The 226,633-nt window shown below is 69.2% G+C and carries 214 protein-coding genes, 2 tRNA genes and 1 riboswitch (2 of these 217 running past the window's edge); of the genes, 127 read left to right on the top strand and 89 right to left on the bottom strand.

The annotated features are described in order from the left end of the window. Window positions 1–330, bottom strand: partial view of a bifunctional molybdenum cofactor biosynthesis protein MoaC/MoaB gene (moaCB, locus tag FOH10_RS22315; RefSeq protein WP_143982189.1) — the 5' end (the start) only. 852 nt of this gene lie to the left of the window's left edge; 330 of the gene's 1,182 nt are visible here — the first part of the coding sequence; it begins with the start codon at window positions 328–330; its stop codon lies off the left edge, out of view. A gap of 127 nt (window positions 331–457) precedes the next feature. Then, entirely contained in the window at window positions 458–1,663 is a 1,206-nt protein-coding gene (locus FOH10_RS22310) for a molybdopterin molybdotransferase MoeA (RefSeq protein ID WP_244961328.1), read from the bottom strand. Between the two features lie 87 nt (window positions 1,664–1,750). On the opposite strand from FOH10_RS22310, the gene moaA reads away from it, so the two are divergent. Both moaA and FOH10_RS22300 read left to right on the top strand, forming a co-directional pair. Continuing rightward, a complete protein-coding gene (moaA, locus tag FOH10_RS22305; protein WP_143982188.1) occupies window positions 1,751–2,812 on the top strand; it encodes a GTP 3',8-cyclase MoaA in 1,062 nt (353 codons plus the stop codon). After that, the gene (locus FOH10_RS22300) at window positions 2,805–3,047 is read left to right on the top strand and encodes a MoaD/ThiS family protein (protein WP_029927306.1); all 243 of its coding nucleotides are present in this window, start codon (window positions 2,805–2,807) and stop codon (window positions 3,045–3,047) included. The genes moaA and FOH10_RS22300 overlap by 8 nt, the downstream gene beginning before the upstream one ends. 10 nt (window positions 3,048–3,057) lie before the next feature. Here FOH10_RS22300 and nadE read toward each other — a convergent pair whose 3' ends face one another. Together nadE and FOH10_RS22290 are read right to left on the bottom strand one after the other, a co-directional pair. Continuing rightward, entirely contained in the window at window positions 3,058–3,897 is an 840-nt protein-coding gene (nadE, locus tag FOH10_RS22295) for an ammonia-dependent NAD(+) synthetase (RefSeq protein ID WP_143982187.1), read from the bottom strand. A 10-nt stretch (window positions 3,898–3,907) separates the two neighbouring features. Beyond that, window positions 3,908–4,591, bottom strand: a complete 684-nt coding sequence (locus FOH10_RS22290) for a TetR/AcrR family transcriptional regulator (RefSeq protein ID WP_143982186.1) — start codon at window positions 4,589–4,591, stop codon at window positions 3,908–3,910. Between the two features lie 101 nt (window positions 4,592–4,692). Between FOH10_RS22290 and FOH10_RS22285 the strand changes: the two genes are divergently transcribed. The 5 genes from FOH10_RS22285 to FOH10_RS22265 all read left to right on the top strand — a co-directional run bounded on the left by FOH10_RS22285 (window position 4,693) and on the right by FOH10_RS22265 (window position 9,484). Continuing rightward, window positions 4,693–5,262, top strand: coding sequence for an NAD(P)H-dependent oxidoreductase (locus FOH10_RS22285; protein ID WP_143982185.1), 570 nt, complete (start codon window positions 4,693–4,695; stop codon window positions 5,260–5,262). 510 nt (window positions 5,263–5,772) lie between these two features. Then, window positions 5,773–6,006 carry a redoxin NrdH gene (locus FOH10_RS22280; protein WP_029927314.1) on the top strand — a complete coding sequence of 78 codons (234 nt, stop codon included), beginning with the start codon at window positions 5,773–5,775 and terminating at the stop codon, window positions 6,004–6,006. Between the two features lie 76 nt (window positions 6,007–6,082). Further along, window positions 6,083–6,544 (top strand): class Ib ribonucleoside-diphosphate reductase assembly flavoprotein NrdI, encoded by a 462-nt coding sequence (nrdI, locus tag FOH10_RS22275; RefSeq protein ID WP_029927316.1) that lies wholly within the window; start codon window positions 6,083–6,085, stop codon window positions 6,542–6,544. A 62-nt stretch (window positions 6,545–6,606) separates the two neighbouring features. Next, window positions 6,607–8,688, top strand: a complete 2,082-nt coding sequence (gene nrdE, locus FOH10_RS22270) for a class 1b ribonucleoside-diphosphate reductase subunit alpha (RefSeq protein ID WP_228814853.1) — start codon at window positions 6,607–6,609, stop codon at window positions 8,686–8,688. A gap of 97 nt (window positions 8,689–8,785) precedes the next feature. Further along, a complete protein-coding gene (locus FOH10_RS22265; protein ID WP_143982184.1) occupies window positions 8,786–9,484 on the top strand; it encodes a DJ-1/PfpI family protein in 699 nt (232 codons plus the stop codon). A 100-nt stretch (window positions 9,485–9,584) separates the two neighbouring features. On the opposite strand, the gene FOH10_RS22260 is transcribed toward FOH10_RS22265, so the two are convergent. Beyond that, window positions 9,585–10,100: a nuclear transport factor 2 family protein gene (locus tag FOH10_RS22260; RefSeq protein WP_186000553.1), complete on the bottom strand. Its 516-nt coding sequence runs from the start codon at window positions 10,098–10,100 to the stop codon at window positions 9,585–9,587. 213 nt (window positions 10,101–10,313) lie between these two features. Between FOH10_RS22260 and FOH10_RS22255 the strand changes: the two genes are divergently transcribed. Beyond that, window positions 10,314–10,757 carry a MarR family winged helix-turn-helix transcriptional regulator gene (locus tag FOH10_RS22255; protein ID WP_143982182.1) on the top strand — a complete coding sequence of 148 codons (444 nt, stop codon included), beginning with the start codon at window positions 10,314–10,316 and terminating at the stop codon, window positions 10,755–10,757. Between the two features lie 76 nt (window positions 10,758–10,833). On the opposite strand, the gene FOH10_RS22250 is transcribed toward FOH10_RS22255, so the two are convergent. Then, a complete protein-coding gene (locus tag FOH10_RS22250; protein WP_221937855.1) occupies window positions 10,834–11,613 on the bottom strand; it encodes a histidine phosphatase family protein in 780 nt (259 codons plus the stop codon). Between the two features lie 236 nt (window positions 11,614–11,849). Between FOH10_RS22250 and mgtE the strand changes: the two genes are divergently transcribed. Next, window positions 11,850–13,637, top strand: a complete 1,788-nt coding sequence (gene mgtE / locus FOH10_RS22245; RefSeq protein WP_244961327.1) for a magnesium transporter — start codon at window positions 11,850–11,852, stop codon at window positions 13,635–13,637. Window positions 13,638–13,917: 280 nt separating this feature from the next. After that, complete coding sequence (gene nrdF, locus FOH10_RS22240) at window positions 13,918–14,883, top strand: class 1b ribonucleoside-diphosphate reductase subunit beta (RefSeq protein ID WP_244961326.1); 966 nt, start codon at window positions 13,918–13,920, stop codon at window positions 14,881–14,883. A gap of 72 nt (window positions 14,884–14,955) precedes the next feature. Here the strand turns inward: nrdF and FOH10_RS22235 are convergent, their stop codons facing one another. Next, window positions 14,956–16,065, bottom strand: a complete 1,110-nt coding sequence (locus tag FOH10_RS22235) for an ABC transporter substrate-binding protein (protein WP_143982181.1) — start codon at window positions 16,063–16,065, stop codon at window positions 14,956–14,958. A 270-nt stretch (window positions 16,066–16,335) separates the two neighbouring features. Here FOH10_RS22235 and ctaD point away from each other — a divergent pair, with 270 nt between their 5' ends. The 14 genes from ctaD (at window position 16,336) to FOH10_RS22165 (ending at window position 30,555) form a co-directional block, all read left to right on the top strand. Further along, window positions 16,336–18,066, top strand: coding sequence for an aa3-type cytochrome oxidase subunit I (gene ctaD / locus FOH10_RS22230; protein WP_029927330.1), 1,731 nt, complete (start codon window positions 16,336–16,338; stop codon window positions 18,064–18,066). Window positions 18,067–18,280: 214 nt separating this feature from the next. Continuing rightward, window positions 18,281–19,582, top strand: coding sequence for a phosphoserine phosphatase SerB (gene serB, locus FOH10_RS22225; RefSeq protein ID WP_039816290.1), 1,302 nt, complete (start codon window positions 18,281–18,283; stop codon window positions 19,580–19,582). Between the two features lie 52 nt (window positions 19,583–19,634). Next, entirely contained in the window at window positions 19,635–20,126 is a 492-nt protein-coding gene (locus tag FOH10_RS22220) for a protease inhibitor I42 family protein (protein ID WP_143982180.1), read from the top strand. A 108-nt stretch (window positions 20,127–20,234) separates the two neighbouring features. Next, window positions 20,235–20,999 carry a peptidyl-tRNA hydrolase gene (locus FOH10_RS22215; protein WP_244961325.1) on the top strand — a complete coding sequence of 255 codons (765 nt, stop codon included), beginning with the start codon at window positions 20,235–20,237 and terminating at the stop codon, window positions 20,997–20,999. 171 nt (window positions 21,000–21,170) lie between these two features. Then, window positions 21,171–21,377, top strand: coding sequence for a hypothetical protein (locus FOH10_RS22210; RefSeq protein WP_143982178.1), 207 nt, complete (start codon window positions 21,171–21,173; stop codon window positions 21,375–21,377). A gap of 54 nt (window positions 21,378–21,431) precedes the next feature. Next, entirely contained in the window at window positions 21,432–22,265 is an 834-nt protein-coding gene (locus tag FOH10_RS22205) for an ABC transporter ATP-binding protein (protein WP_029927341.1), read from the top strand. Window positions 22,266–22,541: 276 nt separating this feature from the next. Next, window positions 22,542–22,985, top strand: a complete 444-nt coding sequence (locus tag FOH10_RS22200) for a MoaF-related domain-containing protein (RefSeq protein WP_143982177.1) — start codon at window positions 22,542–22,544, stop codon at window positions 22,983–22,985. Between the two features lie 181 nt (window positions 22,986–23,166). Beyond that, window positions 23,167–23,940 (top strand): NUDIX hydrolase, encoded by a 774-nt coding sequence (locus tag FOH10_RS22195; RefSeq protein ID WP_244962111.1) that lies wholly within the window; start codon window positions 23,167–23,169, stop codon window positions 23,938–23,940. 96 nt (window positions 23,941–24,036) lie between these two features. Further along, a complete protein-coding gene (locus tag FOH10_RS22190) occupies window positions 24,037–25,002 on the top strand; it encodes a DUF5996 family protein (protein WP_228814790.1) in 966 nt (321 codons plus the stop codon). Between the two features lie 133 nt (window positions 25,003–25,135). Next, window positions 25,136–25,903, top strand: a complete 768-nt coding sequence (locus tag FOH10_RS22185; RefSeq protein ID WP_143982175.1) for an enoyl-CoA hydratase-related protein — start codon at window positions 25,136–25,138, stop codon at window positions 25,901–25,903. 47 nt (window positions 25,904–25,950) lie between these two features. Beyond that, entirely contained in the window at window positions 25,951–26,925 is a 975-nt protein-coding gene (locus FOH10_RS22180) for a class I SAM-dependent methyltransferase (RefSeq protein WP_143982174.1), read from the top strand. Between the two features lie 3 nt (window positions 26,926–26,928). Further along, entirely contained in the window at window positions 26,929–28,155 is a 1,227-nt protein-coding gene (locus FOH10_RS22175) for a class I SAM-dependent methyltransferase (protein WP_143982173.1), read from the top strand. 28 nt (window positions 28,156–28,183) lie between these two features. Next, on the top strand, window positions 28,184–28,738 hold the full coding sequence (locus tag FOH10_RS22170) for a TetR/AcrR family transcriptional regulator (protein WP_143982172.1): 555 nt from the start codon (window positions 28,184–28,186) through the stop codon (window positions 28,736–28,738). Window positions 28,739–28,812: 74 nt separating this feature from the next. Further along, entirely contained in the window at window positions 28,813–30,555 is a 1,743-nt protein-coding gene (locus tag FOH10_RS22165) for an alpha/beta fold hydrolase (RefSeq protein WP_143982171.1), read from the top strand. Here FOH10_RS22165 and FOH10_RS22160 read toward each other — a convergent pair. Then, window positions 30,539–31,828, bottom strand: a complete 1,290-nt coding sequence (locus tag FOH10_RS22160; protein WP_143982170.1) for an outer membrane protein assembly factor BamB family protein — start codon at window positions 31,826–31,828, stop codon at window positions 30,539–30,541. The two genes, FOH10_RS22165 and FOH10_RS22160, sit on opposite strands and share 17 nt — an antisense overlap. Window positions 31,829–32,063: 235 nt before the next feature. Between FOH10_RS22160 and FOH10_RS22155 the strand changes: the two genes are divergently transcribed. The 4 genes from FOH10_RS22155 (at window position 32,064) to FOH10_RS34925 (ending at window position 35,971) form a co-directional block, all read left to right on the top strand. Continuing rightward, window positions 32,064–32,810 carry an acyltransferase gene (locus tag FOH10_RS22155; protein WP_039816267.1) on the top strand — a complete coding sequence of 249 codons (747 nt, stop codon included), beginning with the start codon at window positions 32,064–32,066 and terminating at the stop codon, window positions 32,808–32,810. 30 nt (window positions 32,811–32,840) lie between these two features. After that, window positions 32,841–33,380, top strand: a complete 540-nt coding sequence (locus FOH10_RS22150; RefSeq protein ID WP_143982169.1) for a DUF1697 domain-containing protein — start codon at window positions 32,841–32,843, stop codon at window positions 33,378–33,380. Window positions 33,381–33,502: 122 nt separating this feature from the next. Further along, window positions 33,503–35,677 (top strand): NACHT domain-containing protein, encoded by a 2,175-nt coding sequence (locus tag FOH10_RS22145; RefSeq protein ID WP_143982168.1) that lies wholly within the window; start codon window positions 33,503–33,505, stop codon window positions 35,675–35,677. Window positions 35,678–35,803: 126 nt separating this feature from the next. Further along, window positions 35,804–35,971, top strand: coding sequence for a hypothetical protein (locus FOH10_RS34925; RefSeq protein ID WP_186000552.1), 168 nt, complete (start codon window positions 35,804–35,806; stop codon window positions 35,969–35,971). Window positions 35,972–36,007: 36 nt separating this feature from the next. On the opposite strand, the gene FOH10_RS22140 is transcribed toward FOH10_RS34925, so the two are convergent. From FOH10_RS22140 to FOH10_RS22130, 3 genes are read right to left on the bottom strand one after another with little or no spacing between them, the layout of a single operon-like run. After that, a complete protein-coding gene (locus FOH10_RS22140; protein ID WP_039816264.1) occupies window positions 36,008–37,270 on the bottom strand; it encodes a glycosyltransferase family 4 protein in 1,263 nt (420 codons plus the stop codon). Next, complete coding sequence (locus FOH10_RS22135; protein ID WP_143982167.1) at window positions 37,270–38,799, bottom strand: 1,4-alpha-glucan branching protein domain-containing protein; 1,530 nt, start codon at window positions 38,797–38,799, stop codon at window positions 37,270–37,272. Before FOH10_RS22135 ends, FOH10_RS22140 begins: the two co-directional genes overlap by 1 nt. Then, complete coding sequence (locus FOH10_RS22130; protein WP_244961324.1) at window positions 38,796–39,578, bottom strand: class I SAM-dependent methyltransferase; 783 nt, start codon at window positions 39,576–39,578, stop codon at window positions 38,796–38,798. Before FOH10_RS22130 ends, FOH10_RS22135 begins: the two co-directional genes overlap by 4 nt. Window positions 39,579–39,762: 184 nt before the next feature. Here FOH10_RS22130 and FOH10_RS22125 point away from each other — a divergent pair, with 184 nt between their 5' ends. Then, the gene (locus FOH10_RS22125; protein WP_143982166.1) at window positions 39,763–40,548 is read left to right on the top strand and encodes an electron transfer flavoprotein subunit beta/FixA family protein; all 786 of its coding nucleotides are present in this window, start codon (window positions 39,763–39,765) and stop codon (window positions 40,546–40,548) included. A 40-nt stretch (window positions 40,549–40,588) separates the two neighbouring features. Then, on the top strand, window positions 40,589–41,548 hold the full coding sequence (locus FOH10_RS22120; RefSeq protein ID WP_039816256.1) for an electron transfer flavoprotein subunit alpha/FixB family protein: 960 nt from the start codon (window positions 40,589–40,591) through the stop codon (window positions 41,546–41,548). Between the two features lie 169 nt (window positions 41,549–41,717). Here FOH10_RS22120 and FOH10_RS22115 read toward each other — a convergent pair whose 3' ends face one another. Further along, the gene (locus tag FOH10_RS22115; protein WP_143982165.1) at window positions 41,718–42,599 is read right to left on the bottom strand and encodes a dioxygenase family protein; all 882 of its coding nucleotides are present in this window, start codon (window positions 42,597–42,599) and stop codon (window positions 41,718–41,720) included. A 97-nt stretch (window positions 42,600–42,696) separates the two neighbouring features. Then, window positions 42,697–43,104 carry a DUF1707 domain-containing protein gene (locus FOH10_RS22110; RefSeq protein ID WP_244961323.1) on the bottom strand — a complete coding sequence of 136 codons (408 nt, stop codon included), beginning with the start codon at window positions 43,102–43,104 and terminating at the stop codon, window positions 42,697–42,699. A gap of 56 nt (window positions 43,105–43,160) precedes the next feature. Between FOH10_RS22110 and FOH10_RS22105 the strand changes: the two genes are divergently transcribed. Continuing rightward, entirely contained in the window at window positions 43,161–44,099 is a 939-nt protein-coding gene (locus FOH10_RS22105) for an aminoglycoside phosphotransferase family protein (protein ID WP_143982163.1), read from the top strand. A 41-nt stretch (window positions 44,100–44,140) separates the two neighbouring features. On the opposite strand, the gene FOH10_RS22100 is transcribed toward FOH10_RS22105, so the two are convergent. After that, on the bottom strand, window positions 44,141–44,998 hold the full coding sequence (locus FOH10_RS22100; protein ID WP_029927377.1) for a LysR family transcriptional regulator: 858 nt from the start codon (window positions 44,996–44,998) through the stop codon (window positions 44,141–44,143). A gap of 113 nt (window positions 44,999–45,111) precedes the next feature. Between FOH10_RS22100 and FOH10_RS22095 the strand changes: the two genes are divergently transcribed. From FOH10_RS22095 to FOH10_RS22085, 3 genes are all read left to right on the top strand, one after another. Continuing rightward, window positions 45,112–46,404, top strand: a complete 1,293-nt coding sequence (locus FOH10_RS22095) for an NAD(P)/FAD-dependent oxidoreductase (RefSeq protein WP_039816247.1) — start codon at window positions 45,112–45,114, stop codon at window positions 46,402–46,404. Between the two features lie 196 nt (window positions 46,405–46,600). Next, the gene (locus tag FOH10_RS22090) at window positions 46,601–47,449 is read left to right on the top strand and encodes a GNAT family N-acetyltransferase (RefSeq protein WP_143982162.1); all 849 of its coding nucleotides are present in this window, start codon (window positions 46,601–46,603) and stop codon (window positions 47,447–47,449) included. A gap of 9 nt (window positions 47,450–47,458) precedes the next feature. Next, window positions 47,459–48,538 carry a lysophospholipid acyltransferase family protein gene (locus FOH10_RS22085; RefSeq protein ID WP_425326166.1) on the top strand — a complete coding sequence of 360 codons (1,080 nt, stop codon included), beginning with the start codon at window positions 47,459–47,461 and terminating at the stop codon, window positions 48,536–48,538. 98 nt (window positions 48,539–48,636) lie between these two features. Here FOH10_RS22085 and FOH10_RS22080 read toward each other — a convergent pair whose 3' ends face one another. Continuing rightward, the gene (locus tag FOH10_RS22080) at window positions 48,637–49,047 is read right to left on the bottom strand and encodes a PRC-barrel domain-containing protein (protein ID WP_143982161.1); all 411 of its coding nucleotides are present in this window, start codon (window positions 49,045–49,047) and stop codon (window positions 48,637–48,639) included. A 115-nt stretch (window positions 49,048–49,162) separates the two neighbouring features. After that, window positions 49,163–52,114, bottom strand: coding sequence for an FAD-binding and (Fe-S)-binding domain-containing protein (locus FOH10_RS22075; RefSeq protein WP_425326097.1), 2,952 nt, complete (start codon window positions 52,112–52,114; stop codon window positions 49,163–49,165). Between the two features lie 150 nt (window positions 52,115–52,264). Here FOH10_RS22075 and FOH10_RS22070 point away from each other — a divergent pair, with 150 nt between their 5' ends. Continuing rightward, complete coding sequence (locus FOH10_RS22070) at window positions 52,265–54,046, top strand: thiamine pyrophosphate-requiring protein (RefSeq protein WP_143982160.1); 1,782 nt, start codon at window positions 52,265–52,267, stop codon at window positions 54,044–54,046. A 59-nt stretch (window positions 54,047–54,105) separates the two neighbouring features. Here the strand turns inward: FOH10_RS22070 and FOH10_RS22065 are convergent, their stop codons facing one another. From FOH10_RS22065 to FOH10_RS22050, 3 genes are all read right to left on the bottom strand, one after another. Beyond that, window positions 54,106–55,929 carry a glycoside hydrolase family 15 protein gene (locus FOH10_RS22065; protein ID WP_244961321.1) on the bottom strand — a complete coding sequence of 608 codons (1,824 nt, stop codon included), beginning with the start codon at window positions 55,927–55,929 and terminating at the stop codon, window positions 54,106–54,108. A 406-nt stretch (window positions 55,930–56,335) separates the two neighbouring features. Next, window positions 56,336–57,355 carry an SDR family oxidoreductase gene (locus tag FOH10_RS22055; RefSeq protein ID WP_143982159.1) on the bottom strand — a complete coding sequence of 340 codons (1,020 nt, stop codon included), beginning with the start codon at window positions 57,353–57,355 and terminating at the stop codon, window positions 56,336–56,338. Between the two features lie 145 nt (window positions 57,356–57,500). After that, window positions 57,501–58,601: an enolase C-terminal domain-like protein gene (locus tag FOH10_RS22050; protein WP_143982158.1), complete on the bottom strand. Its 1,101-nt coding sequence runs from the start codon at window positions 58,599–58,601 to the stop codon at window positions 57,501–57,503. 153 nt (window positions 58,602–58,754) lie between these two features. Between FOH10_RS22050 and FOH10_RS22045 the strand changes: the two genes are divergently transcribed. The 3 genes from FOH10_RS22045 to FOH10_RS22035 all read left to right on the top strand — a co-directional run bounded on the left by FOH10_RS22045 (window position 58,755) and on the right by FOH10_RS22035 (window position 62,232). Beyond that, entirely contained in the window at window positions 58,755–59,993 is a 1,239-nt protein-coding gene (locus tag FOH10_RS22045; protein ID WP_143982157.1) for a cysteine desulfurase family protein, read from the top strand. A gap of 2 nt (window positions 59,994–59,995) precedes the next feature. Further along, complete coding sequence (gene mnmA, locus FOH10_RS22040; RefSeq protein WP_143982156.1) at window positions 59,996–61,120, top strand: tRNA 2-thiouridine(34) synthase MnmA; 1,125 nt, start codon at window positions 59,996–59,998, stop codon at window positions 61,118–61,120. A gap of 62 nt (window positions 61,121–61,182) precedes the next feature. Further along, window positions 61,183–62,232, top strand: coding sequence for a methionine synthase (locus tag FOH10_RS22035; RefSeq protein ID WP_143982155.1), 1,050 nt, complete (start codon window positions 61,183–61,185; stop codon window positions 62,230–62,232). A 47-nt stretch (window positions 62,233–62,279) separates the two neighbouring features. On the opposite strand, the gene FOH10_RS22030 is transcribed toward FOH10_RS22035, so the two are convergent. Both FOH10_RS22030 and FOH10_RS22025 read right to left on the bottom strand, forming a co-directional pair. Continuing rightward, entirely contained in the window at window positions 62,280–62,624 is a 345-nt protein-coding gene (locus tag FOH10_RS22030) for a hypothetical protein (RefSeq protein ID WP_143982154.1), read from the bottom strand. A 52-nt stretch (window positions 62,625–62,676) separates the two neighbouring features. Beyond that, on the bottom strand, window positions 62,677–63,930 hold the full coding sequence (locus tag FOH10_RS22025) for an AAA family ATPase (protein WP_244962110.1): 1,254 nt from the start codon (window positions 63,928–63,930) through the stop codon (window positions 62,677–62,679). A gap of 110 nt (window positions 63,931–64,040) precedes the next feature. On the opposite strand from FOH10_RS22025, the gene FOH10_RS22020 reads away from it, so the two are divergent. Continuing rightward, window positions 64,041–64,859 carry an ArsR/SmtB family transcription factor gene (locus tag FOH10_RS22020; protein ID WP_143982152.1) on the top strand — a complete coding sequence of 273 codons (819 nt, stop codon included), beginning with the start codon at window positions 64,041–64,043 and terminating at the stop codon, window positions 64,857–64,859. 12 nt (window positions 64,860–64,871) lie between these two features. On the opposite strand, the gene FOH10_RS22015 is transcribed toward FOH10_RS22020, so the two are convergent. Further along, a complete protein-coding gene (locus FOH10_RS22015) occupies window positions 64,872–65,291 on the bottom strand; it encodes a PPOX class F420-dependent oxidoreductase (protein WP_143982151.1) in 420 nt (139 codons plus the stop codon). A gap of 161 nt (window positions 65,292–65,452) precedes the next feature. On the opposite strand from FOH10_RS22015, the gene ligA reads away from it, so the two are divergent. Continuing rightward, window positions 65,453–67,534, top strand: a complete 2,082-nt coding sequence (gene ligA, locus FOH10_RS22010) for an NAD-dependent DNA ligase LigA (protein ID WP_143982150.1) — start codon at window positions 65,453–65,455, stop codon at window positions 67,532–67,534. Between the two features lie 93 nt (window positions 67,535–67,627). After that, complete coding sequence (locus FOH10_RS22005; RefSeq protein ID WP_029930690.1) at window positions 67,628–68,128, top strand: GNAT family N-acetyltransferase; 501 nt, start codon at window positions 67,628–67,630, stop codon at window positions 68,126–68,128. Window positions 68,129–68,207: 79 nt separating this feature from the next. Here the strand turns inward: FOH10_RS22005 and FOH10_RS22000 are convergent, their stop codons facing one another. Continuing rightward, on the bottom strand, window positions 68,208–68,858 hold the full coding sequence (locus FOH10_RS22000) for an ACT domain-containing protein (RefSeq protein WP_143982149.1): 651 nt from the start codon (window positions 68,856–68,858) through the stop codon (window positions 68,208–68,210). Between the two features lie 244 nt (window positions 68,859–69,102). Here FOH10_RS22000 and gatC point away from each other — a divergent pair, with 244 nt between their 5' ends. Both gatC and gatA read left to right on the top strand, forming a co-directional pair. Beyond that, window positions 69,103–69,402 carry an Asp-tRNA(Asn)/Glu-tRNA(Gln) amidotransferase subunit GatC gene (gene gatC, locus FOH10_RS21995; protein WP_029930688.1) on the top strand — a complete coding sequence of 100 codons (300 nt, stop codon included), beginning with the start codon at window positions 69,103–69,105 and terminating at the stop codon, window positions 69,400–69,402. Next, window positions 69,399–70,868 (top strand): Asp-tRNA(Asn)/Glu-tRNA(Gln) amidotransferase subunit GatA, encoded by a 1,470-nt coding sequence (gatA, locus tag FOH10_RS21990; RefSeq protein ID WP_143982148.1) that lies wholly within the window; start codon window positions 69,399–69,401, stop codon window positions 70,866–70,868. Before gatC ends, gatA begins: the two co-directional genes overlap by 4 nt. Before the next feature lie 92 nt (window positions 70,869–70,960). Here the strand turns inward: gatA and FOH10_RS21985 are convergent, their stop codons facing one another. Both FOH10_RS21985 and FOH10_RS21980 read right to left on the bottom strand, forming a co-directional pair. Then, a complete protein-coding gene (locus FOH10_RS21985) occupies window positions 70,961–72,304 on the bottom strand; it encodes an alpha/beta-hydrolase family protein (RefSeq protein WP_244961320.1) in 1,344 nt (447 codons plus the stop codon). Window positions 72,305–72,507: 203 nt separating this feature from the next. Then, entirely contained in the window at window positions 72,508–73,446 is a 939-nt protein-coding gene (locus tag FOH10_RS21980) for a hypothetical protein (protein WP_143982147.1), read from the bottom strand. A gap of 168 nt (window positions 73,447–73,614) precedes the next feature. Between FOH10_RS21980 and FOH10_RS21975 the strand changes: the two genes are divergently transcribed. The 3 genes from FOH10_RS21975 to FOH10_RS36145 all read left to right on the top strand — a co-directional run bounded on the left by FOH10_RS21975 (window position 73,615) and on the right by FOH10_RS36145 (window position 78,547). Next, window positions 73,615–74,796: a sensor histidine kinase gene (locus tag FOH10_RS21975; protein WP_143982146.1), complete on the top strand. Its 1,182-nt coding sequence runs from the start codon at window positions 73,615–73,617 to the stop codon at window positions 74,794–74,796. Window positions 74,797–74,916: 120 nt separating this feature from the next. Continuing rightward, a complete protein-coding gene (locus FOH10_RS21970) occupies window positions 74,917–75,576 on the top strand; it encodes a response regulator (RefSeq protein WP_039816221.1) in 660 nt (219 codons plus the stop codon). Between the two features lie 94 nt (window positions 75,577–75,670). After that, on the top strand, window positions 75,671–78,547 hold the full coding sequence (locus tag FOH10_RS36145; RefSeq protein ID WP_342355904.1) for a serine/threonine-protein kinase: 2,877 nt from the start codon (window positions 75,671–75,673) through the stop codon (window positions 78,545–78,547). Between the two features lie 24 nt (window positions 78,548–78,571). On the opposite strand, the gene FOH10_RS21960 is transcribed toward FOH10_RS36145, so the two are convergent. Beyond that, window positions 78,572–78,778 carry a hypothetical protein gene (locus FOH10_RS21960; RefSeq protein ID WP_148310451.1) on the bottom strand — a complete coding sequence of 69 codons (207 nt, stop codon included), beginning with the start codon at window positions 78,776–78,778 and terminating at the stop codon, window positions 78,572–78,574. A 274-nt stretch (window positions 78,779–79,052) separates the two neighbouring features. Between FOH10_RS21960 and FOH10_RS21955 the strand changes: the two genes are divergently transcribed. Further along, a complete protein-coding gene (locus tag FOH10_RS21955; RefSeq protein WP_029930681.1) occupies window positions 79,053–79,934 on the top strand; it encodes a helix-turn-helix domain-containing protein in 882 nt (293 codons plus the stop codon). Beyond that, the gene (locus tag FOH10_RS21950; protein ID WP_143982145.1) at window positions 79,931–80,131 is read left to right on the top strand and encodes a DUF397 domain-containing protein; all 201 of its coding nucleotides are present in this window, start codon (window positions 79,931–79,933) and stop codon (window positions 80,129–80,131) included. The genes FOH10_RS21955 and FOH10_RS21950 overlap by 4 nt, the downstream gene beginning before the upstream one ends. Window positions 80,132–80,208: 77 nt before the next feature. Here the strand turns inward: FOH10_RS21950 and FOH10_RS21945 are convergent, their stop codons facing one another. The 6 genes from FOH10_RS21945 to FOH10_RS21920 form a co-directional block, all read right to left on the bottom strand. After that, window positions 80,209–81,240, bottom strand: coding sequence for an ATP-dependent 6-phosphofructokinase (locus FOH10_RS21945; RefSeq protein ID WP_029930679.1), 1,032 nt, complete (start codon window positions 81,238–81,240; stop codon window positions 80,209–80,211). 103 nt (window positions 81,241–81,343) lie between these two features. Next, window positions 81,344–82,171 carry a serine hydrolase gene (locus tag FOH10_RS21940; protein ID WP_143982144.1) on the bottom strand — a complete coding sequence of 276 codons (828 nt, stop codon included), beginning with the start codon at window positions 82,169–82,171 and terminating at the stop codon, window positions 81,344–81,346. 281 nt (window positions 82,172–82,452) lie between these two features. After that, window positions 82,453–83,373 (bottom strand): serine hydrolase, encoded by a 921-nt coding sequence (locus FOH10_RS21935; RefSeq protein WP_244961319.1) that lies wholly within the window; start codon window positions 83,371–83,373, stop codon window positions 82,453–82,455. Window positions 83,374–83,413: 40 nt separating this feature from the next. Then, entirely contained in the window at window positions 83,414–85,180 is a 1,767-nt protein-coding gene (locus tag FOH10_RS21930; RefSeq protein ID WP_244961318.1) for a serine/threonine-protein kinase, read from the bottom strand. 57 nt (window positions 85,181–85,237) lie between these two features. Then, window positions 85,238–85,924: a response regulator gene (locus FOH10_RS21925; RefSeq protein ID WP_039816207.1), complete on the bottom strand. Its 687-nt coding sequence runs from the start codon at window positions 85,922–85,924 to the stop codon at window positions 85,238–85,240. After that, window positions 85,921–87,300 (bottom strand): sensor histidine kinase, encoded by a 1,380-nt coding sequence (locus tag FOH10_RS21920; RefSeq protein WP_143982141.1) that lies wholly within the window; start codon window positions 87,298–87,300, stop codon window positions 85,921–85,923. The genes FOH10_RS21925 and FOH10_RS21920 overlap by 4 nt, the downstream gene beginning before the upstream one ends. Before the next feature lie 157 nt (window positions 87,301–87,457). On the opposite strand from FOH10_RS21920, the gene FOH10_RS21915 reads away from it, so the two are divergent. From FOH10_RS21915 to gatB, 4 genes are read left to right on the top strand one after another with little or no spacing between them, the layout of a single operon-like run. Further along, entirely contained in the window at window positions 87,458–87,787 is a 330-nt protein-coding gene (locus tag FOH10_RS21915; RefSeq protein ID WP_143982140.1) for a hypothetical protein, read from the top strand. Window positions 87,788–87,822: 35 nt separating this feature from the next. Further along, entirely contained in the window at window positions 87,823–88,593 is a 771-nt protein-coding gene (locus tag FOH10_RS21910; RefSeq protein WP_143982139.1) for an ABC transporter ATP-binding protein, read from the top strand. Then, window positions 88,590–91,085 carry an ABC transporter permease gene (locus tag FOH10_RS21905; RefSeq protein ID WP_143982138.1) on the top strand — a complete coding sequence of 832 codons (2,496 nt, stop codon included), beginning with the start codon at window positions 88,590–88,592 and terminating at the stop codon, window positions 91,083–91,085. The genes FOH10_RS21910 and FOH10_RS21905 overlap by 4 nt, the downstream gene beginning before the upstream one ends. 57 nt (window positions 91,086–91,142) lie before the next feature. Further along, entirely contained in the window at window positions 91,143–92,657 is a 1,515-nt protein-coding gene (gene gatB / locus FOH10_RS21900) for an Asp-tRNA(Asn)/Glu-tRNA(Gln) amidotransferase subunit GatB (RefSeq protein WP_143982137.1), read from the top strand. A 19-nt stretch (window positions 92,658–92,676) separates the two neighbouring features. Here the strand turns inward: gatB and FOH10_RS21895 are convergent, their stop codons facing one another. Then, window positions 92,677–93,831: a PQQ-dependent sugar dehydrogenase gene (locus FOH10_RS21895; RefSeq protein WP_143982136.1), complete on the bottom strand. Its 1,155-nt coding sequence runs from the start codon at window positions 93,829–93,831 to the stop codon at window positions 92,677–92,679. 125 nt (window positions 93,832–93,956) lie between these two features. Here FOH10_RS21895 and FOH10_RS21890 point away from each other — a divergent pair, with 125 nt between their 5' ends. Then, window positions 93,957–94,874, top strand: coding sequence for a DoxX family protein (locus FOH10_RS21890; protein ID WP_143982135.1), 918 nt, complete (start codon window positions 93,957–93,959; stop codon window positions 94,872–94,874). Window positions 94,875–94,943: 69 nt separating this feature from the next. Here the strand turns inward: FOH10_RS21890 and FOH10_RS21885 are convergent, their stop codons facing one another. From FOH10_RS21885 to FOH10_RS21875, 3 genes are all read right to left on the bottom strand, one after another. Then, a complete protein-coding gene (locus tag FOH10_RS21885; RefSeq protein WP_039816198.1) occupies window positions 94,944–95,243 on the bottom strand; it encodes a hypothetical protein in 300 nt (99 codons plus the stop codon). Between the two features lie 16 nt (window positions 95,244–95,259). Further along, window positions 95,260–97,101 carry a dihydroxy-acid dehydratase gene (ilvD, locus tag FOH10_RS21880; RefSeq protein ID WP_143982134.1) on the bottom strand — a complete coding sequence of 614 codons (1,842 nt, stop codon included), beginning with the start codon at window positions 97,099–97,101 and terminating at the stop codon, window positions 95,260–95,262. A 71-nt stretch (window positions 97,102–97,172) separates the two neighbouring features. Then, entirely contained in the window at window positions 97,173–98,003 is an 831-nt protein-coding gene (locus tag FOH10_RS21875; protein ID WP_143982133.1) for a PH domain-containing protein, read from the bottom strand. A gap of 291 nt (window positions 98,004–98,294) precedes the next feature. Here FOH10_RS21875 and FOH10_RS21870 point away from each other — a divergent pair, with 291 nt between their 5' ends. From FOH10_RS21870 to ilvC, 3 genes are all read left to right on the top strand, one after another. Next, window positions 98,295–100,247: an acetolactate synthase large subunit gene (locus FOH10_RS21870; protein ID WP_143982132.1), complete on the top strand. Its 1,953-nt coding sequence runs from the start codon at window positions 98,295–98,297 to the stop codon at window positions 100,245–100,247. After that, window positions 100,244–100,750 carry an acetolactate synthase small subunit gene (gene ilvN, locus FOH10_RS21865; RefSeq protein WP_029930140.1) on the top strand — a complete coding sequence of 169 codons (507 nt, stop codon included), beginning with the start codon at window positions 100,244–100,246 and terminating at the stop codon, window positions 100,748–100,750. The genes FOH10_RS21870 and ilvN overlap by 4 nt, the downstream gene beginning before the upstream one ends. A 148-nt stretch (window positions 100,751–100,898) precedes the next feature. Next, window positions 100,899–101,900 (top strand): ketol-acid reductoisomerase, encoded by a 1,002-nt coding sequence (gene ilvC, locus FOH10_RS21860; RefSeq protein WP_029930139.1) that lies wholly within the window; start codon window positions 100,899–100,901, stop codon window positions 101,898–101,900. A gap of 63 nt (window positions 101,901–101,963) precedes the next feature. Here the strand turns inward: ilvC and FOH10_RS21855 are convergent, their stop codons facing one another. Beyond that, window positions 101,964–102,335 carry a hypothetical protein gene (locus tag FOH10_RS21855; RefSeq protein WP_186000551.1) on the bottom strand — a complete coding sequence of 124 codons (372 nt, stop codon included), beginning with the start codon at window positions 102,333–102,335 and terminating at the stop codon, window positions 101,964–101,966. A gap of 110 nt (window positions 102,336–102,445) precedes the next feature. Continuing rightward, the gene (locus tag FOH10_RS21850) at window positions 102,446–103,216 is read right to left on the bottom strand and encodes an SDR family NAD(P)-dependent oxidoreductase (RefSeq protein WP_143982131.1); all 771 of its coding nucleotides are present in this window, start codon (window positions 103,214–103,216) and stop codon (window positions 102,446–102,448) included. A 122-nt stretch (window positions 103,217–103,338) separates the two neighbouring features. Between FOH10_RS21850 and FOH10_RS21845 the strand changes: the two genes are divergently transcribed. Then, on the top strand, window positions 103,339–103,947 hold the full coding sequence (locus FOH10_RS21845; RefSeq protein WP_221937854.1) for a TetR/AcrR family transcriptional regulator: 609 nt from the start codon (window positions 103,339–103,341) through the stop codon (window positions 103,945–103,947). A gap of 3 nt (window positions 103,948–103,950) precedes the next feature. On the opposite strand, the gene FOH10_RS21840 is transcribed toward FOH10_RS21845, so the two are convergent. Continuing rightward, window positions 103,951–104,760, bottom strand: coding sequence for an SAM-dependent methyltransferase (locus FOH10_RS21840; protein WP_143982129.1), 810 nt, complete (start codon window positions 104,758–104,760; stop codon window positions 103,951–103,953). A gap of 95 nt (window positions 104,761–104,855) precedes the next feature. Between FOH10_RS21840 and FOH10_RS21835 the strand changes: the two genes are divergently transcribed. After that, the gene (locus FOH10_RS21835) at window positions 104,856–106,034 is read left to right on the top strand and encodes a cytochrome P450 (RefSeq protein ID WP_143982128.1); all 1,179 of its coding nucleotides are present in this window, start codon (window positions 104,856–104,858) and stop codon (window positions 106,032–106,034) included. A 127-nt stretch (window positions 106,035–106,161) separates the two neighbouring features. Next, complete coding sequence (locus FOH10_RS21830; RefSeq protein ID WP_143982127.1) at window positions 106,162–107,097, top strand: esterase/lipase family protein; 936 nt, start codon at window positions 106,162–106,164, stop codon at window positions 107,095–107,097. A gap of 11 nt (window positions 107,098–107,108) precedes the next feature. On the opposite strand, the gene FOH10_RS21825 is transcribed toward FOH10_RS21830, so the two are convergent. Then, window positions 107,109–108,197: a Shedu immune nuclease family protein gene (locus tag FOH10_RS21825; protein WP_221937853.1), complete on the bottom strand. Its 1,089-nt coding sequence runs from the start codon at window positions 108,195–108,197 to the stop codon at window positions 107,109–107,111. Window positions 108,198–108,303: 106 nt separating this feature from the next. Continuing rightward, window positions 108,304–108,900 (bottom strand): hypothetical protein, encoded by a 597-nt coding sequence (locus FOH10_RS21820; protein ID WP_143982125.1) that lies wholly within the window; start codon window positions 108,898–108,900, stop codon window positions 108,304–108,306. A 177-nt stretch (window positions 108,901–109,077) separates the two neighbouring features. On the opposite strand from FOH10_RS21820, the gene FOH10_RS21815 reads away from it, so the two are divergent. Together FOH10_RS21815 and FOH10_RS21810 are read left to right on the top strand one after the other, a co-directional pair. After that, entirely contained in the window at window positions 109,078–109,968 is an 891-nt protein-coding gene (locus FOH10_RS21815; RefSeq protein ID WP_143982124.1) for a helix-turn-helix domain-containing protein, read from the top strand. Continuing rightward, window positions 109,965–110,174, top strand: coding sequence for a DUF397 domain-containing protein (locus tag FOH10_RS21810; RefSeq protein ID WP_143982123.1), 210 nt, complete (start codon window positions 109,965–109,967; stop codon window positions 110,172–110,174). Before FOH10_RS21815 ends, FOH10_RS21810 begins: the two co-directional genes overlap by 4 nt. 99 nt (window positions 110,175–110,273) lie before the next feature. On the opposite strand, the gene FOH10_RS21805 is transcribed toward FOH10_RS21810, so the two are convergent. From FOH10_RS21805 to FOH10_RS21795, 3 genes are all read right to left on the bottom strand, one after another. Beyond that, window positions 110,274–111,848 carry an HNH endonuclease signature motif containing protein gene (locus FOH10_RS21805; RefSeq protein ID WP_143982122.1) on the bottom strand — a complete coding sequence of 525 codons (1,575 nt, stop codon included), beginning with the start codon at window positions 111,846–111,848 and terminating at the stop codon, window positions 110,274–110,276. A gap of 131 nt (window positions 111,849–111,979) precedes the next feature. Next, window positions 111,980–112,645 (bottom strand): class II aldolase/adducin family protein, encoded by a 666-nt coding sequence (locus tag FOH10_RS21800; RefSeq protein WP_143982121.1) that lies wholly within the window; start codon window positions 112,643–112,645, stop codon window positions 111,980–111,982. Between the two features lie 174 nt (window positions 112,646–112,819). After that, window positions 112,820–113,881 (bottom strand): MBL fold metallo-hydrolase, encoded by a 1,062-nt coding sequence (locus FOH10_RS21795; RefSeq protein WP_244961317.1) that lies wholly within the window; start codon window positions 113,879–113,881, stop codon window positions 112,820–112,822. A 196-nt stretch (window positions 113,882–114,077) separates the two neighbouring features. On the opposite strand from FOH10_RS21795, the gene FOH10_RS21790 reads away from it, so the two are divergent. Beyond that, entirely contained in the window at window positions 114,078–114,290 is a 213-nt protein-coding gene (locus tag FOH10_RS21790) for a cold-shock protein (protein ID WP_029930128.1), read from the top strand. Here the strand turns inward: FOH10_RS21790 and FOH10_RS21785 are convergent. Beyond that, on the bottom strand, window positions 114,268–115,071 hold the full coding sequence (locus FOH10_RS21785) for a nucleotidyltransferase domain-containing protein (protein WP_143982119.1): 804 nt from the start codon (window positions 115,069–115,071) through the stop codon (window positions 114,268–114,270). The two genes, FOH10_RS21790 and FOH10_RS21785, sit on opposite strands and share 23 nt — an antisense overlap. A gap of 441 nt (window positions 115,072–115,512) precedes the next feature. Continuing rightward, window positions 115,513–116,595, bottom strand: coding sequence for an alkaline phosphatase family protein (locus FOH10_RS21780; RefSeq protein WP_143982118.1), 1,083 nt, complete (start codon window positions 116,593–116,595; stop codon window positions 115,513–115,515). Between the two features lie 195 nt (window positions 116,596–116,790). On the opposite strand from FOH10_RS21780, the gene serA reads away from it, so the two are divergent. Together serA and FOH10_RS21770 are read left to right on the top strand one after the other, a co-directional pair. Continuing rightward, a complete protein-coding gene (gene serA / locus FOH10_RS21775) occupies window positions 116,791–118,389 on the top strand; it encodes a phosphoglycerate dehydrogenase (RefSeq protein WP_143982117.1) in 1,599 nt (532 codons plus the stop codon). A gap of 247 nt (window positions 118,390–118,636) precedes the next feature. After that, window positions 118,637–119,644: a 3-isopropylmalate dehydrogenase gene (locus tag FOH10_RS21770; protein ID WP_143982116.1), complete on the top strand. Its 1,008-nt coding sequence runs from the start codon at window positions 118,637–118,639 to the stop codon at window positions 119,642–119,644. Window positions 119,645–119,798: 154 nt separating this feature from the next. Here the strand turns inward: FOH10_RS21770 and FOH10_RS21765 are convergent, their stop codons facing one another. Further along, window positions 119,799–120,992, bottom strand: a complete 1,194-nt coding sequence (locus FOH10_RS21765; RefSeq protein WP_143982115.1) for an MFS transporter — start codon at window positions 120,990–120,992, stop codon at window positions 119,799–119,801. Between the two features lie 315 nt (window positions 120,993–121,307). Here FOH10_RS21765 and FOH10_RS21760 point away from each other — a divergent pair, with 315 nt between their 5' ends. From FOH10_RS21760 to FOH10_RS21745, 4 genes are all read left to right on the top strand, one after another. Continuing rightward, window positions 121,308–122,081 (top strand): fumarylacetoacetate hydrolase family protein, encoded by a 774-nt coding sequence (locus FOH10_RS21760; RefSeq protein WP_029930121.1) that lies wholly within the window; start codon window positions 121,308–121,310, stop codon window positions 122,079–122,081. Between the two features lie 15 nt (window positions 122,082–122,096). Then, window positions 122,097–123,596: a glutamate--tRNA ligase gene (gene gltX, locus FOH10_RS21755; RefSeq protein ID WP_143982114.1), complete on the top strand. Its 1,500-nt coding sequence runs from the start codon at window positions 122,097–122,099 to the stop codon at window positions 123,594–123,596. A gap of 120 nt (window positions 123,597–123,716) precedes the next feature. Then, a tRNA-Gln gene (locus FOH10_RS21750) sits at window positions 123,717–123,788 on the top strand. A gap of 41 nt (window positions 123,789–123,829) precedes the next feature. Beyond that, a tRNA-Glu gene (locus tag FOH10_RS21745) sits at window positions 123,830–123,902 on the top strand. A gap of 80 nt (window positions 123,903–123,982) precedes the next feature. Here the strand turns inward: FOH10_RS21745 and FOH10_RS21740 are convergent. Next, window positions 123,983–124,483: a pyridoxamine 5'-phosphate oxidase family protein gene (locus FOH10_RS21740; protein ID WP_039816176.1), complete on the bottom strand. Its 501-nt coding sequence runs from the start codon at window positions 124,481–124,483 to the stop codon at window positions 123,983–123,985. Between the two features lie 153 nt (window positions 124,484–124,636). After that, complete coding sequence (locus tag FOH10_RS21735) at window positions 124,637–125,338, bottom strand: IclR family transcriptional regulator (protein WP_029930118.1); 702 nt, start codon at window positions 125,336–125,338, stop codon at window positions 124,637–124,639. Between the two features lie 120 nt (window positions 125,339–125,458). On the opposite strand from FOH10_RS21735, the gene leuC reads away from it, so the two are divergent. The 3 genes from leuC (at window position 125,459) to FOH10_RS21720 (ending at window position 128,376) form a co-directional block, all read left to right on the top strand. Beyond that, complete coding sequence (gene leuC / locus FOH10_RS21730; RefSeq protein ID WP_143982113.1) at window positions 125,459–126,883, top strand: 3-isopropylmalate dehydratase large subunit; 1,425 nt, start codon at window positions 125,459–125,461, stop codon at window positions 126,881–126,883. Between the two features lie 46 nt (window positions 126,884–126,929). Next, window positions 126,930–127,538 (top strand): 3-isopropylmalate dehydratase small subunit, encoded by a 609-nt coding sequence (gene leuD, locus FOH10_RS21725; RefSeq protein ID WP_029930116.1) that lies wholly within the window; start codon window positions 126,930–126,932, stop codon window positions 127,536–127,538. 157 nt (window positions 127,539–127,695) lie between these two features. Beyond that, complete coding sequence (locus tag FOH10_RS21720; RefSeq protein ID WP_143982112.1) at window positions 127,696–128,376, top strand: HU family DNA-binding protein; 681 nt, start codon at window positions 127,696–127,698, stop codon at window positions 128,374–128,376. Window positions 128,377–128,781: 405 nt separating this feature from the next. Here the strand turns inward: FOH10_RS21720 and FOH10_RS21715 are convergent, their stop codons facing one another. The 3 genes from FOH10_RS21715 to cofC are packed head-to-tail and all read right to left on the bottom strand — an operon-like array spanning window position 128,782 to window position 132,720. Next, complete coding sequence (locus tag FOH10_RS21715; protein WP_143984247.1) at window positions 128,782–129,741, bottom strand: NUDIX hydrolase; 960 nt, start codon at window positions 129,739–129,741, stop codon at window positions 128,782–128,784. A 17-nt stretch (window positions 129,742–129,758) separates the two neighbouring features. Beyond that, window positions 129,759–131,945 (bottom strand): RNA degradosome polyphosphate kinase, encoded by a 2,187-nt coding sequence (locus tag FOH10_RS21710; RefSeq protein ID WP_039816174.1) that lies wholly within the window; start codon window positions 131,943–131,945, stop codon window positions 129,759–129,761. 52 nt (window positions 131,946–131,997) lie between these two features. After that, complete coding sequence (cofC, locus tag FOH10_RS21705; protein ID WP_143982111.1) at window positions 131,998–132,720, bottom strand: 2-phospho-L-lactate guanylyltransferase; 723 nt, start codon at window positions 132,718–132,720, stop codon at window positions 131,998–132,000. A 172-nt stretch (window positions 132,721–132,892) separates the two neighbouring features. Between cofC and FOH10_RS21700 the strand changes: the two genes are divergently transcribed. The 3 genes from FOH10_RS21700 to FOH10_RS21690 all read left to right on the top strand — a co-directional run bounded on the left by FOH10_RS21700 (window position 132,893) and on the right by FOH10_RS21690 (window position 135,419). Continuing rightward, window positions 132,893–133,888, top strand: coding sequence for an NAD(P)H-dependent glycerol-3-phosphate dehydrogenase (locus FOH10_RS21700; RefSeq protein WP_039816172.1), 996 nt, complete (start codon window positions 132,893–132,895; stop codon window positions 133,886–133,888). An 81-nt stretch (window positions 133,889–133,969) separates the two neighbouring features. Beyond that, the gene (locus FOH10_RS21695) at window positions 133,970–135,070 is read left to right on the top strand and encodes a D-alanine--D-alanine ligase family protein (RefSeq protein ID WP_143982110.1); all 1,101 of its coding nucleotides are present in this window, start codon (window positions 133,970–133,972) and stop codon (window positions 135,068–135,070) included. 61 nt (window positions 135,071–135,131) lie between these two features. Then, complete coding sequence (locus FOH10_RS21690; RefSeq protein ID WP_081592640.1) at window positions 135,132–135,419, top strand: DUF6191 domain-containing protein; 288 nt, start codon at window positions 135,132–135,134, stop codon at window positions 135,417–135,419. A 6-nt stretch (window positions 135,420–135,425) separates the two neighbouring features. On the opposite strand, the gene FOH10_RS21685 is transcribed toward FOH10_RS21690, so the two are convergent. Continuing rightward, on the bottom strand, window positions 135,426–136,289 hold the full coding sequence (locus tag FOH10_RS21685; protein WP_143982109.1) for a DUF3515 domain-containing protein: 864 nt from the start codon (window positions 136,287–136,289) through the stop codon (window positions 135,426–135,428). A 204-nt stretch (window positions 136,290–136,493) separates the two neighbouring features. Here FOH10_RS21685 and FOH10_RS21680 point away from each other — a divergent pair, with 204 nt between their 5' ends. From FOH10_RS21680 to FOH10_RS21670, 3 genes are read left to right on the top strand one after another with little or no spacing between them, the layout of a single operon-like run. Next, window positions 136,494–137,438 carry a thiamine-phosphate kinase gene (locus tag FOH10_RS21680; RefSeq protein WP_143982108.1) on the top strand — a complete coding sequence of 315 codons (945 nt, stop codon included), beginning with the start codon at window positions 136,494–136,496 and terminating at the stop codon, window positions 137,436–137,438. Window positions 137,439–137,477: 39 nt separating this feature from the next. Beyond that, window positions 137,478–138,155, top strand: a complete 678-nt coding sequence (locus tag FOH10_RS21675; RefSeq protein WP_029930106.1) for a uracil-DNA glycosylase — start codon at window positions 137,478–137,480, stop codon at window positions 138,153–138,155. A 40-nt stretch (window positions 138,156–138,195) separates the two neighbouring features. Next, window positions 138,196–138,456, top strand: coding sequence for a hypothetical protein (locus tag FOH10_RS21670; protein WP_029930105.1), 261 nt, complete (start codon window positions 138,196–138,198; stop codon window positions 138,454–138,456). Window positions 138,457–138,492: 36 nt separating this feature from the next. On the opposite strand, the gene FOH10_RS21665 is transcribed toward FOH10_RS21670, so the two are convergent. The 3 genes from FOH10_RS21665 to FOH10_RS21655 form a co-directional block, all read right to left on the bottom strand. Further along, entirely contained in the window at window positions 138,493–139,002 is a 510-nt protein-coding gene (locus FOH10_RS21665; RefSeq protein ID WP_143982107.1) for a GNAT family N-acetyltransferase, read from the bottom strand. A gap of 115 nt (window positions 139,003–139,117) precedes the next feature. Next, window positions 139,118–139,309 (bottom strand): 50S ribosomal protein L28, encoded by a 192-nt coding sequence (gene rpmB, locus FOH10_RS21660; RefSeq protein ID WP_011210730.1) that lies wholly within the window; start codon window positions 139,307–139,309, stop codon window positions 139,118–139,120. A gap of 205 nt (window positions 139,310–139,514) precedes the next feature. Beyond that, window positions 139,515–139,958 carry a hypothetical protein gene (locus FOH10_RS21655; protein ID WP_143982106.1) on the bottom strand — a complete coding sequence of 148 codons (444 nt, stop codon included), beginning with the start codon at window positions 139,956–139,958 and terminating at the stop codon, window positions 139,515–139,517. A gap of 181 nt (window positions 139,959–140,139) precedes the next feature. On the opposite strand from FOH10_RS21655, the gene FOH10_RS21650 reads away from it, so the two are divergent. The 5 genes from FOH10_RS21650 to FOH10_RS21630 all read left to right on the top strand — a co-directional run bounded on the left by FOH10_RS21650 (window position 140,140) and on the right by FOH10_RS21630 (window position 146,554). Beyond that, the gene (locus tag FOH10_RS21650) at window positions 140,140–141,819 is read left to right on the top strand and encodes a DAK2 domain-containing protein (RefSeq protein WP_244961316.1); all 1,680 of its coding nucleotides are present in this window, start codon (window positions 140,140–140,142) and stop codon (window positions 141,817–141,819) included. Next, a complete protein-coding gene (gene recG / locus FOH10_RS21645) occupies window positions 141,820–144,084 on the top strand; it encodes an ATP-dependent DNA helicase RecG (protein WP_143982105.1) in 2,265 nt (754 codons plus the stop codon). Window positions 144,085–144,113: 29 nt separating this feature from the next. Beyond that, entirely contained in the window at window positions 144,114–145,028 is a 915-nt protein-coding gene (locus FOH10_RS21640) for an EamA family transporter (protein WP_143982104.1), read from the top strand. A 103-nt stretch (window positions 145,029–145,131) separates the two neighbouring features. Beyond that, window positions 145,132–145,872 (top strand): FadR/GntR family transcriptional regulator, encoded by a 741-nt coding sequence (locus tag FOH10_RS21635; RefSeq protein WP_143982103.1) that lies wholly within the window; start codon window positions 145,132–145,134, stop codon window positions 145,870–145,872. Beyond that, a complete protein-coding gene (locus FOH10_RS21630) occupies window positions 145,853–146,554 on the top strand; it encodes a sterol desaturase family protein (protein ID WP_143982102.1) in 702 nt (233 codons plus the stop codon). Before FOH10_RS21635 ends, FOH10_RS21630 begins: the two co-directional genes overlap by 20 nt. An 11-nt stretch (window positions 146,555–146,565) precedes the next feature. Here FOH10_RS21630 and FOH10_RS21625 read toward each other — a convergent pair whose 3' ends face one another. Both FOH10_RS21625 and FOH10_RS21620 read right to left on the bottom strand, forming a co-directional pair. Further along, window positions 146,566–147,147 carry a response regulator gene (locus FOH10_RS21625; RefSeq protein WP_244962108.1) on the bottom strand — a complete coding sequence of 194 codons (582 nt, stop codon included), beginning with the start codon at window positions 147,145–147,147 and terminating at the stop codon, window positions 146,566–146,568. A 53-nt stretch (window positions 147,148–147,200) separates the two neighbouring features. Next, window positions 147,201–148,364, bottom strand: a complete 1,164-nt coding sequence (locus tag FOH10_RS21620) for a sensor histidine kinase (RefSeq protein WP_244961315.1) — start codon at window positions 148,362–148,364, stop codon at window positions 147,201–147,203. Between the two features lie 129 nt (window positions 148,365–148,493). On the opposite strand from FOH10_RS21620, the gene FOH10_RS21615 reads away from it, so the two are divergent. After that, complete coding sequence (locus tag FOH10_RS21615; RefSeq protein ID WP_143982100.1) at window positions 148,494–149,450, top strand: SDR family NAD(P)-dependent oxidoreductase; 957 nt, start codon at window positions 148,494–148,496, stop codon at window positions 149,448–149,450. A 123-nt stretch (window positions 149,451–149,573) separates the two neighbouring features. After that, window positions 149,574–149,873 (top strand): DUF1540 domain-containing protein, encoded by a 300-nt coding sequence (locus FOH10_RS21610; protein WP_029930094.1) that lies wholly within the window; start codon window positions 149,574–149,576, stop codon window positions 149,871–149,873. A 117-nt stretch (window positions 149,874–149,990) separates the two neighbouring features. Here the strand turns inward: FOH10_RS21610 and FOH10_RS21605 are convergent, their stop codons facing one another. The 3 genes from FOH10_RS21605 to FOH10_RS21595 all read right to left on the bottom strand — a co-directional run bounded on the left by FOH10_RS21605 (window position 149,991) and on the right by FOH10_RS21595 (window position 152,769). Beyond that, entirely contained in the window at window positions 149,991–150,707 is a 717-nt protein-coding gene (locus FOH10_RS21605; protein ID WP_143982099.1) for a hypothetical protein, read from the bottom strand. A gap of 206 nt (window positions 150,708–150,913) precedes the next feature. Further along, window positions 150,914–152,335 carry a short-chain fatty acyl-CoA regulator family protein gene (locus FOH10_RS21600; protein WP_039816161.1) on the bottom strand — a complete coding sequence of 474 codons (1,422 nt, stop codon included), beginning with the start codon at window positions 152,333–152,335 and terminating at the stop codon, window positions 150,914–150,916. A 260-nt stretch (window positions 152,336–152,595) separates the two neighbouring features. Beyond that, complete coding sequence (locus FOH10_RS21595) at window positions 152,596–152,769, bottom strand: DUF1737 domain-containing protein (RefSeq protein ID WP_081872466.1); 174 nt, start codon at window positions 152,767–152,769, stop codon at window positions 152,596–152,598. Between the two features lie 107 nt (window positions 152,770–152,876). Here FOH10_RS21595 and yczE point away from each other — a divergent pair, with 107 nt between their 5' ends. Beyond that, entirely contained in the window at window positions 152,877–153,536 is a 660-nt protein-coding gene (gene yczE, locus FOH10_RS21590; protein ID WP_039816160.1) for a membrane protein YczE, read from the top strand. Here yczE and FOH10_RS21585 read toward each other — a convergent pair. Continuing rightward, on the bottom strand, window positions 153,533–154,471 hold the full coding sequence (locus FOH10_RS21585; RefSeq protein ID WP_143982098.1) for a hypothetical protein: 939 nt from the start codon (window positions 154,469–154,471) through the stop codon (window positions 153,533–153,535). The two genes, yczE and FOH10_RS21585, sit on opposite strands and share 4 nt — an antisense overlap. A gap of 206 nt (window positions 154,472–154,677) precedes the next feature. On the opposite strand from FOH10_RS21585, the gene FOH10_RS21580 reads away from it, so the two are divergent. After that, complete coding sequence (locus FOH10_RS21580; RefSeq protein WP_039816158.1) at window positions 154,678–155,493, top strand: alpha/beta fold hydrolase; 816 nt, start codon at window positions 154,678–154,680, stop codon at window positions 155,491–155,493. A 73-nt stretch (window positions 155,494–155,566) separates the two neighbouring features. Here the strand turns inward: FOH10_RS21580 and metE are convergent, their stop codons facing one another. Continuing rightward, a complete protein-coding gene (gene metE / locus FOH10_RS21575) occupies window positions 155,567–157,831 on the bottom strand; it encodes a 5-methyltetrahydropteroyltriglutamate--homocysteine S-methyltransferase (RefSeq protein WP_186000550.1) in 2,265 nt (754 codons plus the stop codon). Between the two features lie 137 nt (window positions 157,832–157,968). Further along, a riboswitch (cobalamin riboswitch) is annotated at window positions 157,969–158,177 on the bottom strand. 197 nt (window positions 158,178–158,374) lie between these two features. On the opposite strand from metE, the gene FOH10_RS21570 reads away from it, so the two are divergent. Genes FOH10_RS21570 through coaD form a run of 3 tightly spaced genes read left to right on the top strand, consistent with a single transcriptional unit; the run spans window position 158,375 to window position 162,851 of the window. Next, window positions 158,375–161,779 (top strand): pyruvate carboxylase, encoded by a 3,405-nt coding sequence (locus FOH10_RS21570; protein WP_143982097.1) that lies wholly within the window; start codon window positions 158,375–158,377, stop codon window positions 161,777–161,779. Further along, window positions 161,776–162,342: a 16S rRNA (guanine(966)-N(2))-methyltransferase RsmD gene (rsmD, locus tag FOH10_RS21565; RefSeq protein ID WP_143982096.1), complete on the top strand. Its 567-nt coding sequence runs from the start codon at window positions 161,776–161,778 to the stop codon at window positions 162,340–162,342. Before FOH10_RS21570 ends, rsmD begins: the two co-directional genes overlap by 4 nt. A gap of 23 nt (window positions 162,343–162,365) precedes the next feature. Continuing rightward, window positions 162,366–162,851 carry a pantetheine-phosphate adenylyltransferase gene (coaD, locus tag FOH10_RS21560; RefSeq protein WP_029930085.1) on the top strand — a complete coding sequence of 162 codons (486 nt, stop codon included), beginning with the start codon at window positions 162,366–162,368 and terminating at the stop codon, window positions 162,849–162,851. A 76-nt stretch (window positions 162,852–162,927) separates the two neighbouring features. Here coaD and FOH10_RS21555 read toward each other — a convergent pair whose 3' ends face one another. After that, the gene (locus FOH10_RS21555) at window positions 162,928–163,920 is read right to left on the bottom strand and encodes a hypothetical protein (RefSeq protein ID WP_143982095.1); all 993 of its coding nucleotides are present in this window, start codon (window positions 163,918–163,920) and stop codon (window positions 162,928–162,930) included. A gap of 472 nt (window positions 163,921–164,392) precedes the next feature. After that, window positions 164,393–164,908 carry a GtrA family protein gene (locus tag FOH10_RS21550; RefSeq protein WP_143982094.1) on the bottom strand — a complete coding sequence of 172 codons (516 nt, stop codon included), beginning with the start codon at window positions 164,906–164,908 and terminating at the stop codon, window positions 164,393–164,395. Window positions 164,909–165,158: 250 nt separating this feature from the next. Between FOH10_RS21550 and FOH10_RS21545 the strand changes: the two genes are divergently transcribed. From FOH10_RS21545 to FOH10_RS21520, 6 genes are all read left to right on the top strand, one after another. After that, window positions 165,159–165,905, top strand: coding sequence for a DivIVA domain-containing protein (locus tag FOH10_RS21545; protein ID WP_029930082.1), 747 nt, complete (start codon window positions 165,159–165,161; stop codon window positions 165,903–165,905). A gap of 150 nt (window positions 165,906–166,055) precedes the next feature. Continuing rightward, window positions 166,056–166,685: a YceD family protein gene (locus FOH10_RS21540; RefSeq protein WP_029930081.1), complete on the top strand. Its 630-nt coding sequence runs from the start codon at window positions 166,056–166,058 to the stop codon at window positions 166,683–166,685. A gap of 2 nt (window positions 166,686–166,687) precedes the next feature. Beyond that, the gene (gene rpmF, locus FOH10_RS21535; RefSeq protein ID WP_029930080.1) at window positions 166,688–166,870 is read left to right on the top strand and encodes a 50S ribosomal protein L32; all 183 of its coding nucleotides are present in this window, start codon (window positions 166,688–166,690) and stop codon (window positions 166,868–166,870) included. 25 nt (window positions 166,871–166,895) lie between these two features. Further along, window positions 166,896–167,651 carry a ribonuclease III gene (gene rnc, locus FOH10_RS21530; RefSeq protein ID WP_029930079.1) on the top strand — a complete coding sequence of 252 codons (756 nt, stop codon included), beginning with the start codon at window positions 166,896–166,898 and terminating at the stop codon, window positions 167,649–167,651. Further along, a complete protein-coding gene (mutM, locus tag FOH10_RS21525) occupies window positions 167,651–168,508 on the top strand; it encodes a bifunctional DNA-formamidopyrimidine glycosylase/DNA-(apurinic or apyrimidinic site) lyase (protein ID WP_143982093.1) in 858 nt (285 codons plus the stop codon). Before rnc ends, mutM begins: the two co-directional genes overlap by 1 nt. A 99-nt stretch (window positions 168,509–168,607) precedes the next feature. Then, a complete protein-coding gene (locus FOH10_RS21520; protein ID WP_029930077.1) occupies window positions 168,608–169,189 on the top strand; it encodes a dihydrofolate reductase family protein in 582 nt (193 codons plus the stop codon). A 34-nt stretch (window positions 169,190–169,223) separates the two neighbouring features. Here the strand turns inward: FOH10_RS21520 and FOH10_RS21515 are convergent, their stop codons facing one another. From FOH10_RS21515 to FOH10_RS21480, 8 genes are all read right to left on the bottom strand, one after another. Then, window positions 169,224–169,667 (bottom strand): DUF350 domain-containing protein, encoded by a 444-nt coding sequence (locus tag FOH10_RS21515; RefSeq protein ID WP_143982092.1) that lies wholly within the window; start codon window positions 169,665–169,667, stop codon window positions 169,224–169,226. 64 nt (window positions 169,668–169,731) lie between these two features. Beyond that, entirely contained in the window at window positions 169,732–170,895 is a 1,164-nt protein-coding gene (locus tag FOH10_RS21510) for a glutathionylspermidine synthase family protein (protein WP_143982091.1), read from the bottom strand. Further along, window positions 170,895–171,545, bottom strand: coding sequence for a hypothetical protein (locus FOH10_RS21505; protein ID WP_244961314.1), 651 nt, complete (start codon window positions 171,543–171,545; stop codon window positions 170,895–170,897). The genes FOH10_RS21510 and FOH10_RS21505 overlap by 1 nt, the downstream gene beginning before the upstream one ends. 27 nt (window positions 171,546–171,572) lie before the next feature. Then, a complete protein-coding gene (locus FOH10_RS21500) occupies window positions 171,573–171,854 on the bottom strand; it encodes an acylphosphatase (protein WP_143982090.1) in 282 nt (93 codons plus the stop codon). Further along, window positions 171,851–172,315, bottom strand: coding sequence for an OsmC family protein (locus tag FOH10_RS21495; protein WP_039816362.1), 465 nt, complete (start codon window positions 172,313–172,315; stop codon window positions 171,851–171,853). Before FOH10_RS21495 ends, FOH10_RS21500 begins: the two co-directional genes overlap by 4 nt. Before the next feature lie 98 nt (window positions 172,316–172,413). Further along, window positions 172,414–173,061, bottom strand: coding sequence for an HD domain-containing protein (locus FOH10_RS21490; protein ID WP_143982089.1), 648 nt, complete (start codon window positions 173,059–173,061; stop codon window positions 172,414–172,416). 9 nt (window positions 173,062–173,070) lie between these two features. Next, window positions 173,071–173,520 (bottom strand): hypothetical protein, encoded by a 450-nt coding sequence (locus FOH10_RS21485; RefSeq protein WP_143982088.1) that lies wholly within the window; start codon window positions 173,518–173,520, stop codon window positions 173,071–173,073. A 98-nt stretch (window positions 173,521–173,618) separates the two neighbouring features. After that, window positions 173,619–174,065, bottom strand: coding sequence for a MarR family winged helix-turn-helix transcriptional regulator (locus FOH10_RS21480; RefSeq protein ID WP_143982087.1), 447 nt, complete (start codon window positions 174,063–174,065; stop codon window positions 173,619–173,621). Between the two features lie 163 nt (window positions 174,066–174,228). Between FOH10_RS21480 and FOH10_RS21475 the strand changes: the two genes are divergently transcribed. Continuing rightward, window positions 174,229–175,500, top strand: a complete 1,272-nt coding sequence (locus tag FOH10_RS21475) for a Dyp-type peroxidase (RefSeq protein ID WP_244961313.1) — start codon at window positions 174,229–174,231, stop codon at window positions 175,498–175,500. Here FOH10_RS21475 and FOH10_RS21470 read toward each other — a convergent pair. Genes FOH10_RS21470 through FOH10_RS34920 form a run of 4 tightly spaced genes read right to left on the bottom strand, consistent with a single transcriptional unit; the run spans window position 175,497 to window position 179,578 of the window. Beyond that, the gene (locus FOH10_RS21470) at window positions 175,497–176,159 is read right to left on the bottom strand and encodes an HAD family hydrolase (RefSeq protein ID WP_186000549.1); all 663 of its coding nucleotides are present in this window, start codon (window positions 176,157–176,159) and stop codon (window positions 175,497–175,499) included. The genes FOH10_RS21475 and FOH10_RS21470 overlap by 4 nt on opposite strands. A 25-nt stretch (window positions 176,160–176,184) precedes the next feature. Further along, complete coding sequence (locus FOH10_RS21465; RefSeq protein ID WP_029930066.1) at window positions 176,185–176,886, bottom strand: response regulator; 702 nt, start codon at window positions 176,884–176,886, stop codon at window positions 176,185–176,187. Further along, window positions 176,883–179,432 (bottom strand): sensor histidine kinase, encoded by a 2,550-nt coding sequence (locus FOH10_RS21460; RefSeq protein WP_143982084.1) that lies wholly within the window; start codon window positions 179,430–179,432, stop codon window positions 176,883–176,885. The genes FOH10_RS21465 and FOH10_RS21460 overlap by 4 nt, the downstream gene beginning before the upstream one ends. Continuing rightward, window positions 179,429–179,578, bottom strand: coding sequence for a hypothetical protein (locus FOH10_RS34920; protein ID WP_186000548.1), 150 nt, complete (start codon window positions 179,576–179,578; stop codon window positions 179,429–179,431). The genes FOH10_RS21460 and FOH10_RS34920 overlap by 4 nt, the downstream gene beginning before the upstream one ends. A 343-nt stretch (window positions 179,579–179,921) precedes the next feature. Here FOH10_RS34920 and kdpF point away from each other — a divergent pair, with 343 nt between their 5' ends. From kdpF to FOH10_RS21435, 4 genes are read left to right on the top strand one after another with little or no spacing between them, the layout of a single operon-like run. Further along, the gene (kdpF, locus tag FOH10_RS35805; RefSeq protein ID WP_244961312.1) at window positions 179,922–180,014 is read left to right on the top strand and encodes a K(+)-transporting ATPase subunit F; all 93 of its coding nucleotides are present in this window, start codon (window positions 179,922–179,924) and stop codon (window positions 180,012–180,014) included. Then, window positions 180,015–181,685, top strand: a complete 1,671-nt coding sequence (gene kdpA / locus FOH10_RS21445) for a potassium-transporting ATPase subunit KdpA (protein ID WP_143982083.1) — start codon at window positions 180,015–180,017, stop codon at window positions 181,683–181,685. A gap of 1 nt (window position 181,686) precedes the next feature. Next, the gene (gene kdpB / locus FOH10_RS21440; RefSeq protein ID WP_143982082.1) at window positions 181,687–183,828 is read left to right on the top strand and encodes a potassium-transporting ATPase subunit KdpB; all 2,142 of its coding nucleotides are present in this window, start codon (window positions 181,687–181,689) and stop codon (window positions 183,826–183,828) included. 1 nt (window position 183,829) lies between these two features. Beyond that, a complete protein-coding gene (locus FOH10_RS21435) occupies window positions 183,830–184,699 on the top strand; it encodes a potassium-transporting ATPase subunit C (RefSeq protein WP_143982081.1) in 870 nt (289 codons plus the stop codon). A gap of 124 nt (window positions 184,700–184,823) precedes the next feature. On the opposite strand, the gene FOH10_RS21430 is transcribed toward FOH10_RS21435, so the two are convergent. Further along, entirely contained in the window at window positions 184,824–185,273 is a 450-nt protein-coding gene (locus FOH10_RS21430; protein ID WP_143982080.1) for a PaaI family thioesterase, read from the bottom strand. 105 nt (window positions 185,274–185,378) lie between these two features. On the opposite strand from FOH10_RS21430, the gene FOH10_RS21425 reads away from it, so the two are divergent. Beyond that, on the top strand, window positions 185,379–185,933 hold the full coding sequence (locus tag FOH10_RS21425) for a TetR/AcrR family transcriptional regulator (protein ID WP_039816123.1): 555 nt from the start codon (window positions 185,379–185,381) through the stop codon (window positions 185,931–185,933). 1 nt (window position 185,934) lies between these two features. Here FOH10_RS21425 and FOH10_RS21420 read toward each other — a convergent pair whose 3' ends face one another. The 3 genes from FOH10_RS21420 to FOH10_RS21410 all read right to left on the bottom strand — a co-directional run bounded on the left by FOH10_RS21420 (window position 185,935) and on the right by FOH10_RS21410 (window position 189,865). After that, window positions 185,935–188,019, bottom strand: coding sequence for an acyltransferase family protein (locus tag FOH10_RS21420; protein WP_143982079.1), 2,085 nt, complete (start codon window positions 188,017–188,019; stop codon window positions 185,935–185,937). Between the two features lie 90 nt (window positions 188,020–188,109). Then, on the bottom strand, window positions 188,110–189,393 hold the full coding sequence (locus tag FOH10_RS21415) for an ArsB/NhaD family transporter (protein ID WP_143982078.1): 1,284 nt from the start codon (window positions 189,391–189,393) through the stop codon (window positions 188,110–188,112). Window positions 189,394–189,421: 28 nt separating this feature from the next. Further along, window positions 189,422–189,865 carry a CBS domain-containing protein gene (locus tag FOH10_RS21410; RefSeq protein WP_143982077.1) on the bottom strand — a complete coding sequence of 148 codons (444 nt, stop codon included), beginning with the start codon at window positions 189,863–189,865 and terminating at the stop codon, window positions 189,422–189,424. 167 nt (window positions 189,866–190,032) lie between these two features. Between FOH10_RS21410 and FOH10_RS21405 the strand changes: the two genes are divergently transcribed. Continuing rightward, the gene (locus FOH10_RS21405) at window positions 190,033–190,509 is read left to right on the top strand and encodes a hypothetical protein (protein WP_143982076.1); all 477 of its coding nucleotides are present in this window, start codon (window positions 190,033–190,035) and stop codon (window positions 190,507–190,509) included. 68 nt (window positions 190,510–190,577) lie between these two features. After that, window positions 190,578–191,948 carry a dihydrolipoyl dehydrogenase family protein gene (locus FOH10_RS21400; RefSeq protein WP_143982075.1) on the top strand — a complete coding sequence of 457 codons (1,371 nt, stop codon included), beginning with the start codon at window positions 190,578–190,580 and terminating at the stop codon, window positions 191,946–191,948. 106 nt (window positions 191,949–192,054) lie between these two features. On the opposite strand, the gene FOH10_RS21395 is transcribed toward FOH10_RS21400, so the two are convergent. The 3 genes from FOH10_RS21395 to FOH10_RS21385 form a co-directional block, all read right to left on the bottom strand. Continuing rightward, the gene (locus FOH10_RS21395; protein ID WP_186000547.1) at window positions 192,055–192,495 is read right to left on the bottom strand and encodes a carboxymuconolactone decarboxylase family protein; all 441 of its coding nucleotides are present in this window, start codon (window positions 192,493–192,495) and stop codon (window positions 192,055–192,057) included. A gap of 136 nt (window positions 192,496–192,631) precedes the next feature. Further along, window positions 192,632–193,756 (bottom strand): acyl-CoA dehydrogenase family protein, encoded by a 1,125-nt coding sequence (locus tag FOH10_RS21390; RefSeq protein ID WP_143982074.1) that lies wholly within the window; start codon window positions 193,754–193,756, stop codon window positions 192,632–192,634. Between the two features lie 2 nt (window positions 193,757–193,758). After that, window positions 193,759–194,991 carry an acyl-CoA dehydrogenase family protein gene (locus FOH10_RS21385; RefSeq protein ID WP_143982073.1) on the bottom strand — a complete coding sequence of 411 codons (1,233 nt, stop codon included), beginning with the start codon at window positions 194,989–194,991 and terminating at the stop codon, window positions 193,759–193,761. A gap of 146 nt (window positions 194,992–195,137) precedes the next feature. Between FOH10_RS21385 and FOH10_RS21380 the strand changes: the two genes are divergently transcribed. After that, window positions 195,138–195,590, top strand: a complete 453-nt coding sequence (locus tag FOH10_RS21380; protein WP_244961311.1) for a DUF1707 SHOCT-like domain-containing protein — start codon at window positions 195,138–195,140, stop codon at window positions 195,588–195,590. 19 nt (window positions 195,591–195,609) lie between these two features. Here FOH10_RS21380 and FOH10_RS21375 read toward each other — a convergent pair whose 3' ends face one another. Further along, window positions 195,610–196,401 carry an isocitrate lyase/PEP mutase family protein gene (locus tag FOH10_RS21375; RefSeq protein ID WP_143982072.1) on the bottom strand — a complete coding sequence of 264 codons (792 nt, stop codon included), beginning with the start codon at window positions 196,399–196,401 and terminating at the stop codon, window positions 195,610–195,612. After that, window positions 196,398–197,108 carry a hypothetical protein gene (locus tag FOH10_RS34910; protein WP_186000546.1) on the bottom strand — a complete coding sequence of 237 codons (711 nt, stop codon included), beginning with the start codon at window positions 197,106–197,108 and terminating at the stop codon, window positions 196,398–196,400. Before FOH10_RS34910 ends, FOH10_RS21375 begins: the two co-directional genes overlap by 4 nt. A 64-nt stretch (window positions 197,109–197,172) precedes the next feature. Between FOH10_RS34910 and FOH10_RS21365 the strand changes: the two genes are divergently transcribed. Both FOH10_RS21365 and smc read left to right on the top strand, forming a co-directional pair. Beyond that, entirely contained in the window at window positions 197,173–197,880 is a 708-nt protein-coding gene (locus FOH10_RS21365; protein ID WP_143982070.1) for an ArsR/SmtB family transcription factor, read from the top strand. Window positions 197,881–197,955: 75 nt separating this feature from the next. Then, window positions 197,956–201,564 (top strand): chromosome segregation protein SMC, encoded by a 3,609-nt coding sequence (gene smc, locus FOH10_RS21360; protein ID WP_143982069.1) that lies wholly within the window; start codon window positions 197,956–197,958, stop codon window positions 201,562–201,564. Window positions 201,565–201,576: 12 nt separating this feature from the next. Here smc and FOH10_RS21355 read toward each other — a convergent pair whose 3' ends face one another. Then, the gene (locus FOH10_RS21355; RefSeq protein WP_143982068.1) at window positions 201,577–202,467 is read right to left on the bottom strand and encodes an NmrA family NAD(P)-binding protein; all 891 of its coding nucleotides are present in this window, start codon (window positions 202,465–202,467) and stop codon (window positions 201,577–201,579) included. A 116-nt stretch (window positions 202,468–202,583) separates the two neighbouring features. On the opposite strand from FOH10_RS21355, the gene FOH10_RS21350 reads away from it, so the two are divergent. The 4 genes from FOH10_RS21350 to FOH10_RS21335 all read left to right on the top strand — a co-directional run bounded on the left by FOH10_RS21350 (window position 202,584) and on the right by FOH10_RS21335 (window position 206,294). Next, window positions 202,584–203,360 carry a TetR/AcrR family transcriptional regulator gene (locus FOH10_RS21350; protein ID WP_143982067.1) on the top strand — a complete coding sequence of 259 codons (777 nt, stop codon included), beginning with the start codon at window positions 202,584–202,586 and terminating at the stop codon, window positions 203,358–203,360. Window positions 203,361–203,570: 210 nt separating this feature from the next. After that, window positions 203,571–204,230: an HAD family acid phosphatase gene (locus tag FOH10_RS21345; RefSeq protein WP_143982066.1), complete on the top strand. Its 660-nt coding sequence runs from the start codon at window positions 203,571–203,573 to the stop codon at window positions 204,228–204,230. A 164-nt stretch (window positions 204,231–204,394) separates the two neighbouring features. Continuing rightward, window positions 204,395–205,768, top strand: a complete 1,374-nt coding sequence (locus FOH10_RS21340) for a hypothetical protein (protein ID WP_143982065.1) — start codon at window positions 204,395–204,397, stop codon at window positions 205,766–205,768. 112 nt (window positions 205,769–205,880) lie between these two features. Beyond that, entirely contained in the window at window positions 205,881–206,294 is a 414-nt protein-coding gene (locus FOH10_RS21335; RefSeq protein ID WP_051037560.1) for a hypothetical protein, read from the top strand. Window positions 206,295–206,462: 168 nt separating this feature from the next. Here FOH10_RS21335 and FOH10_RS21330 read toward each other — a convergent pair whose 3' ends face one another. Further along, window positions 206,463–206,948: a pyridoxamine 5'-phosphate oxidase family protein gene (locus FOH10_RS21330; RefSeq protein ID WP_143982064.1), complete on the bottom strand. Its 486-nt coding sequence runs from the start codon at window positions 206,946–206,948 to the stop codon at window positions 206,463–206,465. 157 nt (window positions 206,949–207,105) lie between these two features. Here FOH10_RS21330 and FOH10_RS21325 point away from each other — a divergent pair, with 157 nt between their 5' ends. Continuing rightward, window positions 207,106–208,215, top strand: coding sequence for an FAD-dependent monooxygenase (locus FOH10_RS21325; RefSeq protein WP_143982063.1), 1,110 nt, complete (start codon window positions 207,106–207,108; stop codon window positions 208,213–208,215). A gap of 72 nt (window positions 208,216–208,287) precedes the next feature. Here FOH10_RS21325 and FOH10_RS21320 read toward each other — a convergent pair whose 3' ends face one another. Continuing rightward, complete coding sequence (locus FOH10_RS21320; protein WP_029930042.1) at window positions 208,288–208,677, bottom strand: DUF2237 family protein; 390 nt, start codon at window positions 208,675–208,677, stop codon at window positions 208,288–208,290. A gap of 259 nt (window positions 208,678–208,936) precedes the next feature. Between FOH10_RS21320 and ftsY the strand changes: the two genes are divergently transcribed. From ftsY to FOH10_RS21240, 16 genes are all read left to right on the top strand, one after another. Continuing rightward, window positions 208,937–210,532, top strand: coding sequence for a signal recognition particle-docking protein FtsY (ftsY, locus tag FOH10_RS21315; RefSeq protein ID WP_143982062.1), 1,596 nt, complete (start codon window positions 208,937–208,939; stop codon window positions 210,530–210,532). 281 nt (window positions 210,533–210,813) lie between these two features. Continuing rightward, window positions 210,814–212,073, top strand: a complete 1,260-nt coding sequence (locus tag FOH10_RS21310; RefSeq protein WP_051037559.1) for an ammonium transporter — start codon at window positions 210,814–210,816, stop codon at window positions 212,071–212,073. A gap of 3 nt (window positions 212,074–212,076) precedes the next feature. After that, entirely contained in the window at window positions 212,077–212,415 is a 339-nt protein-coding gene (locus tag FOH10_RS21305) for a P-II family nitrogen regulator (protein WP_029930039.1), read from the top strand. A gap of 107 nt (window positions 212,416–212,522) precedes the next feature. Continuing rightward, on the top strand, window positions 212,523–215,021 hold the full coding sequence (locus FOH10_RS21300) for a [protein-PII] uridylyltransferase (RefSeq protein WP_143982061.1): 2,499 nt from the start codon (window positions 212,523–212,525) through the stop codon (window positions 215,019–215,021). Window positions 215,022–215,218: 197 nt separating this feature from the next. Beyond that, window positions 215,219–215,488 carry a hypothetical protein gene (locus FOH10_RS21295; protein WP_425326096.1) on the top strand — a complete coding sequence of 90 codons (270 nt, stop codon included), beginning with the start codon at window positions 215,219–215,221 and terminating at the stop codon, window positions 215,486–215,488. A 66-nt stretch (window positions 215,489–215,554) separates the two neighbouring features. Then, entirely contained in the window at window positions 215,555–217,126 is a 1,572-nt protein-coding gene (gene ffh / locus FOH10_RS21290; RefSeq protein ID WP_143982060.1) for a signal recognition particle protein, read from the top strand. 22 nt (window positions 217,127–217,148) lie between these two features. Continuing rightward, window positions 217,149–218,243 carry an amidohydrolase family protein gene (locus FOH10_RS21285; protein WP_143982059.1) on the top strand — a complete coding sequence of 365 codons (1,095 nt, stop codon included), beginning with the start codon at window positions 217,149–217,151 and terminating at the stop codon, window positions 218,241–218,243. Window positions 218,244–218,735: 492 nt separating this feature from the next. After that, window positions 218,736–219,173 (top strand): 30S ribosomal protein S16, encoded by a 438-nt coding sequence (gene rpsP, locus FOH10_RS21280; RefSeq protein WP_029930033.1) that lies wholly within the window; start codon window positions 218,736–218,738, stop codon window positions 219,171–219,173. Further along, window positions 219,173–219,415 (top strand): RNA-binding protein, encoded by a 243-nt coding sequence (locus FOH10_RS21275; RefSeq protein WP_029930032.1) that lies wholly within the window; start codon window positions 219,173–219,175, stop codon window positions 219,413–219,415. The genes rpsP and FOH10_RS21275 overlap by 1 nt, the downstream gene beginning before the upstream one ends. Continuing rightward, window positions 219,416–219,952, top strand: a complete 537-nt coding sequence (gene rimM / locus FOH10_RS21270) for a ribosome maturation factor RimM (RefSeq protein WP_143982058.1) — start codon at window positions 219,416–219,418, stop codon at window positions 219,950–219,952. Window positions 219,953–219,957: 5 nt separating this feature from the next. Beyond that, complete coding sequence (gene trmD / locus FOH10_RS21265) at window positions 219,958–220,641, top strand: tRNA (guanosine(37)-N1)-methyltransferase TrmD (protein ID WP_039816346.1); 684 nt, start codon at window positions 219,958–219,960, stop codon at window positions 220,639–220,641. A 120-nt stretch (window positions 220,642–220,761) separates the two neighbouring features. Continuing rightward, window positions 220,762–223,158 (top strand): Tex family protein, encoded by a 2,397-nt coding sequence (locus tag FOH10_RS21260; protein WP_143982057.1) that lies wholly within the window; start codon window positions 220,762–220,764, stop codon window positions 223,156–223,158. A gap of 448 nt (window positions 223,159–223,606) precedes the next feature. Beyond that, window positions 223,607–224,467 carry a hypothetical protein gene (locus FOH10_RS21255; RefSeq protein WP_143984238.1) on the top strand — a complete coding sequence of 287 codons (861 nt, stop codon included), beginning with the start codon at window positions 223,607–223,609 and terminating at the stop codon, window positions 224,465–224,467. A 210-nt stretch (window positions 224,468–224,677) separates the two neighbouring features. Further along, window positions 224,678–225,019 (top strand): 50S ribosomal protein L19, encoded by a 342-nt coding sequence (gene rplS, locus FOH10_RS21250; RefSeq protein ID WP_029930025.1) that lies wholly within the window; start codon window positions 224,678–224,680, stop codon window positions 225,017–225,019. 96 nt (window positions 225,020–225,115) lie between these two features. After that, a complete protein-coding gene (lepB, locus tag FOH10_RS21245) occupies window positions 225,116–225,904 on the top strand; it encodes a signal peptidase I (RefSeq protein WP_039816093.1) in 789 nt (262 codons plus the stop codon). 183 nt (window positions 225,905–226,087) lie between these two features. Continuing rightward, window positions 226,088–226,633, top strand: the 5' portion of a protein-coding gene (locus tag FOH10_RS21240) for a ribonuclease HII (protein WP_039816341.1). Its footprint extends 105 nt past the window's final position; only the first 546 of its 651 coding nucleotides appear in the window; the start codon lies at window positions 226,088–226,090; its stop codon lies off the right edge, out of view.

The raw sequence follows: 226,633 nt of genomic DNA, 5'->3' as shown, positions 1-226,633 counted from the left end.
CTCGACCCCGGTGGGGCCCTTGGTTTTCGCGGACGCCTCGATGGTGATGGCGGCGTCGGTGAAGTCGAAGCGCACATCCACCGAGGACAGGGCCAGCTGGTGGCACAGCGGAATGAGTTCCGACGTCTTCTTGGCCCCGTTGATTCCGGCGATGCGGGCGGTGGACAGCACATCGGCCTTGGGCATGTCGTCGGCCCGCACCAGCCGCACCACCTCGGGCGTGGTCCGCAGCTCACCGGCCGCCACCGCCACCCGCGTGGTGTCGGCCTTGGCGCTCACATCCACCATGCGAGCGCGTCCCTCCCGATCCACATGGGACAACTCACTCATGCCCACCAGCGTTCCACAGTCGCCCCGGTGGGGCTGCACGGGGAGGCGGGGTTCGTGCGTTCCTCCGAAATGCCGCGAGCCGCGATTCGCCCATCCTGGTGGATGAGCCGAGCCGGTGGGCGGCGGGTCAGAGTCGCCGCACCCGCACCGGTGACCCGGCGGGCAGGTCGGTCACCTCGGCCGGAATGTCGATCAGCACGTCGGCGGCGGCCATCGAGGCGATGAGGTGGGAGCCGGGACCGGCGACCAGGGCGACGCCGTCGTCGGCGCGGCGACCGCGCAGGAACTGGCGACGACCGGCGGGGGAGCGGACCGGTTCCAGCAGGGCCAGCTCGTCGACCTCGACCGGCTCCAGCCCGGCCAGCTCACGCAGGATCGGGCGGGCGAAGACCTCGAACGACACGGCGGTCGACACCGGATTGCCGGGGAAGCTCAGCACCGGCACCCCGTCCACCACCGTGACGCCCTGTGGTCCGCCGGGTTGTACTGCGACGGAACCGAATTCGCCGCCCAGGGTCGCGAGCACATCCTTCACCACCTCGAAATCGCCCTGGGACACGCCACCGGAGGTGAACACCACATCGGCGGCGGCCGCGGCGGCGGTCACCAATGCGCGGAACTCGGCCGGGTCGTCGGAGCTGTGGCCGACCGACACCACCTCGACGTCGTTGTCCGCCAACGCCGTTGCCAGCGTGAGCCCGTTGGAGTCGTAGATCTGACCGGGCCGCAGCACGCTGCCCGCGGGCATGAGTTCGTCACCGGTGGTCAGCACGGCCGCGCGCACCCGCCGCGCGACCGGGACCTCGGCCAGTCCGACCGCCGCCAGCGCCGCCACGTGCCGGGGCGCGAGCCGGGTGCCCGCCGCGACCAGCAGCGCCCCGGCCCGCACGTCGGTCCCGGGTTCGCGCACGAAATCGCCTGCGGCGCGCCCCTTCTCGATGGTCACGGTGGAGCCGTCGGTGCGGGTGTCCTCGACCGGCACCACACAGTCCGCGCCCGGCGGCAGCGGTGCGCCGGTCATGATCTTCACGGCCGTCCCGGCGGACAGTTCCGCGTCACCGGCCATCCCCGCCGCCACCACACCGGCGAGCGGCAGCGTCACAGGTACCGTCGCCACCGATTCGGACCGCACCGCGTATCCGTCCATGGACGAGTTCCGGAAGACCGGCAGATCCAGGGGGGAGTGCAGATCCTCGGCCAGCCGCCGTCCGAGCGCGCGCGCCATCGGAATCCGCTCGGTCTCCCGGTCTGCCAGTGGACGCAGCAGACTGTCGATGCGTTGCCGGTGGTCGTCGACGGACCGGGCCCGCATCCGAACTGGCCGAGAAGTCATGCGGGTCAGCCTATACGCGCGCCGCGGCGGGCCCGCTCGGCACGACAGGCCGAGCGGGGGACTGGACATACCCGTAATAATGGTCGGGTGACCGTGGTCGTGATGGGAATTCCCGCCGTACGAGCCGGGCGACCCTCTCTCGACGGTCGCCCCGATACCCCGTTCCTGGTGGACCGCTACGGTCGCACCGCCCGCGACCTGCGCGTCTCCATTACCGAGAAGTGCTCGCTGCGGTGTACCTACTGCATGCCGGAGGAGGGCCTGCCGCCCATTCCGGCCGAGGAACTGCTCACCACCGACGAGATCGTGCGCCTGGTCACGCTGGCCGTGCACGAACTCGGCGTGCACGAGGTGCGCTTCACCGGCGGTGAACCGCTCATGCGCCGCGACCTGGAGCGGATCATCGCCGGCTGCCGCGCCGCGCTACCGGATACGCCGCTGGCCATGACCAGCAATGGCGTCGGTCTGGAGCACCGCGCCCGCAAGCTGGCCGAAGCGGGGCTGAACCGCGTCAATGTCTCCCTCGACACCGTCGACCGCGACGGTTTCGCCCGGCTCACCCGCCGCGACCGCCTCGAGTCGGTGCTCTCCGGTATCCGCGCCGCCCAGCGCGAGGGGCTGGCCCCGGTCAAGGTGAACGCCGTGCTCATGCGCGAAACCCTTTCCGGCGCAGCGGATCTGCTGCAATGGTGTATCGACGAGGGCTGCGAGCTGCGCTTCATCGAGGAGATGCCGCTCGACGCCGACCACGAGTGGGCGCGGGCCAATATGATCACCGCCGCCGAACTGCTGGAGGTGCTGGGCGAGCGCTTCACCCTCACCGAGATCGGCCGTCCCGACGACCCGTCCGCCCCCGCCGAGAACTGGTTGGTCGACGGCGGCCCCGGCACCGTCGGCATCATCGCCTCGGTGACCCGCAAATTCTGCGGCGACTGCGACCGCACCCGCCTCACCGCCGACGGCCGCATCCGCTCCTGCCTGTTCAGCGATCAGGAATACGATGTGCGCGCGCCCCTGCGCTCCGGCGCCTCCGACGCGGAGATCGCCACCCTGTGGCGCGGCGCCATGTGGAACAAGTGGGCGGGTCACGGTATCGACGCCGCCGACTTCCAGCCCCCCGAGCGAACGATGGGAGCCATCGGTGGTTGAGGTCCGCTATTTCGCCGCGATCGCCGACGCGGTGGGCAAGGACAAGGAGACCCTGGACCTCCCCGCCGGAGCCACGGTCGCCGACCTGCGCCACACCCTCGCCACCACCTACGGCCCCGACCTGGACCCCATGCTCCGCGTCTGCGCCTACCTCGTCGGCGACGAACTCACCAGGGACGCGGCGACTCCCCTCACCGCACGGGTGGACGTCCTGCCCCCCTTCGCGGGCGGCTGAACCGTCGCGGCTATCGCCACCAGGTGTCGAGCGGGGTCACCGGGACGGTGCGCTTGTGGCGGGTGTTGCGGAAGATCGTTTCGAGGCGGTCGGCGACCTCGGGGGTGACGTCCTTGCCCTCGAGGTAGTCGTCGATCTGGGCGTAGGTCAGGCCCAGGGCCTCCTCATCGGGGAGGGCGGGGCGGTCGTCCTCGAGGTCTGCGGTGGGGACCTTCTGCCAGACGCTGGGCGGGGCGCCGAGTTCCTGGAGCAGGGCCGCGCCCTGGCGTTTGGTGAGGCCGGTGAGCGGGGTGATGTCCACGCCGCCGTCGCCGTATTTGGTGAAGAAGCCGGTGACGGCCTCGGCGGCGTGGTCGGTGCCGACCACCAGGAGGTTCAGCTGACCGGCGATGGCGTACTGGATGACCATGCGCTCGCGGGCCTTGATATTGCCGCGCACGAAATCCCGCAGCCGGGTCTCGGTGCCGAGCAGCCCCGCCACGCCGAGCGCGACCTCCTCGCCCGCGGCATCGGCGCTCGGCTTGACGTTCACCGCCACCGAGCGGTCCGGCCGGATGAACCGCAGCGCGATCTGCGCATCCTCCTCGTCGGCCTGCACCCCGTAGGGCAGCCGCACCGCCACGAAGGTGGCCTCGGCGCCCTCGGCGCGCAGTTCCTCGGCGGCGAGCTGGCACAGCCGCCCGGTCAGCGTGGAGTCCTGGCCGCCGCTGATGCCGAGCACGAATCCCTGGGCGGGCGTGGCGCGCAGGTAGTCCTTGAGGAAGTCGATGCGCCGCCGCACTTCGAGTTTCGGTTCGATGGTCGATGCCACGCCCAGTTCGGCGATGATCTCGTCACGCAGGTTCCCCATTGCGCACACTCTACTGCGCGGCCGCAGCGGTGACCCGGCGCACGAGGGTCTCCCAGTAGTCGCCGATCTGCGCCAGGGTGTACCCGAGCACCCGGGTCTGGTGCAGTACCAGGCCCGCGTCCAGTGCGGCCAGCAGCGTATCCGCGAGCAGCCAGCCGCCGTCGGTCACGTCGGCCTGCCGAAGCAGCAGCGCCACATGGGATCTGGTCACGTTGTAGGGCGCGCTGGCGTAGCGGTCGGCGTCGAGGGTCGCCTCCCGGCGCACATCGCCCTCCACCTCGATACCGGCCAGCCGTGCCCGCCCGAAGGCGATGAGCCGCTCCACCGGCGGTGCGCCCGGCCCCAGCGGCGGCGGGCCGAACATGTACGCCGCCTGGAGCTTCTTCTCCGACTGGTCCAGCAGCGCGTGCATGAGCCCGGACCGGTTGCCGAAGCGCCGGAACACCGTGCCCTTGCCGACGCCCGCCCGCCTGGCGACGGCGTCCATGGTGACGGCTTCCGCGCCCTGTTCGCGCACCAGCGCCTCGGCGGCGTCGAGCAGCAGTTGGCGGTTGCGGGCGGCATCGCTGCGTTCGGCGTGCTCGGTGGTGGGCAGCGGGATGCCGCCCGGCAGCGACGGCGGCGTCCTGGGCTCGATCGAGAGCGAGTCGGACGGCAGCGGTTCGGGCCGCTCCGCCGGGGGTGTGTCACGCATCACGGTGCCCTTCTGGAGACCCGGGAATGTATACGGACCGTGGTCCGGTTAGTGTTCGATGAACGTACCACCCACCGATCACAATCTCAGGAGTGCCCGCCATGTCCCAGACCCGTCTGCTCGCTCTCGTCGGAAGCCTGCGTGCCGCCTCCATCAACCGCCGCCTCGCCGAGGCCGCCGCCAAGACGGCGCCCGAGGGCGTGGAGATCGCTCTCTACGACGGTCTCGCGGATATCCCTTTCTACAACGAAGATCTGGATGTCGAGGGCAAAGTGCCCGCCGCCGCGCAGGCGCTGCGTGACGCGGTCGCCGCCGCCGACGGTCTGCTGCTGGTCACGCCCGAATACAACGGCACCCTCCCGGCCGTGCTGAAGAACGCCATCGACTGGGCCTCGCGCCCCTACGGCGCCGGCGCCATCAAGGGCAAGCCCGCCGCGGTGGTGTCCGCGTCCATCAGCCCGAACGCGGCCAAGTGGGCGCACGGGGACACCGTCAAGGCGCTGGGTGTGGCGGGTGCGACCGTGGTGGAGAATGCCCACCTGCACTTCGGCACCATCGGCAACCGGTTCGTCGACGTCCACCCGGCCGATGACGCCGAGGCGCTGACCCAGCTGGCCGCGACCGTCGTCTCCCTGGCGGAGTCGGCCAACGGCAACCTGGTCACCGCCTGACCGGCGACACTCCGAATCCCCACGAGGCCACGGCTTTCGACGCCGTGGCCTCGTCGTGTGCGGCGGGAAGTGCGCCCCGGCGACACGCCGGGGCGCGTCTCGATTCGGTGTCGGCCGCATGACGGGACGGTGCTGCGACACCCGCGTACCCGTGGTGTGCGTGTGACCCGCGTGATGGGTGTTATGCGTGATGACGCAGGGTTTGCTGAGAATGTGCTACTTGCCGAAATTGTGATCTCTGCCTCAGTCGTGTCGAGTTGCGAATTGAGTGGCCAGGTACTTACGACACCGGAATTTCACCTTTGTGAGTCGCAACATGTCGTGTTGTATGAATCTGTCGGCCACTAGGTGTAGTGTCTACAGCGCTGGAAAGCCACCCGAGATGAACAGTGGGTCGGATCGGGTGACCAGGGGCTTCGGTTCCGCTTCCAGGGGTTTGCGCAGCTAGTACGTGGATCTTGTTTCAGCCGTGCACTGCATACGGATCAAAGGCGAGGAGAAGGGGACACAATGACCATCACCGTGTACACGAAGCCTGCTTGTGTTCAGTGCAATGCCACCTACAAGGCGCTCGACAAGATCGGCGTCGACTACGACGTCGTCGACATCTCCGAGAACCCCGAAGCCCGCGACTACGTCATGGCCCTGGGCTACCTGCAGGCCCCCGTCGTCGTCGCCGGTGACGACCACTGGTCCGGCTTCCGCCCGGACCGCATCAAGGCGCTCGCCACCGTCGCGGCCTGAGCGGCCCCCCAGCGGCGTGCGGGGAAGCTCGCCGCTGGTCGCAGGTTCGCCCGATCGAACTGGGAAGGTGGCCGACATGTCCACCCAGACAGCCAATCTGGTCTACTTCTCGAGTGCGTCGGAGAACACGCACCGCTTCGTGGAGAAGCTGGGTCTCCCGGCGCTCCGCATACCACTGCATACCGCCGACTCGCTTCGCGTCGATGAACCCTACGTGCTGATCGTCCCCACCTACGGGGGTGGTCGGCACGTCCTGGGTGGGAACCGATCCGAGAAGGAATTCGTGCCCCGGCAGGTGGCCAAATTCCTCAACGATCCCCACAACCGCGCCCTGCTGCGCGGCGTGATCGCGGCCGGCAATACGAACTTCGGCGATACGTACTGCTTTGCGGGAGAGGTGATCTCGCGCAAGGCGGGAGTGCCGTACCTGTATCGCTTCGAACTCATGGGAACTGCCGAGGACGTCGAGCGCGTCCGAGAGGGATTGGGATTGTTTTGGCAACGACAACAGCACCGGTCGGAAAGACTGCCCGCGTAGAGCGTCCGGTCAGCGGGGACTCCAGCACCACCGAGGGCCTGGACTACCACGCCCTCAACGCCATGCTGAACCTGTACGGGCCGAACGGCGAGATCCAGTTCGACAAGGATCGCGAGGCCGCGCACCAGTACTTCCTGCAACACGTCAACCAGAACACCGTCTTCTTCCACAACCTCGACGAGAAGCTCGACTACCTCATCGAGGAGAACTACTACGAGACAGAGGTTCTGGAGAAGTACAGCCGCGCCTTCATCAAGCAGCTGTTCCAGCAGGCGTACGCCAAGAAGTTCCGGTTCCCCACCTTCCTCGGCGCGTTCAAGTACTACACCTCGTACACGCTCAAGACCTTCGACGGCAAGCGCTACCTGGAGCGCTTCGAGGATCGCGTGTGCATGGTGGCGCTGACCCTCGCCGACGGTGACGAGATCCTGGCCTCGGAACTGGTCGAGGAGATCATGGCGGGCCGCTTCCAGCCCGCCACCCCGACCTTCCTCAACTCGGGCAAGAAGCAGCGCGGCGAGCCGGTGTCCTGCTTCCTGCTGCGCATCGAGGACAATATGGAGTCCATCGGGCGCTCCATCAACTCCGCCCTGCAGCTGTCCAAGCGCGGCGGCGGAGTCGCGTTGCTGCTCAGCAATATTCGTGAGGCCGGCGCCCCGATCAAGAAGATCGAGAACCAGTCCTCGGGCGTCATCCCGATCATGAAGCTGCTGGAGGACTCGTTCTCCTACGCCAACCAGCTCGGTGCGCGGCAGGGTGCGGGCGCGGTGTACCTGCACGCCCACCACCCCGACATCTACCGCTTCCTCGACACCAAGCGCGAGAACGCGGACGAGAAGATCCGCATCAAGACGCTGTCGCTGGGCGTGGTGATCCCGGACATCACCTTCGAGCTGGCCAAGAAGAACGAGGACATGTACCTGTTCTCGCCGTATGACGTGGAGCGCATCTACGGCGTGCCGTTCGCCGACATCAATGTCACCGAGAAGTACTACGAGATGGTCGACGACAAGCGCATCCGCAAGTCGAAGATCAAGGCGCGCGAGTTCTTCCAGACCATCGCCGAGCTGCAGTTCGAGTCCGGCTACCCGTACATCATGTACGAGGACACGGTGAACCGGTCGAACCCGATCAAGGGCAAGATCACCCACTCCAACCTGTGCTCGGAGATCCTCCAGGTCTCCACCCCCTCGGAGTTCAACGACGATCTCTCGTATTCCAAGGTGGGCAAGGACATCTCCTGCAACCTGGGCTCGCTGAACATCGCCAAGACCATGGACTCGCCGGACTTCGGCAAGACCGTGGAGACCGCCATCCGCGCGCTCACCGCGGTCTCGGATCAGACGCACATCTACTCGGTGCCGTCGATCGAGCAGGGCAACAACGAATCCCACGCCATCGGCCTCGGACAGATGAACCTGCACGGCTACCTGGCGCGTGAGCGCGTCTTCTACGGTTCCGAAGAGGGCGTGGACTTCACGAACATCTACTTCTACACCATCGCCTACCACGCGGTGCGGGCGTCGAATCTCATTGCCAAGGAACGGGGTACGTACTTCGGCGGCTTCCCGGAGTCCAAGTACGCCTCGGGCGAGTACTTCGACAAGTACACCGAGCAGGCGTGGGAGCCCAAGACCGAGCGGGTGCGCCAGATCTTCGCCGACGCGGGCGTGCACATCCCCACCCAGGACGACTGGCGCGAGTTGAAGGCGTCGGTCATGCAGTACGGCATCTACAACCAGAACCTCCAGGCCGTGCCGCCGACCGGTTCCATCTCCTACATCAACCACTCGACCAGCTCGATCCACCCGATCGCCTCCAAGATCGAGATTCGCAAGGAGGGCAAGATCGGCCGCGTCTACTACCCGGCCCCCTACCTGACCAACGACAATCTCGACTACTTCGAGGACGCCTACGACATCGGCTACGAGAAGGTCATCGACACCTACGCCGCCGCCACCCAGCACGTGGACCAGGGCCTGTCGCTGACGCTGTTCTTCAAGGACAGCGCCACCACCCGCGACGTCAACAAGGCTCAGATCTACGCCTGGCGCAAGGGCATCAAAACCCTCTACTACATCCGCATCCGGCAGATGGCCCTGGAGGGCACCGAGGTCGAGGGCTGCGTGAGCTGCATGCTCTGAACCGAGCAACGGTCGAGGGCGCTTCCGGTAGGTGAACCGGGAGCGCCCTCGGCGTTTCTAACCGGGGATCGGCGTCGATGCTGACACCATCTCTGCCGTGACCGATGGGACGCGGCGAATTGGGATTCTGCTGTTCAACGGGGTCGAGGAGCTGGATTTCGCGGGGCCCTGGGAGGTCCTCGCCTTCTGGACCAAGATGTGTCCGGAGGACGGCTGGGAGGTGTTCACCTTCTCGCGGCACGGGGAGAGCGTGGAATGCGCCAAGGGGCTGAAGGTGATTCCGGACTACGCCCTGGAGGACGCGCCGCCCATGGACGCCGTGGTGTTCCCCGGCGGCAAGGGCACCCGGTGGATGCTGCGCGACGACGCCGTACTGGCCTGCGTGCGGCGGTTCCGGGAGAAGATTCCGCTCATCACCAGCGTGTGCACCGGATCGCTGGTGCTGGCCGCCGCCGGACTGCTGCACGGGCGACCGGCGACCACGCACTGGCTGTCGCTCGACGTGCTGGCGCAGCTGGACCCGACCATCGACGTGCGGCGCGATGAGCGGTTCGTCGACGACGGCGACATCATCACCGCCGCCGGTGTGTCCGCGGGGATCGACATGGCCCTCTACCTGGTGCAGCGGCTCGCGGGCAAGGACCGCGCCCAGTGGGTGCGCCGCGGCATCCAGTACGACCCCGTACCGCCGACCGGCACCGACTGGCCCGACGGCGCGGAATGGGAGATCGGGTCGGTCGATCCGACCGCCGAATCCCGCGCCGACACCGGCCAACTCGCCCGTCTGGTCCGCTGAAACGTCAGCGGGTGCGGTAGTTCCGTGATCCGGCGGGGCCGGAGCCGCGATCTCGCCGGACGGACCGCCGCCAACCCTGCTCCGGTCTCGCGGGCGGATGTCAGGCGGCGTTCTCGCGTTCGATGCGCCAGACCTGGCGGACCGTGAGGGCGTCGAAACGCCAGCCGTCCTCGGTGCGGACCGCGCCGAAACGGTAGACGCCGCCGATGCGGCGGACCGGTTCCGGATCGTCGGCCCGGCCGAAATAGCCGACCAGATTGGCACGCACCTCGGCGCGGTCGCCGTTCACATCCACCAGCACACCGCTGACGATGTGCTGAAGATTCGGGAAATCGGTGTGATTGCGCGTGGCCTGCGCAATCACCTTGTCGCGGCCAACGGCGGTGCCGCCCGGAGTGGTGGCCGTGGCCTCGGGTGTGAACAGCTGGGGGAGGGCCTGGAAGTCGTGCTCGTCCAGGGCCACGCCGAGGCGGGTGACCAGCCGGCTGATCTCGGCCTCGTCGTCACGGACCGAATCCATCGGGGCCGCGCCGCCGCCCGCCGTGCACGCGGTAGCGGCCGCCGCGAGCAGCGCGAATGTTCCGGTCAGCGCGACGCGCCGAATCGCCCCGGACAACCGGCGCGCCGGTCGAGGGCCGGCGTGGGGCACTGCCACGGTCGCGTGGCGATGAACGGTGTCATGGGTCGATGTCGCATCGGAGTGGGAGGGATGGTTCGTGTGCATGGCGAATCCTCGTGTCGGGCAATCCTGTCAGGGATTAATGTTGGTGATGCCAACGAATATATGTTGGCTCGACCAACAATGCAAGCCCTGGTTTAGGCTGAGATCGTGGATCCCCGCACCGCGCCGCGCCGACTGCGCTCGCTGCCGACCTGGCTGCTCGCACAGAGCGCAGCTCAGGGGCACCGGATCGTCGGCGAACGACTGAGCTCCGCCGATATCGCACACCGCTACCACTTCTCGCTGCTGGCGGCGCTCGACGAATCCGGGCCGACCAGTCAGGCCGATCTGGGTCGTCGCATCGGGCTCGACCGCAGTGACGTCACCGCCGCCATCACCGATCTGGAGCGCGGCGGCTACATCGAACGCGCCCCCGACCCCCGCGACCGCCGCCGAAACCTGGTGCACCTCACCGACTCCGGCCGCCGCCACCTCGACACACTCGACACCCTCATTCGCACCGCCCAAGCCGAACTCCTGACCCCCCTCACCGGCGAAGAGCAACGCCACCTCATCCGCCTGCTCCGCGCCATCGTCGACCACCACGCCTGACCGCGACGGGGAACTGGTGGCGGCGGGTACTCGCGCGATGCCGCTACGAACTCCCCCCTGATCGATCGTCCAGCGGCTAGGGGTCGGTGAGGTGGTCGGTGTCGTTGTAGGTGGTGAGGTGGAGGTGGGTGGCGGTGCGCTGCCAGCGGGTGATGGAGGCGTTCGCCAGTTGGGTGCTTTCGATCTCGAGGATGCGGGGCTCGTCCAAGCTCTCCAGGAGGTAGCGGGTCATGACGATCACCAGGTCGTGGGTGAAGACCAGGACATGGCCGGAGAGTTCGGGTAGCAGGGTGCGCAGCCGCAGCGCCACATCCGGCCAGGACTCCCCGCCGGGTGGGCGATAGTAGAAGCGCCCCAACCGTTCCCGCTCCCGGAACTGCTCGGGATGGCGGCGGCGCACCCCGTGTGCGGTCAGCCCCTGGAGGACACCCTTCTCGTGGTCGCGCAACCGCTCGTCGAGGCGCGGCTGCGGCCAGTCCGTATCCGCCAGCGCGATCTCCGCGGTCTGCCGCGCCCGCAGATACGGTGAACTCAACACCGTTTCGGGTCGCGGCCACGCCCGCAACCGCGCCCCCACGGCCGCGGCCTGCGCCCGCCCCACCGCCGACAGCGCGAAGTCCGCATCCCTTGTCCCGGAACCGAATTCCTCGTCCCCCGCCGCCTGCGCCACCCGCGCCGCCGCATTCCCGACGCTCTCGCCGTGCCGCACCATGGTGAGTGATTCCAACCGCACCCCTCCACCCCAGCACATCACCGTGCCCGCCGCGCGCACCGCGGGTGGCCGCTGTGGTGGCGTGTCGCTGCCCACATGTGGCCGGTGGATTCGGCGGGTTTGGCCGTTGGCTGTATCCTGCACGAGGATGATTTTTTGCGCTCGCAATATGGCGAGTGGTCTCTGACGGTGCACGGCGACGATGGAGGAGGTGGGTTGCATGCGCAGCGAACCCCCCAGTCGAAGGCCGCGCGGCGCCGTCCCCTCGTTCCGCGGATAGGGCAGTAGGACTGTCGCGGCCGGGGCGGTGCCTCGCGGTGTGAAACCAGGTGTTTGCCCTCGTTCACCCCTTTACTCGCCTGCCCGGCCGAGGTTCCGTCATGACGCAGACAGATCTGCACGTCGCTCCGTCGACGTTGCCCGCATTCACCCCGCTGACGACGCGCGAGGCGGTATCGCCCCGGTGCGATACGCCCCTGCCCCGTCACGAAACCGCCCTGTCGCCCCACGATCCGGCGCTGCTGTCCGACCGCGAAGGTGCGCTGTCGGAACTCGGCGGCGCACTGTCAGATTGCGCGAGCGCGGTGTCCGACCGCAGCGGCGTGAATCCCGGGCGCGACGGTGCGCCGCCCGAGCGTGCGGCACTGTCCGCTCAGGGCGGCGACCTGTCCGACCGCGAAGGTGCGGGGTCCGGGCAGGTGCGGCCGCGGGCCGAGTCGGGTGGCGCGCCGCCCGAGCGCGAGGGCTTTGCTCGCGGTCGCGAGCCCGTGACCGAATACGTTGCCGCGCAGGAGGTTCCGGTGCAGCAGTCCGCTTCCACGCACGATGAGGACCGTGCGCCCTACGTTCCGCTGCGCGACATCGTCGACCCGCATCGCGTCGGCCCCACGCTGGAGTGGCTGGACGATCACGCGCCGCACGTGATCGCCGACGAACTCGCCCGCATGGACGCCGTCACCGCCGGGATGGTGTTCCGGCTGCTGGACAAGGACCGTGCCCTCGATGTCTTCGAGGAGCTGGAACCCGTCGACCAGCAGCAGATTCTGAGCGGGCTGCGGGACGAGCGCTTCCGGGAACTGGTCGAGGAGATGGATCCCGACGACCGCGCCCGCATGCTGCGCGAGGCCCCCGCCAAGGTCGCCAAGAAGGTCCTCGCCGGACTCAGCCCGCGCGAACGGCGCATGACCGCGCAGCTGCTCGGCTACCCCGAGGGTTCCGTCGGCTACTACATGACGCCGGAAGTCGTCGCGCTGCCGCGTAATCTGCCGGTCGCGCAGGCCCTGCAGTGGGTGCGCACCAAGGGCGGCAACGCCGAGACCGTCTACACCCTCCCGGTGGTGGACGGTGGCCGCCGCATCATCGGCGTGGTGGAGCTGCGCGATCTGGTGCTCTCCTCCCCGGACGCCATGATCGCCGATCTGGTGGCGGCCGAACCGGTGTTCGTGCGCGCCACCGACTCCGCGGAGAAGGCCGCCCGCCTCATGCAGGGGGCCAACCTCATCAACCTGCCGGTGGTGGACAGCGAGGATCGCCTCGTCGGCCTGCTCACCATCGACGACGCCATCGAGGTCATCGAGGCCGCCGACTCCGAGGATGTGGCCCGCCAGGCCGGTGCCGCGCCCTGGGAAGGCCACTACATGGCGGCGGGTGTCTTCCAGCTGGCGCGCTACCGCGCCATGTGGCTGACGCTGCTGCTGGTCGCGGCCACCTTGACGGTGTCGGTCACCGACCTGTTCGAGGGCACCCTGGAACAGGCCGCGCATCTGGCCCTGTTCATTCCGCTGATCATCGGTGCGGGCGGCAATGCCGGCGCCCAGGCCGCCACCTCCTGCGTGCGCGCCGTGGCCGTGGGTGAGGTGCGGGGTTCGGACCTGTTCCGGGTGGTGTGGCGCGAATGCCGGGTGGGCCTGCTGCTGGGCACCATGCTCGCGCTGATCGGCGTGGTGATCGGCGGACTGTTCGTCGGCATGGAAATCGCCGCGGTGGTGGGGATTACGCTCGTGCTCATCTGCGCGTGGGCGGCCACCATCGGCGGCACCATGCCACTGCTGGCCAAGAAGCTGCGCATCGACCCGGCGGTCATCTCGGCCCCGATGGTCACCACCCTGGTCGACGCGACCGGGCTCATCATCTACTTCACCACCGCGAAATTGGTGCTGGGGATCTGAACCTCAGCGCATGAACGGCAAACCTTCGGGCGGTCCCCCGCCGACGGCCGCCCGAAGGTGCTGTGACAGAGTGCACGGCGGCGCGTCCGCGCCGCGCGGGGTGTCTCCGCCCACCTTTTCGAGGGTAACCCGGCTATCACCCCAGGACGCCGAACGACACAACACCTTGTGTTGTAAAACTTTGTCCGCCACAAGTAGTAGTGTCCAGGGCAAGAGAATTCGGTGAGCTGGGAAGGGTGAGTGAACGGGCGTGACCGCTGAGACGCATACGACGATGCGTGTGACCAAGGTGATCGATCGAGTGTCGGCGATCAACTGGAACCGCGTGCCCGACGAGAAGGACGCGGAGGTCTGGGACCGGCTGACGGGCAACTTCTGGCTGCCCGAGAAGGTACCCGTCTCCAATGACATTCCGTCGTGGAACACGCTGACCCCCCACGAGAAGCAGTTGACCATGCGGGTCTTCACCGGCCTCACCCTGCTCGACACCATCCAGGGCACGGTCGGCGCGGTGAGCCTCATTCCGGACGCGCTCACCCCGCACGAGGAGGCGGTGCTCACCAATATCGCCTTCATGGAGTCGGTGCACGCCAAGAGCTACAGCTCCATCTTCTCCACGCTGTGCTCCACCCGCGAGATCGACGACGCCTTCCGCTGGTCGGAGGAGAACCCGAACTTGCAGCGCAAGGCGCAGATCGTCATGGACTACTACCAGGGCGACGATCCGCTCAAGCGCAAGGTGGCCTCCACCCTGCTGGAGAGCTTCCTGTTCTACTCCGGTTTCTACCTGCCCATGTACTGGTCCTCGCGGGCCAAGCTCACCAACACCGCGGACCTGATCCGCCTCATCATCCGCGACGAGGCCGTGCACGGGTACTACATCGGCTACAAGTACCAGAAGGGTCTGGAGCAGGTCTCCCAGGCCGAGCAGGACGAGCTCAAGTCCTACACCTTCGAGCTGCTGTTCGAGCTGTACGAGAACGAGGTCGAGTACACCCAGGATCTCTACGACGAGGTCGGCCTGACCGAGGACGTCAAGAAGTTCCTGCGCTACAACGCCAACAAGGCGCTGATGAACCTCGGCTACGAGGGTCTGTTCCCCAAGGACGAGTGCGATGTGAACCCGGCGATCCTCTCGGCGCTGTCGCCCAATGCCGACGAGAACCACGACTTCTTCTCGGGCTCGGGTTCGAGCTACGTGATCGGCAAGGCCGTCAACACCGAAGACGAGGACTGGGAGTTCTAGGAGCGTTGAAAGGTGCGGGCCGGTAACCGTATTCGGTTACCGGCCCGCACACTTCCGAGGTATACGCGAGGATCAGTCGGTCACGTAGCCGTTGAGGGTGTTGCGGATGTCCTCCAGCAGGGCCCGTGCCGCGGTGACGCCGCTGCCGTGCCAGATCACGTCCTCGACGGCGAAATTGCGCTTGTCGGCGACCGCGCCGAGTTTCCTCCAGTCGTCGCCGCGCATGAGCGATTCGCCGAAATCGCGGCCCTCGGGCCCGTCGAACATGACGTAGACGAGGTCGCCCTCCACCTGGTCCCGATTCTCCTGGGACGACACATCCGCCAGTTCGAAGCTCGCGCCGCGCTGCGCGGTCGGCCGCTGCACTCCGGCATCGCCCAGCACCTGCCCGGCGAAGCTGTCCCCGCCCAGCACCTGGAGGTCGTCGGCGCGGAAGCGCACCACCGACGCCTGGGTCAGGTTGGCGGCCACCGCGTTTCCGGTGTCGCGGGCCGCGGTGCGGTAGTCGGCGAGCACCTGATCGGCGGCCCGCTCCCGGCCCAGCGCCGTGGCGATAGCGGAGAACTGCCGCTGCCAGCCGCCGTCGCCGGAGACCAGCACGGTGGGCGCGATACCGCGCAGCGCGTCGTAGCTCGCGCCGTCGGTCGCGCCGCCGATGATCACGTCCGGGTCCAGGGCGGCGATCTGCGCGGGGTCGGGCGTGCCGACCATGCCGACCGCCGGAATCTCGGAGATGCCGGTGCCCAGATAGGCGGGCTGCGGGGTGGGACCGGCGACGGTGGCCGCGCCGACCACACGCTCCCACAGGCCGAGCGCGCAGATCGCGTCCAGCGCCGGGGTCGAGATCACCACGATGCGTTGCGGATCGGCGGGCACCTCCACGGTCCCGGTGGTGGTGTCGACGGCGCGGGTCGCGCCCGCGGCCGGATCGGCGGTGGTGGGCAGCGCGCACGCGGTGCGGGTGTCACGTTCCAGGCCGACCACACCCGCGCCCGCGATATTCGTGGTGGTGCGCACGATGGCGCTGGCGGCGTCGTCGGCCGGTTCGGCACAGCCTGCCAGCAGACCGGTCGGCAGCACCGCGGCGGCGGCCAATGCCACCCCCCAGGTGCGCAAACGCCGCGCGGAACCGGGGGAGGGGGCGTACGGGGTTCGGGTGGAAGCGGACTCGCGCACCGACATGCGGAGGAGCGTACAGGCGCGAGTCCGGACACCCAATCGCGACGCTCGGATTTCGGCCGGATCGGCGGCCCGGGAACTTCGGGACCAAGGTCCCCGGCAGTCCGTTACCAAGGCCAATTACGACAGAGAGTAGGACCGGCCGCGACCGCTGCGGCAGCACGGTTTACGATTCACAACAGCGCAAGCCACCCGTCGTTCGCGTGTGCGTGAAAACGCCGACGCCGGAAGCAACCGCGACGAACGACCAGAAGGCACCTGTCAGGAGGTTCAGTGACTGCCGTAGAGCCACGCCCAGTCCGTGAAGTGGAAGCGGCTCGGCCATACCCGCCCCGTGTGGGTCCCAAGGGTTCGTTCATCTACAAGATGGTCACCACGACAGACCCGAAGGTCCTCGGCGTCATGTACCTGGTGACGGCGATGTCCTTCTTCCTCATCGGCGGCCTGATGGCGCTGCTGATGCGCGCCGAGCTGGCCCGGCCGGGCCTGCAGTTCCTGTCGCCGGAACAGTTCAACCAGCTGTTCACCATGCACGGCACCATCATGCTGCTGTTCTACGCGACCGCGATCGTGTTCGGCTTCGCCAACATCATCCTGCCGCTGCAGATCGGCGCACCCGACGTCGCCTTCCCGCGCCTGAACGCCTTCAGCTACTGGCTGTACCTGTTCGGCGGCACCATGGCGACCGCGGGCTTCATCACCCCCGGTGGCGCGGCCGACTTCGGCTGGACCGCCTACACCCCGCTCTCGGACATCGTGCACTCGCCCGGCGTCGGCGCGGACCTGTGGATCCTGGGTCTGGCCGTCTCCGGCCTGGGCACCATCCTCGGCGGCGTCAACATGATCACCACGGTGGTCTGCCTGCGCTGCCCGGGTATGACCCTGTTCCGCATGCCGATCTTCACCTGGAACATCCTGGTGACCTCGGTGCTGGTGCTGCTGGCCTTCCCGCTGCTGACCGCCGCGCTCATGGCGCTGGCCTACGACCGGCACCTGGGCGGCCACATCTACGACCCGGCCTCCGGCGGCACGCTGCTGTACCAGCATCTGTTCTGGTTCTTCGGGCACCCCGAGGTGTACATCATCGCGCTGCCGTTCTTCGGCATCGTGTCGGAGATCTTCCCGGTCTTCAGCCGCAAGCCGATCTTCGGCTACACCACGCTGGTGTACGCGACGCTGGGTATCGCCGCGCTGTCCATCGCCGTGTGGGCGCACCACATGTACGCCACCGGCGCGGTGCTGCTGCCGTTCTTCTCGTTCATGACCTTCCTGATCGCGGTGCCGACCGGTGTGAAGTTCTTCAACTGGATCGGCACCATGTGGCGGGGTCAGCTGACCTTCGAATCACCCATGCTGTTCTCGGTCGGCTTCCTGGTCACCTTCCTCTTCGGTGGTCTGTCGGGCGTCCTGCTGGCCTCGCCGCCGCTGGACTTCCACGTGTCCGACACCTATTTCGTGGTGGCGCACTTCCACTACGTGCTCTTCGGCACCATCGTGTTCGCCACCTACGCGGGCATCTACTTCTGGTTCCCGAAGATGACCGGTCGCATGCTGGACGAGCGCCTGGCCAAGTGGCACTTCTGGGCCACCTTCGTGGGCTTCCACACCACGTTCCTGGTGCAGCACTGGCTGGGTAACGAGGGTATGCCGCGTCGCTACGCGGACTACCTGCCCACCGACGGGTTCACCACGCTGAACACCATCTCCACCATCGGCGCCTTCATTCTGGGCGCGTCGATGCTGCCGTTCATCTGGAACGTCTTCAAGTCCTACCGCTACGGCGAGGTGGTGACCGTGGACGATCCGTGGGGCTACGGCAATTCGCTGGAGTGGGCGACCGCATGCCCGCCGCCGCGGCACAACTTCTACGAGCTGCCGCGCATCCGCTCCGAGCGTCCGGCGTTCGAGCTGCACTACCCGCACATGATCGACCGCATGCGCGCCGAGGCGCACGTGGGTTGGGGTGGAAAGGCGCACACCGTCAAGGAGACGGCGAAGGTCTGACCTGAGCCGATCGAGCAGCGCGGCGGCCGTCCTCGGACGGCCGCCGCGTTCGCGTTTCCGCTGTCACATCGCGGCGCGCGGGATCGAACGACCGACGGCGGGTGATGCCCGCCACCGGGGCGGTGGTCGGCGCGGGCGACCGGCGGCACACCTGGAAGAATGAGCGGGCCGTCGTGTGCCGACGGTCAGGTCATACGCGAGAACGGAGTTTCGATTGAGCACGTCTGACACGACGGTTCTGGTCACGGTCACCGGACCCGACAAGCCGGGCGTGACGTCGGTGCTGCTCGCGGCACTGGCGAACAACTCCGTGAGCCTGCTCGACGTGGAGCAGGTCGTGATTCGCGGTCGCCTGACCCTGGGCGTGCTGGTGACCTGTCCCAGCGATCCGGAGGCCCTGCAGGATCAGCTCGAGGACGCCATGGCCACCGTCGGTATGCATGTCGACGTGGAGATCGGCGCGAACAGCGTCTCGGGCGCGAAACTGTCCACCCACGCGGTGGTCGTGCTCGGCAGCCCGGTCACCGCGCGCGCCTTCGGGGCCATCTCGCGGGAACTGGCCGGGCAGGGCGTCAATATCGACTCCATTCGCGGTATCGCCGACTATCCGGTGACCGGGCTGGAACTCATGGTCACGGTGCCCTCCGCGCCCGCCGTCGCGGTGCCGATCGGCGACGCGGGCCGCCCCGAGGTGGTCGAGACGGCGTCCGACGCGGTCGATACCGGCATGGCGGAGACGCGACTGCGCACCGGTCTGGCCGAGGTGGCCGTGAAGGCTGGCGTGGACGTGGCGGTCGAGCGTGCGGGCCTGGCGCGCCGCTCCAAGCGGCTCGTCGTCTTCGATGTGGACTCCACCCTCATCCAGGGCGAGGTCATCGAGATGCTGGCCGCGCACGCGGGGGTGGAGGACGAGGTCCGCCAGGTCACCGAGGCCGCCATGCGCGGCGAGATCGACTTCGCCGAATCGCTGCGCCAGCGGGTGGCGACGCTGGCCGGGCTGGACGCCTCGGTGATCGACGAGGTCGCCGACCGCATCGAACTCACCCCCGGGGCGCGCACCACCATTCGCACGCTGCGCCGCCTCGGCTTCCGCTGCGGTGTGGTCTCCGGCGGGTTCCGCCAGGTCATCGAACCGCTCGCGCACGAGCTGGAACTCGATTTCGTGCAGGCCAATACGCTCGAGATCGTCGACGGCAAGCTCACCGGCAAGGTGGTGGGCGATATCGTCGACCGTGCCGCCAAGGCGGTGGCGCTGCGGCGGTTCGCCGCCGAGGCCGGTGTGGCCATGGAGCAGACCGTCGCGGTGGGTGACGGCGCCAATGACATCGACATGCTCAATGCCGCCGGGCTGGGCATCGCCTTCCAGGCCAAGCCCGCGCTGCGCGAGGTGGCGGACGCGGCACTGTCGCATCCGTACCTGGACGCGATCCTGTTCATTCTCGGCGTCACCCGCGACGAGGTGGAGGCGGCCGACGCCCGCGACGGGATGCTGCGCCGGGTACCGCTCAACAGCTGACTCGCCCGCGTCGATGGCCGGTATGCCAGGAATTCGCCAGTAGGCTCGCCTCATGCGTAGCCTCCTGCCGGTCGTGGCGCTCGGCCTGGTGCTCGTCGGCTGTTCCACCGACTCCGGCGACTCCGACACGGCATCGACCACGGCGCGGCCCACCACCGCGTCGAGCACCACCGCCTCCACCACGAATCCGTCGACCACCGCGCCCGACCCCGCGCCGAGCCCGGTCACGGTCGACCGGTCCGCGAACGGCACCGAACTGGAGGTGCGGCCCGGCCAGCGCCTGCTGGTACGGCTGCCGTCCAATCCGTCCACCGGATATTCCTGGGGGACGGTGCGATTCGACCAGGGCATCCTGATCCAGGACGGCGATCCGGACTACCAGGCGGATCCGGGCCCGGACATGCCGGGCAAGGGCGGCACCGAGACGTGGGCGTTCCGCGCCGAGCGGCCGGGGACGACCACTCTCGAACTGGTGTATGCCCGGCCGTGGGAAGAGCCTTCCGACGCCGATGAGCGCTTCACCCTCACCGTTCGCGTCGCGTAGTTCCGTCCCGGCACGTCGACAATGCACTCGCCGGAAACGCACTCGCCCGAAACGCACTCGCCAGCGGGCGAGTTGGCGGCGCCCGGCATTCTCGAGCAGAGTGGATCGGTGACCGAAGATGTGTGCGATATCGAATCAGCATCCGGATTGGCGGAATTCGCGGTACGGCACGCGGAATTGGCGCGCGGATACGGCGGCGCCGGCGATCCCGACGATCCGGCGTTGGTCCAGGCCATGCAACTGGTACTGCATATTCCGAAGGCCGATCCGCCCCGCCGTGACGCGGTGCTGGCCGCTGCCGCCGCCGCGACGGTCGCCCTGTGTCTCGACGAACGGGTGGGTCCGGGCGGGCCGTGGGCGGACCGGTACCTGGCGTGGCAGCGGTCGCGGATCCGCAAGGTCGCCCGCCGGGCCCGTGGCGCACACTGGCTGGCCGCCCAGGAGGTGGACGGGGTGACCGTGGATCTCGACGGCGCGCAGGCGCGGGCCCTGGTGCCCGGACCGGTCGGGTCGGTCGACGCGCGGATCAAACGCCTGCAGATCGGCGGCACCGAACTACCCCTCGATGAACCAGGCGATCTCGACGAGAGGTATCCGGTGCTATGGGTGAACGCCGAATTGGGTATGTCCGTGGGTAAGGCTGCCGCACAGGTGGGACACGCGAGCATGCTGCTCGCCGGGGCCCTGCCCGTGCAGCAGGTGTATGCCTGGTCCGAGAGCGGCTTCCGCTGTGCCGTGGCGGATGCCGACCCCGGTCGCTGGGCACGGCTGCGACAACGCGTGGCCGAGGGCGGTGCGATCGCCGTCCGGGATGCCGGATTCACCGAGGTGGCTCCGGGGTCGATGACGGTGATCGCGGTGCCGGGACGGTGACGGAACATCGCCGCGCCGCGGGACGTTCGAATTGTTGCGTGATTGCCGCGCCGATGTCCCAGCGATGAACCGAACGGTCTCCACACTGGCCTATGTGTGCTGCGGGTATCGACTTCGCCGTACCGCTGGGCAAGGATCGGGGCACGAGTTTCCGCGGGAGGAAACACGGAGATGACTACTCTGCTGGTGATTCTTATCGTGTGGGTGCTGCTGTCCATTCCGGCGGCGCTGATTCTGGCACGCATGTTCCGCAGGCCGCGCGTCGAGCGGCGGCCGTCGGAATTCGACAGCCTAGAAATGCGGGAGCGTGCGCGACGCTGGGAATTCGACCGTCCGGCCGACGAATTCGGCCGCGATCGGCGGCCCAGCGGACTGTGACACACGCCCGTGATCGCACACCACGTTGACGCGTGTCCTGGGGCGTGAGACAAGATGGAGCCCGTGCCGCAACCGGATCCCGATCTGCTCATCGACTTCAACGACGTCACCGTCCGACGTTCCGGTCACACCCTCGTCGGGCCGGTCACCTGGCAGGTGGAACTCGACGAACGCTGGGTGGTGCTCGGCCCCAACGGCGCCGGGAAGACCTCATTGCTCCGTATGGCCGCCGCCGAGATGTATCCCACCTCGGGGACGGCGAACCTGCTGGGGGAGGTGCTCGGCCGGGTCGACATCAGCGAGCTGCGCCCCCGGATCGGACTCTCCTCGGCGGCCGTGGCCAGCCGAGTCCCGCTCGACGAGAAGGTCTCCGACCTGGTGGTCTCGGCCGGATACGCGGTCATGGGCCGCTGGCGGGAACGCTACGACGACATGGATACCGACCGTGCCGTCGACGTGCTGGAAAGTCTGGGCGCCGAACACCTTTCCGACCGCGCCTACGGCACCCTCTCCGAGGGTGAACGCAAGCGGGTGCTCATCGCCCGCGCGCTCATGGCCGATCCGGAACTGCTCCTGCTCGACGAACCCGCCGCCGGGCTGGACCTGGGCGGCCGGGAGGAGTTGGTGGAACGCCTGGGCGATCTGGCCGCCGACCCCGACGCGCCCGCCACCGTGCTGGTCACCCACCACGTCGAGGAGATCCCGCCGGGCTTCACCCACGGCATGCTGCTCAACGAGGGCGCGGTGGTCGCGCAGGGGCTGCTCGAGGATGTGCTCACCGCCGACAATCTCAGCGAGGCGTTCCGCCAGTCCATCACCCTCGACCGCATCGACGGCCGCTATTTCGCGCGCCGCAGCCAGCGCTTCGGTCGGCACCGCACCCGCTGACTCGGTGCGGGTGGCGCCTCACACCTGCGTTTCGCTTGCTCCGATTCGGTTACGCGGCTGGTGAATCGGTGTCATGCTCACCGCGTTCGGGGCATTCGTCCGATTCGGTGACGAACGTCCGTTGCGTCGCGGACCTTGCGGCGGGCAAACTGTCCGCAACATGTCTGGGGCGCACCGAGCAGGACGGACAGCGTGCGCTGCGCGCTCGCCGTCCTGGGGCGAACGCTCAGCGCGGTGCGGCGGCCGGAGGTCGGGTCGCGGACGGAGGGAGCAGCGGTGCGTCGAACTCTCGTCTCGGTGGTGCTCGCCGCCGTCCTGCTGAGCAGCGTCGCGTGCGTGGCGAATCCGCCGCCACCCCAGCGTGCCCCGGACACCGACACGCCCGCGGGCGTCGCCACGGCCACGCTGCCGATCACACTCGCCGGTAAGACGGTACGGGTGAGCTACGAATCCGGTACCGCGCTGACACTCGCCTTCGCCGCCGACGGCGCATCGGTGGTCCGCACCGGCGCGGATCGCCCCATCTCGACCGCCCCGGCCACCGTGGTGGCCCTCGAACCCGGGGTCTTCCTGGTCACCTGGGCCGAAGCCGACGGCATCGCGAGCCAGGTCCAGGACTTCCGCACCGGCACGGTCCACGGCACCTGGGCGCACCGCCCCGACCCCGCCGCGCCGTACGCGATCGAATCGCGCACCGGCACCGTACGGCTGGCCGACTGAGCCCGCGGCCGCCGCCGTATCGGTCTGTCCGAATACGGGCTGCGCCCCGGGCCGCCCGGCCTCCGGACCGGCACCACCCTGTCGCGCCGACCTAGCAAACGTTAGGGTGCGGAGTGTGAGCGAGACAGTTGCGCGTGGCGAGCAGCCGACCGCGGTGCCGGTTCGGGACGCCTCCACGGTCATGCTGGTGCGGGACGGTGTGCACGGGCCCGAGGTGTTCCTGCAGCGCCGGGTGAACGCCATGGCGTTCGCGGCCGGGATGACCGTCTTCCCGGGCGGCGGGGTGGACGCCACCGACGCCGCCGTGGCACTGGACTGGGCCGGACCCGAACCCGCCTGGTGGGCGGCGCGTTTCGGTGGCACCGACGCGGCGCGGGCGCAGGCGCTGGTCTGCGCCGCGGTGCGCGAGACCTTCGAGGAGTGCGGGGTGCTGCTGGCCGGGCCGACCGCCGACACCGTGGTCGCCGACACCGGCGTCTACGCCGAGGCGCGGGGTCGGCTGGAGCGTCGTGAACTGTCCTTCGCCGAATTCCTCACCCGCGAGCGGCTGGTGCTGCGCGCCGATCTGCTGCGCCCGTGGGCGAACTGGATCACCCCCGAGGTGGAGTCGCGCCGCTACGACACCCACTTCTTCGTGGCGGTGCTGCCGGAGGGACAGCAGGCCGACGACGCCACCTCCGAGGCGGAGGTCGTCACCTGGTCGACCCCCGCCGAGGCCATCGAGCGCTGGCGGTCGGGGCTGGACGTGCTGCTCCCGCCCACCTGGTCGCAGCTGGTCGCCCTCGGCGAATTCGGCTCCACCGCCGACATTCTGGCGGCCACCCCCGCGATCGAACCGATAATGCCGGTCTACGACCCGGAGTCGGGCGGCCCCACCCTGGCCTTCCCGAACGCCGCCCGCTATTTCTCGGACCTGCCGGAGGGCGCACGCCTGCGCGGATCTCAGCGACCGTGAGCACGAGCGCGCCGGGAGACCCACGGCAGCCGGGGTTACCCTGAGTTTGCTGTTTTCGTGCATATCCGGCGAACGCCCGACGAAAGGTGCGTACCGATGGCGATGACCGACCCGCTGCCCGCGATCCCGCTGGAATCCTGGCGGCCCACCAAGGAGACGCTGCACCGCTACCTCCAGATCGTCGGCAAGGTGGCGCTGGAGCGCGGGATCCGCCGAAACCACTGGTGGCATATGACATTCCGGCCCACCGCGCGCGGCTGGACCACGGTCCCGCTCGGCTCGGCCCGCACCGGACCGGTCTTCACCTGCGCCTTCGACTTCTTCGACCACGAACTGCGGATCGAGACCGATCACGGCCGGCGCGGCGCGGTACCGCTGGCGGGCCAGTCGGTGGCGAGCTTCTACACCGATGTGATGGCGGCCCTGCGCGCCTCCGACATCGACTGCACGCTGCCGAATCCGACCCCCTTCGACCTGCCCGACCACGGCCGCCCCTTCGACGAGGACACCGAGCACGCCGACTACGACCCGGAGCGGGCGCGGCACGCCTTCCTGGTGTACAGCCAGGTCGGTCGCATTCTGGAGGAGTTCAGCGCCGCCTTCTCCGGGAAGATCAGTCCGGTGCAGGTCTTCTGGCACACCTTCGACATCGCGGTGCAGCGCTTCGCGCCCCGGCACATCGAGATGCCCGCGAGCGTGGATCCGGTGACCCGCGAGGCGTATTCGCGCGAGGTGATCAGCGCCGGATTCTGGTTCGGCGACGACAAGGTCCCCGAACCCACCTTCTACTCCTACGTCGCTCCCGAGCCCGACGGGCTGACCGACGCCGAACCGCGCCCCGCCAAGGCCCGCTGGGTGCCCTCGGGCTCGGCCCACGCCGCCTACTACGCCTACGACGAGGCCCGCGCCACCGCCGACCCGGTCGGCGCGGCCCTGGAGTTCTACCAGTTCGTCTACGACCGCGGCTCCGAACTGGCGGGCTGGGACGCCCCAGCCCTGACCTGCTGGGGCGGCATCACCGACCCGGTGCTGCGCGAACAGGGCCCGCGCTGGGCGAACTGACCCCGGCCGTGATCGGCAGGCACGGCCGTGCACCCCGCCGGACCGGACGCGCCCACCACTCGAACCGGAGTGTCCGGTCGCGCCCCGCATCCGGCATGGGGCGCCGCTTCGCACGGCAGTACGCTTGCCCGCTGTGGCCGAATTCGTAACCGTGGACCGGGGTGTGGCGGAGGGGATCGCCGTCATCCGGATCGCACGTCCGCCGATGAATCTGATCGATCTCCAGGTCGCGCTGGAGGTGGCGAGCGCCGCGGACCGGCTCGCGGTGGACGAGAGCGTGCGGGCGGTGGTGCTCTACGGCGATGAGCGGGTGTTCTCGGCGGGCGACGAACTGGCCGAGCTGGCTGGGCTGACCGCCGCGCGGGCCGCGGCCATGGCCGCGGACTTCCAGCGGGCGCTGGGCGCGCTGGCGCGGCTGCCACAGCCGACCGTCGCGGCCATCAGCGGGTACGCGCTGGGGGCCGGACTGGAATTGGCGCTGGGCGCGGACCGGCGCATCATCGGCGACAATGTGAAGCTCGGCCTGCCGCAGATCAAGGCGGGGCTCATCCCGCTGGCGGGTATCCGGCGGCTGAGCCTGCTCATCGGTCCGGCGGCGGCGAAGGATCTGGTCTACACCGGCCGTTTCGTCGATCCGGAGGAGGCGGCGTCGCTCGGCCTCGTCGACGAGGTCGTCGCCCCCGACGATGTGTTCGAGGCCGCGCTGCGCTGGGCGCGGCGGTTCACCTCGGGTCCGGCCAAGGCCCTCGCGGCCGCCAAGCGGGTCTTCGAGGCGGGTACGCACGGGCACGATCGCGCCCGCGCGGAATGGGCGGAGCTGTTCGACACCGAAGATCAGCAGATAGGAACACGTTCCTATCTGGCGGCCGGTCCGGACGCGGCCCGCTTCGTGGGCCGATGACCGGGCCGATCAGCGAGCTCGCCTGGTGATTCATTAGGCTGCCCTGCATGACTGCTCGTCCTGACGATCCAGCGCCGAACCCGCACGCCACCGAGGCCGAGGTCCAGGCCGCGCTGACCGACAACAAGCTCGCCCAGGTGCTGTATCACGACTGGGAAGCCGAGACGTACGACGACAAGTGGTCCATCTCCTACGACGAGCGCTGCATCGAGTACGCGCGCGGCCGTTTCGACGCCGTGGTCCCGGACGCTCCGCTGCCGTACGACCGGGCGCTCGAGCTCGGCTGCGGTACCGGTTTCTTCCTGCTGAACCTGATGCAGTCCGGGATCGCGAAGTCCGGTTCGGTCACCGACCTGTCGCCCGGCATGGTGAAGGTCGCGACGCGCAACGGCCGCAATCTCGGCCTGGACGTGGACGGCCGGGTCGCCGACGCCGAGACCATCCCGTACGAGGACGACACCTTCGATCTGGTGGTGGGCCACGCGGTGCTGCACCACATTCCGGATGTGGAGCTGGCGCTCAAGGAGTGCCTGCGGGTGCTGAAGCCGGGTGGACGCTTCGTCTTCGCCGGTGAGCCGACCACCATCGGCAACCTCTACGCCCGCAAGCTGGGCCAGGTCACCTGGAAGCTCACCACCGAGGTCACCAAGCTGCCGTTCCTGCGGGACTGGCGGCGTCCGCAGGAGGAACTGGACGAGTCCTCCCGTGCGGCCGCCCTGGAGGCCGTGGTCGATCTGCACACCTTCGATCCGACCGATCTGGAGAACATCGCCCAGCGTGCGGGCGCGGTGGACGTGCAGGCCAAGACCGAGGAGTTCGCCGCCGCCCTGTGGGGTTGGCCGGTGCGCACCTTCGAGGCCGCCGTACCCGCCGAGAAGCTGACCTGGCGCTACCGCATGGCGCAGTACCGGGCGTGGCTGGGGCTGTCCAAGCTGGACGAGAAGGTGCTGCGCCACGTGGTGCCGCGGCAGTTCTTCTACAACGTCATGATCACCGGCGTGAAGCCCGGCGGCTCCAAGTAGCCGGTGGGCTACGCCTTCACCCGCGACGATGTCGCCCAGCTCGGCAGTGCGGCCGGTGCGGCCGCGCTCGCCGAGGCCGACCGGCTCCCGCTGACCGCCGCGACCCTGCTGCGCGATCTGGAGCGGCTGCGGCGCGACTTCGGCGACCGCGCGGCGGCGCTCGTCGAAACGGTGCGCCTGCGCCGCCGTGCCGCCGCCAAACTGGACGGCGCCGAGCGCTGGCTGTTCACCGACGACGCCCTCCAGCAGGCGACCCCGACGGCGGTGGCCCGGCACCGGGCGCGACGCCTGGCCGGACGTACCGTCCACGACGTCACCTGCTCCATCGGCGCGGAGCTGGTCGAGCTGTCCCGCGTCTGCCCGGCGGTCATCGGCAGCGACCTGGACGCGGTGCGCCTCGATATGGCGGCGCAGAACCTGAATGCTGTTCGCCTGGATCCGGTTTCGCACGGTCTCTCCCAGAGCTGCGACACCGTTCCGCGAAACGTGTTGCTGGCCAAGGCCGATGCGCTGGTGCCGTGCAGCGCCGCCGAGGTGGTGATCGCCGATCCGGCGCGGCGGGCCGACGGGCGGCGCACCCATGATCCGGCGAAGCTGCAACCGCCGCTGCCCGATCTGCTGGCGGCGTACGCGGGGCGGGATCTGGTCGTGAAGTGCGCTCCCGGACTGGATTTCGATCGGCTCGACTGGTCCGGTGAGGTCGAGGTGGTGTCGCTCGACGGCGCGGTGCGTGAGGCGTGCCTGTGGTCGGCGGGTCTGGCGGCGGCCGGGGTGACCCGGCGCGCCACCGTGCTGTCCGCGAACGGCACCGCGTGGAGCATCACCGACGCGGCGCCCGACGACATTCCCGAGCGCGAGCCGGGGGAGTGGATCGTCGATCCCGACGGTGCCGTGGTGCGCGCGGGCCTGGTCCGCCATTACGCCGCGAAACACGGCCTCTGGCAACTCGATCCGCGCATCGCCTATCTCACCGGTGACAGCGTCCCCGAGGGCGTGCGCGGTTTCCGCGTCCTGCACCGAATGGACTTCAAGGAGAAGCCGCTGCGCGCCGAACTGCACCGCCGGGACTGCGGCCCGCTCGAAATCCTCACGCGCGGTGTGGATATCGACCCCGATGCGTTGCGCGGCCGGTTGAAGCCGCGCGGCACCCGCCCGCACACCCTGGTCATCACCCGGATCGGCCGCACGCCGACCGTCTTCCTGTGCGAGACCCCGGCCCCGGTTGCCTGAATATGTAGATCGGTCTATTGTTGTCGGCATGGGAAAGAAGGGTGCCGAGACCAAGGCGCGGCTGCTGGCGGCCACCGGCTCGCTCATGGAGTCGCGCGGCTACTTCGGCACCGGCCTCAATCAGATTCTCGAGGCCAGCGGTGCGCCCCGCGGATCGCTCTACTTCCATTTCCCCGGCGGCAAGGATCAGATCGTCGCCGAATCCCTGGAGCGGGCGGGCGCGGAGATCGCGGGCATCATCGAGACCGCCGAGGGTGTCGACGCGCGCGCGTACCTGGAGCGGCTCGTGGACCTGCTCGGCGACCGGCTGGAGTCGTCCGGCTGGACCAAGGGCTGTCCGGTCGCCGGTGTCGCCCTGGACGCCGCATCCTCCAATGACGCGGTCCGCCAGGCATGTTCGGCGGTCTATCAGCGCTGGGAGGAGGGGTTGCGCCGCCGGTTGGCCGAATACGGGCACCCCGAACCCGAACGCCTGGCCACTGCCGCGCTGGCCCTGCTGGAGGGCGGGCTGATCCTCGCGCGGGCGCATCGTGACCGGCAATCGCTGCGCCGCATCGCCGCCACCATCGACACCCTCGTCTGAATCGAGGCCGCCGATCCGGGTGGCCTTCTTTCGGCTCATAAAATATGCAAACCGGTCTACTGAAAGTAGGTACCATGTCCGACACCATCGTCTTCGGCGCTGCCGGATTCATCGGCCGTTTCCTCGTGCTCGAACTGCTTCGCGAGGGCCGCGAAGTCGTCGCGGCGGTGCGCCCCGGCGGCCGGGACCGCCTCACCTCCTGGCTCGCCGCCCAGAGCGTCGACACCACGGGCCTGACCGTCGCCGACGCCGATATCACCCGACCCGGTCTCGGGCTGGATCAGGAGTTCGAGGATATTCGCGATGTCTACAACACCGCCGCGCTCATGAAATTCGGCCTCGACGCGGACGAGGCGCGCCGGGTGAATGTCACGGCCGCGCTGGAGGTGGCGCGCTGGGCGAGCCGCCGACCGGGGCTGCGCCGCCTGGTCCACATCACCGGGTACCGCGCCGCAGTCGACGGCGGGCCGGAGAACGACTATCGCCGCGGCGCGTACGAGGCGTCGAAAATGGAAGCGGACGCGGCCCTGCGGGAACTCGCCGACGAACTCGGCATCGCGCTGACCATCGCCAACCCGGCCTCGGTGCTCGGCCCGGGACAGTACTTCGGTCTCTCGGTGATCGCCGACAACCTGTGGAACGGGCGGTTGCCCGCGCTACCCGGTCGTCGCGACAGCTTCGTCCCGGTCGTCGAGGTCGACTATGTGGCGAAATTCCTGGCGAGACTGCCCGAGCTGCCCGAGACCGCCGGGCGGGCATACACCATTCTCGACTCCGCCACCCCGGACCTGCCCGATCTGGTGCGGCTGCTCGCCGACCACATCCATGTTCCCGCACCGAAATTCAGCATTCCGGTGTCGGTGCTGCGGGCCCTGCCCGGTGCGGTCACCGGGGTCGACCCGGAATCGCTGGCCTTCATCGCGGGCGACCGCTACGACACCGCCGCCGCCGACGCGGTGGCCCGTTCGATCGGCCTCGAGCACCGCCCCGTGGGTGACGTACTGCGCGACTGGGCCGACGGAGTCGTCGCCACCCGGCACGGTGCGGTACCCGAACGAACCGGCGGCTTCCGGGACGGGCTCTGGTACACCGGTACCGCCAATTATCCCGAATACGTACTGTTGCACGGCCTTCCGCTCGACAGTGACTCCTGGGCCGAGGTCGCCACGGCCCTGGACGCACCCGTACTCGCCGCCGATCTGCCGGGGTTGGGCCGTTCCGCCCCCGACGTCTCGGACCGCTGGCTGGACGAACTCATGGCCCCGGTGCGCACCCGCCCGGTCCTGGTCGGCCATTCCCTCGGCACCGGCGCCGCCATCGACTTCGCGCTGCGTCACCCCGACCGCATCTCCCGCCTGGTGCTCATCGCCCCGGCCTTCCTCCAGGCCCGCGCCCCGTGGTTGCTGCGCTCCCCGCTCGCCGCCGCCGTGCTGAAGCGGCTGCCCACCCCGAAACTCGCTGAACTGCTGGGTGTTCCGGACGGCCCCGCGGTGGCCAGCGCCGCCGCGAACCTGCGCCGTCCGGGCGTCGCCCGTCGCACCGTCGCCGCACTCACCGCCGCCAGCACCTCGCGGTGGCGCACCGAGCGGGCCGAACAGCTCGCCCGCGTACGGGTTCCGGTCGATATCATCGTCGGCTCGGGCGATCCACTCACCGTCGCCACCGAACGCCGGGTCACCACGATCGACGGGGCGGGTCACTATCCGCAGGTGTCGCATCCGACGCTCGTCGCCGACCTGCTGGCGGGCCGGAGCGCCGCGCTCGCCTCACAGCGGGAACCGGCGACGGATCGGGCGAGCGCTACGCCTCCGGCTTGAACACGAACAGTTCGCCGATCTTGGAGGCCACCACGACCTCGCCCTCCGCGCCCACCGAGATGCTCTCCGTGGTTCCCTGTGCCCCGGGCAGCTCGTCGGAGTCGACGGTCCCGCCGGTCTCGGTGTCGAAGGTGATCAGGGTCAGTGCCCCGCCGAGGGTGGACACCGCGTAGCCGGTACCGCCCGCGGTCTGCACCGGCCGCCCGCGCAGCGCCAGATCCTTGCGCTCCCAGGCGATCTCGGAGCTGTCGCCGTTGTCGCGCACCGCCATCAGATGACCGTCGTCGCCCGACGGCACCAGTAGGCCGTCCGCGACGGAGATCGACCCGCGCAGCGGGAAGCCCACGTCCCGTGACCATGCGGTGCGGCCGTCGGCGGTGTCGACGGCGATGAGCCGGCCGGAGTTGTCGCCCACGTAGACGGTGGAGCCGTCGGCGGACAGCGCCGGGCTGGTGGCGCTGCCGCCGGTGAGCATGGCCGCCCGCCAGTCCTCGCGCACCGCCTTGTCGCCGTAGGTCAGTGCCACGAGTTCGGCGGTGCCCTCGCCGGGGCGCCACACGGTCGCGTAGAAGCGTCCGGTCTCCCGGTCCACGGCCGACACGTTCGCCACCGGGCACTGGGGGCCGCCCGTGGCGCAGTCCTCGAGGCCCTGCCCGTCCGGCGGGCGGTTCAGGCCCGGATTCTCCAGCGGGTCGGGCTCGCCCAGCAGCTGATAGGTGGAGACCACGCGCTCGCCGGTCTGGCGGCTGAGCACGTCGACCTGGCCGCTCTGGGTCACCGACAGCACATTGCTGTCGCCGGTGAACTGCACCGATACCGGCACCCCGGCGACCGGCGTGCGCCAGCGCGGCTGGCCCAGCGCGTTGAACGAGTTCATGCCGCCGTCGTCGCCGACATAGATGTTGGTGCCGCCGTCCACCGCGCTCGCGGCCGCGATCGCGCTGGGGCCCAGGGGATTGCAGAAGCGTTTGCGTCCGGTGCCCATCTGGAAGGAGAACAGCGTGCAGGGGGAGTCGGTGCGGGTGGTGACGAACAGCTGTCCGTCCGGCCCCACGGTGACGGGTGCGGCGATCGGTCCGCCGACGGGGCGTGTCCAGTCCAGCCCCAGCGCACGCGATCCGGTGACGGGGGTGGTGCCGCTGTTGCGGGCGTCGTGGAAGGCGACCGGCCAGCCCTTGCCCGGCCCCGCGGTGATGTCGTCGACATCGGTACCGCAGGCGGTGAGGGCGAACAGTCCGGTGACGCCGAGCGCCACCGCCGCGCGCCAGGGCACGACGCGCTGTCGGGTCCGGTCGGGGCGTAGGTGTCGCTCACTGCGTCCGGTGTGCCGCCTGCCGCTTCGCACCTGCTGGTGTCCCTTCTGCCAGTACCGAAACTCCGGGTTCTTCGTCGGGGCTGATGCAGCCGGAGCACAGCCTACTTTCGCGCCCGTCGGCGGGGACCGATACCCTCGTCTAAACGACCCAGCTGCCGATTACAGGCGGCGCCAGGAAACACAGGAGCAGTTCGTGACGAGCATGTGGGGCGCACCGTTGCGCTCGCGGTGGCGGGGGTCGCGGCGCCGGGATCCGGAGCAGGCGCGTTTTCTGACCTTGGCATCGCTCAAGTGGGTGCTCGCCAATCGCGCGTACACGCCCTGGTATCTGGTGCGGTACTACCGCCTGTTCAAGTTCAAGCTGGCCAATCCGCACATCGTGTTGCGCGGAATGGTGTTTCTCGGCCGCAATGTGGAAATCCACGCGACGCCGGAGCTGGGCCGCATGGAGATCGGCCGCTGGGTGCATATCGGGGACGGCAACGCGCTGCGCTGCCACGAGGGTTCGCTGCGCATCGGCGACAAGGTGGTGTTCGGCAAGGACAATGTCGTCAACACCTACCTGGATATCGAGATCGGCGAATCCACCCTGGTCGCGGACTGGTGCTACATCTGCGACTTCGACCACCGCATGGACGATATCGGCATGCCCATCAAGGATCAGGGCATCGTGAAGAGCCCGGTCCGCATCGGCCCCGACACCTGGATCGCCGCCAAGGTCACCGTGCTGCGCGAGACCCGGGTGGGCCGCGGCTGTGTGCTGGGCGCGCACGCCGTGGTCAAGGGCGATATCCCGGACTACAGCATTGCCGTGGGCGCGCCCGCCAGGGCGGTCAAGAACCGCAAGGAGGCGTGGGACGCCGCCGCCGATGCCCGCGCCGCGCAACTGGCCGCGCTGGCCGATATCGAGCGCAAGAAGAACGGCGTCGCCGCCTCCTGAGTGTCGGTGCGCCCCGGTAGGTTCGGCGGCATGAATCGCTATGCCGCCTTCCTGCGCGGGATCATGCCGAGCAACCCGAATATGCGCAATGAGAAGTTGCGCGGGGTGTTCGAGGGTCTCGGATTCGACAGTGTCGCCTCGGTGCTCTCCAGCGGCAATATCGTCTTTCGCAGTGCGGAGACCGATGTGGCCGCCCTGGAATCCCGCATCCAGGAGGCGTTGCGCGATGAGCTCGGCATCGGTGGCGGCACGCTGCTGCGCGAGTACGGGGAGTTGCGGACGCTGGTCGACGCCGATCCCTTCGAGGGATTGACGCACTGCCGCGAGACCTATCTGACGGTCACCTTTCTGCGCGGTGGCGCCCCACCGCCGCCCGCGCCCGGTGAACTCGACGCGACCGTCCGGGTCGTCGGCTACGATGCGGCGGCGCGGGCGGTGCTGTGGGTGGTGGACAACAGCGTGCCGAACGGCGCCGGGTTCATGGCGTGGCTGGAGCGGCAGTACGGCAAGGATGTCACCACGCGCACATTTCTCACGGTGCAGCGCGTGCTGAAGAAAATGGATTCCTGACCAATTCGAAAAGGGTTGATTTACAACGCAACCCTGCTGCTGTGCCGGGGGAACATATGGCATGCTGTCGCGCAGCAGTGCGGCGTGCGTAGGGGTGATCGTCCGAGCAAGGGGGTAGATCCTTGTTGGTTCGCTGGGCCGAGGACCTGGCCCGAGCGGTGCGAGAGCGGGAACAGGAGAATCTGACCCTGCTCTGGATGTCGCGCGCCGAATTCGACCGAAGTGTCGAATATGACCGAATTCGCTTCGAAAGTTGGGCTCCCGAAGCCGAATACGAGGATCCGGCCATACGCACCGTGCGGCGCATCGGCGAATACTATCCGCGGCGCACCGGTGGCCGCCTGGTGATTCTGGGTGAGCCGGGCGCGGGCAAGGCCGTCACCCTGCTCGGTCTGCTGCTCGCCCTGCACGCCGAACGCGACGGCCTTCCGGTCGCGGACCGCGGCCCGATCCCGGTGCGGGTGGACGCCTCCACCTGGAACCCGTTGACGCGCAGCCTGACCGGCTGGCTCGCCGAGCGCATCGCCCGCGACTACGGACTGCGCACGATGGTGGTGCGGCGACTGGTGGAGGGCGGTGCGATCCTGCCGCTGCTGGAACGCGCCGACGCCATGGATGTGCCGGGGCGCGAACCGATTCGGCTGCGCCGCGCGATCGAACAGCTCGACGGCGACGAATGGGCGGACCGCCCGGTGGTGCTCGGCTGCGACGCCGACGTCTATCAGCGGCTGCGCGCGGACCGTGCGGCGCTGAGTGCGGCGACGGTGATCGAACTCCAGCCCATCGGCACCCAGACGGTGCTGGAGCGGCTCAACGAGATGCGGGTCGATCCCAGCTACGACAGCGATACCTGGAAGCCGGTGGTGTGGCGGCTGGTGGAGAGCCCGGACGGCCCGCTGGCCCGATCCCTGCGCACCCCACTGCGTTTCACCCTCGCCGTCAGCTACCTGCGGCGCACCGATGCCGACGACATCGTGCGGCTGGCCTGTGCGGGCAGCGAGGCCGAGGTGTCGTCGCTGCTGCATTCCGCGGTGCTCGGCGCGGCGGTCGACACCACCGCGCGCGCGGACGGTGACAATGCCTATTCCGAAGCGCACGTGCATCGTTGGCTGCACAGCCTCGCGCGCTACCTGGGCACGCGACCGCGCTCCGGTCGGCTCGACACCGTATTCGGCCGCGACGACATCTGGGAGCTGGTCGGCAGGCGGTCGCGCCTGCTGCACGCCACGCTCGCCGCGGTCCTCGGCTTCGTTCTGCTCGGCTACGCCTACGGCATCCTGACCACGCGCTACGCCTGCCTGCCCACCTCCTCCGGTGCGGGTCTGTTCGGCCTGTTCGGATGGTCGTGCGCGGCACCGGCTTTCGAACTCGATCCGCTGCTGATCCCGCTGGCCCTGCTGTGCGGGGTGGTGAGTGCGGCGCCGACCTGGACCCGGCAGTCGTGGTCGCCGGTGGCGAGCGTGCCCGCCCGGGTGGGTGCGACGGCCCTGTTCGCCGGGCTGGTGGTGGCGCTGGCGGTCGATATCGCCTGGTGGAACTACCGGCCCATGGAGTCGGCCCGCACCCTCGCCATCGGTCTGGCCGTCTCCGCCATCGCCGCGGCGGCGGTGGCGGCGCGCGGCTGGTCGGGCAGCACCTCCCGTCTGGTCGAGCGTGCGACGCGGTTCGCCGCAACGGGTTTCGTGGTCGGACTGGCGGTCGCCGTGGCCCAGGCCGCCGCCATCGCCGCCGACGCGCCCACGCACTGGCTGCACGACCGGGTGATCCTGCTGGTCGGCAACGGCATGGCCGGGGTGGCGGGCGTCTGGCCGATAGCCGCGCTGCTGGCCGCCCTCCTGGCCTTCCTCGGCCCGGTCCTGGAGAGCCGCTTCCTCGCTCCCGCCGCCGACTACCGCTGGCTGTTCCGGTGGGGCCGGACCGGCTGGGTGCTGCTGCTGACCGCCGCGGCCCTGCTGGTGACCGGCTATCTCGCCTGGGTGATCGCGACCCAGCGCTCCGGCCTGCACCTGGTCCTGTTCACCGTGGTGGTCGCGGCCCTGGTGGTGGGCGGCGGCAGCACCGTGGTCCGCCGCGTCCGCTACCTCTGCGCCTGCCTGGTCCTACTCGGCAGCGACCAGTTCAGCGCCCGCCCCACCGAATTCCTGAACTGGGCCCACCGCGCCGGCCTGCTCCGCGCCGGCGGCGGCCACTACCAGTTCACCGACGAATCCTTCCGCCGCTGGCTGCTCGCGAACCCGCTGCCGCACACCGAACTCGATCCAGGGGCGGCGGCCGGGTTGGAGCTTGCCAGGACATAGCGGGCCGGGGGCGGTCGCGGTGACGAGGCCACCGATTCGGCCGGTGACGTGACGCGGTGTCGGACCGCGCCGACCGGGTAGTCGAGTGAACGACGGCCCGGAATCGAGCGGAAACGGAGGTGCGGGATGCGAGTACCGGACCGGCGGCCGACGGCGGTCGAATGGATCGCGTTCGCGGTGGCGCTGATCGTCGGGATCGGCGTAGCCGCCTATTTCGGCAATCTCATCGCGGCTATCGGCGTGGGGCTCGCCTTGCTCATCGCCGGGATCGGGCTCACCTATTCGCGACGGTGAACCGTGGGTGCGCGCGATCGGCGCGCACCGCCGGAGTCAGTACGGCTGGTTCGGGTCGCGTTCGGGGAGGGGGCGTTCCACGATCGCCGGGCGCGACAGTGGGGTGCGGACGCGGCGTTTGGCGGCCTGGTAGACCAGGGCGGTTTCGGCGGCGACCACATCCCAGGCGAAGTCGGCGGTGAGGCGTTCGCGGGCGGCCCAGGCGCGGTCCTGGGCGGCGGGCTGGTCGTCGAGGACCGAGACCACCGCGTCGACCAGGCCGTTGACGTCGGCAGGTGCGAAGGACGCGCCGGTGACGCCGTCGGTGACCAGTTCGCCGAGGCCGCCCGCGGTGGAGGTCACCAGCGGGGTGCCGGCGGCGGCCGCCTCCAGCGCCACGATGCCGAAGGGCTCGTAGCGGCTGGGCAGCACGATGGCGTCGGCGCTGTGCAGCCAGCCCAGCAGATCGGTGTGGTCCAGGCGTCCGGCGAAGTTGACGGCGCGGGCCACCCGGTGCGCCCGGGCGCGCTCGCGCAGCCAGTCGAACTGGGTGCCGACCCCGGCGATGGTCAACGTCGTTCCGGGATGCGCCTTCCGGATGCGGGGCAGGGCGGCGATGGCGTCCTGCACGCCCTTCTCGTACTCCAGGCGGCCGACGTACAGCAGGCGCGGCGGACCCGAGCGGGGTGCGCGTTCCCGGAAAGTCCACGCGCCCACGTCGATACCGTTGCGGATGACGGTGAGCGGGGTGCGCTCCGGGTTGTAGAGGCGCTCCACCTCCTCCCGCATGGAGGCCGAACAGGTGATGAGCGCGTCGGATTCGTGCGCCAGCCACCATTCCACCGAATGCACCTGCCGGTTGACCCGGCCCGACACCCAGCCGCTGTGCCGCCCGGCCTCGGTGGCGTGAATGGTGGAAACCAGTGGCACATCGTAGAACTCGGCCAGCGCGATGGCCGGATGCGCGACCAGCCAGTCGTGGGCGTGCACCACATCCGGCGCCCAGCCCTCGCCGATCCCGGGTTTGGTGAGCGCCACCCCGGCCCGCACCATGGCGTGCCCCATGGCCAGCGTCCAGGCCAGCATGTCCTCGCCGAAGTCGAAGCACGGCGGATCCTCGGCCACCGCCACCACCAGGACGCCGTCCTCCACGAAGGAGTGGGTGGGGTGGGTACTCGCGTCGGTGCCCATGGGCCGACGGGCCAGCACCACCACCTCGTGTCCGGCGGCGGCGAGTTCGGTGGCCAGGTGGTGGACGTGGCGGCCCAGCCCGCCGACTACGACGGGTGGGTACTCCCACGACACCATCAAGATCTTCATCAATGTCCTTCTAGGGCGGCAGGGCCGAGTCGGCGCGCGTCCAGCGCCGGGAAGAGTCCGTCGGCCGCGCTCCATCCTGCCGCCAACTGCCCGGCTTTGGCGAGTTGCCCGGCCGAAACGGCGGCCGCGATCTCGCGGACGGCGTGGGCGTGCTGATGGGCGCGATCGCGGGCGTATCCGGCGGCCGAATCCTTCGACACCATGAACGCCCAGTCGCTGGAGACGGTGAGCACGGCCTCACGCAGCAGTTGATCGGCCACCGGATCGCGCAGGCCGTCCTGATCGGTGCGCATCTTGTCCAGGGTGTCCAGGGCCAGCCGCACGATCTCGGCGTTGAGGTCGACCAGATCGCGCACCTGATCCCCGGCCCACACCCGCCAGTCCTTGCCCGAACCCCATGACGAGTCGGCTAGTTCGACGCGTTCGCCCACGTAACCACGGTCGCGGGCGTCGGTGAGGGTGCCGACGGTGACCCCGGCCTCGGGCAGCGCGCGCAGGACTTTCTCCAGCCACTGCGGCCCCTCGTGCCACCAGTGGCCGAACAGTTCGGTGTCGAAGGCGGCCACCACGAGGGCGGGGCGGCCGATGCGCTCGGACTCCGCGATCAGGCGTTCGCGCACCGTGTCCACGAAGTCCGCCACATCGCGGTCGACGGCCGCGGCGGCGAGTTCCGGATCGTAGGGAGCCTTGTCCGGCCCGGCCACGGTCTTGCCCGTGACCCGCGCGGGCTTGAGCCCGGTGGCGTGATCGTAGTGATGGAAATCACGGTAGTAGGGCTGACCCGGGTAGCCGGATTTCGGCGACCACACGCGGTACGACACGTGCAGATCGCGGCCGAACACCACCACGTCGGAGTCCCACACCGGTCGCCCGAGGGTGGTGTCGCCGCGCAGCGCCGGTCCGTCGCACAGGAAATGCGAGATCCCCGCCGCCGCGTAGTCCCGCTCCATGCCGGGGGTGAATCCGCATTCGGGAGCCCAGATGCCCGCGGGCGTATGCCCCCAGCGCTGCCGCGCGTCGGCAAGTCCCTCGCCGAGCTGATAGGCGCGCAGCCGCTGGTCCAGCAGCGGCTGGAAGGGATGGGCCAGCGGCCCGCCCAATAGTTCGATGGCGTCGGCGTCGATGAGTTCGCGCCACACCGGCGACGCCCCGTGCCGCCAGCGCGTCTCGAAATCCGCGAGCGCCGCCGTGGCGAGCCGGTGTTCGTGCGCGCCGAGTGCGGTATTCCCACTCATGGCGGCTTCGTCGGCGCGCAGCCGCCAGTTGCCCAGCCAGTGGTGCATGCCGGACAGGCAGTGCGGGTCGTCCAGCTGCGCCGCCAGCACGGGTGTGATGCCCAAGCTCAGCAGATGCGAACGGCCTTCCGCGGCAAGGTTGCGCAACACCTGCGCCACCGGCAGATAGGAGGCGGCCCAGGACTGGTACAGCCACTCCTCGCCGACCGGCCAGCGCCCGTGATGGGCCAGCCAGGGCAGATGCGAATGCAGGACCAGCGTGAACTGGCCCGGAACCCTGGACTTCGCGCTCACGGCTTCACCGCGACGGCGACCAGGTCGAGGCTGGCGTCGATATCGGATTCGGAGTCGGCGAGCAGATCGAAGTCGTCGATGGACACCGCCGCCACATCGGCCGCCAGGTCCGCGGGCCACGGCTGTCCGGCGAGCGCCCGCTCGATCTGCGCGTCGATGATGGACCCGCCCCACTTCTCGTCCAGCGCGGCCAGGGTCGCGCCGTGGAACACACCGCTCATGACATCGACCCGGAAACCGGCCTCGACAAGCAGTTCGGTGAGTTCGGCGGCATGGAGTTCCCGGGTGTGGAAAGGATTGAGCGGCGTATCGCGTCCGGGGGAGAAGGTGATGCGGTTGGGGGTGCTGATCAGCAGTTCGCCGCCGGGGCGCAGTACCCGCAGGCATTCGCGGACGAATTGCGCCTGATCCCAGAGGTGTTCGATGACCTGGAAGTTCACCACCACATCGACCGAGGCGTCCTCGAGCGGCAGTGCGGCCAGATTGCCCTGGATCATCTCCACCCGTGGGTATTTGGCCCGCACGTGCGCGACCGCGGAGTCGTCGTAGTCCAGCCCGATGACACGCGCGGCCACATCGGCGATCATGTTGGCCCCGTAGCCTTCTCCGCTTCCGGCCTCGAGCACGGTCTTTCCGGCGCAGCGCGGTAGCAGTCGGGCGTAAGCGATTTCGTGGCGACGGAACCAGTAGTTCTCCTCGGCGATGCCGGGCACCGTCCGCTCGCCGGTCAGCGGCAGGGGATCGGCGTGGTCTTCGGGGGATACAACGGCATCGCTCACCCGTCCGACGTTAGCGGTTGCCTGTATCACACTCGGCGTCGGAGGGGGGTCATGCAAAACATCACAGCCTAAGTTACCCACGAGTAACTTAACGTAGGGTAATGTCCTGGCCGAGCTACACATGTGGGCAGTCGTGCGACCGCCACACTCCAGTGCCACCAGAACAGGAGGTCGACGAAGACCAATGCCGAACATCGTCGTACTGATCAAGCAGGTTCCCGACACCTGGTCCGAGCGCAAGCTGACCGACGGTGACTACACCCTCGACCGCGAGGCCGCCGACGCCATCCTCGACGAGATCAACGAGCGTGCCGTCGAAGAGGCGCTGCTGATCAAGGAGGCGCAGGGCGGCGAGGTCACCGTCCTGGCCGCGGGTCCCGCGCGTGCCACCGAGGCCATCCGCAAGGCGCTGTCCATGGGCGCCGACAAGGCCATCCACATCCAGGATGACGCCATCCACGGCTCCGACGCCGTGCAGACCGCCTACATCCTCGCCGCCGCGCTGGGCCAGATCGAGGGTGTCGAGCTGGTCATCGCCGGTAACGAGTCCACCGATGGTCGCGCCGGCGCCGTCCCGGCCATCGTCGCCGAGTACCTGGGCCTGCCGCAGCTGACCCACCTGCGCAAGCTGACCGTCGACGGCGACAAGGTCACCGGCGAGCGCGAGACCGACGAGGGCGTGTTCAAGCTGGAGGCCGGCCTCCCGGCCATCGTCTCGGTCAACGAGAAGATCAACGAGCCGCGCTTCCCGTCCTTCAAGGGCATCATGGCCGCCAAGAAGAAGGAAGTGCAGACCTTCACCCTGGCCGACCTGGGCGTGGACCCGGAGACCGTGGGCGTTGCGAACGCCGGCACCCAGGTGACCGGTGTGACCCCGAAGCCGCCGCGCACGGCGGGCGAGAAGATCGTCGACGAGGGCGAGGGCGGCAACCAGATCGCCACCTACCTGGTCGGCCAGAAGGTCATCTGACAGCCCCCCGAGCACTACGAACTTCAGGAGAGAAAGACAAATGGCAGAAGTACTCGTGCTCGTGGAGCACGCCGAAGGTGCCCCCAAGAAGGTCACCACCGAACTCCTCACCGCTGCCCGTTCGCTGGGCACCCCGGCCGCCGTCGTGGTCGCCGCCCCCGGCACCGCCGACAAGCTGGGTGACGCCCTGGCCGCCGCCGGCGCCGAGAAGATCTACGTCGCCGAGTCCGACGACGCCGAGGGCTTCCTGGTGACCCCGAAGGTCGACGTGCTGGCCGGACTGTCCGAGTCCGCCTCCCCGGCCGCGATCCTGGTCGCCGCCACCGCCGAGGGCAAGGAGGTGTCGGGCCGCCTCGCCGCCCGCATCGGCTCCGGCCTGCTGGTCGACGTCATCGCCGTGAACGGTGACGGCTCGGCCGTGCACTCCATCTTCGGTGGCGCGTTCACCGTCGACGCCAAGGCCACCGGCGACGTGCCGGTGATCTCGGTGCGCCCGGGTGCCATCGAGGCCGCCCCGCAGAACGGTGCCGGTGAGAAGGTCGCCGTCGAGGTGCCCGCGCAGGAAGAGGGCGTCGTCAAGGTCACCGCTCGCGAGCCGATCGTCGGCGGCGACCGTCCGGAGCTCACCGAGGCCGCCATCGTGGTCTCCGGTGGCCGCGGCGTCGGCTCGGCCGACAACTTCGGCAAGGTCGTCGAGCCGCTCGCCGACGCCCTCGGTGCCGCTGTCGGCGCGTCCCGCGCGGCCGTCGACTCCGGCTACTACCCGGGCCAGTTCCAGGTGGGCCAGACCGGCAAGACGGTCTCCCCGCAGCTGTACATCGCCCTCGGCATCTCCGGCGCCATCCAGCACCGCGCCGGCATGCAGACCTCGAAGACCATCGTGGCCGTCAACAAGGACGAAGAGGCCCCGATCTTCGAGATCAGCGACTACGGCATCGTCGGCGACCTGTTCAACGTCGCCCCGCAGCTGACCGAGGCCGTGAAGGCCCACAAGGGCTGAGCGGTCCGCGTCTCCGCGACTTCAGCGGGCCGGTCGGCGGCGTGAATCGTCGCGTCGCCGACCGGCCGAAGTCACGGCCCGGGTCAGCCGGTACCCGACGAGTTACCCTCTACTCGCCACATCAGTTGTCGCGTAAGCGGTCTGATGTGGCGAGTCGTGTTTTCGGGGGTCAGGGAGGCGGGGCGGTCCCCTGTCCGTGGAAGGCGTCGGGATCGAGGACGGGCGCCGCCTTGGCCTCGCCCACCCCGATGGTGAGCGTAACGGCCATCCCGTCCGCGGGTGTGCCGGTGACCGTGGCCAGTTCGGCATCCCAGCCGTCGCCGAAGACGTAGTCCGAGGACAGGGAGACTCGCGCGAGATTGGCCGTGCTGTCGCGGTAGCCCGAGTCGTAGGTGTAGACCTGCTCGCATGCTTCCTGTGGCAGGGCGATCTGTGACGTGAGGCGGGCGTTCGACCCGGCGACGGCCGTCGTGAGGGAGTCGTACACCTCGAAGTGGAAATGCGGCCATCGGCCCTCGTAGCAGGCGGGGAAGATCGACGTGAAGCGGACCGTGCCGGCGGCGTCGGCCACTTGGACGCCACGCAGATAGTTCTGCTGCTCGACACCGCTGCTGTAGAGCGAGTAGCGGCCCTCACGGTCGCATTGCCACAGGTAGACCGCCATGTCCGCGCCGGGAGCGCCCCGCAGCAGATCCACCAGTGTGAGCTCGATGGTAGCGGGAACACCTTCGGCCACACCGGAATACGCGCCGAAGCTGGTGGTCAGATCCTGGCGCACCACACCGGATTCGATGAGCACGTTCGGGCCGTTGGTTCCGTCGCCCGGGTAGGGTCCGGCGGTTTCCGTCGGTGCGACGGGCGGTGCGCTCGTCGTGCCGGTGGTCGTCGTGCTTGCCGCCGCACCGTTCGGGGCCGCATCGCTCGCGCATCCGGTGAGCACGGCGGCTCCCGCGGCCGCCCCGGCGGCGCCGAAGAATCGCAGCGCTCGCCGCCTGCCCATCACCCGTAGGTCGTGCGCCAGCCCGAGGTCGTGTTCGTCACGGTCACCCATACCCGCTCCTGTCGTCGGAATCAGTCGGTCGGGTCAGACGCTAACCAGCGTGCCTCCGACCCACCTGGACGGTTGCTGGGAGGTAACTGTGAGTTGCTTACGCGCGGCGGCGGCGCTGGTCGCGGGCGCTGATGATGCCGATGGTGGTGGGGATGAGCAGGGCCAGGCCCCAGGGCGCCATCACCCAGAAGGGCCAGAAGTAGCCCAGGCCGGTCGCCAGCCAGATCACCACGCACAGCAGGTTCACGAAGACCCAGGGCGTCCACATGATCTTGATCCAGGTGGGGATGCCGGTATCGGCCTGGCGGGTGCCGCATTCGGGTCGCTGTGCGGGCAGGTCCGAGGTCAGCGGGACCAGGTCGCCGTGCGTCTTGGCGGCGTAGACCTGTTGCAGGCGTTCGTCGAACTCGTGGAGGCTGAGGCGGCCCTCGTCCATGGCGAGCCGCAGCCGGTTGACGATCTTCTCGCGGTCCGCGTCGGACGCCCGCAGATTCTCGGAGCTCACGAAGCCAGCGTAGGTCGAATGGCCGGTCCGCGCCGATGCAATGAGAGGCTGACGGGGTGACTGTGCCCGACGATGTCGCCGAGAACATCCGTGAGATCTTCGAAGAACGCGGAGAACGCTGGTTGGCGGATCTGCCCACGGTGATCGAAGAACGCTGTGCCGCATGGGAACTGGAGGTGATCGGCGATGCCTTCGGCGGCGGCACCCACTCGTGGGTCGCGCCGGTGCGCCGTGCCGATGCCAGTGTGGCGGTGCTCAAGATTCCGGTGGTCGATCCGGAGAACATCGGCGAAGCCGCCGGGCTGCACTGCTACGGGGGTGACGGCGCGGTGCGGCTCTACGAGTTCGATCCGAATTCCGGTGCCATGCTGTTGGAATGGGCTCGCCCCGGCGCGCCGCTGCTGGAACAGCCGGGATTCCCGAGTCTGGAGGGCGAACCGGAGCACGTCGACAAGATCGACCTGGCCTGCGCGCTGTACCGGCGACTGCGTCGCGCGCCCACCGGCATTCCCGATCACTTCCCGCCCCTCCCCGAGGCCACCGGCATGGTGAAGGAATGGGTCGAGCTGTTCACCGACCCCGAACCCGAGGTGGCGCAGGTGATTCCGGCACCGCTGCGGCGCTCGGCCCTGGACTGGTGCGAACACCTGGCGGTCCCGCACGGCCCGCTGCTGGTGGTCAACCGCGACACCCACCTCGGCAATATCGTGGCGGCCGAACGCGAACCCTGGCTGCTCATCGACCCCAAGGCATACCTCGGCGAGGCCGCCTTCGACGCGGGCTTCCTGATCATGATCCAGGTGCAGAGCGACCCCACCCCCGCCCACGCCCGCGAGGTCGTCGCGCGCACGGCGGCGGGCCTGGACATCGACCCGGAACGCGCCCGCGGCTGGGCATTCATGCGCGCCATGGAGGAGATCGTCTGGGCGGTCGAGGACGAGGAACCCGACGATCTGCGCCTGCACCTGGCCGTGGCGCGGGCACTCCACCACTGACGCGGCTCGGGCACTCGACCGCTGACCCGACCCGGGCGCGATCAGGCGCTGTGCAGGGCCGCCAGCAGGGTGGTCAGGATGGGGGAGCGGCGCACATCGCTGCGGGTGACCGCCGAGACCGGCACCCGCAGCGGCCGTCCCGCCAGTCGCAGCGTGGCGATGCCCTCGGTCTGGCTGTCCGCGTACAGCACGGTCCAGGCGTCGGGACGGTTGATGAGTTCCATGGTGGCCGTGTGGTCCGGTGGGATGGGCGGTCCGTAGGCCGGTCCGGTGGGCAGGTCGGCGAAGGCGGCGCGCACCACATTGTGCAGCAGCACCTGCTCGGATTCCGGTGGCAGCAGCAGCGGATACGAGCCGAGTTCGGCGAAGGTGACGTCCTGACGTCCGGCCAGCGGGTGGGCGGTGGAGGTGGCGATGACCAGGTCCTCCACCCACAGCTTCTCCACGGTCAGGCCCGGCTGGTCCACACTGCCGCGAATGAGCGCGAGATCGCAGTCCCCGTCCGCCACCGCCTGGATGCGCTGCCGGAACGGTTTGATGACGAACTCGATCTCGGCCCCCGGATGCGCGGCGCGTGCTCCCGCGATCGCCGACAGTGATCTTGTTGCGAAAGACATGTTCGCCGCCAAGCGAATGCGCGGCCCGGAAGCTCGTACAGCTGCGCGAATGGCCGATTCCAGGCTCAACATTTGTTTTGCAAGAGGAAGTAGCCGGGTGGTCGCGTCGGTGGGCACCACCGAGCGGGTCGAGCGTTCGAAGAGGGTCACGCCGAGGTCACGCTCGAGTCGAGCGATCTGGTGGCTGATGGCCGACTGGGAGATGAAGCAGCGCGTCGCCGCGCGGCTGAAACTCAGCTCCTCGCAGACGGCGACGAAGTACGCCAGCTGTCGCAGCTCCACTCGATGATCTCCATTCATGATCAACCTAGATAAGAGTCATCTACATTATGCGCCCTGACCCCTGGAACAATCACGTTCCGAATCACGGTTAGTCATGACAGAAGGGAGCTGTCATGCAGTACTTGGATTCGGGGATCGAAGCCACTGATGTCGTCATCGTCGGATCGGGCTTCGGTGGCTTGGCCGCCGCCAAGCAGTTGAACAAGTCGGGGATCGATTACGTTCTCATCTCGGCCACTCCGGAGCATCTGTTCCAGCCGCTGCTCTACCAGGTAGCGACGGGTGTGCTGGCCTCCGATGAGATCGCGCCACCCATCAAGAACATCATTCGTCACCACAAGCACGGTGAGGCCAGGCTGGGCACGGTCGTCGGAATCGACGCCGAGGACGCCGTCCTCACCTACGAGACGCCCGAGGGCCTGCGGCGCATCCGCTACAACAAGCTCATCGCGGCGACCGGTGCCAGCCAGTCCTACTTCGGCCGTGACGATTTCGCCGACAAGACCTTCTCGCTCAAGACCATCGACGATGCCAAGCGCCTCCGCGCCCAGATCGAGCACGTCTTCGCGATGGCCGAGAACGCCGATCCGGCCACCCGTGAACGCCTGCTGAGCTTCGTGGTGGTGGGCGCGGGCGCGACCGGCGTCGAGGTCGCGGGCCAGCTGAAGGAGCTGTCGAAGCGGCACTACCGCCAGGAGGTGTCGGTCACCCTGGTCGAGGGCGCCGGTGCGGTGCTGCCGCCCTTCGGCGGCAATCTGTCGGAGTACGCGAAGCGCTCGCTCGCCGACAGCGGCGTCGAGGTGCTGCTGGACACCTTCGTGACCGATATCGAACTCGGCAAGGTGACCGTCAAGAGCAAGGACGGCGTGGAGCGTGGCATCGCCGCCGAGACCGTGGTGTGGTCGGCCGGTGTGCAGGCGGGCGGCTTCGCGCGCCTGCTGGCCGAGGCCACCGGCTGCGAAACCGACCGTGCCGGACGACTATTGGTCAATCCCGACCTCACCGTGGGCGGACACGCCGACATCTACGCCATCGGCGATATGACCTCGCTCAACGGCTACCCGGGCCAGTCGCCGGTGGCCATGCAGGAGGGCCGCCACGTCGCCGACATCATCCGCCGCAAGAAGCAGGTCGCCACCCCGTTCGTGTACTGGGACAAGGGCAGCATGGCGGTGATCAGCCGGTTCAGCGCGGTCACCAAGGTCAACGATAAGATCAAGTTCACCGGCACCGTCGCCTGGGTCGCCTGGCTGGCGGTGCACCTGTTCTACCTGGTCGGCTTCCGCAACCGCTTCGCCGCGGTCTTCTCGTGGCTGGTGGCCTTCATCGGCACCGGGCGGCCCGGCTTCGACGAGGTGGAAAAGCCCGCCGCGCCGGAGATCTCGGAATACCGACGCGCGGCCTGAACCAGGCACACCGCACCGCCCGGCGCTGCCGCCGGGCGGTCGTCGTGCTCCGGAAACCAGCGTTTGTCCTGGTAGGGAACGGTCAGCGACCGGCCGATGAACTCCGCGTGCGGTCCAGATCACGTTCACTCGACTGGCATCGGCTCGCCATCCACAGGTTGCTCCGACGCAGTGTGCGCCTGGCTTGATCGTCGTTATGACCACCAAGGCAGCGTCGAATCCCGCCCTGCTCTCCGCCGCGCCATGTTCCACGCCGGAACCGATCCGCTCCCCGGGTCGTGCCCGGTACTCCCTGGTCGTCGAATCCGATGCGGCCCACCGCGAGGTGGCCCAGCGGCTGCGCTACCGGGTCTTCGCCGACGAGCCCGGTTTCACCATCGCCGACGACGGTACCGGTCGCGACCACGACCGTTTCGACGAGCACTGCGATCACCTGCTGGTCCGGGACAACCACACCGACGAGTTCGTGGGCTGCTACCGAATGCTGCCGCCGCACAAGGTGTCCGCCGCCGGCGGCTACTACACCGCCACCGAATTCGACCTCACCGGACTGGATCCGGAAGGGCAGCGGATCGTCGAGATGGGCCGCGCGTGCGTGGTGCCCGAACATCGCAACGGTTCGGTGCTCAGTCTCATGTGGGCGGGCATCCTGCACTACATCGAGATCACCGGCTACGACTGGGTGATGGGCTGCGTCTCGGTGCCCATGCGGCTGACGCCCGAGGACGAGCCCGGGGTGAACGTGCGCGGGGTGCGGGACATGCTGCTCGCCCGCCACGCGGTGACGCCGGAGCGCTTCGTGCACCCGTACCGCCCGGTGGAGGTGGACGGCCGCACCCTCGACGAGCTGGAACCGCCCGCCCGCGCGAAGGTGCCTCCGCTGCTGAACGGCTATCTGCGCCTGGGCGCGCAGATCTGCGGCGAACCCGCCCACGACCCCGATTTCGGTGTCGCCGACTTCGTGGCGCTGCTCGGCTTCGCCACCGTGAACACCCGCTACCTGGACCGGTTGCGCAGCGCCGCGGCCACGTTCGATGCCCGGTGATCCGCCATGATGCCCGCCTTCCTGTCCCCGGGTTCGGCACCGCTGTCGTGCCCGCCCGCCGCGCCCGTGCACGCCTGGATGCCGTCGAGCCCCTGCGGTCCCGACTGCGTCGAGGCCACCGCTGAATCCGGAACCCTGCGGGTCGCCGGACGCATTCTGTCCTTCGCGGCGGTGCTGTCCACCTTCCCCGCCGCTTATCTGGCCACCCCGCGCCGCCGGCGGCCCGCCGTGCAGCGCCGCTATGCGCGAACCCTGCTGTCATGCTGCGGCATTCGCGTCCGCGTCGTGGACCGTCGCGGCGACGGCCCGGTGCGTGTCGAGTACGACGCCGTCACCGGGGAGCCGCGCACCGATACCGCGACCCGGATCGAGGACGGCCACGTCGGTCGCGGACTGCTGGTGGTCGCCGACCACGTGGGCTGGACCGATATCGTGGTGCTGAGCGCCGTGCAGCCCATGGGTTTCGTGGCCCGCGCGGATCTGGTGAACTGGCCGCTGCTCGGCGATGTGGCTCGCCTGGTGCGCGTCATCCCCATCGAGCGGGAGAATCTACGCACCCTGCCCGCCGTGGTGAAGACCATGGTGGAGCGTCTGAAATCCGGTGAGCGCGTGGGAGTTTTCCCCGAGGGCACCACCTGGTGCGGGCGCGGGCGCGGTCGCATGCGCCCCGCGCTGTTCCAGGCCGCCATGGACGCCGAGGTGCCCGTGCAGCCGATCCGCGTGCGCTATCTGGACCGCGCGGGTGAACTCTCCACGGTCCCGGGTTTCGTCGGCACCGACACCCTGATGGATTCCATTCGCCGGGTGCTGCGCTCGCGGGGTGTCGTGGCCGAGGTGGTGTTGCAGCCGCTCGAACTGCCCGGCACCGACCGCCGCGACCTCGCGCTGCGCTGCGAACGAGCCCTGCACGACGACCACCCCAACCAGGCCATCGCCGCCGGTCTCATCCACGAACTCCAGGCGGAACTGGCGCAGGCGCAGTCGCCCGCCGCGCAACCCACCGCCGTGAAGCCCACCGTCGCGCACGACGCGCCGGTGCGGCGACCCGAAGCGGTTGCACCAGCCGCGATGAGCGTGGCGTACAGCTGAATTCGGCTGAAGAACCGCCCGGCACCGTCGGGCCGCGCATCCCATCGACGCGATCGTGGCCGCGACGACCGCCGCGTGAGCGGTGGGCGCGGCGCGGGTCACGGGGTGGGGTAGCGCCCCATCCCCGCCGCCCAGAACGGTGTGTACCCGTACTGTCCGTACAGCGCCTCGTAGAACGTGGGTGCGTCGACGAGCGGCGGATCGTAGGGCTGGCTGTCGGTGACCTGCTGTCTGGTGCGGTCGATGTGCACCGATTTCCCTTCGATCCCGACGATCGCCTCCACCGGCACCAGCCGTTTGGTCTGCCCGAATCCGAGTACCCCGCCGGACGCGATCCGAATGAACCGCACCCGGCGCTCGTTCTCGTCGATGATGAGCCCGTCGACCTCCCCGATCTCGTTCTCCTCCGGATCGACGACGGTGCGGTTCCTGATGTCGTAGGACGGGTTTCGCAGGGTCAGATCGGTGTCGTCCAGATCGATGAGCGTGGGTAGCCGCTGCTCGGCCATGACTGTGCTCCTTTCCCGCTGCGCGCGTGTCCTGTTTCGGACATGCCCGCCGAATCGCCCGGCAAACGCTCCCCACCAGCTTGTTCTGGCCACACAGCGGCGGTCCGGATCGGCGTCACGGCCCGGTGCGTCCCGCGGTGTGCTGCCGGTCGAGGCCGCGGGCCAGCAGTTGCGCCGAGTGCACGGGTGCGGTGTCGGGGGCCAGTTCGCGGATCTGGGTGCGGCAGCTGAAACCGTCGGCGGTGACGAGGGTGCCGGGAGGCCGGGCGCGGACGGCGGGCATGAGTTTGTCCTCGGCACAGGCCACGGAGACGTCGTAGTGGCCGCGTTCGAAGCCGAAATTGCCCGCCAGACCGCAGCATCCGGCATCGAGCACATCGGCGTCGAGACCGCAGCGGCCGAGCAGTTCACGATCGGGGTCGAAGCCGAGGATGGCGTGGTGGTGGCAGTGGGGTTGCACGACCGTATGGGAATCCAGTTGGGGCGGTTGCCAATCGGGGGCGCGTTCGGCGAGCAGTTCGGCGAGGGTGCGGGTCTGCGCGGCCAGCCGACGGGCGTCCTCGTCGCCGTGCAGCAGTTCGGGCAGGTCGGAGCGGAAGACGGCGGCGCAACTGGGTTCCAGCACCACCACCGGGGTGCTCGCGCGCAGCTCGGGTCGCAGGGCCCGCAGCGTGCGACGCAGCACGCGTTTCGCGGTGGCGAGTTGGCCGGTGGAGATCCAGGTCAGGCCGCAGCAGACGGCCCGGGTGGGAATCCGGACGGTGAATCCGGCCGCGTTCAGGACGCGGACGGCGGCGCGGGCCACCTCGGGCTCGAAGTTGTTGGTGAAGGTGTCGGGCCACAGCAGCACGCTGCCGCGCTCGGCGCTCGAATGCTGCTCCAGCCCAGGGAAGGTCGTGGTGAAGCGGGTGTCCGCGAAGCGCGGCATACCGCGCTGCGGAGCCAGGCCGCCCGCGCGTTTGACCAACTGCCCCAGCGTCCGGTGCTGGACCACGGCATTGGCGAATCCGCTCATCCCCGTGGCCAGCCGCGCCCACAGCGGTATCCAGCCCATCGAATAGTGCGCCATGGGCCGAATCCGGTTGTGGTGGTAGTGCGAGAGGAATTCGGCCTTGTAGGTCGCCATATCCACGTCGACCGGGCAGTCACTGCGACATCCCTTGCAGGCCAGGCACAGATCGAGCGCGTCGTGCACCTCCTCGGAGCGCCAGCCGTCGGTGATCACGTCGCCGTTGAGCATTTCGAACAGCAGCCGCGCCCGACCGCGCGTGGAATGCTCCTCCTCGCGGGTCACCCGGTAGCTGGGGCACATCACCCCGCTCTGGTCGCCGCGACACTTGCCGACCCCCACGCAGCGGCCCGCGGCCACGCTGAACCGGTGGTCGTCGTGTGGAAAGGCGAAGTGGGTATCGGGTTCCCAGGGGCGGTAGTCCACGCCCTGGCGCAGGTCCTGGTCGAGGCGGCGGGGGTGCACGACCTTGCCGGGATTCATCCGATCGCGGGGGTCGAAGACGTCCTCGAGTTCGCCGAACGCGTGGATCAGCCGGTCCCCGAACATGATCGGCAGCAGTTCGCCCCTCGACTGGCCGTCACCGTGCTCGCCGGACAGTGATCCGCCGTAGTCGGTGACCAGATGTGCCGCACGTTCCACGAATCGGCGATAGCGCGCGATCCCGTCGGCGGTGCGCAGCCCGAAGGGGATGCGGGTGTGCACGCAACCGTGTCCGAAATGGCCGTACAGCGAGGAGGATTGGTAGCCGAACTCCCGCAACAGGTCCTCGAAGTCGCGCAGGTAGTCGCCGAGCCGGTCGGGCGGCACCGCGGCGTCCTCCCAGCCCTCGTGGGTTTCCGGTCCGTCCGGCGGATAGGCGGTGGCGCCGAGACCGGCCTCGCGCGCGGCCCACACCTCGGCCTGGTGGTGTGGATCGTCGAGCAGCACGGCGGTGGCGCCGGTGCGGTCGCACACGTCCGCCATCATGGCCTGCGCCGCGCGGTCCGCCGCGTCCTGATCGTCGCCCTGGAACTGCGCCATGAGCCAGCCGTGTCCGTCGGGCAGCTGCCGTATGGCCTGGTCGGCCAGGTGGCGGGTGCTCTCCAGATTCACCAGCCGATCGTCGATCGCCTCCAGCGCCGACGGCTCGTGGGCCAGGACGTGCGGCACCGCGTCGGCGGCGGTGACGATATCGGGATAGCCCAGTACCGCGAGTGCGACCGCTCCGGGCCGGGGCACCAGCTCGATCTCGGCCCGCAACACCGTCACCAGGGTGCTCTCACTGCCCACCAGCAGCCGCGCCAGGTGGAAGCCCCGCTCCGGCAGCAACGCGTCCAGGTTGTAGCCGGACACCCGGCGCGGAATATCGGGATAGCGGGCCCGGATGTCCTCGGCGTAGCGGTCGCCGATGTCGCGCAGCCGCCGCACGATCTCACCCAGCTTCCCGCCGTGTTCGACCAGCTCCGCGTACCGCGCGTCGCTGGTCGCGCCCACCCAGGCGCGGGTTCCGTCGTAGGTGAGGATTTCCAGCCGCCGCACCGAGTCGGCCATCTTCCCGTACTCCTGGGCGGTGGATCCGCAGGAGTTGTTGCCGATCATGCCGCCGATGGTGCAGCTGACATGCGTCGACGGGCGTGGACCCACCATCAGGTCGTACTCGGCCAGCCGGTCGTTGAGCACGTCCAGCGCGATACCCGGTTCGACCACGGCGGTGCGCGCCTCGGGGTCCACCGTGAGCACCCGGTCGCAGAATTTGCTCCAGTCCAGCACGACACCGGTATTGCAGCACTGACCGGCCAGGCTGGTGCCGCCGCCGCGCGACAGCACCGGCGCGTCGTGGGCCCGGCACACCGCCACCGCGGCCACGGCGTCCTCGGGCGTACGCGGCAGCACCACCCCCAGCGGCACCCGCCGGTAGTTCGAGGCGTCGGTGGAATACGTTGCCCGGGAGCCGGAATCGAAGCGCACCTCGCCCTGTACGGCCGCCCGCAGATCGCGTTCCAGCGCCCGCAGGTCGATCGCGGGCGCATCCGAGCGATCCCGCGCGCCGTCGCTGCCGCCGTCCATCCCTGTCATCTGGACTCCTCCTCCCGTAGCTGCTCCACGCGGGCCGGTTACCCGCTGTGCGGCGTCGCACACGGAGCCGGATCGGCCGCCCGCGATTGATCGGCTGCACAGCGGGTAGCACGCCGACAGCGGCGGGATACACGACGACGAGGAGGAGCCATGTCCATGGAGGTTTCGGATTACGTACTACAGCGGTTGCGGGAATGGGGCGTCGAGACCGTGTTCGGCTACCCGGGCGACGGCATCAACGGGCTGGTCGCAGCCTTCGGCCGGGCCGACAACCAGCCGCGCTTCGTGCAGGCCCGGCACGAGGAGATGTCCGCCTTCGAGGCCACCGGGTACGCCAAATTCAGCGGCCGGGTGGGTGTGTGCGTGGCGACCTCCGGACCGGGTGCGATCCATCTGCTCAACGGCCTCTACGACGCCAAACTCGACCATGTGCCGGTGGTCGCCATCGTCGGGCAGACCGCGCGCAGCGCCATGGGCGGCAGCTACCAGCAGGAGGTGGACCTGCAGTCGCTGTTCAAGGACGTGGCCTCGGAGTATCTGGTCGAGGTGAATGTGTCCAGCCAGCTGCCCAACGCCCTGGATCGCGCCTTCCGCACCGCGCTCACCCGCCGCGCGCCGACGGCGGTGATCATCCCCGCCGATCTGCAGGAGGAGACCTATGAGCCGCCGCAGCACGAGTTCAAGCAGGTGCCGTCGAGCCCGCCGGGCCGGATGGCGACGGTCGTCACCCCGGCGCGTGCGGAGATCGAGCGTGCCGCCGAGGTGCTCAACGCGGGGGAGAAGGTGGCCCTGCTGATCGGTCAGGGTGCGCGGGACGCGGCGACGGAGGTGCTCGAGGTCGCCGACATCACCGGGGCCGGGGTGGCCAAGGCGCTGCTGGGCAAGGACGTGCTGCCCGATGATCTGCCTTTCGTCACCGGTCCGATCGGACTGCTGGGCAGCAGGCCGAGCTACGAGTTGATGCGCGACTGCGACACGCTGCTCATCGTCGGCTCGAACTTCCCGTACACCCAGTTCATGCCCGAGTTCGGGCAGGCCCGCGGGGTGCAGATCGATGTGGACGGCACCTTGATCGGCATGCGCTATCCGACCGAGGTGAATCTGGTCGGTGATGCGAAAGCCACACTGCGGGAGCTGATTCCGCTGCTGCGCCGCCAACAGGACCGGTCCTGGCGGGATACCGTGGAGAACAATGTCGCCGACTGGTGGCGCACCGTGGAACACCAGTCCATGCTCGAGGCCAAACCGGTGAACCCCATGCGGGTGGTGTGGGAACTGTCGCAACGCATTCCGGACAATGCCATCGTCACCGCCGACTCCGGTTCGTCGACCAACTGGTACGCGCGTTGCCTGCGCTTCCGCGGCCAGATGCGCGGATCGCTGTCGGGCACCCTGGCCACCATGGGGCCGGGGGTGCCGTACGCCATCGGCGCGAAGTTCGCCCATCCGGACCGCCCCGTCGTCGCGCTCGTCGGTGACGGTGCCATGCAGATGAACGGGTTGGCCGAACTGCTCACCATCGCCCGCTACCGGCAGGAGTGGTCCGATCCCCGCCTGGTCGTGTGCGTCTTCCACAACAATGACCTCAACCAGGTCACCTGGGAGTTGCGCGCCATGGGCGGTGCGCCGAAATTCGAGGAGTCCCAGACCATTCCGGAGGTCTCCTACGCCGATCTGGCCCGCTGCATGGGCCTCGGCGCGGTGGCGGTGGACGACCCCGACGAACTCGCCGGAGCCTGGGAGAGCGCCCTGGCCGCCGACCGGCCCACCGTGATCGACGTGCGCTGCGATCCGGAGGTGCCGCCCATTCCGCCGCACGCGACCTTCGAGCAGATGAAGGATACGGCGGCGGCCATCCTGCGCGGCGATCCGGGGGCGTGGCATCTCATGTGGCAGGGGGCGAAAACCAAGGCGCAGGAGATGCGACCCTGAGCCGGTGCCGAGCCTGAGCCGGTGCCGATCCGACCGGGCGACCGGAGCGGCCGCCCGGCTCAGGTGTGCGCGCGGTCGCCGAGATGCTGTTCGTGGTGCGCGGCGGAGGTTTCCACCGAGGAGCCGGTGAGCTCGCGGGCGGTATTGACCAGGCCCACCATGCTGAACGCCTGCGGGGTGTTGCCCAGGTGGCGGCCGGTGGCCGGATCGTATTCCTCACTGAGCAGGCCGACGTCATTGCGCAGGTCGAGTAGGCGGCCGAACAGTTCGCGCGCCTGCTCGGCGCGGCCGATGCCGTGCAGGGCGTCGGCCAGCCAGAAACTACAGGCCAGGAAGACCCCCTCACCGCCGGGCAGACCGTCCACTCCGCCGTCCGCGTAAGGGTCGTAACGCCGGACGAATCCGTTCTCGCACAGCTCTTTCCGCACCGCGTCCACGGTGCCGTGCACGCGCGCATCATGCCAGGGCAGGAAGCCGACGCGGGGGAGCAGCAGCAGCGCCGCGTCCACCCCTCGGGAGCCGTAGAACTGGGTGAAGGTGTTGCGTTCGGGGTCGTACCCGTGCGCGCACACCTCCCGGTGGATGCGGTCGCGCACCGCCCGCCAGCGGTCGGCCGGACCGTCGAGGCCGTGTGCGGTGACGGTGTGCACGGCGCGGTCCAGACCGGCCCATGCCATCACCTTGGAATGTACGAAATGCCTACGCGGACCACGCATTTCCCACAGGCTGTTGTCCGGATCGGTCCAATGGCCCTCCAGGTAGTCCAGCAGCGCCCGCTGCACGTCCCAGGCCACGTCGGTGGCCGGGAGTCCGGCGTCGCGGGCCAGGTGCAGGCCGTCGAGGACCTCGCCCCACACGTCCAGCTGCTTCTGGTGCACCGCGGCATTGCCGATCCGCACCGGCGCCGAACCCTCGTATCCGGACAGCCAGGGCAGCCGCTGCTCCGGCAGCCGCCGACTGCCGTCCAAACCGTACATGATCTGTAGTTCCCCCGGATCGCCCGCGACCGCCCGCACCAGCCATTCCCGCCACGCCCGCGCCTCGTCCACGAATCCGGTGCCCAGCAGTGCCTGGAGGGTGAAGGTGGCGTCGCGCAGCCAGCAGTAGCGGTAGTCCCAATTCCGTGGTCCGCCCAGCTGTTCGGGTAGCGAGGTGGTGGGCGCGGCCAGAATGCCGCCGGTGGGAGCGTAGGTGAGCGCCGACAGTGTGACCAGGGCGCGGCGCACCTCCGCCGCCCACGGGCCCCGGTAGGTGCAGCGGCCGATCCAGTCGGCCCAGTGGGATTCGGTGGCGGCGATGGCGTCGTCGGGACGGACCGGTTCGGGCCGGTCGAGATGCGAAGCCTGATAGGTCAGCACGAATGGCACCCGCTGTCCGGCGGCGACCTCGAATTCGGCCGTGGTGGTCATATTGCGGCCGCGCAGCGGTACCTCGGTGTACAACCACACCGCATCGGGTCCGGCGATCGCCGACAGCCCGCCGTCCGCATGTCGCACCCAGGGCACCACACTGCCGTGGTCGAAGCGCAGCCGCAGATCCATGCGCATGGGCACCCGGCCGGAAACCCCCTCGACGACCCGCACCACATCGATGGCCGATCCGCGCGGCGGCATACAGTCCACCACCCGCACCACCCCGTCCGGGGTGTGCCATTCGCTGTCCAGCACCAACGAATCATCGCGATACGAGCGCCGGGTGGCGCTGCCGCCCGCGGCGGGGGCCAACTGCCAGCGGCCCGCATCCGGAGTGTCCAACAGCGCCGCGAAACAGGCCGGAGAGTCGAATCGCGGCACGCACAGCCAGTCGATACTGCCGTCCTTGGCCACCAGCGCGGCCGTCTGCAAATCGCCGAGCAGCGCGTAGTCCTCGATGGGTGCGGGCAATCCCGCCTCCTTCCGGTCGTCACTCGCGGGGGGATTGCCGTCGAGATACCCGGGCGGCGGCCGTCCATTCCCGCAGCCGGTGCACCGCATGTTTTCGGCCGCGGCCGCCGGGTAGGCGGTCATCGTCAGCCAGTCCGGAAATCGTTGGGAAGTAACCATGTACCGAGGAGCTCAGCCACCTGGAGATGGTCGGGTCCACCATCACCATGCTGCTGGACGGTCTCAACGACGATCGCAGCAGTGGCTCGGCAGCGGGCAGTCCCGCAATCGCGGCGACGAGATCAATCCCCGGGTGAGCCCGCGGTACAGGGCACGAAACCGTTCACCCACGAACAGCATTCGGGTACCTGATAGGGGGCGGCGGTGCCCGTTGTGCGGCCGAGGGCGACCCGGCCGCGCCGCGGGCTCACCGACGGGCCAGACCCCAGGCGAGCGCGCCGATACCGGCCGTGGCGGTCAGTGCCGCTGCCGCGAGGGAGCGGTGGTGCCGGGAGAACCACACCTGCGGGCTGTCGTCGTGGGAGCAGCGGTCGAATCGGCCGTGCGCGCCGTAATCCTCGCCGTTCTCGTCGTCCAGCGGCTCCCACAGATTCGCGCGCCGGTCCGGGTTCTCGGGCTCGGAGGTCTGCTGGGAGGCATAGCCGGTCCGGCCCAGATAGCGGTCCAGCAGGCCGGGAATGATCTTGTTGCCCAGCAGGGTGCCCACGGTGCTCGCGCCGACCCAGTACTCGCGTCGGCCCGGATGGTCGGCGGCGTGGACGATGGCGTCGGCCGCCACTTCCGGCTGGTAGATGGGCGGCACCGGCTGCGCCTTGCGCGGCATGCGGGTCAGGCCCCAATCGAACTGCGGGGTATTGAGCGCCGGGAGCTGCACCATGGTCACGTGTACCGGGCTGCCCTGATGCAGCAGTTCGCAGCGCAGTGATTCGTTGAAGCCCTGAATGGCGTGCTTGGCCCCGCAGTAGGCCGATTGCAGCGGAATCCCCCGATAGGCCAGCGCCGAGCCGACCTGCACGATCGTCCCCCGGCCGCGCTGCTGCATGCGCGCCAGCGCGGAGCGGGTGCCGTAGACGTAGCCCAGATAGGTGACCTCGGTGACCCGGCGGAACTCCGCGGGCGAGATCTGCTCGAAGGGCGCGAACAGGGCGGCGAAGGCATTGTTGACCCAGATGTCGATCGGCCCGAGTTCGGACTCCACTCGCTCCGCCGCCGCCTCGACGGCATCGGGATCGGCCACGTCGACCGGCACGGTCAGCGGGGTGCCGCCCCGGGCGCGCACCTCCGCGGCCGCGGCGTCGAGCCCGCGCTCGCCCCGCGCCAGCAACGCCACCCGGTCACCGCGCGCGCCGAAGGCCCGCGCGCAGGCCCGGCCCACTCCAGCGCTGGCGCCCGTGATCACCACGACGCGAGAGCCCTTGTCGTTCATGGGGTCTCCTCCTTCAGGTTGCAACGTGTCGGCCGCCGGAGCGCCGCCCGGCTCAGGCTCCGCATACCCACGGCGGGGTCGGGCACCGGGCCGCAGCCTCACGGCCGAGATGCCCGACGGTCGCGACGTCAAACGCCCGGACGAGTCACCGCAGCCGGTAGTCGGCCGCCGTCGCGGCGATCCGCATGCCGTGGCCGGGCTCGTCCAGCGGTACCGCCAGTTCGCCGTCCGACACCTCGGGCACGCCGTCCACCAGCAGCGGTTCCAGGCGGACGTGGTCGATGAACCACTCGATATGACGCAGGTCGGTCACGGCACCGGCGATCGGGGCGTGCAGCGACGGCGCGCAGTGCGCCGACACGTCCAATCCGTGCGCGCCCGCCACGGCCGCACCGCGCAAAAAGCCGGTGTAGCCACCGCAGCGGGTGACATCGAGTTGCAGGCAGTCCACCACGTCGACCAGCGCGGCCGCGTCGTAGCCGTCGTAGACGTACTCACCGGCGGCCACATCGCACCGCACCGCGTCCCGCACCGCCGCGAGACCGGTGCGGTCGTCGCTGGTCACCGGCTCCTCGAACCACACCACGCCGAGCCGGTCCAGTTCCTGGCCCACGCGCCGCGCCTGGCCCCGGGTGTAGCCGCCGTTGGCGTCGACCATGATGCGCACGTCGGGGCCGGTCAGCTTGCGTACCTGCTGCACCCGTTCCAGATCGCGCTCGATACAGTCGCCGCGCCCCTCACCGATCTTGATCTTGACGGCCCGGCAGCCCGCCGCCAGCCACCCGCCGACCTGTTCGCTCAGCTGATCCTCGTGCAGATTGACGAATCCGCCCGACCCGTACACCGGCACCCGTTCCCGCGTCGCACCGAGCAGCGTGGCCAGCGGTACCGCCAGCAGCCGGGCCTTCAGGTCCCACAGCGCGATATCGACCGCGCTGATCGCCATCGCGGCGATCCCCTTCGACCCGACATTGCGGCAGGCCCGATGCATGGTCTCCCAGCATCCGGCGATGTCGAACGGCGATTTGTTGCCGAGGTGCGGGGCCAGATGCACCGACACGACCTCCGCGGTAGCGGGCGACCCATAGGTCCAACCCAGCCCGAACTCACCACCCGCGCCGACCCGCACCACCACCGCGGTGGTCCAATCCCATTCCAGCGTCCCATCGGCCTCGATCTGCTCGGTCGGGAACCGGTACACCGCCACCGCGATGTCCTCGTCGATCCGCACAGTCCTGGTATCCATTGACTCGTCCCCGTTCGGTCGGACTTGATGTCGCGATGGGCGCGACGGCGGGCCCTCATCTGGCCGAGATACCCACCCTGCGGTCCGCTTATCACCGCCGGGCGGCGACGCCGGGAATATCGGCACGCGGTCGACGGCTATCCTTGTTTGGTCATGAAGTCGGCTTTCCCGGGTCCGGTCGGTGCCCAGACGGTCTACCTCGATCACGCGGCCACGACACCCATGTTCCCGGTCGCCGTCGAGGCGATGACGGCTGTCCTGGGAACGGCGGGGAACGCGTCGTCGCTGCACGGGTCGGGGCGGGCCGCGCGGCGGCTGCTGGAGGAGGCGCGGGAGTCGATCGCGGCGAATCTGGGGGCGCGGCCGTCGGAGGTGATCTTCACCTCCGGGGGGACCGAGAGCGACAATCTCGCCGTCAAAGGGATCTACCGGGCGCGCCGTGACGCCGAGCCACGGCGTCGGCGGATTCTGGTGAGCGCCGTCGAACACCATGCCGTGCTGGACGCCGTCGAATGGCTGGAGCAGCACGAGGGCGCGGACGTCACGTGGCTGGAGGTGGACTCCGACGGGGTCGTCTCGCCGCGCACACTGCGCACCGCCCTGGAATCGTATGCCGACGAGGTGGCGCTGGTCAGCGTCATGTGGGCCAACAACGAGGTCGGCACCGTCCAGCCGATCGTCGAACTGTCCGCGGTGGCACAGGAATTCGACGTTCCCATGCACAGCGACGCGGTGCAGGCCGCGGCGCAGCTGCCGGTGGACTTCGCGGCCAGCGGGCTGTCGGCGGCCAGTTTCGCCGGGCACAAGGTCGGGGGGCCGCACGGCGTCGGCGTGCTGCTGCTGGGCCGCACCGTGCCGTGCGTGCCGATCGTGCACGGCGGCGGCCACGAACGCGATCTGCGCTCGGGGACCTCGGATGTGCCCGCGGCCGTGGGCCTGGCCGCCGCACTGCGCGAGACCGTGCGCGGGATGGCCTCTCGCACCGTCGAATTGACGCGGCTGAGCGATCGTCTCATCGCCGGTGTGCGGGAGCTGGTCCCCGATGCGGTGCTCAACGGCGCGACGGGGGAGCGGCGGCTGCCCGGCAATGTACATTTCACCTTCCCCGGCTGCGAGGGTGATTCACTGTTGATGCTGTTGGACGCGGCCGGAATCGAATGCTCGACCGGGTCGGCCTGCAACGCGGGCGTGGCCGGACCGAGCCACGTGCTGCTCGCCATGGGCGTGGAACCGGCGCTGGCGCGCGGATCGCTGCGCTTCTCGCTGGGCCACGACTCGACCGATACCGATGTGGATGCCGTGTTGGCGGCGCTGCCGCAGGTGGTGGAGCGGGCCAAGGCCGCCGGACTGGCGAGCGTCGGTTCCGCCCCGCATGCGAAGGGAGGCTACTAGTCATGCGTGTACTGGCCGCCATGAGCGGTGGCGTGGACTCGGCGGTGGCCGCCGCCCGCGCCGTCGACGCCGGACACGAGGTCGTGGGCGTGCACCTGGCGCTGTCGACCGCACCGGGGACGCTGCGCACCGGATCGCGCGGCTGCTGCTCCAAGGAGGACGCCGGGGATGCGCGCCGCGCCGCCGACGTGCTCGGCATCCCGTTCTACGTCTGGGATTTCGCCGACCGGTTCAAGGAGGACGTGATCGACGACTTCGTCGCGTCCTACGCCGCCGGGGAAACCCCCAATCCGTGCCTGCGCTGCAATGAGAAGATCAAGTTCTCGGCGCTGGCCGACCGGGCGGTGGCGCTCGGCTTCGACGCCGTGGTCACCGGGCACTACGCGCGCCTGGCGGACGGGGTGCTGCGCCGCGCCGTGGACGCCGACAAGGATCAGTCCTATGTGCTCGCGGTACTGACCGCCGAGCAGCTCGCGCGCGCCATGTTCCCGGTGGGCGACACCCCGAAGCCGCTGATCCGCGAGGAGGCCGCGGCACGCGGACTCGCCGTCGCGAACAAGCCCGACAGCCACGACATCTGCTTCATCCCCTCCGGTGACACCCGCGCCTTCCTGGGCGCGAAGATCGGCGTCCGGCCCGGTGCCGTCCTCGATGCCGACGGCACCAAGCTCGCCGATCACGAAGGCGTGCACGGTTTCACCATCGGCCAGCGCAAGGGCCTGGGCCTGCCCGGCCCGGCCGCCGACGGCAAGCCGCGCTACGTCACCGATATCGACCCGGAGACCGGGACCGTGCGCGTCGGTTCCGCCGCCGACCTCGAGGTGTGGACGGTGCTCGCCGAGCGCGCCGTCTGGACCTCCGGTGCGGTCCCCGACGGCCCGATCGAGTGCGTGGCCCAGGTGCGCGCCCACGGCGGCACCGCCCCCGCGGTCGCCGAACCCGCCGACGGCGGCCTGGTGGTCCGGCTGCGGCAGCCGCTCACCGGCGTCGCCCGCGGTCAGGCCGTGGTGCTGTACCGTCCGGACGCCGAGCACGGTGACCAGGTGCTCGGCAGCGGCACCATCAGCGGCACCGAGCGCGAACGGCATTCGTACGCGACCGAACTGGTGTCGGACGCCACGGCGTGAGCGGCGCGCGGGAATCGGGTGTCGAGACGAGTTCCGCGGCCGCGAAGGGCAGGATGGATTCCATGAGTGACGTGGGGGCGGACGACCGTGCCGGGTTGCGCGGCGGTGTCGCGACTGGTGTGGGTTCGTGGCCCGGGACCGATATCCGAGAGGCCACGGCGACCGTCGTCGGCGAACTCGGTGATCTCCCGCATCTGGTCGAGTTGCCCGCGCGCGGCGTGGGCGCGGATATGATCGGCCGCGCCTCGGCGCTGCTGGTGGATATGGCCTTCGACAGCACGCCCCGGGGCTACCGGCTGGCCGCACGGCCGGGCGCGGTGGCCCGCCGGGCCCGTGATCTGCTGCGCACCGATCTCGACGCCCTCGAAGAGGCTTGGGAGACAGCCGGTTTGGCGGGTGCCGGGCGCACGGTCAAGGTGCAGGCGACCGGCCCCCTGACCCTCGCCGCCCAGGTCGAACTCCCCGTCGGACATCGCGTGCTCACCGATTCCGGTGCCCTGCGCGATCTTTCGGAGTCCCTCGCGGAGGGGCTCGCGGGCCATGTCGCGGAGGTGGGCAAACGCCTGGGCGCGAACGTCGTCGTCCAACTCGACGAACCGTCGCTGACGGCGGTGCTGGAGGGTTCCCTGCGCGGTGCCAGCGTCATGAACACCGTGCGTGCCCTGCCCGCCCCGGAGGCCCAGCACATCCTCGACACCGTGATCGCAGCCCAGCCCGCCCCGGTCCTGATCCACAGCTGCGACGCCCGCCCGCCGCTGGGGTTCCTGCGCCGAACCACCGCTGCCGCAGTCGGTTTCGACCTGTCCACCATCGGCACCCGGGATCTCGACGATATCGGCGAACTCCTCGACTCCGGTCGCCACCTGGCCCTCGGCCTGATCCCCACCACCGCTCCCGCCACCCCGACCACCTGGCGCGAGATCGCCGAGCCCGCCGTCCGACTGCTGGATCGCCTCGGCCTACCACGCCGCCTGCTCGCCACCCACATCCTGGTCAGCCCTGCCTGCGGCCTGTCCGGAGCACCGCTGAGCTGGGCCCGCCGGGCGCTGGAACTGTCCGCCGAATGCGCCCGCGCCTTCTCCGACGAACCGGAAGCCCTGAGTTTCGACTGACGTCACCGTCACCCCGGGGTCCCGGCCCTGCGCCGGGCCACCCGCGCTCAGGACCCGAAGTACGGCCGCGATCCCGGATGCTGGATCTGCCAGTTGTCCGGTTTCCCCGGCGGATATGCCACCGGAATCTGATCGCCCACCGACGGCCACTGCTGCACATCCCACGCGAACCGCCCGTACGTCTCGTGCGCCACCACCGACGGCCCGGAGATATTGCCGCTGATCGTCACGTACTGATCCCCGGGCATATCCGGTCGCGGACTCACCCCGGTCACATACAGCGTCCCGCTCTCGGCCCCCGTCATCGGCTTCCCCTGCCGACCGCGCCGGTAGAGCATCACCACCGCCACCAGACTTCCGACGATCATCACGAGGAAGGCGAATTCCAGCATGACCTCATGGTAGGCGGCTGCGGGGTGGGTGACCGCAGGCCGCCCGCGACCGTCAGTGCGACGCGAGTTCGCTGGTGCCCTGTGGGGTGCGGCGCAACTGCCAGACCGTGGTGCGTTTGGCTTGGGACCGGCCGTTGCCGCGGTCGATGAGGGTGCGGTTGGGGGTGGTGAAGACCAGTTGGGCGCCGTGGGTGTTGGTTTCGGGGTTCTGGAAGAGCTGGATGAGGCGGTCGGTGGCGTCGGGGGTGAGGTGGGCGTCGATATCGTCGACGGCCAGCACGCCGCCGGAGTCGAGGGTGTCGAGGATCGGGGGGAGCAGGCGGAGCAGGGCCAGGGTGGCGGTGGATTCCTCGGTGATGCCGAACGGGGTGTCGATGCCGTCGTGCACCAGACCGAGGCCGACGCCGCGGCGGGCCACCATGCGGGCGTAGAGGGCGTCGCGGGCGGCGTAGAGGGCGGTGAGTTCGCGGTGCAACACCGTGACGGTCAGTCCGTGGTCGCGCAGCAGCACCTCGGCACGGGCGGGGGAGGTGGTGGCGGCGTCGATCTCCTTCGCGGTGGTGGCGATGTCGCTGTCCAGCTCGCGCAGGTAGTCGGCGTACATGGGGTCGTTCTCGGGGATGAGCAGATCGGCGATGCCGAGATCCGCGGAGCGCAGCAGGGTGAGCAGGCGGGCGGCGTGGTCGGTGGAGCGGGAGATGTGGCTGCCCAGCCGGTGCGCGATGGCCTGCGGATCCTGGTGCCCGCGTTGCACTTCCAGCAGTGATTGGAACCAGCGGTAGGCGGGGACCAGGGCTTCGGCGTACATCTGCCCGGACAGGCTGAGCAGCAGGGCATTCGGGCGCACCAGCGGCACCAGCGCGCCGATGCCGCAGCGGGCGGCCTCGAACATGGGGCCGACGCGGATATCGGTGCCGGCGCGTTCGAAGACGATGCGTTTGCGGTTGTGCGGGTGCGTGTGCAGCCATTCGGCCGTCACATCGGCGTTGTCGAGCCGGAAGCCGTAGGTGTACGGACATCCCTCGGCCACGAAGTTGACCACGAATTCCGAAGGGCGGTTCGGGAATCCGAGGTGCGGGCGGCGGGCGGGCCCGGCGAAGGGATCCCAGCCGGTGACCGAGTTCAGCACCGCGTCGCGCATATGCCACAGCGCGTCGACGAGCGAGGTCTTGCCGGTGGCGGCCCCGCCGTGCACCGCGGTCACCGGTACGGCGACCGGTCCGCTGCCGCGGGTGAGCCGCAATTCCTGCGGTTCGGCGAGGGATCCGTGATTCGACACCTGGAAGCTGCGCAACACGCTCGCCATCCTGCCGGTCGCCGCCGGAATGCGCGAGCGGGGGCGCACCCTTGACAGGCAACCAATAGGTTGCCTATGTTCTAATGTGCAACCAGGGAGTTGCCTATTGAGGAGATGGTGTGGACGAGGTGTTCAAGGCGCTGGCCGACGCGAGTCGCCGCCGCCTGCTCGACAGCCTGAACGACCGCAGCGGCCAAACGCTGCGGGAGTTGTGCGCCGTACTGGAGATGTCCCGGCAGGCGGTCAGCAAGCATCTGGCCGTGCTGGAGGCCGCCAATCTGGTGACCACCCGCCGCCACGGCCGGGAGAAGCTGCACTACCTGAACGCCGAGCCCGTCAATGCCATCGCCGACCGCTGGATCAACCGCTACGACCGCGGGCGGGTGCACGCACTCGCCGACCTCAAGACCGCATTGGAGAGCACGACCATGGGCAGCAACGAATTCGTCTACGCCACCTACATCAAGACCACCCCCGAGCAGCTGTGGCAGGCGCTCACCGAACCGGCCTTCACCAAGCGCTACTGGGGCGCGAGCTTCGACACCGACTGGCAGCCCGGCTCGGAAATGACCTGGCACGAGCGTGATTGGACCAGCAAGGCCCCCGAACAGGTGGTGCTGGAGGCGCAGCCGTACACCCGGCTGTCCTACACCTGGCACTCCGTCGGCCCCGAATTCGGTGAGCAGTTCGGGCTCGACCAGGCCACCGTGGAGAAGTGGGCGAGCGAATCCCGCTCCAAGGTGACCTTCGAGCTGGAACCGGTCGGCACATTGGTGAAACTCACCGTCGTGCACGACGGGTTCGATGCGGGCAGTGGCCTGCTCGAGGCCGTCAGCGGCGGCTGGCCGAGCATCATCACCAATCTGAAGGCCCTGCTGGAAACCGGCGAGACCCTGCCCGAACTCGACCCGGAGGCGTGGACGCCCGAATCGGTGTGAGTCGACGGTGATTCAGCCGAGCATGCCGTACGCCCGCGTCGTCGTGATCCGCACGACGACGCGGCGGTCGGCCACCATGGCCCGCCGATAGTCGTCCCAATCCGGATGCTCCCCACTGAGCGCGCGATAGTAGGCCACCAGTTCCGTCACCGTCGCGTCGTCCACGTCGGCCGCCACCGGCGACAGTTCCGCCTTCCCCTCCAACACCGCGTACGACCAGAAGTCCTCGCTGGTCACATGCAGCGCCGCCCACGGCTCCCGCCGCAGATTGTGATACTTGGCCCGATCGGCCGTGATCGAGATCCGAATGATCCCGTCCTCCGCCACCCAGTGCGTGACATTGGACAGCTGCGGCCGCGTGTCCTTGCGAATGGTCGCCAACACCGACCGGCGGTGCTCCCGAGCGAATGTGACGGCGGTCTCGATATCCATACGCTCTGCAACCGCCGTGGAGGTGGCGCTGTTCCCGCCGCACGGTGTCCGAAATCCGCTGGGGCGAGACGATACCGATCGGTCGCGACTTGGTGGTGATACCCGCGCGACGTGCGGGAATGTCGCGCCTGAGTGTCGGTGGGCTCCGATAGGGTGCCTGTGTGAGCGAATCGGGAATCGAGATCACCCCGGCGAGCGGGGACGAGCGCGTGGAGTGGCAGCGACTGGCGGAGGAGGTTCGCGACCATCAGTTCCGCTATTACGTGCGGGACGCGCCGATCATCTCGGATGGGGAGTTCGACAAGCTGTTCCAGCGACTCGAGGCGCTGGAGGAGGCGCATCCGGATCTGCGGACGCCGGACTCGCCGACGCAGCTGGTGGGCGGGGGATTCACCACCGAATTCGCGCCGGTGGACCATCTGGAGCGAATGTACTCGCTGGACAATGTGTTCAACGACGAGGAGATGCGGCAGTGGATCGGCCGGGTGGAGGCCGAGACCGGACCCGATATCCAGTACGTGTGCGAGGTCAAGATCGACGGCGTCGCACTCAATCTGGTGTACGAGGACGGGCGGCTGGTCCGCGGCGCGACCCGGGGTGACGGACGCACCGGGGAGGACGTCACGCTCAACGCGCGCACCATCGACGACATCCCGCACGTGCTCACGCCCAGCGACGAATTCCCGGTGCCGAAACTGCTCGAGGTGCGCGGCGAGGCGTATATGACGCTTGAGGACTTCGCTCAGCTCAATGCCGCCATCGTGGCGGAAGGCAAACCGCCGTACGCGAATCCGCGCAATACCGCGGCCGGATCGCTGCGGCAGAAGGATCCGGCGGTGACCGCGCGGCGGCGACTGCGCATGATCTGCCACGGCTTCGGCCGCCTGGACGGCTGGGCGCCGGAATCGCAGCACGAGGCGTATCGGGCGCTGTCCGCCTGGGGCCTGCCGGTCTCCGCGCACACCGTGCTGGTGCGGGGTGCCGACGCGGTGCTCGAGCGCGTCGCGTACTGGGGTGAGCACCGCCACGATATCGAGCACGAGATCGACGGCCAGGTCGTCAAGGTCGACGAATTCGCGCTGCAACGTCGCCTCGGCGCGACCTCGCGGGCCCCGCGCTGGGCCATCGCGTACAAGTACCCGCCCGAGGAGGCCACCACCAAACTGCTGGACATCCAGGTGAATGTGGGCCGCACCGGCCGCGTCACCCCGTTCGCGGTCATGGAGCCGGTGACGGTCGCGGGCTCCACCGTCGCCATGGCCACCCTGCACAATGCCGCCGAGGTGCAGCGCAAGGGTGTGCTCATCGGCGACACCGTCACGATCCGCAAGGCCGGTGACGTGATCCCCGAGGTGCTCGGTCCGGTGGTGGATATGCGGGACGGCAGCGAACGCGAATTCGTCATGCCCACCCGGTGTCCGGAGTGCGGCACCGAACTCGCCCCCGAGAAGGAGGGCGACGCCGATATCCGCTGCCCCAACCAGCAGTATTGTCCGGCGCAGTTGCGGGAGCGGGTCTTCCACGTGGCCGGACGCGGCGCGTTCGATATCGAGGCGCTCGGCTACGAGGCCGCCATCGACCTGCTCGAATCCGGCGCCATCGCCGACGAGGGTGACCTGTTCGACCTCGACGAGGACAAGCTGCTCACCACCAAACTGTTCACCAACAAGAGCGGCACGCTCTCGGCGAACGGCAGGAAGCTGCTCGACAATCTGGAGGCCGCCAAGGACCGCCCGCTGTGGCGGGTGCTGGTGGGCCTGTCCATCCGGCATGTCGGACCGACCGCCGCGCGGGCGCTCGCCTCGGAATTCTGGAGCATCGATCGCATCGACGCCGCCACCGTCGAGGAACTCGCCGCCACCGACGGTGTCGGACCGACCATCGCCGCCGCGGTGGCGGAGTGGTTCACCGTCGACTGGCATCGGGCCATCGTCGACAAATGGCGGGCCGCGGGCGTGCGCATGGAGGATGAGCGCGACGAGTCCATCGAGCGCACTCTCGAGGGGCTGTCGATCGTGGTGACCGGTTCGCTGCAAGGGTTCACCCGCGACGGCGCCAAGGAGGCGATCATCGTGCGCGGCGGCAAGGCGGCCAGTTCGGTGTCGAAGAAGACCGCCTTCGTCGTCATCGGCGACGCGCCCGGCTCGAAGGCGGCCAAGGCCGAGGAGCTGGGGGTGCCCATCCTCGACGAGGAGGGGTTTCTCCGGCTCCTGGAGCGTGGCCCCGACGGCGTCGAAGGGTGAGCAAGATCAGGGGGAACTGGTGGCGGTGGCCACTCGCGCGATGCCGCCACCAATTCCCCGTGATCGAATGACCAAGTCGGATGGAGGCGCGGTATGGGTGTGGAGATTCGGGAGGCGCGGGCGGGGGAGTTCGCGGCTGTGGGGGCGTTGACGGTGGAGGTGTATGTGGGGGAGGGGCATGTGAATCCGCGCAGCGATTACGTGTCCGAGCTCGCGGATACCGCGACGCGGGCCGCCGCGGCGGAGGTGCTGGTGGCGGTGCGCGGAGACGAGTTGCTCGGGTCGGTGACGGTGGCCCGGCCGGGAACGCCGTTCGCCGATATCGCCCGACCGGGCGAACTGGAGTTCCGCATGCTCGCCGTGGCCAAACGGGCGCGCGGACTCGGCGTGGGCTCGGCGCTGATCGACCGGGTCGTCGAGATCGCGCGAGCGGAGGGGTGCGCGGGCATCGTCCTCACCACCATGCCGACCATGGCCGATGCCCGTCGCATCTACGACCGTGTCGGTTTCGTTCATGTGCCGGAACGGGATTGGCGGACCATGGCGGGGACGCCGCTCACCGTCATGCGGCGGGATCTGCTCGGGGAGGCGTAGCGGGCAGCTACCGCGGCGGGTGCGAGCCCTCGGCGCGGGACAGCCTCTCGGGAGGCTTATCGGGGCGAGAACTGCTCGGCTAGCCGAGCACCGTGGCGATTATTCCGGCCAGGTAGCCCAGCCGCGCCACCTCGCTGGGGCGGAAGTCCGGTCCGCCCGGCCGTCCGAGCAGCAGCACCTTCCCCGTGTCACCGAGGGGTGCGGCGGCGAGTTTGGTGTCCATGTCGCGCCAGATCTGCGGCACCCAGTCGGCCTCGCCGTCGAGCACGCACGGCTTCTCCAGGGGCATCCAGGGCGCCGACGCCGCCTGGGTGGAGGGTGCGCTCTGGCTGCCGACCACGCGGTAGGCACCCTGCGGACCCATGTCGATCACGGTGCTCCAGCCCACCCGCAGCACCCGCGGCACCCCGTCCACCAGCACCTGGAGCCGGTCGTCGCGGGCACTGGCCACCTGGTCGATGAGCTCGAGTTCCCGATGCGTGTCCAGCATCCCGGAGTACGGGCGCAGCGAGTCCACGAGCACGTCGGCCAGGGATTCGGCCGCGGTGATCAGGGTGTCGGGGAGTGCGCCGGGCGGCACCTCCACCACGATGTCGTCGATCGCGTAGCCGTCGCCGCGTTCGACGACATCCAGCGAGAGGATGTCGGCGCCGACGGAGCCCAGCGCGAGGGCGAGTGAGCCGAGACTTCCCGGGCGATCCGGAAGTTGCACGCGGAGCAGAAATGACACGTGCGTCCCTTCCTTTCCTGTGCGACCGACAACTCGGAACGAATACCCGAGTCTGGCAATACTTACACCCTCGTGAGACCGTTATCGAGTCGACGGGATTCCGGTGACGTGGACCACTGTTCATTGTGGCGGCTATCGAGTGTGCCCGCCATGGTCCCGACCGGTGACGGACGCCCCCGCACGAGTCGATAGGCTGTCGGACAGCCGAATCACCACGCTAAACCATGCCGAAAGGGGTCCCGCGGTGCCCGCCATCTCCCGCGACGAGGTCGCACACCTCGCCCGGTTGTCCCGGCTCGCCCTGACCGAGGAAGAACTGGACCTGTACGCCGGTCAGCTGGATTCGATCCTGAACCACGTCAAGGCCATCTCCGAAGTCGCCGCCGCCGATGTTCCGGCCACCGCGTCGCCGAATCCGGCGACCAATGTGACCCGCCCGGACGAGGTCCAGCCATGCCTGACCCCGGAGCAGGCGCTGTCCGGCGCACCCGCGGTCGAAGAACAGCGGTTCATGGTCCCGCAGATCCTGGGAGAGGGCGAATGACAGACCTGACCAAGCTGACCGCGGCCGAGCTGGCGGAGAAGATCCACGGCCGCGAGGTGTCCTCGGTGGAGGTCACCGAGGCGCACATTCAGCGCATCGCCGAGGTCGACGGCGAGATCAACGCCTTCCTGCACGTCTCCGGCGAGCAGGCGCTCACCGCCGCCGCCGAGGTGGACCGGGCCGTGGCCGCCGGGACCGTGGCCTCGCCGCTGGCCGGTGTTCCGTTGGCGCTCAAGGACGTTTTCACCACCACCGATCAGCCGACCACCTGCGGGTCCAAGATCCTGGAGGGCTGGGTCGCGCCCTACGACGCCACCCTGACCACCAAGCTGCGCGCGGCCGGTATCCCGATTCTCGGCAAGACCAATATGGACGAGTTCGCCATGGGCTCCTCCACCGAGAACTCCGCGTACGGGCCGACCCGCAACCCGTGGGACAAGGATCGGATTCCGGGCGGTTCCGGTGGCGGTTCGGCGGCGGCGCTGGCCTCCTACCAGGCGCCGCTGGCCATCGGCACCGACACCGGCGGTTCCATCCGGCAGCCCGCGGCCGTGACCGCGACCGTCGGCACCAAGCCCACCTACGGCACGGTGTCGCGCTACGGCCTGGTGGCCTGCGCGTCGTCGCTGGACCAGGGCGGGCCGTGCGGTCGCACCGTACTGGACACCGCGCTGCTGCACGAGGTGATCGCCGGCTACGACCCGCGCGACTCCACCTCGCGCGATGTGCCGGTGCCGCCCGTGGTCGCCGCCGCCCGCGAGGGCGCGCGGGGTGATCTGAAGGGCGTCAAGGTCGGTGTGGTCAAGGAACTGCACTCCGACAGCTACCAGCCCGGCGTGATCTCCTCCTTCGACGCCGCCGTCGCCCAGCTGAAGGATCTCGGTGCGGAAGTGATCGAGGTGTCGTGCCCGCACTTCGAGTACGCGCTCGCCTCCTACTACCTGATCCTGCCGTCGGAGGTGTCGTCCAACCTGGCGCGCTTCGACGCCATGCGCTACGGCCTGCGCGTCGGCGACGACGGCACGCATTCGGCCGAGCAGGTCATGTCGCTCACCCGCGAGGCCGGATTCGGCCCGGAGGTCAAGCGCCGCATCATGATCGGCACCTACGCGCTGTCGGCCGGGTACTACGACGCGTTCTACGGTCAGGCGCTGAAGGTGCGCACCCTCATCGCGCAGGACTTCGACAGGGCGTACGAGAGCGTCGACGTGCTGGTCTCGCCGACCAGCCCGTTCACCCCGTGGAAGCTGGGCGAGAAGGTCAACGACCCGCTCGCCATGTACCTGTCCGACCTGTGCACGCTGCCCACCAACCTGGCCGGACACTGCGCCATGTCGGTGCCGTCCGGGCTGAGCCAGGACGACGGCATGCCGGTGGGCCTGCAGATCATGGCCCCGGCCCTGGCCGACGACCGGCTGTACCGCGTCGGTGCCGCCTACGAGGCCGCCCGGGGACCGATCGCCTGAGTGTTCGGCCGCAATCCCGGTGAACGCTGAACTGATCCGGCCCACGCGAAACCCGGGGCCGGATCAGCTCCCGGCGACCGGATCGGCTGGGTTCAGCAGGTGCCGAGGCGGGTGCCCTGGTCGGGGCCGTAGCGGTGACCGTGACCGGTGGGGGCGTCGAGGGCGGCGAGGAGGTCGGCGGTGGTCTGCAGGAAGCTCACCACCGGGAGCCACGGCGGGACGGGGGCGTCGGGGCGGGTGTCGGTGAGGTTCGCCGGGCGCCACAGCAGGGCGGGGGACCAGTGCACCACGGGGTCGGAGGCATTGGCGAGAACCGTTGCGCCGCCGCGGTTGACGGCTCCGGCCGGGGGTCCGGCCCAGAGGACGGCGCAGGTGCGGCGGTCCTGGTCGGCGTCGTCGGGGAAGATGGCGCTGCCGCCGAGCGCGCCGAGGCTCTGGCCGTAGACGTAGAGCTTCGGCGGGTGAGGGAGGGCGGACAGGCGCTGTTCGATGGCCGTGAACAAAGCGCGGGCGGACCGTTCCGCGGCGGCGCGGCCGAAGACGAAGGTGGCCCAGCTCGGCGCCGCCGAGTATTGCAGGCCGACCAGCGCCACATCGCCGTCGAAGCGGTCGTCGAGACCGGCGGCGGCCTCGGCGTCGATCCAGCCCGAACCGGTGGGAACGGTGACCACCAGATGTGAGCGCCGCAGGCCGCCGGAGCGCTCCAACTCCCGGATGGCCAGTGCCACGCGGGAATTCAGATCCGGGGCGGAGTCGAGGCCCACGTACACCCGCACCGCTCGCGCCGGTGTACCCGCCACGAAGCGGCGGCCCTGCGCGCCCAGGGACGGCCAGCTGACCGTGGATACCGGGCTGCCCGACCGCGCGGCGGAGATCGGCTGCCGCACCGCCGGATCCACCGCGGCATTCGCGGCGGCGTAGGCGGCCTGCCGCCACTGCACCACCGCCGGAACCGCGGCCCCCTGCGTCGCCACCGCCAGCAGAACGCCGAGCACCGCACTGCGCAACCGTCCCGTACGCCTTACCAGCCAACGGATTCCATGCGCGAACCCGACAGCCGAGCCCACGACGAGAGTGGTTCCGAGCAGCCACCACAGCCAGTACTCCGCGCCGACCTGCGCGACCCCCATGGCGTCCCGCAACCGCGTCTGCCAATGCTCGGCATACCCGACGGCCCCGCCCGTCGCGACGGCCGCCACCAGCAGCGCCGGCTGCCGCCACCGCGCCGTCACGGCATCGACATGCACGCCGCAGCGCCGCAACGCGAACCGCACCAGCCCGGCCAGCGCGAGACCGATCACGGCCAGCAGCCCGCTCAGAATCGCCTGCGCCGACGGTGTCCGGGGCAGCAGCCCCGGAGCCAACGAGGCGAGCACACCCAGCGCGATTCCCACCGTGGTGCCGAGCCGCGGCGTCGCCGCGGGACTGATGGACACGAAACGAACCCGCGGCCCCCGCCACTGCCGCCCGAGCCCGAAGCGGCCCCGAGCAAACCGGCGCCCACCGCGATCCGGCGCGCCTTCCCCAGATTGGCGGCTGTGCCGCTGCCGCTGATCGTCGGCCGGATCGAAATCCGTGGACCGGCCCATCGGCGGTTCTCGGCGCTGCGCGGCACCGGCCCCGAATTCGTGCGTTGTGCTCATGCCGAGGTCCCCCGTGCGGCCGTTTCGGCGGTGTGGCGGCGGAACCCGCTCGTATCCGGTCGATCGGCGCGGCGGCGCAGGCCGCGGCCGGTGGCGAATCCGCTCAGCGCCAGCGCAGCGGCGGCGAGCGGGTAGGCGGCCGCCACGGATGGCGAGCTGGGAGCCGTTGCGTCGGTGAGAGTTTCGTGGACTGGCGGTCCGTAGTCCTGGCGGCGCGAGTTGAGGTCCACGGCGGTGGTGGCGACGCTGGCCATGATGCGGCAGCGGGCGCGGGCGATCGGCTCCTCGCGCGCGGTGCAGGCCGCGTGCATGCGCTGTTCCAGGGTGGCGTCGAGCGCCTGCCGAGCCCACGCGGTGAGCGGCTCGCCCCGCGCATCGGCGTAGCGCAGCAGGTCGTATCCGAGATCATGGGCCTTGCAAGCGGTCTCGAACTCGGCGGGCAGCGGAACAGGGGAGGAGCAGTCGCCCCCGGGATTGACCAGCGACCCCTGCTCGACCGTCGGGTGATAGCCCATGACGGCGGCGAAGTCGGGCGGGATCGCGGCACCGGATCCGGCCGTGGAGGTGAGTGCGATGACCGCCGATCGCGCACCGGCGTTCTCGTCGCGCGCCACGGATGGGACCGGCGCGCCGTTCACGGCGACCGCGCCGTCGAGTGTCGCGGGATTGCCCGAGGCGGGTGCGGTCGCGGTCGCGACGGGGGCGGTCGCCACCGTGGCGGCCAGCAGCACCGCCGCCGCGGCCGCCAGCCGCGCCCCGCGGGTCGGTGCGGGTGTGGTGGTGGGCGACGCGGCGTGAGCCAGCTCGGTGGGTGCTGGCGCGGTGTGGGTCGGCGGCGCGCTCACCTGCGGGCGGGTGTGGGTGTGGTCGACCGGAGGGTGGGGATGCGGGTGGGGACGGCGGGGACGACCCTGGTGGTCCGGGCTCACGATCATGGTTTCCGACGCTATGGAGGACGCGGGCTCCGGGACGTCACGCTGCGGGACGGTTTCCCGGCTGCGCGGTACGGGGGAGGGGTGTCGGGAAGTGATACTCCGGTAGGGGGTCCAAGATCGCTCGGGGGTATGAGGTGCGGCGGCAGGGCGGGTCCTACTGTCGTGGCTATGGTTGCGACATTGCCGTCACGGCGGCTGCAGCACGCGCGGCTCTGGTTCGACCTGGGCACCGTCGCGGTGGCGCTCATCTTCTACGCCGTCGCGTGGCCGACACTGTTCATCACCCACCAGGTGGCCGCGGCGGCCGCCCCGTTCATCGCCGGGTTCGCCGCCTTCCCGCTGCTGCTCGCCCGGCTGAATCCAGCGCTGGGCTGGGCGATTTCGGCCGGGGCCGCGCTGGTCATCGCCTTGGCGATTCCGAATCGATCCGGCGAGGACATCCCGTTCCAGGTGGTGCACCTGCTGTGCCTGTTCGCGCTGCTGTTCGCGGTGGCGGTGCGCTCCGGCATGCAGATCGTGCTGGTCGCGTGGTTGGCGACGGCGCTGCTCATGGGCACGACCATGGCCGCGCAGGGCGACGAGTTCGCCACCTCCGGGTTCGGCTGGCCCATCGCCGTGACCGGGATCGTGCTGCTCGGCCTCATGGTGCGCTGGCTGACCCAGTCGCGGCAGGCGCTGCTCGCGCAGTCCGAGGAGACCGAACTGGAGCGGGCCCGCCGCGCCATTCTGGAGGAGAAGGCGCGCATCGCCCGCGACCTGCACGATGTGGTCGCCCATCACATGTCGATGGTGGTGGTGCAGGCACAGACCGCCCCCTACCGCATCGACGGCCTGTCCGCGGCCGCCCGCGCGGAGTTCGAGGCCATCGGCGTGGGCGCCCGCGCGGCGCTCAACGAGATCCGCGGCCTGCTCGGCGTGCTCCGCAGCGACGGACAGTTGCCCGAACACGCCCCGCAACCCACCGCCATGGAGGTACCCGACCTCCTGGACGGCGCCCGCCGCGCGGGCATGGCCCTCACCACGGAGATCGACGGCCCGCTGACGGCCATCCCCGACGCTACCGGCCTCGCCCTCTACCGCATCGTCCAGGAATCGCTGGCCAACGCCTCCCGCCACGCCCCCGGCGCGCCGGTGCGGGTGCGCATCGTCGCCGGCACCACCGCGGTCACCCTCACCGTCACCAACGACGCCACCCAGATCCCCACGGCACCTCGTTCCCCCCACGACACCCCCGGCAGCGGCATCACCGGCATGCAGTCCCGCGCCCAGGCCGCGGGCGGCCACCTCACCGCCACCCCCCACCCCGACGGCACCTTCGAAGTCCACGCCCACCTCCCCATAGACACGTAGTCATCGGATCACGGGGAACTGGTGGCGGCATCGTGCGAGTGGCCGCCGCCACCAGTTCCCCCTCGCGGGCATACCTCGGGGGCGATCGTGCGAGACTCGTGGGGTGCGTGAGGTGGGACTGTGGCGATAACCGTGTTGATCGCCGACGATCAGGCGATGGTGCGGCAGGGGTTCGGCGCGCTGCTGGCGGCGCAGCCGGACATCAGCGTGGTCGGGGACGCGCCCGATGGGAAAACCGCTGTGGCGGAAGCGAAGCGGCTGCGGCCGGATGTGGTGCTCATGGATGTGCGCATGCCGGAGATGAACGGTCTCGACGCGGCGCGGGTGATTCTGTCCGCGGGGCTCGAGCCGCCGGTACGGGTGCTCATGCTCACCACCTTCGATATCGACGACTACGTGTACGAGGCGCTCGGGATCGGGGCCAGCGGATTCCTGCTGAAGGACGCGCCCGCCGAGGAGCTGGTGCGCGCCGTGCGCGTGGTCGCCGGTGGTGACGCGCTGCTCGCGCCGACGGTGACACGGCGGCTGATCGCCGACGTGACCCGCCGCCGCGCCCGCCGGGCGCCCACTCCGGCGCTGGGCGATCTCACTCCGCGCGAACGCGAGGTGCTGGAGTTGATCGCGCGGGGTATGTCCAATGCCGAGATCGCCGAAACCCTGTTCGTCGCCGAGCAGACCGTGAAAACCCACGTGTCCAAGGTGTTCGCGAAACTGAACCTGCGTGACCGGGCTCAGGCCGTGGTACTGGCCTATGAATCCGGGCTGGTGACACCGGGCTGAACCATGTGCGAGACCGTGGAACCGAGCGGCCGGAAGGGCATAGTGCGCGGTAGGCTCTCCGCACCCGTATGTCACCGGAAGGGGGGCCGTCGCCTTGCTGAAGACGGGTGACGTATTCGCCGGATTCACCATCGAACGGCTGCTCGGTCAGGGCGGTATGGGATCGGTGTATCTCGCGCGGCATCCCCGGCTCGGGAAGTTGACGGCGCTGAAGCTGCTCAACCGGGAGCTGTTCGCGGACCGCGAGGTACGGGCGCGGTTCGAGCGCGAGGCCGATCTGGTGGCGCAGCTCGATCACCCGAATATCGTCGCCGTGTACGACCGGGGTTCCGAGGACGCCCAGCTGTGGATCTCCATGCAGTACGTGGACGGTGTGGACGCGGCCAGCGTGCAGACCGCCACGCTGCCGCCGGAGCGGGCGGTGCAGATCATCGAAGGGGTCGCGGACGCACTGGATTACGCGCACAGCAAGGGTGTGCTGCACCGAGATGTGAAGCCCGCCAACATCATGCTGGCGCGGGCGGTCGGCGGGCACGGGGAGCGGGTGTTCCTCACCGACTTCGGAATCGCGCGGCTGCGTGAGGATTCCACACATCTGACCCAGGCGGGCATGTTCACCGCCACCCTCGCCTACGCCTCGCCGGAACAGATGACCGGCGGTCGGCTCGACCACGCCACCGATCAGTACTCGCTGGGCTGCGCCCTCTACTGGCTGCTCACCGGAATCGGCCCCTTCGACTCCCCGAACCCCGGTGAGATCATCAGCGGCCACCTGCATTTCATGCCCTACCCGGCCAGCATGCGCCGCCCCGGACTCTCCCCGGCCGTCGACGCCGTCATCGCCAAGGCCATGGCCAAGCGTCCCGCCGACCGCTTCCACACCTGCGCCGAATTCGCCGCCGCCGCCCGCCGTGCCCTCAAGGAACCTGCCCCGTACCCCTACCAACCCAACCCCCAAGCACCCCAACAACCCTTCCCACCCGCATACGCCCCGCAGCAGCAGGGCTACCCCCAGCCCCCCGCCCACCCCCCGTACCCGCCCCAGGGCTACCAACCCCCCGCTGCCCCGCCCCCGCACAACCCCACCCCCGGCTACCAGCCACCCCAGCCCGGCTACCCATCCCCCCAACCCCAGAACCACACCCCCACACCACCTCCCCCACCGGCCTACCCGCCCCCCGGAACACCGCCCTCCCCAGACCAACCCCCCCAGGCCGGCCCAGCCTCCCCCGGCCAGCCGCCGCACGGTGCCCCCGCACCTACCGGTCAGCCGCCGCAGGAATCGCTCCCACCCACCGGCCAGCCGCCGCAAGCTGGTCCGGCGCCGTCGGGTACGCCGTCACCCCCGGCTCCCGCGCGGCCAGCTGAGTCGCCGCCGCCGTACGCGGATCGGTCGCCGCACGGTGCCCCCGCGCCCGTGATGCGGCCTCCGCAGGAGGGCGTCGCACCGCCTGGCCAGCCGCCGCCGGGGGATCCAGCGCATTCGGGTCAGCCACACCCGAACCTCACGCCCACGGGTCAGCCGCCGCAAGCTGGTCCGGCGCCGTCGGGTACGCCGTCACCCCCGGCTCCCGCGCGGCCAGCTGAGTCGCCGCCGCCGTACCCGGATCCGTCGGCGCGCGGCGACTCCGCACCCGTGGTACCACCGCCACAGGAGGGTGCCGCGCTGCCAGGCCAGCGGTCACCCGCGGATCAAGCGCCGTCGGGCTCGCCTCCGGAGGGAGGTTCCGCGTCTGCGGCCCAGATGCCGGAGGGAGATTCCGCGTCTGCGGGGCGGTCGTCCTGGGTTGATTCGCCACACTCAGGTGAGCCGCCGCACGGAGGCTCGGCGTCCGAAAGCCAGTCGCTGCGAGCCGGTTCAGCGCATTCCGGCGAGCCCGCGCAGTCACCGGGGAGTTCCGCTCCCTCGGGACGGCCGCCGCGGGCTGAGCCGGTGCCCTCGGATCGTTCGCAGCCGGGAGGTTCCGCGTCCAGGAGTCTTCCGCTGCAAGCCTTCTCGGGCGCTGAAGGGCGGCCGGGTGGGGATTCGTCGCACCCGAGTGATGCGTCGCTGGACTCGACGCGTAGCGACCGGTTGTCGCGCGAGGATGTCGCGGCGCGTGGAGGCCGATCACCTCACCTGGATGCGGCCGTCGGCGCGGAGGTGCGACCCGGTGACGCTGAGACGGTCGGTGGGTCCGGCTCATCCGCTGTGATGCGTTCGGTGACGGAGCCTGTCTCGTATGCCGTTGGTGTGCAGCGGGATTCGGGCGGGGCGTGGGTTCGGGAAAGTGGTGGACGAAGGAGCCTCGGGGAGGTTGACCGCGGCGTGCGGCCGCGCGGGGTTGCTCCGAGTCGCGATTCGGACGGCTCCGGGACCGAGGCGCCGAGTGGTTCGACCTCCGCCGTCGACCCGGTCGGTTCGCCCGTGGGTGGCGGAACGGATATGCCTGCCGTGGGCGACGAATCTGGCGTACCCCCTTCGGTAACAGCGTCGGGCGCATCCGCTGCCGGCGCCGATTCGGGATCGGACTCGGGGCAGCGGCAGGTGACTCGGTCGGGTCGGGACGTGGGGCGTGCGGCGTCGGGAGCGGCTGTCGCGGCGGGTGGTGCCGAGCCGTCCGGTGCCGAGCCGTCCGGTGCTGCGGACGCGGCTGCCGGGCAGGTGTATTCGAGTACCGGGCAGGTCGGGGTGACACCGGCTCCTGAAGACGTGCGCCTGGTGCACACCGACTGCCAAGCGGTGGATTCCCAGACCGTCGAACCGGCAGGTAGCCCTGCCGCGGTGGGGCCCGATGCGCTGCCACCGGCCGCCGGAGCGCCGCCGTTCGTGCCCTATCCCTATCCGCCCCAGCAGGTGCCGCCGGTGCGACCGCCGCGGCGGTCGCCGTTCGGGGAGGTGCAGCCTGCCGCGGTGGTGGCGTTGGCCGTTGCGGCGGGGGTGCTGCTGGTGTTGGTGGTGGTGTTGGTCCTCAGCGCGATCGATCCGTAGCGGAGCGGTCAGTGGGTGGCGCGGTCAGGGGGCGGCGCGGTCGTCCAGGACCATTTGTCCGGCGTCCACCAGAATTTGGCGGGCTCGGCGGCGGACTCGGCAGTCGTCGACCGTGCAGCACATGTGCAATTGCATGGCTTGGTGGGATTGTTCGGGCGTGAGTTCGCCCGGGTCTGTCGTGCAGTCGAGGATGTACATCATCAGGTCCGCCGGAATCAGCGCGAGGGGCACATTAGGGCCAGCGTAGCGAGAATCGCCGGTCATGCGACTCGTTTCGAGTCGACGGTGATCGAGAGGTGCGCCCGGCTCGGGGACGAGTGTGTCCAGAGTTGTCAGGGCTCCGGCTCTCACCGGGCGCGCCTACAAGCACAGCAGGCGCGAGGCGGAAATGTCAGGCAAAGGCGGCAGATACGCGGAACTTTTCCGAAACCGCCAGGTCAGCATTCATTACGCATGGCAGCATCGTTCACAGTGACCGAAAATCAGCTTCGCGGGGGAGGATTCGATGTCAGAGCACAGTTCCACACTGCCGCGCCGCCAGCTGGGCCGATACCTGCGTGAGGGTCGGATGGAGTCCAATCTGACCATTGCCGAGGCGGCTTCGCTCATGGAGTGGAGTGAATCGAAGTTGCAGCGTCTGGAAACCGGCAATGCCGAGAAGATCCGCGTGCTCGACATCCGGGAACTGTGCCGTATCTACGATTTCGACGACGAATTCACCGCGGCGCTGGTGGGACTGGCGCAGCAGTCGAACGTGAAATCGTGGTGGCACGAATACGACAGCCTGGTGCCCGAGGGCTTCGACATGTATGTGGGCCTGGAATCCTCGGCGCGCACCCTCATTTCCTATCAACCCGATCTGGTGCCCGGATTGCTCCAAACGCCGGATTATGCGCGCGTTCTCATCGCCGATTACTGGCCGGATGCTCCGCGTGAGCAGATCGACCGCCGCCTCCAGCTGCGCGTGCGCCGTCAACACCTGCTGACCCGCAAACGCAGCCCCGCGGTCTTCGACGTGGTGCTGCACGAAACCGCGTTACGCAGGGTCGTCGGCACGCCGCGCATCATGTCGGCACAGTTGCGCCGCGTGGCCGATATGAGCACGCTGCCGACGATTACTGTTCGTGTACTACCCTTCTCCGCAGGCGTCCCGTCGGGGCATACCGTCGGGCCGTTCGTGATTCTGGAATTCGGCCGGGACCCGCGGCACAGGCCGGTCGACCCGACCGTGGTGTATCTGGAGAACTATCTCGGCGACCTCTACCTGGAGAAGCAGGCGGCGGTCGACCGGTACCGCGAGGCGTACCACGCGCTCCAGCACGCGGCGTTGGACGAAGCGAGCAGTAGAGACCTCTTGCGGAAGGCAGCGAAGGAGTACGTGACGTGAACGTCGAACGGTCCGGCGCGCGGTGGTTCAAGAGCACGCACAGCACCGGCGCGAAGGAATGCGTGGAGATCGCGTTCCTGGCGGGCGTGGTCGGCGTGCGCGACAGCAAGCATCCGGCCGGACCGGCATTGATGTTCACGCCCGCCGCGTGGGAGGGGTTCACCGCCGCGGTGACGGCGGGCCGATTCGACCGCTGATCGACCAGTGATCGACCACTGACGCGCGACGCTCGCGGCCCCCACACCCGACGGAACGGGGGCCGCGAGCGTTCGGTTCAGCCGAAGAAGGCAGCCGCCTCGTTGTAGCGGTCCGGCGGCACCAGTTTGAGCTGCTTGGTGGCCTCCGACAGCGGCACCAGCTCGATCTCGGTACCGTGCAGGGCGACCATCTGCCCGAAGCGGCCCGCGTGCACGGCCTCGGCGGCATGGACGCCGAAGCGGGTGGCGAGGACGCGGTCGTAGGCGGTGGGCTGACCGCCGCGCTGCACGTGGCCCAGCACGGTGGTGCGGACCTCCTTGCCGATGCGGCGCTCGATCTCGGCGCCGAGCTGCTGGGCGACGCCGGTGAAACGGACATGGCCGAATTCGTCGATACCGCCGTCGCGCAGGGTCATGGATTCGGGCGCGGGATGCGCGCCCTCGGCGACCACGCAGATGAAATGCTTGTCACCGCGCTGGAATCGACGCTTGATCATATTGCAGACCTCGTCGACATCGAACGGCACTTCGGGGATGAGGGTCAGATGCGCACCACCCGCGATGCCGGCGTTCAGCGCGATCCAGCCGGCGTGGCGGCCCATGACCTCCACCAGCATGACGCGCTGATGCGATTCCGCCGTGGTGTGCAGCCGGTCGATGGCCTCGGTGGCGACCGCCAACGCGGTGTCGTGGCCGAAGGTGACGTCGGTGCAGTCGATATCGTTGTCGATGGTCTTGGGCACGCCCACCACCGGCACGCCCTCGTCGGACAGCCAGCTGGCCGCGGTCAGGGTGCCTTCGCCGCCGATGGGGATGAGCGCTTCGATGCCGTTGTCGTCGAGAGTCTGCTTGACCCGGCCGAGTCCGGCGCGCAGCACATCGGGATTAGTGCGCGCGGTGCCGAGCATGGTGCCGCCCTTGGCGAGCAACCGGTCGGTGCGGTCGTCATTGAAGATCTGGATCTTGCGATCCTCGAGTAGGCCGCGCCACCCGTCCTGGAAGCCGACAATCGCGTCGCCCCAGCGACCGTTCGCGGTACGAACGACAGCTCGGATGACCGCGTTCAAGCCTGGGCAGTCCCCGCCTCCGGTCAAAACTCCGATACGCATGCCGCCCATCTTGCCCCGTCCGCGCGACCCTGTGGGCCGCACCCCCGTGAACCGCTCGTTACGGATTGCCGTACCGCTCGGCACCGCACCATGTGATGCGCCGCTACGGCGGGCAGCCGCCTCCGGCGAGTTCCTCGAGATGCAGTTCGATCAGCCCCGCGAGCTTGGTGAGCAGGGCGGCGCCGTCGTCGAAGGAACCCGAATCGGGCGCGGCCGCAAGCGCGATGGCGATGTCCCCGCCGGTCACCGGGAGCAGCCCGAACTGACGCACCAGATAGTCGCCGCCGGTGTCGGGACCCCAGCCGCCCTTGAACCGCGCGCCCTCCAGGGTGCCCAGCCCCCAGCGCTGGCCGGAGCTGACCTTCCCCATGAGCGCGGTGACCGTATCGGCCTGCGGCAGGCAGGGCAGCCGGGAGGCGAAGCGCAACTGATCCGACAGCGACCATTCGGCCTGCCCGAAGGCCGAGTACTCCGAGCGTGGCGGCCGGGCGGGCACGGTGGTGGTCGCATCACCACCCTCGCGCAGCACGGCCTCCACCGCCTGCGCGGCCGTATCCGCTGATCCGAGCGACTGCCAGAGCATCTCGGCGGAGGAGTTGTCGGAGGCCGTGATCGCCGCGCTGGCCGCGCCGCTGTACCCCGGATTGTTGCGCAGCGCGGCCAGGGTCAGCGGCACCTTGATGGTCGACCAGGCCACACCGGTGCTCCAGTCGCCGAGGGTGACCTGCCGGTCACCGCCCACGGCCATGACCGCCAGTCCCACCGTGCCCTGCAACGTGGCCTGCAATTCGTTGAAATCCCAGGCCAGCGAACCGGGAAGGGCGGCAACGAGTCCGGTGGTGGGCTTGACGGCCGTCGGTGTGGCACCGGTGGTTTCGGGCACCAGCGTGGGCTGGCTGCTACAGGCGGACAGCGCCAGCACGGCGGCCACCCCGGCCGCCCGCGCGAACCGGCTCCACCGCCGGTCGTGACGCGTCGATCGTCGTGGGGACCCGCCGCTCGCGGCGCCGCCCCGAAGTTCCGACCGTGGGACGTCCACCCCGTCTACCTCCATATCCCGGGTGTGGTGGGCGACGTCGATACTCGACCACCGGCTCCCGTCGATCGCAAGGATTCTGGTGTGTCTACGGGCGGTGGTCAAATGCGGTCGGACGCACGCTTTTCGGGTGTGCGGCGGCTATGGCGTCTCTGCGACATCCGGTGCGTACCGGGTCAGTGCACGCAGCGGCCCCCGCGCAGTTCCTCGAGATGGTCGGCGACCAGCAGGGCCATGCGGTCCATCATGTCGGTGGCGTCATCGAAGCCGCCCGATGCGGGTTCGGCCGCCATGGCCACGGCCACCGGGCCCGACAGTGTCGGGATCAGGCCGAACTGCCGCACCGTGTAGTCGCCGGTGTCGTCGTCGGGCCCCCAGCCGCCCTTGAACTCCGCGCCGATGAGTCGGCCCAGACCCCAGCTCTGGTCGGGTGTGATCTCGCCCATGAGCGAGATCACCGTATCGGCGTCGTCCAGACAGGGCAGCCGGGAGGCGAAGCGCACCTGATCGGTCAGTGTCCAGCTGGTCGCGCCGAAGGCCATGAGTTCGTAGGAGCCCACGGTCGCCAGTCGGGTGTGCCGGTCGGCGATATCGGTGACGGTGTCGCCGGCCTCGCGCAGCACCGACTCGACCGCGGTGGCGGCCTCCTCCGCGCTGCCCAGCGAGTTCCAGAGCTGTTGTGCCGCATCGTTGTCGGAGAAGGTGATGGCCGCCTCGGCGGTGTCGAGCAGCCCTTCCGGATCGCGGCGCAGGGCCGCCAGGGCGATCGGGACCTTGATGGTCGACCACGCGATACCCGTGCTCCAGTCGCCGAGCACCGTCACCTCGCCACCGCCGACCGGCATGATCGCCATCCCCATGCGGCCGTCCAGGCGAGCCCGCAGATCGGCGAAATCCGCTGCCAGGGAGATGGTTCGGGGCAGGCCGAACAGATCCGGCAGGTCTGGTGCGCCCAGTGAGCGATTCCCCTCCGCAGCCGGTAGACCCATCGCGCGGTCGCCGCCGTCGGGCGCGATCTCCGCCGAATCGGCGGCGGGCACACCGGAAGTGCCGACCTGAACGGCACACGCCGACACCGTGAGCAGGGTGGCGAGCACCACCGTGTTCCTCAGGGCCTTACGACAGATCCGAAACGGATCAGTAGACATACACCACCGCGTTCTCTCCACCGGTGCAGGTCACCAATTTCCCTGCGGCCGTGCAACTCATCGGGTACGAGCGGCCGGTCACCGGACTCACCGCGACCACCGTAGCCGTCGTACCCGGGGTGTCGCCCGCCGCGTCGGCGTAGGCCCGGCGCACCTCCTCGGCGAACGGGCAACTGGTGACCGAGGTTCCGGTCGCCGAGGAGGTGTAGCCGCCCAGCGACCCGAAGACCGAGGGGCACGGCGTAGCGCCCGCGGGCAGCTGCACCGTGGTCGGCGTGGTCGTGGTGGTGGGCGCGGTCGTCGTACGGCCGGGGGTGGGCGGGGCCGTGCGCGGCCGGGTCGGATTGTCCTGTGCCGCCGGTACGTTCGGTGATTCGGTACCGCCGTCGTCGATGGCCTGCCAGCCCAGCACGCCCGCCACCGCGGTCAGTGCGACGGCCAGCACGCCCACCGCCACCGGCACCACGATCGACCGGCGCTGCCGCGGCCGGGGCTCGGTCGGGGGCGGTTCGACGACCGGATGCTCCGAGGTGGGATAGGCCGACGGGTCCGGCGCGGGCGCGTACGGAAAGTCGGCGTTGCCGGAGGCATAGGAATGCTCACCCCACCGCGGTTCCGCCGGTCGCGCCTGCTCGGGCAGGGGCGTGAAGTAGAAGTCGCTGGGCCGCACCACGGTCGGGTCGGCGGGCACGATCACCGGCAGATCGCCGGTGGCGGGCTGCTCCTCGCTCGCCGGAGGGAAGGTTCCGGTCGTGTAGGCCGGTCCGGAACCGGCGGAGCCGGGGGGAGTCCGCCGCACCACGGTGGGATCGGACGCGCCCACCCGTGGCTGGACCGCGGTCGGCGGGACGGCGGGCGGCACCGTGGGCGGCGGGACGGTCCGGGCGGGCGGTACGGCCGGGGGTGGCGGCACCGCGACCGGTCCGCCGATCAGCGCGTTGCGCGCGGCCGCGGCGAATTCGCCCGCGGTGTAGAACCGGTCGGCAGGATTCTTGGCCATGGCGCGGGCGATCACCGCGTCCAGCCCCGGCGGAATGCCGGGCCGCAGGTGCGATGCCGCGGGCGGCGACTGCGACAGATGCGCCCGGACCAGTTCGCTCATATTCTGCACCGGGAATGGTCGGGTGCCGGTGAGCGCCTCGTGCAGGACGCAGCCCAGCGAGTAGATGTCGGCGCGGCCGGTGACCGGACCGACATCGAAGCGTTCCGGGGCCATGTAGGCATAGGAGCCGACGGCCGAGGTCGCCGTGGTGACGGTGCTGTCACCCTCCGTACGGGCAATGCCGAAATCGGCCAGATAGGCGAAATCCGCCTCGGTGACCAGGATATTGGCGGGCTTGACATCCCGGTGCACCAGACCCGAATAGTGCGCGGCGTCCAAGGCCGCCGCGACCTGCTCGAGAATACCGACCACCCGGGCGGGCGGCAGGGTGTCGAACTGGTTCAGCAGGGAGCGCAGATCCTGGCCGCGCACCAGCCGCATATCGATGTACAGCACACCGTCGATCTCGCCCCAGTCGTGGATCGGAATGATGTGCGGCTCGGCCAATCTCGCCGCCGCCTGCGATTCCCGGCGGAATCGTTCCTGGTAGGAGGGATCCTCGGCGAGTTCGGACGGCAGCAGCTTGAGCGCGACCACCCGGTCCTTCCCGGTGTCGTAGGCCTCGTAGACCTCACCCATCCCTCCCCTGCCCAGCAGCGAGCGCAACTCGTACGGCCCGAACCTGCTCCCGGCCCGCGATGGCGGTGCATCCACCCCGTCCAACCTCCAACTCTGGGACGGGGCGCGGCAGCGGCGGCCGCGACCCATCCGTCAGAGATTGGATTCTCCTGGGGCGACCACACCCTGGTCAAACGCGAAGACGATGGCCGCGGCCCGGTCCCGCAGCCCGAGCTTGCCGAAGATGTGCCCCACATGGCTCTTCACGGTCACCTCCGAGATGCCCAGGGCATGCGCGATCTCGGCGTTGAGGCGGCCGCGGCCGATGAGCTCGAGCACCTCGAGTTCGCGCGCGGTGAGATCGCCGAGCCGGGTGGCGGCCGGGGACGGGGTGGGACGGGCCGACCGGTAGGCGGTGAGCACGCGCGGGGTCACGGTGGGGTCGAGCCAGGCGCCGCCCGCCGCCACGGTGCGCACCGCGCGAATCAGATCCTCGGCGGGGGAGTCCTTGAGGATGAATCCGGCCGCGCCCGCGCGCAGCGCACCGGACAGCAGCTGATCGTCGTCGAAGGTGGTGAGCACCAATACCGGTGGGGCGTCGGCCGATTGCCGCAGGGTGCGGGTGGCCTCGATGCCGTCGATGCGCTTCATGCGCAGATCCATCAGCACCACCTGCGGTCGATGCGCGGCCACCGCGGCGGGCACCTCGTCCCCGTCGGCGCATTCGCTCACCACGAAACCGTCACGGCGGCGCAGGATTCGGCGCAGACCACCGCGCACCAGCTCCTGATCGTCGACGACGAGTACGGCGGTCGGCTCGTCCTCCGGCTGCGTGCTCACACACCCTCCTGGCTCTCCCGCGCCGAGTCGGCGCGGCCCTCCTGCAATTTGCGGGTCATGTTGTGGAACATGGACTTGAGCGAATCCTCGGCGGTACTCGCGGCATTGATGACGACGCAGCCGTCGACCGGCCTGCCGGACAGGGGAATGCGCGCCCGCACCTGCCAGCCGCCCGCCTCGGGTCCGGCCGACAGCATCCCGCCGAGGAGTTCGGCGCGCTGCCGCATACCCCGGACGCCCATGCCGTTGCCCGGCCTCGCGGCCACCCCGGCGGGCAGCGTGTTGTGCACGGTGACGGTGATGCCCCGGGCGTCCACCACGATGCGCACGCGCGCTCGCGCGCCCGGCGCGTGTTTGGCGATATTGGCCAGCGACTCCTGGCCGATCCGGTACAGCGCCAGCCCCAGGCCCGCGCTCACGGTCGCCGGATCACCCTCGAGTTCGTAGTCCACCGCCATTCCGGCGCGGACGAAGTCGCCCACCAGCTCGGCGATATCGTCCAGGCCCGGTTCTGGGGTGGTGCGGGAGGGCCGCTGGTCGAGCAGCCCGACCGTGCGGCGGATATCGGCCATGGCCTGGCGGCCCAGCCGTTCGGCGTCGGCGAGGGCGTCCACGGCCTCGTCCACGTCGCGGTCGGTTTGCAGCGCGTGGCGGGCGGCGGTGACGTGCAGCAGCGTGATGGACAGCGAATGCGCGATCACATCGTGCACCTCCCGGGCGATGCGGCCGCGTTCCTCGTCGGCGGCCCGCGCGGTGCGCACCTCCTGGGTTTCGCGCTCCTGGCGGGTGAAGCGGCTCTGGTACTGCAGCATCCGTCCGGTCATCCAGCCGCACACCACACCCGCGCTGTACTGGAGCGCACCATCGAGATGGCCGATCCGGGCGAAGAATGCGAGCTGCCCCAGCATGACGAGAGTGAGCGGCACACTCACCAGTGCCGGGGTGATGGCGGCGACCTCGCCCGCGGCCAGGATCAGGATCAGCGGCGAGATATCGTTCTCCACCGGCTGCACCAGGAACAATGCCGTGGCGACCATGGCCAGACCACCGATCATCACCGGTTTCGGCACCATCCCGAAGAACGCGTACAGCGGGCCGGTCACGTAGGTGAGGCCCATGGCCACCAGCGGCAGCGGGCTCGGGAAGTACCCGTGCCGCTGAATCATGGCGATGGTGGCCGCCACCAGCAGCACCACATCCAGCAGCATGATCGTGGCCGCCGGATAGTCGTAGGGCAGCTCCTCCACATTGCGCTGGAACTCGCGCACCGGATCGCGCAGGAACCGGCGAGCCCGCACGCGGCTGTCGCGCGCAGTCTCCCGCAGGTCACGCCAGGCGGCCCCGGCGAACCGTGACGTGGCGTCGGTCACGTTCATCCTGTAAGGCTAATTGCCCGGATCGGTCGTGTGCATCCTTCGTCGAGTGGGCCCGATCTCCTACCCCGGTAGGAGATCGATTCGGGTCCACGGCACGAAGACAGGCACAGAACCTGGTACGTAGCGTGTGGGATATCGAGAACGAAAGGTTGGGGCCATGACTTGGGCAGACCACCATGCTCGCACGGATATCCTGCACACCGTACTCGACCGAGCGGCGCGAAATCCGGCTGATCCCAAGCTCTTTCACGGACTGCCGGATATGGAACGCCTCTTCGGCGGACCCACCGGGGTGCTGCTGGCACTGCGGTACCGCTGGGAGAACCACCTGCACGCGAAACTCGACAACGCGCTGGCGGAGGGAAAATCGGCGGTCGACGTCCACCTGGAACTGGCCTCCGAACAGCCCGCGCTGCGCGCCGTCCTGGACACCTACGACACCGATCATCTGATCGACCGGCCGCGAGACCGCGCACTCGCGAGCTGAGGGCGATCGACGTTATTTCCGACGAGGGGAAGCACATGCTGGAACTGACCGACGTCACCAAGGAGTACCGGGTGGGTGAACAGACGGTACGCGCGCTGGACGGCATCAGCCTGCGTATCGAACCGGGGGAGTTCACCGCCATCATCGGCCCGTCGGGCTCCGGCAAGAGCACCCTGCTGCACATGCTGGGCGCCCTCGATTCCCCCGATTCCGGATCGATCCGCTTCCAGGACGCGGAGATCGGTGGGCTCGACGACGATCGGCAGTCCGAATTCCGCAGGCACCGTGTCGGTTTCGTCTTCCAGTTCTTCAACCTGCTGCCCACGCTGTCGGCCTGGGAGAACGTCGCCATTCCGAAGCTGTTGGACGGCACCGGACTGCGCAAGGCCAAGCCGCGCGCCCTGGAACTGCTGGAGCTGGTGGGACTGGCCGACCGCGCCGAACACCGGCCCGCGGAACTGTCCGGCGGGCAGATGCAGCGCGTGGCGGTGGCGCGGGCGCTCATCATGGACCCGCCGCTGATTCTGGCCGACGAGCCCACCGGCAACCTGGATTCCAAGACCGGGGCGTCCATCCTGGAACTGCTCGGCGACATCACCCGGCAGGGCAACTCCGTGGTCATGGTCACCCACGACATGGGCGCGGTGCGCTACTGCGACCGGCTGATCACCCTGCGGGACGGGAAGATCGGCTCCAACGAACTGGTCGAGCACACCGAGAACGGCGAGGCGCGCACGGTACCGGTGGAACTCACCGCATCGCTGAGCGAGGACGGCTCCGAGCCCGCCCAGGCGGTGCGTCCGTGATACGTGCGGGGTGGGATCGTCTGCGGCTGTTCAATATCGGTGAGCTGCTCGCGCACCGCGGCCGCACCCTCATGTCCATGATCGTGATGGGCGTGTCGGCGGGGCTGCTGGTGTCGGTGTTCAGCATCTCCGGCTCCATCACCGGATCGGTGGACCGGCTCGCGCGCAGCCTCTCCGGCGACGCCGTGCTGGAGATCAGCGGTATCACCGACGCCGGATTCGAACAGTCGCTGCTGCAAGAGGTTCGGGGTGTCGCGGGAGTCGGGACCGCGGTCCCCATGCTGCGCGCCCCCATCGGGGCCGATGCGGACCGCGCCCTGCTCATCGGCGCGGATGCCAGCGCCGCCGCCCTGGGCAGCGATCTGGACGGGCCGCTGCGCGAGCAGGCGGCCAAGCTGCCGACCGTCCGCCACGGCGTGCTGGTCGGGACCGGAATGGGATACGCGGAGGGGGAGAGCTTCGATATCGGCGGTACCACCGTCACCGTCGCCGGGGTGCTCGACGATCCGGCCGCGCGCAAACTCAACGACGGGCACCTGGTGATCACGCTGCTGCCGGTGGCGCAGCAGATCACCGACCGGGCCGGGCGGCTGGACTCCATCCAGATCATCGCCGCCCCCGATACCGATGTGGCACAGCTGCGTTCGGCCCTCACCGATGTGGTGGACGGGCGCGCCGTGGTGGCCGATCCCGGCATGCGCGCGGCCCAGGCGGGCGGTGCGGTGCAGGTGGTGACCCTCGCGACGCTGGCCTCCTCGGCCGCCGCGCTCATCGTGTCGTCGTTCCTCATCTACAACGCCATGAGTATGGCGGTGGCGCAACGCCGCCCGATGCTGTCGCTGCTGCGCGCCATCGGCGGCCGCCGTGCGCCCATGGTGCGCGATCTGGTGGCCGAATCCGCGCTGCTGGGGCTGATCGGCGGTCTCGTCGGCGCGGCGGTCGGCGTGTTCATGGGGCGCATCGCCATTCACCGGCTGCCCGCGGCCATGCTGAACTCCGTCGAGGCGCGAACCGAGTTCATCCTGCCCGGATACGCGGTGCCGGTGGCCGTGGCGGCCTGCGTGGTGGCCAGTGTCACCGCCGCCGCGCTGGCCGCGCGCCAGGTGTACAAGGTGGCTCCGATCGAGGCCCTGGCCCCGGTCGGAACGTCCAGCGCCGACCGCACGAGTCCGGTCCTGCGCTGGGGTGCGGTGGTGCTCGGTACGGCCCTGACCGCCGCCGCCATCGTCATCGCCGACGCCGATCTGGGACGCATCTCCATGGCGGCAGTCTCGATGGCCATCGCCGGTGCGGTCATGTTCTGCTTCGCCGCCACCGGACCCATCGTGCGCGGCACCGCCGCCGTCGCACGGCTTTTCGGTGCGCCGGGCGCGTTGGGGGCCACCACCGTGGAACGGGCGCCGCGCCGGGTGTGGGCGACCGCCATGACCGTCATGATCGGCGTCACCGCGGTGGTGGCCATCGGCAATGCCACCCGCAATATGGCCGATTCGGCGTCCGAGAGCTTCGCAGGGCTCGGCACCACCGATGTGTTCATCAGCCCCACCGCCATGGAGCAGTTCCCGACCGGGCCGATCCTGCCCGCGGACCTGAAGGAGAAGATCGCCGCCATTCCCGGGGTGGCGGGTGCTGGATCGGCGCAGATGGCCTTCGCCACCCTCGGCGGCGGCCGAGTGATGTTGCAGGCCTTCGAGGAAGGACAGGGTCGCCAGGCCGCGACGGCCGCGCTGAGCGCGGACACCCTGCGGCGCATGGCCGCCGGTGAGGGCATCGTCGTATCCCGGGACGTGGCACGGACATTGGCGGTGCAGCGCGGGTCCACCCTCGAACTGCCGACGCCCAGCGGGATACACCGGGTCGAGGTGCTGGAGGTGGTGCCGTACTTCTCCGCCATCGCCGGCGTGGTCATGCTGGATCTGGACATCCTGCGCCAGTGGTATCAGCGACCCGGGGAAACCATCATCGGCGTGGACTTCCTCCCGGACGCCGATCCGGACCAGGTCTTCGCCGCCATCCGCGCGGCGGTGCCCCCGGAGATCCACGTCGACACCGGTCCCGAGGCGGTGGCCGCCATCTCCGCCAGCGTCAGCCAGGGCACCTCGCTGAGCACCTCCATCCTCTGGATCGTGGTGGCCGTCTCCACCATCGCCCTGCTCAACACCCTCATGCTCTCGGTGCTGGAGCGCCGCCGCGAACTCGGGGTGCTGCGCGCCATGGGCACCAGCCGCCGCTTCCTGCTCCGCACCGTCCTCACCGAGGCGGCGGGCATCGGGGTGGTGGGCGCGGCCATCGGGCTGGCGGTGGGTGCGGCCGTGCACTACCTCGCCACCATCACCATGTCCAGCAGCCTTTCCCTGGACGTGGAGTATCAGCCCAGCCCGCTGCTGCTCGTCTACGCGGTGGTCGCGCTGCTGCTGGCGCTGCTGGGCTCCATCCCGCCCGCGGTGCGGGCCGCCCGGCTGCCCATCGTGGAGGCCATCGCGGCCGACTGAATCCACCCGCCCACGGTGCGTGAATACCGCCGACCGGCCTTACATAGACTGATCGTCATGAGCGCACCCACGGTGGACTTGATGGACTACGCCGATGTCATCGACCGGTACGAGCCGGTGCTGGGCATGGAGGTGCACGTCGAGCTGGGCACCGTGACCAAGATGTTCTGCGGTTGCCCGACCGAATTCGGTGCGGAGCCGAATACCCAGGTGTGCCCGGTGTGCCTCGGACTGCCCGGTTCGCTGCCCGTCGTCAATCAGAAGGCGGTGGAATCGGCGATCCGGATCGGGTTGGCGCTGAACTGCTCCATCACGCCGTGGGGGCGGTTCGCGCGCAAGAACTACTTCTACCCCGACCAGCCGAAGAACTACCAGATCAGCCAGTACGACGAACCCATCGCCACCGACGGCTACCTCGACGTGGTGCTCGACGACGGCTCCACCTTCCGGGTGGACATCGAGCGGGCGCACATGGAGGAGGACACCGGCAAGTCGGTGCACGTCGGCGGCGCCACCGGCCGCATCCACGGCGCTTCGCACTCGCTGCTGGACTACAACCGCGCGGGCGTGCCGCTCATCGAGATCGTCACCAAGCCCATCACCGGGGCGGGGGAGCGGGCGCCCGAGGTGGCGCGCGCCTACGTCACCGCGCTGCGGGATCTGCTGAAGGCCCTGGACGTCTCCGACGTGAAGATGGAGCAGGGCTCGCTGCGCTGTGACGCCAATGTGTCGCTCATGCCCAAGGGCGCGCAGGAGTTCGGCACCCGCACCGAGACCAAGAACGTGAACTCGCTGCGCAGCGTCGAGGTGGCGGTGCGCTACGAGATGCGGCGGCAGGCGGCCGTGCTCGCCGGCGGCGGCACCATCATCCAGGAGACCCGGCACTTCCACGAGACCGACGGCTCCACCTCGTCGGGCCGGGTGAAGGAGACCGCCGAGGACTACCGCTACTTCCCGGAGCCGGACCTGGAGCCCATCGCGCCCGACGCCGCCTGGGTGGAGGAACTGCGCGGAACCATCCCCGAGTACCCGTGGCTGCGGCGCGCCCGCATCCAGGCCGACTGGGGACTGTCCGACGAGGTGTTCCGCGACCTGATCAACGCGGGCGCGCTGGATCTCATCATCGCCACCGTCGACGCCGGCTCCTCGGTGGACGCCGCCCGCTCCTGGTGGGTCGCCTACCTCACCGAGAAGGCCAAGGACCGCGGCGTCGCCCTCGAGGATCTGCCCATCACCCCGAAGCAGGTCGCCGAGGTGGCCGGGCTGGTCGAGGCCAAGACCATCAACAACAAGGTCGCCAAGCAGGTCGTCGACTTCGTCCTCGACGGCGAGGGCGAACCCGCCCAGATCGTCGAATCCAAGGGGCTGGGCATGGTCAGCGACGACTCCGCCCTCCAGGCCGAGGTGGACAAGGCCCTCGCCGCCAACCCCGATATCGCCGACAAGATCCGCTCCGGCAAGGTCCAGGCGGCGGGCAAGGTGGTCGGCGACGTCATGAAGGCCACCCGCGGCCAGGCCGACGCCGCCCGCGTCCGCGAGCTGGTCCTCGCGGCCTGCGGCGTCGCCGGGTAGCCCCCGGGACAGACGAAGATCAGTCCGGTCCGCTGCCCGGTCCACCGGCCGGGGGCGGCACCCGGACCACGCGGTCGTCGTATTCGCCGGGGCTACCGCCCTCACCCTTGTTGACGGTGCCGACCCAGACCGCGCCGTCGGGGCCCAGCGCCGCGCCGTTGAGGCGGCCGTAGCGGTCCTGCATGGTCAGCGTGGGCGCCTCGGTGATGGCGTGGGTGGCCGGGTCGGCCTTGGCGAAGGCCACCGCCTTGGCGTCGGTCATGGCGATGGCGACGCCGTCGGCGGCGGCCGCGCAGCCCGCCACGCCCGGACGGTCGGGCCACGACCACGCCTTGGTCACGTCACCCTCGGGGGTGACGTGCTGGAGGCGGTCCTCGACGGCGGTGCGGTCGGTGACCCAGATGCTCTGCGGGCCGACGCACACATCACCCGCGATGCCGATACCGGAGACGACCACCTCGGGGACGCTGCTGTTCGGGGACGGATTCGGCACCCGCAGCAGTTTGCCCGCGAGCGAATTCGGATCGTCGGCGGCGGCGGGGTTGCCCGCGTTGCCGGTGAGCACCATCAGGTCCCCGCCCGCGAAATCGATGGCGCCCCGATTGCCGGTCGCGCCCTTGGGGATACCGGTGAGGATCGGCTTCACCGAACCGTCCTCGGACACCCGGATCACCCGATTGTCACTGGGGCCGGTGACGTACAGGTAGTACAGCCCGTCCTCGTAGTAGGACGGTGAGAGCGCGATATCCATGAGCCCGCCGTCCGCGGTGCCGGTGTCGATCTCCTGGTCGATCCGCTGCTCCTTCGCCGGAGGCGGCGGCACCTCGCTGGGGCCCACCGGCGGCAGCAGGGTCAGCACCTCCAGATCCGTGCGGTCCAACACGATCGAGGTGCCGTCACCCAGGACGACGATCCCGCCCGTGACCCCGAGGCAGGAGATCACCACATTCGGGTCGGGATCGACACACGGCCCGGCGGGGCGCTGCGCCGAGGTGGGCGCCTGCTTGTCGGTCGGGCCGAGATCGGCGTCCTGCCAGGACGGTTCGGGAGTGAACGGGCTCGACGCGGATTCGTCGAAGCGGGCGCACCCGGCCAGCAGCGTCACGCCGACCACGAGACCGACCGCGAGCCTCCCCGCGCGGCCCCTGACTCGCCCTCCGGCAACCAAACTCATGCTGCAGACGTTACGGAAATACCGCCGCGCACGCTCGTACGGGGGTGGTCTGTATGTGAAACATCCGCAGGACACGCCCGCGATCCACCGCGCGTCGGGGGCTCGGGGCGCATACCCTGACCCGCGTGACCGACAAGCCGAACGATCCGTCCACCGCGGCGGGGCAACCCGAACCCGAACCCGCGCAGCGGCCGGGGACGCCGGTGCGCAGCCCCTTCGACAGTCCGACCGAGCAGATCGATACGGCCGGGCCGAATCTCACCAAGGAGATTCCCCGCACCGACGAGGACCTGGGTCTCGACCCCGACGTGCCGACGCGCGCGCAGGTGGAGAGCGGCGACACCACCCCGATCGCCGCCGACGCCCCAGCCCCCGGAGTCGCAGCTCCCGGAGTCGCAGCTCCCGAAGTCCCCGCCCCCGGGGCGGACGCACCCTCCTACGCGTTCGCGAGCATCCCTCCGGCCCCGACCTCGCCGGAGAACGGTCGGCTGCGTCGCCGCGACGATCGCCGCGGCACCCTGGACCTCGGTCTGCTGCTGTTGCGCCTGGTGGTCGGCGGCACCTTCATCTACCACGGCCTGCAGAAGCTGACCGGCTGGTTCCACGGCCCCGGCCTGGAAGGCACCCGCGACATGCTCGAACAGGGCGGCTGGGACCAGGCCGACATCGGCGCGGCCTTCCTCATCGTCGGCGAACTCGGCGGCGGCATCCTGCTGGTCCTCGGGCTCGGCACCCCGCTGGCCGCGGGCGCGGTGCTCGCGGTGATCCTGGACGCCTGGCTGTGGAAGCAGGGCATGATCCCCGGCTTCCAGTACAAGGCCGCCGCCAGCGCGGTGGAACTGGAAACCGTGCTCGCGGGCGCGGCCGCCGTCATCATCCTCACCGGCCCCGGCCGACTGTCCCTGGACCGCAACCGCGGCTGGGCCACCCGCCCGTTCCTCGGCTCGGTCGCGGCACTGGTCGCCGCGATCGCCGCCGCCATCGGCACCTGGCTGTGGCTGCACGGCGGCAACCCGCTCACCGGCGTCGGCCCGTTCGACTGACGCGGCGAGCCATCGGCGAATACGGCACGGCCCCGGAACCTTCCGGTTCCGGGGCCGTGCCGTATCAGGTCACCACTCGGCGTGGGTGAACCGCTGCCACTCCTCGAAATTCTCCGAGTGCAGGCGTAGCACCTGCTGGGATTTGGCGTCCACCTGTTCCTCCAGGGCCGCACGCTGGGCACGGATGTCCTCGGCGTCGCCGGGGGCGGCGGAGTATTCGGCTCCGAACAGCTCCCTGGTCTCGGCGGCGAGTGCCTCGGCCTCGGCGAGCAGTTCCTTCGCCTGCGCGTTGCGCTCGTCGCAGCGATCGAGCATCGCGGTGTATTCGGCCAGCATGGCGTCGACCTTGCCGGTGTATTCGATTGTCACACTTCCCCCTTGCTGACTACGGCACCCGCCGGACTGCACCCTTGTCCGCCGACGTCGCCAGAGCGGCGTAGGCGCGCAGGGCGGTGGTGACCGGACGATCGCGGTCGGCGGGCTGCCACGGCCGTTCGGACGCCTCCATTTTCGCGCGCCGCCGGGCCAGTTCGTCCTCGGAAACGAGTAATTCGAGCGCACGGGTGTGCACGTCGATACGTATCCGGTCACCGTTCTCGATCAGGCCGATGGCTCCGCCGCTGGCCGCCTCGGGCGAAATATGTCCGATGGACAGACCCGAGGTGCCGCCGGAGAACCGGCCGTCGGTGATGAGCGCGCAGGACTTGCCCAGCCCCGCGCCCTTCAGGAATGCGGTGGGGTGCAGCATCTCCTGCATGCCCGGGCCGCCCGCCGGACCCTCGTAGCGCACCACGACCACGTCACCGGCCTTGATCCGCTTGTTCAGAATGACCGATACGGCTTCCTCCTGGGATTCGACCACCACGGCCGGCCCCTCGAAGGTGAACAGGTCCTCGTCGATGCCCGCGGTCTTGAGGATCGCGCCGTCCGGGGCGATATTGCCGCGCAGCACGCACAGCCCGCCCTCCACGGTGTAGGCGTGCGCGATATCGCGGATGCAGCCCTGTTCCTGATCGGTGTCCAGTGACGACCAGCGGTTCTCGGTGGAGAACGGCTCGGTGGTGCGCACCCCGCCCGGTGCGGCGTGGAACAGCTCCACGGCCTCCTCGGATGCCTTGCCGGAGCGGATGTCCCAGGTGTCGAGCCATTCGTCGAACGAGGCGGTGTGCACGGTGGTCACGTCGGTCTCGAGCAGGCCGCCGCGGCGCAGTTCGCCCAGGATGGCCGGAATGCCGCCGGCGCGGTGCACATCCTCCATGTGGTAGTCGGAGTTCGGCGACACCTTGGACAGGCACGGCACCCGCCGCGAGATCTCGTCGATGGTCCGCAGATCGAAGTCGATCTCACCCTCCTGCGCGGCGGCGAGGGTGTGCAGCACGGTGTTGGTGGAGCCGCCCATGGCCACATCCAGGGCCATGGCGTTGCGGAACGCCTTCTCGTTGGCCACGTTTCGCGGCAGCACCGAGGCGTCGTCGTCGCGGTACCAGCGGTTGGCGATATCGACGATGACGCGTCCGGCCCGCTCGAACAGCGCCCGGCGGGCCGCGTGGGTGGCCAGGGTGGAGCCGTTGCCGGGCAGCGCCAGACCCAGTGCCTCGGTGAGGCAGTTCATGGAGTTGGCGGTGAACATGCCGGAGCAGGAGCCGCAGGTCGGGCAGGCGCTGCGCTCGACCTCGGACAGGCCCTCGTCGCTGACGGCGCTGGAGGCGCTGGCCGCGATGGCGGTGATGAGGTCGGTGGGGGCCTGCGCCACGCCGCCGACCACGACGGCCTTACCGGCCTCCATGGGTCCGCCGGAGACGAATACGGCCGGGATGTTGAGCCGCATGGCCGCGTTCAGCATGCCCGGAGTGATCTTGTCGCAGTTGGAGATGCACACCAGCGCGTCGGCGGTGTGGGCATTGGCCATGTACTCCACCGAATCGGCGATGATCTCGCGCGAGGGCAGTGAGTACAGCATGCCGCCGTGGCCCATGGCGATGCCGTCGTCCACGGCGATGGTGTGGAACTCGCGGGGCACGCCGCCCGCCGCGCGGACCGCCTCGGCCACGATCTCACCGACGTCCTTGAGGTGCACGTGGCCCGGTACGAACTGGGTGTAGGAGTTCGCGATGGCGACGATCGGCTTGCCGAAGTCGGAGTCGGTGAGACCGGTGGCGCGCCAGAGGGCGCGCGCGCCCGCGGCATTGCGTCCGGCGGTGGTGGTGCGTGAGCGAAGCGGTGGCATTGATGGGTCCTCGGGTCTCGTCGCGGGGGCTGTGGCGACTGCGCCGAATCTGCTTCGGCGGCCAGCCCACGTTACTCCGGCGTTACCGCCCCGCCGCGCCCACCGGTCGTCTCGGCGTCCGCGGCGTCCGTGGTCTCGTCCCCGTCCTCCGGTTCCACGAACGGGTCCGGAATGCGGCCGCCGGACGCCTCCACCAGATCGCGCAGCCGGTCGTAGCCGACCGCGGGCAGCTTCACCTCGGAGTCATCGGCGAGGTGCAGCCGCAGGTAGCCGCGCTGGGGGATGCTCAGACCCCGGACCTGATCCCAGTCGATGTGACGCTGGCCGCGCACGGTGCGCAGGTCGAGTCCGTCCGGGGAGATCTTGGTTCGAGTGCGCTCCACCCACACCGCCAGCGCCAGCGGAATCGCGAACAGGATCCACAGCACCTGGGGCCAGCCCGCGAACGGGAACAGCGCGCCCAGCGCCACCACGAACACCGCGAGATGGGCCAGGCGCGGTATCGCGATCACCCGCACGCCGGGATCCGCCAACTCGCCGCGGGTGGCGCGCACGAAGGTGCGGATGCGCCCGAAGTCCACTCCGGGCAGCGGGATCTCACTCCCGTCGGCGAGGGTGGCGTACACGCGATTGAATCCCGGAATGCGGACGCCGGAGATTTGCTGCCACGGCACCCGGCGGGTCCGGAAGAGCCCGCGCACCTCCAACCCGTTCCCGCTGACCACGGTTTGCAGCCGCGTCAACCAGAGCGGGAAGGTGACCACGAGGGGCACGATGGCGACGGCCGGGATCCACAGCCAGTCGGTGCGGAACCGGATGCTCGGGTAGCCACCCGTGTCCGATCCCGCGGCGGGCGTATGGGACGATCGACCTGGTGGCACGGACTGATGCGGTGATGACACACCCCCATCCTCGCATTGTGGTGATTGAACCCGAACAACCGCTCTGTCTCACATAATGGGACACCATTGGTCAGAAGTTTGACTGAACGGACCACGCGCACTTACCGTCGTGCGCGTGAAACGAATCGAGTTGCTCGTAATCGGCCGGCGCGTCCAGCGCTGAGCCGACGATGTAGCTCCCATACGTCAGCTCGCAGCTGCGACGCGCCACCCTCGAACAGCCATAGGCTGTCGGGGGCTTTTTTGTGTTCAGGCAAGTGTGGTTACGACAAGCAGTAAGGAACCAAGACGGTGAGCGCACCTACCGCCCGGCCCGGGCCCTCGGCCCGCAGGCCCGCGCCCTCGGCTAATCAGCCGACCGCGGCTACGGCCGCAACATCGAATCGCCGCCAGGTCCCGCCCGAGCGGGTCACCGGCGCGCAGTCGGTCGTCCGATCGCTCGAGGAGCTCGGCGCGGACACGGTATTCGGTATTCCGGGCGGTGCGATCCTTCCCGTCTACGACCCGCTGTTCGACAGCACCAAGGTCCGCCACGTCCTGGTCCGGCACGAGCAGGGCGCGGGTCACGCCGCCACCGGCTACGCGCAGGCCACCGGCAAGGTCGGTGTGTGTATGGCCACATCCGGTCCGGGCGCGACCAATCTGGTCACCCCGATCGCCGACGCCCAGATGGACTCGGTGCCGCTGGTCGCCATCACCGGCCAGGTCGGCCGCGGCCTGATCGGCACCGACGCCTTCCAGGAAGCCGATATCTCCGGCATCACCATGCCGGTCACCAAGCACAACTTCCTGGTCACCGATCCCATCGACATCCCGCGCATCATCGCCGAGGCGTTCCACCTGGCCTCCAGCGGCCGCCCCGGCGCGGTGCTGGTGGACATCCCCAAGGACGTGCTGCAGGCGCAGACCACCTTCAGCTGGCCGCCGGAGATGCGGCTGCCCGGCTACCGTCCGGTCACCAAGCCGCACGGCAAGCAGGTGCGCGAGGCCGCCCGCATGATCATGGAGGCCAAGGCCCCCGTGCTCTACGTCGGCGGCGGCGTGATCAAGGCCGAGGCGTCGGCCGAGCTGCTGGAACTGGCCGAGCTGACCGGCATCCCGGTGGTCACCACCCTGATGGCGCGCGGCGCGTTCCCCGACTCGCACCAGCTCAACATGGGCATGCCGGGTATGCACGGCACCGTCGGCGCGGTGGCGGCGCTGCAGCGCTCCGACCTGCTCGTCACCCTGGGCGCGCGCTTCGACGACCGCGTCACCGGCCAGCTGGACTCCTTCGCGCCCGGCGCCAAGGTCATCCACGCCGACATCGACCCGGCCGAGATCGGCAAGAACCGCCACGCGGACGTGCCGATCGTGGGCGACTGCCGCGAGGTCATCACCGAACTCATCGACACCCTGAAGGCCGATCCCGCCGCGAGCGCGAACCCGCTGCTGGACCTGTCGGACTGGTGGACCTACCTGGACGGCGTGCGCAAGCAGTACCCGCTGGGCTGGACCCCGCCCAGCGACGGCTCGCTGTCGCCGGAGTACGTCATCGAGAAGCTGGGCGCACTCGCCGGACCGGACGCCATCTACTGCGCGGGCGTCGGCCAGCACCAGATGTGGGCCGCCCAGTTCATCAAGTACGAGAAGCCGCGCACCTGGCTGAACTCCGGCGGCCTGGGCACCATGGGCTACGCCGTGCCCGCCGCCATGGGCGCGAAGATGGGCGCACCCGACCGCGAGGTGTGGGCCATCGACGGTGACGGCTGCTTCCAGATGACCAATCAGGAACTGGCCACCTGCGCCGTGGAGGGCGTGCCGATCAAGGTCGCGCTCATCAACAACGGCAACCTGGGCATGGTCCGGCAGTGGCAGACCCTGTTCTACGAACAGCGCTACTCCAACACCGACCTGGGCACCCACACCCTGCGCATCCCCGACTTCGTGAAGCTGGCGGAAGCGTTGGGCTGCTACGGCATTCGCGTGGAGCGGGAAGAGGACGTGGAGGCCGCCATCCGCGAGGCGCAGTCCATCAACGACCGCCCCGTGGTGATCGACTTCATCGTCGGCAAGGACGCCCAGGTGTGGCCGATGGTGGCCGCCGGCACGTCCAATGACGAGATCATGGCCGCCCGCGGCATCCGCCCGCTGTTCGACGACGACGAATCCGCCGCCGAGCCCGCGGTCATCCACGAGGCCATGTCGCACGAGAAGGCCACGCTCGCGGCGCATGAGCGGGCGAAGAAGGAGACCGAGCGATGACCACCACCACCCACACCCTCTCCGTGCTGGTGGAGGACAAGCCGGGCGTGCTCGCGCGCGTGGCGAGTCTGTTCTCGCGCCGCGGCTTCAATATCCAGTCGCTCGCGGTCGGCGGGACCGAGATCCCCGAGATCTCGCGCATGACAATCGTTGTGACGGTGGAGGATCTGCCGCTCGAGCAGGTCACCAAGCAGCTCAACAAGCTGGTCAACGTCATCAAGATCGTTGAGCAGGATCAGGAGAGTTCGGTCGCCCGCGAACTCATCCTGGTCAAGGTGCGCGCCGACGCCAGCGTGCGCACCCAGGTGATCGAGGCCGTGAACCTGTTCCGCGCCAAGGTGATCGACGTGTCACCGGACGCGCTGACCATCGAGGCCACCGGCACGCGCTCCAAGCTGGACGCGCTGCTGCGCATGATGGAGCCGTACGGCATCCGCGAGATCGTGCAGTCGGGCGTGGTCGCCGTCGGACGTGGACCCAAGTCCATCACGGCGACTCGCTAGAGTGGTCGCCGATCGACGGTCGGCGTTCCGCTTGTCCCCGCCACCGCGGGGCCGATCCTTTGAAATCCACACCGCGCGCCCCCACGCGCACAACGTTTCCCCGCGCAAGCGGGGGTGATCCTGAAGGGAACCAACAGTGGCAGTCGAGATGTTCTACGACGATGACGCGGACCTGTCGATCATCCAGGGCAAGAAGGTCGCGGTCATCGGCTACGGCAGCCAGGGCCACGCCCACTCGCTGAGCCTGCGCGACTCCGGCGTCGACGTCCGCGTCGGCCTCGCCGAGGGCTCGAAGTCGCGTCCGAAGGCCGAGGAGGCCGGTCTGACCGTCGGCACTCCCGCCGAGGTCGCCGCCTGGGCCGACGTCATCATGGTGCTGGCCCCCGACACCGCGCAGGCGTCGATCTTCACCAACGACATCGAGCCCAACCTGAAGGACGGCGACGCGCTGTTCTTCGGCCACGGCCTCAACATCCACTTCGGCCTGATCAAGGCTCCGGCCAACGTCACCGTCGCCATGGTCGCCCCCAAGGGCCCGGGCCACCTGGTGCGCCGCCAGTTCGTCGACGGCAAGGGCGTTCCGGCCCTGATCGCGGTCGACCAGGACCCGACCGGCCAGGGCCAGGCCCTCGCCCTGTCCTACGCCAAGGGCATCGGCGGCACCCGCGCGGGCGTCATCAAGACCACCTTCAAGGAAGAGACCGAGACCGACCTGTTCGGTGAGCAGGCCGTGCTCTGCGGTGGTACCGAGGAACTGGTCAAGACCGGTTTCGAGGTCATGGTCGAGGCCGGCTACGCGCCGGAGATGGCCTACTTCGAGGTGCTGCACGAGCTGAAGCTGATCGTCGACCTCATGTACGAGGGCGGCATCGCGCGCATGAACTACTCGGTCTCCGACACCGCCGAGTTCGGTGGCTACCTGTCGGGTCCGCGGGTCATCGACGCGGGCACCAAGGAGCGCATGAAGGAGATCCTGAAGGACATCCAGGACGGCACCTTCGTCAAGCGCCTGGTCGCCAATGTCGAGGGCGGCAACAAGGAGCTCGAGGGTCTGCGCAAGCAGAACGCCGAGCACCCGATCGAGGTCACCGGCGCCAAGCTGCGCGGCCTGATGAGCTGGGTCGACCGCCCGATCACCGAGACCGCGTAAGGTCTTCGCGACACGGAGAAGGCCCGGCACCCGCTCGCGGGTGCCGGGCCTTCTCGTACCTTCCTAGCTGCTTCCGAACACGCCACGAGGGAGTGCGTGCCGGAAGGGGTTGCGGAAGGGGTCGTGACCGCGGTTCCAGTCGTTGTGATCGCAGTCGCGGTCCCAGCGGTCGTGATCGTGCCAACGGTCGTGATCGTGCCAGCGGCCGTGGTCGTGCGGGTTGTCCCACGGATTACGGTTCTCCCACGGGTACCGGGGATCCCAGGGGTTACGGTCCTGCCAGTGCGGGCGGGAGACCTCGGTGACCTCGGGCTCGAGCGTGACCTCGGCCGCGGCCGGAACAGCAAGCGCGGTAAGGGGAATCGCGGTGATCGCACCGGCCACGGCCAGGCGGGCCAGCTTTCGTCGGGCGGAATCGGATGACGTCGACCTCATGGTCAGACACTGTGCCGCACTTCGGCCCGAAACGGTATGGGGCTACCCCCATTTCGGAGAAGATCAGGGGCGGACTACGTCTCAGGTATGACCCGCCCCCGAGGCCCGGTTCAGTAGTGGGTGCCGCCGTCGATGCGGATCTCGGTGCCGGTGATGAACGCGCCGTCGTCGGAGGCCAGCATGGCGACCACGCCCGCGACGGTGTCGGGGGAGGCGAAGCCCTGGCCGATGCCGGGGATGAGCTTCATGAACAGGCTCAGGTCGGCGTCCTCGGGCAGGCCCGGTCCGCGGCCGTCGGTCATATCGCTGGAGATGGAGCCCGGTGCGACGGCCACCACGCGCAACCCCTGCTTGCTGTACTCGGCCGCCAGCGCGTGGGTCATGGACATGATGCCGCCCTTGGACGCCGCGTACGCCGACATGTAGGGGTGCGCGAAGAACGTCGAGGTGGACGCGAAGTTCACGATCACCTTGTGATCGGAGGCCAGCAGCGTCGGCAGCGCCTCGCGGATCATGAGGAAGGTGCCGGTGAGGTTGGTGGTGATGATCCGGTTCCAGTCCGCGAGGGGCATCTCGTGGGTGTGCGCCGAGCGCAGGATGCCCGCGGCATTGACGAGAACGTCCAGCCCGCCCAGGGTGTCGACGGCCTTGGCGACGCCCGCACGCACCGATTCCTCATCGCCGATATCGACGGTGACGGTGGCGAGCCGGTCCGCGTGCCCGTGGTCGGCGGCCTGCTTGGCGGTCTCGGCGAGTCCGGCCTCGCTGATATCGGCGGCCACGACCTGCCCGCCCTCGCGCAGAATGCGGTGCACGGTGGCCCGGCCGATGCCCGAACCCGCGCCGGTGATCAGGACACGGCGGTCGGTGAAACGCTCCATTGCGGCAACTCCTCTATGATTCTTCGACCCCACCCGCTTGACACGGTACGCCGTACTGGCACAACGTGCCACTATGGCATCCGGTGATTAGGATGGACCTATTCGACCTGGAAGGACGCCCCGTGGCAGCACCCGACCGCCTGACCCTGGCCGAGCGCCGTAAGCAGGAAACCCGCCTGGAGATCGCCCGCACCGCGGCGCGGCTGTTCGCCGAACGCGGCACCGCGGAGGTCACCGCCGAGGAGATCGCCGCCGCCGCCGGGGTCGCCCTGCGGACCTTCTACCGCTACGCGCGCACCAAGGAGGACGCCGTCGAACCCATGCTGGCCACCGGCGCGCAACGCTGGCTGGCCATCATCGCCTCCGGCCCGCGGCGACTACCCAAGCTCAACGAGTTACAGGCGGCGGCCGTGCGGTCGATGACCCTCGAGGACGACGCGGATCTCGAACTCACCCGCGGCCTGCTGCGCGCCATGGACAACGACGCGGCACTGCGCGGCATCTGGCATCGCATCAATATGGAGAGCGAACGCGACCTGACCCGGGTGCTGACCGAATTGGCCGGACCGGACGCGGACCCGCTCCGGGTGCGCCTGCTCGCCGCCGCGGCGGCCGGGGCCATCCGCATCGCCCTCGAGGAATGGGCGCTCGACACCTCGCCGCAGGGGCGCGGCTCGAATCCGGCCTCGCTCGCCGTGCGGTGTATGCGGGCGCTGGCGGGCGGTATCTGACCGTCAGCCGATATGGGCGACGCCGCCCAGCATGGACACGGCTTCGGCGCGCGGATGCGGCCGCCACTCCTCCGGACGCCAGTTGGTCACCGAGGTGATGCCGGGGGCCACCAATTCCAGACCCGTGAAGAAGCGCGAGATCTCCTCGCGCGAGCGTAGGTAGAACGGCACCCGGCTGCGCTTGTTGGCTTCGAGGGTCGCGGGCCGATCCTCCGGAGCCAGGTAGTCGCCGGTGGCGTGGGAGATCACCAGGTAACTGCCGGGGGCGAGCGCCTCGCGCAGCTCCCGCACCAGGTCGTGGGGCTTTTCCTCATCGCCGATGAAATGCAGGATGGCGACCAGGATGAGCGCCACCGGCTGGCTCAGATCGATGGTGTCGAGCAGATCCGGGTGGGTGAGAATGCGCTGCGGCTCCCGGACGTCGGCCTCCAGGTAGGCGGTCTTGCCCTCGGGGGAGCTGTTGAGCAGTTCGTTGGCGTGCACCAGCACGATCGGGTCGTTGTCCACGTATACGATGCGCGATTCGGGCACCACGGTCTGCGCGATCTCGTGCACATTGCCCGCGGTGGGCAGGCCGGTGCCGATGTCCAGGAACTGTCGGATGCCGCGTTCGGCGAGGTGGCCGACGGCGCGGCGCAGGAATTTCCGGTTCTCCAGCGCCGAGATCTGTACCGTCGGGAATGCCTCGGCCACCATCTCGGCGGACTCCCGATCGGCGGGATAATTGGCCGATCCGCCCAGCCAGTAGTCGTACCGGCGGGCCGGATGCGGCTTCGTCACGTCGATCCGGTCCGCTGCCGAGTCCGAGTTCATTACGCCCCCAATGCATCTCGACTAGTGTTCAGTTTCGTCGGCTCAATACGAACCGCTGGCGATCCTAGCGACGCTACGCCCCGGAAGGTCTACTCGTGCAGTTGCAGTACAGCCCCTACGATTTCGCGGTCCACAGTGATCCTTACCCGTACTATGCCGCCTTGCGCGAGCAGGCCCCCGTCTACCGCAATGAGGTGGACGATTTCTGGGCGCTGTCCCGGCACGCCGACGTGCTCGCCGCCCTGCGCGACTCCGACCGTTTCTCCAGCGTGAACGGTATCCGCATGGAGCCGGCCTTCTGGGGACCGCAGGCCGAACGGTTCTTCTCCTTCGTGGCCATGGACCCACCCAAGCACACCCGGCTGCGCGGGCTGGTCACCAGCGCCTTCACCCAGCGCCGCGTGCAGGGGCTGGAGCCCCGGCTGCGGGAGATCACCCGCTCCCTGCTGACACCGCTGGTGGAGGGTGGATCCTTCGACCTCATGGCCGACTTCGCCGGGCCGTACCCGACCGAGGTGATCTCCGAACTCGTCGGCGTGCCGCAGTCCGACCGCGATATGGTGCGCAAACTCGGTATGGAGATCATGTACACCGAGGAGGAGTCCACCGATCTGCGCCCCGAGGCCATGCAGGCCATCGGCGCGCTCGTCGCCTACTACACCGACCTCACCATCGAACGGGCCCGCCACCGCACCGACGACCTGCTCTCCGGCCTGCTGGACGCCGCCGACGGTGACGACCGGCTCACCCCGGAGGAGATCGTCGGCGTGCTGATCCTGTTGATCGGCGCGGGCATCGAGACCACCATGCTGACCCTCGGCAATATCTGGCACGCCGGCTGGCTGCACCCCGACCAGCGCCGCACCGCCCTGGCCGGCGGCATCGACGCCTGGATCGCCGAATCCATGCGCTGGGATCCGGCCACCCAGGTTCACCTACGCACCACCACGGCCCCCGTGGACCTACACGGCGTGACCATCCCCGCCGACGCCCGCATCCTGCTCCTCACCGGCTCCGCCAACCGCGACCCGGCGGTCTTCCCCGCCGCCGACCGCTTCGACCTGGGCCGCGACACCAGCGCCTCCCTGGTCTTCGGCAGCGGCCGCCACCACTGCCTGGGCTCCAATCTCGCGGTCCTCGAACTGCGCACCGCCCTCCAGGAATTCGCCGCCGCGATCGCCGATTACGACATCGACGCCGAGAAGACGCGCCGCATCCACTCGTCCAACAACCGCGGCTTCGCATGTCTGCCCACGGTCGTCACGCCCCGCTGACCGACACCTCGAGCACCTCCGCGTTTCGTACGCCGTCCGCTCTCGCGTCGCCGTTAAGGTAACGACCGGTCGCTCAGCGACTTTTCGGCAACCGCACCGTTGGCGTCGATTCGCGGAGGTCTTCCCGTTGCGTCGGATCTGGCTCAGTATCCTGCTGTCCCTCACCGCATTGCTGGCCATCCCGGGGACCGCGGCGGCGCACGCCGAGCAACTCCCCGTGCACTACTCCATCCCCGTTCTGCTCGCCGACATGACCGGCGCGAAAGCCCCCTTCGACCCACCCGGCGCGAACGACTGGACCTGCACGCCCAGCGCCGAGCACCCCGAACCGATCGTGCTCGTCCACGGCGTCCTCGGTAACGGCGCGGGCTGGCCCGCCATGTCCCCGCTCCTGCACAACCACGGCTTCTGCGTCTTCTCCGTCACCTACGGCAGGTACCCCGACCAGCCCGCCGCCCTCGCCGGAGTGGGCGGCCTGGCCCCGATCCCCGATTCCAGCAGGGAACTCCGCGATTTCGTCACCCGCGTCCGGGCCACCACCGGAGCCGACAGGGTCAATCTCCTCGCCTGGTCCGAAGGCACCCTGGTAGCCGCCCACTACCTGCTGTTCGAGGGCGGCTCCCAGGCGGTCGACCAGATCTTCAACCTCGCCCCCATCTACGCGGGCACCCACGCCGCCGACCCGATGGTCAACACCGCCTACGGCCTGAACGCCCAAGATCCGGTCTTCGCCGCCCTCCGCCCCACCTGCCAAGGCTGCGTGGACATGCTCCCCATCTCGGATTTCATCCTCGACCTCCAAGCCGCCGGGGTCTACGCCTCGGAGGTTCACTACACCAACCTCCTCACCCGAGCCGACACCGAGGTCATCCCATACACCAGCGGATATCGCGAGGCACCGAACGCCACGAACATCCTGCTCCAGGACGTGTGCCCGGTGAACCTGGCGGGCCACAACGCCATCTCCGTCGACCCGACCGTGGCGGCGTTGATGCTGAACACCTTCGCACCCGGCACGGTGAACGAGATTCCCTGTGCGCCAAGCCCGTACCCAGCCATGTGAGTACCGCAGGTTCACGACCGCGCAGGATGCGATTGCACATCGGCCGACTCGACCAGCCATTCCGCACGGGCGAGGAGTTCGTCGAAGGTCAGAATCTCCGGCTGGACGAGTTCCCGTCGAAACAGTTCGAACGAGCGAATCTTGTCCCGGTGGTACCCGCCGCCTTCGCCGCGCAGACTCTCCAGGCTGCCGATGATCAGATACGACCGTGGACGTAGGAGATAGGTGAACTCGCCGGGAATGTCGCTGCCGTCGGGAGCGGTTTCCTGAAGCCGCTCGCCGATATGGGTCACGGCGCGATGAACGGTGCCCTGTGCTTGGACGACGCCGCCCGACAATTCGAAGGACGGTGCCCAGCAGCCGGCGCGGTAAGGCTCCTGCACCAACTCGAGCAGCTCCTTCCGGTGCGTCTTGATCTCGGCGAAGACCATCGAAGGGATACGGCTGACGGTACGCAACAGCGCGTCGGTGCGTTTACCGACCGTCGCCACCGAGTGCCCGACCACAACCTGCTCCAACTTGGCGCTGTCCCAGGATGTCAGGAGTTGCCCGGACAAGGAGACACCGAAAATCCACGGGTTCCTTTCGAAAAGGTCCTGCCAGACCGCTTCACCACCCTGTTTCGGAAACTTGGTTCTCTCGGCGTCGAAGTAGTCGTCGTCTTCCAACAGCCGTCGGAACCGCATGACCTGCTCCCGGCGATGCGCCATGGCGATGACATCGTTCGCTGCTCGGTCGTCACTGATGAACTGCCGGAAGATCGCGGGATTCCGTTTGTAGACGGCCGCGAGGAGGGCTGTGTCGACCGTGGCCGTTCCGTCCTGGAAAGCCAGATCAACGTCGATCCTCGTCCCCAGCACGTCATCCCCGAATGAGTCGTGCAATAGCTTGACGAGCTGGGCCGCCGTCTCGGTGTCCAGTTGGAGCGACTGACTGCTCTTGGGATGCGATTCCCGATCCTTGGACCCGAGCGTCGTCAGATGCAAGATCGTCGCCCCATCGCCATCGGCGATCACCTGATGCTCGCAGATCACCCCCTTGTCAACGCTGTGTGTCGTAATCCGCTGCGTGTTGGGCTGGAATCCGAGAATGCGCGCCACCTCCTGATTCTCCGGAGGAGACCATGTGATCGTCAACGAATCGGTGGCGGGCCGGTCGTCGGACCGCGCGCAGTCGCGCGATACCTTCCCCTGGACCGAGCCAGCCTCATACGCGGCCGATATATCGTTCACCAGGTACGTTGGCGTAGATGTGAAGCAAAGCCGCGCGTGCTGCCGGAGAGGCGAGAGCGAGGTTGACATCCCGTGTCCGCATCCATTCCGCCCATGTCCATCCGGCACCGGCATCGACGGGGAACAGCGTTGCAGGCACCTCCATGCCATCTACGAAGATGCTGACGTCGGTGGGACCGTCAGGATCGCGGACGACCACGGCCTCGACACGGGCGGCCGTACTGGATCCATCGGACATGGATGGTCGTCCGCGATGTCGGCGGGATCGACTCGCGGGCAGACTGTTTCGATCGATAATGTCCTCGACGAGTTGCCCTGCCGAATCGGAATCGGCAGGTTCGATACCGTCGAAGATCACATCGAGGATGTCCGCGCGATCGAGGGTCGTGGGATGGGAATGGGTGGCGCGGGCGCTGACGATGACCGCGTGCAGGATCGTGGCGTATATCCGCATGCGGGAAACGGTCAGGTGCCAGCCGCAGCGTTCGCGTTCTCGTAGTTTGGCCTCGACGGTATCCAGGACATCCTGGATGACCTGGAGTTCGAGCTGGTCGCGCTCGTCGGGGGACATAGCTACCGACCTCCCTGTCGTTGCGGTGGGACCCAGCACACCATCTCTGGCCAGCGGCTGCCATCGAAAGTGAAGCTTCAGATTGTTTCGCTTCAAAACGCCAGAGCGGGCTTCGAATCTGCGGTACACATAGCTTCAGATACCGGCGTCGTCAGCTTCACTTCTGGAGAGCACCACATGAGCGACACAGCCAGCCAGTCCTCAACTCTGCCCCGGCGCCAGCTCGGCCGATTCCTACGAGAGGCCCGCGAAGCGCTCGGGCTAACGCAGAAAGTTGCCGCCGAAATGGTTGAACTGAGCGAACCCGGGCTGCAGCGCATCGAGGCGGGGCGGGTGAAGAAGGTTCGCATCCGAGATGTGCGGGCCCTCTGCGAGATCTACGAAATCAGTCCTGAGAACACGCAGCGGGCGGTGGAACTGGCCGAGCAGGCGAAGGTGACAAGCTGGTACCACGCATTCGGCGGTCTGTTCAGCGACAGCTTCAATATGTATGTCGGCCTGGAAACTTCAGCGCGACAGCTGGTCACCTACCACGAACACGTCCCGGGGCTATTGCAAACCGCGGACTACGCGCGATCGCTCATCGGGGCCTTCTTCCGGGATGACAGCCGCGAGGACATCGAGCGGCGCGTCGAGCTACGGATGAAGCGACAAGCCATCGTCACCCGAAAATCCCGGCCGCTGAAACTCGATGTGCTCCTGCACGAGTCGGCCCTCTATCGCGTGATCGGTGACCGACGGATCATGGCGGCGCAGCTGCGGCATCTCGCGGAGATCAGCAAGCTGACGAACGTCACGGTACGGATTCACCCATTCTCCGCCGGGTGCACCTGGGGTTTGCTGCACGGTCCGTTCGTCATTCTCGACTTCGGCGTCGATGCTCGAGGTAAGCCGATAGAACCACCGGTGGTGTATCACGAGATCCAGATGAGCAGCGACGTCTACTTGGAAAAGCCCGCCGACGTACGGCGCTACCATGAACTGGCTGCGGCCCTACGGGCCTCTGCTCTCGACGAGGACACCACGCGAGACCTGCTCCGGCGGGCAACAAGGAGTTACGAGCGGTGAACACTGACCTACCCGGTGCGCGTTGGTTCAAGAGCAGTCACAGCGAGAGCAGCGGAGCCTGCGTCGAGGTCGCGTGGCTCGCGGATGGCATGATCGGCATCCGCGACTCCAAGAACGCGACCGGCCCGGCTCTGGTCTTCCCTGCCGACGAATGGGTTGCCTTCACTACGGGGATCACTGTCGGCGAGTACGACCTTCCCTCTTGACGATGGCATCTACGAAAGATGGGTAGCTGAGGGGCAAACCGCGCCATCGCGGTTCGGGCAGGGAGCGTCGTCTCGCACGAGAGTGGGGCTGCGAGCGCGTCAGAAGGGGGGAGGGTCCGTATCCCCACCGCTGCGGCCGATGCCGCACGAGACCGTTGCTACGCGGACAGGCTGGCTGGCGTCGCGGACACGCCTGTTGCGACGGCTAGGTGGGATGTAGACATGCAGCAGTTCGGTCAGTGCGTTGACCACTGGCCCGGGGTCCAATAGCGGTGGGTCGGGTTGTGGGTCAATCGGTTTCACCTGAGTCGCGGGTACCGGGGTGTGGGGGAACAGGAACTTCGCGCCCTCGGGGCGGGTGGTGATCACACCGCCGGTGGGGGTGCGCCACTCGATGCGCCGGTCCCGGTGGTGGGTGACGGTCCAGCCGTTCATGCCATGGTCGGCCAATGTCTTCAAGCGGTGGTGGCGGCGGCAGCGGCAGCCGAGATTCTGCTCCGTGGTGCGGCCACCGGAGGTGGGGGAGCGGTGGTCGAAGGGGAGTTGATGATCGAGATCGGTGGCTGCGGCTGGCGTTTGGCAGCCGGGAACGCGGCAGATCCCGTCCAGTGCTCGTACCCGTGCCGCGAGGCGCTCGCTCGGCCGGTACCGCAACTCCCGCGGGTTTGCCGAGTGCGGTGGGGAGCAGTTGGTGTCGGTGTTCTCGGACGTCGTCGTAAACGGTCCGGCCGATCGTTGCGGCGTATCGAGTTCGCTTGCGGGGCCGGTGGTTTCGGTGATGACCTGGAAGCGGGCGTGGCGGGCGATCTGCCGGGCGAGGTCGGCGTCGATGGCTCCGAATCCGGCCAGCAGCCCGGGGTTGTCCTGCACCCCGAGCAGTGTGGCCGCGCTGACGCCGACCTGTACGAGTGCGCGCCGCGTGTTCGGAACGGTAGCGTTCGGGTTGCGGCGGGGGCAGTCGGACAGGTCGCAGCCGCAGGTGAGTTGTCCGCTGCCGTCGGCGAGCGCGACCAGTGCGTCGGCGCGGCGCTGGTTCATGGTGCGCGGGTCCGCCGCGCAGCACTGGGTGATCGCCATCTCCCGCAGTCGTTCGAACAGGCTCCAGCCTCCGGCGGCGGGGAGGACGCCGTCGAGTAGCGCGGTGCCGTCGTCCGCGGCGCGCACCGCGACGTACCGTTCCCGCTCGGCCTCCTGGCGGCGGCGGGTCTGTCCGGCCGGGTCGATCTCGAGCAGCTTCTTGCGGATCGTTTGCCGCAAGCGGGCGGGGTCGCAGCGTTCGGCTCGTGCGACGACCAGATCTTCCAGTTCGGTCACCGTTTCGTCCGGTGCGTTGACCAGCGTGTCGTGGATGGCGCGTGCCCGTGCCAGGTCGATGCGGCCCTCCGCGAAGGCGCGCTGCGTCCGCGGCAGCCGCGTCAATCCCATACCGAGGGCGATCAATCCGTCGGCGGTGCGTTGCGAGACCCGCACCGCCACACCGATTTCGGTGGCCGCCGATTCCCCCGCATACCGCGCCGCGACCCCGGCCTCGAGCTGCTGCGCGCGGCGCAGTCGATACAGCCGCGTCATCAGAGCGACTTCCTCGGCTTGGGCGGCGGCGATCTGCGTATGGACCGCTTGCAGCCGCTCCACCAACTCGTAGCTGGTGAGCTCGACCTCGGCGGTATCGCTCATGTGTTCGAATCTACCCGGCTACATTGCGACACGAAACCCCAGCTCACGCGACATGCCGTAGCAATCGAACGAAGATCCGTACGACGCACTCCTGATGTTCTGGCGAAGACATATCGGCCAGTACGGAATGGCTATGTGCGTTCTTCGATGACTTTCGGAGTCCCGTATCCCGTGCGCCGGATCACGTCCGCGACCGCCGTCTGTTCCTCGGCGGTGAGGGCGCGTGGCGTGCCGATCGTCGCCGCGTCCACGTAGAGGGTGCAGGCCCACTCCAAGAGGAGGGCGTACTCGACCGCCTGATCCAGCGTCGGTGCGTGGGTGACCGCACCGTGATTGGCGAGCAGGGCCGCGAATCTGCCGGGGAGGGCTGCGCGGACGGCGTCGGCGAGTTCGGGAGTGCCGAACGGGTGGAAGGGGACTACCGGGGTGGGGCCGCCCAGCGGCAGTTGCTGGTAGTGGAGGACGGGGAGTTCGGAGAGGACCAGGCCGACGGCGGTGGATTTGGGGGCGTGGGTGTGGACGATCGCGCCGGCGTCGAAGTCGTGGTAGATGCCCAGGTGGAGGTGGAGTTCGGAGGTGGGGGCGAAGGCTCCGGAGACTACGGTGCCGTGCGGGTCGACGATGGTGATCTGGTCGGGGGTGATGTCGGCGAGGACGGTGCCGGTGGCGGTGATGGCGATGAGGTCGTCGACGCGCATGCTCACATTGCCCGCGGTGCCGATCAGGAGTCCGGCTTCGGCGAGGCGGCGGGCGGCCGCGGCGACCTGGGTGCGGGCGTCGTGGGCGGGGGAGGACACGGCGTCAACGTACTGGTGCGGCCGACACGGGAATCAATCGCGCGGTAGGCCCACGGCGAAACCCAGTCCGATGATGATGACGGCGACGATGGAAATGGCGACGATACTCCACATAGCCGTGCAGGCTACGTGCTCGGCGGTCGGTATGTGACCGAATTGCTGTGCGGGGATGGATTATTTGAAAGTCATTCGCGCGCAGGAAACATAGTCGTCGGGGTCGACCAGCATGCGTACTTCGGGGCGGGTGGCCTCCGGCAGTTTCGCCAGTTCCGCGTGCAGCGGAGTACGGAACGCCTCGCCGCGCGCGGTGATGAGCGGAAGCCAGTTGTCGTGGTGGTTCGGCACGAAGATCGTGGGTCGCAACGCCTCCACGTAGCTGCGGGGATCGCGCAGGCCGTTGGTGAACTGGTTGAAGCCCTGGATCGCGCCGATGTGCACGTCCGAGGCGGGCAGGGCGCGCAGGATCTCGAGCACCTCGGGCGCGCGGTCCAGCAGCGGGCCGGACGAATCGTGCCAGGTGAGCGTGAAATCGGCGCTGCGGAACTGGTACAGCAGGGTGCCGCCCTCCGGTGCGGAGAGATGGCGGACCAGGTGGGTGGCATCGGCCAGGGTCGGACGGTGGGTGCGGATATCGCCGAGGCACGGGGCGGGGGAGACGCGGGCCGAGGAGGTCGGGCCACGGCGGGTGGGTGCGGAGTGCAGGTGGCGCACGGCGGTCACCTCCAATCCGGGCAGCAGCGGGAAATCGTAGCGGTCACCCGGCCCGGAGTCGGCGGAACCCAATTCCACACAGGCGAATTCAGCCTTGAACGCGACCTGCTTGCGAATGGCCGCGCAGTGTTCGGCCGTGCCGTACACCGTCGCACCGCTGGCCTGCGCGATCGGACCGGCATCGGCCGCGTGATCGAAATGTCCGTGGCCGATGAAGATGGCCTCCGGGCGCAGCGCCGCCAGCTGGGCCGGGGTGGTGGGAACATAATGTGAGGTCAGCCCGCGCGGCACCCAGGCGTCGAGCAGAAACACGGTGCCGCCCATGGCGATCGCGAATCCCGAGCAGCCGAACCAGGCCGCCAGCACCCGATCCGGGCTCACCTCACCGGTGGCGGGATCGACCGCCTCGCCGAAGAAATGTCGTCGCGCGGCGACGGTCTCGGCCGGAGTCGGGATGGGCAGGCCGGAATCGGTCAGCCCGGCGAATCGTCCCGCCAGCCTGTTCAGCAGTCGGCTCTTGCTCACCAATGGGACTCCTTCCCCGGAACGGGGTCGCGTCGGCCCCACCATTGTCGCCGCCGCGGTCGGCCGTGTCAGCGGGTCTTCTCGAAGTGGCACCCGGCTCGCCGGTTGTTCGCCGCGAGCTCGCGTGCCACGCTTAGGCGGGCGCGGGTGGGGGCCGTGCCCTTCGAATCCCTGCGATGGTCGAGAAAGAACGGGAATGGCTCGCGGCACGGTGAAGTGGTTCGACAGCTTGAAGGGTTTCGGTTTCATCACCCCCGACGACAGCGGTCCGGACGTCTACGTCGAGTACACCGCCATCGCCGGGGAGGGTTTCCGCTGGCTGGAGGAGGGTCAGCGGGTCGAGTTCGAATGGCGGCGCGCCAAACCCGGCCCGGAGGCCACCCACGTCAGCGCAGCGCCTGACGCCTGAAGAAGTCGGCGGTCAGGGCGCGCGCCCGGCTCCGGTCGTGGCCGCGCTCGTGGGTGAACGCGTCCGCCGCCCGGTCGAATTCGGCCGTGATGAAATCGCTGATGGGAGTGGGCACCGCTCCTGCCCCCATTTCTCGCGTCCGTGACTTCAACTCGGTCAATTCGTGTACCGCACCGGTGAGATCGGCGGGTAGTTCGCATTGTTCGAGCAATGTCGGCAAATGCATGGGCGCGACCGCCGAATTCGGGTGTTCGTGCAGCCAGCGCAATGCCATCGCGGGGCGCAGCGAATAGAACACCTTCTTCAGTGAGCGATTCGAATCGAACAGCCGCCACTGCCGCCTGCCCAGGTGCAGATAATGCATGGCGATCCGGTTCCGATCCGCCACCGCATGCGCCAATTCGCGGAGTTCGTCCCGGAATTCGGCATCGCCGCGATACACGATCGGCGACATCAGCCATTCGACGAGCACCGCATTGCCCGCCACCAGCAGGCGCAGCGCCTTGGCCAGTTCCCAGCCGTTCACGTCGAGCAGGCCGACCAGCGGCGTCTCGATGACATCGCGGCCGCGCCACGGCGTCAGGTAGTCGTCCAGATGGGCGACGTAGACGAACCGGCAGTCGTAGTCGGAGTCGGGCGACGGGAAACCCCATGCCCGGCTGCCGCTTTCGATGGCCAGGCGCACGCCGACCCGGTGGTCGCGCTCGATCCGGTCCAGTTCGCCGTCGATCGTGGCGACCACCGCGGGGTCCATGGAGGCGGGGATCGCGCGCAGGGTCATGGCCGGTGAGGCTAGTCCGGGGCGGTGGCGAGGTGCCACTGGTTTTCGGGGCTTGAAGACTTGTGTCGACTGTGTGTGATAGTTCCGTGATATGAATGCCCGATAGGGGCTATATGACTGCGCCCACACATTGTTACTTTTTGTTGCGCACATCACATAGTCGTAAACCTCGGTAACGGCTCCGAAAATCCGCCCGATATGCTCGGCGTCAGAAGTTCAATTGGGAATTCGCAAGGAGAGGTATCCCATGATCCCCGTTATTATCGACACCGGTTCCGCTGCCCTGAACGGTCTGCTCGCCACCGGCAGCGCCGCGCTGCACGGCATCCTGGACACCCTGTGGACCGGCTCGTTCGGCGGCTGAATCTGACGTCGAATTAGTCGACTTCGAAAGCCGACCTCGGGATCCGCAGCCCCGAGGTCGGCTTTTCGCGTTTCCGGCTATTTGTCGAACGATCCACTCGCGGAGCCGCTGGCCGAGCCGCTGCCCAGGATGCAGAGCGGATTGTTCACCATCGCGGCCTGCGCCGAACCGGAGGACGAGCCGGTGATTCCGGAGTCGACCGGCGGCGTATCGGGCACCGGGGCGGACGGGTCGCCCGAACCGCCCGACAGCATCGACGTGCCGTCGAGATTCCCGGGCGCGGGGATGTCGAGCAGGTCCAGCACGGTCGGCGTGATGTCGGCCAGCGTGTAGCCGTTGTACTCGGCGCCGGCCGCGAAGCCCGCGCCGCGCGCGATGACGAAACTGGCCGTCTCGTACGCGCTCTGCCCGCCGTGCCCGCCGTCCGGTGTGTGGCCGTGGTCGGTGGTGACCAGGATCGTCCACCGTTCGTCGGGATGCGCCGCGGCGCGGGCGTCCACCGCCGCCGTGATCTTGCCGACCAGGGCGTCCGCCCGGCCGATGGCGTCGCGGTACGCCTGCGGCCAGATGCCGCGCAGCGTATGGCCCACGATGTCCACCTGATCCAGGTGGGTGAACACCAGATCCGTGCCGTCCTCGACGGCGGAGACCACGCCCGCGGTCGCGTTCGCGTCGGCCGTCGTCTCGCAGATGCCCGCACCGGTCGGATCCAGCTGCGTGACCTCCACCCGGTCGGCCCTCGGGTCGCCGGTGCGCGCGATCATGCCGATCGTGTCCCAGGTTCCGATGGATGCCGTGGACAGGTGTGGCCGGGTCCGCTCCACCTGGGTGAACACCGTCGGGTACGACGCGAAAGGTGTTGGGTTGCAGGTGGATCCATTGTCCTGGATGCCGTGTTTGGTATCCCACAAGCCGGTCAGCGCGGTCGCCCAGGACACGCACGACATGGTGGTGTGCGGGGCGATGGAGGTGCGGGCGAGGGTGCCCTCGGCGGCCAGGCGGCCCAGATTCGGGGCGTTCGCGGCGCGCACCTCACTCCACAGCGTGCCGTCGATGCCGATGACGACGACCTTGTTCGCGGTCGGGGCGGCCGTGGCCGGGGCCGCCGCGGCGAGGGGGAGGGCGGCCAGTGCGGCCGCCGCCAGCAATCTGCGAGACATGCGCGGCACCGTAGCCGCGTAGAGCGTCCGGCGCGCATTGAATCTGGACAATTGACCTATAAAGTCCCGCTCAGTGGGAAGTCCCCGCTCGCCGTAGTGAAGGCACCCGCCTACCAGGCGGTAAGGCCACCCGAAATCGCGCCCATTAAGCTGGGCCGCGAAAATGCCGACCCCATTCCTCCAGGAGTACCCCCAGTGAGCCAAGCAGGCCGTCCTGTAGTTCTGATCGCCGACAAGCTCGCCCAGTCGACCGTCGACGCGCTCGGTGACGGCGTCGAGGTTCGCTGGGTCGACGGACCCAACCGGGCCGAGCTGCTCGCCGCCGTTCCCGAGGCCGACGCGCTGCTGGTGCGCTCCGCCACCACCGTCGACGCCGAGGTGCTCGAGGCCGGCAAGAAGCTGCAGATCGTCGCCCGCGCGGGCGTGGGCCTCGACAATGTCGACGTCCCGGCCGCCACCGAGCGCGGTGTCATGGTGGTCAACGCGCCGACCTCCAATATCCACACCGCCGCCGAGCACGCGGTCACCCTGCTGCTGGCCGCCGCCCGCCAGATCCCGGCCGCCGACGCCACCCTGCGTGAGCACACCTGGCAGCGCAGCAAGTTCAACGGTGTCGAGATTCTCGGCAAGACCGTCGGCGTCATCGGCCTGGGCCGGATCGGGCAGCTGTTCGCGCAGCGCCTCGCGGCCTTCGAGACCAAGATCATCGCGTACGACCCCTACACCTCCCCGGCCCGGGCCGCGCAGCTCGGCATCGAACTGGTGAGCCTGGACGAGGTGCTCGAGCGCGCCGACTTCATCTCCATCCACCTGCCCAAGACGCCCGAGACCAAGGGCATGCTCAATGCCGAGACGATCGCCAAGACCAAGAAGGGCGTCATCATCGTCAACGCCGCCCGCGGCGGTCTGATCGACGAGCAGGCCCTGGCCGACGCCATCACCTCCGGCCACGTGCGCGCCGCCGGTATCGACGTGTTCGAGACCGAGCCGTGCACCGACAGCCCGCTGTTCAACCTGCCGCAGGTCGTCGTGACCCCGCACCTGGGCGCCTCCACCGCCGAGGCGCAGGATCGCGCCGGCACCGATGTCGCCAAGTCCGTGCAGCTCGCCCTCGCCGGGGAGTTCGTGCCGGGCGCGGTCAATGTCACCGGCGGCTCGGTGACCGACAATGTCGCCCCGTGGCTGGAGATCGTGCGCAAGCAGGGTGCGCTGCTCGGCGCGCTCGCCGACGAGCTGCCGGTCAGCCTGGAGGTGCAGGTGCGCGGCGAGCTGGCCGCCGATGACGTTGCGGTGCTGGAGCTCTCGGCCCTGCGCGGGGTGTTCTCGGCGCTCATCGAAGACGCGGTCACCTTCGTCAACGCGCCGTCGCTGGCCAAGGACCGTGGCCTGGAGGCCTCGGTCACCACCCACACCGAGAGCCCGACCCACCGCAGCCTGGTCGACCTGCGCGCCGTCTTCGGCGACGGCCGCACCCTGAATGTGGCGGGCACCCTGACCGAGCCGCAGCAGGTGCAGAAGATCGTCAACATCAACGGCCGCAACTACGACATGCGCGCCGAGGGCCTCAACCTGGCCGTCCTCAACTACGAGGACCGTCCGGGTCAGCTGGGCCGCCTGGCCGGCAAGCTGGGCGAGGCCGGGATCGACATCCTCGCCGCGCAGCTCACCCAGGACCTCGACAAGGAGGGCGCGACCGTCGTGCTGCGCGTCAACCAGGAGGTTCCGGCCGAGGTGCAGGCGTCCATCGCCGAGGCCGTCGGCGCGGCCAAGGTCGCACAGGTCGACCTGAGCTGAGCGCCGGGTAGCCGAGACGCCCGAAAGTCCTTGCTGCCGAGCCCCCTTCCGCGAGTCTGGAGGGGGCTCGGCGCGTTCCGGGTGCCGTCAGGGCCTCGAAATCTCATAGATTGGGACGTTGGCTACCTCACCTGCTGCGGCCTCATCCCATTGATTGAGATGCGGTTGCCCTGGTGCGGGTGGGCGAGCGGATACCCGCTATCGTGGCCGTAACTCACGGGCGTCATATCCGAACGGAGCAATGTTCATGAAACTCGCTGTCATCCCGGGCGACGGTATCGGTCCCGAGGTCATCGCCGAGGCCCTCAAGGTGCTCGACGTGGTGGTGCCCGGTGTCGAGAAGACCGAATACGACCTGGGAGCCAAGCGGTTCCATGCGACCGGCGAGATCCTGCCGGACTCCGTGCTGCCCGAGCTGAAGCAGCACGACGCCATTCTGCTCGGTGCGATCGGCGACCCGTCGGTGCCCAGCGGCGTGCTCGAGCGCGGACTGCTGCTGCGCACCCGGTTCGAACTCGATCACCACGTGAACCTGCGCCCGTCCAAGCTCTACCCCGGCGTCACCTCGCCGCTGTCGGCCAACCCGGAGATCGACTTCGTCGTCGTGCGGGAGGGCACCGAGGGCCCGTACACCGGCACCGGCGGCGCGATCCGGGTGAACACCCCGCACGAGGTGGCCACCGAGGTCTCCACCAACACCCGCTTCGGCATCGAGCGCGTGGTGCGCTACGCCTTCGAGAAGGCCAAGCAGCGCCGCCAGCATCTCACCCTGGTGCACAAGAACAATGTGCTCACCTACGCCGGTTCGCTGTGGCAGCGCACCGTCGACGAGGTCGCCCTCGATTACCCCGATATCCAACTGGCGTACCAGCACATCGACGCCGCGACCATCCACATGGTCACCGATCCGGGCCGCTTCGACGTGATCGTCACCGACAACCTGTTCGGCGACATCATCACCGACCTGGCCGCCGCCGTCTCCGGCGGTATCGGCCTGGCCGCCTCCGGCAATATCGACGCCTCCGGCGCCAACCCGTCCATGTTCGAGCCGGTGCACGGCAGCGCCCCCGATATCGCGGGCCAGTCCAAGGCCGACCCCACCGCCGCCATCCTCTCGGTCTCCCTGCTGCTCGCCCACCTCGGCGACGCCGAGGCGTCCGCTCGCATCGAGGCCGCCGTCGCCAAGGACCTCGCCGCCCGCACCGCCCCGGCCTCCACGGTCGAGATCGGCGACCGCATCGCCGCCTCGGTGTAGGTTGAGCCGTAAACCCGAAACGCCCGTGCTGGAAGACCTTTCCGGCGCGGGCGTTTCGGTTGTCCGGGGGTGATGTGCGCGGCGCGTGTCACCATCGTGGATGTGTTCGACCTCTGGTCACATCAGCCGCTTTCGTGTACTGACGTCACGGGAGTCACTGTGGGGCTCCGGGTTTCGGGTCGGTGGGGACCAATGGGACCGCCGCTACGGCGATTACGGCGGCCAGCAGGTAGGCGGCGGGGAAGCCCGCGACCGTGATGAGGGCGCCGAAGGTGGGGGCCAGGGCCGCCGAGGCCAGGTTCTGGCCGGTGTTCTGGATGCCCAAACCGCGTCCGCTCCAATACGGTCCGGCGATCTCGGCCACGGCGGTGAAGGCGAGGCCATTGTCCGAGACGGTGATGACCGAGGCGGCGAACATGATCGGAATGGCCAGCCACCACCATTCCAGCCAGGCCGTGACGGCCAGGGCTGCCATGGAGATCACGGCCGCGACGGCCACCGTGCGCAGCGGCCGCAGGCGGCTGCCGACCCGGTCGGACCAGATGCCCGCGCCGATGCGGCCGCCCGCGCCCAGCAGTTGGGTGGCGGTGACCACCGCCCCGGCCACCGGCACCGACCAGCCGATATCGCGGTGCAGCCACAGCAGGGCGAAGGTCCACAGCGCCGCCTGCGGGATGACCAGCAGCACCGAGACGATATGGATCCGCCACAGGGTGGCGTCACCGCGGTACGGATTGGCCGGGCGGCCGTGTGCGCCTGTGGGTTCCGGGCGCGGCGGGTCGATGATGCCGAAGAGGCAGCCGATCGCGGCCAAGCCCGCCATCACGGCCGGAACCAGGATAGCGGTCGAGAACCCGTGCGCCGCAGCGACGGTGGGGATGCTCAACGCGCCGATGCCCACCCCCAGCGGCTGGGCCGTCTGCCGGATGCCCATGGCCAGGCCGCGGCGCCGCGGCGGGAACCAACCCACGATCACCCGCCCGCTCGCGCCATTGGTGCTGGCCGCGCCCATGCCGCCCAGGAACAGCAGCGCGCCGAGCGCGGCGTAATCGGTGACCGTGGCCGCCGCCACACCCGCGACCAGCATCAACGCCGGTCCGGCCACCAGGACCCGGTGTTCGCCGATCCGGTCCACCACGTAGCCCCAGCCGATCAGCGTGCACACCAGGCCCACCGTGGGCATGGACACCAGCAGGCCGGCCGTGGCCAGCGACAGTCCCCGGTCGGTCAGGGCGGGCAGCAGGAACGGGGTGCCGTGCACGAAGACCGCGCTGGCGGCCTGCGCGAAGACGCCGAGCGCGAGCATGGACCACCGTTTCGACGTGCCGATCTGGGTCACGGTGGCCATGGCCATCACCTCGCGTCTCAATATATGGGATAAATGTCTTACTTTGTGGACATCGTCGCTCACGGTACACCCGTGGCGCAAGTCGATTCCAGTGGCGAGCTGTCTGTTTGCTCACACCGGCGCGGCGGCTCGACGGCCCTGTCGCTTTCCGTCGAGTTGTGTTGCGTTACGGTCGTTTTCACATCCGCCGCGACGGGTGCCGGGGAGGGTGGCTCGGCCGCTGCGCGGCCGTCGTGTTCCGGGCGTCCGAGGTTCGTGGCCGCCCTTGGCCGGGCACGTTCGGGCAGGTGGAAGCCGGTCGATAGACTGCGACCCATGCGCCTAGGTCGAGTTGCCAGCCCCGATGGGGTCGCTTTCGTCAGCATCGAAGGAGACGACGGCGACACCGTCGCCCGCGAAATCGCCGAACACCCGTTCGGTACACCGACGTTCACCGGCCGCAGCTGGCCGCTGGCCGACGTGCGGCTGCTCGCGCCCATCCTGCCGAGCAAGGTGATCTGCATCGGCAAGAACTACGCGGCCCACGCCGAGGAGATGGGCGGCCCGGCCCCGGCCGATCCGGTCATCTTCATGAAGCCGAATACCTCGGTGATCGGCCCCAACCTGCCGATCATCCTGCCGCCCAGCTCTTCTCAGGTGGATTACGAGGGTGAACTGGCCATCGTCATCGGTGGTGCCTTCAAGAACGTCCCGGCCGCCAAGGCTCACTCGGCGATTCTGGGCTATACCGTCGCCAATGACGTCACCGCCCGCGACCAGCAGCGTCACGACGGCCAGTGGACCCGGGCCAAGGGCTACGACACCTTCTGCCCGCTGGGGCCGTGGATCGAAACCTCGGTGGACCCATCGGATCTGGAGATCGTCACCGAACTCGACGGCGAGGTGAAGCAGCGCAGCCGTACTTCGCTACTGCTGCACGACATCCCGAAGCTGATCGAATGGGTGTCCACCGTGATGACGCTGCTGCCCGGCGATGTCATCCTCACCGGCACGCCGGAGGGCGTGGGGCCGATGCGGGAGGGGCAGAGCGTGTCCGTGACCGTCGAGGGCATCGGCACCCTCACCAATCCCGTTGCCACCAAACGCTGATCGAGAGAAGAGCTGATGTCACACCCTCACTCCCCGCCCGCCGGGTCCGACGTCCGGGTCCGGTTCTGCCCGTCGCCCACCGGTACGCCGCACGTCGGCCTGGTCCGCACCGCCCTGTTCAACTGGGCCTATGCCCGGCACACCGGCGGTACCTTCGTCTTCCGCATCGAGGACACCGATGCCGCACGCGATTCCGAGGAGAGCTACCAGGCGATTCTCGACGCCCTGCGCTGGCTCGGCCTCACCTGGGACGAGGGGCCGGAGGTCGGCGGGCCCTACGGCCCGTACCGGCAGTCGCAGCGCAGGGACATCCACTTGGACGTGGTGCGCCGGTTGCTGGAGGCGGGGGAGGCGTACGAATCCTTCTCCACCCCTGAGGAAGTGGAGGCCCGGCACAGGGCCGCGGGTCGCGACCCGAAACTGGGCTACGACAACTACGACCGCGATCTGACCCCCGAGCGGATCGCCACCTACAAGGCCGAGGGCCGCCCCGCCGTCATCCGGCTGCGGATGCCCGACCACGACCTCACCTGGACCGATCTGGTGCGCGGGGAGACCACCTTCAAGGCGGGTGTGGTCCCGGACTTCGCCCTCACCCGCGGCACCGGCGATCCGCTCTACACGCTGGTGAACCCGGTCGACGACGCCATGATGCGGATCACCCACGTCCTGCGCGGCGAGGATCTGCTGTCGTCCACGCCGCGGCAGTTGGCGCTGTACGCGGCGCTGCGGCGGATCGGGGTCGCCGAGTTCACCCCGGAGTTCGGCCATCTGCCCTTCGTGATGGGGCAGGGGAACAAGAAGCTGTCGAAGCGTGACCCGGAGTCGAATCTCTTCCATCACCGCGACCGCGGGTTCATTCCGGAGGGTTTGCTGAATTATCTGGCGCTGCTCGGCTGGAGCATCGCCGATGATCATGACGTCTTCTCCATGGCGGAGATGGTGGCGGCGTTCGATATTTCGAAAGTGAATTCGAATCCGGCGCGTTTCGACCAGAAGAAGGCCGATGCGATCAACGCCGAACATATTCGTTTGCTGGAACCGGGTGACTTTGCTCACCGGCTGCGCGCTTACCTCACCGAACACGGGCATATCGGCGCGGAGGTGGACGACAAGCTGTTCGCCATAGCGGCCGATCTCGTGCAGACCCGGATCGTGGTGCTCGGCGATGCGTGGGATCTATTGAAGTTCCTTTTCGTCCCGGCCGACGAGTTCACCGTCGACGAGGCCGCCGCGCAAAAGAATCTCGGCCCCGACGCCGTTCCGGTGCTGGAAGCGGCCATTTCCGCGCTGGACGGTGTTTCGGAGTGGACGGCGGCGCCGATCGAGGAGGCGCTCAAGGGGGCGCTCATCGACGGGCTCGGCCTCAAGCCGCGCAAGGCGTTCGCACCCGTGCGGGTGGCGGTCACCGGATCGCACATCAGTCCGCCGCTGTACGAGTCCCTGGAGCTGCTCGGCCGGGAGACCGCCATGGCCCGGTTGCGTGCCGCGCTGGTCGCCAGCGGCCCGAAATGACCGGAAACAGGGGGTCTGACCAGCCGATTTGTAGTTGACCGGGTGGCGTTTGGTAATCTCTTTCTCGGCCGGAAGCGAGGTCGAGAGCCCCACAAGGGAGCGACCGAACGCCCAGGTCATTGGGGTATGGTGTAATTGGCAACACAGCTGATTCTGGTTCAGCCATTCTAGGTTCGAGTCCTGGTACCCCAGCGGAGCTTTCCGGAGCTCTCGGTTGCCTCGCAGCCAATCCTGGTCCCGTCGTCTAGCGGCCTAGGACGCCGCCCTCTCAAGGCGGTAGCGCGGGTTCAAATCCCGTCGGGACTACAAGGAAAGGCCCCCAACCTCGGATTGGGGGCCTTTCACTGTTTTCGCCGGGTTCGCGCGAGGCGTGCCGAACGAGATTCTCAGTCCAAGGCTTTCGCGGTTGAACCGCCCAACGGCATCGCGGGCATGCCGAGTTTGCGGTGATCCCAGCTGCGCACCCGTTCGGGCACCACGCGCACGGCCACGCGCTTGTTCAGCATCTGCTCCACGAACGGCTTCATATCCTCGCTGTAGGGGCCGGTGTAGCGCTCCCACACGCTGACGCCGACCCGGAACAGCGCCTCGGGATCGTCGACGATTTCGGCCCGCCCCTCGATGGACACACCGCGTAGCTGGTCATAGGTGTCACCGGCCTCGACCAGCACGGTGACGCGCGGATCGCGGCGCAGATTGACGGCTTTCTGCGACTTCGCCTTGGTTTCGAACCACAGGTGGCCGTCGATCAGGCCGTACCACATGGCGGTGAGGTGCGGCGTGCCCGTGGGGCCGAGCGTGGCCAGGGTGGCGATGCGGCTGCGTTCGAGGAAATCGGTGATCTCCTGGTCGGTCATCACGATCGCGGCGCGTTGATTAACTCCCATGCGGAGACTGTACTTTACGGCGTATGAGGCAGGTCACACCGCTCGCCGGAAGTGAGCGCTGCGACCCGTGATCTCCGAGGGGCGGCTGTGGGCGCTGTGGCGGCTGTGGGGCCGCGGACGGTCCCGCGGCCCCATCGGCCACCCGAACGCCCGTCAGAGGCGCTTGTGGAGGGCCTCGGCGGCGGCCACCAGATCGGCGGCCCAGCGCGCCCCCGGGCGGCGGCCCATCCGGTCAATGGGTCCGGATACCGAGACGGCGGCGACCACCGCGCCGGCGGCGTCGCGCACGGGGGCCGACACGCTCGCCACCCCGGCCGCGCGTTCGGCGGCGCTCTGCGCCCAGCCGCGGCGGCGGACCTCGGCCAGCGCGCGCTCACCGAAGACGGCGTCTGCCAGCACGGTGCGCTGGAGGTCGGTGTCGGCCCAGGCGAGCAGCACCTTGGCGGCCGAACCCGCGGTGAGCGGCATGCGCGCCCCGATCGGCACGGTGTCGCGCAGGCCCGCGGCCGGTTCCATGGCCGCCACGCAGACGCGGGCATTGCCGTCGCGGCGATAGAGCTGCACACTCTCGCCGGTGATCTCGCGCAGGCGCGGCAGGATGGTGGCGGCCGCGTCGAGCAGGGGGTCGCTGGCGGTGGTGGCCAGCTCCGACAGCGCGGGTCCGGGTCGCCACAGGCCCTGGTTGTCGCGGGCCAGCATCCGGTGCACCTCCAGGCCCACGGCCAGCCGGTGCGCGGTGGCGCGGGGCAGGCCGGTGCGGGTGCACAGCTCGTTGAGGCCGCAGGGTTGCTCGGCGACGGCGGCCAGCACCGCCATGGCTTTGTCGAGCACCCCGATACCGCTATGCTGTCTCATAGAACGATATTAGCGTCTCGTATGTTGGGAATCGCAACTCGACTCCCCGACGGCCCGCGAGCCGCTACGACCGCGCCACCAGCCCGGGCGCGGCGATGTCTATCGAAAGGTGATGGAGATATGGCCCACCGGCCACGCACTCTGGCGGAGAAGGTCTGGGAGCAGCACGTCGTCGTCCGCGGCGCGGGCGAGGGCGATCAGCGCGAACCCGACCTCATCTACATCGACCTGCACCTGGTCCACGAGGTGACCAGTCCGCAGGCGTTCGACGGCCTCCGGCAGGCGGGCCGCCCGGTGCGCCGCCCGGATCTCACCATCGCCACCGAGGACCACAACGTCCCGACCGTCGACATCGACAAGCCGATCGCCGATCCGGTGTCGCGCACCCAGGTGGAGACGCTGCGCCGCAACTGCGAGGAATTCGGCATCCGGCTGCACCCGATGGGTGATCTGGACCAGGGCATCGTGCACGTGGTCGGCCCGCAGTTGGGACTGACCCAGCCGGGAACGACCGTGGTGTGCGGTGATTCGCACACCTCCACGCACGGCGCGTTCGGCGCGCTGGCCATGGGTATCGGCACCTCCGAGGTGGAACATGTGCTGGCGACCCAGACATTGTCGCTGCGGCCGTTCAAGACCATGGCCATCAATATCGACGGCCAGTTGCCGCCGGGCGTGACCTCCAAGGACGTGATCCTCGCGGTCATCGCGCAGATCGGCACCGGCGGCGGGCAGGGCTATGTGCTGGAGTACCGCGGCGAGGCGGTGCGCTCCATGTCCATGGAGGCCCGGATGACCATGTGCAACATGTCGATCGAGGCCGGTGCCCGGGCGGGTATGGTCGCTCCCGACGAGGTGACCTACGAATTCCTGAAGGGCCGCCCGCACGCGCCGCAGGGTGCGGACTGGGACGCCGCCGTGGCGGCCTGGGAGGCCCTGAAGACCGACGAGGGCGCGGTTTTCGACGCCGAGGTGCATATCGACGCGTCGGCGCTGACGCCTTTCGTCACGTGGGGCACCAATCCGGGTCAGGGCGCGCCGTTGGGCGCCACCGTGCCGGTTCCGGCCGAGATCGCCGACGAGACCGAGCGTGAGGCGGCCGAGAAGGCGCTGCGCTACATGGATCTGACCCCGGGGATGCCGCTGCGCGAGGTCGGCGTCGACACCGTTTTCGTGGGTTCGTGCACCAATGGCCGCATCGAGGATCTGCGCGCGGTCGCAGAAGTTCTGAAGGGCCGCACGGTCGCGGCGGGTGTGCGGATGCTGATCGTCCCGGGTTCCATGCGGGTGCGGGCGCAGGCGGAAAAGGAGGGGCTGGGCGAGATTTTCACCGCCGCCGGCGCGGAATGGCGCCAGGCCGGGTGTTCGATGTGCCTGGGCATGAATCCCGACCAGCTGTCGCCCGGTCAGCGCTGTGCCTCCACCTCGAACCGCAATTTCGAGGGCCGCCAGGGCAAGGGCGGCCGCACGCATCTGGTCTCGCCGCTGGTCGCGGCGGCCACCGCGGTGCGCGGAACCCTGTCCTCACCGGCCGATCTGAACTGATCCGGCATCGATTCGGCCCTTTCTCACCAGACTTCAGGAGTAAACGATGGAAGCGTTCAAGGTTCACAAGGGGATCGGTGTTCCGCTGCGCCGGTCCAACGTCGACACCGACCAGATCATCCCGGCCGTGTATCTGAAGCGCGTCACCCGAACGGGATTCGAGGACGGCCTGTTCGCGGCCTGGCGAACGGATCCGCACTTCATTCTGAACACCGAGCCTTACAAGCGGGGTAGTGTCCTGGTCGCCGGTCCGGATTTCGGTACCGGATCCTCACGAGAGCACGCGGTTTGGGCGCTCATGGACTACGGCTTCCGGGTCGTGATCTCCTCGCGCTTCGCCGACATCTTCCGGGGCAACGCCGGCAAGGGCGGTCTGGTGGCCGCTCGAATGTCACAGAACGATGTCGAATTGCTCTGGAAGTTGCTCGAGGAACAGCCCGGTCTGGAATTGGTGACCGACCTCGAGGCGCGCACGGTGTCGGCGGGAACCGTTGTGTTGCCGTTCGATATTGATGACTACACCAGGTGGCGCCTGCTCGAAGGGCTGGACGACATCGGTCTCACTCTGCGTCGCTGCGACGAGATCGACGCCTACGAAAAGGCAAGGCCAGCTTGGAAACCGACGACGATTCCGGCCCATATTTCGCAGACGTAATCATTGGGAACCGTTAGCTGAACCCTCCCAAACCAGGTTGCTGGGCGTGTGCCACGCCACATGAATTTTGGCGTGGCACATAGACTCTTGCCCAATGAAGGTTTAACGTGGTACCTAGTCGGTCCGACGACGGGCCATTTAGTCTGCGGAGGATTCAATGAACAAGGCGGAACTGATCGATGTTCTGACCGAGAAGTTGGGTACTGACAGGCGCACGGCTACTGCGGCAGTGGAGCAGATGGTCGACACCATCGTGCGCGCTGTGAACAAAGGCCAGAGCGTCACCATCACCGGATTCGGTGTCTTCGAACAGCGTAAGCGGGCCGCTCGCGTCGCCCGTAACCCGCGCACCGGCGAAACCGTCAAGGTGAAGCCGACTTCGGTTCCCGCGTTCCGTCCGGGCGCGCAGTTCAAGGCGATCATCGCGGGTAAGCAGAAGATCGCGGCGAGCGGCCCGGCCGTGAAACGCGGTGTGGCCGCCCCGGTGTCGGGCAAGGCGGCGGGCGCCAGGAAGACGACCGCCAAGAAGACGACCGCCAAGAAGACGGCCAAGAAGGCCGCCGCGAAGAAGACCACCGCCACCAAGGCCCCGGCCAAGACCACGGCGAAGAAGGCCGCGTCGAAGGCCCCGGCCAAGAAGGCGGCGGCCAAGAAGACCGTGGCCAAGAAGACCACGGCCAAGAAGACGGCCGCGAAGAAGGCCCCGGCCGCCAAGAAGACGACGGCAAAGAAGACCACTGCCAAGGCAACTGCGGCGAAGAAGACCACGGCCAAGAAGACGGCCGCGAAGAAGGCGCCCGCGAAGAAGACCGCCGCCAAGCGCACCGCCCGTCGCTGACGGGGGTAGCGTCCAGCGGAGGCACTGCGCTACGCAGTGGGACGACATATGCGAAACGGCCCGGCCATCGGCCCGGGCCGTTTCGCATGTCAGGGGCCGGATTCGCCTGCCGGGGCGGGGAATCGGGCCGGTCGGGGGCAGATCGCCCCGTCAGAGGCCGGATCGGCCTGTCGGAGCGGGGTTTTGGACCGGTACGCCGCCTGCGCGGTGAAATGCGCTAGCGCTGATGCGAAATGGGCCTGTGACGGTGCGAAATGGTGCCGGTGTGCCGGAATGGAACGGTTGTGACGGCGGAAATGGTCTCGGGTGGAATGGTCGGATGACCGTATAAATGGAGATCGTATCTCCGCCCGTCGAATACGCCGCTGACGGCGCTGCATCCGCCAGCGGCACACCAAAATTGGTCTAACGTCCGATATCGATCGTGAGGGCGCGGTCGAGGTGGTCGGCGGCCACCAGGCGACCCCGACGCAGTGACAACACCCATACGCTGCCCTTGCGATTGCGGGCGGGCGGCAAACCCACGCCGTCGCGGGCCGCCCAGCGGTCGAGCAGATCCGGAATCACCTTGCCCTGGCTGCAGATGACCGGAACGGTGTCCTCCGAAACCAGTTCCACGGCCCGCCGCAGCGCCGCATCGGGTGCCTGTGCGTACCCGGCCTCGGAGAACAATGGCTCCCGGACGATATCGACGCCCAGTTTCTCGGCCAGCGGGGCCACGGTCTGCACGCAGCGCAGCGGTGGGGCCGAGTGGATTTCGTCGGCGCCGAAGGCGAGCAGATTCGGCACCAGCGCCGCGGCCTGGGCGCGCCCCGCCTTCTCGAGCGGCCGCTCGTCGTCCGGGCCGGAGAAGCGCTCCTTGCGCCCGGCCTTGGCGTGCCGCACCACCAGCAGGGTGGCGGTATCGGCCGGTAACCGCAGGAAGCTGCGCACGACGGTGCGATCCATCGGATAGGACAGCTGGTCCATCAGACCGTCGATGTGCTGCCACTGCAGCTCGTCCACCTCGGAATTGGCCGAGAACGCCCCGTCGACCACCTCGGCCGCCCAGTAGTACACCCGCTTGAGCTTGCGATGCCCCGGGATCGGGTAGGTCACATGCCCCAGATAGCGGCCCAGCCGGCACTGGAGGCCGGTCTCCTCGGCCACCTCGCGCACGGCGGTGACCATCGGCGTCTCACCGGGATCCAGCTTGCCCTTGGGCAGCGACCAGTCGTTGTACTTGGGCCGGTGCACGACGGCGATCTCCAGCCCGCCCGAGCGGTCGTGACGCCACAGCACGGCGCCGGCGGCGAGGATATTGGGTGTCACGCGGGGATCGTTGATCCCGTTGCCGTTCTCAGCGGTCGCGGTGCCCTCGGCCATATCGGTGCGCGCGCCGCTCACCGGCGATCCGGACGACGCAGCCGCATCAGGTGCTCCTGGTGGTCGCGCACCTGCTCACCCGCCACCGAGGTATCCGGCCGTGCCAGCCAACTGCTGTCGGATTGCAGCACCCAGCAGCGGGTGTCGGGATGCAGCGCGGAATCGAAGACCTCGCCCAGCTGCTTGGCCAGGCGCGGATCCTTCACCTGCGCCATGACCTCCACGCGCCGGTCCAGATTACGGTGCATCATATCGGCGCTGCCGATCCAGTACTCGTTCTGCGCCTGGAAGTGCAGCACCCGGGAGTGCTCCAGGTACCGGCCGAGAATCGAACGCACCTCGATGTTCTCGCTCATCCCGGGCACGCCGGGGCGCAGGCCGCAGATGCCGCGCACCACGATCTGCACCGGCACCCCCGCCTGGGAGGCGCGGTAGAGGGCGTCGATCACCTGCTCGTCGACGATGGCGTTGGCCTTCAGCCGGATTCGCGCCTGCTCACCCTGCTCGGCGAGTTCGATCTCGCGTTCGATGCGCTCGATGATCCCGGCGCGCACCCCGATCGGGGCCACCAGCAGATTGCGGTAGTTGGCCTTGCGCGAGTAACCGGTCAGCGAATTGAACAGATCGGTGAGGTCCGCACCGATCTCCGGTGCGGCCGTGAGCAATCCGACGTCCTCGTAGAGGCGCGCGGTCTTGGGGTTGTAGTTGCCGGTGCCGATATGGCAGTAGCGGCGGATGGTCGCGCCCTCGCGGCGCACCACCAGGCAGGTCTTGCAGTGCGTCTTGAGGCCGATGAGGCCGTAGACCACGTGCACACCCGCCTGCTCCAGGGCACGGGCCCACTTGATGTTGGCCTGCTCGTCGAAGCGGGCCTTGATCTCCACCAGCGCCACCACCTGCTTACCGGCCTCGGCGGCGTCGATGAGGGCGTTGACGATGGGGGAGTCACCGGAGGTGCGGTACAGCGTCTGCTTGATGGCCAGCACCTGCGGATCGGCGGCGGCCTGCTCGATGAAGCGCTGCACGCTGGTGGAGAAGGAGTCGTAGGGGTGGTGCACGAGTACGTCGCCCTCGCGCAGGGCGGCGAAAACGTTTCGCGGAGTTTCTCGTTCACCGAAGGCCGGGGGCGTGGCGGGCACGTAGGGCGCGTCCTTGAGGTGCGGGCGGTCCACCCCGTACACCTGCCACAGGCAGGACAGGTCGAGCAGGCCGGGCACCTGGATGACATCGCCGGGATCGACGTCGAGCTCGCGCAGCAGCAGATCGAGCATGTGCTCGGTCATATCGTCGGAGACCTCCAGCCGCACCGGGGATCCGAAGCGGCGGCGGGCGAGTTCGCGTTCCAGGGCCTGCAGCAGGTCCTCGTCGCGGTCCTCGTCCACCTCGAAGTCGGCGTTGCGGGTGATGCGGAACGAATGGTGTTCCACCACTTCCATTCCCGGGAACAGCAGCGGCAGATGCGCCGCGATCAGCTCCTCCATGGGCAGGAAGGCCGCCATGGCGGATCCACTGGGGGAGTTGGCGTCCCGCGCCGGGTTGGAGCGGCGCACCCGCACGAAGCGGTCCACATTGTCGGGCACCTTCACCCGGGCGAAGTGCTCGCCGCCGGTCTCCGAATCCTTCACCGTCACGGCCAGATTGAGACTGAGGCCGGAGATGTAGGGGAAGGGGTGGGCCGGATCCACCGCGAGCGGGGTGAGGACCGGGAAGACCTGGTCGGTGAAGTAGCCGGAGAGGCGTTGACGCTCGGCGTCGTCGAGGTCGGCCCAGCCGATGATGGCGATGCCCTCCTCGATCAGGGAGGGCAGCACCGAATCGAGGAAGACGCGGGCGTGCCGGTCGGCGAGTTCCTGGGCGCGGGCGGCGATCAGATCGAGCTGTTCGGTGGGGGACAGGCCGTCGGCGGAGCGGACCGAGAGACCGGTCTCGGCGCGGCGCTTCAGCCCGGCCACGCGAACCATGTAGAACTCGTCGAGATTCGAGGCGAAGATGGCGAGGAATTTGGCGCGCTCGAGCAGCGGCTGCGAGTGGTCCTCGGCCAGGGCCAGCACGCGGGCGTTGAAATCGAGCCAGCTCAGTTCCCGATTGAGGTAGCGATTCTGCGGCAACTTCGACTGGGTGGGCGGTGGGGTCGCCGCGGGCGGGGCCGCGGGTAGCTGCGGCGGTTGCTTGACGGTGTCCGTATCGCTCACACTCACGATCATTCCCTATCTGCCGAGGGGCTCGCCTGTCCGACACCGCCCATTGCAGCGCAGATCACGCCGGTCGTCGCACCGGCGGACCCGTGCGGTCCACTGAATGTTTGCCATCTCTCCGTCGCGACACACCGAGTTCACTCAGCAGGGCGCGGGTGTTCACGCCCACGCCGAGTGTCATCGCTCGGCCCAGATCGTCGGCGGTGTCCACGTCCTGCCGCAACCCGGGCCAGTCACCGAGCAACTCCACCGCACCGGCGGCGATGTGGCGGCGGGCCGAGTCGGTGCCGAAAAGCGGCGCGAGGGGGGCGGATCCGTCGCGAACCAGCAGGGCGACGGTGCCGGTCCCGGCGTGGTCGGCCACCACCGCGCGCCGGTTCTCGGGTGCGGCGGTGAGCATCCCGGACAGTTCGACCGGCCGCAGGGCGGGCAGATCCGCTTGCAGCGCGAGCAGTTCCACCGGGCCGTGGTGGCGGCGCACCGCCTCGGCGGCGGCGGACAGGGCCGCGTTCAATCCGCTATGGCTATCGGCCCGCGACTGTGATCGCATCGCTTCCGGGTGGACGTACGCGCCCAGCTCACGCACCAGATCGGCGACTCGCGGATCGGGCGTCACCACCGTGACCGAGCCGATCTCCGGCGTCGCGGTGGCCGCGTCCACGGTGTCGGCGAGCATGGCCAGCACCAACCGGGGGCGGTCGCGTGGATGCAGCCGGTCGGCGAGTCGGCTCTTGGCGAGCGCGAGACTCTTCACCGCGATGACGGCGTGCACGGACGAGCGCATGCCCGAATCCTCCCACTCGATGGTTACCCGGCGCGCGGCGGTGGCAGTAAACGCCGCGTGAACGCCCGTCCGCGACCACCGCTCTGAAATGCCAAGCGGTCGAGCGCGCGGGAATGTTCCCGGGTGTGGCAGTGCGGCCCGGCCGGGCGCGACGGGTGCATATATTGGTCTGATGACGAGGGCAGCGGTGCTGGGAGCGGGGTCGTGGGGGACCGCGTTCGCGAAGGTGTTGGCGGAGGCGGGAACCGAGGTCACCATGTGGGCTCGGCGGCCGGAGGTGGCGAAGGCGATCGCCGGTGAACATCGCAACCCCTGGTATCTGCCCGATGTGGAGCTGCCGCCCATCGCCGCCACCGACGACCACCGGATCGCCCTGGACGGCGCGGACATCGTGGTGCTGGCGGTGCCGTCGCAGTCGCTGCGGGCCAATCTCGCGGCGTGGAAGGCCGATATTCCGGCCGACGCCACGCTGCTGAGCCTGGCCAAGGGCATCGAGACCGGCACGCTGCTGCGCATGAGCCAGGTGATCGCCGAGGTGAGCGGCGCCGACCCGAGCCGGGTGGCGGTGCTGTCCGGGCCGAACCTGGCCAAGGAGATCGCCGCCCGCCAACCCGCCGCCACCGTGGTCGCGTGCAGCGACGCCGCGCGCGCCGAGGCGGTGCAGCGGGCCTGCGCCACCGGCTACTTCCGGCCCTACACCAATACCGATGTGGTGGGCTGCGAGATCGGCGGTGCGTGCAAGAACGTCATCGCCCTGGCCTGCGGTATCGCCTCCGGCATGGGGTTGGGTGACAACTCGATCGCCAGCCTGATCACCCGCGGGCTCGCCGAGATCATCCGGCTCGGCGTCGCCCTCGGCGCGGAACCGGTGACCCTCGCCGGTCTGGCCGGAGTCGGCGACCTGGTCGCCACCTGCACCTCCCCGCTGTCGCGCAACCGCTCCTTCGGTCATGTGCTCGGCTCCGGCGGCACCATGGAGACCGCCCAGGAGGCCACCCACGGCCAGGTCGCCGAGGGCGTGAAGTCCTGCACCTCGGTCCGCGCGCTGGCGGAGCGGACCGGCGTGGAAATGCCGCTCACCGATGCCGTGCACCGCGTCTGCCACGAAGGGCTGTCGGCCGCCGAGGCGGTGGGGCAGCTGCTGGGGCGGCGGCTCAAATCGGAGTGACGCCGCTGTCGTCCGGTTCGAGAGCGGGGCGAGTCACCCGTGTAACCGAAGCGTCATCGGTGACCGGGTACGGTTCCGGGCATGACCAACAGGATCCGGGTGGCGGTGGTATTCGGCGGGCGGAGCAATGAGCACGGCGTATCGTGCGTATCGGCCCGCACCGTGCTGGGCAGCCTCGATCCCGAACGGTACGAGCCGGTTCCGATCGGGATCACACGCGAGGGCACCTGGGTGCTGGGCGGTCGGGATCCGCGGGAGCTGAGCGGCAAGGCCCGGGAACTAGCGGTCGAGGCGTCCGCGGGGACCGCGCTCACGCTGGCCGTCGACCCCAGCCGGTCCGGGCATCTGGTGCCGGTCGGCGGGGGTGAGGTGCTGGGCAGTGTGGACGTGGTGTTCCCGGTGCTGCACGGCGCCTGGGGTGAGGACGGCACGCTGCAGGGACTGTTGGAACTGGCCGGGGTCCCGTACGTGGGCCCGGGCGTACTGGCGAGCGCGGCCGGTATGGACAAGGAGTTCACCAAGAAACTCCTTGCCGCCGAAGGACTTCCCATCGGCACCCAGGTGGTGCTGCGACCCGGTGCGCCCACCCTGAGCGAGGCCGACCAGCGGCGGCTCGGCCTGCCGGTCTTCGTCAAGCCCGCACGCGGCGGCTCCTCCATCGGCATCACCAAGGTGGTCTCCTGGGACGATCTCGACGCCGCCATCGCCACCGCCCGCGAACACGATCCGAAGGTGATCGTGGAGGCGGCGATCGTGGGGCGTGAAGTCGAGTGCGGCGTACTGGAATTCCCGGACGGCCGGGTGGAAGCCAGTGTGGTGGCGGAGATCCGGATGCCGGAGACCGACCCCGCCGCCGATGGGCCGGGGTTCTACGACTTCGACACCAAATACATCGACGACGTCTGTGAATTCGATGTTCCGGCCAAGCTCGACGACGATGTGGCGACGCAGGTCCGCGAGATGGCGGTCGAGGCGTTCCGGGCGCTGGACTGCCAGGGTCTGGCTCGCGTCGACTTCTTCGTCACCGCGGACGGTCCGGTCATCAACGAGATCAACACCATGCCCGGGTTCACCGCCATCTCCATGTATCCGCGCATGTGGGAGGCCACCGGCATCGACAATTCGACACTGGTGAGCACGCTCATCGAGACCGCGCTGGCACGGGGGACCGGGCTGCGCTGACGGTCCGCGCGGCGCGGTGCCGCCGGGCCACACGGGTATCGTCGACATGGTGATCGTCGCGATGACCCTTCCCGGCTTGGCCCTGCTGCTCATCGCGGTGGCCTTCGCCGATGTGGCCTACCGCAGGACCACCGGACGCACCGCGCTGCCGTGGATGCGCGGTGACGAGCAGCGCACCGCGAGCGCCATCGGCTTCGAACAGCTCGACACCGTGTTCTCCTCCGGCAAGCGCGTCGAATTCGAACAGCGGCAGTCGGTGCTCATGCACCGCGAGAATCCCGGCGACGGCGCTCCCGGCGGTTTCGATATCGACCTCCGCTCCGGGACCGCCCGCCTCGCCAAGTCCTGAGCGGGTCTAGTTCGGCAGCTCGCCCGGGTCGAGCGCCTGTGCCGGGATCGTTGCGGTGATCGCGTCCGAGATCTCCTGCAGCGGAGTCGGGCCCGCGCTGTCGGGCATGGTGACCGCGATATAGGTGCCCCGGTCGACCGCGATCCACGTCCCCGACGTCACCCCGCTGGTCTCGTCCCGCACCGCGAACCAGTTCACCCCGTTGACCACCTGCAACGGCGACGCCCGATGGAACTCCAACGGCCGATCCAGCCCGCAGCGCAGCACGATCGGCTCCCCGCCCTCGGGCAGCTGCCACGCCTTGGTGGCGGGCGGTGCGGGCTCGACCAGTTCCGAGGTGGTGTAGTCGCCGAGTTCGCCGGGCAATGCGGGCAGCAGCGCCGTGCACGCCGGGCCGTCGGCACCGGGCGCGGGCACCGAACCGAGCGCCAGGGGCTCCCGGGTCACGTTCTGCCGCGCCACCACCGCCATCACGATCACGCCCACCAGCAGTGCGATGGGCAGCGCGACGGCCGTGGCGATGAGCGCGGGTGAACGTCCCGCGGTCGCGTCGGTCGCGTCGCCGGGCTCGCTGATGGTGGTTCGGGCCGACCCCGCATCGGCTTCGGCCGCGTCCGTGTCGTCGACTTGTGTGTCTCGCGCCAGGGTGGCGGTTTCGGCCGTCCCCTCGCCGCGGGCAGCGGTGTCGCCGTCGGGCGTCTCGGTGTTCGGGGCCTGCGTATCCGGTGTGCCGGGGGCGTCCGAGGGACCGGGCGTCCCGGACGCGGCCGGCGATGGTTCGTCCGCTTCCGGCTTACCGGGATCGCCGGATTCCGCTGGCTGCCCGGTGGACGTGGGTTCCGTCTCGTTACCGTGCGTGTCCTTGCTCATCCGGTCCGACATCCTCGATCTGCTCGGCCGGGCGGTGGCGTCCGGCTGGTGGTCTGCGAGTGCAGGGACGAGGGTACCGTCGGTTGGTCCACCGTTCGCAGCGCACTCGGCCGTAAGGAGACCGCCATCACCGGCAGGAGCAATCGAGATGTCGGCGGGCCTGCCGGGCCTGGAAGTGGAGCGGAGCGCGCCACACCGGTGACGGTGGCCGAGTTCGGGGAGTTCGCGTTGATCGCGGCGGTGAACGCCGGGCGGGAGCAGGCTCCGGGTGTGCTGCTGGGGCCGGGTGACGACGCCGCCGTGGTGGCCGCACCGACCGGCAGGTTCGTGGTGACCACCGACATGCTGGTGGAGGGCAGGCACTTCCGGCTGGATTGGTCGAGCGCCCGTGATATCGGGCGCAAGGCCATCGCCCAGAATGCCGCCGATGTGGTGGCCATGGGTGCGGCACCGAGCGCGTTCGTGGTGGCGTTGGGCTGTCCGGGCGACACCCGGGTGGATTTCGTGCGTGAACTCGCCGACGGCATGTGGGCGGAGGTCGGACGTTCCGGCGGCTCCATCGCCGGGGGCGATATGGTGCGCAGCGCGCAACTGGTGATCTCGGTGACCGCCTTCGGCGATCCGCACCGTGCCCCGATCCTGCGGTCGACCGCCCGCCCCGGCGATGTGGTGGCGGTGGCCGGGCGGCTGGGCTGGTCGGCGGCGGGGCTGGCGGTGCTGAGCGCCGGCATCGATCCGGAACGGTTCGCGAATGTTGTTGCCGCCCATCGCGTTCCGCATCCCCCCTACGGTGCGGTACTGGAGCTGCCCGCTGCCGCGCCGGTCTCGGCGCTCACCGACGTCTCCGACGGACTGCTTGCCGATCTCGGGCATATCGCCCAATCTTCCAGTGTCGCCATCGATCTCGATGCCGCCGCGCTGCGCGATCCGGCCCTCGACGCGGTGTCCACCGCCCTGGACACCGATCCGCTCGACTGGATCCTCACCGGCGGCGAGGATCACGCCTTCGCGGCCACCTTCCGCGATCCCGAGGGGATTCCGGCAGGTTGGAGCGTGATCGGCCGCGTCGGCGCGGGTGCGGGCGTGACCGTCGACGGCACGTCTCGGCCCGGACCCGCCGGGTGGGAGTCGTTCGCTTCGGGTGGGTGAGGTTTCGCCGTGAATTCGCGCGCCGTATGTTATCCGGACATGGGTGCCAAACCACTGTCGGAGGTCGTCGATTCGGGCTGGGCCGAGGCCCTCGAGCCGGTCGCCGACCGCATCGCCGCCATGGGCGAATTCCTGCGAGCCGAACTCGCCGCCGGGCGCGGCTATCTGCCCAAGGGCGAGAACGTGCTACGAGCCTTCCAGCGTCCGTTCGACAAGGTGCGGGTGCTGATCGTCGGGCAGGATCCCTATCCCACGCCCGGCCATCCCATGGGCCTGAGTTTCTCGGTGGCCCCGGATGTTTCGCCGGTGCCGCGCAGTCTCGCCAATATCTTCTCCGAGTACTCCAAGGACCTCGGCCACCCGACGCCGTCCTGCGGTGATCTGTCGCCGTGGTCGGATCAGGGCGTGCTCATGCTGAACCGCGTGCTCACCGTGACGCCGGGACAGCCCGCCTCGCATCGCGGCAAGGGCTGGGAGGCGGTGACCGAGCAGGCGATTCGCGCGCTGGTGGCCCGGGACCAGCCGCTGGTGGCGATTCTGTGGGGTCGCGATGCCGCCACGCTCAAGCCCATGCTGGGGTCCACGCCGTACATCGAATCCGCCCACCCCTCACCGCTGTCCGCTTCGCGCGGTTTCTTCGGATCTCGTCCGTTCTCCCGTACGAACGAATTGCTCGGTACCCTAGGGGCCGCCCCGGTGGACTGGCGTCTGCCGTGAGGGGTGTACAACCCGCCAGAGCCTATTCAGGAGCAAATGCATGCAGAGAAAGACCGCCCGCGGTGTCGTCGCCGCCCTCGCCGTGGGTGCCGCGTTCGCAGCCGTCCCCGCCGCCCAGGCCGCGCCGCTGACGCTGGAGCCCTACACCGCCCCGGCCGCCACGCCGTCGGAGGCCACTCCCGTCGGCAGCATCTTCGACACCAACAGCGCCTCGTCGCTGTCGTCCGGAACGACCTCGACGCTCGCGTGCTTCGTGCAGTCGATCAGCCAGCAGGTGCAGTGCATCGGCGGCGCGCAGTAACCGTCGGCGCGTAGTCGAGGATTGCGTAGTCGAGGACTAGGAATGGTGCGGTAACGCTGCGGCGTGCCGCACCATTCGCACTTCCAGGGCCGGACTGAAGGCTTCCACGCGGCGGCCGCCGTCGAGTGCGAAGCCGTATTTGCGGTAGAACGCCCGGGCGCGCGGATTCTCCTTGAACACCCACAGCGAGGTGTCGACATCGGGGGCCAGGACGGCGCGCATCAGATCGTGGGCCAGCCCGGTGCCGTACCAGGCGGCGCGCACGTACATGGCATTGATCTCGTGCGGGGTGGGCGCGGCATCGTCGAGGGACGGGCCACCGCTGCCGAAGCCGATGACGGCGTCGCCGGCCACGGCCACCACAGTGCGGCCCGGATAGCGCAGGCGCTGCTTCTCCAGCTGTTCGGCGCGCCGGTCGACGTCGAAGGCGTCGAGCACCTGCGCGGGAACCAGATTCGCGTACGCCTCACGCCAACAGGCGATATGACATTCGGCCAGGCTGTGGACGTGCTCGGCCCCCAGCGGGAGCACCTGCCAGCGCTTCACTTCCGCCCCCTTCGTGCGCGCGACCCCACCCTACCGACGACAACGCCCCGGATCACCCTGTGACGGGTTCCGGGGCGTGGACGCGGTGGTGCTGAAAAGCGGTGGTGCTGAAAAATCAGCCGCGGACGACCTTGCCGGCCTTCAGGCAGGAGGTGCACACGTTCATGCGGCGGGTGTTGCCGGGGGCAACCTGCGCGCGCACGGTCTGGATGTTCGGGTTCCAGCGACGGTTGGTGCGCCGGTGCGAGTGCGAAACCGACTTACCGAAGCCGGGGCCCTTGGCGCAGACGTCGCAGACGGCAGCCATAGTCGCGAGCTCCTTCATGTCATGTGGGGACGCGCCGCCCAGGGCGACGTGTCCGAAAACTTAATGTCGTGGACGTGCCCGCCAGCAGGTGGCTGGCGAACGCGGGCCGATACCTGAGAGGGCAGGACCGGTGCCCCGCGTGAGGCAACCCTGCAAGAGTAACCACCCGGCGACGGCGATGTCCAATTGCCCCCCGGATCGTCCGCTACAGCGGGGTCACCGTGAACGGGACCTCACCGGATTGTCCGAGATGGGGTTGATCGACGGTCACCCAGCCGACGATCTCACCGTAGCCCGGGGAGAAGATGGCCGATTTGCCGTCGTTCATCCAGAAGCCGGGGCCGTGTGGGGTGATGGATTTGGTTCCGGTCTGCCCGGTGGTCTCATTGCGCCAGTGCAGGGTGACGGTGAGCTGGCAGGAACCGACGCCGTACAGATCGGCCGCCACGGTGAAGGCGGCCGAACCGGGGTAGGCGTCACCCTTCACCGAAGAGTCGACGACGGCGACGCACGGGCCGTTGGTGAGGGAGTAGAGCGTATTGAAGGGCCCGCCGGGCACGGCGGCCGCCGGGGCCGCCAGGGCGATGGCGGTGGCGGTGGTCGCGGTGGCCACGGCCGAGCAGAGCAGTGCTGATCGATTCGAGCGCATGATCGCCTCCGAGCGACTGACCTTGGTGATATGACCCACATCGCACGATAGCCCCCGGCCGCTACTCGGACCGGCGATCGACGAGGGTCGCGACATCGGGCAGCGGCGAGTTGTCGGAGTGGGCGACTAGGCTGGCGGCCGGGGGTTTCGCAGGCGATGGCGTGGTGGAAGGACGGTGACGGTGCCCGGGGAAGGGGACGTGTTCGACGGTGCCGCGCTCACGCGCTGGGGGCAGCGCTGCCTCGAAGGACTCGAACGGCATCGTGACGAGATCAATGCGCTGAATGTCTTCCCGGTGGCCGACGCCGATACCGGGAACAATCTGCTGACCACCATGCGGGCGGCGGTGCGGGCGGCGGCGGCGGAGACCGGGTGCGGACAGCCGACGACCGGAGTGGTTCCCGCCGCCGGGCCGAGTGCCCATGCGGTCGCCGTCGTCATGGCGCGGGCGGCGACGGTCGGGGCGCGGGGGAATTCCGGCATCATTCTGTCCCAGGTGCTGCGCGGTATGGCCGAGGGCGTGACCGCGGGGCCGCTCACGGCCGGATCGCTGCGGCATGCGCTGCGCCGCGCCGCCGTGCTGGTGCGCGAGGCATTGAGTTCTCCGGTCGAGGGCACGATGCTGACCATCCTCGACCGCGCCGCCGAACACGCCGCCGACTGTGCCGACGAATCGCTGTCCGCGGTGGCGCTGGCCGCGGCGGACGGCGCTGCCAAGGCGCTGGGCGAGACCCCCACGCTGCTGGGCGTCTTACGCGAAGCGGGCGTGGTGGACGCGGGCGCGCGGGGGTTGCTGGTGCTGCTGGACGAACTCGTCGCGGCCACCGGTGGGCGTATGCCGGCCCGTCCGGCGTACGTCCGCCGCACACCGGCCGCCGGGCGCGGTGACCACCCCGCCCGGGGCGATGACGACGTACGCGCCGAAGCGGGCGGGCGCGGCGGAATGTCGACGGCCGGGGTGCCCGCGCCGCAGTACGAGGTCATGTACCTGCTGACGCGGACCGACGAGCGGCGGGCGGGGCGGTTGCGGGAAGTGCTTGCCGGATTGGGGGATTCGGTGGTCGTGGTGGGGGATGGGGACGGGGCGTGGTCGGCGCACGTGCACTGTGCCGATGCGGGGGCGGCGGTGGAGGCCGGGCTGGCGGCGGGGGCGCTGAGCCGGATCCGGATCGAGACGCTGGCGGTGTCGGCGCATGCGTCGGCGGGGCCCGCGGATCGCGGCATCCTGGCCGTGACTTCGGGTTCGGGTGCGGTGCGGCTGTTCGAGGACGCGGGGGCGACGGTATTGGAGGGGGAGGTCACCGCGGAGGAGCTGCTGGCCGCGATTCGCGCGCTCCCGCACCGTGAGGTGCTGGTGCTGCCCAACGGCGCGCTGCCCGCGCACGAACTGGTCGCGGTGAGTGTGGCCGCCCGCGACGGCAATCGGGATGTGCTCATGCTGCCGTGCGCGTCCACCGTGCAGGGGCTGGCGGCGCTGGCCATGCACGATGCGGGCCGCTCCGCCGCCGACGATGTCTTCGCCATGTCCGAGGCGGCCGCCGGAACCCGCTGGGGCGCACTGCGGGTGGCCGCCGAGCGGGCCCTCACCATCGTCGGCACCTGCGAAGCCGGGGACGGGCTGGGGCTGGTCGGCCACGATGTGGTGGTGATCGATCCGGATGTGCGCACCGCCGCGCGCACCCTGCTGGACCGCATGCTCGGTCTCGGCGGGGAATTGGTCACCATACTGCTCGGCGCGTCGACGCCCGCCGGGCTGGCGGAGGAATTGACCGAGCACATCACGGCCGGATTCCCGGGCGTGGAGGTGGTGGTGTACCCCGGCGGTCAGGCCGGGGATCTGGTGCAGATCGGGGTGGAATAGATGGCGACACTGGCCGACCGGCTCGACCACGTGCTGGGCGTGAAAGCCGCCGAGCCGTTGGCGGACGCGTTCGATATGCACACCGTCGAGGATCTGTTGCGCCACTATCCGCTGCGCTACGCCACCCAGGGCCAGCCGCTCACCGAGGAGGCGCCGGAGGAGGGCGCGCACATCACCGTGATGGGCCGCGTCACCAAAACCGAACTGCGGCCGATGAAGAACCGCCGCGGCAGCCTGCTCAAGGTCGCGCTGGACGTGGGCGGCGCGCGCCCGGTGGACATCACCTTCTTCAATGGCGACAAGGTGCGGTACCTGGTCAAGGACGGCGTCAAGGCCATGATGTCGGGCACCGTGCACTGGTGGCGGCCCGACCGCTGGAACCTCTCCCACCCCGACTACCTCATCCTGCCGGACAAGGGCGACGGCACCGTGGAGAGCCTGACCTCGGTGCGCGGCGGCGGTGCGCTGCGCGGTCTGGCGCAGACCGCCAAAGGTAAAGGGGGCATGGATGTCTCGTTCTTCGAACGCGAGTTCATCCCGGTCTACCCCGCCACCGCGAAGGTGCAGAGTTGGGACCTGCTGCGCTGTATCCGCCAGGTGCTCGACCAGCTGGACCCGATCGACGACCCGCTGCCGGAGGAACTGCGCACCGAGCACGCCCTGATCGCGGTGTCGGACGCGCTGCGCCTCATTCATCTGCCCGAGCACAAGTCCGATATCGAACAGGCGAGGGGCCGTTTGCGTTTCGACGAGGCGCTGGCGCTGCAACTCGTGCTGGCACAGCGTCGCCACGATGTCGAGGGCCGTACCGCCCGCGCCTGCCCGCCCCGCACCGACGGTATCGCCGCCGCCTTCGACAAGCAGCTGCCCTTCGAGCTGACCGAGGGGCAGCGCGCCGTCATCGGGGAGATCTCCGACGACCTGTCGCGCACCTACCCCATGCACCGGCTGCTCCAGGGCGAGGTCGGCTCGGGTAAGACCATCGTGGCCTTGGAGGCCATGCTCCAGGTGGTGGACAACGGCCGCCAGTGCGCCATGCTCGCGCCGACCGAAGTGCTTGCCGCCCAGCATTATCGGTCGCTGCGGAAGATGCTCGGCGAACTCGGCACCGCCGGTGAACTGGGTGCGGCCGACCAGGCCACCAAGATCGTGCTGGTGACCGGCTCCATGTCCACCAAGGAGAAGAAGGCGGCCCTGCTCGACGCCATGACCGGTGAGGCCGGCATCGTGATCGGCACGCACGCGCTCATCCAGGACACCGTGGAGTTCCACGATCTGGGCATGGTGGTGGTCGACGAACAGCACCGCTTCGGCGTCGAGCAGCGGGATGCGCTGCGCGCCAAGGCCAAGGACGGTGTGAGCCCGCATCTGCTCGTCATGACCGCCACCCCGATTCCGCGCACCATCGCCATGACCACCCTCGGCGACCTGGAGACCTCCACCCTCACCCAGCTGCCGCGCGGCCGCTCGCCCATCACCACCAAAGTCGTTCCCGCCAAGGTGAAACCGTCCTGGGTGGATCGCGCGTGGGAGCGCATCCACGAGGAGGTGCGGGCGGGCCGCCAGGCGTACGTGGTGTGTTCGCGCATCGGCGGCGACGAGGAGGAGAACGGCAAGAAGAAGGGTAAGGCCGCGACCGAGAAGGAGGGGCCGACCACGCACGCGGTGGTGGATGTCTACGACATGCTCCGCGGCGGCCCCCTCGCGGATCTGCGCGTCGGCCTGCTGCACGGCCGCCTGCCCGCCGATGAGAAGGACAGCGTCATGCGGGCCTTCAACGACGCGCAGATCGACGTGCTGGTGTGCACGACGGTCGTCGAGGTCGGCGTGGACGTCCCGAACGCCACCATCATGGCCATTGTCGACGCCGACCGCTTCGGGGTGAGCCAGCTGCATCAGCTGCGCGGGCGCGTCGGGCGCGGCCGGCACGCCGGTCTGTGTCTGCTCATCACCGAGACCAATCCGGTCGGCTCGGCCATGGCCCGGTTGGAGGCGGTCGCCGCCACCACCGACGGTTTCGAACTGGCGGTACTGGATCTGCGGCAGCGGCGGGAGGGCGATGTGCTCGGGTCGGCGCAGTCCGGCACGGCGCGTTCACTGCGGCTGCTGTCGCTGCTGGACGATCTCGAAGTCATCACCGCCGCACAGCAATTGGCGCGTGAGGTGGTCGAGTCGGATCCGGGGCTGAGCCGACATCCGGGGTTGGCGGGCATGATGCATGCCGCCGTGGACGCCGAGCGGCTGGAGTATCTGGCCAAATCCTGAGGCCGCGCGCGGGGAGTGGAGGAGACAGCGTGGTTGCCATCGACGTCGATCGGACGTGGAAGTCACCGGAGCGCCGGCCGTTCCGGCAGCGGGTGGCCTGGCAGGGGTTGGGCGGGGTGCCGCCCACCGCCCTGGTGCTGGCCGGGATCGTGAGCGTGCAGATCGGCGCGGCCTTCGCCAAGCAGCTGTTCGCCTCCACCGGTCCCGCGGGCGCGGTCAGCCTGCGCCTGGGGTTCGCCGGAATCGTGCTGCTGGTGCTGTGGCGTTCGGCGCTGCGGATCGAGCGCCGTGCGATTCCGGTGGTGCTGGCGTACGGGGCCGTGCTGGCCCTGATGAACCTGTGTTTCTACGAGGCCATCGACCGGATTCCGCTCGGCATGGCCGTGACGCTGGAATTCCTCGGGCCGCTGGCGATCGCGCTGGCCGGATCGCGGCGCTGGATCGACCCGGTGTGGGCGCTGCTCGCCGGTGGCGGCGTCTTCCTGCTCACCCGGTCCGACGGTGCGGTGGTGTGGTCGGGGGTGCTGCTGGCGCTGGCGGCGGGGGCGTGCTGGGCGGGCTACATCCTGCTGTCGGCCAAACTCGGCGAACGCACCAGCGGCGGTGGCGGTTTGGCGCTCGCCATGGCCTTCGGCGGGATCGTCATGGCCCCGGTCGGCATTCTGGACGCGGGGGCGGCGCTGTTGCAGCCCGCCGTGCTCGCGGCCGGTTTCGCGGTGGCGATGCTGTCGTCGGTGGTGCCGTATTCGGTGGAGTTGGAGGCGTTGCGCAAGATTCCGGCGCGGGTGTTCGGAGTGCTCATGAGCCTCGAACCAGCGGTCGCGGCGCTGGCGGGTCTGCTGGTGTTGGGGCAGGTGCTGAATTTCGGGCAGTGGGCGGGCGTGGTCTGTGTGGTGGCCGCCTCGGCGGGGGCTACGCGAACGGCTGCCGAACCCGAGGTCTGAGTGCTGGCTCCCGGCGCGTCCGGGAGGGGTGCGGCTCGCATCAATCGACAATATTGGTCTTACCACTTGACCTCTGACCAATTGTCGTCGTAGCGTCGTGGGCATGGCGTTGCAGCGCATCGATCGCAGAACCGTTCCCGACGAGGTCTTCGAACAGCTCGTGGACACCGTGCTCGACGGCGAGCTCGCACCAGGGGAGACGCTGCCCGCCGAGCGGCAGCTCGCCGAGGCGCTCGGTGTCTCCCGGCCCACCGTGCGGGAGGCGTTGCAGCGACTCGCGCACACCGGACTCGTCGAGGTGCGGCAGGGGGGTGGTACCACGGTGCGCGACTTCCGCCGCTTCGGCGGCCTGGATATGCTGCCGCGCTTGCTTTTCCGGCGCGGTGAGCTCGACCATGCGGTATTGCGCAGCATTCTGGAGGCGCGCGCCGCCCTGGGCCGCGAGGTGGCCGGGCTGGCGGCCGAGCGCGGCGGCGCGGACGCGCTGCCCGCACTGCGCGCCGGTGTGGACGAGCTGGCGGCCCACCGGGATCCGGTCGCCCAGCAGCGGGCGGCGCTGGCCTTCTGGGACCACCTGGTTGATGCCGCCGACTCCATCGTCTACCGGCTGCTCTACAACAATCTGCGCGCCGTCTACGAGCCCGCCATCGAGGCGCTCGCGGTGCTCATGGCAGCCGAGGTCACCCGCGTCGATCGCTATCGCGCCATCGCCGATGCCGTCGCGGCGCGCGACAGCACCGCCGCCCGCACCGCCGCCACCGATCTAATGTCCACGGCGACAACGGAATTCGCCACACTTATTCGCCGTCTACAGGAGGCGCCCCATGAACCCGAACGATCCTGACCGCACCGCCCGAGCCCGGCTGGCCGCCGACGAGGCGGCGTCCGCCCGCCGCGCCAAACTCTCCCTGCCCGACGCCTTCCGGGTATTCGTGCGGCAGCCCTCGCCGTGGATCATCGCGGCCCTGTTCGTGACGGCGCTCGCGGCCCGGATCGCGGTGGGGGACTGGCGGATCACCGACGCCCTGGTGCCGGTGGTGATGCTGGCGCTGTTCCCGCTCGTCGAATGGCTCATCCACGTCTGCGTGCTGCACTGGCGGCCCCGCCGGATCGGCCGTCTCACCGTCGATTCGCTGCTGGCGCGCAAACACCGGGAACACCACCGCGATCCGCGCGATATCCCGCTGATCTTCATCCCTTGGCAGACCTTCCTGTGGCTCATCCCGGCGCTGGTCACCATTACCGCCCTGGCCTTTCCACGGCCCGGCCTGGGCCTGACCTTCCTGGTGGTGCTCGCTCTGCTCGGACTCAACTACGAGTGGACCCATTACCTCGTGCACACCGACTACCAGCCCAGCGGCCGGCTCTACCGCGCCGTCCGCCGCAACCACCGCCTGCACCACTTCAAGAACGAGCACTACTGGTTCACGGTCACCACCTCCGGCACCGCCGATCGAATGCTGCGCACCTACCCGGATCCCGGTGCGACCCCCAATTCGCCGACCGCGAAAGCCTTGCACCAGTAGGCAGGTGCGCGTCAGCGCCGACCGTGTCCGAGCAGAGCGAGCCGGACACGGTTGTCGGCGCCGGTCTTGGCCATCAGGTTGGCGACGTGGGTTTTGACGGTGGTGACGCCGACGTGCAGCCGGTTCGCGATCTCGGTGTTCGACAGGCCCTCGGCCACCAGGTCGAGCACCTCCCGCTCGCGGGCGGTGAGATCGGCGACGGGTGCGGCCGGATCGGCCTCCGTGCGCGCCGTCACCGCCGAATCCAGCACGCGCCGTAGCACTTCCGGTGTGAAGGGATGGTCGCCCGCCGCGGCGCGGCGGATACCCGCCAACAGGTCCGCCGGGGAGGCGTCCTTCACCAGGAAACCGCAGGCTCCGGCGGCGAGTGCGGGGTACAGGTGATCGTCGTCGTCGAAGGTGGTCAGCACGACCACGCGGGCGGTCGGCCGGTCGGCGAGAATGTGCGCGGTGGCGCGGATGCCGTCCATACCGGGCATGCGCAGATCCATCAGCACCACATCGGGGGTGAGCCGCGCGGCCAACCGCACGGCCTCGGCTCCGGTGGCGGCCTCGGCGACCACCTCGAGGTCGTCGGCGGTCTGGCAGAGCATCCGCAGTCCGGCGCGGACCAGCTGCTGATCGTCGACGACGAGTACCCGGACGGTCACGGCGCGACTCGCGACCGGGTGGGCAGCTGCGCGGTGACCTGCCAGCCGCCGGTGACGGCTGCGGCGGTGAACGCCCCGCCGAGCAGTTCCACGCGTTCGCGCAGGCCGATCAGGCCGACGCCGGGCGGGCCGTCGCCGGTGCGCGCCGCCGAACCCTGGTCGCGCAGTGTGAAATCCACCTTCTCATCATGGCGGACGATCGTCAGGGCGGCCCGTGCCCCGGCCCCCGCATGCCGCACGGTGTTCGCCAATCCCTCCTGGGTGAGGCGCAGCAGTGTCAGTCCGGTGAGGGCGTCCACGTCGGTGATCGCGGCGTCCACCTCCGCGTGCGTCCGAATGCCCAGCCGCCGTGCGCGTTCGACGGCGGCGGCGATGGCGTCGGGCAGATCCGCGGGCGCGAGGAAGGATTCGTCATCGCCGTTCGGATCACGCAGGACGGTCACGAGCTTGCGCAGATCCGCCAGCGTTTCCCTGCCGCTGGCATGAATATCGTCGAGCACCTCGAGGACGGCGGGCGGGGCGTCGGGCAGCGCGTGGCGCGCGATGCCGACCCGCAGCACGGTGGAGGACACGTGGTGTGCGATGAGGTCGTGCAATTCCCGTGCTATGGCGGTGCGTTCCAGCGCCCGCGCGGCGGCCACCTCGGATTCGCGGCGCTGGGCCAGTTCGTGGGCTTGGCGTCGCGCGCGTGCGGCGCTGTCGCGCGCGGTGCGCAGCAGGGAGCCGATGAGCAGTGGCAGTCCGGCCATGACCGCGGCACGGTACGCGGTGGCGGCCGCGCTCTCACCCGGATGCAGCAGGTACGCACCGGCGAGTACCGCCGCGCCGAGCAGCGGCCGCCAACCCCGGTGCCGCGCGGCGAGTTCGGTGAGCGCGATGGCGGCGGCCACCTTGGCGACCACCGGGCCGGTGTGCCCGAATTCGAAGCCGACCATGAGCACGGCGGTGGTGGTCAGCGCGGTAGCCAGCGGCCAGCGCACCCCACCGGCGGTGAGCAGCACCGAGGCAAGGGCGATGGTCCAGTCGAGCGGGTCGGTGGTTCGGGTGAGCAGCAGCAGGCACCCGGTCGCCAGTGCGGTCAGCACCAGGAGTCGGATCGGAATCGACCGGGCGTCGAGCATCCACTCGATACCGCGCCGCATTCCGGTCGACTCCACCACCTTTCACATCATGCCGCTCACGCCCGCCCCGCGTCTCCTCCCGAGGGAGGAGGCGGCTCCTCCCCGCGGCCGCCGGGAGGAGCCGCCGGTCGGATCCGCGGCGGGGCGCAGCGGGGCACGGTGGACGTCATGAACGATGCGACCGACACTCCGCCCACCGCGGACGACCACTCGAAACCCAACCGCCGCAAGCTGTTCGGCCTCACCGCCTCCGGCCTGGCGGTCGGCGCGGCGGCCGGATTGGCCGGGGGAGTGGCGCTGGGGGCCGACTCCAACCCGCCCCCGGTGCCGTCGTTCGGGAGACGGCGGTTCGAGAACCAGGTGGTGCTCATCACCGGTGCGACATCCGGCATCGGCGCGGCGGCGGCCCGGCAGTTCGCCGCCGAGGGGGCACGGGTCGCCTTCTGCGGTCGCCGGGTCGATCGCGGTCAGGCGGTGGAGCGGGAGATTCGCGCGGCGGGCGGGGAGGCCACCTATATTCGCGCCGATGTGCTGGTCGAGAACGAGGTGCGCGAATTCGTCGATACCGCCGTGCGGATCTACAACGGGCTGGACGTGGCGTTCAACAATGCGGGCATCACCATTCAGAAGAAACTGCACGAATACAGCGCCGAGGATTTCGATCGCGTGGTCGGCACCAATCTGCGCGGAGTTTTCCTGGCGATGAAATACCAAGTGCCGCATATGCTCCGCGGCGGTGGCGGCACCATTGTGGTGACATCCTCGAGCAATGCGCTGGCCACCGATGCCGGTCGCGCCGCCTATACCGCGAGCAAGCGGGCGCTGGTCGGTCTGGTGCAGTCGGCGGCCCTGGACTACGCGGCTGCCGGAATCCGGGTGAACACCCTGGTCCCGGGCACCACGGACACCGAACTGGTCTGGCGGGCGGGTGGTCTGGAGTCCATGCCCGCCGATGCGCGGCAGGTGTTCTTGAAACAGTGGGCCAGTTCGAATGTTCCGGGCCTCGGTCGCCTTGCCACTCCGGAGGAGATCGCCGCCTTCGCACTCACCCTTGCCGCACCCGAACACACCTATCTCACGGGTGCGCAACTGGTGATCGACGGCGGGAAAACGGCGCACGCCTGAATAGGGTCCGGCGTGCACAGGCAAGGCTGACCTTGCTGTTTATCGGGACCGAACCGATATAGGATCACTGACGGATCCCCCGTGGGTCAGCCCACCCACGGGCCCAACGGCACGGAGGAATTCATGACCACATTGGAAATGCCTCACGTCAGCGAATGTACGGTCAGCGACTGCTCGTACAACCACGATGGCTGCCACGCCTACGCGATCAATGTGGCCGGGGAGAACGGCCACGCCGACTGCACCACCTTCATTCCGCTCTCGAGCAAGGGCGGGCTGGATCGCGTCACCTCCATGGTCGGCGCCTGCCAGCGCGCCGACTGCACCCACAACAAGGATCTCGAATGCACCGCGCCGGAGATCCGGGTCGGCCTCGGTGCGTCCGACCATACGGCGAACTGCCTGACCTACACACCGGCCTGAGCCTCACGGCGTACAGCGCGACTCGGCCGCGGTGATGCGGTCGGGCCGCGCTGACCGCGGTGGCTGTGCCTGACTGTCCGCCGCTGTGCCCGATATCAGCCGGCCGCTGTGCGGATATCAGAAGTAGACGCCCGGTACGCAGTAGCCCGTGACCAGCTGGCGGTCGCCGTAGCGGACGGCGGCCGAGTCCCACTGTGCGCCCAGGCCGCGGACGAAGGTCCGCGCCACCTCGAGATCGGCGCGATCGGCGATCAGGACGAGTGTGCCGTCCTCGGTGACCGAGCCGCCGCCGAGCCGTTCCCGCGCCACCGGATCCGCCAGCAGGGCATCGTGCACGCGCGATAGTTCGACACCCGGCACCCGGACGAGGAACCCGTCGGCGCGCTCGTCGTCGGCCGGGAGGAATTCGATGCCCACCACGGCTTCCTGGTTGTAGCGCACCCGCAGGTCGTCGGCGATCCAGCACAGATTGTCGCGCCCGGTGCAGGCCAGTTCGAAACGACGGGCGGGCTCATAGGTGAGCTGCCGGGACTGCTCCGACCAGTAGACGCCGTCGACGGGTTCGGAGTACACCGTGAGCCCGAGCTCCATGGCCGCCGTGAGATTCACTTCCAACTCGAACTGGGTGAGTGGATCATCCAGCCGGGGATCGGCCGGGTCGGTGATGGTGGCGGTATTCCACGTGCCGACCAGCTCCGCGGTGGGCCGCAACGGGTCGTCGGGCGCGCACGACCACGGGCCGTACGCCTCGGCGGTACCGCCGCCCGCCGTGAGCAGCGCGCCGGTGAGCGCGAGCACGACGGCGAATGCGGCGACGATTCTGCTGGTGATCATTCGGCTGTACCCCCTCGCAGGGTCGACCCGACCACCGCTCGGGCGAATCGAGCAGCCTCCACAGTGTAGAACCGGACCGCACGCCCCGGCGGCGCATTGCCCACGATTCGACGGCGCTCGCACCGCGTACCTCCCGCCGCCGGCCCGCCCGCCAATTCTCGCGCCCGCCGCATCCGGTACGCGGACGTCGGGTGGTTCGGTCGCGCTCAGCGCGGCAGGCGCGGGTAGGGCAGGTCGGTGCAGGTGGTTTCACTGACCGCCAGGGGGCGTCCGATCTGCGGGAAGGCGCGTTGCGGGCAGTCGGGGCGTTCACAGACCTTGCAGCCCGCGCCGATGGGCACCGCGGCGGCGGGGTCGTCGAGTTGCAGTCCCTGGGAGTACACCAGGCGGTCCGCGTACTCCAGATCGCAGCCGAGGCCGATCGCGAATTCCTTGGGGCCGGTGCCGAATCCGTGCGGGGCGGGATTGGTGGTGCGCGCGATCCACAGGTAGCGGCGGCCGTCGGGCATGGACGCCACCTGGGTGAGGGTGCGGCCCGGATTGGCGAACGCCTCGTAGACCACCCACAGCGGACAGCTGCCGCCCACCCGGGAGAAGTGGAATGCGGTGGCGGACTGGCGTTTCGAGATGTTCCCGGCGCGGTCGGTGCGGATGAGGAAGAACGGCACCCCGCGATGTCCCTGCCGCTGCAGTGTGCTCAGCCGATGACAGACCGTCTCGAAGCCGACCTCGAAGCGCAGGGCGAGCAGGTCGATGTCGTAGCGCAGTTCCTCGGCGCTGCGCAGGAACTTCCCGTACGGGAGAACGAGCGCCCCGGCGAAGTAGTTGGCCAGTCCGATGCGGGCCAGCGCGCGGGATTCGCCCGCCAGCGACGGGGTTTCGTCGAGCACCTCGTCGAGGAGCTGGCCGTAGAGCAGGAAGGCGAGGGTGGTGGCGATCTGGAAGGCGCGCTGTCCGGGGCGTAGCCGCCGCGCCAGGGTGAGAGTTCGGGTTTCCGTGTCGTAGTGGCGCTTCGGGATATTCGGGTCGGCGCCGTCGCCGCGCACCAGGACGGTCACACCCGCGCGTTCCTCGGCCACCCGCGCCAGCTGCCGGTCCAGTGAGCCGATGGTGAGCCCGCATTCCTCGAACAGCCGCTCGGCGGCCAGATCCAGGTGGGCGATGTGATTGTGGTGGTCGTAGAAGAAGTCCCGCACATCCTCGTAGGGCATGGGCACGCCGGGCGCGCCGGTGGGTGCGGCCACCTTGGAGGACAGCAGATCCAGTTGGTCGGTGGCGGCCCGTAGCCGCCGGTGCATGGCGACGATGATCTTGGCGACCTCGGGTAATCGGGTGGCCAGGTCTTCGACCTCGGCGACCGGCGCGGAGTTGCCGCCGCTGGCCTCGACGAGCACCTCGTGCAGATCCGACACCAGCCGGGCATCGGAGTCCGCGGCGAAGAACTGCACATCTAGGTCGAAGGTCGAATTCAGTTTCAGCAGCACGGGAATCGTGAGGGGTCGCTGATCGCGCTCCAGCTGGTTGAGGTAGCTGGGGGACAGATCCAGGGACTTCGCCAGCGCGGCCTGGGTCATCCGCCGTTCCTCGCGCAACCGCCGTAGTCGGGCACCCGCATACATCTTGCGCACGCGTGGAACTCTACCCAGATGACTTCGCAATCATCGCAATTTCGCGCGGGTTCGTAGCCGGAAATCTGCTACTGCAAGGTATTTTCGCGCCACGCGGAGAGTGCGTAGCGTGCGAAGAAAGAACCGTCGCTCCATTTATGAGCAAAACACATGAAGACCCATATAGTACGTGTTCTCGCCGTCGCCGAGGCGTTTCCGCGGCAGGAATCTCGAGCGGGAACGTTTGCCGAGGTCGCTGCCGGCCCGCGGCACCGACCCGCTCAGCGGTCGAGTACGAGCGCCTGCGCGGCGATCACCGTGGCGCCGTCGTGGGTCACCGACGGCGAGCCGTGCAGCCGGTAGCCCTCGTCCAGCAGCGCGCTCACCCGTGCGCAGAAGGTCGCGTCGTCGGGACCGGTGATGAGTCGGTAGCGCAGCGGCGCATTCGCGGTCATGACACCGATCCTAGGAGGCCGGTCGCCCAGGCGTGATCGAGTGTGTTCGGGCCAGTTATTGCTGACTGGCTCTGTATTCGCAGACCAGTTGTCGACATATTGGTCGAATGTTGCTTCGACGGTTGATCGCGCTCTATGTCGGATTGGTGCTCTACGGGCTGTCGATGGCCGTCATGATTCGAGCCGGGCTGGGTTTGGATCCGTGGGATGTGTTCCATCAGGGCGTGGACCTGCGGGTGCCGATCAGCTTCGGCGCGGTGGTCGCCGTGACCGGGGTGGCGGTGCTGCTGGCCTGGATTCCCCTGCGGCAGCGGCCAGGTCTGGGCACGGTGAGCAATGTGGTGGTCATCGCGGTGGCCGTGGACGCCGGGTTGTGGCTGTTGCCGCAGGTACACGGGCTGGGCTGGCGGATCGCCGCCATGGGGATCGCGGTCGTGGTCAACGCCGTCGCGACGGTGCTCTACATCGGTGCGGGCATGGGCCCCGGACCGCGGGACGGCCTGATGACCGGACTGGTACGCCGCACCGGTCGACCGGTCTGGATGATCCGCACCGGCATCGAGGCCACCGTGCTGGCCACCGGCTGGCTGCTCGGCGGCAGCGTGGGCATCGGAACCCTGGTCTACGCCTTCGGAATCGGCCCGCTCATCCAACTGATGATCCCGTTCGTGGACGACTGGCTGCCGGGCTTCCGTGATCCGGACAGCGCCGCGCCGGAACAGCCGTCGCCCGCCGCCGGTGTGCCGGCCGGGGTGGGAAATCCCTAGGCATTCCGGGACTTCCGGGACAGCTCGGTGGCATGGCGGCGGCGCAGGTCGGACACGGACACCGGCCCGGACCCGCCCGTGTGGAGCATTCGGTCGCAGTCGAGCAGGAACGCCGCCAGCAGCGGCCGCAGCGCCGCGGGCGCACCCGGCTCGAACACCAGGCGGCGCTCCCCGACGGTGACGACGAATCGGGCGTACGCGGTCCCGTCGGCACGCGAGACCGCCCAGGCCGAATCACGCCTGCGGGTGCAGGTGATGGCGGCCAGCGGTGCGGCCGCACCGTCGCGGACGAGGTAGGCCAGCCGCGCGGGGTCGCTCCGATCGGCGTCGATCCGCCCCACCGGGGTGCCGCGGTGGTCGTCGACGCAGAGGACACCGTCGCCGCCGCGCACGCCGAACCTCACCGCGCCGTCCGGAGTCGCCAGGGTGTGCAGGGTGCGCCCGGACCGGTGGCCGAGCCACACCGAATTCCCGGCGCGGTCGACGATGTCGAGCCCGCGGGCCCGCCAGGCGTCCGCGTCCGACTCGGCCGCGGCCGTCAGCGCCACCGCCTTTCGGCGACTGCGCGCGGCGACGACCGCGACCACGGTCCACGCCGCCAGGGTCGCCAGGTCGGCCAGAACCGCCCAGCTCAGCCGGATCCACAGCACCGCGGCGGTGTCCTTGTACGCACCGGTGACCGGTGCGATGCGGACGCCGACCGTGCCGCCTCGGTCGAAGGTGTTGGCGCCACTGATCGTGCCGCCGCCGGTGCTGCCGTCCGGCCGTGTCCACCGCCCCCAGCAGCGGATGTTCTTCCCGCCGGAACAGTCCACCACGACGGCCTCCGCCCGTGGTCCCGCCGTGAACGCGTACAGCGCCAGACCCGAATACGTGTTGACGGCCAAGAGAATCGCGAACGTCAGCGCCAGCGCCAGGACTCTGCGGGGGTGCATCGACCCACCGTAGGCGCGATGGGGGCGATGGGTCGCTGCGGTGCGGCCGAAGGGTGGCGGTGCTCGTGTGCATCCGGTCGCGTGGTCGAGCGCAGCAGGCGCAGTTCTGGCCGCCAGCAGTGATACGTCTTGGACGGTCGCGTTTGTGCTGCGGCAGGCTGGGATCCGACGGACAATAGGGTCCGGCTCGGCATACGGAGGACACCATGGCGAAACCCGGCCCATCGGCGCGACTAGACGTCACCGAGGGGGCGCTCGCGCACAACCTGCCCTATCTCGCGCTGGGTTCCGGTCGGCCGCTGGTATTCCTGCGCTGGTTCACCCCCGACCATGCCAATCCGACCGGCTGGATGCGGACCTCGGAGATCAAGACGTTGAGTCCGCTCGCCCGGCACTTCCGCGTCTACGCGGTGAACCGGGCGCCCGGCACTCCGGCGGGCACCACCATGGCCGATATCGCCGACCAGCACGCCGAGGCGCTGCACAAGGAATTCGGTGAACCCGTGGATGTGATCGGCGTCAGCTCCGGCGGTTCGGTCGCACTGCAACTGGCCGCCGACCATCCGGAGGCGGTGCGCCGACTGGTGGTCGTCTCCTCCGGCTACCGGCTGGAACCGCACGTGCGGGAGGCGCAGCTGAACTACGCGCGGGCCGTCGAGTCCGGGCGGCGCGGGATGCACCACATCGCGGGCGAAACCATCCAGAACCCCGTGGCCGCGCGCCTGGTGGCCGCGGCGGCGTGGCTGCTCGACCCGCTGGCGCGGCCGCACGACCCCGCCGCCACCGCCGCGTTCATCCGCGCCGAGGACGCCTTCGACCTCACCGACCGGCTGGGTGAGATCAGCGCGCCCACCCTCGTGCTCGGCGGTGACAAGGACGCGGCCTACCCGGTGCGGAACCTGGAGTTCACCGCCGCGGGCATTCCGGGCGCTCGCGCGCGGGTGTATCCCGGCGCCTCGCACATGGGCGCTATCAAGGACCCGCGGCTGGTCGCCGACGTGGTGGACTTCCTCACGGACTGAGGCGGGAAGGTCCGCGGCCATCGGCCGCGGACCTCCGCTACTCCGGGCGCGGTGATGCCCGGGCCACGCGGGCTCAGCGCACGGCATCCGCGGCCGCGCGCATATTGCGCAGCGCGGCCTCCACCTCGACCGGACCGCGGGTCTTCAGCCCGCAGTCCGGATTCACCCAGAGCCGTTCGGCGGGCACGGCTTGCAGCGCGGCCCGCAGCGAACGCTCGATCTCCGCCACGCTGGGTACGCGCGGGGAGTGGATGTCGTACACGCCGGGACCGATGCCCAGCGCGAAACCGGCCGCATTGAGGTCGTCGAGCACCTCCATATGCGAGCGGGCCGCCTCGATGGAGGTGACGTCGGCGTCCAGGGCGGCGATCGCGTCGATCACCTCACCGAATTCCGAATAGCACAGATGCGTGTGGATCTGGGTCGCGTCGGAGACCCCGGAGGTGGCCAGCCGGAACGCGGCCACCGACCATTCCAGGTACTCCGGTTTGACCTCGGCCCGCAGCGGCAGCAGCTCCCGCAGCGCCGGTTCGTCCACCTGGATGACGCGGATGCCGGCGGCCTGCAGGTCCACCGTCTCCTCGCGAATCGCCAGCGCCACCTGCCGCGCCGAATCGGCCAGCGGCTGGTCGTCGCGCACGAACGACCACGCCAGAATGGTCACCGGACCGGTGAGCATGCCCTTCACCGGCTTGTCGGTGAGCGACTGCGCGTACTCGATCCATTCCACCGTCATCGGCGCGGGCCGGGCCACGTCGCCGAACAGGATGGGCGGACGCACGCAGCGGGTGCCGTAGGACTGCACCCAGCCGTTGGCGGTGGCGGCGAAGCCGTCGAGCTGCTCGGCGAAGTACTGCACCATGTCGTTGCGCTCGGGCTCGCCGTGCACCAGCACATCCAGGCCCAGCCGCTCCTGCAGCGCGATGACGTCCGCGACCTCGGCGCGCATGCGCTCGGTGTACTGCTCGGCGGTGAGATCGCCCCTGGTGTACGCGGCGCGTGCCTTGCGGATCTCCGGCGTCTGCGGGAACGAGCCGATGGTGGTGGTCGGCAGCAGTGGCAGGTTCAGCCGATCCCGTTGCAGCGCGGCTCGATCCGCCGCCGGCGCGCGCCGGGTCGCCTCGGCTCCCAGTGCCGCCAGCCGCGCCCGCACGGTGTCGTTGCGCAGCCGCGGGTCGGCGGCCCGATTCGCCAACGCCGCACGGGCGGAAGCCAATTCGGCGGCGACCTCGTCGGTGCCCCGGTGCAGGGCGGTGGCCAGCATCCGCACCTCGGCGACCTTCTCGTCACCGAACGCGAGCCAGGAACGCAGCGCCTCGTCGAGTCCGGGCTCCGCCGTCAGCGTGTACGGCACGTGCAGCAGCGAGCAGGAGGTCGACACCACCAGCGCGCCGGTACTGCCGAGCAGGGTGGCGAGGGTGGACAGCGCCCGGTCGGGATCGGTGCGCCAGATATTGCGTCCGTCGACAACACCGGCCACCACGAGCTTGTCGCGCAGCGGCCGCACCGCGGCCACGTCCTCGACGGTGGTCCCGGCGGTGAAATCCAGGGCGATCGCCTCGACCGGGGTGGAGGCCAGCACCGGCAGTGCGGCGTCCGGATGCCCGAAGTAGGTGGCGACCAGGACGGCCGGGCGGTCGGTCGCGGACGCGAGGTCGCTGTAGACGGTGCCGACCAGGGCGAGTTCATCGGCGGTGAGATCGGTCACCAGCACCGGTTCGTCGATCTGCACCCACTCCGCACCCGCGGCGGCCAGGCGGCTCAGCAGGTCGCGGTACAGCGGCAGCAGTTCGGTCAGGCGCGACAGCGGTTCCGCGCCCACACCCTTGGCCAGTTTCAGGAAGGTCAGCGGACCGATGACCACCGGCCGTGCGGGAATGCCGAGTTCCCGCGCCTCGGCCAGCTCACCCAGCAGTTTGTCCGGGTGCAGGGCGAAGCGGGTCTCCGGGCCGATCTCCGGGACCAGATAGTGGTAGTTGGTGTCGAACCACTTGGTCATCTCCAACGGCGCGACCGCGTCGGTGCCGCGCGCCGCCGCGAAATAGCGGTCCAGCGGATCGGCGATCTCGGCCACCCGCGGCGGCAGCGCGCCGAGCAGGACCGCGGTGTCCAACATCTGGTCGTAGTAGGAGAAGGTGCCGACCGGGATCGAATCCAGTCCCGCGGCGTGCAGCGCGGTCAGCTGCGAGTCCCGCAGCCTCCGCCCGACGGCGTGCAGCGCGTCGGCGTCGATGCGCCCGGCCCAGTAGGACTCGGTCGCCTTCTTCAACTCCCGATTCGGCCCGATGCGCGGAATGCCGAGCACCGTGGCGGTGAAGGAGGTCGGTGTATTGGTCACGGATATTTCTCCAGTGTTCCAGAGCCACTGGCCACCACCGCGGGCGCGAACAGCCGTGCCACGCGCACACCGAACGGCATGCGAATACGCACATGCGGTCCATCGCCCAATCCACGAGGCGGAGGCCGCCGGGTACGGCGTACCCGGCACAGTCGGCAGGTCTTCGGACTCACGGGCTCCGGCCGAATGGCCGACCTACTGGCCGTCGCTTCCCAGGTGTGGCACCCAGTGCGTGGTACGGCGGTCGTTCCCGTTTACCGCTGCGGGACAGTCCCGGATTCTCACCGGGTTCCCTCTCACCGGAAGAACTCACCCGTGGTGAGCTTCCGGTTTCGACGCCGACTGGGGGCTCCCGTCCGGCGAACCGATTGCGCTGCCGAGCATATCGCCGCGCCGGCGGCTCCGGCGACGGGGCCGGAGCCGGGCCGGTGTGTATCGTCCGGATGAACACATCTTCGCAACCTGGCTAACGTCGGTTGTGAAGATTCCTGCGAACCCGACATCGTGACCGAAGGGTGTCCGGGGAGCAGGTACCTTAGGCGGATGTTCTCCAAAGTCCTGGTCGCCAACCGCGGCGAGATCGCCATTCGCGCCTTCCGCGCGGCATACGAACTCGGCATCGGCACGGTCGCCGTCTTTCCCCATGAGGACCGCAATTCGGTCCACCGGCTGAAGGCGGACGAGGCGTATCAGATCGGCACGCCCGGACATCCGGTACGCGCGTACCTGTCGATCGAGGAAATTCTCGAGGCTGCGAAGACCTCGGGCGCCGACGCGGTCTACCCCGGTTACGGTTTTCTTTCCGAGAATCCCGACCTCGCGGCGGCGTGCGCCCGCGAGGGGATCACCTTCATCGGCCCGTCCGCGCAGGTGTTGGAGCTGACCGGGAACAAGGCCCGCGCGATCGCCGCGGCCAAGGCCGCCGGGCTGCCGGTGCTGACCTCCAGCGCACCCTCCGCCGACGTGGACGAGCTGCTGGCGGCCGCCGAGACCATGGACTTCCCCGTGTTCGTCAAGGCCGTGGCCGGTGGCGGCGGCCGCGGTATGCGCAAGGTCGACGACCGCGCCCTACTGCGCGAGGCGGTGGAGGCGGCCATGCGCGAGGCCGAATCCGCCTTCGGTGACGCGACGGTGTTCCTGGAGCAGGCGGTGGTCAACCCCCGCCACATCGAGGTGCAGATCCTCGCCGACTCGCACGGCGACGTGATCCACCTCTACGAACGCGACTGCTCGCTGCAACGGCGGCATCAGAAGGTGATCGAACTCGCGCCCGCCCCGAATCTGGATCCGGCCGTGCGCGACCGGATCTGCGCCGACGCGGTGGCCTTCGCCCGCCAGATCGGCTACAGCTGCGCGGGCACGGTGGAGTTCCTGCTCGACGAGCGCGGCCGGCACGTGTTCATCGAGATGAACCCGCGCATCCAGGTCGAGCACACGGTGACCGAGGAGATCACCGATGTGGACCTGGTGCAGGCGCAGCTGCGCATCGCCGCCGGGGAGTCCCTGGCGGATCTGGGGCTGCGGCAGGAGTCGATCACGATCCGGGGCGCGGCACTGCAGTGCCGCATCACCACCGAGGATCCGGCCAACGGGTTCCGGCCCGACACCGGCCGCATCACCGGCTACCGGTCGCCGGGCGGGGCGGGCGTGCGGCTGGACGGCGGCGCGAACGTGGGCGCCGAGGTCGGCGCGTACTTCGACTCCATGCTGGTCAAACTCACCTGCCGCGGCCGTGACTTCGCCACCGCGGTGGCGCGCGCCCGCCGGGCGGTGGCCGAGTTCCGCATTCGCGGCGTCACGACCAATATCCCGTTCCTGATGGCGGTGCTCGACGATCCGGAGTTCCGGGCCGGACGGGTCACCACCTCGTTCATCGACCAGCGGCCGGAACTGCTCACCCAGCGTTCCTCGGCCGACCGCGGCACCAAGATCCTGCGGTATCTGGCCGACGTCACCGTGAACAAGCCGCACGGGCAGCGCACGACCACGGTGTATCCGCACGACAAGCTGCCCGCGCTGGATATGACGGTGCCGCCGCCCGCGGGGTCCCGGCAGCGGCTGCTGGAACTCGGGCCGGAGGGATTCGCGCGCTGGCTGCGGGAGCGGCCCGGCGTCGCGGTCACCGACACCACCTTCCGCGACGCGCACCAGTCGCTGCTGGCCACCCGGGTGCGCACCAACGGGCTGCTGGACGTGGCCGGGCATGTGGCGCGGATGACGCCGGAACTGCTGTCCATCGAATGCTGGGGCGGTGCGACCTATGACGTCGCGCTGCGGTTCCTCTACGAGGACCCGTGGGAGCGCCTGGCCGCGCTGCGCGAGGCGATTCCGAATATCAACCTGCAGATGCTGCTGCGCGGGCGCAATACCGTCGGCTACACCCCGTACCCGGAAAAGGTCACGCGCGCTTTCGTTTCCGAGGCCACCGCGACCGGCATCGACATCTTCCGCATCTTCGACGCGCTCAACAACGTGGACCAGATGCGGCCCGCCATCGACGCCGTGCGCGAAACCGGAACGGCCATCGCCGAAGTCGCCATGAGCTACACCGGCGACCTGTCGAATCCGGACGAGAACCTCTACACGCTCGACTACTACCTCAAGCTCGCCGAGGAGATCGTCGACGCCGGGGCGCATGTCATCGCCATCAAGGACATGGCGGGTCTGCTGCGGGCTCCGGCGGCGGCGACGCTGGTCACGGCATTGCGCCGGGAGTTCGAGCTGCCCGTGCACGTGCACACCCACGACACCCCGGGCGGTCAGCTGGCCACCTATCTGGCCGCCTGGCAGGCGGGTGCGGACGCCGTCGACGGCGCCTCGGCCCCGATGGCGGGCACCACGTCCCAGCCCGCGCTGTCGGCCATCGTCGCGGCGGCGGCGAACTCACCGCACGACACCGGGCTGAACCTCCAGCACGTGTGCGATCTGGAGCCGTACTGGGAGGCGCTGCGAAAGGTGTACGCGCCCTTCGAATCCGGGCTGCCGGGGCCGACCGGGCGCGTGTACCACCACGAGATCCCGGGCGGGCAGCTGTCGAATCTGCGGCAGCAGGCCATCGCCTTGGGGCTGGGCGACCAGTTCGAGGAGGTGGAGGCCAAATACGCTGCCGCCGACCGGATGCTGGGCCGCCTGGTCAAGGTCACCCCGTCGTCCAAGGTGGTCGGCGACCTCGCGCTGGCGCTGGTCGGCACCGGCGTGGACGTGGACGAATTCGCCGCCGACCCCGGCCGCTACGACATTCCCGATTCGGTGATCGGTTTCCTGCGTGGGGAATTGGGCACACCGGCCGGTGGCTGGCCGGAGCCGTTCCGCTCGCGCGCGCTGGCCGGACGCGGCTCGGCCAAGCCGGAAACCCAGCTCACCGCCGAGGACGAGGCCGGGTTGAACGGGACCTCGGAGCAGCGGCGCGCCACCCTGAACCGGCTGCTGTTCCCCGGACCCACCGCCGAATTCCTGGCCCACCGCGAGAAGTACGGCGACACCTCGGGGCTGTCGGCCAACCAGTTCTTCTACGGTCTGCGCCACGACGAGGAACACCGCGTCCAGTTGGAGAAGGGTGTCACCCTGCTCATCGGCCTGGAGGCCATCTCCGAACCCGACGAGCGCGGTATGCGCACCGTGATGTGCATTCTCAACGGTCAGCTGCGGCCGATCATGGTGCGCGACCGCTCGATCGCCAGTGAGGTCCCCGCCGCCGAGAAGGCCGACAAGACCAATGCCGGACATATCGCGGCCCCGTTCGCGGGTGTGGTCACGCTGTCGGTCGGCGACGGCGACACCGTCGGCCCCGGCGACACCATCGGCACCATCGAGGCCATGAAGATGGAGGCCGCCATCACCGCGCCGCGCGGCGGCACGGTCAAGCGCGTCGCCATCGGCAAGGTGCAGCAGGTGGAGGGCGGCGATCTGCTGATCGAGCTGAGCCTCAACGAGGCCGCGGCGGAGTGACGCGCATCGTCGCGGGCAGTGCGGGCGGGCGGCGGCTGCGGGTGCCGCCCGCCGGGACCCGGCCCACCTCCGATCGGGTGCGTGAGGCGCTGTTCAGCGTGCTCGCCGCGCGGCTGGACTTCGACGGGATACGCGTCGCGGACCTGTACGCGGGCTCCGGGGCGCTGGGGTTGGAGGCGCTGTCGCGCGGAGCCGCGCGGGCGCTGCTGGTGGAATCGGATCGCAAGGCCGCCACGGTGATTCGAGGCAATATCGGTGATCTCGGACTGCCCGGGGCCGAACTGCGGCAGGGCAGTGTGGCCGCGGTGCTGGCGTCGCCGCCCGCCGACGGGCCGTACGACCTGGTGTTCTCGGATCCGCCGTACGCCCTGGACGTCACCGGGGTGATCGCCGATCTCGGTCTGCTCGCCGCCAACGGATGGCTGGTCGACGGTGCGCTCGTGGTGGTGGAACGTTCCAGCCGCTCACCGGAACTCGCTTGGCCCGCAGGGTATTACCCGCTGAAGTCCCGCACCTACGGGGAGACCCGGATCGACCTGGCGGAGTACGAGGCAGGGTCGTGAGCAGCGCCTGCTAGCGTCGGCCCATGGCTGGAGCAATCTGCCCGGGCTCCTTCGACCCGGTGCACAACGGACATCTCGATGTGATCACCCGCGCGGCCGCGCAGTTCGACGAGGTCGTGGTGACGGTGGTGGTGAATCCGAACAAGCAGGGGATGTTCACCGTCGACGAGCGCATCGAGATGATCCGCGAGGTCACCGCCCACCTGCCGAACGTGCGGGTGGAGCGCTGGCAGGGTCTGCTCGTCGACTTCGCCAAGCAGCAGGGCATCACCGCCATCGTGAAGGGCCTGCGCGACGCCACCGACTTCGGCTACGAAATGCAGATGGCCCAGATGAACCGCAAACTCACCGGCGTCGACACCTACTTCATCGCCACCAACCCCCAGCACGGTTTCATCTCCAGCTCCCTCACCAAGGAGGTCGCCACCCTGGGCGGCGACATCTCCGACCTCCTCCCCGAACCGGTCCACAAGCGCCTCCTGGCCCGCATCGCCGAACGCCGCAAGTGAGCCCGGCGCCCGTGCTCCACGGCACGGGCGCGGTGGCGCAGTCGCGGATGCGCCGGTGCGGGTGGTGTTCCCGGCGCTATAGCGCGCGGATGGTGAGGGGTTGTGGGGTGGGGAGGGCTGCCTGGTGGATGTAGCCTGCGCGGGTGAGGGCGGCGCGGACTCGGGCGCCGATCTCGGGGGAGGGGAGTTCGGCGGCGGACCAGCGGACGACGTGGAAGCCCAAGGCGCGCAGGGATTCCTCGCGGCGCATGGCCGCTCGGCTCGCCGCCGCGTCGGTCGTCCCCGGGCGCGTCATACCCGTGTTCGTAGCGGCGGATGTGGGTGCGCGTCGGGGCGGGCGGTGCTGGTCGAAGAGGCCGATGACGCCGGTGTCGGGGAAGTAGAAGTCGACGTGGTCGACCAGGCGGCCGCCGGTGGTGAAGACCTCGCCGCGGGAGTACGGGACCGGGAGGCCGAGGTGTCGGAACAGGACGCGGCTGCGGGATTCGCCGATGCTGGCGCTGTGCGGGTCCAGGAATTCCGCCACCCGGTGCGCCTGGGTGCAGCCGTGGCGGCGCTTGGCCGTCCCGAGTTCCTCCTCCAGATCGAGGGCGCTGACCCCGAACCGGCGGGCGATGGCGTCTCCGGCCACCACCGCGGCCTCGAACGGCAGCGTGCGCGCGAGATCGACGATGGTGCGCGCGGGCGTGGTCACCACCAGCCCGCCCCACTCCACCACCCGGTCCACCCGCGCGCAGTGCACCCGCACGTCGGTCCGCACCCGCCCGCCGCCGCGCCGATTGCGCGTCACGCACACCCGACCCAGCTCCGCCGTCGGAACCGGGGCCCCGTACAGCACCGCCGCCGACTGGTGGCTCACGATCGCCGCCACCGACAGTCCCGGCACGGCCGCCTCGATCAGCAGCCGATGTCGTTCGGCCGCACCGAGATCCGCGTACGTCGCCTGCTCGGCGTACACCCCGCGCCGCACCCGCCGCCACGTTCCACCCGCACACCGCCGCCGGATCTCGTCGTCATCGACCCCCGCCAGCAGCACCTCGGGCCGCCGATGCACCGGCCCGGCGCTCATGCGCCACGCCGGCGGAGAGTACGGACGATCGCGGGGTGCACGCGAGGCCGCCCCGGAACCCGCTGGTGCGCAGGCGCTCCCGACACCCCACCGCCGCGCCGCCCGACCCGGCTTCCCACGTAACGCTTCATGGCTCGAACCTCCCGAGGAATCGCACTGAACCGACGTGGCTCCGCCGTCGCCGAACCACCGTGGTGCTGAATCGAACCGACAACACCTCGACGCGATGCGGAACCGCAGCGGCCCGCACCGGCTCCGAACCGCTATGCCTTCCTTGGACGCGCCACACCGCGCCGAGGTTCCCCCGATTCCGGACCAGTTGTTTCCCGCACCGCGAGCAAGCTGCCGCTACCGCCACCGACCGGGTATCGCGGGCATACGGATACTCGGCTGTGGCACCGATCAGTACGCAGTGCCGGGACGTTCGCGGCCTGCACGAGGTACGTGCATCGCAGCGGGCTCGGCCGGTTCGCTAGAACACCCAGAGGCGCAGGGTCAGGAAGCGCAGGGTGCCGACGCCGGCGGTGATGCCGAGGACCGCGGCGGCCTGGGCGGGGCCGCCCAGTTGCGGTGCCGTCCATTCGAGCAGGGCGATGGCTCCGGCGGTGATGGCCAGGCCGGTCAGCGCCAGCGCGCCGCCCTCGAGCTGTGCGGTGTGCCAGCGCACCCGTTCCGAGGCGTGGAAGGTGAGGCGGCGGTGCAGTTCGTTCGCCATGGCCGTGCTCACCACCGACCCGGCCAGATTGGCCAGTTGCGCTCCACTGCCGTAGAGCGCCACGAACAGCAGCAGGTAGCCGATATTGCTGAGACCGCCGACCAGTGCGAACCGGATCAGCTGGGCGAAGGCGTGCTCACCGCGCAGGAAGGAGCCGAGCTGTCCGATCCAGTGCGCCCAGGTACGCCGTAGGGCGAGGTAGCCGTCGGTGTAGACGGTGAGGACTTCTCCGGCGGGGATGATGGCCCGCTGCGGTAGATCCAGGACGGTCATTGTCTCTTCCGATCGAACTCGCCGAACCCGGGGCCGGTGGGCCAGGTACGACTGCGCTGTCGGAGATAAATGTAGCATCAACCGGAGGGTTTTCCTCCACTTTAATCTGTGGCCTGCGAGACACTCTGTGCGCTAGGAAACAGTGGCCGACACGCCGGAGTCGCACACAGTTGACAGCCGCCCCTCGGGGCACACTGGCCAGAAGCGGAGAGTGTCGCCGTGAGTCCGGCAGGAGAAGTGGGGTAGCAGTATGTACCGGGTATTCGAAGCACTCGACGAGCTCGTCGCCATCGTCGAAGAGGCGCGTGGGATTCCGCCCACCCGCAACTGCATCGTGCCCAGAGGCGAAGTGCTGGAACTGCTCGACGACGTGCGCGAGGCCCTGCCCGGCGAACTCGATGACGCCCAGGACGTGCTCGATCACCGCGACAAGATCGTCACCGATGCCCGCACGGCCGCCGACACCACCGTCACCACCGCCAATCAGCAGGCCGATCACACGGTCACCTCCGCGCGCGAGGAGGCCGACCGCATCCTGGCCGACGCCAAGGCGCACGCCGACCGCATGGTCGCCGAGGCCCGCGCGCACGCCGACCACCTGGTCAGCTCGGCGGAGCAGGAGGCCGAACGCACGGTGGCCGAGGGCAAGGCCGAGTTCGAGGCGGTCACCGGCCGCGCCCGCGTCGAGGCCGAGCGGATGACCGCGGCCGGACAGGCGTCCTACGACCGCTCGGTCGCCGACGGCAAGGCCGAGCAGGAACGCCTGGTCTCGCAGACCGAGGTGGTGCGCGCCGCGCACGCGGAATCCGCGCGACTCATCGACACCGCCCAGGCGGAGGCGGACCGCCTGCGCGAGGAATGCGACCAGTACGTCGACGGCAAGCTCGCGGACTTCGAGGACACGCTGAACAACGCGCTGCGCGTGGTCGGCAGGGGGCGCACCCAGGTGCGTACCGCGCCGAGCGTTCCGGATTACGCGGCGGACTTCCGGCGCTGAACGAGATCTGGGCGCTGAACGAGATCTAGGCGCTGACTGGGATCTGGGCCTGACTGGGATGTGGGCACCGGATGGGATTTGGGCGCGGACCGGCTCGTCCCGTATTGTTGAGTGGTTGCCCATTCCACACCGAGCGTGAGTGAGTTCGTGATGTCCGCCCAATCCGGTTCCAATCCGCGTCACCGTCGTCAGGCGACCGACGCGGGTTTCGTGCTGGACGTGCGCAGTCTCGGACGTGCTCCCGGATCGATGAAGCAGGTGCGCCGCACCGTCACCACCGACGCGAAGATCGGCCTCGAAATGGTCGGCATTCCCGCCGGTGCGCAGGTCGAGCTGGATCTGACCCTGCAGGCGGTATCCGAAGGCGTCCTGGTCACCGGCACGGTCTCCGCGCCGATCGAGGGCGAATGCTCGCGCTGCCTCGAACCGTTCACCGACGAGATCGAGTTGCGGCTCACCGAGCTGTTCGCCTACCCGGACAGCGCGACCGAGCAGACCACCGAGGAAGACGAGATCCACCGCCTGGTCGACGACCTGATCGACCTGGAACCGGTGGTCATCGACGCCGTCGGCCTGGAACTGCCGTTGCAGCCGCTGTGCGAACCCGACTGCCCGGGACTGTGCCCGGAATGCGGGGTACGGATGGCGATTGCGGGTTCCGAACACGGCCATGAGATACTTGACCCTCGCTGGGCCAAGCTCGCGAGCCTTGCTGTGCAGAACGGTGCCGACGGCACCGGGGCAAACCAGTCAGCCGATTCAGATTCAGAGGAGAAGTAGTCGTGGCCGTTCCGAAGCGCCGGATGTCTCGTGCCAACACCCACTCGCGCCGGAGCCAGTGGAAGGCCACCGCGCCGACCCTGATCACCTGCCCGAACCGGGCCTGCGGCGAGAAGACCCTGCCGCACATCGCGTGCCCCAGCTGCGGCACCTACAAGGGCCGCCAGGTCACCGCTGCCGTCTGATTCTCGGACCTCCGGTAGCGCAACCGTGACCGCCAGCAAGGACGCGGCGGACGTACCCGCCGTAGGCGACTCAGCCGACCACACCAGCCTGCTCGAGGCGCTCGGCGTCGATGTGCGACCGGACCTGCTGCGCCTCGCGCTCACCCATCGCTCGTACGCGTACGAGAACGGCGGACTGCCGACCAACGAGCGACTGGAGTTCCTGGGCGATTCGGTGCTCGGACTGAGCATCACCGAACGCCTGTATCTGGAACACCCGGACAAGTCCGAGGGTGAGCTGGCGAAGCTGCGCGCGAGCGTGGTCAATATGCACGCGCTCGCCGAAGTGGCGCGCGGGCTGGGCGAGGGCGGCCTCGGCCGTCACCTGCTGCTGGGCAAGGGCGAAGAGCTCACCGGCGGCCGGGACAAGCCGAGCATTCTCGCCGACGGTATGGAGTCGCTGCTGGGTGCGGTGCACCTGCAGCACGGCATCGATGTCGCGCGCAGCGTGGTGCTGCGTCTGTTCGCGGACCTGCTCGAGCGCGGCCCCCGCATGGGCGCCGGGCTGGACTGGAAGACCAGTCTGCAGGAGCTGACCGCGGAACGCGGTATCGGCGTGCCCAGTTACGAGATCACCTCGACCGGGCCCGACCACGACAAGGAGTTCACCGCCACGGCGGTGATCGGTGGTCGTGCCTACGGTCAGGGTGTGGGCCGCTCCAAGAAGGAAGCGGAGCAGAAGGCGGCCGGGGCCGCCTATCAGTCGCTGCACGCCGAGACCGTGGAGAACCCAGGGGCCTGATGCCCGAACTTCCCGAAGTCGAAGTCGTACGACGCGGCCTCGCCGAGCATGTGGCGGGCCGCGTCGTCGAATCCGTCACCGTCAAACATCCGCGCTCGGTGCGCAGGCATGTGCCCGGCGCCGACGATCTGGCCGCGCGGCTGGCCGGCCTGCGCGTCGAGGCGGCGCAGCGCCGCGGCAAATTCCTGTGGCTCACCTTCGACGAGCCCGATACCGCGCTGGTCGTGCATCTGGGCATGAGCGGGCAGATGCTGGTGCAGCCCGCCGACGCGCCCCTGGAGAAGCACGCCCATATCATCGCCGCCCTCGACTCCGGCAGTGAGCTGCGCTTCGTGGATCAACGCACGTTCGGCGGCTGGATGCTCGCCCCGCTGGTGGAGGTGGACGGCACGCCGCTGCCGGACGCGGTGGCGCATATCGCGCGCGATCCGGTCGACCCGCACTTCGATCCGGACGCGGTCGTGACGGTGTTGCGACGCAAACATTCCGAGATCAAGCGGGTACTGCTCGATCAGACCGTGGTCTCGGGCATCGGCAACATCTACGCCGACGAGGCGCTGTGGCGAGCCGGGATCCACGGCGAGCGCCTTGCCGCCAAGCTCTCCAAGCCTGCCCTGCACGGTCTGCTCACCGAGGTGCGGGCGGTGATGGGCGAGGCGCTGCTCGCGGGCGGCACCTCCTTCGACGCGCTCTATGTGAACGTCAACGGCCAGTCCGGCTACTTCGAGCGCTCGCTCAACGCCTACGGCCGCGAGGACGAGCCGTGCCGCCGCTGCGGCGCCCCCATGGTGCGGGAGAAGTTCATGAACCGGTCCTCGTTCTCCTGCCCGCGCTGCCAGCGCCGACCCCGCCCCTGAACTGGGGGCTTGCCCTTCGGCCACCCGACGGCCTCGCCGCGATCACTTTCAGGCGCTACCGTTTTTCTATCGGCCGCACTGCGCGGCCATGGAGGACGAATGCGCAAACTGACCTACTACGTCGCGTCGACCATCGACGGGTTCATTGCCACCGAGGACGGCTCGGTCGATTTCTTCCCCGTGGGCGGTGACCACGGTTCGGCGATCGCCGCGCACTATCCGGAGACGTTGCCGACCAAGGTGCGGGAGGCGCTGGGCATCGACAAGTCCGGCACCACCTTCGACACCGTCGTAATGGGCCGCAAGACACATGATTTCGGCGTCCGGACGGGCACCTCGAGCCCGTACGCGCATCTGCGCCAGTTCGTGGTGTCGGGTGCGCTGCCGGAGAGTCCGGACCCGGATGTGGAGCTCATCTCCGCGGATCCGCTGGGTCGGGTGCGAGAGCTCAAGCGGGAGAAGGGACTCGGCATCTGGCTGTGCGGCGGTGGGGAACTCGCCCAGGCGCTGCTGCCGGAGATCGACCAGATCTTCCTGAAGCTGTACCCGATCGTGCTGGGGCGGGGCCGTCCGCTGTTCGGTTCCAGCGCACGGCTTCCCGACGCGGCCCGCTTCCGGGTGCTGACCAGCCGCGTGTTCGAGGACGGCGTGGCGTTTCTCAAGTACAGCCGGATTCGCTAGCGCACCAGGGCGATATCGCCCTGGTGCGGATATATCAGAGAATCGCGACGGCGACCACGAGGCCGAGCGACAGGTGGGCGGCGGCCACCATCCAGGCGGCCGCCGTGTAGTCGGTGTTCTTCAGCATCGCACCGATGTCGATGCCGACCGCCAGCTCCAGCAGCCGCACCGAAACCACCTGCGCCACAATGCCGACCAAGCCGTACACGCCGGCGGTGACGAGGCCGTCGGAGAGCTTGCCCGCCGAGGCGTAGATGGCCAGCACCACGATGAGCGCCATGCTGATCATCCCGCTGGCGCTCACCAGCACCGCATTGGGCCGCCCCTCGGCGACCATGGCGCGCAGCGGGCCCGGGGTGGTCAGATCCACGGCGAGGAAGCCGAGCACCATGAGCACCAGGCCGAGTACGGCGTAGCAGAGGATGGCCCCCACGCCACGGCCGAGCGTGCTCGCTTCCAGCGCGAGTGTGGCTGTCATCGATGTCCTCCAGTTAGGGGGTTGGTCAAAGCGTGCGCACCGACGGGCTCGGTCACCGGTGCGGTCACTGCGGAATCCGGTGCGGTACGAAGGCCGCCCCATCATCGGTGATGAGCCCGGCGGTTTCCCGGATGCCGAGGCCGGCCGAGGTGTCGCCGACGATCCAGGCGCCCAGCACCGGCCGCATCCCGTCGAATTCCGGCAGCGGGTCCAGCAGCTGGTACACGAAGCCCTCCGCGCCGTAGACGCCGCCGGTGGCGGTTTCCAGTCCCGCGCCGACGATGGTCATATTCGCGCCCTCGCGGCCGAGTTTCGGCTTGCGGATGTATTCGGTGAGTTCGTGCGGGTCGTCGAGGTAGGTGGGCAGCAGATTCGGGTGTCCGGGGTACATCTCCCACAGCACCGCGAGAATGGCCTTGTTGGACAGCAATGTCTTCCACAGCGGTTCCAGCCACATGGTCTGCGGCAGGGAGCCCACCACGCGCTGTCCGAAGTCGTCGTCGAGCACCCACTCCCACGGGTAGAGCTTGAAGACCGAATCGATGGGCGCTTCCGCCAGATCGACGAAGCGCTCCAGTTCGGTGTCCCAGCCGACCTCTTCGATGGGCAGTGCGATGGTGTCGAATCCGGCCTCGGCGGCCGTCTCCTGCATGTACGCGGTGGTGACATTGTCCTCGCCGGTGGCGTCGGCGCTGGACCAGGTGAAGTGCAGTTCGCCGCCGGGCAGGGCGTCCCGCAGTTCGCCCCAGCGCTCGACGAGCTTCTCGTGCAGGGAGTTCCACTGGTCGTCGTCGGGATGGGTGTCGGTGAGCCAGTGCCACTGCACGATCGCCGCCTCCAGCAGCGAGGTGGGTGTATCGGCGTTGTACTCCAACAGTTTCGCCGGACCGCGGCCGTCGTAGCGCAGGTCGAAGCGGCCGTAGACGTGCGGGTCGGCACGCTTCCAGGAATTGGCGATGGGTTCCCAACTCCACTGCGGCAGACCGAAATCGGCGAACCGCTCGGTGAGCACGACCTGTTCGACGGCGTGCAGGCACATGGTGTGCAGCACCTCGACCTGCGCCTCGAGGGCCAGGATCTCGTCCATGTCGAAGGTGTAGTGCACCGACTCGTCCCAGTACGGGCGGGGCTGCCCGCTGGCGTCGCGCCCCGGGGAGCCGTATACCAGCCCCTGCGCCGCGGTGATGTCCTTCCAGCCCGGGCGCGGGGTGCCGCGCAGTCGCCGCATTACGACCCGCCGCCGATCCGGGTGCCCAGCCCGCCGCGCTGAATGGTGGTGCCGCTCTTGGTCTTGATCTCCGCACCCTTGGGCTTCACCGTGGTGCCGCCCGACGGCGGTTTGCCGATGGTGTTCGTGCCGCCGTAGTAGTAGCGGTACTGGTTGCCCGCGAGAATGAAGACGCCGGTGCTGTTGCCGCCGCTGGAACGCGAGGCTTCCTCGCAGTACCGGTCGGGGACCACGATCTCCTCGTTGTTCCTGGTGGCGGTGTAGGTCTCGCCATTGTTGCCGACGACGACCGTCTCACCCTTGTCGACGATGACGGTGCAGTAGGCGGTGATATCGGGTCCGGTGAGCGCGCTGTAGGCGAGGTAGCCGCCGCCGACCAGTCCAGCCACGCCCACCACGGCGACACTGCCGATGAGCAGCTTCTTGCGCTTCTTCTGCTTGGCCGCCTCGGCGTCGGCCGCGGCCCGGGCCTGCTCCTCGGCTCGCCGCCGGGCCTTCTCGCGCGCCCGCGCCTCGGCCACCGTGGGCGGGCGCGGCTGGGTGACTCCGGGTTCCTGGCGCTGCATACTGCCGCGCGGCGGGGTCGGCAGGGCAACGGGGCGGTCGTCGTCGGCGGAATTCGGTGGTCCGCCGGGATGTTCGTCAGTCATCGCTCGACTCCCTGGCCACCCCGCGCACTACCGCTCCTCGAATCCGTTCATTCCGCCCTGTGCGGCGCCCCAGTCTTCCACAACGAGATCGACTCGGCCAGGTGTCTCACCGGCGCGCAGCAGCGTCAGAAGTGTCTCACAATTCCGCCGCGGCCCCTCGGCGATCACGTGCACCCGGCCGTCGCGGTGATTGCGGGCGTAACCGGTGAGCCCGAGCTCGAGCGCCCGCGACCGCGTCCACCACCGGAAGCCCACCCCCTGGACGAGTCCGTGCACCCAGGCGCTGAGCCGGACGGGGTCGGCGCTCATTCGTCGATGGTGAAGGACAGGTTGACCACGGTGCCCGCCTTCAGGGTGCGGCCCACGGTGCACACCTTGTCGATGGCGCGCTGCGCGGCGACCAGCAGCCGCTGCCGGGACTCCTCGTCGAGTTCGCTCATATCCAGTTCGAAGGATTCGTTCAGCTCGGGGTAGAGCTCGTTCTCGCGGTCGGCGTCGCCGGAGACGCGCACGGTGGCGTCGAAGTTGTCGCCGAGACGGCGCGACAGGGTGAAGTCGGCGCTGAGTCCGGTGCAGCCCGCCAGCGCGATCTTCAGCAGTTCACCGGGCGTGAACGCGCCGGGTACGCCCTGGGAGGCGATGAGCACCTCGCCGCCGCGGTTGTTGCGGCCGGTGTAGGCGCGGGTGCCGGTGCGCTCCACCCACAGTTCGACCGGTTCGGCGGCCAGGGTGGGAGCGGCGGTCTGCGGTGCGGCGGTCTGTTCGGACATGACACGATCCTCCCATTGCTCGGTGGCGGGCCCGGCGGGACCCGTCCGGATATGCCGAACGTCGATCGGGTCGGCCGCATTCCGCCGCACCGGTCGGCTCAGTCCCGCCAGCCGCTGGTGTCGAGCACGGTGTCCCAGGTGAACGGCACCAGCTCCGGATGCCGCAGCCGCAGGATCTCGCCCGCCAGACTGCCCGGCGGGGCCTTGCGCGGATTCGCGATCACCTGTTTCGCGATGGACTCGGTGAGGGCGCGGGTGCCGCCGAGGCGCGGGTAGGCGACGTGCACGGCGTCGGCCAGGCCCGGCGGCAGATCGTCCGGGCCGCCGCCCACGTCGATGCCGATACCGCTGACCGAGATCCAGATCTCTGCCGGGCGGCGGCGACGGTAGACGGGCGACGAACTCAGTCCCGTGGTGTGCGCGGCGATGGCGTCCCAGATGATGTCGACGCGCTCATCGGTGACGCCCTGCCCTTCCAGCCACTGCGCCGCGTAGTCCGCGCCGTCCATCTCGAATCGCTGTGTGCCATTGGCGCGTTCGGCCAGCCCGATATCGTGCAGGACGCAGATGAGGAACATGGTCTCCTCGTCGTAGTCCCGGCCGGGGGTGAGTCCCTCGGCGGCGGCGAGCGCCCGGCCGAAGAAGAAGCCGCGCAGGCTGTGGTGGCACAGATGGGGCTCCAGTGCCTCGAACATCAGCTGGTTGGCGGCCTCGGCCAGCGGGGTCGCGGGGAGGGCGAGTGACATGAGTTACTCCTATTCCGCGCCGGGGCGCACGATCATGAGGACGACCACGACCGTCCACAGCAGGTTGTAGATTCCGGCGAGCATGCCGAGGGTGCGCAGGCGCTTCCCGTCGTCCGGGGCGTCGAGCGCTTGGCGCTGCATGGGGTGGATGACGACGGCGAGCAGGCCGCCCGCGGTGAAGGTGAGGGCCATGGCGAGGGTTATCCAGATCTCGCTCATCCGGCCCTGCACGGTGGCCAGGATGATGCCGACGATCGGCACGCTGAGGGCCAGCAGCGCATAGGTGCCGGTGATCCGGTGAAAAGCCTTGGCGACGGCCGGGTTTCGTTCGGGCGCGGGAGGTCCGGCCGCGGTGACGGCGACGGGTGCGTAGCGCGGGAACAGGCTCGCGGCGACGGCCGAACCGCCGACGAAGATGATTCCGGCCAGCACGTGTATCGACAGCAGTGCCTTCTGCATGGCATCACTCCAACCTTCAGGGTGACTGAAGCGTAGCAGCAGGCTTCAGTTAGGCTGAAGGTTGTGGGAAACGTCACCGCGAGCGGGGAAAGTGGTTGTCAGGAACCGCTTCCGGCCCGGAAGGCCGCCATCACCGCCTCGCCGATCCGGCGGCGGTCGGGGTCCGCCTCGGCTCCGAACAGGCGCTCGTCCACCTCGTCGACCACCTGCTGGGCCGCGCGCAGCAGGCGCCTGCCCTTCGCGGTGAGTTCGATGGTCGACGCCGATCCGGCGCGAGCCGTGCGATCGCGCACCAGTCCCGCGGCGACCATGGATTTCACCGCGGTGTGCACGCTCTGCACGCTGATGTCGCCCATGCGCGCCAACTCGCTGAACGACGCCCCTGGAATGGCGGCGATATGGCCGAGGACCGCCAAGCGGGCGACGGTGAGGCTCAGCGGGGCCAGTGCCGCGCCGAGTTCGGCCTCGATGCGATGCGCCAAGGTCAGCACGATGATCGAGGTGCTGGCGGGTGGCGGTTCGGGCAGGCCGTTCTGGGTGGTCACCGGGATATTTTCGCGCACGCTCCGGTGCGGGGGTGGTTGCCGGGGCGCGCTGGCAGGTCGCGATAGCCTTCAGTCTGGTTGAAGGTTGGCCCATGCGCGGTTACGCTGCGATCCCATGGACGAAACTACTACTGCACGTAGTAATTCTGGCGGCTCCGGCCGTTTGTCGCGGCGCACGCTCTTCGGCTCGGCACTCATGGCGGCGGGTGCGGCGAGCGCCGGGATCGTGGCGGGCCGGGTGAGCGCGCCGGAGCGCTCGCCGGACCCATCCGTCGAACCGTTCCACGGGCCGCATCAGGCCGGCATCGAGACCGTCGTACAGTCGCACGCGCTCTTTCTGGCCTGCGATGTCGCGACCCCGGATCGCAGGGTGTTGCGCGAGCTGTTGGCCGCCTGCACGGAGACCGCGGTCGCGCTCACCGCGGGTGAGCGGGTGCCGGATACCGCCGATACCGATCCGGGCTTCAGCAATCACACCGATTTCGCCAGCGGGCTCGATCCCGCCCGCCTGACCGTGACCTTCGGCCTCGGCCCGTCGCTCTTCGACGACCGTTTCGGTCTGGCCGACCGCCGCCCCGAACACCTGCGGCAGCTGCCCGAATTTCCCGGCGACGCACTGAATCCCGCCTGGTGCGGTGGCGACGTCCTGGTACAGATCTGCGCCGATGACGCCCAGGTGGTGAGCCATGCCTTCCGGTCGTTGCGGGCGCGGCTGCCGGGCCTGGGGCGGATGCGCTGGACCCAGCACGGCTTCCTGAGCCGCCCGAAGGACGGCGGCACCCCGCGAAATATGTTCGGCCACAAGGACGGCACCGCCAACCCCCGCCCCGGCACCCCGGAGTTCGCGCGCACGGTCTGGGTGGACGGCTCCGCCGAACCCGCGTGGTTCCACGGCGGCAGCTATCTGGTGTTCCGCAAGATCCGCATGAAGACCGCCGACTGGGACATGTTGGCGCTGGCCGAACAGGACCGCATCGTGGGACGTCGGCGCGGTGACGGCGCGCCGCTCGGCGGCACCGGGGAATTCGATCCGGTGGACCTCGACGCCCGCTCCGCCGACGGCGAGCTGATCATCCCGGCCGACTCCCATATCCGCCTGGTCCACGACATCCCGATGTTCCGCCGCGGCTACAGCTACGACTACGGCACCCTCGTCGCCAACGCGGGCGGCGAGCCGGAACCGGTCGCTCCGCACAGCCACCCCGAGGGCACCGATCCGAACCACACCCACGGTGGCCACAGCGCCCTCGATGCCGGACTGCTGTTCGTGGCCTACATGAACAACCCACCGGCACAGTTCATCCGGGCGCAGCGAGCACTCGCCGCATCCGATCGGATGAACGCGGTCATCCAGCACACCGGCAGCGCCCTCTTCGCCGTACCGCCCGGCGCGGCACCCGGTGCGCCGATCGCCGCCGGGCTGGGCTTGGGCTAGCTCGCCAGCGACGAAACCAGTTCGGGTGTCAGCTCTTTCAGTCCGTCGGCGACATAGGCGGCCAGCCCCAGGGCATCCTCGGCCGGTGGGTAGCGCGGGTGCGGCACGGCGATCACCGTGAGACCGGCGGCGTGCGCCGAGCGCAGGCCGTTGCTGGAATCCTCGATGGCCGCACCGGATTCGGGGGTGATGCCGAGCCGGGCTACCGCCGCCAGGTAGCCGTCCGGGGCGGGCTTGCCGCGCGGCACCTCCTCGGTGGAGACGGTGGCCCGGAACAGCCGGGTCACCCCCATGTGGTCGAGGGCGACGTCGATGAGCCGTCGCGGCGACGAACTGGCCAGGCCGAGAATGAAATGCTCGCCCATGCCGCGCACCGTCTCCACCGCATGCGGCATGAGCGGCAGGTGGTCGGCGTAGCGGTCGCTCATGCGGTCGATGACGTCCCCGGCCACCTGTTCGGGCGTGCGCCGCCCGTCCAGCAGGTCGGTGCTCAGGTATTCGGCCCACTCGGCGGTGCTCATACCCATGAGCCGGTCCTGGGTGTCGGACAGCCAGCGGCCGCCCAGCTCGTCGATATAGCCGCGCCGGACCTCCTCCCAGATGGGCTCGGTGTCGAGCAGTACGCCGTCCATGTCGAACACGATCGCCTGGAATGACATGGCCCCATCGTGCGCCATCCCGGGCTCACGCCTGGAACCGGTACCCCATGCCCGCCTCGGTCAGCAGATGTTTGGGCTGCGACGGGTCGTCCTCGAGTTTGCGCCGCAACTGCGCGAGATAGACCCGCAGATAATGGGTTTCGGTCGCGTACGAGGGACCCCACACCTCGCGCAACAGCTCCCGCCGCCCCACCAGCTTGCCGCGATTGCGCACCAGCATCTCCAGCATTCCCCACTCGGTGGGGGTGAGGTGCACGTCCTTGCCGTGCCGGGTCACCTTCTTCATGGCCAGATCGACCGTGAAGGAGGCGGTTTCCACCACCGGCTCGGCATTGTCGCCGGAGGTGGCGGCCCGGCGCACCGCCGCGCGCAGCCGGGCCAGCAGTTCGTCCATGCCGAACGGCTTGGTGACGTAGTCGTCCGCGCCCGCGTCCAGCGCCTCCACCTTGTCGGAGGAGTCCGTGCGCGCCGACAGCACGATCACGGGCGCGGTGGACCAGCCGCGCAGCCCGCCGAGCACCTCGATGCCGTCCATATCCGGCAACCCCAGGTCCAGCACCACCACGTCGGGATGTTTCTCCGCGGCCGCGCGCAGCGCGGCCGCCCCGTTCGCGGCGGTGATCACCTCGTAGCCGCGCACCGACAGGTTGATGCGCAGCGCCCGCAGAATCTGCGGTTCGTCGTCGACCACGAGGACCTTGGTCGGCGCAGTCGCCGATGTCGTCACCCGATCTCCTGTTCTGTAGCCGTACCCGCCGGCGATTCCGTCTCGGTGGAGTCTTCGGAGTCACCACCACCCGCGGGTAGGTCGATCACCATCGTCAGTCCGCCGCCCGGGGTCGGTTCGGCGTGCACGGTGCCGCCCATGGCGTCCACGAAACCGCGCACCACCGACAGTCCCAGCCCCACGCCGGTGGAATTGTCCCGGTCGCCGAGCCGCTGGAACGGTTCGAACAGCTGGTCCTCCAGCCCGGTGGGCACGCCCGGCCCGGTGTCGACCACGGTGAGCGACACCCGGTCACCGGTCTGCTCGGCGGTCACCCGCACGGGCGCGTCGGCGGGGGAGTACCGCACCGCATTGTCGATCAGATTCGCCAGCACCCGTTCCAACAGCCCGCTGTCGGCGCGGACCGAGACACTGTCGACCGCCACCCGCACCCGGTCGCGGGCCGTCCGCCGCAGACCCCGGGTGCCCATGCCGAGCAGCGCCCGGTGCACCACCTCATCCAGGTATACCCGCCGCATCCGCGGTCGCACGACACCCACCATGAGCCGCGACGAATCCAGCAGATTGCCGACCAGCGCGGTGAGCTGATCCACCGATTCCTCGATGGTCTCCAGCAGTTCGGCGGTGTCCTCGGGGGAGAACTCCACATCGTCGCTGCGCAGACTCGACACCGACGCCTTGGCGGCGGCCAGGGGGGTGCGCAGATCGTGGCTCACCGCTGACAGCAGCGCGCGACGCAACTTGTCGGCCGCCAGCAGCGCCTGCGCGGCGCTGGCCTCCTCCCGCAGCTGTCGCTGATTCACCAGTCCGGCGGCCTGATTCGCGACCGCGCCGAGTACCAGCCGGTCGGCGGAGGCGAGGCGGCGGCCCGAGAGCAGCAATCGGTGCGTTTTGTCATCGGCCTCGATGGCGGCGTCGGCGTCGTCCACGCGCTGGGGGGCGTGCTCGCCGACAGCGGCGACCACCGCGGTGTCGGTGACGAAGCTGACCGCTCTGAGGTTGTAGGTCTCCCGCGCCCGCTCCAGCAGATCCCGCAGGTTCGCGCCGTGCAGGATCGCCCCGGCGAACAGGGTGAGCAGCTCGGCCTGCCGGGAAGCCCGGCGCGCTTCCCTGGTGCGTTCGGCCGCCACGTCCACCAGCGCCGCCACCGCCACCGCCACCAGCAGCAACACCACGATGGTGAGGGCGTTGTCGATCTCGGCGATCGTCCAGCTGTAGCGGGGGTCGGTGAAGAACCAGTTCAGCAGCAGTCCCGACAGCAGCGCCGACAGTGTCGCGGGTGCCACGCCGCCGAGCAGTGAGACCGCGATGACACCGATGAAGAACAAGGCGCTCTCGCCACCGAGATCCATGAACTGATCCAGCCAGAGCGCGCTCACCGCGCAGATGAGCCACGGCACCCCGACCGCGGCCAGCCAGGAGGTGAGTGTGCGCTCCCGGGGTGCGAGCGGCCGCCACCGGAACCCACGCTGGGATTCCTCGTGGGTCACCATGTGGACGTCGATCTTTCCGGACCGCTGCACCACGGTCGCTCCGATGCCCTCGTCCAGCATGCGCGCCCAGCGCGAGCGCCGAGACGTGCCCAGCACCAGTTGGGTCGCATTGACCTGGCGGGCGAAGTCCAGCAGGGCCGTGGGCACGTCGTCGCCGGTGACGGTGTGCAGCGACGCGCCGAGACCGGTGGCCAGGTCGCGCAGTCGTCGCAACCGCTGGGTCGAGACCCCCGCCAGGCCGTCGCCGCGCACCACGTGCACGACGATGAGTTCGGCACTGGATTTGGCGGCGATACGGCTGGCCCGTCGCACGATGGTTTCCGACTCCGGTCCGCCGGTCACGGCGACCACGACGCGTTCGCGCGCTTCCCAGGTGGCCGTGATCCGGTGGTCCTCCCGATACTTGGCGAGCGCCGCGTCGACCTGATCGGCCAGCCACAGCAGCGCCAACTCGCGTAGTGCGGTCAGGTTTCCGGGCCGGAAGTAGTTCCGCAGCGCGGCATCCACCTTGTCGGCCGCGTACACATTCCCGTGGGACAGTCTGCGCCGCAGCGCTTCCGGGGTGATATCGACCAGCTCCACCTGGTCGGCTCCGCGAACCACCCAGTCCGGCACGGTTTCTCGCTGCACCACTCCGGTGATCTGCTCGACCACATCGTTGAGGCTCTCCAGGTGTTGCACATTGACCGTGGAGATCACATCGATTCCGGCGTCGAGCAGTTCGTGTACGTCCTGCCAGCGCTTCTCGTGCTCGCTGCCCGGCACATTGGTGTGCGCCAGCTCGTCCACCAGCACCACCGCCGGGGCCCGCCGCAGCACCGCCGCCACATCGAGCTCCGGCAACGTGGTGCCCCGGTACTCGACCAGCCGGGGCGGTACCCGCTCGATCCCCGCCAGCAGTTCGGCGGTCCGCTCGCGCCCGTGCGTCTCGACCACGGCCGCGACCACATCGCGCCCGCGCTCGAGCCGCCGGTGCGCCTCCGCCAGCATCGAATACGTCTTGCCGACCCCCGGGGCCGCCCCCAGGTAAATCCGCAGTTGCCCGCGTTTCACCGCCTCATCATCGCGCGCGGGTCACGGCGCGGGACGCGCGCCACCCGCACGCGCCGCGCCGCGGTTGCTCCGGTGAGGACGCGCAGGCACAGGGCCAGCGCGAGGAAGCCGAAGACAACCAGCAGGGTGCACGCCATCTCGGGCACTGATTTCTCCTTGGGTAGGTGCGCGGGTCTCGCGCATTCGGATTTCACACTGTTTACCGCCGCGAATACCGATCGGCCGGAGAATAGCGGTTTCTTTACGTCTAGTGCGCGTGCGTTGACGACTTTCGACGACACGCCGTTAGTGACCCGTCAAAGCCGTGACATGGGGCGCTAAGGAAGCGTCAAGGGTGTCGAAATCAGGCGAACTGAGCGCTTGACTCACTCCGGCGCAGCTACGGATGTGCTCGTGAGTAGAGAGGTTCGGATACATGTCCATCGTGGTGTTCACCGTGCTGACCATCGGGGTCTTCGCCTTGATCGGTCTGATCCAGCGGGGGGTGGAGTGGCTGTGACGCAGAACGTCGTCGGACTGGTCCTGGCCGTCGGTATCGCCGCCTATCTCATTGCGGCGCTGCTGTTTCCGGAGAGGTTCTGAGTGAGCACGACTACAGCGGGGATCGTCTTCCTGGCATCCCTGATCATCGCGCTGGCCCTGGTGCACGTACCGCTCGGCGACTACATGTATCGGGTCTACAGCGGTACCGAGCATTCCCGTGTGGAGCGGGCCGTCTATCGGCTCATCGGTGTGAAACCGGGGGTGGAGCACACCTGGGGCGTATACGCGCGCAGTGTGCTCGCGTTCTCGGCGGTGAGCGTGCTGTTCCTGTTCTTCCTGCAACTGCTGCAGGGCAGGCTGCCACTGCATTTGAACGAACAGGGCACCGAGGTGACCGCGGAGCTGGCGTGGAATACCGCGGTCAGTTTCGTCACGAATACGAACTGGCAGAACTACGGCGGTGAGTCCACCTACGGCCACCTCGTGCAGATGAGCGGGCTGGCCGTGCAGAATTTCGTGTCCGCGGCCGTGGGCATGTCGGTGGCGATGGCGGTGGTGCGTGGTTTCGCGCGCCAGCGGACCGGGGATCTGGGCAACTTCTGGGTGGATCTGGTGAGGGGAACCATCCGAATTCTGCTGCCGATCTCCTTCGTGGCGGCACTGGTGCTGGTGGTCGGCGGAGCCGTACAGAACTTTCACGTGTACGACCAGGTGGCGACTACGGTCTCGGGCGCGCAACAGACGCTGCCGGGCGGTCCGGTCGCCAGCCAGGAGGCCATCAAGGACCTGGGCACCAATGGTGGCGGCTTCTACAACGTCAACTCCGCGCACCCGTTCGAGAACCCGACGACCTGGACCAACTGGCTCGAGATCTTCCTGCTGCTGGTGATCAGCTTCTCGTTGCCGCGCACCTTCGGGCGCATGGTCGGCAGTACGAAGCAGGGCTTCGCCATCGCCGCCGTGATGGCCACCATCGCGATGGTCAGCTGGTCGCTGACGATGGTGTTCCAGTTGCGGCACCACGGCACGGTGCCCAGCGCGGTGGGCGCGTCGATGGAAGGCGTGGAACAGCGCTTCGGCGTGGCGAATTCAGCGGTGTTCGCGGCGTCGACAACGCTCACCTCGACCGGTTCGGTCGACTCGTTCCACGACTCCTACACCAGCCTGGGCGGCATGATGCTGCTGTTCAACATGCAGTTGGGTGAGGTCGCGCCGGGCGGTGTCGGCTCCGGGTTGTACGGCATGCTGGTGCTGGCGGTGATCACGGTGTTCGTGGCCGGTCTGATGGTCGGGCGCACACCGGAGTACCTGGGCAAGAAGATCACTCCCAGGGAGATCAAGCTGGCCGCGGCCTACTTCCTGGTCACCCCGCTGCTGGTGCTGACCGGCACGGGGGTGGCGATGGCCATGCCGGGACAGCGCGAGAGCATGGCCAATACCGGTCCGCACGGCCTGTCGGAAGTGTTGTACGCCTTCACATCCGCGGCCAACAACAACGGTTCGGCCTTCGCCGGGCTGGGCGGCAATACCGAGTGGTTCAACACCGCGCTCGGCCTGGCCATGGCCTGCGGCCGTTTCCTGCCCATGATTCTCGTTCTCGCACTGGCCGGTTCGCTGGCCCGGCAGGGTCACACCCCGGAATCGATCGGCACGCTCCCGACCCATCGGCCGCAGTTCGTCGGCATGGTCGTCGGCGTGACCGTCATCCTGGTCGCCCTGACCTTCCTGCCCGCGCTGGCGCTCGGGCCGCTCGCCGAAGGAATCCACTGATATGACTGCTCCTACCATCGAACACACCTCGGCCGAGCAGCCGAACAGGGTGCGGGCGCGGCGGGGGCTGTTCGACCCCGAGCTACTGCTGAAGTCGTTGCCGGACGCCTTCCGCAAGCTCGATCCGCGCACCCTGTGGCGCAACCCCGTCATGCTGATCGTCGAGATCGGCGCGATCTGGGCCACCGTGCTGGCGGTGGCCGATCCGAGCTTCTTCGGCTGGGCCATCGTGCTCTGGCTGTGGGCCACGGTGCTTTTCGCCAATCTGGCCGAGGCCGTCGCCGAGGGGCGGGGCAAGGCGCAGGCCGACACGCTGCGCAAGGCCAAGACCGACACCGTCGCACGGCGGCTGATCGACTGGTCACCCGGTGCGTGCGTCATCGAAGAGAAGGTCGCGGCCCCGGAGTTGCGGCGCGGCGACCACGTCGTGGTCGAGGCGGGGCAGGTGATTCCCGGTGACGGTGATGTGGTGGAAGGCATCGCCTCGGTGGACGAATCGGCCATCACCGGGGAATCCGCGCCGGTGATCCGGGAATCCGGTGGTGACCGCTCGGCGGTGACCGGCGGCACGACGGTGCTGTCCGACCGAATTGTGGTGCGGATCACCCAGGAACCGGGCGGCTCGTTCATCGACAAGATGATCGCGCTGGTCGAGGGCGCGAGTCGGCAGAAGACGCCGAACGAGATCGCGCTGAACATCCTGCTCGCCGCGCTGACCGTCATCTTCGTCTTCGCGGTGGTGACGTTGCAGCCGTTGGCGATCTACGCCAAAGCCGACAATCCGGGTGTGCCCGACAGTCTGGCGTTGAACGGCGACGGCGTCACCGGCATCGTCCTGGTGTCGCTGCTGGTGTGCCTGATTCCCACCACCATCGGTGCGCTGCTGTCGGCCATCGGCATCGCGGGGATGGACCGGCTGGTGCAGCGCAATGTGCTGGCCATGTCCGGCCGTGCCGTGGAGGCCGCCGGTGATGTGAACACGCTGCTGCTGGACAAGACCGGCACCATCACCCTCGGCAACCGGCAGGCGTCGGAGTTCGTGCCCATGCCGGGCGTGACCCATGACGAGATGGCCGATGCCGCACAGCTTTCCAGCCTCGCCGACGAAACCCCCGAGGGACGCTCCATCGTGGTGTACGCCAAACAGGCGTACAACAAGCGCGAGCGGCACGCCGGTGAGCTGACCGGGGCGACCTGGGTGGAGTTCACCGCCCAGACCCGCATGTCGGGCGTGGACCTGCACGACGGGCACCAGCTGCGCAAGGGCGCGGCCAGCGCCGTCACCGAATGGGTTCGGGTCAACGGCGGCGAGGTGCCCGAGGCGGTCGGTCGGACCGTGGACGGCATCTCCGCCTCCGGCGGCACCCCGCTGGTGGTCGCGGAGATCCATAACGGCACGGCCCGGCTGCTCGGCGTCATCCATCTCAAGGATGTGGTCAAGGCAGGCATGCGCGAGCGCTTCGACGAGATGCGCCGCATGGGCATCCGCACCGTCATGATCACCGGTGACAATCCCCTGACCGCCAAGGCCATCGCCGAGGAGGCGGGTGTGGACGATTTCCTCGCCGAGGCCACCCCCGAGGACAAGCTCGCGCTCATCAAATCCGAGCAGGCCGGTGGCCGCCTGGTCGCCATGACCGGTGACGGCACCAATGACGCGCCCGCCCTGGCCCAGGCCGATGTGGGCGTCGCCATGAACACCGGCACCTCCGCGGCCAAGGAGGCCGGGAACATGGTCGATCTGGATTCGGATCCGACCAAGCTCATCGAGATCGTGGAGATCGGCAAACAGTTGCTCATCACCCGCGGTGCACTCACCACGTTCTCCATCGCCAATGACATCGCCAAGTACTTCGCCATCATTCCGGCGCTGTTCGTGGTGCTGTACCCCGGTCTGGACGCGCTGAACATCATGCGCCTGGCCAGCCCGCAGTCGGCGATCCTGTCCGCGGTCGTGTTCAACGCCGTCGTCATCGTGGCGTTGATCCCGCTGGCGCTCCGAGGTGTGGCCTATCGACCGGCCGCGGCGTCGAAGCTGTTGAGCCGCAATCTCGCGGTGTACGGCGTCGGCGGCATCATCGCGCCGTTCCTCGGCATCAAACTCATCGACCTCGTGGTCCGATACCTCCCCGGGATGTCCTGATATGCGTACGTCAACCTGGATTCGGCAACATCTCGCGGCGCTGCGCGCGCTGCTGGTGCTCACCGTGATCACCGGAATCGTCTATCCCGTCGCGGTTTTCGCGGTGGCGCAGCTGCCCGGCCTGCGCGACAAGGCCGATGGGTCACTGGTCGAGCGGGACGGAGCCTTGGTGGGCTCCAGCCTTGTCGGGCAGTCGTTCACCGATGCCGACGGCAACGCTCTGGCGCAGTACTTCCAGAGCCGCCCGTCGGTGGCCGGTGACGGTTACGACCCACTGTCGACCTCGGCGAGCAATCTCGGCCCGGAGGACATCGTCGACACCGCCGACACCACCAGTCTGCTCACCGAGGTGTGCACGCGCAGTAAGGAAGTCGGCGAGCGCGAGGGTGTGGACGGGCGACGCGCCTACTGCACCCCGGCCGGGGTCGGCGCGGTGCTGTCGGTCATCGGCCCACGCTCGGCCGACGGTACGGTCGAGCATCCCACCACGGTGGTCAGTGTCAACGAACTCTGCCCGGCCACACCGTTTCTCGCCACGTATCGGGGCGTGACGGTGGAGTGTGCGGTGGCGGGGGAGGACTACTCGATCGGCCGTCTCGTGCCGATCGCGGGTGACGTCCCGGCCGTTCCGGCCGTGCCCGCCGACGCGGTCACCGCCAGTGGCAGCGGGCTGGACCCGCACATCTCCCCGGCGTACGCCGCGATTCAGGTCGCGCGGGTGGCCAGGGCGCGCGGTGTTCCCGCCGACGCGGTCCGCGCACTGGTGGCGGCCCACACCAGCGGGCGGGACCTCGGCTTCCTGGGCGAGCCGAGGGTGAACGTGCTCGAACTGAACCTGGACCTGGACAGTCGATTCCCGCTGCGCGGCTGAGTCTTTCGGCATCGGTGTCGTGCGGCACCGGCCGTGGAGGGCGAGCCGCCCCGATCGCGCAGGGCGGGCGATCGGGGCGGCTCTGGCGTGCGCGACATGTGGGGCCGCGCACGGGGTTGGGGCGTCAGCGGAAGATGACGCAGGTGGTGGTGGCGTGCGCGACCAGGCGGCCCTGGTCGTCGGTGACGCGGCCCTCGGCGGTGGCGGTGGTGCGGCCGACGTGGACGGTGGTGCCGGTGGCGGTGAGCGTGCGGCCGTCGGTGGGGACCGCGCGAATGTATTTGATCTCCAGTCCGAGCGTGGTGTAGCCGACGCCCGCCGGGAGGGTGGTGTGCACCGCGCAGCCCATGACCGAATCCAGCAGGGTGGCGCAGATACCGCCGTGGGTGGTGCCGAGCGGGTTGGCGAAGTCCGGGCGGGTGCGCAGGCTGAACACGACCTCGCCCTCCTCCAGCGAATCGACCTCGATACCGAGCAGATCGCCGATGTAGGGCGGGCGCTCCGACATGGTCATGGCGGTCCGCAGCAGCTCCAGGCCCGACAGTCCGGCGAAGTCGATCTCGGGGGCGGTCATGAATGGCATCCTTTCGATGAACCGATCGGTTCACATCTGTCATGATTGGACCATGGACCGATCGGTTCACGCAAGACCCGTGCCGCACGACCGTCAGGAGATCGCATGAGCGCCGGACCCCGGGACCGGTTGATCGAGAGCGCCATCGAACTGGTGCGGGAGCAGGGTGTGCACGGTGCGGGACTGTCCGCCCTGCTGGATCGCAGCCGCGCCTCCCGCAACTCGCTCTACCAGCACTTCCCCGAGGGCAAGGGGGAACTCGTGGAGGCCGCCACCCGGGTGGCGGCCGACCGCATGTCCGCGCTCATCGACACGTTCATGTCCACCGGCACCGCGGAGGACTGGCTGGTGTCCCTGCTCGACTGGTGGAAGCGCAATCTGGAACGCAGCGCCTTCGGCGCGGGCTGCCCGGTGGTCAGCGCCGCCCTGGCCGAGGACGAGCCACGCGTGCAGGCCGTCGCGGCACTCGCCTTCGGCGACTGGACCGAACGGCTCGCCGCCGCGCTCACCCGTCAGGGTCTCCCCGAGGAGCGGGCGCGGTCACTGGCCGGATTCATGCTCAGCGCCATCGAGGGGGCCATCATCCAGGCGCGGGCGTTGAAAACGACCCGGCCGCTGGACGAGGTGCGGGAACAGCTGGTGCCGCTGCTGCCGCGCTAGCTCACCACCAACCCAGCAGCGGTTGCAGCTGGCGGCCCAGTTCCGGTGCCAGCGAACGCGAGTAGCTCGCGGTGAGGTGGTGCTCGTCGTGGTAGACGAGGATATTGCCCTCGATCACCGAGCACACGTCCGGACGGCACACCGCGTCGGAGAGATCCAGCGGGAAGACATTCGGGAAGTCCTCGGCGGGCGCGGCGGCCGGATTGACGTTGGACAGCGCATCCTCCCGCTTCATACCGCAGCTCACCCGATCGCCACCGGCGGCCAGACAGTCGATGGCGCGGTAGCGCACCTTGTCGCGGCGCAACCACGGGGTGTCGCGCATCGCGAGCACGTGCAGGCCGCGATCCTCCAGGGCGGTCCACACATCCAGGTAGTCCGTCGGCGTCTCGTCGCCGCCCGCGTCGGCGGGGCGGGTGCCGGTGGTGAACACCCAGTCCGGCTTGTCCTCGCCGAGCCGGTCGATGACCTCCGCGGACCAGTCGCGGCAGTCGGCGATGGGCAGGCCCTTGTACATGGGCTCCGCGGCCACGGTCAGCGGACAGCCCATCTTCAGGAAGACGACCAGCCGGAAACCGTGCTCCTCACCCAGCAGGTGCAGGGCCGGAATCCAGTGCTCGGCATGGGAATTGCCGACCACGGCAATGGTGCGGGTCGCGGAGGTGTCGCCGTATTCGCAGGTGATGACGGCGCGGGTGTCGAAGTCGGAGATGCAGCCGTCCCGGGTGGGATAGGCGTTGTCGGCGGGCGCCTCCGCGATGGTCGGGCGCATCTCGGCATTGGGCACCGGCGCGTGCGCGATGAGCGCCTCCGCCCCCGGGTAGCGCACCGGATCGAGCTCACCCACCGGTTGCAGCTTCGAGCCGTTGATCACCTGCCAGGTGAACGCGCATCCGACCAGCAGAATGCCGACGGTCGCGGTGGCGAAGCCGGTGCGCAGCCGGTAATCGCGGTCGGCGGTGGGTTCACCGCGCACCCGCAGCGGTTCCTCGATGAAGCGGTTGGTGGCGTAGGCGAGCAGCAGAGAGGCGGCGATCACCGCCGAACCGCCGACCAATCCCGCTGTGCGCGACTGCGTTTCGCCGAGCATGAAGATGAGAATCGGCCAGTGCCACAGGTACAGCGAGTACGCGAGCGATCCCAGCCGCACCGCCGGAGCGCTGGCCAGCATCCGGTTCACCCACGGCTGCTGCGCCCCACCGAGATTCGCGCCCGCCGCGATGAGGGCCACGGTCGCGCCCACCGGCAGCAACGCCGCCGGACCGGGGAAGCGGGCGGCACCGTCGATCAGCCAGCCGCAGGCCACGATGGCGGACAGGCCCGCGACCGCCAGCACCGCGCGGGCCAGGCGAGGCAGTGCGATGTGCGGTGCGGCCATCGCCAGCAGCGCACCCACCAGCGGCTCCCAGGCGCGCGCGAAGGTGTCGTAGTAGTTCCAGCCCTGCTGATCGGTAACCCCTTGCGTGGCATGCAGGAGCGAGGCGACGGCCAGCACGCCGAACAACGCGGCCACCCAGGCGGTCACCGACCCGGTTCGGTCGTTGCGGCGACAGACGAGGGTCACCAGGGCGACCAGGGCCAGCAGTGCCACGTACATCTGTCCCTGCACCGACATCGACCACAGATGCTGGAGCGGGCTCACGGCGGGATCGGCCGCCAGGTAGTCGGTCCACGCCGCCGCCAGGTACCAGTTCTGGTAGTAGAACAGCGAGGCCAGCGTCTGCGCGGCCATATCGGACCAGCGGGTGTAGGGCTGGAAGACGACCGTCGCGACTGCCACCGCGGTCAGCACCACCACCATGGCCGGGAGTAGCCGCCGCCCGGTGCGCCGCAGTGTCTGGCGGATACCCACCGAACCCGTCTCGGCCTGCCGCAGCAGCATTCCGGTGAAAAAGAAGCCCGACAGCACCAGGAAGACGTCCACGCCGCCGGATACCCGGCCGAACCAGATGTGGAACACCACCACCAGGGCGATGGCTATTCCGCGTAGACCATCCAGGTCGAGACGGTATTCGCGGCGGCGCGGGGCGGCGTCGCCGGACCCGGTGCCCGGCGTGGTCGACGATGACGTGGAAGAGACAGACATGGCGCGGCAATTCTGGAGTATCGCACGCCTCAGCACGAAATCGCCACGCAGATCGTGACGGTAATGTGCGGATTCTCACCGGTGGGCGGGTCAGGCGAGAACGAAATAGCGCAGCCAGAGGTACGGTGCCGCCACCGCGACGCTCACCGCCGTCACCACCATGCCCTTGCGGGTGAATTCCCAGAACGAGATCGGCGTGTCGGCTCGTCGGGCGATGCCCAGCATGACCACGTTCGCGCTCGCGCCGACGGCGGTGAGATTGCCGCCGAAGTCCGCGCCCAGGGCCAGCGACCACCACAGCGCCTCCGCATGCTGGTCCATACTGCCCGCCAGATCCGCCACCAGTGGACTCATGGTGGCGACATAGGGGATGTTGTCGATGATGCCCGAGAGCACGGCCGAGATCACCAGGATGAGCATGGTGGCGAGCAGGGCATCGCCGCCGGTGACCTCGGTGGCGCGGGCGGCGAGCCGCTCGATGACGCCGGTCTTCACCAGTGCGCCGACCATGATGAACAGGCCGACGAAGAACAGCAGCGTCTCCCATTCCACGGAGGCGAGGTAATCGCGTTGCGGAAGGCCGGAGATCAGGACCAGGACGCCCGCGCCGAGCAGGGCCACCACCGACGGTTCGATCTGGAAGACGGAATGCCCGACAAATCCGGCGAATACGGCGGCGAGCACGATGCCGCATTTCACCAGCAGCCGCGGATCGCGAATTGCCTCGCGCTCGTTGAGCGCCATCACATCGGCCGCCCGCTCCGGATCCACCTCGAACGAACCCCGGAACAGCCGGGGCAGCAGCGCGATGAGCACCAGCAGCACCAGCAGCACGATGGGGGCCATATTCCACAGGAAGTCGTTGAACGACAGATCGGCCCGACTGCCGATGATGATATTGGGCGGATCGCCGATGAGGGTGGCCGCGCCGCCGATATTCGACGCCAGCACCTCGGCGATCAGGAAGGGCGCGGGCGGCACCTCCAGGCGTTCGCACACCAGCAGCGTGACCGGGGCGATGAGCAGCACCGTGGTCACATTGTCGAGGAAGGCCGACGCGAAGGCGGTGATGATGGTCAGCAGGATCATGACGCGCAGCGCGGAGCCGCGCGCGCGTTTGGCCGCCCACACCGCCGTGTACTCGAAGACCCCGGTCTGGCGCAGCACACCGACGATGATCATCATGCCGAGCAGCAGGAAGATGACATTCCAGTCGACGCCGGTCTCGTGCGAGTAGAAGACGTCGTCGGCATCGAGCACGCCCAGCGCCAGCACGACGGCCGCGCCGCCCAGCGCCGCGGTGGTCTTGTGCACCCGCTCGGAGGCGATGAGGGCGTAGGCGATGAGGAAGACCGCCACGGCCACCGCGGTCATCGGGCGCCTCCGCGGGTGCGGACGGCCGTCAGGACTGGAGTGCGGCGGCCAGCAGCCGCGACGAGGTGACCACGCCGAGCAGTCGACTGCCGTCCAGCACCGCGACGATCGGCGAGCGGTGCCGGGCCATGGTCGCCGCCACCTCGACAATGGTGTCGTCGGGTCGGGCGGTCGGAATGCCGCCGGGCTTGTCCGGCATCACGTCGCGGACCTTCTTGCCCCGCAGGCGTTTCACGGTCTTGTCGCACATGGGCTCGTCCAACACCCCGGCCAGCGACGGATCGTCCTGCACGTACTTCGGGATGATGAAGCGCACCACCTGCCAGGCGGCCAGCACGGCCGCCGGCCAGCCATCCGGGCCCATCACCATGATGCCGGGCAGCCGGTGCTCCGCCATGAGTCCGGCCGCCTCCAGCGCATCGGTGTCCAGCGACACCACCGGGAACTCCTCGGCCAACTGTGCGGCATGCATAGGTGCAGGATACGACGCTCCGCCCGGCCATCACGCGAAGAGAATACGTCAAGATCGAATTAGCGAGTGTGACCGAAACTCACTGGTCCCGGGGCTGTGAGCGGAGTCGCGGCGGTCGCGGTCGCGCGACTGATGCGTAAAGGCGTGTCGAAACAGATAATCCGGGCATGATGTCACTCTTGTTGATCATCGGCGCGGCGCTTGCCCCGGTGGTGGTGCTCGCGTTGGTGGCCGCAGTGATTGTGCTGAGGGCCCGCAGTACGGAGCGGCCGGTCGAGCGGTCCGACCCGATGCGCTTCGGCTCGCGGGCGACCGACCCACACGGCTGGTTCGGAGCGCTGCCGGGTCAGCGATCATCCGCATACAGCGGGAGCCCGGCATGGCATCCCGACCTTCCGGGGGGCGGTTCGGACCGGTACGACGACGGCCACCACCCGGGTGGTCATCACGGCCAGCACCACACCGGGTATCACGGGCACGCGAATCACGGCTACGTCCACGGCGACTCCGGCTGGTGGAACGGTAATTCCGGCGACGGCGGATCGGGCGGCGGTGTCGGCGACAGCGGCTACAGCGGCGGCGCCTCCGACAGTTCCGGCGGAGGTTTCAGCGACAGCGGGTCCAGCGGCGGTTCCTCGGATTGAGTTGGGCCGCCGCGTATCGTCGGCACGGCGTGTGCGGGTGGCCGGAATCCAGTGAGAGGGAGCGGGGCATGGCGGTCGAGACGGTCGATGCGGTGGTGGTCGGAATGGGGCCCGGCGGTGAGGACGCCGCGACCCGGCTGGCCGAGGCCGGGCTGTCGGTGGTCGGGGTGGAGGGGCGCCTCGTCGGCGGCGAATGCCCCTACTACGCGTGCATTCCCACCAAGATGATGGTGCGTGCGGCCGGGGCCGTGGCCGAGGGGCGGCGGGTCGACACACTGGCCGGGTCGGCGACCGTGCGGCACGATTGGACTCCTGTCGCGCGCCGCATTCGCGACGAGGCCACCGACGACTGGAACGACGCCGCAGCCGTGCACCGGTTCGAGAAGTCCGGCGGCCGGTTCGTGCGCGGATGGGGTCGGATCAGCGCACCGGGGGAGGTGACCGTCGACACCGCCGACGGGGCGCGGGTGTTCCGGGCCGAACGCGCGATCGTGCTCAATCCCGGTACGGCACCGACGATTCCATCCATTCCCGGCCTCGACCGCACGCCGTTCTGGACCAACCGGGACGCGGTGACCGCCACCGCGGCCCCCGAATCGGTGATCGTGCTCGGCGGCGGGCCCGTGGCCTGCGAGTTCGCACAGATCTTCGCGCGCTTCGGCAGCGCGGTGACCATGCTGGTGCGCAGCCGACTGGTACCCAAGGACGAACCGGAGGCCGCTGCGGTGCTGGCCGAAGCCCTTGCCGCCGAAGGGATTCGGGTGCGCACGGGCACCACGCCGAAACAGGTGGACCACGACGGGTACCGGTTCGTCGTGCACACCGATGACGGCGATGTGCACTACGCGCAGCGGATGCTGGTCGCGACCGGTCGCCATACCGACCTGTCCCGGCTCGGCGTCGGCGCGGTCGGCCTGGACGAGAGCGCGAAGCGCATCGAGGTGGACGAGCGGATGCGGGCCGCCGACGGGGTGTGGGCCATCGGCGATGTCACCGGCAAGGGCGAGTTCACCCATATGTCCATGTACCAGGCGCGGATCGCGGTGCAGGACATCCTCGGCGGCAGTGGCGAATCCGGCGACTACCGGGCGGTGCCCCGGGTCACCTTCACCGATCCGGAGATCGGTGCGGTCGGTCTGACCGAGGCGCAGGCGCGCGATGCCGGGCTGTCGGTGCGCGTCGGCAGCGTCGAGGTACCGGCCTCGACGCGCGGGTGGATTCACAAGGTCGGCAACGCGGGCTTCGTCAAGGTCGTCGAGGATGCCGGGCGCGGCGTGCTGGTGGGCGCCACCTCGGTCGGCCCGTGGGGTGGTGAGGTGCTCAGCGCGCTGTCGGTCGCGGTGCACGCGGAGGTACCCGTCACCACCCTGCGCCGAATGATCCTGGCGTATCCCACGTTTCACCGCGCCATCGAGGCCGCACTGGCGGATCTGTCCTGATCGCCGACTCCCTGCCGGGTGCCCGATGGCACCTGGCAGGGAAGCCTCACGTGGTCGCCATCCGTCATGGTCGCCAGCCGTCGTGGTCGGGGTCCGCGCCCGGTGATCAGTAGCCGCCGGGCTGGAGCCGCAGTGGCACGCCGAGCCGGTTCCACAGGTTGATCTGCGCGGTGATGGCGACCAGGCCGCCGCGTTGGCCCTCGTCGAAGTGCTTTTCGACGGCGGCCCAGATCTCGTCGCTCACGCCGTGCGGGCCGAGTTCGGTCGCCGCCTCGGCATAGTCGAGGGCGGCCTTCTCGGTGTCGGTGAACAGGGTCGATTCCCGCCAGGCGTTCAGGTGGAAGATCCGCTGCTCGCTCTCGCCCTCCTTGCGGGCCTGCGTGGTGTGCATGTCGATGCAGAACAGGCAGCCGTTGATCTGGGAGACGCGAATCTTCACCAGCTCGCGCACCACCGGGTCGAGCGGGCCCTGCCCGATCGCCGTCTCCGCGGCCGCCCAGGCCCGGTAGACCTCGGGGGCCAGCTTCGGCAGATTCAGACGCGACATGTGCTCATCCTTTCGTCGATGCCGAACGGTTCGGCACAACCCTTGGACGAGACAGGGGCACGGCGCGTGATGGGTTCGAATGTGGTGTCCGTCACCGACCGCGCGGCCCGCCCCGGAGCGGACCGCGCGGGTGGCGTCAGGGGCGGGTCAATGCCGCATAGCGGGCGATGTGGTGATCGGCGCTGCCGTACTCGTGCTGAATCGCGGTGAGCCGTTTGAAGAAGTGGCCGATGGCCAGTTCCTCGGTCATGCCCATGGCGCCGTGCAGCTGTACGCCCTCCTGCCCGATGGTGCGGGCGGCGCGGGCGACGGTGGCCTTGGCGGCGGCGACCGCCCGGGCCCGTTCGGCGGGTTCGGCGGTGAGCTTCATGGTCACCAGATAGGTTGCGGCTACGGCCTGTTCGAACTCCAGATGCATATCGACCATCCGGTGTTGCAGGGCCTGGAAGCTGGCGATCGGCACCCCGAACTGCTGGCGCTGCTTGGTGTATTCGACGGTGTCGGTGAGCACCTTGCGCATGGCCCCGACGGCCTCGGCGCAGACCGCGGCGATGGCCTCGTCCCGGGTGGCGGTCACCGCGTCGGCGGCGTCGGTCAGCAGCAGCGCGTCGGCGGGCAGGCGTACGCCGGTGAAGGTGAGGTCGGCGGCGCGGCGCTCGTCGATGGTGCGGTAGCTGTCGACGGTGAGCCCGGCGGGTGGGGCGGCGGCATCGAAATCGAGGACGAACAGGGCGATGCCGCCGTCGACGGTGGCGGTGACCAGCAGGTGGGTGGCCAGGGGAGCGGTGGTGACCACGATCTTGGTGCCATCCAGCACCCAGTCGTCACCCTCGCGGCGCGCGGTGGTGCGCACCTGCCGGAGGTCGTATCCGGCCTGGGGTTCCAGCGCGGCGAAGGCGGTGACCACCTCGCCCGCGGCGATGCCGGCGAGCAGATCCTCGGCGCGTTTGCCGTCCGACCGCCGCAGCAGGCCGCCGCCGACCACCACGGTGTCGACATACGGTTCCACCACGAGTGCGCCGCCGAGCGCTTCGGCGACGATCATCGTCTCGACCGGCCCGCCGCCGATACCGCCCACCGATTCCGGCAGGCTGGCGCCGAGCACGCCGACCTCCTCGGCCAGTCCGCGCCAGATCTCGGGCTGCCAACCCGCGCCCAGACGGGCCGCGGCACGGCTGGTTTCGAGGTCGTAGCGGGCCGCGAGGAATCCGGTGACGGCGTCGCGGAGCAGCTGCTGCTCGGGTGTGAATTCGAAGTCCATGACTACAGTCCCAGGGTGGCTTTGGCGATGATGTTGCGCTGAATCTCGTTGCTACCGGCGTAGATCGAACCGGCGCGGTCGTTGAAGTACCGCAGCGGCGCGACCGCCTGCCATTCCTCGCCGCTGACGAAACCGTCTGCGGGAGCGGTGAAATCGACGACCGGGCCGCCGGGCATGGTGGCGTGCGGTTGATAGGCGCGGCCGCGCGGGCCCGCCGCCTCCAGGGCGAGTTCGGTGAGCACCTGACTCAGCTCGGTGCCGAGGATCTTGATGGTCGACGCCGCCGAACCCGGGTCCTTGCCGCGCGATATGGCCGACAGGGTGCGGTATTCCAGCACTTCGAGCACATCGGCGCGGATCCGCGCGTCGGCGAGCCGGCGGGCGAATCCGGGATCGTCGATGAGCGGCGTGCCGTCCGGGCCGGGCTGGGTGGCGGCGGCCTGCGCGAGTTCCTCGGCCATCACCTGAAGCGCGGGCGCGGCCGCCCCGCCGCCGCGTTCGAAGATCAGCAGATATTTGGCCACGGTCCAGCCGTCGTCGATCTGGCCGAGCACATTCTTCTTGGGCACCCGCACCTGGTCGAAGAAGACCTGATTCTGCACCTGCTCACCGGAAGTCATGACCAGCGGCCGGATCTCGATGCCGGGGGTGCGCATATCGATGAGCAGGAAGGTGATGCCCTGCTGCTTCTTGGCCTGCTTGGAGGTGCGCACCAGGGCGAAGATCCAGTTGGCCTCGGTGGCGTGGGTGGTCCAGATCTTCGAGCCGGTGACGATGAAATCGTCGCCGTCGTCGACCGCGGCCATGGACAGCGAGGCCAGATCCGACCCCGACTCGGGCTCCGAATAGCCCTGGCAGAAGAACACCTCGCCGGTCAGGATGCCCGGCAGGAAGTAGTTCTGCTGTTCCTCGGTGCCGAACGCCATGATGGCGTGCGCGACCATGCGGATGCCCATGGGGGACAAGTTGGGCGCACCGGCGAGCGTGCACTCCCGGCTGAAGATGTAGTGCTGCGTCAGACTCCAGTCGCAGCCACCGTGCCGCACCGGCCACGCGGGCGCCGCCCAGCCGCGTTCGTGCAGGATGTGCTGCCACCGCATGCTCGCTTCGTGATCCGGATAGACGCTCGTCGCCAACTGCCCGGCCCGACGAAGATCAGGGGTTAACTTTTCGTCGAGGAAACTTCGCACCTCATCACGAAACGCCAGATCGGCGGGCGACCAGTCCAGATCCACGATGACTCCTTGCCTGAGAACTGCCCATAACCATCTCATCGAGAATGCCCTGCTGGCAAATGTGCTGGCACCTGCCATCACTTGCGCCGCCGGCAACGCCCTTGACATTCCACTGTGGAGTATTAATATGGGTCTCACCTTCCACAATGGAAGAAACTCGGGAGGATCTGGACATGGACATCGCCTCCGGCACCCGCGCCTCGGACGCCGAGCGCGCGGCCGTCATCGAACAGCTCGGTCGCCACATGGCCGAAGGCCGCATCACCACCACCGAATACGACGAGCGCGCGGCCCAGGTCTACGCCACTCCCACCCGCGAAGGCCTGCACGTGGTCCTCGCCGACCTGCCCGAACTAGCGAAAACAACAGTGCGGCAGCGCACCCCGCGCATCCCCGTCTGGCAGCGCATCGAGGGCAGCGCCTGGTTCGGCGTCGGCCTGCTGTGCCTGGCCATCTGGGCCATGATCTCCATCGCCGCAGGCGAACCCACCTACTTCTGGCCGTTCTGGGTCATCGTGCCGTGGGGCGGAGTACTGGTGTTCCGCATGCTCACCGGTTGGGAATCGTCCAGCTGCGGAGGGCATCCGCGCCCGAGGTAGGCCGGGGTGTGCGGGGTCTTCAGCGAGCGACACGGTGGCCCGGATCGGAAATCGACAACTGAATCTCCGAGTAGGTAGGGGTTTTGCCGACGACAGCCTGTCCGGTCCGAACTGCTCGAAATGCTTCTACTGCCGCGCCCAATGCTCGTCGATACAACAGTGACCCGGTGCTGATCCGGCGCACACCAGCGGCGGCGAGCTCCGAAGTGTTCGGTCCATCGGTGGAATAGAGCACGTTGAGCGGCACGGGCACGGCGCGGGCGAACTGTGCGATCTCGGTGAGATCCGTGACGCCGGGAACGAATACGCCGTCCGCACCGGCCTCGGTGTACTTCCTGGCCCGGGAAATCGTCGAGGTGCGGTCCATCCGCAACCAGTAGGTGTCGACTCTGGCATTGACGAAGATGTCGGGGGTTCGGGTTTTGATCGCGCGGATGATGTCGGCCTGATGGTCCGCGTCCGCGAGTGCGGTTCCGGTGCGACCGTCTTCCACGTTCACGCCCGCCGTGCCGAATTCCGCCAGATCGGCGACGAAAGCCGCGATCTCGGCGGGGTCGGTGTGGAACCCCGCCTCGATATCGACCGTCACCGGAATCGGCAGCCGCGCCAAGCGCCGTGCCAGCGTGCGGGTTTCGGCCGCGGTCGCGCCGATTCCGTCGGGTAGGCCCGCCGCTGCCGCGATGCCGAGGCTGGTGGTGCCGACGGCCGGGAATCCGGCGGCGGCCAGGAGCGCCGCGGAGCCGAAATCCCAGGCGTTGGGCAGCAGGAGGGGTTCGTCGTGGAAGTGCAGATCGCGGAAGGTGTTGGTCATGCGGGGGCTCCTTCGAGGATTCCGGCGGCGAGTGCGATCGCGTGGGTGCGGCCGGGGCAGGCGTGTGGGCCTGCGCCCCAACTGAATTCGGGTTGACGAAGCTCGATCTCGACCTGTTCTCCGTCGATGACCCGTCGGGTCGAGCGCAGCGGTGGGTGCTCGATCATGGTGCGGACGAGCAACTCGTCGGGGGTCCAGGGGCGAGGCGCGCGGCGGGCGAGCAGGGCGCGGGCGTGGGTGACCAGTGTGTCGGTGGCCGCGCAGGCTTGGACCAGGACACAGATCCGGGCGGCCGTGACATCGTCGGCTGTGCCGCCGCATCGGGCGACCAAAGTGTCGACCGCGGTGTCGGCCGCGGGGCTGTCCGGTTCGTGCGGCTGGTAGTGCGCGGCGATCACCGCCACTGTCGCGGGTGGAACGTGATGCAGACCCAGCGCTTTCAGCAGCACCTCGATGTGCGGCAGCGGGTGGTCGGCCACCGCGCGCACCCGGTGGCGCAGGTCGGTGGGGGAGAGGCGGTCGAGTTCCGCGATCACCAGGGCGCGGCGGCGCGCGTGCTCCGGTCCTTCGCTGAAACGAGGCACGTGGGCGCGCAGCCAGGCCATGCCGGTGGCGGCCGTCGCGGTGGGAAAGGTCGGTACGGGCATGGTGCGCAAGGCTTCGCGCACTCGGTTCGGGTCGGTGATCATCGGGCAGGTCCGGCGCATGGGCCGACCGTAGGGCGGGAACGTTTCGGTGCGCGCCGAAGTGTCGGCGCGCGATCATGGTCCGGTGCTCTCCCGAGGAACCGAACTGGCTCGGCTGGCAGCTCTGCTGGCCGACCGCACCCGCGCTGTCATGTGCCTGGCGCTGCTGGACGGTCGCGCCTGGACGGTAGGGGAATTGGCGCGGTACGCCGAGGTGGCCGCGTCGACGGCCACCGAGCAGGTGCACCGACTCGTCGACGGTGGGCTGCTGGCGGAGCATCGGCAGGGGCGGCACCGCTATGTGCGGGTCGCGAATCCCCGGATCGCCGAACTGCTCGAAGCGATGGCGGCCGTGGTCGACGCGCCGGATGAGCCGGTGACCGGGCTGCGGGCCGGTACGGTCGCGGCCACGCTGGCTCGGGGACGCACCTGCTACGACCACCTCGCGGGTCGGCTCGGCGTTGCCGTCACCGATGCCCTCGGTGCGCGCGGACATCTGGAGACCACCACCGGATTCGCGCTCACCGAATCCGGAATGGTGCTGCTGACCGACCGGCTCGGCATCGACCCGGCCGCGCTGCACCGAACCCGCCGCCCCGTGGTGCGTCCCTGCCTCGACTGGACCGAACGCCGCATCCACCTCGGCGGTGCGGCCGGGGCGCAGCTGTGCCGCCGTCTGCTCGAGCTGGGCTGGCTCGAGCGGATAGGGAGGGGGCGGGCCGTGCGAGCCACCGGCGCGGGCGAGTCCGGTTTGTTCGATCTGCTCGGTATCGATCCGGCCCTGCTGCGCTGATCCCACCGCCCGCCGCCGGACTCGGGCACCGGCATACGCATGGCTACCCGAGCCGAGCGGGTAACCTGGCCGACTGTGCACCTGAAGAGTCTGACGCTGAAGGGCTTCAAATCCTTCGCGTCCGCGACGACGCTCCGGTTCGAACCGGGTATCACCTGCGTGGTGGGGCCGAACGGGTCGGGGAAATCGAATGTCGTCGATGCGCTCACCTGGGTGATGGGTGAGCAGGGGGCGAAGGCGCTGCGCGGCGGGAAGATGCAGGACGTCATCTTCGCCGGGACGGCGGGTCGCGCCCCGCTGGGTCGTGCCGAGGTCACACTCACCATCGACAACTCCGACGGGGCGCTGCCCATCGAATACTCCGAGGTCTCCATCACCCGCCGCATGTTCCGCGACGGCGCGGGCGAGTACGAGATCAACGGCAACTCCTGCCGCCTCATGGATGTGCAGGAACTGCTCAGCGACTCCGGCATCGGCCGCGAGATGCACGTCATCGTCGGGCAGGGGCAGCTGTCGGCCATCCTGGAATCGCGGCCGGAGGATCGGCGCGCCTTCATCGAGGAGGCCGCGGGCGTGTTGAAGCATCGCCGCCGCAAGGAGAAGGCGGTGCGCAAGCTCGATGCCATGCAGGCCAATCTGGCCCGCCTCACCGACCTCACCACCGAACTGCGCCGCCAGCTCAAACCGCTCGGGCGGCAGGCCGAGGTCGCGCGGCGGGCGGCGACCGTGCAATCCGAGCTGCGGGACGCGCGGCTGCGACTGGCCGCCGACGATCTGGTGTCGCGCCGCCGCGACCTGGACGGGCAGCAGAGCAAGGAAGCGTACGCGCGCGAACAGCAGATCAACGTGCAAGCCGAACTCGACGCCGCCAATGCGGCGCTCGCGCAGCAGGAGTTCGAGCTGTCCAAGCTCACCCCGGGCGCGGAGGCGGCGGCGCAGAGCTGGTTCCAGCTCTCGGCACTGACCGAGCGGGTCAACGCCACCATCCGCATCGCCCGCGACCGGGCCCGCAACCTCACCATCGAACAGCCCACCGGCAGCGGGCGCGACCCCGAACAGCTGGAGCGCGAAGCGGATCGGGTGGAGGCCGAAGAGGCCGAGCTGGTCGCGGCCGTCGAGATGGCCGCGGAAACGCTGGAAGCTGCCCGGGAACAGCTGCACGAACGGGAGCAGGCCGCCAAGGCCGCCGAGCAGGCGCATCTGGCCGCCGTGCGCGCCATCGCCGACCGGCGCGAGGGTCTCGCCCGCCTGTCCGGGCAGGTGGACTCGCTGCGGATTCGCGCCCAGTCGGTGGACGGCGAGATCCAGCGCCTCTCGACCGCCATCGCCGAGGCACGGCAGCGCGGCGAGGCCGCCGACGCCGAATTCGAGTCCGTCCAAGCCGAATTGAGCGAACTCGATGCGGGCGAGGAAGGGCTCGACGCACAGTACGAGCATGCCGCGCAGGCCCTCGAGCTGGCCGACCAGCGGGTCACCGAACTGCGTGAGCGCGACCGCGAGGCGGGCAAGCGGGTCGCCTCGCTCGCTGCCCGCGTCGAGGCGCTGACCATGGGTTTGCAGCGCCGCGACGGTGCCGCCTGGCTGCTCGAACACCGTGCCGAGGGACTGCTCGGGCCGCTGTCCGGGCAGTTGCGGGTGGACAGCGGTTTCGAAGCGGCCGTGGCCGCCGCGCTCGGGCCGCTCGCCGACGCCGTCACCGCCGACACCGGATCCTCCGCCCACGGTGCGGTGCGAGCGCTCAAGGAGGCCGACGGTGGCCGCGCCGCTGTGGTCTACTCCGATGCCGCACAGGCGAATTCGGGGCCGAGCGGGGAACTGCCCGGTGGCGCGCGCTGGTTGCTGGACGTGATCGACTGCCCCGCATCCCTGCGCGCCGCGGTCGCCGCCCTCACCACGGGCGTCGCCGTTGTCGAGAACCTCTCCGCCGCAAGGGAACTCGTCGTGGTTCGGCCCGAGCTGCGGGTCGTGACCCGCGACGGTGATCTCACCGGCTCCGGCTGGGTGCTCGGCGGCTCCGACCGTGCCCCCAGCCAGCTCGAGGTGCAGGCCGAGATCGATGCCGCCCAGCAGGAATTGGCGTCTTGGCAGCGACAGTCCGAGGAGTTCGAGGCGGCCCTGGCGGGAGCGCTGGCCGAGCAGGCTGACCGCAAGGAGGCCGTCGACCACGCCCTGCTCGCCCTGCACGAATCCGATCAGGCGCTGGTCTCCATCTACGACCGGCTCGGCCGCCTCGGCCAGACCGCCCGCGCCGCCCAGAAGGACTGCGAACGTCTGCTCGCCCAACGTGACGACACCGAGGCGGGCCGCGCGGAAACCCTGGAGAAGCTGGCCGAACTCGAGGACCGGCTGCGCCACGCCGAACTCGAGCAGTCCGATATGGATCCCGAGGCCGCGGGCACCGAGACCGCCGGTTACGCCCGCGAGGAGGCCGCCGCCGCACTGGCCGAGGCCCGCTCCATGGAGGTGGAGGCCCGGCTCGCCGTGCGCACCGCCGAGGAACGCGCCGAATCCGTACGCGGCAAAGCGGATTCGCTGCGCCGCGCCGCCCGCGCCGAACGGGAGAACCGGGCCCGCGCCGAACGTGCCCAGGCCGCCCGCCGTCAGGCCGCCGCGGTGGCCGCCGTGGTCGCCGACTCGGCCGAACGCGTGGCCGCCGAACTGGAACAGGTCGTCGCCCAGGCCGGTGCCCGCCGCGACGACCTGGTGCGTCGTCGCACCGAATGCGCCGCGCAGGTGGATCAGACCAAGGAGCGCGCGCGCGCCCTCACCACCCAGCTCGCCCAGCTCACCGATGCCGTACACCGCGACGAGGTGGCGCGCGCCCAGGCGGCGCTGCGCATCGAACAGTTGGAGACCACCATCTCCGAGCAGTTCGGCATCGCCCTCGACGACCTCATCGACGAGTACGGCCCGGATGTGCCCATGCCGCCGACCGCACTGGAGATGATGGAGTACGAGCAGGCCAAGGAGCGCGGGGAGGCGGTCAGCCCGCCGCAGCCCATGCCCTACGACCGGGCCACCCAGGAGCGCCGCGCCAAGCGCGCCGAGAAGGACCTCACCACCCTCGGCAAGGTGAATCCCCTTGCGCTGGAGGAGTTCGCGGCCCTGGAGGAGCGCTACAACTTCCTCGCCACCCAGCTCGAGGATGTCAAGAAGGCCCGCCAGGACCTGCTCGACGTGGTCGCCGAGGTGGATGCCCGCATCCTGCAGGTCTTCACCGAAGCCTACGAGGACGTGGCGCGCGAATTCGTCGGCGTCTTCAGCCGCCTGTTCCCCGGCGGCGAGGGCCGCCTGCTGCTCACCGACCCCTCCGACATGCTCGCCACCGGCGTCGAGGTGGAGGCCCGCCCGCCGGGCAAGAAGGTCAAGCGGCTGTCCCTGCTCTCCGGCGGCGAGAAGTCCCTCACCGCGGTTGCCCTGCTGGTCGCCATCTTCCGCGCCCGCCCCTCCCCGTTCTACGTCATGGACGAGGTCGAAGCGGCGCTCGACGACACCAACCTGCGCCGCCTCATCGGCCTGTTCGAACAGCTCCGCGAGAAGTCCCAGCTCATCGTCATCACCCACCAGAAGCCCACGATGGAGATCGCCGACGCCCTCTACGGCGTGAGCATGCGCGGCGACGGCATCACCCAGGTGATCTCCCAGCGCATGCGCGGGGAGAATCTGGTGGGCGCGACGACCTGACGGCTGTCGGCGTCACCCGTTCATCAGTGACTTCAACCGCGCCGCACCGGTTTCCGACAGCCAGGTCTCGAAGGTGCGGAGTCCCGGCAGCAGTTCGCGCAGCGCGGGGATATCGGCGTGCCAGCCCCTGCCGGACCGGGACAGTCGCCAGACCGCGGCGATCTCGGGTCCGAGGGCGAGGGCCTCGGATTCACCGATCTCCTCGTAGCGCAACGCCGTGCCGGTCGCGCGGGCGATGGCAGCCGCGGCGGCGGGCATGGTCAGGGCATCACCGGCCAATTCGTAGGTGTGGCCGTGGAATCGGTCCGGATCGGCCAGGACCAGTACCGCGAAAGCGGCGATATCGTCGACCGCGATGACCTGGATGGGACGGTCGGCGGGGAACAGGTGGCGGTGGACGCCGTCCTCGATGCCTTCCACCGCACCCTTCGGAAGGAAATAGTTCTCCATGAACCGCACCGGACGCAGCACCGTCCAGCGCATACCGCTCGCGGCGACGGCCGCCTCGATGCGGCGTTTGCCCTCCGCGCCCCAGCTGCCGGGCTGTTCGAAGGAGGCGACGCCGGTGAAGACGAAATGGTCGACGCCCGCCGCACGGGACGCCTCGACCAACCGCTCACCACGGTGCGCCTCCAGATCGATATCCCAGCCGCCCGCGCCGTATGCGGCCGGGGGGACCGCGAAGACCGCGCGCACGTCCGTGACCGCGGCGGATACGGAGTCCCGGTCGTCGAGATCGCCGACCGCGAGTTCGGCTCCGGCCGAAGCCAATTCCAGTGCGCCGGGGGTCGCGGCGTCACGGACGAGCGCGCGGACCGGCACCCCGGCCGCGAGCAGTCGCCGCGCTGTCGCGCCGCCCTGCTTGCCGGTGGCTCCGGTGACGAGAATGGTGTCATTGGGCATGATCGGTGCATCTCCTGGGTGCGTTCGCCGCTAGGATTCGGGTTGGACAACCCGTATTCGGACCGTATGGGTGTCGAAACCCGGTCCGCCAGGCGTGGAAGGGACCGCGTAACGAAATGCCGCCGCCGCACACCGATCCCGCCGTGCGCGCCGACGCGCGCCGCAATCGCGAACTCGTCCTCGCCGCCGCCCAGCGCGCCTTCGCCGAACGGGGGATGTCGGTGTCGCTGATGGAGATCGCCCGGCGGGCCGGGGTCGGCGCGGGCACCGTGCATCGGCACTTCCCTACCAAGAACGACCTGCTCGCCGCGGTGCTGCGGCAACGCATCGAGCGACTCACCGATCTGGCCGTGCGCAGCCGGGAACGCGCCGACGTGGGGCGGGGGTTCTTCGACTTCTGCCTCGAGGTGGTGACCTCGACACCGGGCAACAAGGCCATGTGCGATGTGCTCGACGGCGACGACGACTGGCCCAGCACCGCACTGGTCGGGGTCGGGGCGCGCTTTCGGCACGCCGTGGCCGAGTTGCTCGGCGCGGCACAGCGGCAGGGTACGGTCCGGTCGGATCTCACCGTGTCGGATGTGCTCACCATTTTCACCGGATGTGTTGCCATGCAGCGTGGTTCGGGAGTGCGGCGGGGGCTGTCGAGGCCCGTGGCGATCATGGTGGAGGCCATGCGTGCGGAGGCGCCGGGCGTAACGAAACGGGGGACCGCCGGGGACGGGAGGGCCGGGACCGTGCGGGACGAAAAAGCGTTTCGTGACGATGCCGAGTCGCGGTGCCCGATCTGTGCCGCCGCCGTGCCGCGAGCGCGGACCGGTCGACCCGCCCGCTACTGTTCCGCCGCGTGCCGACAGAAGGCGCACCGGGATCGGGTACGCGGCGCTGGGTGATCGGGTGCGCGTCGGGTGTGTCGGTGTGCGCCACGGGGGAGTGGTGGCGCGCCGCGCAGCGGTGAGCGTCGTCGTCGCGAGGCGCGTTACCGGTAGCCGAGGCAAGCCGTCAAGGACAGCGGGGCAGCCGTCCCGCTGAGCGGGAATTCGCCGGTGTGGCAATGTGAAACGCCTGCGCGTCCGATCTGTGCCGGTTAGCGTCCCGTGGTCATGAAGCGCTCTATCGCAGGTATAGCACTCGGAATCACCGTCACCCTGGCCGCCCCGCTGCCGTCGGCGCTGGGCGATACCGGCTCGTCCTCCCTGTCGGGCGGGTCCGGATCGTCCTCGCTCTCCGGCGGTTCCGGCTCGTCGTCATTGTCCGGTGGCGGTGAGCTGCCGCCGTACTCCCAGTGGATCTCCGAGGTGCAGACGGTCGCCGCGCAGGCTCGGGACTATCTGACCGGGGCATTGCCCGGGTCGACCAAACCAGCCGTCGTGTTCGACATCGACAACACCGTGCTGGAGACGCAGTACAACCCGAGCGTGATCACCCCGGCCATGGCCCCCATGCTGGCGCTGGCGCAGTGGGCGAAGGGGCAGGGAGCGGCGATCATCTTCGTCACCGGTCGTCCGGCACTGATGAACATCTACACGCAGATCAACCTGTCGGCGGTGGGCTATCCCGTCGACGGCCTGTACGGCAGCCCGTTCACCACGCTGTCGGCGGGGTCGGCCGGATTGCAGGAGTACAAGACCAACGCCCGCATCGATATCGAGGGCGACGGCTACACGATTGTCGCCAATATCGGCAACAGCGCCTCGGATCTGGCGGGCGGGCATGCCCAGCAGACCTTCAAACTGCCCGATTACGACGGTGCGCTCTCCTGACAGCCGGTCGGAGGTCGGTGCGGGTCGGCCGGTCCGGCAACGCCCTGGCGAGGCACTGACGCCGAGCGCCCACCCGGACACCGCCGCACCGCCACCGCGGTGAAGGACGACGGGCCGCCCGGAACCCGGGCGGCCCGTCGTACGCGGCGCAGTAGGCTCACACCGTGTTGTGGGTGTCGGCGGCCGCCTTCGGAGTCGCGTGGTGGCTGGGGTTGTATCTGCTGGCGCGGGATGCGGGAAAGCCGGTGCTGCGCAGGGCCGGAGCCGGACTGCTCGGCTACGCGGTCGCGGTGGCCCTCGGCTGTCTGTTCGGCGGTGACGAACGGTTCGACGGGGTGCGGGCCGTGCTGGTGTGCGTGCCCGCGGTGGCCTGGAGCGGAGTGTTCGTGCGGCTGCTGCCCGAGCCGCCGGGGGAGCGGGTCGATCGATGGTGGCGGCTCGGGCTGGTGCCGGTGTGCGCCGTCGTGGCCCTGCCCGCGGCCGCCGGGGTCGGCGCGGCGGCCTATGCCCTCGGCCTCTGCGCGGTCCTCGCGCTGTTCGGCTCGCTGATCGTGCTGCTGCGCCATCGCTCCTCGCTCGTCGCGGGCTCGGCGCGCGGGACCGTCGCGGGATTGTTCACCGTGGGCGCGGTCATGTTCGGGCTCAGCGCCGCACTCGTCCTGCTCGGCCTCGACCTGGTGCCCGCCACCCTGGTGCTGGCGCTCGTGGTCGTGGACCTGGTGCTGCTGGGTGTCGGCATCGCCGTACTGGACGCCTTCGAGGAGGGGGAGGCGCTGCGCGCGGATATGCTGCGCTCCCTCATGGTCGCCGAGGCGACGGCCTTCGTGTTCGGCGGGCAGGCCGCCGTCGCCATCGTGCTGACCGGGCCACGACTCGCTCTGGAGGTGCTGTTCTTCGGCACGATCGCCGCCGCCATCGCGCTGCAGGTGCTGTACGTCCCCTTGCAGGCCGCGGTCGACCGACTGGTCTTCGCATCCGCGCCGGAGCTGCGCGAGGCGCGCGACGAATTGCGCACCGCCGCGGAGGCCCTGCCGCGGAAGCGGACTCCGGAGCCATCGGACAACGCCGACACGTCCGGTCTGGCGGCGCTCGGCGAGGACGAGTTCGCGCGTCTGACCCGGCGCGCCCTCAGCCACTACGCCGATCTCGGCAAGCTGGTGTCGAGTCCGCTCATCGACCTGCCCGCCATCGACAGCCGCCTCGCCGGACGCGACAGCGCCCCCGGACCGCTCGATCGTGCCGCCGAACTCAAGACACTGCTCACCGACGCCATCGCGGCGCTGAAGCCGCGCACCGGCGAGGAATTCGGCACCAGCGAGGAGTGGCGGCACTACAACGCCGTGTACTTCTACTACGTGGTCGGCATTCGGCCCTACAGCGTGCGCACCAAGCGCACCGATCTGGACCCGGTGTCGCGCAAGGCGCTCGCCTGGTTCGTGGACCAGGTGCCGGAGCGGACCCTGCACAACTGGCAGAACTCGGCAGCGCGCATGATCGCCGCACAACTGCGATCCGGATTCGGCAGTATGTCGAAATAGGGCTCCGACCTGCGGTTGGCAGTATTCGGCAGCGGATGTGGTGGGGTCGGCAGTGGATTTCGGGCGACGGTATCGGCAGTCACCGAAATCCAACGGAAAGGTTCCGAATCCCATGACCGCCACCACCGCCACCGGTACCCGCACCATCGCCGGCATGAGCCCGCTGCGCCTGGCCTACACCTTCGACGGCGTCGCCACCCTGGCCTCCGGAATCCTCGTCGCGGCGCTCGCCGGAGTGCTCGATTCGGCACTGGGCCTGTCCACTCCGCTGCTGCTCGGTGTCGGGGCCTTCTTCATCCTCTACGCGATCGACGTCCTGATCGTGGCCACCCGCCCGGTGATCTCGCGCCGCGCCGCCGCCGTGATCATCGCGGTGAACGCGCTGTGGGCGGTCGACAGCCTGGTGGTGCTGGCCGCCGGCTGGCTCGACCCCACCGCCCTCGGGGTGGCCGCCATCCTGGTGATCGCCGCCTTCACCGCGGCCATGGCCGCCGTGCAGGCCTACACGCTGCGCGCGGATCGCTGAACCGACCGCGACGCGAAGAAGCGATGCCGCCCGGGCCCGGGCGGCATCGCCGTGTGTCCGGGGGGTGATCGGCGGCGACGTGGTCCACGGGGCCGCCGACCGCACCGGGTTGGGTCCGGCCGTGTCGCCGCCCCTACGATTCGGTTCGAGCCGGGCCGGTCGGTCGCGTCAGTCGGGGCTGCCCAGCCGGACCACGGTCGGGGTGAAGGTCCCGGACGACGTGGCGACATCGAGCACCTGCACGCGGTCGGGGTCCAGACGTAGCAGGGTGAACTTCGGATCGTCCGGGCCGCTCACACCGAAGGTGGTGAGGTCGTAGCCCAGGGGTTCCGGCGCTGTCGTGAACAGATCCCAGACGTGCTTCTTCGCCGCGTCGTCCGTCACCCAGGAGGCGACGGCCTCACCGGAGACGGTGTTGTGCGCCGGGCTCCAATAGCTGAACGCCACAGTCGGATTGGCGGACAGATGGCGCGCCTTGATCGGCGAGGGACTGGTGAAGATCCAGCCGACGGGACGGTCACCCTCCATCTCCCAGATCGGGTGCAGAATGCGCGAGCGCGGGCGACCGTCGGCATCGACCGTGGTGATGGTGCACCACACGATCTCGCCGGTGAATCGGAAGAACTCATCCCTGATGGTGTCGAACGTCGTCATCGCGCCTCCCCGGACCGATCGGTTGTGGGCGCATCATCGCACGGGGAGCCGACAGAAATCCGTGATCGCCGAAGTTCATGCGCCGAGCGGCTTTTCGTCGCATCCTCGTAAAGGGCGGGACAGGTGGGACCGCCCCGACGCGGGTGAGGTGGATGTCATGAGCGCCAAGGTGCTGATCTCCGGTGCCGGCATCGCGGGGTCGACGCTGGCCTACTGGCTCGGCAGGTACGGTTTCGCGGTGACCGTGGTCGAGCGGGCGGCGAGCGCGCGGACCAGCGGCAGTCCGGTGGACGTGCGCGGGGCCGCCGTGGACGTGGTCACCGAGATGGGGGTGCTGCCCGAGCTGCGGGCGGGCGCGACCCATGTCGAGCGGGTCACCTTCGTGGACGACACCGGGCGGCGGCGAGCCACGGTGCGCACGTCGGCATTCGGGGAGCGTGAAGACGAAATCGAAGTGGCCCGAGCCGATCTGGCGGGCGTACTGCTCGCTGCCGCGGGCGATCGGGCCGAGATCCGCTGGGGCGATACGATCACCGGGCTGGTTCAGGATGTCTCCGGGGTGCGCGTGACCTTCGCACAGGCCCCGCCGGAGCGTTTCGACTATGTCGTCGGCGCGGACGGCCTGCACTCCACGGTGCGGCGGCTGGTCTTCGGCCCGGAGCGGAACTTCCTGCGGCACAGGGGGATCTATATCGCCACCCTGCCCGTGGAACGCTTGGTCGGTGACGATCGTGAAGTGCTGGTGTACAACACGCCCGGCCGGTCGGTCTCCGTACATCCGGCGGGTGGACGGCCCTTGGCGGCGTTCATGTTCCGACGCGGGGAGATCCCGGGCCTGGACTATCGCGAGACGGCGGCGCACAAGCGCATCATCATCGGCGAATTCACCCACCGCACCGGTATTTTCGCCGATCTGCTCGACCAGGTGCGCACCGGTTCCGACCTCTACTTCGACTCGGTCGGCCAGGTGCGGCTGCCGAGCTGGTCGAACGGCCGGGTCGCGCTGCTCGGCGACGCGGCCTCCTGTGTCTCACTGTTCGGCAACGGCTCCAGTTCGGCCATCATCGGCGCGCACACCCTCGCCGAGGAACTGGCCCGCACTCCCGAACTGCCCCGAGCGGCGCTGTCTCGCTACGAATATCGTCACCGTGCCGTCACCAGCGGTGAACAGCGCGGTCTGCGGCTGGCCGCCGCCCTCCTCGTTCCCGGCTCCCGCCCCGCGATCCTGCTCCGCGATACCGCCATCCGCCTGCTGCCCTCGCGCTGACGCGTGATCACCGGGTCGCGGTGTCCGCGGCGGCATCCCGGCTCGGGATGGCGTGCGTGGTGAACCCGGCGTTCACAGTAGATCGCTGACGTCGTCGGGGACGTCGACCGCGTATTTGCGCAAGGTGTCCATGGGGATCACCTCCAGGGCGTTCTCGTGGGTGGCGGCCAGGATCACGGGGGCGGCGACGCCGTCCTCGTGGGCGTGCAGCCAGCGGACGGCCACCACACACCAGCGGTCGCCGGGTTGCAGGCCGGGGAAGTTGTTCTCGGGACGCGGGGTCAGCAGGTCGTTGCCGATCGACTTCTGGTGGTCCAGGAATTCGGCGGTCACGACGGTGCACACCGTATGACTGCCCAGATCCTCGGGGCCGGTGCTACAGCAGCCGTCCCGGTAGAAGCCGGTGAGAGGATCGGTGCCACACTCCTCCAGCGGTCCCCCAAGCACATTTCGATCGGTCACGTGGCCGATCCTATTGTCTTGGTGTCGGATTCGCCGCTGCTTCGCGGGCTCGGCACGTTGTCGTCCAAACCGGTCGGTAGATGGAGCCTCCGCGCACACTCGTTCCGGCGTGTCCTCCGGTTCGTGGACCGGCCTGTGTGTTATTGCACACGCCGTCGTCCGATTCGGCATGTCGGCAGGGCTCACGGGCCGGTCGGAGTGCCCTCGACGGACAGGTGGGCGAATCGGGCGACGGTGAACTCTCTGAAAGGATGGTGCCGTGACTGCAGACGCCTGGATTCTGATTGCCGCAATCGCCGCGGTGCTGCTGGTGGCCTTCGTCGCCGGTTTCGTGCTGTACAAGCGCCGGCGTATCTCGCTGACCCCCGACACCACCGAGACCAAGGAGGTCACGGACAAGTCGGGCGGTTACACGGCGGCGGGCGGCTTCAGTTTCAGCCAGGGCGGCGGCACGTCCACGCTGCCGAAACCCACCCCGGAACCGGTGCGGCCACCGACGCCGCCGGTCGAGCGCACCGACGACGAGGGGCAGCCGCATATCGGCGACGACGCGGCCGTGCCTCGTGACGCGGCCCGACGCGGTATCACCGACGTGCGTCTGCCGGAGCCCGAGCAGGGTCCGCAGGCTCCCCCCGCGCCCGAGTCCGAGCTCGACACGCCCGAGGCGGCCGGGACTGTCGCACCTGAGACGTCTGACGTGGCTGAGAAGGAGGCCGCGCCGGATCAGGACACCGCGCCCGAGCGGGCCGGTACGCCCGATACCGCCGCCGAGGCCGCGACCAGCGCTTCCGACGTCATCTCCGCACCGGCCGCGGCCGTGGAAACCCCGACCGCCACCCCCGTTCCCGAGGCCCCGGTGCAGTCCGCCCCGGTCCCCGTGGACGTCCCCGAATCCGCCCCCACCGTGGCCGAGGCCCCGGTCGTCCCCGAGATCGAGCCCACCGCGGGCCGGCTGACCCGCCTGCGCGGGCGCCTCTCCCGTTCGCAGAACGCCATGGGCAAGTCCCTACTCGGGCTGCTCGGCGGCGGCGACCTCGACGAGGACTCCTGGGAGGAGATCGAGGACACCCTGGTGATGGCCGATCTGGGCACCGCCTCCACCGTCGCGGTGGTGGAGCGGCTGCGCGAGGAGATGGCCGCCCGCAGCGTGCGCACCACCGAGCAGGCCCGCGCCGTGCTGCGCGATGTCCTCATCGAGGCCCTGCGTCCCGAACTGGACCGGTCCATCCGTGCCCTGCCGCACGACGACCGTCCGTCGGTACTGCTGGTCGTCGGCGTGAACGGCACCGGAAAGACCACCACCACCGGCAAGCTGGCGCGGGTGCTGGTCGCCGACGGCCGCCGGGTACTGCTCGGCGCGGCCGACACCTTCCGCGCCGCCGCCGCCGACCAGCTCCAGACCTGGGGTGAGCGGGTCGGTGCCGAGACCGTGCGCGGCAAGGAGGGCGCGGATCCCGCCGCCGTCGCCTTCGACGCGGTGAGCGCCGGTATCGCGGGCGGGGTGGACGTCGTCCTGGTCGACACCGCGGGCCGTCTGCACACCAAGACCGGTCTGATGGACGAGCTGGGCAAGGTCAAGCGCGTGGTCGAGAAGAAGGCCCCGGTCGACGAGGTGCTGCTGGTGCTCGACGCCACGGTCGGCCAGAACGGGCTGACCCAGGCCCGGGTCTTCCGCGAGGTCGTCGATATCACGGGCGTGGTGCTCACCAAGCTGGACGGCACCGCCAAGGGCGGCATCGTCTTCCAGGTGCAGCACGAATTGGGCGTGCCGGTGAAACTGGTTGGTTTGGGCGAGGGGGCCGATGATCTCGCTCCGTTCGAGCCCGGCGCCTTCGTCGACGCCCTCCTCGGGTAAACCCGACCCGACCTGGCGTGACGCCGGGAACCAACATCATCCTCACAATGTGTTCGTAACAGCCGTGCGAATCGGGAAACACGCTGGCAACAGTGCAATCTCATCCGTTCACCTAGGCGAAACGCCGAAGGATCACGGATGAAACACCGACTGAGGACCCTCGTTGCAGGCTTCGTTAGCAGTACACCGGCGAGGCCCGAGATGAGGAGGACAAGGTGGTGGATCCCGTAATCCTGGCGGGCGCTGAAATCGGCGCGCCCGACACAGGTGACACGGCCTGGATGCTGACAAGCGCGGCCCTCGTGCTGTTGATGACCCCCGGGCTCGCGTTCTTCTACGGCGGCATGGTCCGTAGCAAGAACGTGCTCAACATGATCATGATGAGTATCAGCGCCATGGGCATCGTCACGGTGCTGTGGGTGCTGTACGGCTACTCGGCCGCATTCGGCACGGACAAGGGCAGCCTGCTCGGCGACCCCGCCGAATACTTCGGCCTACGGACCCTGATGTCCGGCTTCGGTGAGGAATCGGCCGGTGTGCCGCTGGTCGGCACCGTGCCCGCGACCGTGTTCGTGGCGTTCCAGCTCATGTTCGCGATCATCACCGTGGCCCTGATCTCGGGTGCGGTCGCCGACCGGATGAAGTTCGGCGCCTGGATCCTTTTCGCCGCGGTCTGGGTGACCGTCGTCTACTTCCCGGTCGCGCACTGGGTCTGGGGTGGCGGCTGGATCATGGAGAAGGTCAAGGCCATCGACTTCGCCGGTGGTACCGCCGTGCACATCAACTCCGGTGCCGCGGCGCTGGCGCTGGCGATCATCCTCGGCAAGCGCAAGGGTTGGCCGCAGACGCCGTTCCGCCCGCACAACCTGCCCTTCGTCATGCTCGGCGCCGGTCTGCTGTGGTTCGGCTGGTTCGGCTTCAACGCCGGTTCTGCGGTCGGGGCCAACGGCGTCGCCGGTGTCACCTTCGTCACCACGGTCGTCGCCACCGCCGCGGCCATGCTGGCCTGGTTGCTGGTGGAGAAGATCCGCGACGGCAAGCCCACCTCGCTGGGCGCGGCCTCCGGCATCGTCGCGGGCCTGGTGGCCATCACCCCGGCCTGTGCCTCGGTGAACATCGTCGGTGCGCTGGTGGTCGGCGCGGTGGCGGGCGCGATTTGCGCGCTGGCCGTCAGCCTCAAGTTCAAGTTCGGCTACGACGACTCCCTCGACGTGGTGGGCATCCACCTGGTCGGCGGTGTGATCGGTACCGTGCTGGTCGGATTCGTCGGCACCGCCGATGCGCCCACCGCCGTCGACGGCCTGTTCTACGGTGGTGGTGTCGACCAGCTGTGGCGGCAGATCGTGGGTGCGGTCGCGGTGCTGGCCTACTCCTTCGTGGTCGCCGCCGTCATCGCCTTCGCGATCAAGGCCACCATCGGCCTGCGGGCCGACGCGGAAGCCGAGTCCGCGGGCATGGACGAGTCGGAGCACGCGGAAACGGCATACGATTTCGCTGCTGTGGGTGGCACGACACGTACCACCGCCGTCAAGGAGGCATGACGCATGAAACTGATCACCGCAATCGTCAAACCGTTCACCCTCGAGGACGTCAAGTCCGGGCTCGAGCAGGCCGGCGTGCTGGGCATGACGGTCAGCGAGGTCCAGGGTTACGGGCGACAGAAGGGCCACACCGAGGTCTACCGCGGTGCGGAGTACTCCGTGGATTTCGTCCCGAAGGTTCGGGTCGAGGTGGTCGTGGACGACGCCTCCGTGGAGAAGGTCGTCGAGGTCATCGTGGAGGCCGCGCGCACCGGCAAGATCGGTGACGGCAAGGTCTGGGTGACCCCCGTCGAGTCGGTCATCCGGGTTCGCACCGGCGAGCGCGGCTCCGACGCGCTGTAAGCGGACAGCAGCTCGAGCGGCGGCCCCGCTCCCGCCGGACCGGTGGGAACGGGGCCGCACTCATGTGACGGGTCGGCACGCCGACGCGCGGCGGCAGGACAACTGAGATGGGTGGTGTGGTCGTGGGTTTCGAGCGAGCGCGAAACGAACAGGTCGCGGGTGGTGTGGTCGCCAACGGGGCGTCGGATCTGGTCCGTGCCCGCGATCAACTGCTCGGGGAGGCGGGCAGGAATGCGGGCGGCGGTGCGCGCACGCCGCGCCTGGACTCCGAGGCGCTGCGCCAGGCGCTGGTCGACCTGTTCGAATTGTGGTTGACCACCAAGGGTTCCGAGGTCGGCATCACTCCCGACAGCGGCCTGGCGGTGGTGGCGGTGGGCGGCCTGGGCCGCCGCGAGATGCTGCCGTACTCGGATCTGGATCTGGTGCTGCTCTACGACGACGTCGATCCGCAGCGCGTCGCCGAGGTGGCCGATCAGCTCTGGTATCCGCTGTGGGACGCCCACATCAAACTCGATCACAGTGTGCGCACCGTCCCGCAGGCGCTGCGGGTGGCCGCCGACGACCTGACCGCCGCGCTCGGCATGCTGGAGGCGCGGCATATCGTCGGCGACCAGGCGCTGAGCGATCTGCTCGTCAACGGGGTGCGCCGAGACTGGCGCAGCGGTATCCGCTCCCGCTTCGACGGTCTGCTCGAGCAGGCCGAAACCCGCTGGCGCCGCAGCGGGGAGATCGCGCACCGCGCCGAACCCGATCTCAAGAACGGCCGCGGCGGACTGCGCGATATCCAACTGCTCGACGCCCTCGCCATCGCCCAGCTGACCGACGCCATGCCGGGGCTCGGTCCGGACGTGCCGGGCGGCGGGCTCGAACTCGCGCACCGGCGGCTGCTGGACGTGCGCACCGAACTGCACCGGGTGGCCGGGCGCGGGCGTGATCAGCTGCGCGCTCAGGACGCCGACGAGATCGGCGCGGCGCTGCGCATCGGCGACCGCTTCGATCTGGCCCGCACCCTGTCGGACGCGGCCCGCACGGTGAGCTACTCCGTCGACGTCGGGCTGCGCACCGCGGCCAACGCCCTGCCGCGGCGCGGACTCGCCCGGCTGCGCCGCATGCCGGTACGGCGACCACTCGATGAGGGGGTGGTCGAACACGCCGGTGAGGTGGTGCTGGCCCGCGATGCTCGCCCGCAACGCGATCCCGGACTGATCCTGCGGGTGGCGGCGGCCGCCGCGCAGACCGGACTGCCCATGTCGGCCACCACGCTCAACCGGTTGTCCGAGGACGCGCCGGAACTGCGCGAACCGTGGCCCAAGGAGGCGCTCAACGACCTGCTGGTCCTGTTGGGCTCGGGGCGCAACGCGGTGGACGCCATCGAGGCGCTGGATCGAACGGGCCTGTGGGGCAGGCTGTTTCCGGAGTGGGGTGTGGTGCGGGATCTGCCGCCGCGCGACGCCATCCACACCTGGACCGTGGACCGGCACCTGGTGGAGGTGGTGGTGCGGGCCAGCGCGCTGTCGACGCGGGTGTCCCGTCCGGACCTGCTGCTGCTCGGCGCGCTGCTGCACGACCTGGGCAAGGGCCGGCCCGAGGACCACAGCGTGGTCGGCGCGGAACTGGCCACCCAGATCGGTCGGCGGCTGGGGCTGTGGCCCTCCGACGTGCGGACGCTGTCGGCCATCGTGCGTCACCACCTGCTGCTGCCCGAGACCGCCACCCGCCGCGATCTCGACGATCCGAACACGGTGCTGACGGTGGTGAAATCCCTCGACGGTGACGCACAGCTGCTGGAGTTGCTGCACGCGCTCGCCGAGGCGGACGCGCTGGCCACCGGACCGGGCGTGTGGAGCGATTGGAAGGCCTCGCTCATCGCGGAGCTGGTGCGCCGCTGCCGCCTGTCCATGGCGGGGGAGGACCTGCCGGAACCGGATCCGATTCCGGCAGAGCTGGTCGCCAAGGCCGAGGCGGGCGGGGTGCACGTGGACCTGCGCGCGGGGGACGGGCGCTACACCCATGTGGTCACGGTCGTGGCCCCCGATACGCCCGGGCTGCTGTCGGATGCGGCGGGCGTGCTGGCCGTGCATTCGCTGCGGGTGCTGTCGGCCTCGCTGGGCGGGGCCGGGGAATCGGCCATCGACACCTTCGTGGTGGCACCGCGATTCGGTGATCCGCCGGATCCCGGTCTGCTGCGACAGGAATTGATCCGGGCGCGCAACGGCGATTTGGATCTGGCGGGCGTGTTGGCGCGTAAGGAACGCGAGGCGGGCGGGGTGCAGCGCAGTCCCTACGCGCAGGCGGCGCCGCGGATCATCTGGTCCGAAACGGCCGATCCGGGACGGGTGCTGCTGGAATTGCGCGCCGAGGACAGAATCGGATTGCTCAGCCGTTTGGCGGGCGCGCTGGCCCGGGTGGGCGCTAATGTGCTCTGGGCGAAAGCGGTGACTCTCGGCGCGGCCGTGGTGGACGTATTCTGCCTGGATCTGGGCGCGGGGGATACGCCGGAGCGGCGGGCGGAGATCGCGGCGGCGCTGCTCGCGGTGGTGCCACCGCAGCAACCGAAGAAATCGCTCGAATCGGACACGGAAATGGGTTCCGGCAGAGTTTTCTGACCAGTCGCCATGTTGTTGGATTAACTGGCAAACCCCGCGTTTGCCAGTTAATCCGATCGTTGCGTGCAATTTGCTGGAATAGGTATGGGTACCCCGTTCCGCGCCTTAATATCCCCCTCTAGAGAAAGCTATCGCGAGCATGAGGGGAGCAGTCGGTGGCAATTGAAGTGGTGTCGGCGTCAATGATGACGTCGGACTTGACCCAGCACATCGCGCGCTGTGTCGGCGGCGACCGCTGGGTCGTTTCCTGGTTGCCCGGACGCACCCTCACCGGACAGCAGGCGGTGACCGCCATGACCATCGCCTCGACCGTCGCCGTCCAGCCGCCCACCGAGGCCGAATGGGCGCTGCTGGACGGGCTCGCCCTCGAACTCGGCCTCACCGCGCGCGAGGCGGTGGGCATGGTGGTGCAGGAGAACCACGACCTGTGCCGGCCCGCCACGGCCGCGCGCCGCAACCTGGAATAACTCTTCTCCGCCGGTCCCACTACCCTGGTACCCGAGTGACGTCCCTCGAGATCAGGAGCGCGATCGGTGTTCGAATCCCTGTCCGACCGGTTGGCCGGTGCCCTCAAGGACCTTCGTGGCAAAGGGCGACTGTCACCGGCCGATATCGACGCGACCGCGCGTGAGATCCGGCTGGCGCTGCTCGAGGCCGACGTCGCGCTGCCTGTCGTGCGCGGTTTCATCGCCAAGATCAAGGAACGCGCCAAGGGCGCGGAGGTCTCCGCGGCGCTGAACCCGGCCCAGCAGGTCGTCAAGATCGTCAACGAGGAACTGGTCAACATCCTCGGCGGCGAGACCCGGCGGCTGCGGTTCGCCAAGAACCCGCCGACCGTCATCATGCTGGCCGGTCTGCAGGGTGCCGGTAAGACCACGCTCGCGGGCAAGCTCGCCAAATGGCTGAAGGGGCAGGGGCATCAGCCGCTGCTGGTGGCCTGCGACCTCCAGCGTCCGGGCGCCGTCACCCAGCTCCAGGTCGTCGGCGAGCGGGCCGGTGTGCCGGTCTTCGCACCGCATCCGGGCACCTCCATCGGCGGTGGCGACAACCCGCTCGGGATCACCGCCGCCGATCCGGTGCAGGTGGCGCAGGCCGGTATCACCGAGGCGAAGCAGAAGCAGTACGACGTGGTCATCGTCGACACCGCGGGCCGCCTCGGCATCGACGCCGAACTCATGGCGCAGGCCGCGGGCATCCGCGACGCGGTGCAGCCCGACGAGACCCTGTTCGTGCTCGACGCCATGATCGGTCAGGACGCGGTCACCACCGCCGAGGCGTTCCGCGACGGCGTCGGATTCACCGGCGTGGTGCTCACCAAACTCGACGGCGACGCCCGCGGCGGTGCGGCGCTGTCGGTGCGCGAGATCACCGGCCAGCCCATCCTTTTCGCCTCCACCGGTGAGAAGCTCGAGGACTTCGACGTCTTCCACCCGGACCGCATGTCCAGCCGCATTCTCGGCATGGGCGATCTGCTCACCCTGATCGAGCAGGCCGAGCAGGTCTACGACCAGAAGCAGGCCGAGGAGGCCGCCCGCAAGATCGGCTCCGGTGAGCTCACCCTCGAGGACTTCCTCGACCAGATGCTCGCCATCCGCAAGATGGGGCCGATCGGCAACCTGCTCGGCATGCTGCCCGGCGCCGGTCAGATGAAGGACGTCCTGGCTCAGGTCGACGACAAGCAGCTCGACCGCGTCCAGGCCATCATCCGCGGTATGACGCCCGCCGAACGCGACAACCCCAAGATCATCAACGCCTCCCGCCGCCTGCGCATCGCCAACGGCTCCGGCGTCTCGGTCTCCGAGGTCAATCAGCTCGTCGACCGTTTCTTCGAGGCCAAGAAGATGATGGGCATGATGAGCCGCCAGTTCGGCCTGCCCGGCTCCCGCGGTGGCGGCGGCAAGGGCAAGAAGGGGAAGAAGGGCAAGAAGGGCGGCCGCGGACCGACCCCGCCGAAGGTCAAGGGCGGCTTCCCCGGCATGCCGGGCCTGCCGGGCGGTATGCCCGCGGGTATGCCCGATGTGTCGAACATGCCCGCCGGGCTGAACGAATTGCCGCCGGGGCTGGAGGGGTTCGATCTGTCGAAGCTGAAGTTCCCGAAGAACTGAGGGCTCTCGACAGGAGGTCGGCATGCGGCTGCGGGGAGCGATACTGCCGGACGGGGACGTCCGCGAGCTGTGGGTGCGCGACGGCCGGATCAGCTTCGAGCCGGTGCCCGGAGCTGAAACCCTGTGTGACAGCGGCTGGATCGTGCCCGGACTGGTGGATGCGCACTGCCACGTGGGCATCCGCTACGGCGGCGGCCACGAGGATCACGCCGGGGCCGTGGCCCAGGCCGAGACCGAACGCGATGCGGGTGCGCTGCTGCTGCGCGACGCCGGTTCCCCCATCGACACCCGCTTTCTCGACGAGCGCGAGGATCTGCCGGAGATCATCCGCGCGGGCCGCCATATCGCCCGTCCCAAGCGCTATATCCGCGAACTCGGCATCGAACTCGACGACGAGCGCGACCTGCCGGAGATCGTCGCCGAACAGGCCCGGCGCGGCGACGGCTGGGTCAAGATCGTGGGTGACTGGATCGACCGCTCCGTCGGTGACCTGCGGCCGCTGTGGAGCGACGCCATCCTGAAGGAGGCCATCGACGCCGCCCATCGGGAGGGGGCCCGGGTCACCGCGCATGTGTTCGGCGAGGACGCCCTCTACGGCTTGCTGGACGCCGGAATCGACTGCATCGAACACGGCACCGGGCTCACCGACGACACCATCGCGTCGATGGCCGCCCACGGCACCGCGCTGGTGCCGACCCTCGTCAATATCGACACCTTCCCCGGAATCGCCGACAGCGCAACCAAATTCCCCACCTACGCCGCCCATATGCGCGACCTGCACCGCCGATCCCGCGACACCGTGGCCAAGGCGCACGACGCCGGAATCCCCATCTACACCGGCACCGACGCGGGCGGTTCCATTCGGCACGGCCGCATCGCCGACGAGATCACCGCCCTCATGCACGCGGGGCTGTCACCGCACGACGCCCTGGGCGCGTCCTCCTGGAATGCCCGTGCCTGGCTCGGTCGTCCCGGTATCGAACCCGGAGCCCCGGCCGACCTCGTCGTCTACGAGCGGGACCCGCGTACCAATCCGGAAGTCCTCACCCACCCGACCTGGGTGGTCCTGCGCGGCCGGGTCTACGCCCGCCACACGCCGGTCACCGGTCACCGCTGAGCCGGAAATCTTCGGAATCCGCCACGAACCAGAAGTGAATCATTCATGCTTCACATGTTTGTGTAGCTCCAACCTGATGAGGTGAACACCGTGGGGTCCGTGGAAAGCCTGCTCACGGCCGTACTGGCCGGTTTGATCGTGAAGTTCCTGACCGGCAGCGCCGACTGACGATGCCGCACCCGCAGCCCATCGCGGTCGCCGACCCGGTGGGCTGCCCGTGGTCACCTCCGTAGTCGACGGCGGGCGGCTGTGCGGACCGCAGGGTGATGCGCGGGGCGCCGGCGAGGCCGATTTCCGCGGCGTCCGCGGTGTCTGGCAGAATGGACGACCGTCCTCATCGAGGACAGTGTCAGCCCGTCTCCGGTTACGTACCGCGCGGCGGTCACAACACTCAACGCAAAACCGGGTCCGCCCTCGGGTGGGCTGCTGAATTGCGGCCGTGACCACTTCAGGCTGTCCTTCGGGGCTGCCGAAAAACGAAAGGCGCAGCACATGGCTGTTCGCATCAAGCTGACCCGTCTGGGCAAGATCCGCAACCCGCAGTACCGCGTCGTCATCGCCGACGCGCGTACCCGCCGTGACGGCCGGGCCATCGAGAACGTCGGCAAGTACCACCCGAAGGAAGAGCCCTCGCTCATCGAGATCGATTCCGAGCGCGTGCAGTACTGGCTGAGCGTCGGCGCGCAGCCGACCGAGCCGGTGAAGCGGCTGCTGGAGATCACCGGCGACTGGCAGAAGTTCAAGGGCCTGCCGGGCGCCGAGGGCACCCTCAAGGTGAAGGCCGCCAAGCCGTCCAAGCTGGACCTGTTCAACGCCGCGCTGGCCGCCGCCGACAACGAGCCGGTCACCGAGGCCGTCACCCCGAAGAAGAAGGCCGCCAAGAAGGACGAGGCCGCCGAGGCCGAGGCCGCCACCGAGGCTGCCGAGTAATGAGTGCCGTTGTCGCCGATGCCGTCGAGCACCTGGTGCGCGGCATCGTCGCCAATCCCGACGACGTCCACGTCGAGCTGATCACCAGCCGACGTGGCCGGACCGTCGAGGTGCACGTGCACCCGGACGATCTGGGCAAGGTGATCGGCCGCGGCGGACGCACCGCGACCGCGCTGCGCACCCTGGTCGCCGGGATCGGCGGTAAGGGCATCCGCGTCGACGTTGTCGACACGGATCAGTAGATGGAACTGGTCGTCGGGCGGGTCGCCAAATCGCACGGGGTGCGTGGCGAACTCGTCGTGGAAGTCCGCACCGACGAACCGGAGCTGCGGTTCGCGCCCGGCAGTGTGCTGAAAGGCCGGCTGCCGCGGGCGACGGCGACCCAGGAGTACGTGGTGGAGTCGGCCCGGGAGCACTCGGGCCGGCTCCTGCTGCGTCTGGTGGGCGTCGACGACCGCACGGCGTCGGATGCGTTGCGCGGCACGCTGTTCGTGGTGGACACCGCCGATCTGCCGCCCTCGGCGGATCCGGACGAGTTCTACGATCACGAACTCGAGGGGCTCACCGCGACCCTCACCGACGGCACCGTCGTCGGCACCGTGGCCGAGGTGCTGCACTCCGCCGCCGGAGAACTACTGTCGATCAAGGCGTCCGAGGCGTTCCCGCCCGCGGGCCGGGAGATCCTGGTGCCGTTCGTCACCGCCATCGTGCCGACGGTGTCGGTGGCCGAGGGCCGGATCGTCCTCGACCCGCCCGAAGGGCTGCTGGACGCGGAGTGAGCGCCATGCGTATCGACGTCGTCACCATCTTCCCCGAATATCTGGAGCCCCTGCGAACGGCCTTGCTGGGCAAGGCGGTCGAGAAGGGCATCCTCGAGGTCGGCGTGCACGATCTGCGCGACTGGACGCACGACGTGCACAAGGCCGTGGACGATTCGCCCTACGGCGGCGGCCCCGGCATGGTCATGAAACCCGTGGTGTGGGGTGACGCGCTGGACGCGGTGTGCCCGGACGACGCGCTGCTCGTGGTCCCCACCCCGGCCGGGGTGCCGTTCACCCAGGCGACCGCCCGAAGATGGTCCGCCGAAAAGCATCTCGTCTTCGCCTGCGGCCGCTACGAGGGCATCGACCAGCGCGTGTTCGACGACGCCGCCCGCCGGGTGCGGGTCGAAGAGGTGAGCATCGGCGACTACGTGCTGATCGGCGGCGAGGCCGCGGTCCTCGTGATGACCGAGGCCGTCGTCCGCCTCGTTCCGGGCGTCCTGGGCAATCAGCAGTCCCACGAACAGGATTCGTTCTCCGACGGTCTGCTCGAAGGGCCCAGCTACACCCGCCCGGTCTCCTGGCGCGGTCTGGACGTCCCGGACGTCCTGCTCTCCGGCAATCACGCCAAGATCGACGCCTGGCGTCGCGAACAATCGTTGCGGCGCACCCGGGAACGCCGCCCCGATCTGCTGCCGCCGGACTGACTCGTCGCCGCGCCGTGCCGTCGGCTCGCGGATTCGGCCCACCGGTTTCGCGTGCCGCCACGGCGCTTCGGGAGTGGCACCTCGACGCGGCGTCACCCGCCGCGGGTAGTGTCTGCGGGCGTGACGACAGCCTCCGAAACCGTCAACGCAGACAGCACCGGAACTCCGAGCACCGTCGGGCTGGCGAGCGTGAGCCGCCGGATCGCCGATGAGCTAGGGGTGCGGGACGAGCAGGTGCGTGCCGCAGTCGAACTACTCGACGGCGGATCGACCGTGCCGTTCGTCGCGCGCTACCGCAAGGAGGTCACCGGCGGACTCGACGACGCCCAGCTGCGGCAGCTCGACGAACGCCTGCACTACCTGCGCGAACTCGACGAGCGCCGGGCGTCGATCATCGAATCCATTCGCGGCCAGGGCAAATTGGACGCCGAGCTGCACGCGCAGCTCATGCTCGCCGAGACCAAGGCGCGGCTCGAGGACATCTACCTGCCGTACAAGCCCAAGCGGCGCACCAAGGCGCAGATCGCCCGCGAGGCCGGGCACGAGCCGGTGGCCGACGCGCTGCTGACCGACCCGACCACCGACCCCGCCCAGTACACCGCCGAACAGCTCGACGGCGCCCGCGCCATCCTGGTGGAACGCTTCGCCGAGGATGCCGACCTGGTCGGTGAACTGCGTGAACTCATGTGGAGCCGGGGACAGATCACCTCCACCGTGCGCGCGGGCAAGGAGGAGGCGGGCGCGAAGTTCGCCGACTACTTCGACTTCAGCGAGCCGTTCGAGAAGCTGCCCTCGCATCGGATCCTGGCGCTGCTGCGCGGGGAGAAGGAAGAGGTGCTCACCCTGCATCTCGAACCCGATGCGGAAGAGCCCGCCCCCGGTGAACGCACCATCTACGAGGGCCGGATCGCGCACAAGTTCGGCATCGCCGATCAGGGGCGCGCCGCCGACTCCTGGCTGCTGGACACCGTGCGGTGGGCGTGGCGCACCAAGCTCCAGGTGAGCCTGGGCATCGACACCCGGATGCGGTTGCGGCAGTCCGCCGAACGCGACGCCGTGGACGTGTTCGCCGCCAACCTGCGCGATCTGCTGCTGGCCGCGCCCGCGGGCACCCGCACCACCATGGGTCTGGATCCGGGCTACCGCACCGGCGTCAAGGTGGCCGTGGTGGACGGCACCGGCAAGGTGGTCGCCACCGAGGTCATCTACCCGCACAAGCCGCAGGGGCAGACCGAGAAGTCCCTGGCGGTGCTGGGCGCACTGGTCGCCCGCTTCGGGGTGGAGCTCATCGCCATCGGCAACGGCACCGCCTCCCGGGAGACCGATGCGCTTGCCGCCGAACTGATCTCGCGCATTCCGGAGAACAAGCCCACCAAGATCGTGGTGTCAGAGGCGGGCGCGTCGGTGTACTCGGCGTCGGCGTACGCCACCCAGGAGCTGCCGGATCTGGATGTGTCGCTGCGCGGTGCGGTCTCCATCGCTCGCCGTCTCCAGGATCCGCTGGCCGAGCTGGTGAAGATCGATCCCAAATCCATCGGCGTCGGTCAGTACCAGCACGACGTGTCCGAAACCCTGCTGGCCCGGTCGCTGGGCGCGGTGGTCGAGGACGCGGTGAACGCGGTCGGGGTGGATGTGAACACGGCGTCGGTGCCGCTGCTGTCGCGGGTCTCCGGTATCGCCGGCTCGCTGGCGGAAAGCATTGTGGCCCATCGCGATCAGAACGGCCCGTTCCGCAGCCGGGCCGCGCTCAAGGAGGTGCCGCGCCTGGGCCCCAAGGCGTTCGAGCAGTGCGCGGGCTTCCTGCGCATCCGCGGCGGCGAGGATCCGCTCGACACCTCCGCGGTGCACCCGGAGGCGTACCCGGTGGTGCGGCGCATCCTCGACTCCACCGGCCGGGGTATGGCCGAGTTGATCGGCAACACCACGGTGCTGCGCGCACTGCGGCCCGCCGAGTTCACCGATGAGAAGTTCGGTGTTCCCACCGTCACCGACATCATCGCCGAACTCGAGAAGCCCGGCCGCGATCCGCGCCCGGAGTTCAAGACCGCCGAATTCGCCGCCGGTATCGAGAAGGTCGCCGATCTGAAGCCGGGCATGGTGCTCGAGGGCGTCGTCACCAATGTCGCCGCCTTCGGCGCATTCGTCGACGTCGGCGTGCATCAGGACGGTCTGGTGCACGTCTCGGCCATGTCGCACAACTTCGTCAAGGATCCGCGCGAGGTCGTCAAATCCGGTGACGTGGTGAAGGTCAAGGTGCTCGAGGTGGATGTGCAGCGTCAGCGCATCGGCCTGTCGCTGCGCCTCGACGACGAGCCGGGTCAGGCCAAGCAGGCCGACGGCGGCCGTCCGCGCGGCCAGGGCCAGCGCGGCTCGAACGGCGGCGGACGTCCGCAGCAGCGCGGCGGCCAGGGCGGCAATCGCGGTGGTCAGGGGCGCGGCGGTCAGGACCGCCGCAACCAGCCCGCGCCGAGCGGGGCCATGGCGGATGCCTTGCGCCGCGCGGGATTCGGCAAGTAGACCACACCGGGTAGACGGTCGGCGGACCGAGGGCCGCGGTTACCGCTCGGATGTCGAACGGCGCCGGAGCGTCGGTCGCCGCGAGTAGCCCTCGTGGCGGCGTCGCGGTTGGCCCGCCACCGTACTGGCGGTGGCGGGCATCGCGCTCGTCGGCAGGACACCCGCCGCTGGCCACCACCCCGCCGCATTCGTGCGGACAGTCGGGACCCGCGGGACCGTCCTACGGCCACACGGGATCACAACCGCAGTCCGGATCCGCCGCGGCGGCTGAGCGGACCGCGCCCGCGTCGTCGGCCGCACCCGCGTTGCTGGCCGGTGGCTCGCGACCCCTGCACAATGGGCAGGGCGGTCCGGTGCTCGGCGGCCGAACGGATCGTGACGACGGCGCGTGCCGTCGGCGGCCGCACAGGTGGGCACGGAGCGGAGAGTCAGCGGGCTGATGGACGAAATGCGGCGGTGGCTCGATGATGTCGTGATCCCGAACGGACGATTGCCGCTGCTGTGCCTGCTGTTCGGCTTCATTCTCGGATTCGTGCTGATCCGCGTCAGCGTCCGGTTGATCCGGGCGAAGGTGCGGTGGTGGCCGGGGAACGTGCGGGCCGGGGACACCCATATCCACCACATGGTGTTCGGTGTGATCATGGTGTTGGCCTCCGGGGTCGGCCTGGTCACCATGTACGAGAGCGGTGTCGGCACCATCAGCGCGCTGGCCGCGGTGTTCGGCGTGGGGGCGGCGCTGGTGCTGGACGAGTTCGCGCTCATCTACTACCTGCGCGACGTGTACTGGGAGGAGCAGGGGCGCACCTCCGTGGACGCGGTCTTCGTGGCCGTGGCGGTGACCGGGCTGCTGCTGCTCGGCTTCCATCCGCTGTGGCTGCTGGATCTCAACAATGTCCGGCACGAGCCGGATACGGCGGCGCGGGTGCTGGTCGGCGTGTTCGCCATCACGAACCTGCTGCTCGCGGCCATCGTCATCGCCAAGGGGAAGATCTGGACCGGTCTGTTCGGCATGTTCTTCCCGCCGCTGCTGGTCATCGGCTGGCTGCGCCTGGCCCGCCCCGGATCACCGTGGGCGCGCTGGCGCTACGGGTCCCGTCCGAGGACCATGCGGCGCGCCATCATTCGCGAGCGGCGATACCGGCGGCCGGTCATCCAGGCCAAGATCTTCGTCCAGGATCTCATCGCCGGGAAGCCGGATCTCGTCCATGTGCGGCAGGCCACCGAGGAGGAGTTGGAGCACACGGTGCTCCCGGCCCCGTCCGCGCCGCCGCCGACGCATCGGCTCGGTAGCCGGAAGGTCGCCGACTGAGCTGCCGGGCCGCGCGGCCGGTGCCGCGCGCCGATATCGGTGACGAAGGCGACCCGATTACCGGGGCGGCCCGGCCATCTGGCACAATGCTCAGGTTGCCTTGGGCGCATCGCGCCCGACGCACCGCCCAATTATCCGGAGTACGAACCGGTCGAGCGCAACCAGTGCCGCCAGGTTCCTCTGCTCGCGCGAACTTCCCAAAGGACGGACATGAACACCCTCGACTTCGTCGACGAAAAGTCGCTGCGCAGCGATATCCCCGAGTTCCGCCCGGGTGACACCGTGAATGTGCACGTGAAGGTCATCGAAGGCAACAAGGAGCGCATCCAGGTCTTCAAGGGCGTCGTCATCCGGCGTCAGAACGGCGGCATCCGCGAGACCTTCACCGTGCGCAAGGTGTCGTTCGGTGTCGGCGTGGAGCGCACCTTCCCGGTGCACAGCCCCAACCTCGACAAGATCGAGGTCGTGACCCGCGGTGACGTGCGTCGCGCCAAGCTGTACTACCTGCGCGACCTGCGCGGCAAGGCCGCCAAGATCAAGGAAAAGCGCTGAAGTAGCTTTCCCGAGCAGCCGCAACGGCGCTCACCGGAACTGCCGAGTAGCCCGGCACCGCACGGTTCGTCGCGGTGCCGGGCTACTCTGTTCCGCGTGGCAGACGAGAGCGACTCGGTGAACCTTTCCTCCGACGACGGCCAGCCCAGGAGCCGGTCGTCGCGGAAGGGAAAGAAGGAGAAGAAGCAGCGGCCGTTCTGGCAGGAACTGCCGCTGCTCATCGGTATCGCGGCCATCATCGCCGCCGTGGTCGTGACCTTCATCGGTCGCCCCTACGTCATTCCCTCGCAGTCCATGGAGCCGACCCTGCACGGCCGCAACGGCACCGGCGACCGCATCTACGTGCAGAAGCTGAGCTACTACTGGAGTGATCCCCAGCCCGGTGACGTGGTGGTCTTCGTCGGGCCGACCGACTCGTGGAACCAGCACTATCGGTCGATCCGCTCCGAGAACACCGTGGTGCGCGGGGTGCAGAACTTCTTCTCCATCTTCGGCCTGGTGCCGCCGGATGAGAACGACCTGGTCAAGCGGGTGATCGCGGTCGGCGGGCAGACCGTGCAGTGCTGTGACGACCAAGGTCGGGTGATCGTGGACGGCAAGCCGCTGGACGAGCCGTACGCGCAGTACCTGTACCCGTATGTGCCCGGTCTGCCGTACGGCCGCCAGAACCCCCAGGGGCGGGAATTCGGACCCGTCACCGTGCCGGAGGGCAACCTGTGGGTCATGGGCGACAACCGCAACGAGTCGGCCGACTCCCGCGCCCATATGGACGACGAACTGGACGGCACCGTGCCGATCGACGATGTGCGCGGCAAGGCGGTGGTCAAGATCTGGCCCCTGAGCCATATCGGACTGATCCGGTCGCAGAACCCCCAGACCAACTGAACACGGAGAGATAATCGACCGGTGGGGACTTCGGGCAATGGCGCGGCCCAGGGTGCCGCGCGCGACGGTATGCGCAGGTCCGCCGCTGCACGGGCCGGTGGCGGGACGACTTCCAAGAACGCGAAGACGCGGAGCGGCAAGAAGATTCGCTGGGAGGGCGGTGACTGGCCGCCGCGGGTGGTGATGCGCCGGGCCGGTGGGCTACGCACCCTCGAATCGGCGTTGATCCGCGGCGGCCTGGGTCCGGTCGCCGGGGTGGACGAGGCCGGGCGCGGCCCCTCCGCCGGACCGCTGGTGGTCGCCGCCTGCCTGCTCCCGCCCAAACCGCTGCCCGCGTTGGCCGGACTCGACGACTCCAAGAAGCTCACCGAAGCGGTGCGGGAGGAGCTGTTCCCGGTCATCCAGCGGGTGGCGCTGGCATGGCGGGTGGTGGTGATCCCGGCCTGGGAGATCGACGCCATCGGCATCCACGTGGCGAATATCGAGGGCATGCGGCGCGCGGTGGCCGGATTGGATCCCGCGCCCGGGTACGTGCTCTCCGACGGGTTCCGGGTCCCCGGCCTGCCCGTACCCTCGCTGCCGGTGATCGGCGGCGACGCCTCGGCGGCCTGTATCGCGGCGGCGAGTGTGCTGGCCAAGGTCACGCGCGACCGCATGATGGTGGAATTGGACGGGCAGTTCCCGGGGTACGGTTTCGCCGCCCACAAGGGCTACAACACCACCGAGCAC

It is taken from the genome of Nocardia otitidiscaviarum, from assembly GCF_007362295.1.
GTDB classification, from domain to species: domain Bacteria; phylum Actinomycetota; class Actinomycetes; order Mycobacteriales; family Mycobacteriaceae; genus Nocardia; species Nocardia otitidiscaviarum.
This window is presented reverse-complemented; position numbering and strand designations above follow the sequence as displayed.

What these genes read in the sequence shown, in the direction of transcription:
- FOH10_RS22310 (WP_244961328.1), bottom strand. Translation starts at nt 1,663, where the DNA reads ATGACTTCTCGGCCAGTTCGGATGCGGGCCCGGTCCGTCGACGACCAC.
- nadE (WP_143982187.1), bottom strand. Translation starts at nt 3,897, where the DNA reads ATGGGGAACCTGCGTGACGAGATCATCGCCGAACTGGGCGTGGCATCG.
- FOH10_RS22290 (WP_143982186.1), bottom strand. Translation starts at nt 4,591, where the DNA reads ATGCGTGACACACCCCCGGCGGAGCGGCCCGAACCGCTGCCGTCCGAC.
- FOH10_RS22285 (WP_143982185.1), top strand. Translation starts at nt 4,693, where the DNA reads ATGTCCCAGACCCGTCTGCTCGCTCTCGTCGGAAGCCTGCGTGCCGCC.
- FOH10_RS22280 (WP_029927314.1), top strand. Translation starts at nt 5,773, where the DNA reads ATGACCATCACCGTGTACACGAAGCCTGCTTGTGTTCAGTGCAATGCC.
- nrdI (WP_029927316.1), top strand. Translation starts at nt 6,083, where the DNA reads ATGTCCACCCAGACAGCCAATCTGGTCTACTTCTCGAGTGCGTCGGAG.
- nrdE (WP_228814853.1), top strand. Translation starts at nt 6,607, where the DNA reads ATGCTGAACCTGTACGGGCCGAACGGCGAGATCCAGTTCGACAAGGAT.
- mgtE (WP_244961327.1), top strand. Translation starts at nt 11,850, where the DNA reads ATGACGCAGACAGATCTGCACGTCGCTCCGTCGACGTTGCCCGCATTC.
- FOH10_RS22235 (WP_143982181.1), bottom strand. Translation starts at nt 16,065, where the DNA reads ATGTCGGTGCGCGAGTCCGCTTCCACCCGAACCCCGTACGCCCCCTCC.
- FOH10_RS22220 (WP_143982180.1), top strand. Translation starts at nt 19,635, where the DNA reads ATGCGTAGCCTCCTGCCGGTCGTGGCGCTCGGCCTGGTGCTCGTCGGC.
- FOH10_RS22210 (WP_143982178.1), top strand. Translation starts at nt 21,171, where the DNA reads ATGACTACTCTGCTGGTGATTCTTATCGTGTGGGTGCTGCTGTCCATT.
- FOH10_RS22205 (WP_029927341.1), top strand. Translation starts at nt 21,432, where the DNA reads ATGGAGCCCGTGCCGCAACCGGATCCCGATCTGCTCATCGACTTCAAC.
- FOH10_RS22195 (WP_244962111.1), top strand. Translation starts at nt 23,167, where the DNA reads ATGCTGGTGCGGGACGGTGTGCACGGGCCCGAGGTGTTCCTGCAGCGC.
- FOH10_RS22190 (WP_228814790.1), top strand. Translation starts at nt 24,037, where the DNA reads ATGGCGATGACCGACCCGCTGCCCGCGATCCCGCTGGAATCCTGGCGG.
- FOH10_RS22180 (WP_143982174.1), top strand. Translation starts at nt 25,951, where the DNA reads ATGACTGCTCGTCCTGACGATCCAGCGCCGAACCCGCACGCCACCGAG.
- FOH10_RS22170 (WP_143982172.1), top strand. Translation starts at nt 28,184, where the DNA reads ATGGGAAAGAAGGGTGCCGAGACCAAGGCGCGGCTGCTGGCGGCCACC.
- FOH10_RS22165 (WP_143982171.1), top strand. Translation starts at nt 28,813, where the DNA reads ATGTCCGACACCATCGTCTTCGGCGCTGCCGGATTCATCGGCCGTTTC.
- FOH10_RS22150 (WP_143982169.1), top strand. Translation starts at nt 32,841, where the DNA reads ATGAATCGCTATGCCGCCTTCCTGCGCGGGATCATGCCGAGCAACCCG.
- FOH10_RS34925 (WP_186000552.1), top strand. Translation starts at nt 35,804, where the DNA reads ATGCGAGTACCGGACCGGCGGCCGACGGCGGTCGAATGGATCGCGTTC.
- FOH10_RS22140 (WP_039816264.1), bottom strand. Translation starts at nt 37,270, where the DNA reads ATGAAGATCTTGATGGTGTCGTGGGAGTACCCACCCGTCGTAGTCGGC.
- FOH10_RS22125 (WP_143982166.1), top strand. Translation starts at nt 39,763, where the DNA reads ATGCCGAACATCGTCGTACTGATCAAGCAGGTTCCCGACACCTGGTCC.
- FOH10_RS22120 (WP_039816256.1), top strand. Translation starts at nt 40,589, where the DNA reads ATGGCAGAAGTACTCGTGCTCGTGGAGCACGCCGAAGGTGCCCCCAAG.
- FOH10_RS22115 (WP_143982165.1), bottom strand. Translation starts at nt 42,599, where the DNA reads ATGGGTGACCGTGACGAACACGACCTCGGGCTGGCGCACGACCTACGG.
- FOH10_RS22095 (WP_039816247.1), top strand. Translation starts at nt 45,112, where the DNA reads ATGCAGTACTTGGATTCGGGGATCGAAGCCACTGATGTCGTCATCGTC.
- FOH10_RS22090 (WP_143982162.1), top strand. Translation starts at nt 46,601, where the DNA reads ATGACCACCAAGGCAGCGTCGAATCCCGCCCTGCTCTCCGCCGCGCCA.
- FOH10_RS22085 (WP_425326166.1), top strand. Translation starts at nt 47,459, where the DNA reads ATGCCCGCCTTCCTGTCCCCGGGTTCGGCACCGCTGTCGTGCCCGCCC.
- FOH10_RS22080 (WP_143982161.1), bottom strand. Translation starts at nt 49,047, where the DNA reads ATGGCCGAGCAGCGGCTACCCACGCTCATCGATCTGGACGACACCGAT.
- FOH10_RS22075 (WP_425326097.1), bottom strand. Translation starts at nt 52,114, where the DNA reads ATGACAGGGATGGACGGCGGCAGCGACGGCGCGCGGGATCGCTCGGAT.
- FOH10_RS22070 (WP_143982160.1), top strand. Translation starts at nt 52,265, where the DNA reads ATGTCCATGGAGGTTTCGGATTACGTACTACAGCGGTTGCGGGAATGG.
- FOH10_RS22055 (WP_143982159.1), bottom strand. Translation starts at nt 57,355, where the DNA reads ATGAACGACAAGGGCTCTCGCGTCGTGGTGATCACGGGCGCCAGCGCT.
- FOH10_RS22050 (WP_143982158.1), bottom strand. Translation starts at nt 58,601, where the DNA reads ATGGATACCAGGACTGTGCGGATCGACGAGGACATCGCGGTGGCGGTG.
- FOH10_RS22045 (WP_143982157.1), top strand. Translation starts at nt 58,755, where the DNA reads ATGAAGTCGGCTTTCCCGGGTCCGGTCGGTGCCCAGACGGTCTACCTC.
- mnmA (WP_143982156.1), top strand. Translation starts at nt 59,996, where the DNA reads ATGCGTGTACTGGCCGCCATGAGCGGTGGCGTGGACTCGGCGGTGGCC.
- FOH10_RS22035 (WP_143982155.1), top strand. Translation starts at nt 61,183, where the DNA reads ATGAGTGACGTGGGGGCGGACGACCGTGCCGGGTTGCGCGGCGGTGTC.
- FOH10_RS22030 (WP_143982154.1), bottom strand. Translation starts at nt 62,624, where the DNA reads ATGCTGGAATTCGCCTTCCTCGTGATGATCGTCGGAAGTCTGGTGGCG.
- FOH10_RS22025 (WP_244962110.1), bottom strand. Translation starts at nt 63,930, where the DNA reads ATGGCGAGCGTGTTGCGCAGCTTCCAGGTGTCGAATCACGGATCCCTC.
- FOH10_RS22015 (WP_143982151.1), bottom strand. Translation starts at nt 65,291, where the DNA reads ATGGATATCGAGACCGCCGTCACATTCGCTCGGGAGCACCGCCGGTCG.
- FOH10_RS22005 (WP_029930690.1), top strand. Translation starts at nt 67,628, where the DNA reads ATGGGTGTGGAGATTCGGGAGGCGCGGGCGGGGGAGTTCGCGGCTGTG.
- gatA (WP_143982148.1), top strand. Translation starts at nt 69,399, where the DNA reads ATGACAGACCTGACCAAGCTGACCGCGGCCGAGCTGGCGGAGAAGATC.
- FOH10_RS21980 (WP_143982147.1), bottom strand. Translation starts at nt 73,446, where the DNA reads ATGATCGTGAGCCCGGACCACCAGGGTCGTCCCCGCCGTCCCCACCCG.
- FOH10_RS21975 (WP_143982146.1), top strand. Translation starts at nt 73,615, where the DNA reads ATGGTTGCGACATTGCCGTCACGGCGGCTGCAGCACGCGCGGCTCTGG.
- FOH10_RS21955 (WP_029930681.1), top strand. Translation starts at nt 79,053, where the DNA reads ATGTCAGAGCACAGTTCCACACTGCCGCGCCGCCAGCTGGGCCGATAC.
- FOH10_RS21945 (WP_029930679.1), bottom strand. Translation starts at nt 81,240, where the DNA reads ATGCGTATCGGAGTTTTGACCGGAGGCGGGGACTGCCCAGGCTTGAAC.
- FOH10_RS21920 (WP_143982141.1), bottom strand. Translation starts at nt 87,300, where the DNA reads ATGAACGTGACCGACGCCACGTCACGGTTCGCCGGGGCCGCCTGGCGT.
- FOH10_RS21915 (WP_143982140.1), top strand. Translation starts at nt 87,458, where the DNA reads ATGACTTGGGCAGACCACCATGCTCGCACGGATATCCTGCACACCGTA.
- FOH10_RS21910 (WP_143982139.1), top strand. Translation starts at nt 87,823, where the DNA reads ATGCTGGAACTGACCGACGTCACCAAGGAGTACCGGGTGGGTGAACAG.
- gatB (WP_143982137.1), top strand. Translation starts at nt 91,143, where the DNA reads ATGAGCGCACCCACGGTGGACTTGATGGACTACGCCGATGTCATCGAC.
- FOH10_RS21895 (WP_143982136.1), bottom strand. Translation starts at nt 93,831, where the DNA reads ATGAGTTTGGTTGCCGGAGGGCGAGTCAGGGGCCGCGCGGGGAGGCTC.
- ilvD (WP_143982134.1), bottom strand. Translation starts at nt 97,101, where the DNA reads ATGCCACCGCTTCGCTCACGCACCACCACCGCCGGACGCAATGCCGCG.
- ilvN (WP_029930140.1), top strand. Translation starts at nt 100,244, where the DNA reads ATGACCACCACCACCCACACCCTCTCCGTGCTGGTGGAGGACAAGCCG.
- ilvC (WP_029930139.1), top strand. Translation starts at nt 100,899, where the DNA reads ATGTTCTACGACGATGACGCGGACCTGTCGATCATCCAGGGCAAGAAG.
- FOH10_RS21855 (WP_186000551.1), bottom strand. Translation starts at nt 102,335, where the DNA reads ATGAGGTCGACGTCATCCGATTCCGCCCGACGAAAGCTGGCCCGCCTG.
- FOH10_RS21850 (WP_143982131.1), bottom strand. Translation starts at nt 103,216, where the DNA reads ATGGAGCGTTTCACCGACCGCCGTGTCCTGATCACCGGCGCGGGTTCG.
- FOH10_RS21840 (WP_143982129.1), bottom strand. Translation starts at nt 104,760, where the DNA reads ATGAACTCGGACTCGGCAGCGGACCGGATCGACGTGACGAAGCCGCAT.
- FOH10_RS21820 (WP_143982125.1), bottom strand. Translation starts at nt 108,900, where the DNA reads ATGTCCCCCGACGAGCGCGACCAGCTCGAACTCCAGGTCATCCAGGAT.
- FOH10_RS21815 (WP_143982124.1), top strand. Translation starts at nt 109,078, where the DNA reads ATGAGCGACACAGCCAGCCAGTCCTCAACTCTGCCCCGGCGCCAGCTC.
- FOH10_RS21805 (WP_143982122.1), bottom strand. Translation starts at nt 111,848, where the DNA reads ATGAGCGATACCGCCGAGGTCGAGCTCACCAGCTACGAGTTGGTGGAG.
- FOH10_RS21790 (WP_029930128.1), top strand. Translation starts at nt 114,078, where the DNA reads ATGGCTCGCGGCACGGTGAAGTGGTTCGACAGCTTGAAGGGTTTCGGT.
- FOH10_RS21785 (WP_143982119.1), bottom strand. Translation starts at nt 115,071, where the DNA reads ATGACCCTGCGCGCGATCCCCGCCTCCATGGACCCCGCGGTGGTCGCC.
- FOH10_RS21780 (WP_143982118.1), bottom strand. Translation starts at nt 116,595, where the DNA reads ATGTCTCGCAGATTGCTGGCGGCGGCCGCACTGGCCGCCCTCCCCCTC.
- FOH10_RS21770 (WP_143982116.1), top strand. Translation starts at nt 118,637, where the DNA reads ATGAAACTCGCTGTCATCCCGGGCGACGGTATCGGTCCCGAGGTCATC.
- FOH10_RS21765 (WP_143982115.1), bottom strand. Translation starts at nt 120,992, where the DNA reads ATGGCCACCGTGACCCAGATCGGCACGTCGAAACGGTGGTCCATGCTC.
- FOH10_RS21760 (WP_029930121.1), top strand. Translation starts at nt 121,308, where the DNA reads ATGCGCCTAGGTCGAGTTGCCAGCCCCGATGGGGTCGCTTTCGTCAGC.
- gltX (WP_143982114.1), top strand. Translation starts at nt 122,097, where the DNA reads ATGTCACACCCTCACTCCCCGCCCGCCGGGTCCGACGTCCGGGTCCGG.
- FOH10_RS21740 (WP_039816176.1), bottom strand. Translation starts at nt 124,483, where the DNA reads ATGGGAGTTAATCAACGCGCCGCGATCGTGATGACCGACCAGGAGATC.
- FOH10_RS21735 (WP_029930118.1), bottom strand. Translation starts at nt 125,338, where the DNA reads ATGAGACAGCATAGCGGTATCGGGGTGCTCGACAAAGCCATGGCGGTG.
- leuC (WP_143982113.1), top strand. Translation starts at nt 125,459, where the DNA reads ATGGCCCACCGGCCACGCACTCTGGCGGAGAAGGTCTGGGAGCAGCAC.
- leuD (WP_029930116.1), top strand. Translation starts at nt 126,930, where the DNA reads ATGGAAGCGTTCAAGGTTCACAAGGGGATCGGTGTTCCGCTGCGCCGG.
- FOH10_RS21720 (WP_143982112.1), top strand. Translation starts at nt 127,696, where the DNA reads ATGAACAAGGCGGAACTGATCGATGTTCTGACCGAGAAGTTGGGTACT.
- FOH10_RS21715 (WP_143984247.1), bottom strand. Translation starts at nt 129,741, where the DNA reads ATGGCCGAGGGCACCGCGACCGCTGAGAACGGCAACGGGATCAACGAT.
- FOH10_RS21710 (WP_039816174.1), bottom strand. Translation starts at nt 131,945, where the DNA reads ATGATCGTGAGTGTGAGCGATACGGACACCGTCAAGCAACCGCCGCAG.
- cofC (WP_143982111.1), bottom strand. Translation starts at nt 132,720, where the DNA reads ATGCGCTCGTCCGTGCACGCCGTCATCGCGGTGAAGAGTCTCGCGCTC.
- FOH10_RS21700 (WP_039816172.1), top strand. Translation starts at nt 132,893, where the DNA reads ATGACGAGGGCAGCGGTGCTGGGAGCGGGGTCGTGGGGGACCGCGTTC.
- FOH10_RS21695 (WP_143982110.1), top strand. Translation starts at nt 133,970, where the DNA reads ATGACCAACAGGATCCGGGTGGCGGTGGTATTCGGCGGGCGGAGCAAT.
- FOH10_RS21690 (WP_081592640.1), top strand. Translation starts at nt 135,132, where the DNA reads ATGACCCTTCCCGGCTTGGCCCTGCTGCTCATCGCGGTGGCCTTCGCC.
- FOH10_RS21685 (WP_143982109.1), bottom strand. Translation starts at nt 136,289, where the DNA reads ATGAGCAAGGACACGCACGGTAACGAGACGGAACCCACGTCCACCGGG.
- FOH10_RS21675 (WP_029930106.1), top strand. Translation starts at nt 137,478, where the DNA reads ATGGGTGCCAAACCACTGTCGGAGGTCGTCGATTCGGGCTGGGCCGAG.
- FOH10_RS21670 (WP_029930105.1), top strand. Translation starts at nt 138,196, where the DNA reads ATGCAGAGAAAGACCGCCCGCGGTGTCGTCGCCGCCCTCGCCGTGGGT.
- rpmB (WP_011210730.1), bottom strand. Translation starts at nt 139,309, where the DNA reads ATGGCTGCCGTCTGCGACGTCTGCGCCAAGGGCCCCGGCTTCGGTAAG.
- FOH10_RS21655 (WP_143982106.1), bottom strand. Translation starts at nt 139,958, where the DNA reads ATGCGCTCGAATCGATCAGCACTGCTCTGCTCGGCCGTGGCCACCGCG.
- recG (WP_143982105.1), top strand. Translation starts at nt 141,820, where the DNA reads ATGGCGACACTGGCCGACCGGCTCGACCACGTGCTGGGCGTGAAAGCC.
- FOH10_RS21635 (WP_143982103.1), top strand. Translation starts at nt 145,132, where the DNA reads ATGGCGTTGCAGCGCATCGATCGCAGAACCGTTCCCGACGAGGTCTTC.
- FOH10_RS21630 (WP_143982102.1), top strand. Translation starts at nt 145,853, where the DNA reads ATGAACCCGAACGATCCTGACCGCACCGCCCGAGCCCGGCTGGCCGCC.
- FOH10_RS21625 (WP_244962108.1), bottom strand. Translation starts at nt 147,147, where the DNA reads ATGCTCTGCCAGACCGCCGACGACCTCGAGGTGGTCGCCGAGGCCGCC.
- FOH10_RS21615 (WP_143982100.1), top strand. Translation starts at nt 148,494, where the DNA reads ATGAACGATGCGACCGACACTCCGCCCACCGCGGACGACCACTCGAAA.
- FOH10_RS21610 (WP_029930094.1), top strand. Translation starts at nt 149,574, where the DNA reads ATGACCACATTGGAAATGCCTCACGTCAGCGAATGTACGGTCAGCGAC.
- FOH10_RS21605 (WP_143982099.1), bottom strand. Translation starts at nt 150,707, where the DNA reads ATGATCACCAGCAGAATCGTCGCCGCATTCGCCGTCGTGCTCGCGCTC.
- FOH10_RS21595 (WP_081872466.1), bottom strand. Translation starts at nt 152,769, where the DNA reads ATGACCGCGAATGCGCCGCTGCGCTACCGACTCATCACCGGTCCCGAC.
- yczE (WP_039816160.1), top strand. Translation starts at nt 152,877, where the DNA reads ATGTTGCTTCGACGGTTGATCGCGCTCTATGTCGGATTGGTGCTCTAC.
- FOH10_RS21585 (WP_143982098.1), bottom strand. Translation starts at nt 154,471, where the DNA reads ATGCACCCCCGCAGAGTCCTGGCGCTGGCGCTGACGTTCGCGATTCTC.
- FOH10_RS21580 (WP_039816158.1), top strand. Translation starts at nt 154,678, where the DNA reads ATGGCGAAACCCGGCCCATCGGCGCGACTAGACGTCACCGAGGGGGCG.
- FOH10_RS21570 (WP_143982097.1), top strand. Translation starts at nt 158,375, where the DNA reads ATGTTCTCCAAAGTCCTGGTCGCCAACCGCGGCGAGATCGCCATTCGC.
- coaD (WP_029930085.1), top strand. Translation starts at nt 162,366, where the DNA reads ATGGCTGGAGCAATCTGCCCGGGCTCCTTCGACCCGGTGCACAACGGA.
- FOH10_RS21555 (WP_143982095.1), bottom strand. Translation starts at nt 163,920, where the DNA reads ATGAGCGCCGGGCCGGTGCATCGGCGGCCCGAGGTGCTGCTGGCGGGG.
- FOH10_RS21550 (WP_143982094.1), bottom strand. Translation starts at nt 164,908, where the DNA reads ATGACCGTCCTGGATCTACCGCAGCGGGCCATCATCCCCGCCGGAGAA.
- FOH10_RS21545 (WP_029930082.1), top strand. Translation starts at nt 165,159, where the DNA reads ATGTACCGGGTATTCGAAGCACTCGACGAGCTCGTCGCCATCGTCGAA.
- FOH10_RS21540 (WP_029930081.1), top strand. Translation starts at nt 166,056, where the DNA reads ATGTCCGCCCAATCCGGTTCCAATCCGCGTCACCGTCGTCAGGCGACC.
- mutM (WP_143982093.1), top strand. Translation starts at nt 167,651, where the DNA reads ATGCCCGAACTTCCCGAAGTCGAAGTCGTACGACGCGGCCTCGCCGAG.
- FOH10_RS21520 (WP_029930077.1), top strand. Translation starts at nt 168,608, where the DNA reads ATGCGCAAACTGACCTACTACGTCGCGTCGACCATCGACGGGTTCATT.
- FOH10_RS21515 (WP_143982092.1), bottom strand. Translation starts at nt 169,667, where the DNA reads ATGACAGCCACACTCGCGCTGGAAGCGAGCACGCTCGGCCGTGGCGTG.
- FOH10_RS21510 (WP_143982091.1), bottom strand. Translation starts at nt 170,895, where the DNA reads ATGCGGCGACTGCGCGGCACCCCGCGCCCGGGCTGGAAGGACATCACC.
- FOH10_RS21505 (WP_244961314.1), bottom strand. Translation starts at nt 171,545, where the DNA reads ATGACTGACGAACATCCCGGCGGACCACCGAATTCCGCCGACGACGAC.
- FOH10_RS21500 (WP_143982090.1), bottom strand. Translation starts at nt 171,854, where the DNA reads ATGAGCGCCGACCCCGTCCGGCTCAGCGCCTGGGTGCACGGACTCGTC.
- FOH10_RS21495 (WP_039816362.1), bottom strand. Translation starts at nt 172,315, where the DNA reads ATGTCCGAACAGACCGCCGCACCGCAGACCGCCGCTCCCACCCTGGCC.
- FOH10_RS21490 (WP_143982089.1), bottom strand. Translation starts at nt 173,061, where the DNA reads ATGTCACTCGCCCTCCCCGCGACCCCGCTGGCCGAGGCCGCCAACCAG.
- FOH10_RS21485 (WP_143982088.1), bottom strand. Translation starts at nt 173,520, where the DNA reads ATGCAGAAGGCACTGCTGTCGATACACGTGCTGGCCGGAATCATCTTC.
- FOH10_RS21470 (WP_186000549.1), bottom strand. Translation starts at nt 176,159, where the DNA reads ATGTCATTCCAGGCGATCGTGTTCGACATGGACGGCGTACTGCTCGAC.
- kdpB (WP_143982082.1), top strand. Translation starts at nt 181,687, where the DNA reads ATGACTGCTCCTACCATCGAACACACCTCGGCCGAGCAGCCGAACAGG.
- FOH10_RS21435 (WP_143982081.1), top strand. Translation starts at nt 183,830, where the DNA reads ATGCGTACGTCAACCTGGATTCGGCAACATCTCGCGGCGCTGCGCGCG.
- FOH10_RS21430 (WP_143982080.1), bottom strand. Translation starts at nt 185,273, where the DNA reads ATGACCGCCCCCGAGATCGACTTCGCCGGACTGTCGGGCCTGGAGCTG.
- FOH10_RS21425 (WP_039816123.1), top strand. Translation starts at nt 185,379, where the DNA reads ATGAGCGCCGGACCCCGGGACCGGTTGATCGAGAGCGCCATCGAACTG.
- FOH10_RS21420 (WP_143982079.1), bottom strand. Translation starts at nt 188,019, where the DNA reads ATGTCTGTCTCTTCCACGTCATCGTCGACCACGCCGGGCACCGGGTCC.
- FOH10_RS21415 (WP_143982078.1), bottom strand. Translation starts at nt 189,393, where the DNA reads ATGACCGCGGTGGCCGTGGCGGTCTTCCTCATCGCCTACGCCCTCATC.
- FOH10_RS21410 (WP_143982077.1), bottom strand. Translation starts at nt 189,865, where the DNA reads ATGCATGCCGCACAGTTGGCCGAGGAGTTCCCGGTGGTGTCGCTGGAC.
- FOH10_RS21405 (WP_143982076.1), top strand. Translation starts at nt 190,033, where the DNA reads ATGATGTCACTCTTGTTGATCATCGGCGCGGCGCTTGCCCCGGTGGTG.
- FOH10_RS21400 (WP_143982075.1), top strand. Translation starts at nt 190,578, where the DNA reads ATGGCGGTCGAGACGGTCGATGCGGTGGTGGTCGGAATGGGGCCCGGC.
- FOH10_RS21395 (WP_186000547.1), bottom strand. Translation starts at nt 192,495, where the DNA reads ATGTCGCGTCTGAATCTGCCGAAGCTGGCCCCCGAGGTCTACCGGGCC.
- FOH10_RS21390 (WP_143982074.1), bottom strand. Translation starts at nt 193,756, where the DNA reads ATGGACTTCGAATTCACACCCGAGCAGCAGCTGCTCCGCGACGCCGTC.
- FOH10_RS21380 (WP_244961311.1), top strand. Translation starts at nt 195,138, where the DNA reads ATGGAAGAAACTCGGGAGGATCTGGACATGGACATCGCCTCCGGCACC.
- FOH10_RS21375 (WP_143982072.1), bottom strand. Translation starts at nt 196,401, where the DNA reads ATGACCAACACCTTCCGCGATCTGCACTTCCACGACGAACCCCTCCTG.
- FOH10_RS34910 (WP_186000546.1), bottom strand. Translation starts at nt 197,108, where the DNA reads ATGCGCCGGACCTGCCCGATGATCACCGACCCGAACCGAGTGCGCGAA.
- FOH10_RS21355 (WP_143982068.1), bottom strand. Translation starts at nt 202,467, where the DNA reads ATGCCCAATGACACCATTCTCGTCACCGGAGCCACCGGCAAGCAGGGC.
- FOH10_RS21350 (WP_143982067.1), top strand. Translation starts at nt 202,584, where the DNA reads ATGCCGCCGCCGCACACCGATCCCGCCGTGCGCGCCGACGCGCGCCGC.
- FOH10_RS21345 (WP_143982066.1), top strand. Translation starts at nt 203,571, where the DNA reads ATGAAGCGCTCTATCGCAGGTATAGCACTCGGAATCACCGTCACCCTG.
- FOH10_RS21335 (WP_051037560.1), top strand. Translation starts at nt 205,881, where the DNA reads ATGACCGCCACCACCGCCACCGGTACCCGCACCATCGCCGGCATGAGC.
- FOH10_RS21330 (WP_143982064.1), bottom strand. Translation starts at nt 206,948, where the DNA reads ATGACGACGTTCGACACCATCAGGGATGAGTTCTTCCGATTCACCGGC.
- FOH10_RS21325 (WP_143982063.1), top strand. Translation starts at nt 207,106, where the DNA reads ATGAGCGCCAAGGTGCTGATCTCCGGTGCCGGCATCGCGGGGTCGACG.
- FOH10_RS21310 (WP_051037559.1), top strand. Translation starts at nt 210,814, where the DNA reads ATGCTGACAAGCGCGGCCCTCGTGCTGTTGATGACCCCCGGGCTCGCG.
- FOH10_RS21305 (WP_029930039.1), top strand. Translation starts at nt 212,077, where the DNA reads ATGAAACTGATCACCGCAATCGTCAAACCGTTCACCCTCGAGGACGTC.
- FOH10_RS21300 (WP_143982061.1), top strand. Translation starts at nt 212,523, where the DNA reads ATGGGTGGTGTGGTCGTGGGTTTCGAGCGAGCGCGAAACGAACAGGTC.
- FOH10_RS21285 (WP_143982059.1), top strand. Translation starts at nt 217,149, where the DNA reads ATGCGGCTGCGGGGAGCGATACTGCCGGACGGGGACGTCCGCGAGCTG.
- rpsP (WP_029930033.1), top strand. Translation starts at nt 218,736, where the DNA reads ATGGCTGTTCGCATCAAGCTGACCCGTCTGGGCAAGATCCGCAACCCG.
- FOH10_RS21275 (WP_029930032.1), top strand. Translation starts at nt 219,173, where the DNA reads ATGAGTGCCGTTGTCGCCGATGCCGTCGAGCACCTGGTGCGCGGCATC.
- rimM (WP_143982058.1), top strand. Translation starts at nt 219,416, where the DNA reads ATGGAACTGGTCGTCGGGCGGGTCGCCAAATCGCACGGGGTGCGTGGC.
- trmD (WP_039816346.1), top strand. Translation starts at nt 219,958, where the DNA reads ATGCGTATCGACGTCGTCACCATCTTCCCCGAATATCTGGAGCCCCTG.
- FOH10_RS21255 (WP_143984238.1), top strand. Translation starts at nt 223,607, where the DNA reads ATGCGGCGGTGGCTCGATGATGTCGTGATCCCGAACGGACGATTGCCG.
- rplS (WP_029930025.1), top strand. Translation starts at nt 224,678, where the DNA reads ATGAACACCCTCGACTTCGTCGACGAAAAGTCGCTGCGCAGCGATATC.